Origin of the sequence: Proteus sp. TSJ240517 (assembly GCF_047921575.1) — a bacterium.
In the GTDB taxonomy this organism is placed as follows: domain Bacteria; phylum Pseudomonadota; class Gammaproteobacteria; order Enterobacterales; family Enterobacteriaceae; genus Proteus.
Genome location: NZ_JBLRMH010000005.1, coordinates 57,672 through 273,309 on the forward strand (window position 1 = coordinate 57,672; position 215,638 = coordinate 273,309).

Below are 215,638 nucleotides of genomic sequence, written 5' to 3' on the forward strand. Positions count from 1 at the left end.
TAGAACCCATCGTAATAGGTTGCACCGTGTTAACACCATTTACCGATGAGGTGACGTCCCAAAGTCGGATATTATCAACGAAAGAGAACGCGGTGTTTAATTCAGACCACAATAAGATCATCGAGACTAATGCAATCATCGTTAGAATAGAGCGAACTAAACCAATGGATTGCGCACTGATAGTATCAAGGTCTATTTCTTGAGCTTCAATTTCAAGCCCTACTGTGCTCTCACCACTGCTCCCAACAATCGTATTTTCATCTTCACCTTTTGCACGCTGAGCCAGAATTTCTGCACGCTTTTGTTTAGCTCGTTCAAAGGCTAATTTTCGGCGCTGAATAAGCATCCATCGCTGAATAATGTGGTAGATAATCAGTAGAGCAAACCAAATGGCGACAGACATTTCTAAACGACCGAGTAAGACAATCGATGTAGAAAGGTAACCTAAGACGGCGGCTAAACCTGCAATAACCGGAGCAAGCAGTAAGAACCACCATAAAATGGTATTGATAAGGTTATCGCCAGATCCATGTTTATCTAGATAAAGTGGGACGTGAGCTTTTTTAAGGCTAGAGGTAATAAAGCTTAGGGCGATACAGAGCAGTAAGAAACAGAAACGACCAACCGTTGGCGCAAATTCTCTATCGCTATAATATTCAAAGGTAACTAATGACATCATCAGCGGAACGATGACAAAAATAGAAAGCTGGTAAAAGCGCATCGCTTTTTTAACACGGCTCTCTTTCCATTTAAATTGAGCAATAAATAGACCGTTATGACGTGCAAAGGTTGCACTTATCATAAATAACCACAGCACAGGTGCTGCTGCTGTGACTCCATATCCAATCGCTCCCGCCATTGGATAACGCCATTCAACACTTTGTAAGCCATAACCTACAGCAGACCATAACAGAGGTAATGGCAACGCAATTAAAATAGACCAAAAAACCGTGCGTATCGTCAGTGAAAAGTGATCTTGTGTGACTTTACCAATACGGTTGCTGACTCTTTCAAGAAATGCGTTGTAGTGTTTTCGAGTGCGCAGACTAAAGCCCACAATAGATAAAGTGACAAATAGGAACAAAAAGGTATCTTGATTTTTAAGCATGCTGACAGCCGCATGACCTAATTGTGAGAAGGTATCTAGCGAAAGCAATCGAGTGATATCTTTGACTAATAAAACCGGATAATTAAATTTGATAGGGCTGATATCAGCAACCCAGAACATATAACGGTTTGTGGCGTCTTTTGTCTCTTTTAATGCATCCGCTAATTGTGTTGTCGCCACTTTTAGTTTTGTTAACTCAAGAATTTGAGAGTCATAACCGGATAACAACGAATTCAATAATTCATGACGTGCTTGGATAAGAGAATCAAAAATATATTGCTGAGCTTCAGGCAATTTAGAGCCATCTGCGGTTTCTGGCGGCTGGATCTTACTTAAGTTTTCCAGCATATCCTCATAGCCTAAACGTTCGACACGTAACTGAATAATATCTCTATCAAGTTCTTGTGAACGAGGCATTTCAGGTAAGCGGGAAAGCTGTGTTCTTAATGCTTCGCCTAATGCTGTTGAGCCACTTAACCACTGTGCTTGCTCTCGAATAGTGGTAAGCGTTTGGCGAACTTGTTGTGTCTGCTGGGTGGTAATGCGTTGTTTTTCTGATAACTCACTCATTTCCTGTGTTTGTTTATTCAGGATTTGAGAGAGTTCACGGTTAGTTTGGATCTGTTTTGTCAGAAACTCAGGGAGCTCACCACCTTTCTCCGCTAACATCTCTGTTTTTTCTAATGCCAGATCAGCCACTTCTTGGCGCTTTATATTTAATAAGCTACGCAATTGTTGTAGTTGCACATCAAGACGCTGATAGCGTTTTTTAAATAATTCTAAGCGAAGGCGAGCAATTTCTTGGCGGTTATTAGCCGAAAGTTGTGCCATTTCAAGCTCATTAACCATTGCTTTACGTGCGGTGACTTCAGCTTGTGTTAGCTTATTTTGTGCCTCTGTTAACGGTGTTGTTGACGCACTGGCAGCCGCGAGTCTTGCTGTTGCATCGCTGAGTAAACGGCGCGCTTCAGAAAGCTGTTGGGGTAATAAGTTTAAAGATTCGCTAATTTCTCGGCTTTTATCTTGCTCTTGTTGCTGAAGCCTTGCTTGTTCCATTAATTGGCTACTGATTTGAATAATTTTCTGTTCTAAATCAGGGATGCTAATTTTTTCTGGAATAGTAGGAACAGCATGGCTTTCTTCTAGAAGTTTAGTTCTTAGCTCTTGCGTGATTTGAGGGTAATCATCAATGGTTTTTTGATAATTATCTGCATTCGTTTGCGCTTTTTCACCATCATTAATCCAATTGATAGTGCCTTGTAGCGCCTGAACTGCCTCAATATCTTGAGGATTGGTACTTCCTTCAAGTTGTTTAATATCTTGACGTAATTTCTCTACATCCGCTGATATTGCAGATGTGCTTAACGAAAGCGTCAAAAAGAGCGAGAAGAAAAGACTGATTATCAGGCGCACAAAGGTTACTCCGAATTACGTGTTATTCACTGATGGCATTATTGTCATTACCAGCGACATTGATGATGGAACCCAATTGTTCCCCCATTAATGTAACGGAGCCATTCATAAGATCTTTATTCAGTTGAACGGTATTTTCTGGGAAAAGGTTGATGACCGTTGAGCCTAACTTAAATCGACCCATTTCTTCACCTTTTTTCAAGAATATCGCTCCTGCTTTATCCGCTTGAGGATATGTCCAACGTTTAATAATACCTTCACGAGGTGGCGTTACCATGCCACACCAAACCGTTTCAATACTACCAACAATTGTTGCACCAACTAGAATTTGTATCATTGGACCAAATTGAGTTTCAAAGAGGCAAATAATACGTTCATTACGTGCAAATAAGTTAGGGACATTAGCCGCTGTTAATGGATTAACAGAGAAGAGATCGCCTGGAACATAAATCATCTCTTTTAATAAACCATCACAAGGCATGTGAACGCGGTGGTAATCACGAGGTGAAAGATAAGTCGTAATAAACTGACCATTACGGAATTTATCTGCCAGCATAAAATTACCTGCAAGTAACGCTTCAAGGGTGTAATGATGTCCTTTGGCTTGCAGAATTTGATCGTCTTGAATAAGACCGAGTTGGCTTACTGCGCCATCAGCAGGCAATGCAAGTTGGTCATCACCTTCGATAATAGGACGAGCGCCGTCTTTTAATGCACGAATAAAGAAATCGTTGAATGAAGAATAAGCTTGGAACTGGCTATCTTTTGCTTCATTCATATCGACTTTATAGGCTTTAGCAAAGGCTTTGATCGCAAATTGGGTAATTACACCCGCTTTTTTGTTTGCAAACCAACCTGCTAGCTGTGTGAGCCATAATTTAGGCAATAAATACTGTAGTTTAATTTTTAGCTTGTCCAAAATGGCAACCTCTGGGATTGAACGATAAAAAATAGACAAAAGGGGTCTATTGTACCTACCCTTAATAGGGTTGTCAGTGAATCAATTATTAAGAGTCTAAATTAATGTTCTTACGAACTTTCACCTGACTCATACTTTCTAAAATACGATGGTAATTTTCAAAGCGCGTTTCTGAGATCTCACCGTTATTTACGGCTTCACTAATTAGGCAACCTGGATCGTCTAAGTGCTTACAATCGCGGAATTTACAACCACCAAGGTACGGTCTGAATTCAATAAATCCTTTTGTTACTTGCTCTGGCGTTAAGTGCCATAAACCAAATTCACGTACACCCGGAGAGTCAATGACATCTCCTCCTTGTGGGAAATGGTAAAGGCGTGATGCTGTTGTGGTATGCTGGCCTAAACCCGAGTTATCAGACACCTGATTAACTAGAATACTTTCTTCCATTGGTGGTAATAAGGTATTGAGTAAGCTTGATTTTCCGACCCCAGATTGCCCCGCAAAAATGGAGATACGGTCAATCAACTCTTGTGTCAATGCATCAAGACCTTCTTTGGTGTAGCTAGAGACTTCAAGAACACGATAACCAATATCTTTATAAGTTTGCATCCATTCACTGACAGTCTTACGGCTTTCCTCGTCTAACATATCGATTTTATTGAGTACAATCAGAGGCTCAACGTTTAAAGTCTCACATGCGACAAGGTAACGGTCGATAATATTTAAAGAAAGTTCAGGCAAAATAGCCGAAACGATAATAATTTGATCAATATTAGCAGCAATAGGCTTAATGCCATCATAATAGTCAGGACGAGTAAGTACTGAAGTTCGTTCGTGTACAGCTTCTACAATACCATTTACGCGGACATTTTCTTGTGTTTGTAGCGCAGGACGCCAAACAACTTTATCACCCGTTACCAGTGATGAAATTGTGCGTCGAATATTGCATCGTGTAATAGTGCCGTCAGCCGCTTCGATATCTGCATGTTGACCAAAACGGCTGATCACTAAGCCTTCGGTCGCTTCGCCTAATTGCGTATCGTCTAATTCAACGTGGTTTTTTTTCTCTTTGCTCTGCAAACGCTTTTTATGATTTTCTTGTACTCGGCGTTGCTGGCCTTTAGATAATTTACGTTTTGTCACCGATCCTCACTTGTATTATTCGGTTAGATGTTCTTCTGTCGTGCTTATTGAGTAAACGCGCTATGATAAACGCTAAAATATCATGTCTCACACTTAGAAACAGCTAGGATATATTATGTCAAAAAGCGAGAACAATCTGATCTGGATAGATCTGGAAATGACAGGTCTTGATCCTGAATGTGACCGTATCATCGAAATTGCCACTATCGTGACAGATCCTCAACTTAATATTTTAGCCGAAGGCCCTGTAATTGCAGTACATCAATCTGATGAACAATTAAGTTTAATGGATGAATGGAATACACGTACCCATACTGGTAGTGGCTTAGTTGAGCGCGTAAAAAACAGTTCATATGATGACAATTCAGCACAAAAAGCGACAATTGAATTCCTAGAAAAATGGGTACCAAAAGGCGTATCACCTATCTGTGGTAATAGTGTGGGGCAAGATAGGCGTTTTCTATACCGTTACATGCCAGAGCTAGAGCAATATTTTCACTACCGTTATCTTGATGTGAGTACATTAAAAGAATTAGCACGTCGTTGGAAACCTGAAATTTTAGAAGGTTTTGAGAAAAAGAATACTCATCAGGCATTGGATGATATTCGTGAGTCCATTGCAGAGCTAGCTTATTATCGTAAAACCTTTATTAAAGAGTAAAAAGCGTGCATTCATGATTGATATTGCATCATTGTGATGATTTTATCGGCATGTAATCAAAAAAACGTATTTTTTTGTTGATAAGGGCTTGCGGTTAAGCATTTTTCTCGTATAATGCGCTTCCCGTACCGATGAAGAATTTCGTTTGTACGGGTGTAAGAAAGACGCGGGAATAGCTCAGTTGGTAGAGCACAACCTTGCCAAGGTTGGGGTCGCGAGTTCGAGTCTCGTTTCCCGCTCCAATCTTTCTTAGGCAGTTATGAGTAGTGTTATGCGACGCGGGAATAGCTCAGTTGGTAGAGCACAACCTTGCCAAGGTTGGGGTCGCGAGTTCGAGTCTCGTTTCCCGCTCCAAATCTTTCACTTATAATTGTCAAAACTTACCAAATGCGGGAATAGCTCAGTTGGTAGAGCACAACCTTGCCAAGGTTGGGGTCGCGAGTTCGAGTCTCGTTTCCCGCTCCAAGTTTTTCTCTTCTAGTTTTATTCTTCTAATCAAAAATCAATACGTTATCCTAATAGTCTACGGCTAAGTAGCGCTTTCATATCTCGTCTACCATCAGTAATAACGTAAATAATAATTTGCCGAAATTTATGAATACCTAAAGTTTGTAACTCATAAGGTACAGTTGCTTTATTCGCTAGTCTAAAATATAACCAAAAAATCTTTATTTTTTCTCTCGCTTTTTTAAATATCGACTACACTGTTTTAGGGTGCAGATTAGGGAATTTTACTTAATACTCGTAAAGAGAGTGTGTTGGATTATTGTTCAAAAAAGAAAATGTCATTAATACATGTAAGATCAAGCTATTTTTTTGTGATCTATCTTTGATCTTTGCTTGCATTTCTATTTTGACAGCACTAGAATGTGCGCCTTTCCTCATTTAGAGGGGAAATTAGAGGCAAGATCATTTTTTAGGTTTTAGGCCTTTATTCTGTTAAACATGCATTGAATAGTATTTTAGAAAAAGAAAAGGGTTTCTCAGGCTTTTCTTTAAAAAAATGTGATATATATTCTACTATTCTTAAAATCTTCCCAAATCGATTTATCCACAGTGAGATGCTAATAACCACCGCATCTAAGCACTATTTATTTTTTTACTGCACAGAGTTATCCACAAGCACGTATCCTTAAGTGATAAGGATATTATTCTCTTCAACAAATTGATTGGATTTTATATCTAATTGATAACTAAGTTTATTTTAATTTTTTTAAATTTTGAGTCTTAGTTCGCTTGAATTTTTTTTTCATGTTGATAGGCAAGGGATTTTTATTTTATTCACAGAGGAAATTAATGGTTATTCGTAATGCGTTTATCCTGTTAAAAATTAAGCGTCACGAGGTAAGCCTTTAGTTATCGCCCTTACTAAGCGTTTTTGTTGTGAAGTCTGTATTTTTACTTCTTTTTCATTTCTCTTCGCTGTCTGCTGTGCAATCGCCCAGTTTAAATGTTCATCTAAAACATCACTCAATCCAAAGCGTTCTTGCAAGGCAAGTATAATTTTATCTTGATAAGGTGCATTTCCTAACGCCACGCTAATATTTCTAAGCCAACGTAAATAACCAATACGACGGATCGGCGAACCTTCAGTGATACGCAAAAATTTATCTTCATTCCATTGAAAGAGATCGAGTAATTCTGGAGTATGAAGTGCTCTTCTTGGTGAAAAATCTTCTTCGTCAGTCAGTGATGAAAAACGATTCCAAGGACAGATAAGCTGGCAATCATCACAACCATAAATGCGATTACCCATTAGAGGGCGAAATTCTTCAGGAATAGCACCATCGAGTTCGATAGTGAGATAAGAAATACAGCGACGAGCATCAATAGTATAAGGTTCAACAATGGCACCTGTCGGACAGGTTGTCATACAGGCGACACATTTACCGCATTGCTCTTCAACTGGGCTATCAATAGGTAACGGCAAATCAATCAGTAGTTCACCAAGGAAAAACCAAGAGCCTGCTTGATTATTAATAACAAGTGAGTGTTTACCAACCCAGCCAAGTCCTGCCTTAACAGCTAATGGGCGTTCCATAATAGGGGCTGAATCAACGAAAGGACGAAAGTTGACTACCCCTTGATATTCAAATTGCTGACAATATTGTGAAATTTTTTCGCCGAGTTTTTTAAGACGCTGCCTTAATACTTTGTGATAATCCCGACCAAGCGCATAACGGCTGATATAGCCTTGTTCTGGGTTATTTAAGGTTCGTGCAAAAGCCGCATCCGTGGGGAGATAATTCATTCTGACACTGATAACGCGTAATGTACCCGGAACCAGTTCATGAGGTCTGGCTCGTGTCATTCCATACTTTTCCATCCATGCCATTTCACCATGATATTGCTTATCTAACCAAGCTTGCAGGCGAGGTTCTTCAAGTGATAAGTCAGTATCACATATCCCTGTTTGTTGAAAACCTAGCTCAGAACCCCATAATTTAATGTTTTGAGCGAGAAGATTAAGATCGAGTGATGACATGAATAAACCGAATCAGTAGGTAAGAGGTGAGTCCTAAGAGCGCGCAGTGTATCATAGTGAGGCGGTAGGAAAAATCCTCGCAATAAATAGATTTATGGTATGGTTATTTGATAGTAATTTCGATAACTATTTGCCTTAAGAAAACATATAAAGCTTAGTATTTGATGTTCTCCAACGATCTCTCTTTATTAAGCCGTTATAACTTAACAATAGATTATATAAATATGAAAGAATGGGTTGTTACATTAGAAGATGAAGCGGCAACAGTTGAACTAGGGCGTACTGTTGCAATAGCGACGGATCATAGCGGATTGATCATTTATTTATATGGCGATCTTGGTGCTGGAAAAACAACCTTTAGCCGAGGCTTTTTACAAGCGCTTGGTCATCAAGGGCATGTTAAAAGCCCAACATATACATTAGTTGAGCCTTATATGCTTTCGCCAAATCCTGTTTATCATTTTGATCTCTATCGTTTAGCTTCCGCTGAAGAGCTGGAATTTATGGGAATACGCGACTATTTTGAACAAGATGCGTTATGTCTTGTTGAATGGCCATCTCAAGGTGAAGGCTTTTTACCTAACGCAGATTTAGAACTTCATTTAAGCTACGAAGATGAAGCTCGAAAAGCGCGTTTTGTTGCCCTTTCACCAAGAGGGAACACTGTTTTATCCCGTATTCAGTCTGCATAAAGGAATATTGATTATGTCGAGTCTCATCACTACTGTGAGTCAAAGTCAGCGCTATGTTGTTGCCTTTCTGTTGGTTGTTTTGTCTTTATTTTTTGTGCAAATAGCACAAGCCGCTACTGTGACAGAAGTAAAAGCAGAAAACGGTATTTCAGCAACAACCCTTACATTTACTTTTAGTGATGGGAAGCCTAGTTATCGATATTACTCATTAAAAAGTCCTGACCGTTTGGTGATGGACTTTAAACAGGGTACAAAAATCACGGGATTACCAGTAACATTAGGCAATGGGCAGTTAGTCCATAAAATTCGCTCAACGCAATCAAAAGATAGCCAATACCAAAGTATGGTCGTGGAGCTTGCTCAGCCTGTTGTGGTGACTGAAAGTTTGATGAATGTAAGTGGTGGCTATAAGTTAGTGCTTACTATCAAAGCTATGAATGCTCGACAAAATAGCAATGCCCAATCGACAGTAAGTGTTGTTGCGTTATCACCAACTGCAACTGCAACAGCAACGACATCACATTCAAGTGCAAATACAAATCGGGAAATGGCGCCTTTAATGACTAAGCCAGTAACCGAGGTTACGCCTGTTGTTCCCATTGCAAAACCACGCACCACACCTTCAAAACCGCAAGCAGGCTCTCGCCAAATTATTATTGCGATAGATGCGGGTCATGGTGGGCAAGATCCCGGTGCGATTGGTCAGAAAGGTAATCGTGAAAAAGACGTAACGCTAAGTGTGGCAAGAAAGTTAGAAGCTCGCTTACGTAATGATCCTATGTTTAAGCCTGTTCTAACACGCAGCGGCGATTATTTTATCTCAGTTGCGGGGCGTTCTGAAGTCGCCCGTAAGCAAAGTGCAAATATGTTAGTGTCTATTCATGCAGACTCAGCACCCAATCGTAGTGCAAGAGGCGCTTCTGTATGGGTGCTTTCTAATCGTCGTGCAAACAGTGAATTAGGTAAGTGGCTTGAGCAAAGCGAGAAACAATCTGAATTACTCGGTGGTGCGGGTGATGCATTAGACGGGGCTGATCCTTATTTAAGCCAAACAGTACTCGATTTACAGTTTGGTAATTCACAGCGAGTGGGTTATGACGTTGCCGTTGCTGTATTGTCTGAACTAAGAAAAGTGGGTTCACTACATAAGAAAACACCAGAGCATGCAAGCTTAGGTGTTTTACGTTCACCCGATATCCCTTCAATTTTAGTTGAAACAGGCTTTATCAGTCATGCGTCAGAAGAGCAATTACTGATTTCTGATGCTTATCAAGAGAAACTTGCGGCATCTATTCACGCTGGTTTAAGAAATTATTTTCTGGCTCACCCTTTACAAAACGCGCCTAATTGATTGAGTAGAATGGAATAAAGGTAATGGCGATAAATTTATTACCTCCTCAGCTTGCAAACCAAATTGCCGCAGGGGAAGTTGTTGAAAGACCCGCCTCTGTTGTTAAAGAGTTGCTGGAAAATAGTTTAGACGCAGGCGCGACCTCAATTGATATTGATATCGATAAAGGTGGCGCCAAGCTAATTCGCATTCGTGATAATGGATGCGGTATCAATCGTGATGATTTGAAGTTAGCACTTGCTCGCCATGCAACTAGCAAAATATCAAGTCTTGATGATCTCGAAGCCATAATGAGTATGGGTTTTCGTGGAGAAGCATTAGCGAGCATTAGCTCAGTTTCTCGTTTAACGCTGACATCGCGTACTCAAGATCAAGAAGAGGCATGGCAAGCTTACGCCGAAGGCCGAGATATGGCTGTGACGGTTAAGCCTGCGGCTCATCCCGTAGGAAGTACGGTTGAAGTCCTTGATCTGTTTTATAACACGCCAGCAAGGCGTAAGTTTTTACGTACTGAAAAAACAGAGTTTGCACATATTGATGAAGTGGTGCGCCGCATTGCGTTATCGCGCTTTGATGTCTCCATCAATCTTACTCATAACGGTAAACGTGTTCGGCAATACCGTGCAGTGAAAGATGAAAGTCAGCAAAATCGCCGTTTGAGTGCGATTTGTGGTAATAATTTTGTCAACCAATCAATGCAGTTATCGTGGGAACATGGTGATTTAGCAATAAAAGGTTGGGTAGAACATCCTTTATCACCTGTGCAAAGTAGTGAAATTCAGTATTGTTATGTGAATGGACGAATGATGCGTGATAGATTGATTAATCATGCTATTCGTCAAGCCTATGATGGGTATTTACAAGGAGAGCAGCAACCCTCTTACATCTTGTATTTAAGCGTTGATCCTCACCAAGTTGATGTTAACGTCCATCCTGCTAAACATGAAGTTCGCTTCCATGAGTCTCGTTTGGTTCATGATTTTATCTATCAAGGTGTGCTGAGTGTTTTACGACAAGCAACGCAAGAGTCTTTATCACTCACTTCAGATGATGAAGAAGAACACGAAACAGCGTTAAACTTTCCTGAAAATCGTCAAGTTGCGGGTGAAAACGTATTTTCTCAGCCTTATCAAGCACCCGTAGCTCAAACTCCGAAAAATACATCATCATCACACCAATTCAGTGAACGAGAGCACAACAATAACTCACCTCAAAAGCAAGCCTCTCAATTTGGAGATCGTCGTCAGTTTGGTGAGAGCTATCAACGGACACAAGGCGCGCTTTATCAAAAAATGATGCAAGAAAGTATCTCTACATCAAAAGATAAAGAGAAAATACCACTATTTCCTGACCGTGCCCCATTGAATTTAGGTGAAATCGTTCATACAACTAATAATATCGAAGAAGATACTATTTCGGTGATGCCTCGTTCTGTCAATGCGAAAGATGGACGAACTGATTATACTTTTGGGCGAGTATTGGCAATTTATCAGCACAAATATGCGTTAATAGAATCTTCACAAGGTCTTGGGTTGTTATCATTGGAAGAAGCAGATTTTCTGTTAAAATGTGCGCAATTACTGCCTAAAGATGAAACATTGAAGCCACAACCTTTGCTAGTGCCTTTAAAGTTGGCATTGAGTAAAGAGGAGATTAGCGTATTCAATCAGTTTCAATCGCTAATCAGTCATTTCGGGATCGTTATCGAAATTTCTCACGGTAAAGCAACAATACATGCTGTGTCGTTACCTTTGCGCCAGCAAAATTTACCTATGTTACTGACAGCATTATTAGCCTATTTGTCAGCAGAGCAATCTTGTACCGAGCAACAACTTGGACAGTGGTTTGCAAAACAATTAGGTGCAGAGCAAGCACAGTGGTCGCAAGCTCAAGCAGTAGGACTATTGGCTGATATTGAAAGACTTTGTCCGCAATATGTCAGACGGCCAGCAAAAAACTTATTACAATTAATAGAATTACAATCGGTGGTAGCGGCATTAAATAATGAGCGAAGTAAACACGCAAATAAAACCTAAAGCAATTTTCCTAATGGGGCCTACAGCGTCAGGTAAAACGGCATTAGCAATTGCACTAAGACAAAAGTTGCCTGTAGATATTATTAGTGTGGACTCTGCGCTTATCTATCGTGGTATGGATATTGGTACTGCAAAGCCAGATGCGACAGAGCAATCGCTTGCGCCACATCGATTAATTGATATTCTAGACCCCGCATTACCCTATTCCGCAGCTGATTTTCGACGTGATGCATTAAATGCCATGGAAGAAATTACCGCAGCTGGGCGAATTCCACTATTAGTGGGCGGGACTATGCTATATTTTAAAGCGTTACTTGAAGGTCTATCGCCTTTACCCAGTGCAAATCCTGATGTTCGTGCTGAAATAGAGAAAAAAGCAGCAGAACAAGGGTGGGAGGCAATACATAAAGAGTTAGCATTAGTTGATCCTGTTGCAGCACAACGGATCCATCCTAATGATCCTCAACGACTTTCTCGTGCACTAGAAGTTTACCTGATTTCAGGTAAGACAATGACAGAATTGACAAAAATATCAGGCGAGTCTTTGCCCTATGATGTTTATCAATTTGCGATTGCTCCGAAAGATAGAAATGTTCTTCACCAACGCATTGAAGCTCGTTTTAAACAGATGTTAACGTGTGGATTTGAAGATGAAGTAAAATCATTATATGAACGGGGCGATCTGCATGAAGATTTACCTTCTGTACGTTGTGTCGGTTATCGCCAGATGTGGTCATATTTATCTGGCGAAATAGATTATGATGAGATGGTTTATCGAGGGATCTGCGCTACCCGGCAATTAGCGAAGCGACAAATCACCTGGTTAAGAGGTTGGAATGACATTCACTGGCTTGATAGTGAAGATCCAAAACAATCTCTTGACACTGTTTTGCAGGTAGTTAGTGCATAGATGGTAGGTTTGTGTAAAATTGATAGTTGCCAAAGCGCAATTTTTGAGTAGTTCATTTTTCGAACCAATTGGGTTCTAATATAAAACAACAAAATAAGGAAAACATAGAATGGCTAAGGGGCAATCTTTGCAAGATCCTTTCCTGAACGCATTACGTCGTGAAAGGGTTCCCGTTTCTATCTATTTGGTAAACGGCATTAAATTGCAGGGTCAGATCGAATCTTTTGACCAATTTGTTATTTTGCTGAAAAACACAGTAAGTCAGATGGTATACAAACATGCTATCTCTACCGTGGTACCTTCGCGTCCTGTTTCTCATCATAGCAATACAGGCACGAACCAAACTGGTACAGGCTACAATGGTGGTGCTGCTCAGCAGGATGATGTTGCAGAGTAATAATTCAATATTATTCTTGATATAAGAAAAACATAGGTAGGGAGACTTTACCTATGTTTTTTCCTGTTTTTATAAAGTCCAAGAGGTTTCGCCTTTGTTTGATCGTTATGAAGGTGGCGAATTAGCCGTTTTAGTGCACGTATTCTTTTCTCAAGAAAAGAACGTTGATGATTTGCAAGAATTTGAATCTTTGGTGACATCTGCGGGTGTTAAACCGGTTCAGATTATTACAGGAAATCGTAAAGCACCTCATCCTAAATATTATGTGGGTGAAGGTAAGGCAGAAGAAATTGCCGAGGCTGTAAAAGCAAGTGGTGCAGATGTTGTTTTATTTAATCATGCACTGACACCTGCACAAGAGCGAAATCTGGAAAGACTTTGTGAATGCCGTGTGGTTGATCGCACGGGAGTTATCCTTGATATCTTTGCTCAAAGAGCAAGAACTCATGAAGGAAAGCTACAGGTAGAACTCGCCCAGTTACGTCACTTATCAACCCGTTTAGTCAGAGGGTGGACTCACCTTGAAAGACAAAAAGGGGGGATCGGGTTACGAGGACCAGGCGAAACTCAGCTAGAAACAGACCGCCGCTTACTCCGAGGTAAAATTAGTCAAATTCTAATGCGATTGGGTAGGGTTGAGCGTCAGCGTGAACAAGGACGGCAAGCGCGGAGTAAAGCTGATATTCCAACATTATCCCTTGTTGGTTACACGAATGCAGGGAAATCGAGTTTATTTAATCTCATTACCTGTTCTGATGTGTATGCAGCAGATCAGCTCTTTGCAACATTAGATCCGACACTAAGACGTATTCAAGTTGATGATGTGGGAACCGTTGTATTAGCCGATACTGTTGGATTTATTCGACATTTACCTCACGATCTTGTTGCTGCTTTTAAAGCGACTTTGCAAGAAACACGAGAAGCGACCTTACTTCTTCATGTTATTGATGCAGCAGATAGCCGTTTTGAGGAAAATATTCATGCCGTTGAAAGTGTATTAGAAGAGATTGATGCTCAAGAAATACCAACACTGCATGTTATGAACAAAATTGATCTTCTTGAAGACTTCACTCCAAGAATTGATCGAAATGAAGAAAACTTACCCGTTAGGGTTTGGGTTTCTGCACAAACAGGCGAAGGTATTCCTCTGTTGTATCAGGCGTTGACAGAACGTCTTTCAGGTGAGATCGCACACTTTGAATTACGTTTACCGCCAGAAAATACAGGGCGCTTACGTAGTCGTTTTTATCAATTACAGTCGATAGAACGTGAATGGATTGAAAAAGACGGTAAAGTTGGGCTAATCATACGTATGCCTATGGTAGACTGGCGCCGCCTTTGCAAGCAGGAACCAAATTTATTGGATTACGTGGTCTGAAACTCGGCCATAATAATGAACATTAACTGAGAGCTGGCGACGAAATCGGCTCTTAAGCCTGATAAATCTAATCATAATAATGGAGCTAGAACATGGCGTGGAATCAGCCCGGTAACAACGGACAAGACCGCGACCCGTGGGGTAACCGAAACAGCGGCAATAATAATGGCGATGGCAACGGTAACTCTAACGGCAATCAAGGAGGTCGGAATCGCGGAGCATCAGATCTCGATGATATGTTCCGTAAACTGAGTGAAAAGCTTGGTGGTTTCGGCGGTAAAAAAGGTGGAAACTCCTCTTCTGGGCAAAATGGCGGTCCTCGTAGTAATGCTGGAAATCTTTTGATTTCTCTTGCATTAGGTGCGGTAGTCGTGGTTTGGGCTGCAAGTGGTTTTTATACCATCAAAGAGGCAGAACAAGGTGTAGTGACTCGTTTTGGTAAATTTTACCAAATCGTTGAACCTGGTCTGAACTGGAAACCGACTTTCATTGATGAAGTTCAGCCTGTTAACGTAAAAACTATCCGTGATTTAACTACGGGTGGCATGATGTTAACGTCAGATGAAAACATGGTTCAAGTTGAGATAAACGTGCAGTATGTTGTCTCCGATCCAGAAACATTCCTGTTTAACCTGACAACACCAATTAACAGCTTAGGTCAGGCAACTGACAGCGCAGTACGTGGCGTTATTGGTCGTTCAGAAATGGAAAAAATTCTGACTTCTAACCGTTCAGAAATTCGTGACCAAACACGTCAAGAATTAGAAGAGACTATCCGTCCTTATAACATGGGTATCTCGATTGTGGACGTCAACTTCCAAGTTGCTCGCCCACCAGAAGCGGTAAAAGCGGCATTCGATGACGTAATCGCTGCCCGTGAAGAAGAACAAAAAACAATTCGTCAAGCTGAAGCGTATAAAAACGAAGTGTTACCGTTAGCAAAAGGTAACGCGCAACGTATGATTGAAGAAGCGACGGCTTATAAAACCAGTGTGGTGATGAAAGCAGAAGGTGAGGTAGCAAGCTTTGCTAAAATCTTACCTGAATATCGTGCTGCTCCTGAAATTACTCGCGAGCGTCTTTACATTGAAACGATGGAAAAAGTGCTATCAAAAACACGTAAAGTTATCGCTAATGATAAAGGTAACAGCATGTTAGTGCTGCCTTTAGAGCAAATGTTACGTCAGCAACCTCAATCTACACCATCGAATACGTTTGAGGCGCCAGCTCGTGTAACGGCACCTGCTCCAGCTGCAAATCCAGCACCGACACAAAAACCAGCGACAACGACTTATGGTAATGGTGGATATGGTAGTAATAATGGCGGTTATGGTCAGCCTTACGGCAATAATCAAGGAGGACAATAATCATGCGTAAAGTTATCGCTGTTGTTGCAGTTATTATTTTAGCGTTGTTGTACTCTTCTGTATTTGTCGTTCAACAGTATGAGCGTGGTATTATTTTACGCTTTGCGAAAGTTGTACGTGATGCTGAAAATAAACCTGTTGTTTATGAACCTGGTCTTCACTTTAAAATTCCATTTATTGAGAATGTGAAAAAACTGGATGCGCGTATTCAAACTATGAATATCCAGCAAGACCGTTTCTTATCAGGCGAGAATAAAGACTTATTAGTCGACTCTTATCTGAAATGGCGTATCAGTGATTTCAGCACCTACTATCTGGCAACAGGTGGTGGTAATACAACGCAAGCGGAAACATTACTGCGTCGTAAATTCAGTGACCGCTTACGTTCTGAGATTGGTCGTATGAGCGTAAACCAAATTATTACGGATTCTCGTGGTCGTTTAACCATTGATGTTCGTAATGCACTGAATGAAGGTACTCCATCTCGTGATTCAAGTGCTGCTGATGATGCGATTGCCATTGCTGCGAAGAAAGTAGCTGAAGAAACCAAAGGTCAAGCGCCTGCTATCAATATGAACAGTATGGCGGCTTTAGGTATTGAAGTGATTGACGTTCGAATCAAGCAAATAAACTTACCTATGGAAGTTTCTGAGGCGATTTATCAGCGCATGCGTGCAGAGCGTGAAGCCGTTGCTCGTCGTCACCGCTCTCAAGGTCAAGAGCAAGCTGTGAAAATTCGCGCAGCTGCGGATAAGACCGTAACAGAGACACTTGCTGAATCTGAGCGTGAATCATTACGTCTTCGCGGTGAAGGTGATGCTCAAGCGACTAAACTGTTTGCTGATGCGTTCAACCAAGATCCAGACTTCTATGCCTTCATTCGTAGCTTACGTGCTTATGAAAAGAGCTTTAACCAAGATGGCAATGACGTCATGGTGTTAAGCCCAGATAGCGATTTCTTACGCTATATGAAAGCACCAACAAAAGCGCGAGCGATTGAAGAGTAATTTCCAAACGTATTAAACCGTTTGAGTAAATAATAAAATCCTCCACCTTAAAAAGTGGGGGATTTTTTTTTGATATCAATAAGATAAAGCGAGTAATCTAGCTAAGAAATAAATAATTGTGCATAAAAAGATGAAAATTTACGCTTAATGGTTTCCAAAATGGTTTTAGCTGGGATAGTATAAAGTGAAAATTGCATTTCAAGATAAACCTTCGGCAATTCCGAAGCGTCTTCTTCGCCATTTTCACTTTTATGTCACTCTGCTTCCTGTTTTTGCGATCAAAACTGTTGATAAAATTCACAATACGTTTGTGATGCGGATTTTTCGGGCAAAAATATTGACAATGGCAAGATAATCTATTGCTTAAAAGCGGGGATGACATAATTAGATAAAATCTACTGTAACTCTTGAATTGAGATGGTAGAATCCTTTTTTAAGCAACCGAGTGTATTTTGAAATGAGTAATAACGTTGTCGTATTGGGCACCCAGTGGGGTGACGAAGGCAAAGGCAAGATAGTCGATTTGCTGACAGAACGCGCTAAATATGTTGTTCGCTACCAAGGTGGCCATAACGCAGGCCACACTCTAGTCATCGACGGTGAAAAAACCGTTCTTCATTTAATCCCATCAGGCATTCTCCGTGAAAATGTTGTTAGCATCATAGCAAACGGTGTCGTTTTATCGCCAGAAGCCCTGATGAAGGAAATGACTCAACTTGAAGATCGTGGCATTCCTGTTCGTTCTCGTTTACTTCTATCTGAAGCTTGCCCGTTAATCCTTCCTTATCACATCGCATTAGACAATGCGCGTGAAAAAGCGCGTGGCGAAAAAGCTATCGGTACAACAGGTCGTGGTATCGGTCCTGCTTACGAAGATAAAGTTGCTCGTCGCGGTTTACGTGTTGGCGATCTGTTTGATAAAAAAGCGTTTGCACAAAAACTCAAAGAAATCATCGAATACCATAACTTCCAACTGGTGAACTACTACAAAGTTGAACCTGTTGATTACCAAAAAACCTTAGATGATATCATGGCAATCGCTGATATTCTGACAGGTATGGTTGTTGATGTTTCAGACTTACTGTACAAAGCAACACAAAACGGTGAGTTAGTGATGTTTGAAGGTGCACAAGGTACTTTATTAGACATCGACCACGGTACTTATCCGTATGTAACCTCTTCAAACACAACCGCTGGTGGTGTGGCAACAGGTTCAGGCTTAGGCCCTCGCTATGTTGGTTACGTATTAGGGATCATCAAAGCTTACTCTACTCGTGTAGGTGCAGGTCCATTCCCAACTGAATTGTTTGATGAAGTGGGTGACTTCTTACGTGAGAAAGGCCAAGAATTTGGTGCAACTACAGGCCGTAGCCGTCGTACTGGCTGGTTAGATATCATCGCTATTCGTCGCGCTGTTCAAATCAACTCACTGTCTGGTTTCTGTATGACTAAACTGGATGTGTTAGATGGTCTGAAAGAAGTGAAACTGTGTGTTGGTTATCGTTTACCAAATGGTGAAGTGATTGATACAACACCTTTAGCAGCTGATGATTGGGAAGGTATCGAGCCTATCTACGAATCAATGCCAGGTTGGAACGAAAGTACTTTTGGTGTGAAAGATCATGCTCAACTGCCACAAGCAGCGCTGAACTACATCAAACGTGTAGAAGAACTGACAGGTGTTCCTGTTGATATCGTTTCTACTGGTCCAGACCGTTCAGAAACCATCATTCTCCGTCATCCATTTGATGCATAATTTGCATTAAATTGGTTTGATGTGAACATCGTCCCTGAAAATGACAGGGGCGATTTTTTCGTATCTGTTTGTTGGTTAAATTGAGATAAAAATACGTGTTACACATAAGATAAGACAGCTTTACACTCGGTTTTGCTTCTGTTCTATCAGTAACGCGTAAAAAACAGTAAGACAATGTTATTGTTGTAATATCAGAAATAAGAAAGCGATCTGTTGAAAATCGACAGTATCGCTTTTTCTTTGTCTGTGATATCGCTATTATTTTGTTAATAGTCAAGTGAGAGACGGAAATAACTCACTTTTGAGCATATCTTTGCTAAATGTCCAAAAATTAAACATAATATTGCTTAATAAAATGATATTCTCATTAATAATTACTGATCCCTTAACGACTTTAATAGGGAAAACCACTTTTCAGAGGTCATTGTGCAATTAACCAGTTTTACAGATTATGGATTGCGGGCATTGATATATATGGCTTCATTGCCAGAAGGCAAAATGACGAGTATCACTGAAGTGACACAAGTCTATGGTGTCTCGCGTAACCATATGGTGAAAATTATTAATCAACTTAGCCATTTAGGTTTTGTTGAGGCTATTCGCGGTAAAAATGGAGGGATCCGTTTAGGCAAGCCTGCAACAAACATCATCGTGGGTGAGGTTGTTCGTGCTTTAGAGCCACTTTCATTAGTAAACTGTAGTGCTGAGTTTTGCCACATTACCCCAGCTTGTCGACTAAAACTGGTGTTAAATCAGGCAATTGAGCAGTTTTTGAAAGAGTTAGACCGTCACACACTCGCCGAGCTAGTTGAAAATAATAGCTCCTTATATAAATTGTTATTAGAAGATGTTTGAGTCTACTATTTCATCAAATCTGATAGCTTGGAGGTCATAATGTCAAAAGATCCTTTTCAGGATAGAGAAGCAGAGAAATACGCCTCTCCAATTGCTAGTCGCGAATATATTTTAGAAGAAATGAAAAAACGCACGGCACCAATGAGTCGTGAAGATTTAGCACAGGCGTTAAAAATTTCTGGTGAAGAAGACTTAGAAGCGTTGCGTCGCCGTTTAAGAGCAATGGAACGTGATGGCCAATTAGTTTTTACCCGTCGCCAATGCTACGCATTACCTGAACGCCTTGATTTGTGGAAAGGCAAGGTAATCGGTCACCGAGATGGTTATGGTTTTTTACGTGCAGAAGGTCAAAAAGATGACCTCTATCTTTCACAAGATGAAATGAAAAAAACTATGCATGGCGATGTGATCCTTGCTCAACCTTTAGGTATGGATAGAAAAGGTCGCCGTGAAGGTCGTGTTGTTCGTGTTATTGAACCACGAAATAACCAAATTGTAGGTCGCTATTTTATTGAGTCAGGTATGGGATTTGTTGTACCTGATGATAGCCGTTTAAGCTTTGATATTCTTATTCCTAAAGAAGATATCATGGGCGCACGAATGGGAAATGTGGTTGTTGTTGAAATCACAACAAGACCTACTCGTCGCACTCAAGCAGTAGGACGTATCGTTGAGATCCTAGGCGAAACGATGGGAACAGGTATTGCAGTAGAAATCGCCCTGCGTACTCATGAGATCCCTTATACATGGCCTGAAAAAGTTACAAAAGAAGTTGCTGATTTAAAAGAAGAAGTTCCAGAATCAGCTAAGCAAGGACGTGTTGATTTACGCAAATTACCATTAATTACCATTGATGGTGAAGATGCACGAGATTTTGACGATGCGGTTTATTGTGAACGTAAGAAAGGCGGTGGCTGGCGTTTATGGGTCGCAATTGCGGATGTGAGCTATTATGTGCGTCCACAAACGGCATTAGATACAGAAGCGCGTAGCCGAGGAAACTCTGTTTATTTTCCTTCTCAAGTAGTGCCGATGTTGCCAGAAGTTCTGTCTAATGGATTGTGTTCATTAAATCCACAAGTTGACCGCTTATGTATGGTTTGCGAGATGACGGTTTCTGAACAAGGGCGTCTTTCTTCTTATAAATTCTATGAAGCAGTGATGAGTTCTCATGCACGAATGACTTACACCAAAGTGTGGAAAATCATTCAAGGTGATGAGGAACTGCGTGAACACTATAAACCTATCGTTCAAGATATTGAGCATCTATATGAATTGTATCAAGTGCTAGATAAAGCGCGTGAGCAACGTGGTGCGATTGGTTTTGAATCAGAAGAAGCGAAGTTTATCTTTAATGCAGAGCGTCGTATTGAGCGTATTGAGCCAGTGGTTCGTAATGATGCACACAAATTGATTGAAGAGTGCATGATCCTTGCTAATATCGCAGCCGCTCGCTTTGTTGAGAAAAATGAAGAACCTGCACTTTATCGTATTCATGATAAGCCCAAAGAAGAGAGCGTCCTGAATTTGCGTTCAGTCTTTAATGAATTAGGGTTAACGTTGCCAGGAGGCTTAACGCCAGAGCCAGCAGACTACGCGCGTGTTATGAAAGAGGTTGAAGAGCGCCCTGATCGTGAAATGCTGCAAACCATGATCTTACGTTCTATGAAGCAAGCGATTTACGATCCTGAAAATCGTGGACACTTTGGTTTAGCATTGAAATCTTATGCTCACTTTACCTCGCCAATTCGTCGTTATCCTGACTTAGCCTTGCATCGTGCAATTAAATATCAAATTGCGAAACAAGCAGGTCACGGTTCACAGCGTTGGACACCAACAGGTGGCTACCATAGTGATATGGACACCATGTTGCAATTAGGCGAGCACTGCTCTTTAACTGAGCGCCGTGCTGATGAAGCAACACGAGATGTCGCTGATTGGCTGAAATGTGACTTTATGCTGGATCAAATCGGTCAACAATTTACAGGTATTATCACCAGTGTAACGGGCTTTGGTTTCTTTGTCCGCTTAAACGATTTGTTTATCGATGGTTTGGTGCATGTTTCCACATTAAATAATGATTACTATCAATATGACAATGTTGGTCAGCGCTTGATTGGTGAGTCTTCAGGGCAAGTTTATCGCCTTGGTGATGAAGTGGAAGTGAAAGTGGAAGCAGTAAGTATGGATGAACGTACTATCGACTTCTCTTTAATTTCAACAACACGTACCGCGCGTAATCCGGGTAAAACAGCCCGTGTTCGTGGCCTAAAAGGTGAAAAAGACAAGAAAAACGCAAGTTCTAGTAAGTCTCGTCGTCGTGATGCAAGCAAAGACAAAAACTTTGAGCCAGATAGTGCTTTCAAAAAAGGCAAATCATCAGGTCGAGGTAATGCGAGCAAAGACAAAGCTGTAAAAGACCAAGTTGCGAAAGATAAAGCAAGTAGCAAACGTAAGAAAGCATCATCACAAACCAAAAAGATAGAGGCAAAACTTAAAGCTAAACGCGCAGCCAAACGCGATAACGCATAAAGTTTCGTTCTTCTGGTTCTTTTTTAAAAGGCGGAGACTCCGCCTTTTATCTGTTTTGTGCCTTTTATTTTTTAATGAGTAAGCACCGCTATGAGCGAAGAAATTATTTATGGTATTCACGCAGTAACCGCATTACTTGAGCGTGATCCTGCACGTTTTAAAGAAGTTTATGTATTAAAAGGGCGCGAAGACCGCCGTTTAACACCTGTTATTCATGAATTAGAAGCTCAAGGTATTCTGGTTCAAGTGGCTAATCGTCAATGGTTAGATAGCCAAACAGAAGGTGCTGTTCACCAAGGTATTATTGCTAAAGTAAAACCCGGTCGTCAGTATCAAGAACAAGATTTACCAGACTTATTAGCTAAAGTCGGCACACCTTTCTTATTAGTGCTAGATGGTGTTACTGATCCCCATAATTTAGGGGCTTGTTTACGTAGCGCAGATGCAGCTGGTGTGCATGCTGTTATCGTTCCCAAAGATCGTTCTGCACAATTAAACGCAACAGCCAAAAAAGTGGCTTGTGGTGCAGCAGAAAGTGTTCCTTTAATTAAAGTGACTAACCTTGCTCGTACATTACGTTTCCTGCAAGAAGAGAACGTTTGGATTGTCGGCACAGCAGGCGAAGCAGACCATACTTTATATCAAAGCAAACTCACTGGCCCAATGGCATTAGTGATGGGCGCTGAAGGTGAAGGTATGCGTCGTTTAACTCGAGAGCATTGTGATGAGCTGATTAGTATCCCAATGGCGGGTACGGTGTCTTCACTCAACGTTTCTGTGGCAACCGGCGTTTGCTTATTTGAAGCGATGCGCCAGCGTATTATTGTTAAATAATCGCTGAGTTTATTTTATTCTCTATACTCCCTTGAGTTTTATTGGCCGCGGGGGTATAGTTACGCGTCAATTTTTTCAGTCACAACTTAAACAAGTTCCTTGCCTCCATGGGTGGTGACTGACCCTGACAGGAGGCTGATAAATCCGTAAGGAGCAATATCAAATGCGTCATTACGAAATCGTTTTTATGGTTCATCCTGACCAGAGCGAACAAGTTCCGGGCATGATCGAGCGTTATAAAACCGCTATCACTAATGCAAATGGTCAGATCCACCGTCTAGAAGACTGGGGTCGTCGTCAATTAGCTTATCCAATCAACAAACTGCACAAAGCACATTACGTTCTGATGAACGTTGAAGCTCCGCAGGAAGTGATTGATGAACTGGAAACTACTTTCCGTTTCAACGATGCCGTTCTCCGCAACATGATTATGCGTACTAAACACGCAGTAACTGAAGCTTCTCCAATGGTTAAAGCAAAAGACGAACGCCGTCGTGATATCGCTGATGACCTCGATGATGAAGATGAAGTTGATGATGTAGCAGAGGATTCTGAAGAGTAATTAGTGCTGTGACGGCTAATAATCATTTGGTGCTAACTGGCACAGTGTGCAAAGCATTAATTCGAAAAGTTAGCCCCGCTGGGATCCCGCACTGTCAATTTGTTATTGAACATCGTTCAATACAAGAAGAGGCGGGATTAAAAAGACAATCATGGTGTCGAATGCCCATTATTGCTAGCGGGAAAGCGTTACAAGCAGTTACTCACAGTATAACGGTCGGCAGCCAAATCACCGTTTCTGGATTCATTAGTAGCCATCAGGCGCGAAATGGATTGTTTAAATTGGTGCTTCATGCCGAGCAGATTGAATTGATAGATTCTGGAGACTAGCCATATGGCACGTTATTTCCGTCGTCGTAAGTTCTGCCGTTTCACAGCAGAAGGCGTACAAGAGATCGATTATAAAGATATCGCTACGCTGAAAAACTATATCACTGAAAGTGGTAAAATTGTACCAAGTCGTATCACCGGTACTCGTGCAAAATACCAGCGTCAGCTGGCTCGTGCTATCAAGCGCGCACGCTACCTGTCTTTATTACCTTATACTGATCGTCATCAGTAATAGGTATATAGTCCATTAATGACTTGTAGAGGATAAGGTAATGCAAATTATTCTGCTTGATAAAGTAGCGAATCTGGGTAGCCTGGGTGATCAGGTTAACGTAAAATCGGGCTATGCTCGTAACTATTTAATCCCACAGGGTAAAGCTGTTTCTGCGACTAAGAAAAACATCGAGTTTTTCGAAGCGCGTCGTGCTGAGTTAGAAGCTAAATTAGCTGAAACTTTAGCAGCAGCTGAAGCTCGTGCAGCGAAGATCAATGCACTGGGTTCTGTCACTATCAGCTCTAAAGCGGGTGACGAAGGTAAACTGTTTGGTTCAATCGGTACTCGTGACATCGCTGATGCAGTAACTGCAGCTGGCGTTGAAATGTGTAAGAGCGAAGTTCGCCTGCCAAATGGCGTTCTGCGTACTACTGGTGACCACGAAGTTCACTTCCAAGTTCACAGTGACGTATTCGCTGAACTGAATGTTATCATCGTTGCTGAATAATCTCTGATTAAACAGTTAATGTTGATAAAGAAAAACGCCAGCTAAGCTGGCGTTTTTTTTTGGATAAATAAAGGCTTTTTTTACTATGGTGTACGGTAATAACTTCCATCACTCAAACGAGTGTAAGTGATAACAGTACCAGCGCTATTTGTCACTTCTAGCATACTGACATCACCTTGTGGATTACGCTGTAAGCGAATAGCTTGCCCTGAGCGCAATTGGCTTAATGATTTCTGTTGGTCTTCTGATTTCGCCATAGAAAATGCATCATTGACAGGAAGTTGATTGTCTCTAAAAAGCTGCGCTAAGGTTTGCCCCTCTTTAATGGTGTAAGTCTGCCATGTTTGCGCTGGTGTTGATTGAGTGTCTTGTTGCGGTGTTGTTTGAGCAATATTTCCCTCAGGATCATTTGTCGTTGGAGCCTCAATTGATGGAGAAATCCCAGGTTCGGCATTTGAGTTTATTTGTGCTTGAGGGATCGGTGTTTGATACGCTGGATCATTGGTAGATGCTATTGGCACAGGAAGATCATGCGTTGATGATGACGGTTGAGGTGGCTCACTAGTGTTTTCACTTGTCGGCCAAAAAAACACGACCAATAAAGCAATAGCAATAACCAGTATTGCTCGACGATGTAAGCCAGGGAATTTGCCCATATTCACCTCATTATTGATCTGTGAATCAGTATTATGAATTGCTGTAACATCTTTTTTATTCCTTGTAGCCATACTAGCACGAACCATGATCCTAACCTGCTCCCTGAGTTCTTTTCAGAATTATCTATTCGCTCTAACCGTTAATGTTCTTTATTCCCTTGATGGTTAACTAAAAACAGTTTCATACGTTGATACACATTTTTATCAGTTTCTATGGTTAAAGCCTGTGTTAATTCACCATAAAGATCATGAGGCAATAATGTGTCAGACCATGTTGAAAGAACATTCAGCGCCATATTTCTATCACGCAATGTTGGACTGCGTAATTGCCTTTTGATAAGTGACCAGCCGATACCAGGAAAACCACCAAGATCTTGCATAATATATTCAACGGCATGATGAGACTGATATTCAGAGTCGGTAGTTATTAATGGATCATCTATGCTATCTAATGCTGTTAATTCAATTTGTTGTTCTGCAAGTTTAACTACTCTTTCTATTTTGTGAGAAGCATCTGTTTGCATTAATTGGTGCCACCAATCCGCATTGGGGTTGTCTTTTTGTAGTGAAAAGAGTAATTCCCAAATATCAAGGCGAAGAGATTTAGCGACAAGGCTTGCTTGGTAATTTTTTGAGCGAGAAGGATTTTGTAATGCTTCGATAATGAGTGTCGACCATTCTGGTTTTTGAATAATATTTTGTGAAGCAGAGATAATTTGTTGTTGGCATTGATCGTTCCAGCCGAGAGACTCAAGTAATAACCAATCTTCACCACTATTTTGCACAAAATCAGCGATTTCACAGACACAATAAAGGAGCTTTAACTCTTTTGGTGGCAAAGTATCGACTTGTGAAATAAAAGCATTACACGCTTGGGTGCCCTCTACATAATCATAGATATCTTTTGCAGGACCTCCATTAAGCAGTGCGCGTAAAAGATCACTACAACCAAGTAGTAACTCATTATCTAAAGGATGCGTGTTCAACATCGCTAATAATGCCCCTTTTGTGACACAGTCATAGGCCACATATTCTGTCATCACATTATTTTTATACCCTTCAGTCAGCAGCCAATAGCGATTATTAACAGACAGTGTTGAAGGCAGATGTTCGATAAATTGAATACGTCCCCAGCCTTTAGTTCGTTGACCTAGGGAATATAAAAAAGGCTCAAATTCTTCACAGGAGAGACGCTGTTTCAGCGATCGAATAGCATAAAGTGTAAATTCAGGGTGAAGAGCAAACAATAAAAGTAAACGTTGAGAAGTACTATCGTTAAACGATCCTAATAGCCCTAAGGCGATTTTGATCGGATTCTTATCAGGACTTAACTTCAAGATCCATAAAATGAGTTGAAAATAGATCTCATGATTAATCAGTGTTTCATCTTGTTCTATTTTCTCTATCAGATGTGAAAGATAGGTAATAGGCGCGAGTTTATCTTGGCAGGCCATTAAATAAAAAGAATCGACATGCTCTTTATCAGGCAAAAGAACGACATGCTTTATTGCATGATAGAGCGACAAGGCAAATTCTTCACATACTTTTTGAGAAGGCTGTTGTTCAATCGCTCGACCTATTCGTTGGTGCAAAATAATACCTTCGCGAGCACCTGCTGACCAACTAAAAGGGATTGAATCATAATCAAATTTTATTTTTAGGTGAGAGTCTGACAATAGATTTAATTCATCAGGTAAAGGTGTATCACCTATTTCATAAGGAGCTAATTGTGAAAGAATTGAAGGAACAGAAGAAGGACAAACCTTAGGAAAGTCTATTGTGAGGTCGATAGACAGAGGTGACTTACTGAAAAGCTTATCGCGCCAATTAGTCATAATAGATCCTATTTGTTTTGCCGTCTTAGTATAACTTTAGCGGAAAATAGGAAAGCTGGACAAAAAAAGCCAGAAAATCCACTTATATCACTTAAAAAATCCCTACCCGAAACATACCTCCCTTCTTGAGATAAAAAACAAATCAAAAAAAACTGGTCAATAAAATTAAAAAGCGGTACATTAGCGCAATTCTAGATTTGTTATATTATAACATTACAAATAAATGGGGTTTATTATGAAACTAGGTATCCACCCTCAATATCGAACAGTGATTTTCCATGACACTAGTGCAGATGCTTATTTTAAAGTGGGTTCAACCATCCAAACGGAAAAGACAATAGAGTATGAGGGGCAAACATACCCTTATGTGACATTAGATGTCTCCTCTCAATCACACCCATTTTATACCGGTAAGCAGAAGACTCATTCTCAAGAAGGTAATGTGGCACGCTTTAATAAACGTTTTGGTCAATTTATTAAGTAAGGAAGAAAAAATGCAGGTATTAAGTTCATTGAAAAGCGCTAAACAACGCCATCCAGATTGTAAAGTGGTGCGTCGTCGTGGGCGCCTTTATGTAATTTGTAAGTCAAATCCACGTTTTAAAGCTGTTCAGGGGTAAGAGCATGCAAAAACCAATTCTTTCTTGTGTTTTGATTATGGGATTATTGGGTAGTGCAATGTCGGTTTTAGCACATGGTCACCATCATGAAAAAGTACAAACACAAGCACAGCGAGATGCAGCGAATGGGATTTTCGAGGACAAGGATGTTCTCGATCGTAAACTCAGCGATTGGGAAGGGGTATGGCAATCTGTAGAGCCTTATCTTCTTAGTGGCGAACTCGATGTTGTTTTACAGAAAAAGGCAGAGACGAAAAAAGATAAAACTGTTGAAGAGTATCGTGCCTACTACGCACAAGGCTACAAAACAGATGTGGATATGATTGGTATTGAAAATAATATCATTGAATTTCATCAAGGTGAGAAAGTAGAGAGTTGCGAATATCACTATGATGGTTATCGTATTTTACATTATGAGTCTGGTAAAAAAGGGGTTCGTTATTTATTTAGATGTGACGATGCTACAAGCCAAGCACCTAAATTTATTCAATTTAGCGACCATATTATTGCACCAGAGAAAGCAGGGCATTTCCATTTATATATGGGCAATACATCGCAAGATGAATTACTTAAAGAGTTGAGTAATTGGCCAACTTACTATCCTTATTCTATGAAGGCAGATGATATTGTTCATGAAATGCTTTATCACTGATAACTAATTGATAAAAATATTGGGCTAACACCTTATACCCTTGGTTATTACCGAGGGTATTTTTTCTTAACAATAATGATAAAAAAGGAAAAAGCAGTAGCATCCATGCTGACTTACTTTTATAAGTTGGGTTAACGATTATTTATAACCCTTGGCAGAGGTATTTCATTTCCATATAGTCTTCAATGCCGTGTTCAGAGCCTTCACGACCTAAACCTGATTGTTTAATGCCACCAAATGGTGCAACCTCATTGGAAATTAAACCTGTATTAATGCCCACCATGCCGTATTCTAAATTTTCAGCGACACGCCAAATACGTTGTGGATTTTCACTATAAAAATAAGCGGCTAAACCATAAATCGTGTTATTCGCTAAATGCACTACTTCATCTTCATTTTCAAAGATAACTAAAGGTGCCACAGGGCCAAAGATCTCTTCTTCAAGAATATGACTATCTGCGGGAACATTACCCACAACAGTAGGTTGGAAGAAATTTTCACCCACTTTATCGCTTTCACCACCACAAAGTAGTGTAGCGCCACGTTTTAGTGTGTCAGCCAGTAAAGATTGTGATTTTTCAACTGCTTTGCGATTAATAAGAGGCCCAATAGTGACACCTTCTTCAAAACCGTTACCCACTTTGAGTTTTTTAACAGCAGCAACAAAGCGTTCACTAAATTGTTGATAAACATCTTTATGAATATAAAAACGGTTAGCACAAACACAGGTTTGTCCTGCATTGCGGAATTTAGCGCCCATAGCCCCTTCAACGGCTTTATCTATATCAGCGTCGTCAAACACGATAAATGGTGCATTGCCGCCCAATTCTAAAGAGACTTTTTTTACGCTATCCGAGCACTGACGCATTAATAAACGTCCAACGCCTGTCGAACCCGTAAAACTTAATTTACGAACGCGATTATCAGAGGTGAAGACTTCGCCAATTTTAATGGCATCACCTGTAACAATATTAATAACACCCGCAGGAATACCTGCTTGAGCTGCTAATTCCGCTAAAGCCAATGCGGTATAAGGTGTTTCATTGGCTGGTTTAATCACCATGGTGCAACCCGCGGCTAATGCTGGTGCGGCTTTTCGGGTGATCATAGCAGCAGGGAAGTTCCAAGGCGTAATGGCAGCACAAACACCAATACCTTGTTTAATCACCATCAAGCGTTTATCAGCAGAAGGTGAGGGAATAATTTCACCGTTGGTTCTCTTACCTTGCTCTGCAAACCACTCGATAAAAGAAGCAGCATAAGTAATTTCACCTTCAGCTTCAGCAACAGGTTTACCCTGCTCAAAGGTCATTAATTCAGCAAGTTTTCTTTTATTTTCAGTGATTAATCTAAACCAGTTTTGCAATAATGCTCCGCGCTGATGTGCTGTAAGTGCACGCCATTTTGGTAAGGCTTTTTGTGCAGCATCAACAGCCATTATTGCTTCTTGTGTTGCCATATTGGGTACAGTACCAAGTAGAGCACCTGTGGCAGGATCGATAACATCAACGGTTTCGTTATTTTTAGCATTACACCAAAGACCATCAATATAGCCTTGTTCACGGAAATAGGGATTTGTCGTTATCTTCACTTAATACCTCTCTGAACATATTATATATTGATATTTATAAGGCTAGGCAGTTCGGTGCCTGCTTATAATTATATGCCTGTGTTGCGATGTTGTGAAAATAAGTATGACAAATGCCAAGAAAAAAATGTCAAATTGAGGTGAATAGGGTCAATTGCTTATGTTTTTAATGAATAATCCCCATTACTCAAGACTGAAGGTTTACGCTGTACCTTACCACTGTTATTCTTGGGTTTAACTTTCATAAAAAACAGGTATTTTTCATGTCAAAACCATCATTTGATTCTATTGAATCACAGGCAAGTTACGGTATTGGTCTGCAAGTCGGTCAACAACTGACTGAATCAGGTCTTCAAGGATTAGAGCCCGCAGCACTGTTAGCTGGCTTGACCGATGCATTAGAAGGTAATGCGCCTTCTGTACCTGTTGAAACATTACACAATGCCTTACGTACTATGCACGAGCGTGCTGAAGCTGTTCGTCAAGAACGCCAAGCAGAGCTGGCTGATGCTGGTAAAGTTTTCTTAGAAGAAAATGTGAAAAATGAAGGCGTTCAGGTTACAGAATCAGGTTTACAGTACAAAGTCCTGACAGCGGGTGAAGGTGCAATCCCTGCGCGTACTGATCATGTTCGTGTTCACTACACGGGTCGTTTAATTGATGGTACTGTGTTTGATAGCTCAGTTCAACGTGGCCAACCTGCTGAATTCCCAGTAAATGGCGTTATCGCAGGCTGGATTGAAGCATTAACATTAATGCCAGTAGGCTCAAAATGGGAATTATATATTCCTTACCAATTAGCTTATGGCGAACGTGGAGCTGGTGCGGCTATTCCTCCATTCGCGACATTAGTATTTGAAGTAGAATTATTAGAAATTTTATAATTTCTTATTCTGCGGTAAATCAGAGTAAAAAATAGCTGGTTTTTGCCAGCTATTTTTGTCTCTATACTAAAATAAAGAGATAGTCGGGTAATTAATTTTTATAAGGGGCGTTATCTGCTTATAAAAATAAGAGAGGTGCATGATGTTAGAACAAGTCAGCAAATTAGCCCGCCAAGCAGGTATGGCGATAATGCAAATCTACCAGCAATCAGAGCCTATCCAAGTACAGGAAAAAAGTGATAATTCACCTGTCACAGAGGCTGATTTGGCCGCTCACCAAATTATTAAACAAGGACTTGCTTCTATTGCCCCAGATATACCTCAATTATCTGAAGAAGATCCCCCTGAATGGGAAGTTCGCCGTCATTGGGATCGCTATTGGTTGATTGATCCTTTAGATGGAACTAAAGAATTTATTAGCAAAAATGGTGAGTTTACGGTGAATATCGCCTTAATTGAAAAAGGTATTCCCGTTTTAGGCGTTGTTTATGCACCGGTTCAAAATGTGTTATATGCGGCTGCCAATAAACAAGCATGGAAAGAAATGTGTGGTCGGAAATTACCTATTCATGCGAGCCGTGCTGAACCACCAGTGATTGTGATTAGTCGTTCTCATCAAGATGATGAATTAAAAGAGTATTTATCTCAACTTGACGAACATCAAACGGTTGCCGTTGGCTCTTCTTTAAAATTTTGTCTTGTGGCGGAAGGTAAAGCGCAACTTTATCCTCGTTTTGGACCAACACACACATGGGATACTGCCGCAGGTCATGCTATTGCGATTGCCGCTGGTGCGCATGTCACTGATTGGAAAGGGATCACGTTAGATTATTCCCCTAAAGAATCGCTGATAAACCCAGGATTTAGAGTTTCTATTTTTTAAATAGACCAGATGAAGTTGGAGCCCTTGATGTGAAAGGGCTCTGACATGGTAAGCTATTCTTTAATTAAATCGTTGATAAGGTTGATTGCCGTCGTAATCTCCGCACCGCTTAATACACCTTCTTTGACGAAACGAACCTTACCTTGCTTATCTAAAACAACAATAGTTGAACTCTCTTTTTCTAATCCCCAGCCTTTTAATGCTACGCCATCGGCATCAACAATAAACTGTGACCAAGGAAATTCTTTTTTACTGTCTTCAACACTGCTACGAACAAATGGACCTGTGCCAAAGACTGCATCATCAGTATTAATAATCGTTGTAGTTTGATAACTGGTATGTGGGAATTTAGCCAGTTTTACGGCTTCAATAAACGGTGCATTCATCCCCTTAGCCTTGCTACGTCCTGCTATATGCTGAACAGTACGTACTTTTCCACTGAGCAGACCACTATTCCAATTTTGGTAGCTAAACTTATCTTTGGTTGTGTCATAAAGTAGCTCACCTTTGTCATTGATTGTGACAGCAGGAAGTACTGTATTTTCAGTGATGTTATGTGCAAACGCCCATGTGGATGTGCTGAGTAAAAGAGCAGCTAAGGTTATTTTGTGCATAGCCATTGTCCTATTATTGAAATCGACGTTAGATTCTATCTAAGCATAGAAGCTAGTGAAGAATAATACCTCATCACTGATACATTTATTTAACATTGAGTGGGTAAAATAACACACACATTATCTTTATTTATATTCTTTACTGTCAATAAATGTAAAAACAGATAAGAAAATCAAATAAGTTGAACCTAGTACTTATAATTAGGTCTTTAAATTTGATATATAAAGATAAGTCTTTATGACTTATTAAACTCAACAACGAGCATGGGAGACTAACTGAAAGATGAAAATCTTCAATCGCTATAACCCTGAAAAAATTGCTCTCTACGTTAAGACGTTATTTCGTGGACGGTTTTACATCAAAGGAATGGGTGCATTTGAATTCGATTATGGCAAAATACTACTGCCTAAAATAAAAGATAAGCTACATTTTAATGTGATGAGTGAAGTGAACCAGCAGGTGGTTTTGCTGAAAGCAGAACTGGGCTAACTTTTATCTGATAGATAACTGAGTCTTTCTCGTGAAAACTTTCGATAAGACTCAGTTATTAATTTCAATTTGTTACTAGTTAACTTGTCGTTTTATTTTCATCTACTTTGATATCGACTTCGGTTGTTGTCTGTACAACAGGAACGTGTTCTTGCAAAACAGGTTTAACCGGTGGAATATCATCAACTTTAGTTACGAGTAATTGATCTATTTTGTAATTATCAATATCGACAACTTCAAATTTATACCCTGAGAACTTCACATAATCAGTACGTTTTGGAATTTTACGTAAACGGTACATCATAAAGCCCGCAATGGTTTCGTAGTTACTTGAATCAGGGAAATCATCAATATCAAGAACGCGCATTACATCATCAATTGGCGTACCGCCTTCAACTAGCCATGAGTGCTCATCACGGCTCACAATTTGTTCTTCTTGCCCTGGTCCAATTAAATCCCCCATCAAGGTTGTCATTACATCGTTTAACGTAATCACACCCATCACCATCGCGTATTCATTAAGGATGATGGCAAAGTCTTCACCAGATGTTTTAAAGCTTTCCAACATATCTGAAAGCGTTAATGTATCAGGAATAATCAGCGCTTTACGGATATGAACACCTTCATTGAGGTTTAAGCTTTGTCCGTTAATAACGCGATTAAGAAGCTCTTTAGAATCAACATAACCAATAATATGGTCGATATCGCCTTCACAAACCAAGAATTTAGAGTGAGGCTGTGTGGCAATTTTTTCTTTGATATCACTTTCTGTTTCTTCACGATCAAAATAGACCACATCTTCTCGTGGTGTCATGGCCGAAGGGACAGTGCGTGACTCTAACTCAAAGACGTTTTCAATCAGTTCATGTTCTTGTTTACGTAAAACACCAGCAACAGCCCCCGCTTCTACAATGGCAAAAATATCATCAGAAGTAATATCTTCATTTCTCACCATCGGGATTTTAAATAATTTGAAGATAAGATCAGCCATGCCATTGAATAACCAAACCAGCGGGCGAAAGAAGGCAAGGCAGAAACGCATTGGGTTCACAATTCTTAATGCGATAGCTTCTGGTTTTATCATACCAATGCGTTTTGGCGTTAAGTCAGCCAGTAAAATAAACATTGATGTGACAATAATAAAAGAGCAAATCGATCCTAATTGTTGTGAGAGTGCTTCATCAAAAAATTGTAGGAAAAAGCTTTTTAATGAAGGCGAAAATGCAGATTCACCCACAATACCCGCTAAGATAGCGACAGCATTTAATCCAATTTGCACAACGGTAAAAAACATGCCCGGCATTTCTTGCATTTTTAATACACGAGCAGCGTTAATATTGCCCTCATCAACAAGTTGTTTGAGCTTAATTCGACGAGAAGCAGCAAGAGAGATTTCAGACAGCGAAAAAAAGGCGCTGATAGCACAGAGCAAAAGCACAATGAGTAAACTATTAAGCATATAAGACTCACACCACCCCAAGTATTTAGTCCAAAGGGTAATACTAGAGTGTTAAAATAGAAGATAAATCAATATATTGTGATGAAATTATTCACAAAGAAAGATAAGAGGGCGCAATTATATCATCGCCCTGCTATTTTCTGCTAGTTTTACTTTTCAGGAGGATAACAGATACCTATCCCACCTAATCCACAATAACCTTGTGGGTTTTTATAGAGATATTGTTGGTGATAATCTTCAGCAAAATAAAAAGGGCCCGCTGGCTGAATTTCTGTGGTGATTACTTCAGCAGCACCTTGAGTATTCATAGCTTGTTGATAGCGTTTTTTGGACTCAATAGCTTGCGCATATTGATCTGCATTAACCGTGTAAATTGCCGAGCGATATTGGCTGCCAATATCGTTACCTTGACGCATACCTTGTGATGGATTGTGATTTTCCCAAAAAAGAGCCAAAAGTTGTGAATAGCTAATCACTGAGGGATCAAAAACCACTCTCACGACTTCACTATGACCTGTTAATCCTTGGCAAACTTGTTGATAGGTTGGGTTTTCTGTTACACCACCGCTATAACCCGCACTTGTTGAGTAAACGCCCTGTTGTTGCCAAAACAGACGTTCAACTCCCCAAAAACAGCCCATCGCAAAATAAGCGATACTCATCTTTTCAGGAATATCATTAATAGAATGCCCATTTACTGCATGATTAGCAGATATTTCTAATGGCATCGAAGTACCCCTTAAGGCATTCTCTGGTTGGTAAGCTTTATGTTGCAAGGTAGACTCCAGTTTTTATATTTGTAAACGCTTTACTATGGTAAAGGCTTAATATTGTTATAAACTAAATCTACAATAAAGCTTAAAATAGTTTGTCGTCAATTCATCACATGGATTAAATCATATTGAGGAGAAAACGTGCCGAGATACTCCGTTATCTACGTTCTCTGTCTGTCTTTTATCGCACCTGTTGCCTATGGGGCAAATTTGCGTTTAAAAGTAGAAGGTTTAGAAGGGCAACTCGAAAAAAATGCGCGAGTCCAGCTATCAAACATTACAACAGAAGAAGTTGCACCTGACGGGCGTTTTCGTGCGCGTGTTGAAAAGGCAATTCAAGAAGGACTTCGCCCATTAGGCTATTATCAGCCTACTGTGACATTCTCTTATCAAGAAAATACACCGCCAGCACGTTCGATATTAACGGCAAAAGTAGAGCCGGGTATTCCTATTTTACTCAAAGGTGTGGATATTGTTCTTGAAGGTGGCGCTAAAACCGATGAGCAATATGCTAAGGTCATTAAAGAGAACACCCCGCCACTTGATAGCGTGTTAAATCATGGTGATTATGAAAAACTCAAAGGTTCGTTAACAGGGCTTGCCGTTCGCCGTGGCTACTTTGATGCTGAAATGGAAAAAAGTCAGCTTGGTGTTTCTTTAGATAATCACGCCTCTTATTGGGATTTTGTCTTTAATAGCGGTGAACGTTACCGTTTTGGTAAGGTGAATTATACTGGCTCTCAAATCCGTGAAGACTATCTACAAAATATTGTTCCTTTTAAAGAAGGGCAATATTACTCCTCAGAAGAGCTTGCCGAATTTAATCGACGTTTAGCGGCAACAGGTTGGTTTAACTCAGCACTTGTGACGCCTGATATCGCAAAAGCACGCAGTGAACATTCTTATTTGCTACCTATGGATGCGGTTGTCACTCCTCGCTCTCGTAACTACGTTGAATTAGGGGGAGGTTATGCAACTGATGTAGGGCCTAGGTTGAATATGCAGTGGAATAAACCTTGGATGAATTCTCGTGGTCATAGCCTGACGTCAGATCTTAGTATTTCTCAACCCGAACAATCTATTGGTGCAAAATACAAAATCCCATTAAAAATTAATCCATTAGAGCAATATTATGCGGTAGACGGTGGTTTTAAGAGAACAGACTATAATGACACGCGTTCTGATACTACAACGCTGAACCTTTCTCGAAATTGGGATATGTCTACAGGTTGGCAATATAGCGTAAATACCCGCTGGAGCCTTAGCCACTTTACTCAAGGGCAAGACACTTATACTACCATGCTGTTATACCCAGGGGTTAATGCGAGTCGGGTTCGTCAACGTGGTGGCATGATGCCTTATTGGGGAGATAGCCAACGTTACTCTATAAATTACTCAAATAAAATTTGGGGTTCTGATGTTGAGTTCTTAGCTTTCAATGCTCAACAAGTGTGGATACGCACGCCTTGGGAAGGACATCGTTTTGTTGTCAGAGGCAATTTTGGTTGGATTGAAACCAATGCTTTTGGGCAAGTGCCACCTGAACTTCGTTTCTTTGCGGGTGGTGATAGAAGTGTTCGTGGTTTTAAATACCAAAGCATTTCACCTGAAGATAGCAAAGGTAACTTAACGGGTGCCTCAAGAATGTTAGTTGGTTCAGCCGAATACCAATATAACGTGACAGGAAACTGGTGGGGTGCAGTCTTTATTGATAGCGGTGAAGCAGTCAATGATTTTACTCGAAGTGATTTTAAAACAGGTGCGGGTGCGGGTGTTCGTTGGGCATCACCTGTTGGTCCCATTAAATTTGATTTAGCATTACCTGTTAGTGATGTAGATAAACGTAGACTCCAGTTTTATATCGGGTTAGGAGCAGAGTTATGAAGAAGTGGTTGAAATGGATTGCACTTACCCTCCTTATCCTTATTTTGCTTACTTTCGGTGCTGTAGCTTGGGTTTTAGGCACACAGTCAGGCTTACACTTTGCAATTAACAGCGCAGCGCGTTGGGTTCCCGGTTTAGCCATTAAAGAGGTTAACGGAGGCTGGCAAGATCTACGTTTAACCGGTGTTGAATATCAAATGCCTGGCGTTGACGTTAATGTGGGTGAATTATCATTAGGATTACGTTTAGCGTGCCTGACTGATAAACAAGTTTGTGTCGATACATTAGGCACGCGAGATGTTGTTGTTAATATTGATACTAGTGCTTTCCCTCCTTCTGAAGAAACGCCACCTTCAGAGCCTTTAACTGAGCTTAATGCACCATTACCTATCTATTTAAATTCACTTTCATTAGAAAATACGTATGTGAAGATTGACGATATGGCGATCTCACTTGGTGAATTTAAAACAGGCGCACAGTGGGAAGGTCGTCAAGTTACATTAAATCCAACACTCATTAATGATTTGCTGGTGGCATTACCAAAGACACCAGAAGAAGGAAGTGTTGAAGCAACGGCTCAAGATGTAAAAGAAGTTGCTACGGCAAAACCTCAAGCTGAACCCACAACACCAGAAGAAAAAGAACAGGCATTAGCCGACACGATTAAAGCGATTTTTGCTAAACCTCTGTTAGCTGATTTACCCGAAATTATTATTCCTGTTGATGTGAATGTTGAAGGTATTGAAGGTAAGCAGTTACAAATAACAGGGGATACACCTGTTACGATTAACCAATTATCTTTTGAAGCCAATACGAAAGGTAAGCAAGTTAATCTCACTAAATTAACTGTTGATGCACCAGAAGGTGAAGTTAGTTTAAATGGGGGAATTACCTTAGATAAACAATGGCCTGTTAATTTAGATGTGAATGCGACTATTCGTGATGTTGCAGGGCTTGAAGATTTTAAAGATCAAAAAGCGACGCTTTCTTTGCAAGGCGCATTACTTGAAGAGCTTAAATTAGCACTCTCTTTAACAGGAACGGTTACAGCAACTTTAGACGCTCAAGCTGAACTGGCAAAACCACGCCTTCCATTAAAATTAACCTTAGAGAGTCAAAAAGTCCGCTGGCCGTTAACGGGGGATGTGCAGTATCAACTCAATGATACTCGGTTGCGTTTAAATGGTCAGACAGATAACTACGATCTTTCATTACGCTCAGATATTGAAGGTCAAGAGATCCCACCTGCGAAATTAATGCTGGATGCAAAAGGTAATGAAGAAAAAATTGAATTAACACGTCTGCGTTTAGCTGCATTACAAGGCCATGCGGATATCACGGGGATTGCCGATTGGAGTAAAGCAATTAGCTGGAATGCGTTATTAACCATTTCAGGTATTAATACCGTTAAACAATACCCAGATATGCCCGCGAAATTAGATGGGCGCATTGCTACAACGGGCAGTTTATATGGTGGCAGTTGGCAATTACGTGTTCCTGAAATCACCTTAGATGGTAATTTCAAAAATAATTTGATTAAGGCGAGAGGGAACGCGTATGGCAACGATTCTGGTCAATGGAATATCCCGCAACTAAAGCTCATTCTCGGTAAAAATAATCTCGATATTGAAGGACATTTAGGCGACAAGTGGGCATTAGATGCCAATATCAATGCACCTGGTTTAAATGGTTTAGTACCAGGATTAGCAGGTGTGATTAAGGGCAAAGTGAATATTCGAGGTGATATTAATACACCTAAGATTATCGCTGATATCAATGCTCATGGTATTAAATGGCAAGATCAAGTTAGTGTTGAATCCATCACTATTAAAGGTGATGTTCAATCGGACAAAGAAATTGGCGGCAAGCTAGCGATTACTGCTCGTCAGTTAAAACAAGCCGATTTAATTATTCGCAATTTAACGCTGGATGCTGCTGGTACAGAAAAACAGCATAAACTGACGTTAAAAATGGAGGGTGAGCCTGTTTCTGGTGGACTGACATTAGCGGGTTCATTTGATAAAGAAAAACAGCAATGGAAAGGAACGCTAAATAATACAGCATTTGATACTCCTGTAGGGGAGTGGCGTTTAAATAAAGCTATTGCATTGAATTTATTGGCTGAGAAGCAAGAAGTTACCATTGGCTCTCATTGTTGGATAAACCCAAATGCACAAGTTTGTGTGCCAAAAGCGATAACGGTTGGTGAAAGTGGCAGTGCAGCTATCACGCTAACGCGTTTTGATTTAGCGATGATCAAACCTTTCTTACCGCCTGAAACGTCTGTTAGTGGTGTATTTACGGGTGATGCAACTGCAACGTGGAATTCAAAAGGCGGATTACCGAAAGCATCTGTAAACCTTAAAGGGCAAGGTGTTGGCGTAAAACAGAATATTGATGGAACTGTTTTACCAATTGATTTTGATACAATTACTTTAAATGCTGGCGTAAATAATGGCAAAGCCACATTGCAATGGCTGATTAGTATTGCGGGCAATGGTGACTTCAAAGGTAATGTGCATGTTGCTGATCTTGAGAAAAAACGCCAACTGTCTGGTACGGTTGATATTGATAATCTGACATTAGATTTAATCAAACCGTTCTTAGGGAAAGGTGAAATAGCTCAAGGAAGCGTGGGTGCTCAATTACGTTTAGGAGGAAGTGCGCAATCACCACTGCTATTTGGTCAATTCGGTATTAATCAATTAAAAGTGGTTGGACATTGGATCCCATTTGATATCACCAAAGGAAATGTTGATATTAGCTTTAATGGTGCAACCTCTGACTTAAGTGGCAGAATCGAAACACCAGAAGGTTATTTAAATCTTACGGGTAATGCAGATTGGCGTAAATTAGATGAATGGCGCGCTGTTGTGGCTGCAAATGGTAATAAGTTACGAGTGGCACTACCGCCAATGGTGCGTATCGATGTCAATCCTGATTTGGTGTTTGAAGCAAGCCCGCATTTACTGAAATTAGACGGTCGCATTGATATTCCTTGGGCACGTATTGTGGTGCAAGATTTACCAGAATCTGCGGTATCAGTGTCTTCTGATGAAGTGATGCTGGATAAAAACTTGCAACCTATTGCGCCAAAAGAGACATCCATTCCAATTCAAAGTAATTTAGCGATTAATATTGGCAATGATGTGACACTGGACGCATTTGGGCTTAAAGCAAGATTGACGGGCATGCTGAAAGTCAATCAGAATAAACAAGGGCTTGGTTTAAATGGTCAAATTGATATTCCTAAAGGGGAATTCAAAGCCTATGGACAAGACTTACAAGTGCGTAAAGGACAAATCTTGTTCTCTGGGCCTGTTGATCAGCCTTACTTAAATATTGAAGCGATCCGTAATCCTGAAAACACAGCAAATAATGTTATTGCGGGTGTACGAGTGACAGGGCTTGCAGATAAACCTAAAGTTGAAATTTTCTCTGAACCTGCATTTACCCAGCAAGAGGCGTTATCTTACTTGCTAAGAGGGGAAGGGTTAGATAAAAGTGGTGATGCAGACTCATCACAAATGACGGCAATGCTGATAGGATTAGGTGTTGGTCAAAGTGGTCAGCTTGTAGGGCGCATTGGTGAAACCTTCGGTGTTTCAGATTTAGCATTGGATACGCAAGGTGTGGGTGATAGCTCACAAGTTGTGGTCAGTGGCAAGATAACCAACGATCTACAAGTAAAATATGGAGTGGGTATATTTGATTCGCTAGCGACGTTAACTTTACGTTATCGCTTGATGCCCAGGTTGTATTTACAAGCAGTGTCTGGTATGAATCAGGCAATAGATCTGCTTTATCAATTTGAGTTTTAAATTATATGCGAATTATTGTTTATGGTAGTTTACGTCAGAACCAAGGTAACCATCACTGGATGACCTATGCGCAGCTATTAGGCGAGCATAAATTAGTGGGGTATAAACTTTATGATTTAGGGTTTTATCCTGCTGTGGTTGAAGGTGATGGCGAAATAGAGTGCGAAGTTTATCGGATAACGCCTTCTATTTTGACAGAGCTTGATGAATTGAAAAAGAACGATCAAGATTACAAGCGCCAACTGATTTCAACGCCTTATGGCAGTGCTTGGATCTACCTTTATCAAAAGCCTGTTGATGGTTTACGTGAAATAAAAAGCGGTGACTGGTTAAAACGTCACGAAGAAGAGTAATTGGTCAGATTCACCTTTTACTGAAAAGATGTCTGAAAACGGCTCGATAGTGATATCGAGCCGTTTTTATTGATGGAATAGTCAGTATTTTTTTAATTCAATAATATTTTTAATTATATTAAGTTTATAAAAAATATTAGTAATAATTATTTTCAAAAATTGAAATTAAAATAAATACTTTTTTATTTATCTATATAGATATGAATTTTATTAATGGTGTTGCTAATTGACAATAAAATTAACTTAATGTTAAAACAGTAATTGAGTTTTTGGGTAAAAGAATGAAAAATATTTTATTGTATGCGAATAATTAAATAAATTTTAATAAGGTACTTTTATGGATGAATTAAATGAGATTTCTCGCCTTTATAAAACCCCTCCCAAAGAAGTAAAGCAAAATCAAAATATAGAAAATCATCACTTTACTGATATGATTTTACAAACAAAAGTAACTGCAAAAGATGCATTTTATAAATTAGCTTATCTTGCTGGCATTAAAAATGCACCCGCTGATGATAAATATTCAAAATTGAATACATCTAATCTAGATTCACTTCTAGAAAGCGCAAATTTATTAGGTTATGACATCGAAATAGTCAGTGTTTAATTAAAATAAAGCAGCCTTCTGGCTGCTTTATTAACTCAAGGAGAAAATAATGAATAAGGATATTATTGAGTTAAATAAAAATATTAATATAGTAGGATTACATTGGATCTCTCGGTGGCGAGTTAATAATGGAAAAAAAGATTCTTATGTTATTCCTTTCGCGACGACCTATCCGATTAATATTATTTATCATGGTGAAAATGAATTTAAATATGGGCAATATGGTATTCATCTAGGGCAACAAGATACATTAACTTTTTTAGGTGATAAAAATAAAAAAATACTCGCTAAGTTTATCGATTGTCGTAAAAATTCACCAACTTTCAAATCAAGATTAAGCTTTTATATTACGCCCTCATCGGCAAGAACGTTGATTATTCCTCCTGGTGTTGCTCATACTTTTCATCACTTAGAAAATATATTTACTTTAAATAGTTACACTTTACTTTTACCTCCGATAGATAAATTAGCGAGTAAAGCACTGATGTGGTCACCAAATAATGACGTTATTAATCTTCCTGAAGATATTGATATTAATGATATTGATGGTTATGAACCTATGACAGAGGAAGCCTCTGATCTGGTCTACCATCGAATAGCAGATATACAACATGAGATCTTAAGCCAACATGCTTTTTTACATTCAGAAACACGAAAAATTCGTTTAGATGATGGCGATGAAGTTAATTTAAGATTCAGAGAAAAAATAACAGAAAACCAGAAACGGCAATTACCTATATCAAAAATTTTAGGTGTGGCGTTTCGTAACATACCTACCATGCAAACAGGCAAAGAGAGTGGTATCGTTCCGTTAACACGAAAATCGCCTATGTATCTTGTCGAACATGGTAATGAAGATTACAACTTTGACTCTTATGGCTTACACCTAGGGCAAGAAGACCATTTAACTTTTTTAGGGGATGCTTCTAGTGAGATAACATTAAAACTTGTCGACATGCGAGAAGGCTCCGCCACTCTATTTTGTGAAGATGAAATAACGTTCAAGCCTTTACCTAATATGGAATTAGTGATCCCCTGTGGGGTAGCTCATGCATTGTTTAATATGGCTAATATTATTACAGTTAATCGGCCTGTTATCTATTTAGATGAAGAAAAAGAGTATATTCCGGGGCATGATGTTATCGACTGGGAAATTGCTAATAAAAATTATCAAGCATATTGCACTAATAAAATAGAGGCTGACTTAGGTTATTATCAATTTATTGTCTCTAAGCAAAAAGAGATAATTAAACAGAAACCTACTCATCATACACCAAAGTCAATTATTATATATGACAAGAATAATAAACCGATTAAAGTCTTAATTAAAGAAAAGGTTTAGTTATTATTATGCGTATTATCTTTTTTTATATGCTTTTTTTTGTTTTAACAGCTGATGGATTAATGGTATTTCTTACCCCCGTTATTGTTTATCAGTTAACAACAAGTATTGAATATTCAGGATTAACATACGCATTATGGTGGTTACCTCGACTTTTTTTAATACCACTTATTGGTAAGTATATTGATGGTCTAGGTATTCGTCCTATCGCTGTTATTTCTGATAGTTGTAAAATAGTAGGGTGTTTATTTTTATTAATTACTCATTTTACATCTGATTTGATGATAGCGATAAGTTTTGGTTTGATTGGTAGTTTAATTTCTATTGGAAATTCACAAACATTGATTTCTTATGAAAAAATTATTGCGTTGATAAGTCATCATAAAGAGCATCATATTAATCTAATGTCTAGAATGGATTTCTTAGGTATGGTCATTGGACCATTATTGGGGATTGTTCTTATTGATTTTGGCTACAAGTATTTACTTGTTATACCGTGTCTATTCTATTTTATTAATGCTATCTTCTTTTTATTCTTTTATGCAAGAAAAGAGATTAACACTGAAAATATAAATAACTCGGAAGAGAAAATCTTTTTTACTAAAAAATTTATTTATATTTTTTCCTCACCCATACTGATATTTTCTGTTTTTATTGCTATTGGTAATAATATGTTTGATGGTTTAATTGAATCAAGTGGAACGGCGTTAATTGATCAGGTTATGAATTTACCGATTAAATACTATGGTTTTATTGATATTGCTGCGGGGATCTTCGGTGTATTTGGAACATATTTATATGGCTGTTTAAATCAGTACATAAGTAGAGTGTTGTTAACGATTATATCAATTGCCATTATTACTATAAGCTCCTCTTTGCTTGTGTTTTTTCAAAGCTCAATAATTATATTTATTATTTGCTATGCGGTTTCAATTATTGGAAAAGTCTTTTCAGGTAATATACTGAGAATATTAAGAATAGAAATTATTCCCATAAATCAGCTCGCTAGCGTTTCATCATTGATTATTTTATTAAATCAGATGATATTACCCATTGTTGGTGGGCTTTTGTTTTTCTCTATGGGGGAGGTCACCGTTATTTACACACTGATGATTATTTCTATAGGAATAACATTGATAAGTGGTGGATTGCTTGTAATACGCTTAAAAAAGAGACGTCGTTATCATAAAAAAAGCCCTTCAATAAAATGAAGAGCTTATTTATTAGTAAATTATTAAGTCATAATTCACTTAGTTATTCTGAGTGGGTCAGAATTATTTTTTAGCGCGTTCGAAAGAAGACAGAATTTCAGCTTTAGCTGCTTCTACGCCTTCCCAACCGTCAACTTTAACCCATTTGCCTGCTTCTAAATCTTTGTAGTGTTCAAAGAAATGTTTGATCTGTGCTTTTAAAAGCTCTGGCAGATCAGTCACATCTTTAATGTGATCGTATTCTTTGCTCAGTTTAGTGTGTGGAACTGCAACCAGTTTCGCATCTTCACCTGATTCGTCAGTCATTTTCAGTACGCCAACAGGGCGGCAACGAATAACTGAACCTGGTTGTAATGGATATGGAGTTGGAACCAGAACGTCTACTGGGTCACCATCTAAAGATAACGTGTTGTTGATGTAACCGTAGTTGCATGGGTAGAACATTGCAGTTGACATAAAACGGTCAACGAACAGTGCGCCACTTTCTTTATCAACTTCGTATTTGATAGGATCAGCATTTGCTGGGATTTCAATAACAACATAGATATCTTCTGGTAGTTCTTTACCAGCAGGAACATGATTCAGGCTCATAAAAAATTTCCTATAAAAAAATTAATTTTACGTGGGCTTTAGTATAGCGAAAAGTTTTTAACAATACCCGTTTTTTGCCGAACATGTTGCGTTCTGACGTAAAAATAAGCAGCAAATAAAAGAAAGAGTTATTTTCAAAGATGAAAAAACCGGACGAATAAGAAGTCCGGTTTATCTATGTTAGTGCTAAACGAATGGATTATTCTTCGTCTGGATATTGCGCCATAAAGCTTTCAGCTTGTTCAACCATCGATTTAGTCCCTACAAAGAAAGGCATACGTTGGTGAAGTTCTTTTGGTTCGATATCAAGAATACGCTCTTTACCGTTACTTGCTTTACCGCCAGCTTGTTCGGCTAAGAACGCCATTGGATTGCATTCATAGAGTAAACGTAATTTACCAGTAGGGTGGCTTGCAGTACTTGGGTAAATATAAATACCGCCCTTCAGTAAGTTGCGGTGGAAATCAGCAACTAAAGAGCCAATATAACGTGTGGTATAAGGGCGATTTGTTGCTGCGTCTTGTTCTTGGCAATACTTAATGTATTTTTTTACACCTAATGGGAATTTGATGTAGTTACCTTCGTTGATTGAGTACATGTTTCCTGTTGGTGGGAAATGTACGCTTTCATGAGATAAACAGAATACACCTAAAGATGGATCGTAAGTAAAGGCATGAACACCACAACCTGTTGTATAAACTAACATGGTTGATGAGCCATAAACGACATAGCCCGCGGCTACTTGGCGATGACCTGGTTGTAAGAAGTCATCTAAAGTGACAGATTGGCCAATAGGCGTAATACGGTGGTAAATAGAGAAAATTGTTCCGACGGAAACGTTTACATCAATATTCGACGAACCGTCTAAAGGATCCATTAGTACAACATACTTAGCATTTTCAGCACGATCACCTTCAAAGATAACAATATCATCTTCTTCTTCTGATCCGATACCCGCAACTTCACCACGCGCTTTTAATGCAGCTTTTAGTTTCTCATTCGCGTAAAGATCCAGTTTCATCTGGGCTTCACCTTGAACATTAGAAACACCGTTAGTACCAAGGATATCGACTAACCCTGCTTTGTTAATATCACGGTGGATAATTTTAGCCCCAAGCTTAATCGCCGAAAGTAATGCAGTAAGTTCGCCAGTTGCATGGGGAAAATCTTGTTGTTTCTCGACGATAAATTCGCCTAATGTTTTCATGACGCAGGTCCTGAATGTGAGTGGGTAAAGTAAAAAAGGAGAAAAATCTCCTTGGTGGTGGCAAGTTTAGCCAAAGAATCGCACGATTCAAAGGTTAATCCGTTTCTTATCTGCTTTTTGATCGTTAGAATAGTGACCAACTTCATGCTATTGGACAGAAATTCATGCACATTCATATTCTTGGTATTTGTGGCACCTTTATGGGAAGTCTTGCCATTTTAGCTAGAGCGAAGGGACATAAAGTCACAGGCTCAGATGCTAATGTCTATCCACCCATGAGTACTTTATTAGAAAATCAGGGAATCGAACTGATTGAGGGATATGACCCAAAACAATTAGAACCTGCCCCTGACATGGTGATTATTGGTAATGCGATGACACGAGGAAATCCTTGTGTTGAAGCTGTACTTGAAAAAGGTTTACCTTATACCTCAGGCCCTCAGTGGTTACATGATTATATTTTACCTGAACGTTGGGTGTTAGCCGTTGCTGGAACCCACGGTAAAACCACAACAGCAGGTATGCTGGCTTGGGTTTTAGAAGACTGTGGTTATAAACCTGGTTTTTTAATTGGTGGTGTACCGGGTAATTTCCAAGTATCTGCACAGTTAGGCGAAAGCCCTTTCTTTGTGATTGAAGCTGATGAATATGATAGTGCTTTCTTTGATAAACGCTCTAAATTTGTTCATTATTCTCCACGCACACTGATTTTAAATAATCTTGAGTTCGATCACGCCGATATTTTTGATGATTTAGCGGCAATTCAAAAACAATTCCATCATTTAGTTCGTATCGTCCCAGGCACAGGAAAAATCATCATGCCTGATAGCGATATGAATTTAAAACAGACCATTGGTATGGGATGCTGGAGTGAACAAGAATTCACAGGTGAAACAGGAGATTGGCAAGCTAAAAAACTCAGTAATGACAGTAGTCATTTTGAGGTATTTCACAAAGGTGAGCGAGTTGGTGAAGTGTGTTGGGGACTTTCTGGTGAACACAACATGCAAAATGGCTTAATGGCGATTGTTGCAGCGCATCATGTTGGTGTTTTACCTGCTGATGCTTGTGAAGCGTTAGATAAGTTTATTAATGCGCGTCGTCGCTTAGAGCTACGTGGTGAGGTTAACCAAATAAGTGTTTATGATGACTTTGCACATCATCCCACAGCGATTTTGGCAACGCTTGAAGCGTTACGCAGTAAAGTCGGTGGAACTGCTCGTATTATTGCGGTGTTAGAGCCTCGTTCAAATACCATGAAAATGGGAATTAGCAAGGATGATATCGCACCTGCATTAGGTCGTGCTGATGAAGTCTTTTTATTTCAGCCACCTAATATTCAGTGGTTAGTGAGTGACATTGCAGAGCATTGTGTACAACCTGCTCGTTGGAGTACGGATCTTGATACATTAGTCGATATGATTGCGAAAGAAGCTCAAGCGGGCGATCATATTTTGATTATGAGTAATGGCGGTTTTGGTGGTATTCACGAAAAACTGCTCGCAAAATTAGCACAGCCTAAAGATCTTGATAGCCAGTATTAAAAATAAATAAGCCACTGAAAATTCAGTGGCTTATTTTTTGAAGCTGTAGAAAGGCTAATTATAATTCCTGATCAAAAAGATTCAGAATAGCGTCTCGTAATTCTTCTGTGGAAAATCCTGGTGCCGGTGTTGAAAAAATGGTGTCATCACCCGCAATACTGCCAAGGATCCCTTCTGCTTTGCCTAATGAATCTAATAAACGTGCAATAAGTTGTGCCGCACCCGGACTTGTTCTTATCACCACAACAGAATGGTTATGATCGATATCGAGTACCAGATTTTTTAGTGGGCTGCTTGCTGTTGGTACGCCAAGCTCAGTAGGAAGACAATAAACCATTTCCATTTTGGCGTTACGGGTTCTTACTGCACCAAATTTTGTTAGCATACGAGAGATTTTGGACTGATTAATATTATCAAATCCAGCCTCTTGTAATGCAGTCACAATCTCGCCTTGTGAACTGAATTTTTCTTCTTTCAGCAGGGCTTTAAACGCTTTAACCAAGTCTTCTTGCTTAGAAGGAACGCGCATAGTTCACCTTTAGTGAGTTATCAATAACCTGTGTATTATGCAGAGAAGTGAATTTTTATGCAACAAAAGACGAAGAAAGGCGCGTGATAGCCTCCTCAAAATTGTAAAGTAGAATGTACTGCAAAAAAAATTTATTTACGGCGCGTGAATGTGATAATTTAAGGAAGGTAAAATATTTGTTAAATAAATGATAAGGTTAAATGATTATCATAAGGATGATGGTGTACTTAACACTTTGTCATGTTTATTGAAATTATTTATCAAAAGAGTGTCCACTATCTCATTAACAGATAAGCAATTTGTTTAGAATAACCAAAGTATTATTTTTCACTGTAAATGCCTTATTATGCAATATTGCTGTTAAATAATTGTTTTTTACAAGGTGAATTGCGTAATAGTGAATATCTCTAAGGCGTTCCACTATCTTGTAAACTAAGGAGTATCAGAATGAAAGTAGCAGTTCTCGGTGCAGCAGGTGGTATTGGTCAAGCACTGGCACTTCTTCTTAAAAACCAGCTTCCTGCTGGTAGTGAACTCTCTTTATATGATATCGCTCCCGTCACGCCGGGTGTCGCAGCTGACTTAAGCCATATCCCGACTCAAGTTACTGTAAAAGGTTTTGCGGGTGAAGATCCTTCTCCTGCACTAAAAGGCGCTGATGTTGTTCTGATTTCTGCGGGTGTTGCCCGTAAGCCAGGCATGGATCGTTCAGATCTTTTCAATGTTAACGCGGGTATTGTGCGTAACTTAATTGAAAAGGTTGCACAAAACTGCCCTAAAGCACTTATCGGTATCATTACTAATCCAGTGAATACAACGGTTGCTATTGCCGCTGAAGTACTCAAAAAAGCAGGCGTTTATGATAAAAAACGTCTCTTCGGAATTACTACACTCGACATTATTCGCGCCAATACCTTTGTCGCTGAACTAAAAGGTAAAGATCCACAAAAAACCAATGTTCCTGTAATCGGTGGACACTCTGGTGTGACTATCCTTCCTCTATTATCTCAAGTTGATGGCGTTTCATTTACTGATGATGAAATTGCTGCACTGACTAAACGCATTCAAAATGCAGGTACTGAGGTAGTAGAAGCAAAAGCTGGTGGCGGATCAGCTACATTATCAATGGGCCAAGCAGCGGCTCGTTTTGGTCTTTCATTAATTCGCGCTCTAAATGGCGAGAAAAATGTTATTGAATGTACCTATACAGAAGGTGACGGAGAATATGCCCGTTTCTTTGCACAACCTATTCTTTTAGGTAAAAACGGTGTAGAGGAATATTTATCTATTGGTAAATTAAGTGATTTTGAAAAGCAATCTCTTAATGGCATGTTAGATGTATTGAAAAAAGATATAATTCTTGGTGAAGAATTTATTAATAAATAAAGAAATACTTTTTTTGCTATAAAAATAATGCAAATTTAAATAAAAACCGCTGATACTATATCAGCGGTTTTTTTTATTAATTATAATGTCTGTAATTATTAGTTAATTATTAGTTTTGGTACGAATCTTTCGCTCAAGTAATTCTCCTGTTTCAGGGTGAAAATAACGGCTAGGCCAAATTTCAGAGGGGGAGATACCAAGATAATCAGCAATGATTTTTTCTCCTTTAGGCCAAGGGCGTGATAGCGCATTAGCGAGTGTTGAAGAGCTTAACCCTGCTTGGCGAGAGATGGCAGCAAGTGTTGTTCCTCGTTTTCTAAGTGCGGCAATAATATCGGCAGGATGCCAATCAGATTTCCTTGAAATCATTTTTAATCCTTTTTCTATAAAATTAATTGCTGTGTTAGTGGTATAAATAACAGTTTATTAGAAATCTCCTAAAGCATTTAAACTGATTATTTAGAAAATAAAATAACATTATTTTTCTAAAAAGATTTCTGATTTTTTTCTTAATAATTTCTTTTTTGAAGTTGATAACAATTTTAGAGAAACATAATGAAAAAAGAGTGGTATACGGCAAAGGAATTGACGGGTATAGGTGGATTACCTAAATCACCACAAGGTATAAATTCAAAAGCAAGACGCGAATCTTGGCAAAAACAGAATGTAAAAAATAAGCAAGGTAATGGTGTTGAATATCATTATTCTTGTTTACCAGAAGAAACTTTAATTGCTCTAGAACTTTATGAGCCATTAGCACATTACAAATTAAATAAAAAAGAGGAGCCACTCGTTATCTGGGTGAAAGCATTCCAACAACTAAATGATGGTGAACAAAAAACCTTAACAGAGCTGATATTGCGGGATGGTATTAGAAGTTTTTTAGAAAAAGTCGTCAATGATTAAGCGATTTTAAAGAATCTATTATTGCGTTATCCGCAACAGATATCTATCTGACTAACCTCTTAGTTGAATGTGAGATGAGATCATGAAAAAAGAATGGTATACAGCGAAAGAATTAGTGGGGCTTGCGGGGTTACCTAACTCACCGCAGGGAGTTAACTTGATGGCGCGTCGTGAAGGATGGGAAAACCGTCGTAAACGTGGCGTGCAGGGAAAAGCTGTTGAGTATTCTGTAAAAAGTCTGCCTGATGAGGTGATCAGTGTGCTCGCTGCACATGAACCTCCGGCTGAGTATTTATCGAAACGTCAGGATGCCTTTTTGATTTGGGTTGAAGCCTATTATCAACTGACTAAATCAGAACGAGAGAAAATTGTAAAATTTGTGCTCCGTGAAGGATTAGCAAAGCTCATTAGTTATATTGATGCAGATAATCAAGATGCTATTGAACGAGAAAACGAAGAAGTTCTCAATAAATTAAAAAGCCCACCAGAGTCGACGTAGTTGCTCTAGCGGGCTTCTTTACATAACTAATAGGGATTATATATCAAAGTTATGATTGACGTTGTACAGCGACGTGAGCAAGCCCAATAAGCGCATCTTTATACGGTGAGTCAGGTATAATTGATAAAGCTTCAATCGCTTTGTCTGCTTCTTCTTCTGCTTTTTGGCGGGTATATTCCAAAGAGCCACACTGTTTCATAGTATTTAAAACAGTATCCAATAAATGGCGGCCATTACCTTGTTCAATGGCTTGGCGAATTAATTGGGATTCTTCTTCATTGCCGTTATGCATAGCATGAAGTAATGGCAACGTTGGTTTACCTTCATCAAGATCATCACCAGTGTTTTTACCCAACTGGTTGTTATCTGCATCATAATCAAGTAAATCGTCAATGAGCTGGAAAGCAGTCCCAAGATAACGACCATAATCTTGGAATGCTTTTTCTTGCTCAGGTGTCGCACCTGAAAGGATCGCTGATGCATGAGAAGCAGCTTCAAAGAGACGAGCTGTTTTGCTGTAGATAACTTGCATATAGTCATCTTCAGAAATGTCGGGATCGTTACAATTCATTAATTGTAAAACTTCACCTTCAGCGATCACATTGGTGGCGTTAGACATTAATTTTAATACACGCATCGAATCAAGATCCGTCATCATCTGAAAGGATCGTGTATAAATAAAGTCGCCAACAAGTACACTGGCAGCATTTCCAAAGACGGCATTTGCCGTTTGTTTTCCTCTGCGCATATCAGATTCATCAACAACATCATCATGTAACAACGTTGCAGTATGAATAAATTCGATAAGCGCTGCGACCGAGATATGTTTGTCACCTTGATAGTCCAATGCTCGTCCTGTGAGCACTGCGATCATTGGTCGGATCCTTTTACCACCACCACTAATGATGTAGTAACCAAGTTGGTTTATCAAAGAAACATCTGAATTAAGCTGGTAAAGGATTGCCTCATTTACCGCAGTCATATCAGCGGATGTTAGTTTTATAATAGATTCTAAATTCATGTTTTTTCGACTTTGGCTCGCCAATGAGCGCGTTATTATTAATAAAAAATGATCATGCCATAGATTTTACTCTCTTATAATTTAGATTGTACTTTAAAAATGGCTGAAATAAATATCGTGTAAAAAACTCTTTTTTTTAACGCTAGTTTGCGATCTGTACTTGTCATCGGCACTAAATTTGCGTAGAATTCGCGCCCTATGTGAATATTTTAATTGTGCACTCAAATTATACATATTGGGAGTGTGCGGAAAGCGGAGTTTATATGTACGCGGTTTTCCAAAGTGGTGGTAAACAACACCGAGTCAGCGAAGGTCAAACTATTCGTTTAGAGAAGCTGGAAGTAGCTACTGGCGAAACAATCGAGTTTGATACTGTAATGATGGTCGCTAATGGCGATGACATTCAAATTGGCGCTCCAATCCTTGCGGGCGTTAAAGTTAAAGCGGAAGTGGTTGCTCACGGTCGCGGCGATAAAGTTAAGATTGTTAAGTTCCGTCGTCGTAAACACAGCCGTAAACAACAGGGCCACCGTCAGTGGTTTACTGATGTTAAAATCACTGGTATCGCTTAAGGTTTAGGAGAGTAGTTCAATGGCACATAAAAAGGCTGGCGGCTCGACTCGTAACGGTCGTGATTCCGAAGCAAAACGTCTGGGTGTTAAACGTTTCGGTGGTGAAGCTGTATTAGCAGGTAGCATCATCGTTCGTCAACGTGGTACTAAGTTCCATGCAGGTACTAACGTTGGTTGTGGTCGTGACCACACCCTGTTTGCATTAGCTGACGGAAAAATTAAGTTCGAAGTTAAAGGTCCAAACAACCGTAAATTTATCAGCATCGAAGCTGAATAATTACTGGTCCTTTAAGCACCGAGTCAAAAGCCCTGCAAATCTGTTGCGGGGCTTTTTATATTTAAAAAAGGCCATCTCTGGGTAATTTCGGCCATCCAGCACGTTAATGGCTACTATACGGAGTAAAATCATGAAATTTGTTGATGAGGCCAAGATCCTAATCGTCGCGGGCGATGGTGGTAACGGCTGTGTAAGCTTTCGTCGCGAAAAATATATCCCTAACGGGGGACCAGACGGTGGTGATGGTGGTGATGGTGGTGATGTCTACATGATTGCAGACGAAAACCTTAACACCTTAATTGATTACCGTTTTACTAAATCTTATCGTGCAGAGCGTGGTGAAAATGGCCACAGCCGTGATTGCACCGGTAAGCGTGGTCAAGATATTACTATCAGTGTTCCTGTCGGAACGCGTGTCCGTGATTTAGCAACAAATGAAGTCATTGCTGACTTGACTGTTCACGGTCAAAAGCAAATGGTTGCTAAAGGTGGCTTCCACGGTTTAGGTAATACGCGTTTTAAATCGTCGGTGAACCGTGCTCCACGTCAACGTACAATGGGAACGCCAGGTGAATCTCGCGAAGTCCTATTAGAGCTAATGTTATTAGCTGATGTGGGTATGCTTGGTATGCCAAATGCGGGCAAATCTACATTTATTCGTGCAGTATCAGCAGCAAAACCTAAAGTTGCTGATTATCCATTTACAACATTAGTACCAAGCCTAGGTGTGGTGCGTATGGATAATCACCAAAGCTTTGTGGTTGCAGATATTCCCGGATTAATCGAAGGCGCTGCTGATGGTGCAGGTCTTGGGATCCAATTCTTAAAACACTTAGAACGCTGTCGTGTGTTATTACACTTGATCGACATTGATCCTATTGATGGATCGGATCCTGTGGAAAATGCAAAAATTATTATCTCTGAATTAGAGAAATACAGCGAAAAATTAGCACAAAAACCACGTTGGTTAGTGTTCAATAAAGTTGATCTTCTTGATGCTGAAGAAGCAAAAGAGAAGGCAAAAGCAATTGTTGAAGCACTAGGTTGGGATGAAAACTATTACATGATAGCGGCAATCAACCAAGAAGGTGTGAAAAAACTTTGCTGGAATATCATGGAATTCCTGAATGTTACTCCGCGTGAGCAAGATATTGTTGCAACAAAAGCAGAGCCAGGAAAAGTTGACTTTATGTGGGATGATTACCATAAAGAACAACTAGAAAATCCTGATTTCGAAGAAGATGACGATGATGATTGGGATGAAGAGGATGACGACGGTATCGAGTTTATCTACCAACGTTAATCATTATTTTCATCATGATAAAATAAAAACGCCTGATTAATCAGGCGTTTTTCATATACATTGACTACATTTACTGAGTGTAAATCTAGCGGTTGTTGTACATATCTTTATACAGATTAGTTTCAAAACGCACTAAATAAGCACGTCCAGCATTGCGATTCTGTGTAGGAGGTGAATACGCCGAAACGTATTGTACAAACGCAACTTTTTGCCCATTTGCCGTGGTCATAAAGCCCGCTAGATTGTAAACCCCTTTTAATGATCCCGTTTTGGCAGAAACCTTGCCATCCACACCCGCTTCATGAAAACCGCCTCGATATTGTAATGTACCGTCATGTCCTGCAAGGGGAAGCATAGTGATAAAGTTTAATTCACTTTCATGTACTCCAATATATTGAAGGATTTGCATCATGGTTGCAGGTGAAATGAGGTTATGGCGAGAAAGACCAGAGCCATCAACTATAACGGTATTTGCTAAATCAATTCCGGCTTTTTGTTTTAAAATAGCGCGGGTTGCTTCTGCGCCAGAGCGCCAAGTACCTGCAACGCCATAATACTCACGACCAATAGTTCTAAATACGGTATCTGCAATCATATTGTCAGACTCTTTTAGCATGGTCGTCAGTAAGCTATGTAACGGTTTTGATTGTGTCTGTGCCAGTACAGTAACAGGCGCTTTTAGTTGAGATCGACGTTTGATATATCCATCAAGTTCAATATTGGCGCGTTGTAACTCTTCTTTTAAAATTGTACCCGCCCAATGAGCACCATCTTGAATAGAAAACATTAAAGGTACTGCATCATCACGTTTAGGAATACAACCTGTGATTACATAGGTATTTAAGTCACGAACCGTGACATCTAATTCACAAAAACGGGTACGAGTTGATCCTTTCTCATAAGTTTCAACTTCACTTAAAACAGTGACAGGATAGAAAGAAGCTTTACGTATTGTGGCAATATCACCTTCTTTTTTGCCACTTTGCAGTAAGACGGAAAAGCAGTTCTTATCAACAATTGCAGCACTAGGAGGGGCACTAAAGCATTGCGTCAGATCATTCCAAACCCAACCTGGGGCTTTGTCGTGGCTTGAAAAAGCAGAAGTATCAATAAGCAAATCACCATGCACTTTTGTAACACCTGATTGCTTTAATATGGCAACCATTGCTCTTAATTGCTGACGGGTTAATGTAGGATCGCCAGTAAAACGAAAGATCAAATCACCATTAAGCTGATTGTCTTTTATCTTGCCTTCTGTTTCCATTGTTGTGGTGAATTGATAATTTCCACCTAATTGAAGTAATGCAGTAAGTGCAGTCACCACTTTCTGAGTACTTGCTGGAAGTGCTAATTGCTCGGCATGATAGTTAAGATTAGGAGAAGCCGCGCCAACGGGTTGAGTTATTAAACCTACTTGTGTTCCTTCAGGAAGAAGGGATGTGTAGTTTTCAACAGGTATTGCTTGGGTTGAAAAACTAATGATACTTAATGTGTAAAGTATCCGTCGAAATGTTGATAGTAAGTGCATAATTTCTCTATCCGTGACTATAGCGTGTAACGTTACAGTATTGATTGCCAGAGGCTAATACTAAAGGGCAATGAGGGCAAAAGTAAACGGTAACAAGCAGGATTAGCTCATTATCGGAAAAAGTCTGTTTATCTCTTTATAAAGAGAGATAAGGCGTGAAGCAATGCGTCTGTTGTGTTAGATTTAGTTTTAAGTATGGGAGGTTTAGTTTACGTCCCAATAGCATGAGTTGGGAATATAATAGCGTCCCCTCATTTACCGAATATATGTAGAGACAGGCCCAATTTAAGGTTGCCTGTGTCTTTTTTTGTCTTGAGAAGAGTAAATAGATCCTTTTCTCTGTGTTGTTAGTATAAAAAATCAGGATGATACCTATTTTTTATTAGGAATAGTATTGAGGTATTAACACATGAATCAGATCCCTATGACAGTTCTAGGTGCAGAAAAATTACGCGAAGAGCTGGAATATTTAAAAGGTGTTCGTCGTCCCGAGATTATTGCTGCTATCGCTGAAGCTCGTGAACATGGAGACTTAAAAGAAAACGCGGAATATCATGCTGCAAGAGAGCAACAAGGTTTCTGTGAAGGCCGCATACAAGAAATTGAAGCAAAATTATCAAATGCTCAAGTCATTGATATTACAAAGATGAATAACAATGGTCGTATTATTTTTGGTTCAACAGTGACACTATTGAATGTTGAGACTGAAGAAGAGCAAACTTACCGCATTGTGGGTGATGATGAAGCGAACATTAAAGAAAACTTAATCTCTGTTAACTCACCGATTGCGCGTGGGTTAATTGGTAAAGAGTTAGATGATGTCGTGGTTATCACAACACCTGGTGGACAAGTCGAGTATGAAGTTTTAAACGTAGAATATATTTAATTTGTAATTTACGTTTCTATAGAAAACTAGACTGTTATCCTGTGGTAATATAAAAAAGGCCTTAAAAGGCCTTTTTTGCCATAGAGTTACTTATGGCATTTTTATATAAAGATACAAGTTTTATTTCGGTAAAATGATCTTACGTGCTTCTGAAGGACGATAAAGAACAAGAATTTTTCCGATAACTTGTACATTCTGTGCACCGCTTTCGCGTACAATCGCTGCTACGATCAAGTTTTTAACATCTCGGTCTTCGCCTGCGATTTTGACTTTGATAAGCTCATGGTGTGCCAGAGCGAGTTCAATTTCTGCAAGAACGCCTTCAGTCAGCCCGTTGTTACCAATCATAACGACTGGATTCAGGTGATGAGCGAGCCCTTTCAGGTGTTGAATTTGTTTTTTGTTAAGAGTCATCATTAATTTTTGCTTTGTTGGGATTGAAAACGATCTATTCTAACGCCATCTCTCACTTATCACCATAAAATGTCGTTAAGACGAGGTTAAATGAGTGAAAGAGTAAAAATTTTGATAGCTAAGTGTATGATAGTTGGAAAACGCAATGGCCAATAAGAAACGTTCGGCAAGCTCTAGCCGCTGGTTACAAGAACATTTTAGTGATAAATATGTTCAGCAAGCAAAGAAAAAAGGGTTTCGCTCTCGTGCTTGGTTTAAACTGGAAGAAATTCAGCAAAGCGACAATATCTTTAAACCAGGTATGACCGTTGTCGATTTAGGAGCAGCCCCAGGTGGGTGGTCTCAATATGTTGTACAGCAGTTAGGAAGCAAAGGTCGAATTATCGCATGTGACCTTTTACCTATGGATCCTATTGTTGGAGTCGATTTCCTTCAAGGCGATTTTCGTGATGAACTTGTGTTGAAGGCGTTGCTTGATAGAGTAGGTGAAAACAAAGTCCAGGTTGTCATGTCTGACATGGCTCCAAACATGAGCGGTACACCCGCGGTCGATATCCCTCGATCCATGTATTTAGTAGAGTTAGCGCTTGATATGTGTCGTGATGTACTGGCTCCCGGGGGAAGTTTTATTGTCAAAGTGTTTCAGGGAGAAGGCTTTGATGAATACCTGGGGCAAATACGCTCCCTGTTTACGAAAGTGAAAGTTCGTAAACCAGACGCTTCGCGGTCTCGTTCTCGTGAGGTATATATTGTAGCCACAGGGCGTAAACTTTAGTACCCTAAAGCTATTTGTTAACACAGTTGTAATATGAGGTTAATCCCTTGAGTGACATGGCGAAAAACCTGATCCTCTGGCTAGTTATTGCAGTCGTTTTGATGTCATTATTCCAGAGCTTCGGACCCAGCGATTCGAATAGTCGTAAGGTGGATTACTCTACCTTTATCAATGAGTTAACTAATAACCAATTACGCGAGGTCAGCATAAGTGGTTATGATATTAATGTAACTAAAACAGATAACTCAAAGTACAGCACGTATATGCCTATGCGTGATGATAACCTGCTGACCACTTTAATGAACCGTAATGTAAAAGTAACGGGTGAACCACTTGAAGGCCAAAGCCTTCTGACTCAAATTTTTGTGTCTTGGTTCCCAATGCTATTACTGATTGGTCTTTGGATTTTCTTTATGCGCCAAATGCAAGGTGGTGGCGGTAAAGGTGCGATGTCTTTCGGTAAAAGCAAGGCGCGCATGTTGACAGAAGACCAAATCAAAACAACCTTTGCTGATGTAGCGGGTTGTGATGAAGCGAAAGAAGAAGTAAGCGAATTAGTTGAGTATTTACGTGATCCAGGTCGTTTCCAGAAGTTAGGGGGTAAAATCCCTAAAGGTATTCTGATGGTAGGGCCTCCAGGTACAGGTAAAACATTATTAGCAAAAGCCATCGCGGGTGAAGCTAAAGTCCCATTCTTTACCATTTCAGGTTCTGATTTCGTTGAAATGTTCGTGGGTGTGGGTGCTTCTCGTGTTCGTGATATGTTTGAACAAGCTAAAAAAGCAGCACCTTGTATTATCTTTATCGATGAAATCGATGCGGTTGGTCGTCAACGTGGTGCTGGTTTAGGCGGTGGTCATGATGAACGTGAACAAACACTGAACCAAATGCTAGTTGAAATGGATGGTTTTGAAGGTAATGAAGGAATTATCGTTATCGCGGCAACGAACCGTCCAGATGTGTTAGACCCAGCATTACTTCGTCCAGGTCGTTTTGACCGTCAAGTGGTTGTTGGTTTACCTGATGTGCGTGGACGTGAGCAAATACTTAAAGTCCATATGCGTCGCGTACCTTTATCACCAGATGTTGATCCAGCAATTTTAGCGCGTGGTACTCCAGGTTTCTCTGGTGCTGACTTAGCTAACTTAGTTAACGAAGCGGCTTTATTTGCTGCTCGTGGTAATAAACGTGTTGTCTCAATGGTCGAGTTTGAGAAAGCGAAAGATAAGATAATGATGGGCGCAGAGCGCCGTTCAATGGTGATGACTGAAGAACAAAAAGCATCAACCGCTTATCATGAAGCTGGTCACGCAATTATTGGTCGTTTAGTACCTGAACATGATCCTGTGCATAAAGTGACGATTATTCCTCGTGGACGTGCATTAGGTGTGACTTTCTTCTTACCAGAAGGCGACCAAATTAGTGCGAGCCGTCAGAAGTTAGAGAGCCAAATTTCAACACTTTACGGTGGCCGTTTAGCTGAAGAAATTATCTATGGTGTAGAGCATGTTTCTACGGGTGCTTCTAATGACATCAAAGTTGCAACCAATATTGCACGTAACATGGTGACACAGTGGGGTTTCTCTGAAAAATTAGGGCCATTGTTGTACGCAGAAGAAGAAGGTGAAGTGTTCTTAGGTCGTTCTGTTGCTAAAGCGCAACATATGTCTGATGAAACAGCTCGTACAATTGACGAAGAAATTAAAGCTATCGTTGATCGTAACTATGTTCGTGCTCGTCAGATCTTAATGGACAACCTTGATATTCTACACTCAATGAAAGATGCACTGATGACTTATGAAACTATCGATGCGCCTCAAATTGATGATTTAATGAATCGTCGTGATGTTCGTCCACCTGCGGGTTGGGAAGGCAATAATGGCAATAGTGGTGCAACGACTACTGCCCAGCCAGCACAAACGCATGTAGCGAGTGAGCCAAAAGACAAGCCTGAGTCAGAAAGTGATACGCCTTCTGATAACAATACTCACTAATCCTTATTGGGTTACGCATATTGAGTAAGCTATAAATACAAACCCCAGGCTTCTGGGGTTTTTTTATGAAGGTATCAATGAAATGAAATTAATGGCTAGAGGAACCGAACTTAACTTATCAACACCTCAAGTTATGGGGATTTTGAATGTCACTCCAGACTCTTTCTCTGATGGTGGCACTCATAATTCACTTAATGATGCAGTTGACCATGCAGCAAAATTGATCGCTGAAGGGGCTTCTATCATCGATATTGGTGGTGAGTCTACCAGACCTGGTGCAAGTGACGTCTCTATTGATGAAGAGTTACAGCGTGTTGTTCCTGTTGTTGAGGCTATTCGTCAGCGTTTTGATGTTTGGATCTCTGTTGATACATCTAAAGCTCAAGTCATTACTGAATCCGCAAATGTAGGTGCTTCAATTATCAATGATATTCGCTCATTACAAGAGCCGGGAGCACTTGAAGCAGCCGCTAAAACAGGTTTGCCAGTGTGTATTATGCATATGCAGGGTGACCCTAAAACCATGCAACAGTCACCACATTATGAGAATGTGATGATGGATGTTGATCGTTTTTTACAAGAAAATATTCAACGTTGTGTTGATGCAGGTATCGAAAAAAATCAAATTATTCTTGATCCAGGATTCGGCTTTGGTAAAAATTTAGCGCATAATTACCAACTATTAGCACACCTAAGTGAACTTCATCACTTTGGTTTACCCATACTTGCCGGAATGTCACGCAAATCAATGGTTGGACAACTATTGAATGTACCACCACAAGAGCGTGTTGCTGGTAGCGTGGCATGCGCAGTCATTGCAGCGATGCAAGGCGCACAAATTATTCGTGTACACGATGTTAAAGAGACGGTTGATGCGATGAAAATCGTACAAGCGACTCTTTCTGCAAAGGAAAATAATGAATGAGCGAACGTAAATACTTTGGAACAGATGGTATCCGTGGAAAAGTAGGTGATAGTCCAATTACACCTGATTTTGTATTAAAACTGGGTTGGGCTGCGGGCAAAGTATTAGCACGTCATGGCTCTCGTAAAATCATTATTGGTAAAGATACACGTATCTCAGGCTATATGCTGGAATCTGCATTAGAAGCGGGTTTAGCAGCGGCAGGTTTATCCGCCTCATTTACAGGGCCAATGCCAACACCTGCTGTTGCTTATTTAACGCGTACATTCCGTGCTGAAGCAGGGATTGTTATTTCAGCTTCTCATAACCCTTATTACGATAACGGGATCAAATTCTTCTCTATTGATGGTACAAAATTACCAGATGAAGTAGAAGAAGCCATTGAAGCTGAAATGGAAAAGCCAATTACCTGTGTTGAATCAGCAGAGCTTGGTCGTGCAAATCGTATCGTGGATGCGGCAGGTCGTTATATTGAATTCTGTAAAGGGACTTTCCCAAATGAAAACAATCTTAATGGTCTAAAAGTGGTTGTCGATTGTGCTCATGGTGCAACATACCATATTGCACCAAACGTATTTCGTGAATTAGGTGCTGAAGTGATCACTATTGGCTGTGATCCAACGGGTATCAATATCAACGAAGAGTGTGGCGCAACAGATGTTCGTATGTTGCAAAAACGCGTCTTAGAAGAAGGCGCTGATGTTGGTTTAGCTTTTGATGGTGACGGCGACCGTATCATCATGGTTGACCATCAAGGCCTAAAAGTTGATGGTGACCAAATTCTCTACATTATTGCGAGAGAAGCGTTACGCCAAGGTCAATTACGCGGTGGCGCAGTTGGTACTCTAATGAGCAATATGGGATTAGAGATTGCACTTAAACAACTGGGTATTCCTTTTGTAAGAGCAAAAGTGGGCGACCGCTATGTGCTTGAAAAATTACAAGAGAAAGGCTGGCGTTTAGGTGCTGAAAACTCAGGCCACATTATTTTATTAGATAAAACGACTACAGGTGATGGTATTGTTGCAGGTTTACAAGTTTTAAGTGCAATGGTGCGTAACCATATGAGTCTGCATGATCTATGTAGTGGTATGAAACTATTACCACAAATTTTAGTGAATGTTCGCTTTACCGGTAGCCACGATCCGCTACAAACACCTGAAGTTCAGAAAGTCGCTAAAGCGGTTGAAGAAGAACTGGCTGGTAAAGGTCGTGTATTACTGCGTAAATCAGGAACAGAACCTTTAATTCGTGTCATGGTTGAAGGTGAAAATGAAGAGCAAGTCACTGCGATGGCAAATCGTATTGCTGACGCTGTGAAGCACGTTGGTTAATTGATGCTTTTTTCTTCAATCAATCACTTTGTAGAAAAATAACCTTGCTTGTCAGTTCAGCTTTGGTTAGTATTCACACCCGCTTAGTAAGGTCTTGAACTAAAGCGGGTGAAGCAATCGAAGGTTATCGTTAAGACGATAAGTTCCATAGAAAAGGTAACGCAAATGTATACGGCACTCATTGTTATTCTTATCATTGTAGCAACAGGGCTAGTTGGTCTGATCCTGTTACAGCAGGGTAAAGGTGCTGATATGGGCGCTTCTTTTGGTGCAGGTGCTTCTGGTACAGTATTTGGTTCAAGCGGTTCAGCTAACTTTATGACCCGTATGACCGCTGTTTTAGCGACAGCTTTTATTGTACTTGCCCTTATTTTAGGTAATCTAAGTGCCAATAAAACTGTGCGTGAAGACAGCAAATGGATGTCTATCGAGCAGACTACAGAAGAAGCTAAAAAAGCTGAGCAATTAGCAGCGCCTGTAGCGCCAGCAAATACAGATATTCCGCAGTAAACTAAGTAAAGATTTAAATGAGATTGTTAATTTTTACGCAGTAACAGTCTCATTAAGTGCCGAGGTGGTGAAATTGGTATACACGCTACCTTGAGGTGGTAGTGCCTATAAAACGGGCGTACGGGTTCAAGTCCCGTTCTCGGCACCATTATTCCAGATAGCTTGCGTTTTGCTTGTTATCAGCGTAAAATTTGCCACGTTTTTCGAACGCGGGGTGGAGCAGCTTGGTAGCTCGTCGGGCTCATAACCCGAAGGTCGTCGGTTCAAATCCGGCCCCCGCAACCACTTCTAACAATACAGCACTTTTCTCATTAATCATCTTGTTGAACCGATTATGATCCTGAGTGGAATGTGCCGTAAGAAGAGGTTATTCTCGAATGGCAAGTTACAGGGTCCAGTTGCATAAAGCCCCGAATTTCGGGGTTTTTTGTTATCAGAGAATAGAATACTGGGCTATAGGCCCTTTTTTTATGCCTTGGGGGTGGGTTTGTCCACATTAGAGCAAAAATTAACAGCGATGGTTTCAGCACCAGTAGAAGCATTAGGCTTTGAATTTGTCGGTCTTGAGTTTATTCGTGGCCGAGAATCAACATTGCGCATCTATATTGATAGTGAAGACGGTATCACTGTTGATGATTGTGCTGATGTTAGCCACCAGGTCAGTGCTGTGCTGGATGTTGAAGATCCAATTCAAACAGTTTATAACCTTGAGATTTCTTCTCCTGGTTTAGAACGACCTTTATTCACTGCAACGCATTATGAGCAATTTATCGGCGAAGAAGCCGCTATCGTATTACGAATTGCAATGCAAAACCGCCGTAAATGGCAGGGCATTATTAAGTCTGTCGCTGGCGAAATGATCACGGTTACTGTGGATGGTAAAGACGAAGTGTTCGCACTGAGCAACATCCAGAAAGCTAACCTGGTACCCCACTTTTAAGTTTTGAAGAGGCAACTAGGATGAACAAAGAGATTCTGGCTGTTGTGGAAGCGGTCTCTAACGAAAAATCTCTTCCTCGTGAAAAGATTTTTGAAGCACTGGAAACCGCACTAGCGACAGCAACTAAGAAAAAATACGAGCAAGAAATTGACGTTCGTGTATGTATCGACCGTAAAACGGGTGACTTTGATACATTCCGTCGTTGGGTTGCCGTTGATGAAGTCACTCAACCTACTCGTGAAATCACACTTGAAGCTGCTCAATATGAAGATCCTAGTATTGAACTAGGTGGTTATATTGAAGATCAGATTGAATCTGTCACTTTCGACCGTATTACAACACAAACCGCTAAACAAGTTATCGTACAAAAAGTACGTGAAGCTGAAAGAGCAATGGTTGTTGATCAATTCCGCGAACAACTCGGCGAAATTATCACGGGTGTTGTGAAGAAAGTGAACCGTGAAAATATCACTTTAGACTTAGGCAACAACGCTGAAGCGGTTATTTTACGTGAAGATATGTTACCGCGTGAAAACTTCCGTCCAGGTGACCGTTTACGTGGTGTTTTATACGACGTACGTACAGAAACCCGTGGTGCACAACTTTTCGTGACACGCTCTCGCCCTGAAATGCTGGTTGAACTTTTCCGTATTGAAGTACCAGAAATTGGCGAAGAAATCATTGAAATTAAAGCTGCAGCGCGTGATCCAGGTTCTCGTGCCAAAATCGCAGTAAAAACTAACGACAAGCGTATTGACCCTGTGGGTGCTTGTGTTGGTATGCGTGGTGCGCGTGTACAAGCCGTTTCCAGTGAATTGGGCGGCGAGCGAATTGATATTGTTCTGTGGGATGATAATCCTGCACAATTCGTCATTAATGCAATGGCTCCGGCAGATGTTGCTTCTATTGTTGTCGATGAAGACAAATGTACAATGGATGTTGCAGTTGAAAGCAGTAACCTTGCACAGGCAATCGGCCGTAATGGTCAAAACGTTCGTCTGGCAGCACAGTTACTGAAAAAACATCGTGGTGATGACAAGTGGGAATTAAACGTCATGACTGCTGATGAACTGAATGCAAAACATCAGGCAGAAGCAAACGCAGCCATTGAAATATTTACTAAGCATCTCGACATTGATGAAGACTTCGCAACTGTTTTAGTTGAAGAAGGTTTCTCTACCCTTGAAGAGTTAGTTTATGTGCCAATCAGTGAACTGCTGGCTATTGACGGATTAGATGAAGATACCGTTGAAGCTCTACGTGAAAGAGCAAAAGCTGCACTAACAACGATTGAGTTGGCTCAAAAAGAAAGCCTAGGCGATAACCAGCCAGCCGAGGACTTATTAGCTCTCGAAGGATTGGAGCGCTCTTTAGCATTTGATCTAGCTGCCCGTGGTATCTGCACACTGGAAGATCTTGCCGAACAGGGTATCGACGACCTAACTGATATTGAAGGTTTAAATAGTGAGCGCGCAGGCGAACTCATTATGGCCGCACGTAATATCTGCTGGTTTGGGAATGATGCGTAACAACTGAGCAGGAAGGAACAGAATGACAGATGAAACAGTAAAATCACTGGCAGAAGAGATTCAGACACCGGTTGAACGTTTGGTACAGCAGTTTGCTGATGCCGGTATTAAGAAGACCGTCTCTGATTCTGTCTCCCAAAAAGAGAAAGAAACCTTACTGGCTTGGTTGAATCGTGATAAAGACGTATCAACCAACCAACCAGAAAAATTAACGTTACAACGCAAAGTGCGTAGTACGTTAAGTGTTCCTGGTACAGGTGGCAAAAGTAAATCAGTAGCCATCGAAGTCCGCAAAAAACGCACTTATGTGAACCGTGACGCCGTTGAAAAAGCGCAAGCGGATGAGCAAGCTCAGCGTGAAGCGGAAGAAAAGGCGCATCGCGAAGCCGAAGAAAAAGCCCAGCGCGAAGCACAAGAGAAAGCACAGCGCGAAGCTGAAGAAAAAGCAAAACGTGAAGCTGAAAAGGCGAAGAAAGACGCCGAAGAAAAAGCGAAACGTGAAGCTGAAGAAGCAAAACGTGAAGCAGCGGAATTAGCTAAGCGCGAAGCAGCGGAAAAAGATAAAGTGAAACAAAACGATAAACCAAAAGCTGATAAAGCAGCAGATCAGGAAAAAGCACGTCGCAATGCTGAACAGGCTGAACTGAAGCGTAAAACGGAAGAAACACAGCGCCGTAAAGCGGAAGAAGAAGCACGAGTTGCAGCAGAAAAAGCACGTCGTTTAGCTGAAGAAAATGCTGAAAAATGGACTGCTGAACCTAAAGCGCCAGAAACTGAAGGCTCAGACTATCATGTAACAACATCACGTTATGCTCGTGATGCAGAAGATGAAAGTGATGCTGAGGTTGAAGGTGGCCGCGGTCGTGGTCGCAACGCTAAGGCTCCTCGTCCTAAGAAAAACAACCGCCATTCTGAAAAAGCAGATCGTGAAGAAGCACGTGCTGCTGGCCGTACTAACAAGAAAGGTAAACGTAAAGGTAGCTCATTACAGCAAGGCTTCAATAAGCCAGCTGCTGTTGTAAACCGTGATGTTATCATCGGTGAGACTATTTCTGTTGCCGAACTTGCTAACAAAATGGCAGTAAAAGGGTCTGAAGTTATCAAAACTATGATGAAAATGGGTGCTATGGCGACCATTAATCAGGTTTTAGACCAAGAAACTGCACAGCTTGTTGCTGAAGAAATGGGCCATAAAGTTATCTTACGTCGTGAAAACGAGTTAGAAGAACAAGTCATGAGCGATCGTGATACTGGCGAAGAAAGCGCAGTATCTCGTGCACCAGTTGTAACTATCATGGGTCACGTTGACCACGGTAAAACATCATTACTGGACTACATTCGTTCAACGAAAGTAGCATCAGGCGAAGCGGGTGGTATCACCCAGCATATCGGTGCTTACCACGTTAAGACTGACAAAGGTGAAATCACCTTCCTAGATACTCCAGGTCACGCCGCGTTTACTTCAATGCGTGCTCGTGGTGCTCAGGTAACGGATATCGTTGTTCTGGTTGTTGCGGCAGATGATGGTGTAATGCCACAAACTATCGAAGCAATCCAACACGCAAAAGCGGCAAACGTACCCGTTGTTGTTGCAGTGAACAAAATTGATAAACACGAAGCTGATCCAGATCGCGTTAAAACGGAATTGTCTCAATATGGCATCTTGCCAGAAGAGTGGGGCGGCGAAACTCAGTTTATGCACGTATCTGCAAAACAAGGTTTAGGTATTGACGAACTGCTGGATGCTATTCTTTTACAAGCTGAAGTTCTTGAACTGAAAGCAGTTAAAGAAGGTATGGCAAGCGGTGTTGTTATCGAATCTTACCTTGATAAAGGCCGTGGCCCAGTTGCTACTATTCTTGTCCGTGAAGGTACACTGAATAAAGGTGACATCGTTCTGTGTGGTTTCGAATACGGTCGTATTCGTGCGATGCGTAACGAATTAGGTCAAGACGTTCAATCTGCTGGTCCATCAATGCCAGTTGAGATCTTAGGTCTGTCTAACGTTCCTTCTGCGGGTGATGAAGCAACGGTTGTTCGTGACGAGAAGAAAGCGCGTGAAGTTGCATTATACCGTCAAGGTAAATTCCGCGATGTTAAACTGGCTCGTCAGCAGAAATCTAAACTGGAAAACATGTTCGCTAACATGGAGGAAGGTAAAACTTCTGAACTGAACATCGTTCTGAAAACAGACGTTCAAGGTACTTGTGAAGCGATTACTGATGCCTTAGTTAAACTGTCTACTAATGAAGTTAAACTGAAAATCATCGGTTCAGGCGTAGGTGGTATCACCGAAACTGACGCAACATTAGCAGCGGCTTCTAACGCAATCATTCTTGGCTTTAACGTTCGTGCTGATGCATCTGCTCGCCGTATCATTGAACAAGAAAGCGTTGATTTACGTTACTACTCTGTTATCTATAGCCTGATTGACGAAATCAAACTGGCAATGAGTGGTATGTTGGCACCTGAATATAAACAAGAAATCATGGGTCTTGCAGAAGTCCGTGATGTGTTTAAATCACCTAAATTCGGCGCGATTGCGGGCTGTATGGTGGTTGAAGGTAACATCAAACGTAATAACCCAATTCGTGTTCTACGTGATAACGTGGTTATCTATGAAGGCGAACTTGAGTCACTGCGTCGCTTTAAAGATGATGTCAACGAAGTACGTAACGGCATGGAATGTGGTATCGGTGTGAAAAACTACAACGATGTTCGTGTTGGCGACATGATTGAAGTCTTCCAAGTTATCGAAATCAAACGTTCTATTGATTAATTTAGTCCGTTTTGTTTTAAAAGGGAGCTCAAGGGCTCCCTTCTTATTCCTTTCTTTGCTGTATTCTCCTTTTATTTCCTCTCCATTTTTCAACATAACCGAAATAGATTGCCTTTCAGTAATTTATGAAAGTGAAATAACAGGGTAAAATAGCACCAAAGAAACATTTTATTTCTAAAGAAAGAAATCAGAGAAAGCGGTTGTTAAATATCACTTCATGTATACTCTTTAGATATCATTGATTTTAGATTTGAATTAACAATGACAATCAGGGCGATACCCTATTGTCAGGGAGAGATAAAATGGCAAGAGATTTTAGCCGTAGTCAGCGTGTTTCTCAGGAAATGCAAAAAGAAATCGCCATCATTTTACAACGTGAAGTCAAAGATCCACGTATTGGAATGGCAACGGTTTCTGGCGTTGAAATTTCTCGTGATTTGGCTTATGCCAAAGTATTTGTCACCTTTTTAAACTTATCAGGTGGTGAACAAAGCGAAGAAGAGATGGTTGCAGAGGGGTTAACTGCACTTAATGAAGCCGCTGGTTTTATTCGTTCTTTATTAGGTAAAGCGATGCGTTTACGTATTGTGCCTGAACTGACATTTGCTTATGACAACTCATTAGTTGAAGGTATGCGTATGTCTAACTTAGTTTCTAACGTCGTTAAAAGCGATGAAGAGCGTCGTCATAAAGAGGATAAATAATGGGGCGTCGTCGTAAGGGGCGTGAGATTAACGGCGTATTGCTACTCGATAAACCCCAAGATATTTCCTCTAACGATGCACTCCAAAAAGTCCGCCGTATGTTTAATGCCAGTAAGGCTGGGCATACAGGGGCATTGGATCCTTTAGCAACAGGTATGCTCCCTATTTGTTTAGGTGAAGCAACAAAATTTTCACAGTTTCTATTGGATTCTGATAAGCGTTATCGTGTTATTGCACGTTTAGGGCAACGAACAGATACCTCCGATGCACATGGTGAGGTTATTCAAGAACGCCCAGTACAATTTACACAGCAGGCTTTAGATGATGCCTTAGAGAGTTTTCGCGGTGAAACATTGCAAATCCCTTCAATGTACTCCGCTTTAAAACATCAAGGTAAACCGCTTTACGAATACGCTCGACAAGGTATTGAGGTTGAGCGTGAAGCAAGACCCATCACGGTTTATGAACTTCAGTTTATTCGCTGGGAAGGTGATGAGCTAGAGCTAGAAATTCATTGTTCTAAAGGTACTTACATTCGAACAATTATTGATGATCTTGGTGAGAAATTACAATGTGGTGCTCACGTTATTTTCTTACGTCGATTAGAAGTCGCAGATTATCCTAAAGAGCGAATGGTCACATTAGAGCAATTAAGAGCGATGATAGAGAATGCACAAGCTGCTCAAGAAGATCCTTTCTTAGCACTTGATGCACTGTTATTACCTATGGATACCGCTGTTGCACATTTTCCTGTTGTGAATTTGACCACGATTATTGCGGGTTATCTCAAGCTGGGGCAACCTGTTCGTGTTAATCATGACATCAATGAAGGCGAATGGGTAAGAGTAACTGAAGGCGATGAAAAAAAATTCATTGGTCTTGCTATCATTAAAGATGGCCTAGTTGCTCCGAAAAGAGTGGTTGTAGACTATAGCGCACAAGATAACACTTAATAGCAATCTTGCGCTAAAAGTGTTTGAAGCGTAGAATAATGCGGCTATCTGTTTAGGTGGCTGAGTTGGATAGCTGAATTAGAGATTGGCTATCTGAAAATTTTACTTAATTTGGAGTTTATTATGTCTCTAAGTACTGAAGCGAAAGCACAAATCGTTGCTGAATTTGGTCGTGATGCTAACGATACTGGCTCAAGCGAAGTTCAGATTGCACTGCTGACTGCAGAAATCAACCACCTGCAAGGTCACTTTTCAGAGCACAAAAAAGATCACCACAGCCGTCGTGGTCTGCTGCGTAAAGTTTCCAGCCGTCGTAATCTGCTGGACTACCTGAAACGTAAAGATGTTGCTCGTTACTCTGCACTGATTGAACGTTTAGGTCTGCGTCGCTAATCAAGCGAGTTTCAGTGGAAAGGGGCCTGTTGGCCCCTTTTCTACTAAAAAGTGCTATTTTTAATATTAGTCGTTATGTTTTAATGTGGTGATTGTTATTTAATCTCTCTAGTTACGACAATTCGCGCGGCTAATGAAAGTATTTATCATTAAATGGTTAATATTTTCATTAGTCGCGAGGGGACGTAGCGGAGAAAAGATCATTCATCGTCGCTAAACATCTGGCGACAATAAGATAAAGGATATTATTTTGCTGAATCCTACAGTTCGTAAATTTCAATACGGTCAACATACTGTTTCGTTAGAAACAGGCATGATGGCTCGTCAAGCAACAGCCGCTGTTATGGTTGACATGGACGGCACTGCTGTTTTTGTTACCGTTGTTGCAAAGAAAAAAGTTAAAGCTGGACAAGATTTCTTCCCATTAACTGTTAACTACCAAGAGCGTTCATACGCTGCTGGTCGTATCCCAGGTAGCTTCTTCCGTCGTGAAGGTCGTCCTGGTGAAGGCGAAACGTTGATTGCACGTTTAATTGACCGCCCTTTACGCCCATTATTCCCAGAAGGTTTCTTAAACGAAATTCAAATCGTTGCTACCGTTGTTTCAGTTAACCCACAAGTTAACCCAGATATCGTTGCAATGATTGGTGCTTCTGCGGCATTAGCGCTGTCAGGTGTTCCATTTAATGGTCCTATCGGTGGTGCGCGTGTTGGTTTTATCGATGGACAATATGTTCTAAACCCAACTGTTGATGAGCTGAAAGTTAGCAAATTAGACTTAGTGGTTGCAGGTACTGCGGGTGCGGTACTGATGGTAGAATCAGAAGCTGATTTATTATCAGAAGAAGAAATGTTAGGTGCAGTAGTATTTGGTCATGATCAACAACAAGTCGTGATCGAAAACATCAATGCATTAGTTGCAGAAGTTGGTAAAGAGAAATGGGATTGGGCGCCAGAAGCCATCAACCAAACTTTACATGACCGTATTGCACAATTAGCACAAGCTCGCATTGGTGATGCTTACCGTATCACTGAGAAACAAGAGCGTTATGAACAAATCGAAGCTATCCGTGATGAAGTTATTGCGACGTTAGTAGCTGAAGATGAAACTTTAGATGAAGCTGAAATCAGCGAAATCTTCTCAGGTCTTGAGAAAAACATCGTTCGTGCTCGCGTATTAGCTGGCGAACCACGTATTGATGGCCGTGAAAAAGACATGGTACGTGCATTAGACATTCGCACTGGCTTATTACCACGTACTCACGGTTCAGCACTGTTTACTCGTGGTGAAACTCAGGCTCTGGTAACTGCAACATTAGGTACTGCGCGTGATGCTCAAACTATTGATGACATCATGGGTGAGCACACTGATACATTCTTGCTGCACTATAACTTCCCTCCATACTCTGTTGGTGAAACAGGCATGATGGGTTCACCAAAACGTCGCGAAATCGGTCATGGCCGTTTAGCAAAACGTGGTGTGTTAGCAGTAATGCCAACAATTGAAGAATTCCCATATACCGTTCGTGTGGTTTCTGAAATCACTGAATCAAATGGTTCATCTTCAATGGCATCTGTTTGCGGTGCTTCTTTAGCACTGATGGATGCAGGTGTACCAATTAAAGAATCTGTTGCAGGTATTGCAATGGGTCTAGTAAAAGAAGGCGACAACTTTGTTGTTCTTTCCGATATTCTGGGTGATGAAGACCATTTAGGCGATATGGACTTTAAAGTTGCGGGTAGCCGTAACGGTGTCAGCGCATTACAGATGGATATCAAAATCGAAGGTATCACTCGTGAAATCATGCAAGTTGCATTAAACCAAGCGAAAAGCGCACGTCTACATATTTTAGGCGTAATGGAAGATGCAATTAGCCAACCTCGTGCTGATATTTCTGAATTCGCACCGCGCATTCACACTATCAAAATTAATCCAGACAAGATCAAAGACGTTATCGGTAAAGGCGGCTCTGTTATCCGTGCATTAACGGAAGAAACTGGCACAACTATCGAAATCGAAGATGATGGTACAGTGAAGATTGCTGCAACAAGTGGCGATCAAGCAAAACAAGCTATCGCTCGTATCGAAGAAATTACTGCTGAAGTTGAAGTGGGTCGTATCTACAACGGTAAAGTAACTCGTATTGTAGATTTCGGTGCATTCGTTGCTATCGGTGGCGGCAAAGAAGGTCTGGTTCATATTTCTCAAATCGCAGACAAACGCGTTGAGAAAGTGAGTGACTACTTGGAAATGGGTCAAGAAGTTCCAGTTAAAGTACTGGAAATTGACCGTCAAGGCCGTATTCGCTTAAGCATGAAAGAAGCTCAAGCTAATCAGCAGGAAGCAACAGAAACTTCTTCTGAAGATTCTGCGAATTAATGATATTCTACTACCGATATCTAGACATAGGTATCGGTAGAGACTTATTATGATTGACAAGTAGGACGTCTAGAACGCTTTTTGTTGAAAGGTCTGACTTTGGGAGTGAGAAATGAAAACATTTCTGCGCAGTTGTTCTATTGCTGTTTTCATCTTTATTTCCGGATGCAGCACTAGTCCAGAGTGGCGTCAGAATGCGATTTTTGCCACACCATTGCAGCCTTCTTTACAACAAGAAGTGATATTGGCTCGTATAGAACAAATCTTAGCGAGCCGCTCATTAACTGAAGATGAATACGCACAGCTTTTATATGAGCGTGGTGTGCTGTATGATAGTCTCGGTTTACGAGCTTTAGCGCGCAATGATTTTTCAATGGCGCTATCAATACGACCAGATATGCTAGAAATTTTTAATTTTCTAGGTATCTATTTTACGCAGGCAGCGAATTACGATGCTGCTTATGAAGCGTTTGATTCTGTTTTAGAGCTTGATCCAACTTACAATAATGCGCGTTTTAATCGTGGTATCGCTTCGTACTACGGTGGCCGATTGAAATTGGCGCAGGATGATCTGCAGGCGTTTTATCAGGTCGATCCAAATGATCCCATTCGTTCGCTTTGGTTATATCTTGTAGAAAAAGAGATAAACACTGATTTGGCTAAACAACAGCTAAAACAGCGATACCAGCAGGCGGATAAAACGGGGCAATGGGGATGGAATATAGTTGAGTTTTATTTAGGCGATATTAATGAGAAAACATTAATGTTGAAACTAAATGAGGCTTCAACCGATAACACTTCGCTCGCTGAGCATCTTAGTGAAACTAACTTCTATTTAGGTAAGTATTACCTAAGTCTGGGGGACATGGATAGCGCAGAAGCGTTATTCAAGCTGACGGTTGCCAACAACGCACATAACTTTGTTGAGCACCGCTACGCATTGTTGGAATTAGCACTGTTAGGCCAACAAGAAGACCTAGCGGAATCGGACCAGCAATAGCTGACGAACATTTCTCTGATCAGTTTGAAAGCCATCATCTACATAGGATGAGGGCTTGTTTGTTCGTTTAATAATATAATTTGAGCCAGTTCACATTTTAGATGATAAAGACCGACAAACCATGCGGTATGTTATGTCAACTGGCTGCCATAATGAATGAGGCACAGTGACATGACTACTGAAACCGATATGACTTTTGCTGATCTAGGTTTATCAGCACCTATTTTGACTGCACTGAATGACTTAGGCTACGAGAAGCCTTCTCCAATTCAGCAACAATGTATTCCTTTCCTTTTAAACGGCAATGATGTTTTAGGTATGGCACAGACAGGTAGTGGTAAAACTGCCGCATTTAGCCTGCCTTTATTACACAATCTTGATGAATCATTAAAAGCACCACAAATTTTAGTTTTAGCACCTACTCGTGAACTTGCGGTTCAGGTTGCTGAAGCAATTGAAGATTTTTCTAAACATTTACCAAAAGTGAATGTTGTTGCACTGTATGGTGGTCAACGTTATGACGTACAATTACGTGCATTACGTCAAGGACCACAAGTTGTTGTGGGTACACCAGGTCGTTTATTAGACCACTTAAATCGTGGTACTTTAGATTTATCTAAACTGAAAGGTTTAGTACTGGATGAAGCTGATGAAATGTTACGTATGGGCTTTATTGAAGATGTTGAAAACATTTTAAGTAAGATCCCAGCAGAACACCAAACTGCACTGTTCTCTGCAACAATGCCAGAAGCAATTCGTCGTATTACACGTCGCTTTATGAATGATCCTAAAGAAGTGCGCATTCAAAGTAGCGTAACGACACGTCCAGACATTAGTCAAAGCTATTGGATGACATTCGGCGCACGTAAAAATGAAGCGTTAATTCGTTTCTTAGAAGCTGAAGATTTTGATGCGGCAATTATTTTCGTTCGTACTAAAAACGCAACATTAGAAGTTGCTGAAGCTTTAGAGCGTAACGGCTATAACAGCGCAGCGTTAAATGGTGATATGAACCAATCACTGCGTGAGCAAACATTAGAGCGTCTGAAAAATGGTCGTTTAGATATTTTAATTGCAACTGACGTTGCTGCTCGTGGTCTTGACGTTGACCGTATCAGCCTTGTTGTGAACTATGATATCCCAATGGATTCAGAATCTTATGTTCACCGTATTGGTCGTACTGGTCGTGCGGGTCGTGCTGGCCGTGCAATTTTATTCGTTGATAATCGTGAGCGTCGTTTACTGCGCAATATCGAACGTACAATGAAGATGACTATTCCTGAAGTAGAACTGCCAAATGCAGAGCTTATCAGCCAACGTCGTCAGGAAAAATTTGCACAGCAAATCGCACAACAATTAGAAACTAGCAACCTTGACCAATACCGTGCTCTGTTACCTAAATTAGCTCCACAAGGTGAAGAAGCGCTGGATATGGAAACACTGGCTGCGGTATTACTGAAAATGGCTCAAGGTGAGCGTGCACTTATTCTGCCACCAGATCCAGTTCGTCGTCCTCGTCGTGAATTTAACGATCGTGACGATCGTCGTGGTGATGATCGCCGTCGCGGTGATAACGATCGCGAGCGTTCTCCTCGTCGTGAACGTCGTGATGCTGGCGAGATGGATTTATACCGTATCGAAGTGGGTCGTGATGATGGTGTTGAAGTGCGTCATATCGTTGGTGCGATTGCTAACGAAGGCGATATCAGTAGCCGTTACATTGGTAATATCAAACTGTATGGTTCTCACTCAACCATCGAATTACCAAAAGGTATGCCAACAGATTTATTAAGCCATTTCACACGTACGCGTATTATGAACAAACCACTGAATATGCAATTAGTGGGTGATGCTCAATCTCAGCCTTTCCGTGAGCGTCGTAATAACAGCCGTCGTGATGGTCAGCCACAAGGTGGTCGTCGTTTTAACAATGGTGATCAACCACAACGTCGTGGTAATAACGACCGTGGTGGTGAGCGTAGCAACGATCGTGGTGGCGAGCGCGGTAACTTCCGCAGTCGTAACAACGAAGGTACACCACGCCGCCGTAGCAGCTCTCATAACCAATAAGAGTTGGTAATTAACTTAATTTTTAATTAAGTTGATGACAAAAAAATAAAACCAGTCAATGAAAGTTGACTGGTTTTTTTATCATTTGATTAGTAATATAAAATTTATTACGACACATTTCTGTCAATATAAACAATAGGAAAGCTTATTCAAGTAAATCGGTTAGATTTACGTGCAGATTTTAATTTATAACAAATTAGCTTAAGCCAATCGCTTCTTTTAATGGCTTTAAATATCGACGGCTGACAGGAATTTGGCTGTTATTGTGTAATATCAACTCCGCTTGCCCATTATCGCCAAAAACAATCTCATTAACATAATCCATATTCACTAAATATTGGCGATGGCAACGGACCAGCTGTGTCCGTGTTTCTAACGTGCGTAATGTTAATTCTGTAAAGCCTTCTTGACCTTGATTATTGGTTACATAAACCCCACTGAGCCTTGATGTGGCAAATACCGCTTCATCAATGGGCATTAACCAAATACGGCTATGACCTGTACAAGGAATACACTTTAAACGTTCTTCAGGAGGCGTTAAGAGATCAATATTCTGCTTATTACCTTGGCGTAAACGGTTTAATGTTTTTGTTAGGCGCTCTTGCTCTAAAGGTTTGAGTAGATAATCAAAGGCGTGCTCTTCAAAGGCTTGGATTGCATACTCTTCAAATGCGGTTAAAAAGACGATATACGGGCGATGTTCAGGATCAAGCATTGTGACCATTTCAAGCCCTGTAATGCGTGGCATTTGAATATCAAGAAAGACGACATCGGGTTTCTTACGGTGTATCTCTCCTATGGCTTCAATTGCATTACTGCATTCACCAACAATATGAATATCCTTTTCGACTTCAAGTAAACAACGTAAATTTTCACGAGCTAACGGCTCATCGTCAACGATTAATATATTCATTGTTATGCAACGTTATCCATGCTTTTTTCTAGAGGTAAGCAAATTTTCACCTTTGTATATTCATCAGCTTGGCATTCCACTAAAACACCATAAAGTTCGCCATAGCGTAATTTTAATCGCTTATCCACCAGCCTCATTCCTAACCCTAATTCATGAGAAGGGCATTGGGGTTGGTAAAGCCCCGCATTATCACAGATTTCAATAATGATTAAATGGTGCTCTTGGTGTGCTCTAATTGTAATCTTTCCTGTATCTAATAACTGTGATGTTCCATGTTTAATTGCATTTTCGACCATTGGTTGAAGCGAAAAAGCAGGCAAACGGGCATTAGCTAGGCTTTCAGGAATTTGAATATCAATCTGTAATCGTTCCTGAAAACGGGCTTTTTCGATTTGCAAATATGCATTCACATGTTCAATTTCATCACTTAATGTCACAACTGCTTCAGGTCTTTTTAAATTTTTACGAAAGAAAGCAGAGAGAAATTGCACTAATTGCTTTGCTTGTTCGCTATCACGTCGAATAACTGCTTGTAGTGTATTTAATGCGTTAAAAAGAAAGTGGGGATTCACTTGCGCATGGAGAAGTTTAATCTCTGACTCTAAAAGAGATTGCTTATTTCGCTCATATTGTCCAGCCAGAATTTGTGCAGATAATAGACTTGCAATCCCTTCACCTAGGGTTCGGTTAATAGAACTAAATAGGCGATTTTTAGCTTCATAAAGTTTTATTGTGCCAATGACTTGGTTATTTTCGCCTCTTAATGGAATAACTAAGGTTGAGCCAAGTTTGCAATGGGGTGAAAGCGTACAACGGTAAGGTGTTTCATTACCATCTGCATAAACAACTTCATTATTATTGATGGCTTGTTTGGATTGTTCTGATGAAATAGGTGTACCCAGTAAATGATGATCAGCGCCAATACCAATAAAGGCGAGGAGTTTTTCTCTATCTGTAATCGCAACGGCACTGACTCTTAGTTCTTGATAAATGACTTTTGCCACTCGAGTGCTATTATCTTGATTAAACCCTTTACGCAAAATACCTTCGGTGCAAACGGCAATTTTTAATGCTTGAGCTGAAAATGCACTGGTATATTTTTCAAATATTGCACGTCTATCTTGTAATATTCGAATAAACATCGCCGCACCAACGGTATTTGCGACAATCATTGGGGCAGCAATATCTTTCACTAAGGCAAGCGCTTCATTAAATGGGCGAGCTAATAATAAGATAATGCTCATCTGTATTATTTCGGCAAAGAAAGTCACGGCTGCTGCGGTCCATGGATTAAATATGCGGTGCATTTGCCCGCGTTTGACGTAATAACGGTGAACTAATCCGCCAATTAATCCCTCTACAATAGTAGACACCATACAGCTAAATGCGGTCATACCGCCCAGAGAATAACGGTGTAAGCCTCCCGTAAAACCGACAAGGAAGCCGACATAAGGGCCACCTAGTAATCCGCCTAATACCGAACCAATGGCACGCGTATTGGCAATAGAATCATTAATATGTAGCCCAAAATAGGTGCCCATAATACAAAAAATAGAGAAAATGACGTAGCACATCAACTTATGCGGAAGCTTTATCGTGACCTGTAGAAGTGGCGTAAATAAAGGTGTTTTGCTTAAAAACCAAGCAATGATTAAATAAACGCACATTTGCTGTAATAACAGCAAAATAAGATCAAATTCGTACATAAGTATCGAGTACCGTTCTCTTCTTTATCTGATAAATATAAAAATACCAGATAAAACAGGGCTATTAATGAGGCGATAAAGTTTGATATAAGAATAACTTAATCGCACTTTCAAAGAAAATATTCCTTTGCGTCAGTGATCTGGCGCACAAAATTCTTAAAGAAATTCTGAGTTATTGTGTAATATAACTCCGTCAGTGAGTGTTCTACTTCACTATTAAGGTCTAATCGTTATATGAAAAAAAGAGCCATCTATCTTATTTTATTAATGCTAATACTAATTGCATTAGCCATACTTTTCCGCGCGCATAATCAATATTTATTACTGCAAGGCGAAGTGGATGCACCGGAAGTGATTGTCGCCTCTAAAGCCAAAGGCCGTGTGATTGAGCGTCATATAGAGCGAGGTGATGATGTAAAAGCGGGGCAATTGATGATCACATTAGAAAGCCCCGAACTCAATGCGCAAGTTGCTGCACTTGAAGCCGCTAAAGCACAAGCACAAGCTCAATTAGATTTGTCATTACATGGCACAAGAGAAGAGAGTATTCGTAACCTAGAAGCCGTGTTATCTCAAGCAAAAGTGGAAGCTGCAAATTCAGCAAGAGATTATCAGCGTATCAGTGCTGTGGCGAATAAAGGCTATGTATCAGCGACAGAACTTGATAATGCACGCCGTAGCCGTGATGTTGCTTCACAACGTGTAAGAGCCGCGCAAGCTGAGCTTGATGAAGCCCAAAATGGTGATCGTATTGAATTACGCCACAAATATACGGCGGCGGTGCAACAAGCAGAACAACAACTTATTGAGTTGAAGATCCAACAAAACGATCTACAAGTTAAAGCGCCAGTGGATGGAGAAGTTGGTCCTATTCCTGCGGAAATTGGTGAGCTTTTTAACGCGAATAGCCCACTTGCTACACTGATCCGAATTCCTGATGCTTATTTTGTTTATAACCTCCGCGAAGATATCTTAGCGGATATACGTAAAGGTGATCGCATTACTATCACGGTTCCCGCATTAGGCAATAAAGAAGTAGAAGCTGAAATTCGCTATATCGCCCCAATGGGCGACTACGCAACAAAAAGAGCAACAAGAGCAACAGGTGATTTCGATTTAAAAACATTTGAAATCCGACTGTATCCTGTTACGCCAATTGAAGGGCTACGTCCTGGTATGAGCGCATTATGGCGCTGGGATAAATAAGGACGAATAATGAGAGTAAAGGCAGCTTGGCGTGGCTTTAGTAGCGCATTTTCACGAGAAACTCATATGGCAGTTCGTAGCCCCGTTTTTCACTGGCTAAGCTGGCTGTTTCCATTGATGTTGTTTACGTTAATTAGTGCTAACTTTTCTGAAGGCACATTGCTGAACTTGCCTGTTTCCGTGATTAATAATGACAATAGTCCATTATCAAGGACCCTGATAAGAGACCTAAATGCAGGCTCTCATGCGCAATTAAATACGCTAGATGGTAATCCTCGCACAGCAATGGAGCGATTAGGTAGCGCAAAAGATTACGCGATACTGACCATCCCTCGACACTTTGAAAGTAAGGTATTAGCAGGAAAGCAACCGACCACACGGATGTATTACAACGGATTGTATTATGCGGCGGGGAGTTATGCGATTCAGGACTTTAGCGGACTCATTGCAGAGCTTAATGCGCAATATCGCACTGTTTTAGCGCAAGAGATGAATAAGCCCGTTCCACCATTGGCAAAAGTTACGCTCTCTTATGACAGTTTGTTTAATGCCAGCGGGAGTTATATTTATTACCAGCAATTTGCGGCTACGATCCATATGCTCCAACTGTTCGTCGTGACTTGTACTATTTATTCTTTGTCACGAGGAAATATGCTCCTGAATATTAAGCCTTTTACTTTTGCGCTTATTGGGAAGCTTACACCTTATACGCTGTTTTTCTTAACCTTATTAATTGTCGAACTCGCGGCATTAGTGCATTTTTCAGGGGCAAAGGTGAACGGTAATCCGCTATACATGGTGTTAGTGGGATTCTTCTATATTATTGCAGCTCAAAGTGTGGGGTTGCTGCTCTTTGCGTTTACCAATAGTGCGATAACGGCATACAGTATGATAGGTATGTTGGTGAGTATCGCATTGGCATTTTCAGGCATGGCTGTGCCCGAGCTTTCGATGATATTGCCTGCAAGGATCATCTCTAACTTAGAACCATTAACGCACGCCTTAAATGCGATGTTTGATATCTTCTTAAGAGAAGTATCACTACAAGGCATTTTATATGTGTGTTCACTTTTGCTGATTTATCCTTTTGCTATCGCCTTTTTAGTTCGTAAACGTATTTTTAAACGATTGGAATTACAGGTAGGTGTTGCATGATGCAAATGTATTTCCAAACCTTTAAGCGTGTTCTATTGGGTATGTTAGAAAAACCCATGTGGATGTTACTTATTGTTTCTCTGTGCATTATGAGTTTGGTTTATGCCAAGCCTGTACTGTGGGATCTTCCTGTGGCTGTTATCAATCAAGATCACAGTCCCGCAAGTTATTCACTGATCCGCGCATTAAACTCCACACCAAAACTAAGTATCAAGAATTACGATAATTTAGATGAAGCTCGCCACGATATGATTATGCGAGAGTTATTTGCCATTATTATTGTTCCAACCGATTTTGAGAAAAAACTACTCAATGGTAAAGATGTTACTGTGCCTGTATTTGGTGATGCGACAAACCGTCTGGCTAGCGGGCAAATTCAACAAGAATTGATGTTGGCTTATCAGCAGTTATTAGATGCTTACAATGGACGTATTTTGAGAAATGCAGGCTTTAGTGTTGAACAATCAAAAATCCTATTAAAGCCTATTCAGGGTGAAACCATTGCGATGTATAACCCTGGGGTAAGTTTTGCTGCGATTATTTTCCCTGGCTTATTAGTGATGCTATTACAGCACTCACTTCTAATAGCTTGTGTCCGCGTCAGTATCGCGGTGAGAAGTACCCCGAAAGGAAAGCCACCTTTAGCGGTTTATCTAGGGGCATTATCTGCACTTATTCCGATTTGGTTATTTTTATCTGCGGTATTCTTTGCTTTGTGGCCGTGGGTATTGGGTTACCGCCAGGAAGCGCCGCTTTACCAGATTTGGATGCTGACTTTCCCATTCTTATTGGCGGTCTTAGGGTTAGGTAAGTTAATTACAGAATGCTTACGCAGTGTTGAGATGATTTATCTGACACTAGCCTTTGTGACAACACCAGTGTTCTATATTTCTGGCACAATCTGGCCATTACAAGCAATGCCAGATTGGGTATTTGCCATTTCATCTGCATTACCTTCTACATGGGCTGTAAACGCCATGGCGGGAATTAACCAAATGGGGCTGTCATTCCAAAGTATATTGGGTGATATCGTGATGATGCTCGTTTTAGGCGTGATTTATACGGTATTAGGTGTGCTGGTGGGTATGCTACGTAATGGTGAGTTAAGACATATTACGCATCAGTTTAAGCATTGGTTACATCATCGTGGTGAGTCAAAATAAAAAGCCCTTAAGGGCTTTTATTTATCAATATTGTAGATCTTATCTTTACTAATAATATTTACTATGTGGTGGCAACAATCCATTGATAATTTTCTTGGTTCCCATTTTGAAATATCTATTAATGAAAGACCGTGGTAACTCCAAGGAATAATACCGCTTACACCACATCCATAATGATTTAATTGATCTATAAATGTTTTGTTAAGTGTATCATATATCTTTACTTCACCAATTCTAATCCTGCCAACTTACGCCAATAACCATTACAGTCATGATGATGAATCGTTGTAAGAGGTTGTTGACCTTGCTCATTTTGGCGAAATTGTTGCAAGGTATCAAAAATAGCGTCAGATTCAGGTGAAAGGCGAATAATATCCACTAAACCTGCCATTGAAGCTTGATCGTTACCCAAGTTATAGCAATAACCACTTTGTGTTTGAATGCCATTAAGCACAAACACTCGCTGATTTTCTTGTGATAATACTTCACGGCCTTGAGGGTATTTTTGACAACAGGTTTCACAATCATCTTTAGAGCGATTTTCAGAACGCGCAGTAAAACAACGTGCTGAATAAGCGAGAGGAAGATGCCCATAAGCCAATACTTCAACTTCAAACTTATTGCGAATGCCTAATTTTTCACATTGATTTAAAAGATTATTTAACCACTCGCGAGAAAGCTCAACAGGCATACACCAACGCATCATGCCTTGTTTATGCAACAAACGTAGTGCATAAGCGTTGTAGCAGTTAAGCCCGTGGCCTGCAACAAAAGGAAGATTGCGCTCGTAAAGCATATTAATCACGCCAAAATCATGTGCTTCAACTAAAAACTCACCGTTATCAACCAGCTTAGCAATTTCTTTCAATTCAGAAGGTGCTTGTAATAACGCTAAGGTAGAAAGAACCACTTGTTTGCCACTTTTAGCGACTTCTTTGGCGAGGTTTATCCAATCTTGAGGTTTGGTTTCTCGGCGTTTACTGCAAACAGTTTCGCCTAAATAAATAATATCAGCGTCGCATTGTTTTGCTTTTTCGTAGAACGCTTCAAGTGTCTCTTTTTGCCAATAATAAAGTACAGATCCTAATGCATATTTCATTTTCGTATCCTTATTATTGCCATTTACGGTGATAAGCACCCAGTGTTGTTTGTGTTCCTTCTGAAATCTTTCCTAGCGCGTTCATCCAACGTGGATTAGTACTAAAACCTTGAGGATCTTTCTTACATTGATCAATGGCTGCACGCCAAACTCTCGCCACTTCTGTTACATAGGCAGGGCTACGCTGACGACCTTCAATTTTAACTGACGCAATATTCATCGCCATTAATTCAGGTAAGAGTGAAAGAGTATTGAGGCTCGTAGGCTCTTCTAATGCGTGATAACAGTGATCATCAACAAAATAGCGACCTTTACACAGTGTTGGGTAGCCTGCATTTTCATCAGGTGAATAGCGGTCTATCAAGACATCATTAAGGCGAGATTCCATCCCTTGTGGTGTTTGTTGCCAACGTACAAAACGTGCAGGAGAGCAAGCACCTACCGTATTTGGCGATTCACCTGTTAAATAAGAAGAGAGATAGCATCTACCTTCAGCCATAATACATAAACTGCCAAAGGCAAAAACTTCTAAAGGTACAGGGCTAGTTTGTGCTAATTGTTTGACTTGATGAATAGATAGAACACGAGGAAGAACAATACGAGCCACATCGAAGTTACGTTGATAAAACTCAATAGCTTGTGTATTGGTTGCTGAGGCTTGTACTGAAACATGACGTTCAATATGAGGATAACGCTCTGCAGCGTACTCTAACATGGCGATATCCGCCAAGATAAGAGCATCAGCCCCTAAAGATGCCGCCATATCAACGGCTTTTTGCCAGCGTTCAAATCCATCAGGGTGAGCAAAGGTGTTTATTGCAATATGCAATTTTCGCTGGTGGCGATGAACATAATTAACCGCTTCTTGTAACTTCTTTTCTGTGAAATTTAAACCAGCAAAATGTCTTGCATTAGTATCATCTTTTAAGCCGATATAAACGGCATCCGCACCATTATCTATGGCCGCTTTTAAGGCAGGTAAATTACCCGCTGGGCACAGCAATTCCATCTTCACTTCCCTTTAGAAATTAAGAATGATCAGAAATTGTAATGAGCAGGATAAAAAAAGGTTTTGATTTAGGGCAGAGAACTTCGTTTTTTGCTTAAGTAAAATCAAAGAACACAAAATGTGAGCAACGGATTAACCGAATATTGATATAGGATCGCAGAATATCTGTCTATATCTGGCACAATAGCCCGTAATTTTATTTATAGGAGTCCGAACGTGTTTAACAAAATTCGTACCCATTTGGTTAAAGAGGGACCTCGTTTTTTACGTTACCCTTTACAAGTTACCCCATTTGCTCTGCAACGCGATATTTTAGAACAGTTTTTAAGCTGGCAATTTCGTGAATCTTTAGCGGAAGGCGATTTGCACTTTCTAGAAAATAAATGGCTAAAAGTTGAGATAAGAGACTTACATTTACAGTGGTTTATCAGTGTTTGTGATGATAAATTAGTGGTCAGTCGCTTAGAAAAAGAAGATGTCAGCTTTAGTGGAAATGCAAATGATCTTATTTTAATTGCTGCGCGCAAAGAAGATCCTGACACCTTATTTTTCCAACGCCGTCTACAAATTGAGGGTGATACAGAACTCGGGTTATATGTTAAGAACCTGATGGACGCAATTGAATTAGACTCAATGCCATCTGTGTTGCGTTTTGGTTTATTACAACTGGCTGAGTTTGTAAAAAGTGGGCTTCAAGAAGAAACCGAAGACACTCTACACAGCCATGAACTGAGCTCAACTTCATGCTAATACGTGTTGAAATTCCCGTTGATATTCCAGCTATTGATAACCTTTTACGTCAAGCGTTTCCTACAGGTGCAGAAGCTGATTTAGTGGGACATTTACGAGAAGAGGGACTGCTGACATTAGGTATGGTCGCAGTCGATGATGAAGGCCACGTTATGGGTTACATTGGCTTTACACCCGTTGATGTTGATGGTGTCGATTGCCAATGGGTAGGGCTTGCGCCTCTTGCTGTTGCACCTGATTTCCAGAACCAAGGTATTGGACGCCAACTGATTAATGAAGGGTTAGATAGCCTAAATGAATTTGGTTATGGCGCTGTGGTGGTATTAGGTGAGCCAGAGTACTATCAAAAATCAGGCTTTATTCCTGCAAAATCACAAGGGTTACATTGCAAATGGCCTGACACCGAAGAGGCATTTCAGTTCTATGCTCTCGATAATGGTAATGTTGAAAATATTCATGGTTTAGTGAATTTCTCGCCATTATTTGATGAGGTTTAATCGAACAGATTGTCTATCGTGTTAAATACAACGCAATGTCTGAAGGCTGGTCTTTGATCAGCTTTTCTTTTTGCGTTTTCTTCAATTGTTTTAATTGGTATTCAAGTTGAGAAGCACGTTGCCGAGAGCCTATTTGGCAATGAAACTCTAATAATAAAGGTCCTTTTCCTTTCAGTGCTTTAGCGCCGGTTCCATTCTGGTGTTGAGTAAAGCGTCGCTCAACGTTTGTCGTTATCCCTGTATAAAGATAGCCAAGACGATTTCTGACAATATAGAGTGACCACACTGTATCAGCCATCATTTTTTCCTTTTCGTGCTACTTTTTTTTTGATAAATAATATTTCTCAATTTTTGAATTGAGTAATTTATCGTTTTATCAAAATGAAATCTATTAGATATATCAATATGTTGTGAAATATTTGTGACAGAATAATTTGTTATTTATAAAATGACATTCAATTTTTTTGAAAATGAACAGCAATTATTGCTAATTTTAAAGTTAAATTAAAGCGCATAGTATGATCCATATCACAGAGAGACACTCCGCGATACCTAACAAAATTAGAATTTAATTGGAGTTTATTATGAAAAAATCTACATTAATCGCTGCAACATTAGCTTTAAGTGCTATTTCATTCGGTTCAATCGCATCTGATAGCGTATCAAAAAGCCCTTCTGTTAATGGTGAGTATATCACAATCACAGGTAGCGATACTTTAGATGGTTTAACCACTAAAATTGCTCAAATTGCAAAAGATGAAGGTGCAAAAGGCTTTAAAGTTGTTGGCGCAACAGGTGACGATTACCTCACTGTAAATGCTGAAATTTATCGTTAATTTTAATTATTTTCGATAAATAACCTGTAATAAGAGACACGCGGTAAGACGCTCGTTTTGATGATATAATTATCAGCTAAACAGCGTCTCTTTTTGTATCTATACAGGTGTATTATGTCTTCTTTAGACTCGATCAAAATAATTAAACAATACATTCGAGATAACCATGTGTTTACCTTATGTACAACTCGTTCATTAGGTGATGTTTGGTGTGCAAATTGTTTTTATTGGTTCGATGAAAGCCAGATGAGGCTTGTTTTTCTTTCTGAAAAGAAAACGCGTCATGCTCAAATGATGCAGGAAAATTTATTAGTTGCAGGAAGTATTAGTACGCAAGAAATTGCAGTATCCGATCTACAAGGTATTCAATTCACGGGTTCTGTTGCTTTACTGGCAGGTAAGGACGACATCAACGCAAGAAAACATTACTGTTTACGCTTTCCTGTCGCATTAGCCGCCATCCATGTGCCTTTATGGGAATTACAATTACAAGAAATTAAGATGGTCAATAATCAGTTAGGTTTTGGGACTAAGCTGTATTGGCAGCGTGATTAAGCTGATTATTTTTTCTCAAATTTCTTTTATTCCCAAAAATAATGATTTTTCTGTTCCCACCCTTTTAAAGACATACATGAAGTATAGAAGGTTCTTCTGTCTTCTTGATTAATGTCCTCAACATAACTTTCTGTCATTGGTACGCGTTCAGTGTAGGTTTTTTTATCACCACAATGGTCTTTATCATCTTTACGACACGTTCTTTGTACATCACGATAAACAGTACGTTGTAGCACTTCTTTTCGGATAGGGTAACGAGTATTGGCATCGAGATCACAAATTAGCTTTGCTTCTTGTAATGTGTAATCTGATGCGCCTTTGGGTTCCCAAGTACTACTGCAACCCGAAAGTAAAATTATTGAAAATAAAGGGAAGAGTACTAATTTCATATCAAATATCATCATAAAAAGAATAGTCAAGAGAGTTAATAATAAAACAAAACTAATCACTTTGACCATCTTTTTTGAAAATGATTCGCATTTGATAACAGGAGTGATTAAGTAAGAATGGTAAGAAAAAAGCCCATTATATAAATGGGCTTTTAGGGATTACTCAAATGATGAAAGATTTTTTTCTATCTCAGCATCTATTTCAGTATGCTGGAGATGTTTAGCACCGAGTTTCTTTTTCAATTCGGTGCCTAGCTTCACGAGTTGTTCTCGATTCGCTTTAGACTGCTTTTTACCCCATTTTTTTAAATGGTAGTTCAGTTCATGATCTTCAGAAAAGCTTACATATTTATTATCACTTAAAGGCATACATCCTCCAGTTAATTTAATTCAATGTGTATTACTTCAATTTATGGATCACCTGATTACTACTACCACGCCACAGTAATGCGGGATCATAAAGTTCTTGTACGAACTTCCCATCAATCAGTACGTTAATAAAGTTAACGACTTCTTGCTGCTCTGGGGTTAAGTCAGCCAGTAAGTAGCCAGTCCAAACCCAAATATCTTTCTCAGGGCATTCCGTTTTAACGCGTTTTACCAATTTTAATATAGCAGAAAGATTTTGAGGGTGTAGTGGATCTCCACCTGAAAGTGATAATCCTTGTCGTTTAATCCGACTGTCTTGGAGATCAGCAATGATCTGATCTTCCACTTCTTGTGTAAATGGCTTGCCCGACGTTAATGACCACGTTGATTTGTTATAACAGCCTCGGCATTGGTGTATGCACCCTGCAACAAACAGGGTGCAACGAGTACCAGGACCATTTACCACATCAACAGGATAATATTGATGATAATTCACTCTGTTAGCCTAACTGACCATTTGCCAGATGTTTAACTCGACGTTTAACTTCTTCCTGTTTACCCGCATTAAATGGACGTGAATCGGGGCTGCCTAAATATCCACACACACGGCGAATAACAGAGACTCTAGCAGGGTTGTGATTACCACAACGCGGGCAAGTAAAGCCTTTACTGGTGCAAGAGAATTCACCGGTATAACCACAGTCGTAACATTCGTCTATTGGAGTGTTTGTTCCATAGTAAGGAACTCGGGTATAGCTATAGTCCCACACATCCTCTAACGCTTTAAGGTTATGCTGTAAGTTTGGATATTCGCCATAGCAGATAAAACCGCCACTTGCTAATGGAGGATAAGGCGCTTCAAAATCCAGTTTGTCGTATGGGTTTACTTTTTTCTCAACATCTAAGTGGAAGCTGTTGGTGTAATAACCTTTGTCGGTAACACCAGGAAGAATACCGAACTCTGCGGCATCTAAACGACAGAAACGGTCACATAAGTTTTCGCTTGGTGTGCTATAAAGGCTAAAGCCATAACCTGTTTCAGCTTTCCATTGATCTGTGGCTTCACGTAGACGATTAATAATCGCTACCGCTTTTTCTCTTAAGGTTTCGTCGTCAAAAACGTGTTTTTGAGTACCAAACAGTGCATTAATGGTTTCATGAACACCAATATAACCAAGAGAAATTGAGGCTCTACCATTTTTAAAGATTTCAGCCACATTATCATCTGCTTTCAAGCGAACACCGCAAGCACCTTCCATATAAAGGATAGGGGCAACACGCGCTTTGACGTTTTCTAAACGAGCAATACGTGTCATCAGTGCTTTTTTCGCTAATTCAAGGCGGTCATCAAGTAGTGACCAGAATGTCGCTTCATCACCTTGAGCTTCAATAGCAATACGCGGTAGATTCAGGCTGATAACGCCTAAGTTATTACGCCCCTCGTGGATCATTTCGCCATTTTCTTCGTAAACACCTAAGAAACTACGGCAACCCATTGGAGTTTTAAATGATCCCGTCACTTTCACAACTTGATCGTAATTTAAGATATCGGGATACATGCGTTTACTTGCGCATTCAAGAGCAAGTTGTTTGATATCGTAATTAGGATCACCAAACTTATGGTTTAAGCCATCTTTAATGGCAAAAACGAGTTTAGGGAAAACAGCCGTTTTACGGTTTTTACCTAAACCTGCCATACGGTTTTCAAGAATAGAGCGTTGAATTAAACGCGCTTCTTTTGATGTACCAAGACCAAAGCCAAAAGTGACAAATGGGGTTTGTCCATTAGCCGTATGCAGCGTATTGACTTCATACTCTAAAGATTGGAATGCGTCGTAACACTCTTTTTCAGTGCGTGCAGTGGCATAGGCTTCTTTGTCAGCAATTTGCCATTCTTCTGCCACTTTATAGTGTTTGTCATAACTTGCTTTTACAAATGGTGCTAATACTTCATCGATACGATTTATCGTTGTACCGCCATAAATATGGCTTGCCACTTGTGCGATAATTTGTGCAGTTACTGCTGTTGCTGTTGAAATAGATTTAGGGGGTTCTATTTCCGCATTTCCCATTTTAAAGCCATTGTTTAACATGCCTTTAAGGTCAATTAGCATACAGTTAAACATAGGGAAAAACGGTGAATAATCGAGATCATGATAATGAATTTCACCACGCTCATGAGCGAGTACCACATCTCTTGGCAGGATATGCAATTTTGCGTAATGTTTAGCCACAATACCCGCAAGTAAATCACGCTGGGTAGGGATAACCTTACTGTCTTTATTCGCATTTTCATGAAGAATAGAGACATCACTTTGTTCGATAAGACCTCGGATTTCCTGAGTTAGTCTTCCACGTTGCTCACGAGCAACATCTCGGTCATGACGGTATTCAATGTAGGCTCTGGCGACATCTTTATGTTCGCCAGCCATCAGCTGATTTTCTACGGCGTCTTGGATCTCACGGATATCGACATTCGAACGTCCTGCGAGAGATTGTGAAACGGATTGCGCGACAGAATCGCAATAATCATCATCAGTGATCTCACAAGCTACGGCGGCTCTTTTGATAGCATCGCTGATGCGGGTTTGGTCAAAAGAGACTTTACATCCGTCTCGTTTTATCACTATGGTTTTCACAATCTTGCTCCTTAACTATTTATCCACAGGCTCAAATCCCATAAAAACAGGTGATGGCACAGCATTCAGGCTTATTGTGGATAAGATGTGTATAATTACTATATGTTGTAGGTCGGTATGTATTAAAGCACAATATATAGTTATTGGAAGGGAAATAATCTTCATTAAAACTGATCTATATCAAGGTATTTTTGCTACGTCAGGTATCAAGAGGGATTAGCCGAATTGTAAATATGTGCCAAAAATAGAAGTGATAAATTATTCATCAAAAAGTGAGAACATAAAAAAAGCAAAGTGCTCATTAAGAGACCTTTGCTTTTTTATGACTCATTATTGAGACGAAATTAACGGATAGCGATAACTTCGATTTCTACTTTTGCATCTTTTGGTAAACGTGCAACTTCAACACATGAGCGAGCTGGGAATGCGGCATTATGCTCTTTAAAGAACGCTTCATAAGCCGCATTGATTGTACCAAAATCATTTAAATCTTTTACGAAAACAGTAGTCTTGATGATGTTAGCAACGGTTAAACCCGCTTTTTCAATGATTGCTTTTACGTTTTCTAAAGATTGACGAGCTTGCTCTGCGGCATTATCAGAAACAAATTCACCGGTTGCAGGATCAACAGGTAATTGACCTGAAGTGATCACTAAGTTACCTAAATCAACACCTTGTACATAAGGGCCGATTGCTGCAGGGGCTTTATCGGTATTAATTTCGTAAGACATGTAGAACTCCTGTTTTTATAAGATTAACGCTAACATTCGATTAGTGTGGCGCTATTATAGCCAGTGCTTTAGGTTAGCAATATGACAGATGTCAGGCTTTATCATAAAGTTTGTCAGTGTAAAAAGAAAATGAATGTAGAGTTATACTGCATCTTGACGCTACTTTTAGTCCATAAAAATAGTGAAATTGTAGTAATATTTTTTATAAAAAAGAGGAAATAAACTATTTCTATTTTTAGTAAAAATAGTCTTGGGGCTTTTAAGAGATAATTATTCTTTTTTATAAAAAAACTATCTGCCCTTTCGAGCAGATAGTTAAAAGAATTAACGAATTACCGCATGGCGTTCGAACTCTTTTTCACAGTATTTGCAGGTTAATACAACATCTGAGGCCAGTTTTTTCACACGGAAACTACTTTGTACTGGCTCGTTATGGCTAATACAGTTGCTGTTCGGGCAAGGCACCACATCTTCAAGTAATTCAGGTAAGCTTAATGCCATCTTATTAATCACTTGATAATCATCGATAATATTTACCGTTGCTTGCGGTGCATACATTGCTAAACGGTTTGCTTGTTCTGGGGTTAAAAAGACATTCTCAATTTTAATTAAGTCTTTTTTACCTAAATTTTCTGAAGGTAAATTAAAACCCACTGTTATTCTTTCATCAGTTTCAGTTAAACGAAACAGTGAAAGAATTTTAAAGCCCACCTGCGCTGGAATATGATCAATAACAGTCCCACGTTTGATAGCTTCAACTTTTAGTTTGTGATCATGTGTCATGGTGTGCTCCTTATTAAAGAACTAAGTTTTTATTCAGAACTAAGGCAAGTAATGCCTGGCGTGCGTAGATACCATTGCCCGCTTGTTGGAAATAGTAAGCGTAAGGTGTTTTATCTACATCAGTAGTGATTTCATCAATACGTGGCAGTGGGTGTAGGATCTTGAGGTTATCTTTCACATTCACAAGATCTGCACTGGTTAAGATAAATTGTGCTTTCACATTCGCATACTCAGATGGATCTAAACGCTCTTTCTGTACACGAGTCATATAGAGAATATCCAGCTCAGGCATGACTTCATCTACTGTTTCATGCTGGCTATATTCAACACCATTCTCTTCCAGTAAGTGAAGAATATGCTCTGGCATAGCGAGTACTTTAGGGGCGATAAAATAGAGATGATTACCTTTAAATTTCGCTAATGCTTGTGCTAGTGAGTGAACTGTTCTGCCATATTTTAAGTCACCGACCATCGCGATATTAAGATTATCTAAACGACCCTGTGTCTCTTGAATGGTAAACAAATCCAGTAAAGTTTGTGTTGGATGTTGGTTTGCGCCATCACCCGCATTAAGTACTGGAATATCGCCAGCAAACTCAGAAGCTAAACGCGCTGCACCTTCTTGAGGATGGCGAATAACAATGGCATCAGCATAAGTGCGAAGAACCGAAATGGTATCCGCTAAAGTTTCACCTTTTTTACCCAGTGAAGTGTTGCTTCCATCAGAAAAACCGACAACAGATGCGCCTAGGCGATGAATCGCAGTTTCAAATGATAGGCGAGTACGTGTTGATGCTTCAAAAAAGCAACTCGCAATCACTTTATCTTTTAACAATTCGTTATTAGGTTGCTGTTTTAATTTATTAGCAACGTGAAGAACAGCTTCCAAATCTTCCCTGTCCAGATCATTGATGGAGATAATATGCTTTTGGTAGAGCGGATTAGTCATTTGAGTTCTCCTTTAGCGATGAATTGTGCGATAAGTGGTTTTTTACAGGCCAAAAAAAACCCCTCAATAAGAGGGGTTTTAAAAAATTGGGCTATTGGAAAAAAGAGAATGCGCTTGCGACCAGTTAAGGTGCTTGTTTTAGTAACAAATTGGAATAGGCGCTGTTTCATCTTTCCTCCTGACAAATTGTGGCGCATTATACGCATCTTAGATTTGCACGCAAGCGTTTGCTTTTGTTTTTTTCTAAAAATTTTTTTTTGATTTAAAAATCAATAAGCTTGGGATAAAACAAAGAAAACACCTATTTTTTGATAAATAAAAAATAGGTGTTTTGCATGATTATGTATTTTAGAAAGGATTTGCAAGGGTAGCGACCATCACTGCTTTTATGGTGTGAAGACGATTTTCTGCTTCATCAAACACAATGCTGTGTTTTGATTCAAAAACCTCATCAGTGACTTCAAAACCACCATATAGGTTAAATTCTTCAGCTAATGCTTTACCCATCGTTGTTTCTTCATCATGAAAAGCGGGTAAACAGTGAAGGAATTTAACATCTGTATTTCCAGTTAATTTTATAACATCCATATTGACCTGATAAGGCTTGAGTAAAGCAATACGCTCTTTCCAAACCTCTTTCGGTTCACCCATAGAAACCCACACGTCAGTGTAAAGAAAATCTGCATTTTTAACGCCTTCAGCGACATTTTCAGTGAGTGTGATTTTTCCACCATTTTTTGTTGCAATTTCTTGGCATTGAGCAACTAAACCTGCTTCAGGCCAACATGCTTTAGGGGCAACTAAACGTAAATCCATACCTGTTAATGCTGCCGCTTCCAGCATGGTATTTCCCATGTTATTACGAGCGTCACCAAGGTAAGCAAACACAGTTTCTGATAACGGTTTAGTTTGATGTTCAGTGATAGTGAGTAAATCTGCTAGTAGCTGTGTTGGGTGAAATTCATTGGTTAAACCATTCCAAACAGGTACACCTGAATATTGTGCAAGTGCATCTACCGTTTTTTGCCCGTAACCCCGATACTGAATACCATCATACATACGACCTAATACTCGAGCGGTATCTTTTATCGATTCTTTATGCCCAATTTGGCTTCCTCCTCCTAAATAAGTCACTCTTGCGCCTTGATCAAATGCAGCAACTTCAAATGCACAACGGGTACGTGTTGAGTCTTTTTCAAAAATCAGTGCGATATTTTTTCCAGTAAGATATTGAGTTTCTTGACCTGATTTTTTGGCTTTTTTCAATTGCGTTGACAGTGTAAGCAGTTGCTGAATTTCCACAGGTGAAAAATCAAGCAAACGTAAGAATGATTTTTGATAAAAAGGGTTCATAGAGTGATATCCTGTTATTGAATTTATATTCAATTTATATTAATAAATATTCATCATCAACCCCTAAGGCAAAACTTTTAATTTAAACAGTCTGCGATAAGGGAATCATATTAAGTATGGAGTGTTGATCCTGCCTGTGGGAGAATGAACGAGATACCTTTTCAGACTATTGCGGAGCATGATTATGGCGGACAGCAAAGAGTTAGCAGAACAATGTGAAGAAACACGTCTTATTATTGAAGAGTTACTGGAAGATGGCAGTGATCCTGACGCACTGTATGCCATTGAGCACCATATTTCTTGTGAAAACTTTGAAACACTAGAAAAAGCAGCAGTTGAAGTCTTTAAGTTAGGTTATGAAGTGACTGAGCCTGAGGAAATTGAAGTCGAATCAGGTGAGATCCTAGTTTGTTTTGATGCTGTGAGTGAAAGTGGTTTGAATGCTGAACTTATTGATGCTCAAGTTGAGCAATTAATGAATTTAGCTGAAAAAATGGGTGTCTATTACGATGGTTGGGGGACTTATTTTGAAGATCCTGACGCAGAGTATGATGATGAAGAAGGTGAAGACGAAGACGACGAAGAAGAAGAGTCTGATAAGTCATCTCGCTTACATTAATTTTTGCTAAATGTTGTCCTTTTGTACCTGATTTATCAGTGCAAAATAATAGCACCAGCCACAAAATAATTACTTTGTGACTGGTGTTATTGGTTTTAAGATCGAGCGATTAGTTCATCACCCCAAATCTACCATTGTCATAATCATCAAAAGCTTGTTGTAACTCTTCTTGCGTATTCATCACAAAAGGTCCTTGTCCAGCAATCGGCTCATTAATCGGCTCACCTGCTAGAATTAAAACAAGGGTGTCACCCATTGATTCTAATGTCAGCGTATCGCCATGATTATCTAACACGACCATGTCATGTTGGCGTGCTATTTCACTGTCATTGATATGTACCGCACCTTTTACTACAAACAGCATTGCATTATGGCCTTCGGGAATACTGTAATGTGAAACACCTGCGTGATTTAAATGCAGATCCCACACATTCAGTGGTGAATAGGTCATTGCGGCACCTTGGGTATTGGCATAATTACCCGCAATGACTCTGACATAACCCTGACCATCAGGTAATTCAACATGAGGGATATCCTCTGCTTTTAGCGCCTGATAACGAGGCTGTGTCATTTTGTACGCTGTCGGCAGATTCACCCAAAGTTGCACCATTTCCAATACACCGCCTTCTTTGGTCATTTTTTCAGAGTGATACTCTTTATGCAAAATGCCAGAAGCAGCAGTCATCCATTGCACATCACCTGCGCCGATGGTTCCAGCATGACCTTTAGAGTCATGATGAGAAACTTCGCCTTGATAAGCGATTGTCACGGTTTCAAATCCACGATGAGGATGCGCTCCTACACCACGGGCATTAGTAACAGGCTTAAATAGTGTTGGCTCGGCATAATCCATCAGCAGAAACGGGCTATGTTTTTCACCATTTTCCTGATAGGAAAATAAGGTGCTGACTGGAAAGCCATTACCTACCCAGTGTGAATTTGGCGCCGAATAAATATGATTAATCTGTCTGATAGTCATGATTGTTCTCCGAGTTAAGGAAAGAAACCGCAATAACCAAGACACAGAAGGAGGTAATACAGATTATCGCGATTTCTTAATGAAGCTGATCATAAAGTGTTCGCGAGATGAACAAAATAGGGGGAATTTGTTGATGGTGTTCAAAAAAAATGAATGATTTTAATAGATAGAAATAAAAGAGATGTAATAAAGAAAATAGAAATAATAAATAGGCTATATTTAAATAATTGAATAAATAGTTTTTAGTGTAATAGATTTAATTTTTTTTCATTTCTTTTCAAGAAATGAAAAATAAAAAACTACATTCTTTCTTAGCAACAATAAGTCAGAATGCAGTTTATTAATATGTTTATTTCTTAGTTCTTATTTGCTTGTGTCGCCACAGCCGCCAATAATTTTAGAAATAGAAACTGCTGGGTGCAGTAAGTAGTCGTAGTTACAGTCTTTTTCTTTATTGTATACGCTACCAGTACAACCAGTCATTACGGTAATTACAGAAGCAATAAGTGCAATTTTAACAAAGTTTTTCATGAAAAAATTCCTTTTAAATTTTAGAGTTATAAAAGCCATCACATGACTTTATCTGCATAAAGATATTAAATTAGCGATAAATAGCAATATAAAAAAGAAGGAGAATTAAAATAAAATAGAAGCTAAGAGATATTTAATTTAAGAAGTTAAATAGAGTTATCTAGAGTGAAATGAATAATAAATTAAACTTGTAGATTTTAATAAAATATAAGATAAGAATTTCATTAATAATACTTTGATAATAATTAATTAAGAAATTAATTGTGAGAATAAGTATAAAATATACTGTATTTATATCATTTTGATAAACAGAATTTGTGTTAATAGGTGCTATTTTTGACAATAAAAACCCGTATCAGAAATACGGGTAAAGTAAAACTTATTTTATTTATTGTATTACTTAGGGAACAGCAAGAACGCTTAAAGTGGCTTCACCATACGGATCTCACAATCACTATGTCCAGTGTTGCCTAATGCTTCATCAATAAATTCGAATCCTAGCTTTTCGTATAAACCGACAGCCGCTTTTAAGATATCTGTGGTTTCTAAATAGCAACGGTTAAAGCCTTGCTCTTTACCAAATTCAAGAGATTGTAGAACGATTTTTTTCGCAATACCTTTGCCTCGTAGTTTGGATGAAAGGTATATTTTTTGTAATTCACAAGTATTGCCATCACCTCCAGCAAGTGGTGCGACACCGCCGCCACCAACAACTTCTCCATCCATCTCAACAATCCAGTAAGCACTGCGTGGCTGATGATAAACTTCATAAAGGGTATCTAAAATTGGGTCGGCAACAGCAAAGCCTTTATCGGCAGTTAAACCGTGCTCTGCGGAGACTTCACGAATAACGCGTGCAATACCTGCGTTGTCTTTTTCTTCAATTGCTCGGATAACAATATTTGAGGTTATAGCTTGGGTTGCAGTCATAGTTGCACTCATCGTTTTCACTTATTAGTAGAATACTTTTTGATTATTTATTGAGAGAGCACCGGAAAGGAACTTCTTCATTGAAAGTAGCGCGGGTGGCTACAAAAACTATCTTAATTGATTAAGCGTGTTTGTAAACCGTTAACCCTTTTTCTTTGCTTACTTATCCCCTTTATTTCTAGCGTTATATTTTAGCGAGTGATTAAATTTAAGCGAAAATAAGGGGGAGAAAGGCGGATTGACGAGAATAGAACCGAGAATAACAAGAAATGAAGTGAAAAATGGTTTTATTTTTTAGCTGAATGATATTAAGTCAAAACCCGCGATAAACGCGGGTTTTTATTATTAATCTCAGTGTCTTTAAAGCGACTATGCTTATAAAGAGGCGATAGAGATTTTTTGTGCGATTAGTTTTTCTTTTGCACTTAAGCATGTTGCTAAGCGTTCACGCTCTTTAGCAACAACCGCTTCTGGCGCACGGCTAACAAAGCCATCGTTAGATAATTTGCTGTCTAAAGTTGTGATATCTTTTTCTACTTTTTCAAGCTCTTTATCTAAACGTGCAAGCTCCGCATCTTTATCGATAAAGCCCGCCATTGGGATCAGCAATTCTGCACCGTTAACCAGTTTATTAACTGATAATGGCGCTTCTTCGCCTTCTGCTAATGGACGAATATCCGCTAAACGACCCATTGCTTTTAAGAAACCAATATTGTCACTAACGCGACGTTTAGCATTGTCGTCGGCACCACGTAAGATAACTTCAAGTGGTTTACCTGGGGCAATATTCATTTCAGCACGGATATTACGTACAGCAACGATAACTTCTTTGATCCACTCAAGATCGTTAAGTGCAGCTTCATCAACAAGTGATGCATCGAATTCAGGGAAAGCTTGTAGCATGATGGTTTCACCTTCGATGCCTTTCACTTCCTTCACACGTTGCCAGATTGTCTCTGTGATAAATGGAATAATTGGATGAGCAAGGCGCAGTAAGCCTTCTAACACTTCAATCAGTGTATGACGCGCTGCGCGTTTTTGTGCATCATTACCTTTGTGTACCGCAGGTTTTGATAGCTCAAGATACCAGTCACAGAATTGGTTCCAAGTGAACTCATATAAAATACCAGCAGCGATATCGAAACGATAGTTGTCTAACGCTTCACGATAGGCTTTAACGGTATTGTTAAATTCAGCTAAGATCCAACGGTCAGCCAGTGAGAATGTCATCTCACCACCTTGGTAGCCACAATCTTGATCTTCTGTATTCATCAGCACAAAGCGGCTTGCATTCCACAGCTTGTTACAGAAGTTACGGTAACCAGATAGACGTTTCATATCCCAGTTAATATCGCGACCCGTTGAGGCTAACGCGGCTAAGGTAAAGCGCAGGGCATCTGTACCGTGTGCTTCAATACCTTCTGGGAACTCTTTGCTAGTACGTTTAGCAATTTTTTCAGCCATTTGTGGCTGCATCATATTACCAGTACGTTTTTCTAACAGGTTCTCTAATGAAATACCGTCGATCATATCCAGAGGATCAAGTACGTTACCTTTAGATTTTGACATCTTCTGGCCTTCTTCATCACGAATAAGACCTGTCATGTAAACCGTATTAAATGGCACTTGCGGTTTACCGTCTTCGTCTTTGATAAAGTGCATGGTCATCATGATCATGCGAGCGATCCAGAAGAATATAATATCGAATCCACTGACTAAAACATTTGTTGGATGGAATGTCTTCAGTGCTTCAGTATTTTCAGGCCAGCCTAATGTTGAGAATGTCCATAGTGCCGATGAGAACCACGTATCCAGTACGTCATCATCTTGGCGTAATGCAACATCAGCTGCGATATTGTTTTCACGACGAACTTCTTCTTCGTCACGACCAACATAAACGTTGCCTTCATTATCATACCAAGCTGGGATACGGTGACCCCACCACAGTTGACGAGAAATACACCAATCTTGGATATCATTCATCCATGAGAAGTACATATTTTCGTACTGCTTTGGTACAAATTGGATATCGCCATTTTTAACAGCTTCAACTGCTGGTTTCGCTAAAGGTGCTGCGCGAACATACCATTGGTCTGTTAATAAAGGCTCGATAACGACACCACCACGGTCGCCGTAAGGTACGGTTAAATCGTGAGGCTTGATCTCTTCTAATAAACCTAGACGTTCAAATTCAGCGACCATTGCTTTACGTGCAGCAAAGCGTTCCATACCTTGGTAGGCTGCTGGAATTTCAGTGCTATAAACATCAGATTCAACACCATTGGTGTCTAAGACTTCTGCGCTTACACGGATATTGCCGTCAAAATCCATGATATTAATCATTGGTAATTGATGACGACGTCCAACTTCATAGTCATTAAAGTCGTGAGCAGGGGTGATTTTTACGCAACCTGTACCTTTTTCCATATCAGCGTGTTCATCCGCTAAAATAGGGATACGGCGGTTAACGATTGGTAGAATAATTTCTTTACCAATTAAATCTTTATAGCGAGGATCTTCTGGGTTAACAGCAACACCTGTATCACCTAACATGGTTTCAGGACGTGTTGTTGCAACAATGAGGTAGTCTTTACCTTCGGCTGTTTTCGCCCCATCCGCTAAAGGATAACGCAGATGCCACATAGATCCTTTAACTTCACGGTTTTCGACTTCAAGATCAGAAATCGCTGTGTGTAATTTAGGATCCCAGTTTACGAGGCGTTTACCACGGTAGATTAGATCTTCTTTATGTAAGCGAACAAAAGCTTCTTTAACCGCTTTAGATAACCCTTCATCCATTGTGAAACGTTCACGTTCCCAATCAACAGAGTTACCTAAACGACGCATTTGGTTAGAAATGTTACCACCTGATTCTGCTTTCCATTCCCAAATTTTGTCGATAAATGCATCACGACCATAGTCATGACGATTTTTACCTTCTTCAGCGGCAATTTTTCGCTCAACAACCATTTGCGTTGCGATACCCGCATGGTCAGTACCTGACTGCCATAAGGTATTTTTACCTTGCATACGCTGATAACGGATCATGGTATCCATAATAGTCTGCTGGAAAGCATGACCCATATGTAGGCTACCTGTGACGTTTGGCGGTGGGATCACGATACAGAAGCTTTCTTTCGTTGTATCGCCATTGGCTTTGAAATAGCCATTTTTTTCCCAATGCTGATACAGAGGTTGTTCAATCTCTGCTGGATTATATGTTGTGTCGAGCGATGGCTCTTTCGGTGCGGATTTATTTTCCATATTTTTTACGTATTCAATAGGTTGGCGGCGTAGCCATTGTCAAAGTAAAGCCGACGCTACGATAAATTTTATATCGTTCACGCGCCAACTGTTTCAATTGTTCATCAATAGGTACAAAGTCTATCACTTCATGGAAAGCTGTGGCAAAGTCTACGAATTGCGATTGCAAATTAATCAAGAGATCACGAGGTGCATTACCACGTTTTCCAGGCCAACATAACTCAACAGGAGAGCCATAACGAGGACCTTCACCTGCAAGATTATGAGGAACAAACTGATGAGGTTCTCTTGCCCATAATGCCTCATCAAGCAATTCAGCTTGAGCTTGAGACTCACAAACCAACAAAATACGTTTGCCTAATCGCCAATGTTCAGCAGTAAGTTGACAGGCAAGCCACTCATGAGCCTGTAAATCATCGTGTATTGATGGGTGTTCCATTAAATAAAACGTGGCGTTTTTCATGATATCCCGATAACAGAAGGGTATTGCGTTGCAATACCCTTCTTGGAGTCTGCTCTATTTACCATAATAATAGGGTAATACCTTAACCCTGATAATTATGCGGTATTACTCGTCGCTATTCAAACCCGCGCGATTAAGTAAGAACTGAGACAATAAAGAAACAGGGCGGCCTGTCGCGCCTTTTGCTTTACCAGAACGCCATGCTGTGCCTGCAATATCCAAGTGAGCCCAGTTATATTTAGTCGCAAAGCGCGCTAAGAAACAACCCGCAGTAATTGCGCCACCTAAACGGCCACCAGTATTAGCTAAATCAGCAAAATTAGATTCGATTTGTTCATAGAACTCATCGCCTAATGGTAAACGCCAAGCGCGGTCACCTGCTTGTTCTGATGCATTCATTAATTCATGTGCTAATGGATTATGATTAGACATTAATCCGCTGTAGTGATGTCCTAAAGCCACCATACAAGCACCTGTTAATGTAGCGATATCGACAACTAATTCAGGCTCAAAGCGCTCAACATAAGTTAACGTATCACACAGCACTAAACGACCTTCAGCATCGGTGTTTAATACTTCTACGGTTTGTCCTGACATGGTTGTTAAAATATCACCTGGGCGATACGCTTTTCCACCCGGCATATTTTCGCAACCCGCAAGTACGCCAATGACATTGATTGGTAACTGGAGTTCAGCAACAACACGCATCACACCGTAAACCGTTGCCGCACCACACATGTCGTATTTCATTTCATCCATGCCATCAGCAGGCTTGATGGAAATACCACCCGAGTCAAATGTCAGCCCTTTACCTACTAACACAATTGGGCGAGCTTCAGGATCTTTATTGCCTTTATATTCGATAATCGACATTAAAGATTCATTTTGAGAGCCTTGTCCTACTGCGAGGTAAGCATTCATATTTAGCTCTTTCATTTGTTCTTCGCCAATAACACGCGTAGAAACATTTGAAGATGAGTCTGCTAGTTGACGAGCTTGAGACGCCAAATAAGCGGCATTACAGATATTTGGTGGCATGTTAGCTAAATCTTTACATGCTTTAATACCTGAAGCGATGGCTAAACCGTGTGCAATTGCACGTTCACCACTTGGTAGTTCACGACGAGTAGGTACATTAAAGACCATCTTACGTAATGGGCGACGTAATTCTGTCTTATTGCTTTTCAGTTGATCAAAGGTATAGAGGCAGTCTTTTGCAGTCTCAACCGCTTGACGCACTTTCCAGTAATTATTACGACCTTTAACATGTAACTCAGTCAGAAAGCATACGGCTTCCATAGATCCAGTTTCATTGAGTGTGTTAATGGTTTTTTGAATGATCTGTTTATACTGGCGTTCATCCAATTCACGCTCTTTACCGCAACCAATTAGTAAAACGCGCTCAGAGAGAACATTTGGTACATGATGTAACAGCAATGATTGTCCGACTTTGCCTTCCAGTTCACCTCTGCGTAACAAGGCGCTGATATAGCCATCACTGATTTTATCAAGTTGCTCCGCGATCGGAGATAAACGACGAGGCTCAAACACCCCCACGATAATACAAGCGCTGCGTTGTTTCTCTGGGCTGCCGCTTTTTACATTAAACTCCATGCGTTCTCCTGAATATTAAAGACAAAAACGGAAAGTATCGTTTAGAATAGTGATCCGCATTAATCTACCCCATAGAAAGTTTACTTTTTATGTTAAGCTAAATGCATTAATTGAACACAACTAATTTAGCTAACTTATAAGCTTGTTCTTATTGGGAACCTGTTTATAGCATGTTTTGATATCATTTGGGCTGCAAGAATGTCTAACTGAGATGCACAAATGATAGATATACAACGAAGTTAGCGATTTTCCTGCAAAAAGACAAGTTTTCACAGGCATAACTAGCGTGATTATAATTCGATATTTAGCTCGGGAAACCCTTAAAAGTCAGATAGCCATCTTATTTATTTTGATGCTTATCTTTTTTAGCCAGAAACTGGTTGAAATTTTAGGGGCTGCTGTTGAAGGTAACATTCCTACAAACCTCGTGATTTCTCTGCTGTGGCTGGGAATTCCTGAGATGGCACAGCTTATTCTTCCATTAAGCCTTTTTCTTGGGCTTCTGATGACTTACAGCAAACTTTATGTTGAAAGTGAGATAACCGTCATGAATGCGTGCGGAATAGGTAAAAAAGCATTAGTGCAAGCTGCACTGTTGCTTTCATTACTCACCAGCGCATTAGCCGCAGGAAATGTCATTTGGCTTATTCCTTGGTCTTCGGTGCATCAAGAGCAAGTCCTTGAGGATGCTAAAGCAAACCCAAGTTTAGCTGCATTGATGGAAGGGCAATTTAAAATGTCCAGTGACCGCAATATGGTGCTCTATCTTGGCAGTGTAAAAGGGAATCAATTCCAAGATGTATTCCTTGCACAGTTGCGTCCAACACAAGATCAACGTCCTTCTGTCGTGGTGGCAGATAAAGGCTATACCAAAGAATTACCTAACGGGAATCAGATAGTTGTATTAAGTGAGGGTACTCGCTATGAAGGTACGGCTGTGCTACGTGATTTTCGTATTACCGATTTTAATGATTACCAAGCTGTTATCGGGCACCGTGAATCTACCATTAGTAGTAATCGTGTAGAACAAAAAACGATGACTGAACTTTGGCATTCAAATGAAACAGAGTCTATCGCTGAATTCCATTGGCGTTTAACTTTGATTTTCTCTGTTATCATTATGGCGGTGATGGTCGTGCCTTTAAGTGAGGTAAACCCACGTCAAGGTCGCGTATTAAGTATGCTACCTGCCATGTTGCTTTATCTGGTGTTCTTCTTACTACAAAGTTCATTGCACTCTAACGGTGAAAAAGGAAAACTGGACCCTCTAATTGCAATGTGGAGTGTTAATGGCGCTTATCTTGCCTTGGCTATCTTATTGAATATTTGGGATACCTTGCCTATGCGTAAATTCCGCGCTCGCTTTAAGAAAGGAGTTGCCTGATGTTTGGTGTACTAGATAGATATATCGGGCGTACTATTTTACAGTCGATTTTGATGACACTGTTTTTGCTAGTTTCACTATCTGGCATTATCAAATTTGTCGATCAACTCCGTAAAGTAGGGCAAGGGGATTTCACCACACTGGATGCGGGTATTTACGCCATTTTAAATATCCTTAAAGATGTGCAGATTTTCTTTCCTATGGCGGCATTACTTGGTGCGTTATTAGGATTAGGCGCATTAGCAACGCGTAGTGAGTTGGTGGTGATGCAAGCATCGGGATTTACCCGTTTGCAAATTGCAGGCTCGGTAATGAAAACCGCTATTCCCTTGGTACTATTAACTGTACTGATTGGCGAATGGGGCGCACCACAAGGTGAACAGTACGCACGTAACTACCGTGCCGAAAAAATCATGGGTAACTCTTTAGTTTCGACTAACCGCGGTATGTGGGCTAAAGATGGCAATCAATTTATTCATATCAACCGAATAAAGAGCCAAAATGAGATGCAAGGCATCACACTCTATGATTTTAATAATGATAGAAAACTAGAAACGGTACGTTATGCATCAAGTGCAACCTACGATGTGAATAAAAAAACGTGGATGTTGAAACAAGTTGAACAGTCAGATTTAACTGATCCACAAAAAATCACAGGTAAAAAACAGGTATCACTTGAATGGCCAACACGATTAACTCCAGAAAAATTAAGCGTTGTGGCGTTAGATCCAGATGCATTATCGATCAGCGGGCTTTATCAGTACGTTAAATATCTAAAACAGAGTGGGCAAGAGTCAGCAAACTATGAGCTGAACTTCTGGAAAAAAATCTTTGCTCCAATCTCTGTTGCTGTAATGATGTTAATGGCATTGTCATTTATTTTTGGCCCATTACGTACTGTACCAATGGGATTAAGAGTTTTAACGGGTATCTCTTTTGGTTTCTTATTCTATATTGTCAATGAAGTTTCAGGACGATTAAGTTTGGTTTATGGCATACCCGCAGTGATTGCCGCATTAGTACCGGGAATACTCTTCTTAACGTTGAGTTTATGGTTATTGATGAAGCGTAATCGCTAGATAACATCAGACTGAAAAATAAAAAAGCGCCTTATTAGGCGCTTTTTTATTGCTATTGAGTATGCGATCACTGATAAAAATCTTTTGCTAGCGCACGAACAAGAGCATTAGTACCCTGAGTTACTTCACTAAATTTAGTACCGTTAGGTTTACGAGTGATCACCACAAATACACCAATATTTAATTCGGGAATGGTTGCCATATAAGTATTAAATCCACCGCCACCCCCTGTTTTTTGGTAAATCGCTGGAATACCATTAGCAGGAGCCATATAAACCCAGCCTAGACCCACGCCATCAGCACGACCCGCAACATCCATTCCTTCTATTGAAGAGAGTCGATTACGAGGAAAGTAAACAGACTGCTCTTTACTTGCTGTTGCCTTTCGCATGGCATTATGAGAAGTCAAAAAGCCTTGCATCCAACGTTGCATATCGGCAGGCGTAGAGTACACACCACCACTTCCAGCTGCTGCAATGGTGTCAGAGCATGGGCTTGGTTTATATCCTACTAATAGTCGTTGGCATTGTGCTGGAGTCGGCGTCAATGTGGTATTCGTCATGCCTGCGGGCTGAGTGACATATTGTTGTAAAAGTTGAGGATAACTTTTACCTGATGCTTTCACCAAGGCATCCGCTAATAGATCGTAAGCGAGGTTTGAATAAGCTGCTTGTTCCCCAGCGGTAGATGTCAATGTCGCCTTTTTCAACCAGTTCCAGCGGTCGCCATGCGTTGGCCATATAAAAACAGGTCTTCCCCATTTCCCACCCGGTTGTTCTCGTGGAAAACCACTGGTGTGACTCGCTAAATGATAAAGACGGATAGGGGATTGAGCGCTGACTAATGGAATGTCTACACCATAGTAACTGTATTTTTGTAGTGGATCGGTGACTAATAATTTTCCATCATCTTGTAACTTTAATAGCACTTCACTCGTCATCAACTTAGTAATTGAAGCGATACGAATAAGCGAGTTCATTGATGGTGCATTGCGGCTTTCAGGTGTTGTCGTCCCAAAAGAACGATTCAAGGTTTGAGAGTTATTGATCATGACAATAACCATGCCTTGAGGATTACTCTTTTGATAAATCTGTGAGGCATATTTATCAAACAGCGCGCTTGCATTGCTTACATTAGGGCTTAATGCCGTAGGCCATTGCGTTAACTCAGGCACACTGTTCTGTTGATTTAACATAGAAGGTTGTGTCGCTGGTGGTAATGACGAACGTTGGCTACACGCATTCAATGTCAGTAAAGCGATTGGGATCATAAGATATTTTAGAAAATGTTTTTTCATTTTTACTTTCAACAGAAGTCAGTGAGGTGAAAGGAATGCGATCAACATAAAATGGTTTATGTTTTAATTTGGTGCCTTTCTTATCGCGTTATTTTTTCTTTATCATTTTTAATACGGCACCTAAGATAATACCAACAAATATGCCCGTTATAATCCAGCCAACAATGCCCATAACACCGCCTTCTAATCAGATTTAAACCAAATTTTGATTATATTATCAGAAATAAGAATGTCTATCAGTGCAAGAGTCAGTTATCAAAAAGTTGGCATTAAATGTGTCAAATTGTCTCTAAGAAAAAGATAGTGAAGAAAAACCGCATCATAAAAAGACATTTTTCTCATGTTTCTCCTCTAAAAGTGAGGTAAGTATTACCGTTAAGTTACAATCTTCCTCAGTTACCCTAGTTTTTAACCCTATTATTAGCTTTTCTTTATTATTAAGTTAGGATATGTATATCAAGAAAATGTTAATGAATGGTTTTTTTATTCAATAAATCGCTTTTAGATAACGTATTCATCTTTAATTTATCTTATTTTGATGAAATTACGGTATTATGTAAAGATAATATAAGAGTGTGACATATTTTGTAATAATTTATTGATTGTGAGATTGTGAAATTAAACTTATTATAGCTTCATCAAGTCGAGAGACTGAGAATATAAGAGTTATAGAGCAAAGATAACACAGCAATAATAGAGTGAAGTAATAAGAAGGCATATTATAAAATAGCCTCTTCAATAATAAATAAGTTATATATTAGTCGTAATATTTCAACACCATTATATTAAATAGTAGTACATTCGTTTTAGATTTAATAAATGCCTTTATATTAGATAGTAGTACCTTTGTTATAGTAGTAAATAAGTACCTTTGTGTTAAATAGTAATTTCCTATGTAGTAGTAAGAAGTATCTTATTAAAGTAGTAAATCCTTTATATCAATAATATGCAGTATAGATAAAGAAGTACATTATATTAATAAAACATAACTACCTTCTTCCTCACACCAGGGAAGAAAAGGGCAGTGACGCTACAAAAATAATTTATAGTCATTAAAATAAAATTAAGCCCTCGTTTAGCAGTACTGTCGGATCAAAACACTAACCCAAGTTTTGATCCTTTTTTTATTTATCGGTATATAAATTAAAATATATCGTTTAAATAAGTTAGTTTTAATGAATTTATATAATGACGATATAATCTTTAAAAGAGAAAAAGATAAGATAAGAAAAAAGTAGAAATAAGATGACGAATAAACTTAGATACAAGAATAACAAGATAATTGATTTATCGATACAACATGATTAAATCATTAACGATAGATACCTAGATGCAACTTATAAGTCGTGTTTTATGATAGCAACAAACCCCAAATGCACTTTTTTTCGCCAATCAAACTGAAAACTAACAATAATTGTTGCGAGGGTTCTTCACGCAAGTATAATGGGCAGGTTTTCCAGACACACTTCAGTGCCGGAGTGGCGAAATTGGTAGACGCAGTTGATTCAAAATCAACCGCCTTCGGGTGTGCCGGTTCGAGTCCGGCCTTCGGCACCAACAGTATGTAAATAGACCTCAACTGAGGTCTTTTTTTATGCCTAAAATCCACGTAATACAAGGTCTTACACGGCTTTTCAGTCAATATGGGTCAATTGAGCTCAACCCACATCAAGTAACATGTGAGTATATAAATGAGTATATATCTCGGTTCGATAATCGTTATATACTCAAAAGATACATAGAAGGAGAACTTTTATGGCTCTGACTGATATCAAAGTACGTTCTGCTAAACCACAAGAAAAAGAGTACACGCTGGTGGATGGTGATGGCATGTTTTTGCTTATTCATCCTAATGGCTCTAAATATTGGCGCTTTCGTTTTCGATTTGCTGGTAAACAACATCTAATGGCATTTGGAATCTATCCTGAAATATCGTTAGCTGATGCGAGACAGAAGAGAGAGGGCGCAAGGAAACTTATTGCTGCTGGGATTGATCCTCGTGAAAATAAACGAGCAATAAAGGAAGAGCAGCTAAAAGAAAGTATTACATTTGAGTCAGTGGCAAGAGATTGGCATGCGAGTAATAAAAAATGGTCTGAATCTCACAGTGCTCGTGTACTCAAAAGTTTAGAGGATAATCTCTTTGCTGCAATCGGGCATTACAATATCGCTGAGTTAAAAACGCGAGATCTTCTTGTTCCTATTAAAGCCGTAGAGATGTCTGGACGTCTTGAGGTGGCCTCTCGTTTACAACAGAGAACCACAGCGATTATGCGCTTTGCTGTACAGAGTGGCTTAATTGACTACAATCCTGCACAGGAAATGGCTGGTGCTGTTGCGACCAGCAATAGACAACATCGACCAGCATTAGAGCTGAGTCGCACACCGGAACTCCTTCATCGTATCGATCAATACTCTGGTAGACCGTTAACAAGACTAGCAGTACAACTCACCTTATTAGTCTTTATTCGTTCTAGTGAACTGCGTTTTGCTCGTTGGTCAGAAGTTAATTTTAAAACAGCAATGTGGACCATACCAGCAGAGCGTGAATCAATTGAAGGTGTAAAGCACTCTCATCGTGGTTCTAAAATGAAAACACCTCATTTAGTTCCACTATCGCGACAAGCGATAAAGATCTTAAAGCAAGTCAAACTGATTAGTGGTGATCATGATCTTATTTTTATTGGTGATCATAATCCTCGCAAACCGATGAGTGAAAATACGGTGAATAAATCCTTACGAGTGATGGGATACGATACTCAAGTGGATATCTGTGGGCATGGTTTTCGTACCATGGCCTGTAGTTCGCTGATTGAATCAGGTCTATGGTCTAGGGATGCAGTAGAACGCCAAATGAGCCATCAGGAGCGTAACTCAGTAAGAGCTGCTTATATCCATAAAGCTGAACACCTTGATGAGCGTAGACTTATGCTGCAATGGTGGGCTGATTTTCTTGATGCCAATAGAGAACAAGCTATCTCACCATTTGACTATGCCAAAGTGAATAACCCATTTAAGATATAATTTATCCAATCGTAATACGTCTCATTCAATAATTAAACATTATCTCATAAGCCTCTGTCCTTACGGACAGAGGCTTTTTTTCGTTTTAATCAACCTAAAAGGAAATCATGATGGAAAATCAACGGTATTGCCCTGTATGCGACTCAACTCGTATTCGTGAACGTCATATAGGGAAAAAGACAGGAGCTGTTGCTGGTGGCATGTCAGGCGCATTAGCTGGAGCATCTATCGGCTCTGCTGTTCCTATTGTAGGAACTATTGCTGGTGCGACGATTGGTGCGCTGTTTGGACGTTTAGTTGCTGGTGCTGCTGCAGGAGCTGTAACAGGTGCAACCTTAGATGGCGTCGTATTTGACCGTTATGAATGTATCGAGTGTGAATATACATTTGATTAATGGATTAAAACGGGTACCTTTGGGTACCCGATTGATGAGTCTTTTATTTTTTATTAGATTTTACATGAGACATTATCATTACCAGAGCAGAATGAATGGCAGTTATTCTGATGGCGACTGATGTTTGAGTTCAGCAAATTTTGTTGCCATTGTTGGATTGCCTCGAGTTAATTTTTTCACTGTGAGATCTTCTGCTTTATCGTTAGCCAGTCGTAAATTATTAGCTGATTTATGTAGTGCATCTTTTGTTTTTTCTAGATCTTTGATGGCTTCATCAATACGTTTTACTGCTTCTTCAAATCCATCCGAAGCCAAGCGCCAATTACGACCAAAAGCACTTTTAAAATCATCAAGTTGAGTTTCAAAATTAGTGATATCGATATTTTGTGCTCTTACCAGCGCTAACTCTGATTTGTACTGAAGGGAACTCATCGATGCGTTACGCAACAGAGTAATTATAGGGATGAAAAACTGCGGCCGTACGACATACATTTTTGGGTCATGTATTCAATATGTAGATCATCATAATAGGTAGTGTTCGCGTTCAATAAATGTGCCGATGATCTTGTCGTGCATTTCTGCTGACTTTGAGTAGCCTAATGTTTTACGATTAAGTCGCTTTAAACGGTTTCTTAAGTTTAAGTTCTCTCGTTCAATTCGTTGTGTATAAAACTTATTGGCTACGTGTTTTTCCTTCGGCAATATCTCATAAGCGTTAAACTTATCGGTGCACCAAAAGGCCACATTAAATCTAGAGAGTAATGCTAGTAACTTGTGAAGCGTTTTCTTATTTCGACGACCAAATGTATGGCAATAATTCGTTTTAGGCGAGGCTCCCAAGCATACCAGAGCCAGCGTTGTTGCTTCTTGCTAGCAACAAAAGACCACTGTTCATCCACTTCACAAAGCAGTTCAATGTGCAGATTATCAAGAGGTAAAGAGGTTACCTGCCTCGGCGAGAGTTTTTTAAAGTACGAACAACAGCATTAATGCTGATATGAAGGGCTCTAGCGGTATCACGAATACCGGCATTATTCATCGTGAGATCGATAATTTTATCTTTAGTCCCAGGTAGGCAGGCGCGATATTCATAATCGAGTTGAAAGCTTCGACAGCAATCTTGGCAACGATAGCGTTGATGGCCAGTGCTTCCTAATCCATGTTTTTTTACTGAGGGAGTTTGTTGACAAAATGGGCACCTTACATCGACTTTAGCCATGAGTATTCTCCGGTAAATTACCCTATATTATAGGTTACTCACCGGATTGGATACATGACCGGCGCGACCATCGTGAGTGATGATGAATATATTAATAGTGAAAGTATTGTTCGTTTTTTCAGCAAATTAAGAGAGAGTTATCCATTATCCCATAAGCTTCATCTTATTTTAGATGGCGCGGGATATCACCGAAGTGATCTCGTCAAAAATGCAGCGCTGACCCTTAATATAAAGCTTCATTATCTCCCACCTTATAGTCCAAATCTCAATCCAATAGAGAGGCTATGGAAGGTAATGAATGAGCAGTCGAGAAACAACGTTTATTTCAACAATAAACGAGACTTTAAGGCTGCGATCGACCGATTTTTTACTGTGACGCTTCCAGAGATCGCAGGTAGTTTGGCGTCTCGAATTAATGATAATTTTCAGGTACTCAAACCTGCATCTTCAAGTTGATTCAGTATATATACACGTTGTCGCTTTGCTTTACGCTACGGTCAGTTGAGAGACGACACGGATCAAGCAGTCGCACATGCTGAATCGGTAAAAGATGCGTTTAACTCTCCCTTCCACCCCTTTGTATTGGCTTCCACCTCAATCGGGCAAGAGGGGCTCGATTTTCACACCTGGTGTCATGCGGTGATGCACTGGAATCTACCGTCAAACCCGGTCGATCTAGAACAGCGTGAAGGACGAGTACACCGTTATAAGGGCCATGCGGTAAGGAAGAATATTGCCGAGTATTATGGTTTGAGTGCACTTCATTCACTGGCAGAAAGTTCAGATCCCTGGGCACAGCTCTTCGCACTTGCAGCAAGTCAACGCAAAGCTGGACAGTCAGATCTGATTCCCTACTGGATTTTTGAGGAAGGAACCTCTCGCGTCGAGCGCCGGGTTCCCATACTGCCATACAGCAAAGAGAGCATTAAGTTTAAGTGGCTCAAACGAGAACTTGCACTCTACCGTATAGTCTTCGGTCAGCCGCGCCAGGAAGATTTGCTGTTCGGCCTGAAACACAGTGGCGATGAGTCTTTAACGGATATGGCACAGTGCCTTATCTCTCTTGAGCCACCAAAGTGTGATGCACCTTAGTGTGAGAAGTTATCCCTTACCTTATTCGAATTGCTTATACCATGGAAGTTAACCTGTCAGGCACAGTAAGCTTACTATTGAAGCATATGACAGCTTCTGCGCATCGACAGCCTACCCACACAGGGATGATTCTTGCCTGAGCGCCGTATGAATCTCAGAAGTTTTAAGACCGCGATATGAACGTATGTGGGCGATGACCGCAACGCTGGGTCAGAGTTGGCGCCAGCGATGTGATTCGCCCACTGAACGGACAGAAAATACATAAACCCTAAGATCCATATTTCTAGCTTCAATATCGTACTAAGAGCCAGAAAAATTCGCCCTCCAGGCCCATACAGAAAAATATTACTTAACGGTTAATAATGTACTTGGTACACCGAATGAAGAAACAAACAATCCTTTTACCGCACGAGTTGCTGCAACATGGAGCAGCGCACGTTCATTAAATAGTGCATCACGTTGTTCAACAGGATCGTCAGATGCTATGGCTTTTACTTCCGGTACAACGCCATCGTTGATACCGGCAAGGAACACATACTGGAACTCTAGCCCTTTAATGCGGTGCATTGTTGCAATGCGAACACCGGCCCGTTGATCACTGTCGCCACTATCGTTCCCTAAATTAAAAGTTTCAATTCCCGCTTCATTCAGAGCTGACACATAGCGCTCATTCGTATGCCGCGTGCGGGAAGTAATGCAGATATCCTGGGAACGGACATCATTGGCTAACAACACCTGAATTTGCTTGATAATCGTCTCAGCCTCTTCCTTAAAATCTGAAGCATGAGTAATCATGGGTTTTTCACCATGAAGCAATGATAAATAATCGTTGCAGGAATCAGTTTCACCATCCAGGTTGTCAACCTTAACGCCGGTTAACAACCCGACAGCAAACTGTCGCGTCTCTTCTGTAGTCCGGTAGTTAATTTTCAGTTTTTTACTACGGCGCCCACGAACGTTAATCCCACACTGACCTAGAACGACTTTATTGCGGTAAATACGCTGATGGCCATCACCCACGATAAAGAGATCGTTAGGAGACTCTGGAACTAGGCTACGAATAAGGGTAAAGGCCGGTGCGCCTATATCCTGAGCTTCATCGACTACGATACTGCTATAAGGCAATTGCACCTGCTTTTCTTTAAACAGAATGATAGCCTCATGCATGGCATCACCCATCTCTCGCAGTTTGGCTCGCGCCATTTGTGCCCGGAACTCTTCGAACACAGGCCAGATTTTCGCACGCTGAATACGGGATAACGCCGTGCCACGACCAATACGACTCACCTTCAGATATTCTTCACGGCTGTAAACCGCATTCGGCTGAACAACACGTTGCCACTCTTCAGAATAAAAGTTATCAGGTAATCCCAATTCAGCAGGGACTTGCTGCAAGGCATAGTTCCAGCATTTACGTCGCCCTTCATCGCTGTCATACACCACACGGAAATCATATCCATGGCGTTTAAGCTGCTCGCTCATCCAGGCATCAATGTTAACAACTTCAATACGTGCCATCTCTTCACGGCTACACAAACGCTGGAGGTTGGCGCGAATATCCGCCGCCAGGTTACGGGTGAAGGTCGTGAACAGAACTTTTTTTCCGGGTTTATCGACCAGGCGTTGGGACAACCAACGTGCACGATGCATCGCAACAACTGTTTTGCCCGTGCCTGCACCACCTAATACACGTACCGGACCATTTGCCGGAGACTCTACCAGTTTTCGCTGGCTCGGATGGAGGAAGACTCTCCATTTTTCCAGTGGCGCGTTGAGCATTTGCAGTAGCTCTTGTTCATTCTCAACGACATGGAAGCGACGTTTACTTCGTTCCATCGCCTCAATAAAGTCGTTGGTATCAACAGGCTCATCACGGTGCTCGTTAAACTCCTCCAGCACTTCCCGGTAATCCAGACCTTCTGCCAGCCAGTGTAGGGGTTCCCAGGCTTCCGCAGGCATCACACTTTCCAGCTGATTCAGCCCTGCGGCATCTACAAGTGCCATCACCTGCTCAATAAACACAGGAGGAACACCCAGCGCGAGGATCTGCTCTGCCGTATAAGCAGCAAAGAGTTTAGGTTTATCAACAACAGTCGGCTCGGGTGTAGGTTTGATATAGCTGGTGTCAATCACCTGAATCGCACCGGTTACCGGGTGAATCGCACATTCGTGTCGCCGCGCCCAGTCGTAGGCTTCGTCGTGCTTATCCACCCACATCAGCATATACAGAGTACCCTGCTCAGGTTTCAGGACGATCCCCCGGTAGGTTTGGTCAATACGCACGGAATGCACATTATTGCTGCGTGCATCGTGGATCTTTTCGTAGTTCAGCCCATTACTCGTCGGATCCTGGCGGAACTTGGAGATGAATTCCTGGACCTTTTTTTGCTGCGCTTTAGGAATCCGCGCAAAAGCCCCCAGAAAACCATCAGAAAGTGCCACCTTTGGCGTTGGAATCGTCATTTGTTACCTCCGGACAGATGCTGCAATGTATTTTCGTCAATTGGCCCGAATGCAACGTGCCAACCCTTACTTTCGAATAAAGCAGTAAAGTCCTGATTATCTATAATCAAGGCTTGCTTTTGTAACGGCCAGGCGAGATCGGCTTCTGCAATAATTTCGCCATCGTCATCCTGCAATTCATATCCTACTGTCGGTGCAGGTAGCGATAATGACTGAAGCAAAGCGATTTCTTCTGTACTCAACAAACCGAACTCAATTATCTCCGCCCAGCTCTCATCAGATTGAATCTCTGCTACCACCGACGTCTCAATTTTGGCTGCTCCAGACTCTTGCGGTGAGTTAACCGCTTTACGACTGGTAAACGTCATATCTGGCAAGAACTGCAGTAAATTCACCATCCGCCAGAAACCGTTAAATCCGGCTTCATAGCCATCATCCTGAGAATAACGATCGTCAAAGCAAATATGCAGCCTCAACCAATTTCGCATTTGTTCAATGCTTGTCGTTGATTTAATGGCTTGTTGCGGTACAACAGCTGCCAGCTCAATGAACAGTTGTGATGAGCTACAGCTATCCAGTAAACCGCCAAATACAAATGGTTCATCAGGCAAAAGTGCATTCAACCGATAAGCGGGAGCGTTCTCCTGCATTTCATAGGCGTACTTTTGTTTGACTCCGGTATCCTGCGACTTTTTAGGATCCAGCCACACCCAGGCATAAGCTGCAGCCATTTTCTGCCATAGCAGAGTTTTATTAACGGGATCAGTGAGATAATCGAGTAACAGTGCGAAACTGTTTCTCTCCCTGAATGAACCTTCAAGCCTCGCAAAGTTTGTATCATGGAACGGGTTATAAAACTTAGGCTGTTTCATATCCGGGTTATGCCCAAGCCCCATGACATCCTGAACATGTTTCAGTCCTTGTTCTTGAAGGTCTGCCCAGGTCACTGTCCATACCCAAAATTTCCCGCTGTCTTTAATCGCCTGCCGTTTTTGGACATCATCCGATACGCTATCTTTATGAAAAGCAAAACCATCCAGGAAAATTGCTACCGGTTTTATCTTTTCTGACTGCATCAGAGGATAGAGCACATAATCTGGTCGGCTAAGGATGCCAACCCCTTCTTTAACCCCTAAATCAACCTGTGCTTTGAGATGCCAGCTCATCGCCGGTTCTGTACGGGTATTAATAATCCAGCCTGCGTTCTGATGGGCATAACTCCGGCTCACGAGAAGATTTTTGTTATCCTGCAGGCAGTGAATGAACCTTTTTTCCAGTTCACTCCCCATCATGGCATCAAGCGAAATGTTTTTGATGGAATCAATAACGCGTATAGAAGCACTGGCCTTCAGGATTTTTGCCAGTAAGAGACGCGCCTGATCTCTTGATACATACTTCATACGCCCGCGGTCACGGTATGCGTAAACACAGCGATAGCAGCCGTCTTTATGCGTATCATGGTTGCAGCTGCATTCCACTAGCGCCTTGTAGGCTAGCTCAAGTAATTTCAGCAGGTTGTCAGGTGTACGCATCAATTCTTTGAGTGAGCCGGTCCCCCCTGGTACGGTGTCGTAAATCACCAGATACTGACGCCAGGATTCGCCCTCATTTTCCGGCTCGCGATATACCACGCCTTTCAGGTGATCCACGTTACCTTTGAAGTAATGTTTGAGCCCAAGCTGAATGGCTGCCCCCAGGGAGGCTTCTACCACGCGATCGTTACTGTAGCTGGTTACCGGCAGCAGGATACGCAACGCCTCAGATTCCAGTTGGCGATAAAGGTAGAGATAATCTTCAAACTTCGCTTTTTCGGGTTCAGCGCGATATTTACAGCTCAGGTCATGACGTGGTTCATGATCTCGAGGGCGCTGCACCATGCCGCAGCCGAGGCAAACTTTAAACCCGGTGCGTTTCTTTGCCTCTCCTGCGATCATCAGCTCATTGGCATCATCCGCCATTTTGCCAAAGTTGATATCTCGCAGAGTCACTTTGCTCAAAAACTCAAAGCCAAACGGGATATCTCCTTCATCAATAGCATAAGCGGCCGATACATCCTCTTTTTCGAAGCTGACCAGTAGCTGTCGCTGGAAGAATGCCGGTTCGCGACTATCGCTCTCATCACTGATCTGGCTGTCACGGGCGCTTGAGCGGGCATAAACCTGGCGAAGCTTCAGTAACGTCGTTTTTTGCCCGGCATCAGCCCAACCCGGTGTGCCGCATTTTGGGCAGTATTTATGCTGATCGCCGGTCTGATCGATATTCTCGCTGTAATTACAGTGGCTACAAATACGCCAGTTTTCAGGCTCAGACACTTTAAGGTCAATCTGTTCGATTTCAACTTTATGCCCGCCCGCATAGAAGTTATTCAACGGGGCAAGCTCAGCCAGGGCCGTTGAAGCCGGACGTTCGTATTCGTAGGTCGTGTTCTGATACTCACGCGTTTCCCCACCGTCCTTGCGCCGCCACAGCACAGAACGCAGCGTAATACCGGCCTCCGGGAAGGCATAGTTGGGAAGTAATCCTTCATCGGTGAGGAAATTAAGCGTCTGCTTGTTATTGATCTGGTTCACCAGCGTCATCAGCGCCTGACGTTCCGAAGTCAACTCGCGCATATCGCTGTCAAAGTTTTGATCGTGCGGGTCGCTATCCAGCTTGTCGATACTACGCTTGAGCTTATCAATCCGGGAACGCAACGATTTGCGATCTTCCACCAGCAGTTTTAATGCCTCTTCAATACGTTGCACCAGGGAACGTTGTCCTGGTGCCCCTTGCAAATATGACAGGAGCTGTAGACGTGTGTCTTCCGTAAGGTCAGGGAAGATGGACGAGAACTGCGCAGCAATATCCACATGATTCTGTTCGACGTAACGCAGGAAGTTATAAGGGAACCCAGATTTGTGTCCAAACTCCAGCCCGTCCAGCATCTGTTTCACGTTTTTGCTGATAGCAGATGCCGGGACGCCGGTTTTCACCCAGTTGTCCATGCAGAATGCAGCCAGCTGACGCTCCAAAATAGCCGTTGCGTTCAGGAACACACCTGGAGCCTGTACCTGCCCTTGCATCATTTCCAGAGGTTCTTCAAAGAAGAACTGATCGTGCGGGTTCCCCTCAGCCACCGTAATGTTAAGCGCATTGCCGTCTTTACGCCCGGCACGACCAATACGCTGTAAGTAATTAGCCTGCGCGGGTGGAACAGAACAGAGTAATACCGTAGAAAGGTCACCCACATCGATACCCATCTCCAGCGTCGGTGTTGCCGAGAGCAGGTTGATATTCCATGGCTGATTACCGCGGTAGAACGATTTTTCCGTAGCCTCACGATCTTCACGGCTTAGTAATCCGGTATGCTCTGCCCCCTGAACACGCGCGATGTCCATATTATCCCAGTGCCAGGTCACTGTATTTTCAGCTTCCTGATAGTGCCCCTCACAGCGCAGAGAAAGGCATGGCGCGTTTCGCCAGTGCCAGCCCTGATCGGCCGGAGCCCGAACAACCTCACGACAGCAAGTGCAGTTTAGCTGAACAACATCACGACTCACCACCAGCGCCGAAGGTACTAGCCCCCAAGCTTCTTTGCCTTTTGTGTCAAAGTCTTTTACCAACCCGGTCATTTTCAGTGTCGCAAACAGACGTCGTAAAACCGTCTCGGCCAGGCTGCTGATAAACAGATTATTGCCGTTGCTGAGCGTGCGGTTGATCCAATGCTGATACCAGCTGGGGTTGGATTTCGCACCAATCAGTCGATGGAAGCCATTTATTTTTTCAAACGAGGCATAGGCCGGTTTACGCGTTTTCGGACCAATAGACGGCATATAGCGCGAAGTTCGCTCCTTCTGCGTCATCATAAAGGTCTTACCCTCGCGCCGATAACTTTCGAACGCCGGATGCAGAACAGCTCCCGCCTGCCGCTGATGCCAAAGAACGCCAATCACCAGGTGTGCCACCTGCTCAACGCTGACCCCAACCATTTCATCACCCAGCTCCTCGACAAGCTGTTGGTGAAGCGCCGTTATCGCTGAATTGAAACGTGCAATATCAATTCCTGCGGCTGCGTAACCAGTGGCCTCCAGCGTACGTCCAATTCGTGCGCGTAGGGTAAATTCGCTGTATACCTCCCAGTCGAGACGAAGAGAAACCAGCTCCGGTAAATTGGAACTCTCTGCCAGCTGGCCTTCGTTCTTCAGCGTCTGGTAATCGTTCATCCACTGCATGTTAGGCGCGATGAAGCTCGCGGCAAAATGAGCATCATCCGGTGAACGTTCACGCGCTTGCTGGCAGACGCGTGCCGCAAAGGCATCCAACGGTAACGTTTCTTTTTCACCCAACACGCTGGCGATTTGTCCGCGTACCATCAACGGCCAAGTTCGGGCGGTAAAGAAACTGGCGCGGTGTGCGGCATCCTGTACCGAGTCAGAAAACGTAATCAGCTTTTTATGTTCGTTGAACTGGCTGCCATAAAGCTGGTGGATCATCACCGCTGACAGGCTAGCTGCCTGTGACCCAAGAATCGAAATACCCTGTTTGCTGTTGCAGTACGGACATTCGTTAGCAAATTCCAGCTCATCCTTACGCTCTTTGAGCATATCCGGGATGAGTACTTGTAGCAGATCAGTATGGCCACAATGCCCACACTGCACGTTAGTTTGCTTATTGAGTTTTAAACAGGAAGGGCACAGTTTCTGGTGAACACCGCTGACCGGTTTATCGTTGTTGTCCGGGAAGGCTAATACAATCGAACGGCCTTTTTCGAAGAACTGACGATAAATACCGTCCAGGTCGGTTTCGAGTTGAACACTCTGACCATGGCGCAGGCTCGCCCAACCGGTAGCATGGCAGTCACGACAGTGAATAACGGGAAGGTAATGTTCGCGATTTTCCACCGCGACATCATCAGCAAAAACAAGCTCAGGTGTTTTTGACACGCTGGCAACCAGGCGGCGCATCTCGCGCAACCACAGCTGAGAACGTAGTTGCACAAAAGGCAGAACGGGACGTGCTTTATTCGCCTGTAGGCGCTTTTCCCGATCTTCCTGTTTTTCTGGAACCTCTAGGCGTGCCTGGGCAATCAGTGCCAGAATGCTTTGCAGCACGCGGGTCGCATGCCCGGCGCTTTCCGCCAGCATCACCTGGAGATTTTCCAGGCACTGCTGTTCCGACAAAATACCCCCCTGCAAATCCTCAAGCAGTACGTGCAGGATGCTGTGGCGGCGTAACAATGAGCCCAACTCAATACGCTTTTCACGTCCGAGCTCGCTGTCCAGATCGGCAGGTAATTGCAGTGAACTATCCGGGAACCACAGCGGAATTTGTCCGTTCAGATAATCTACCGGGCTGGCGTACGTTTGCGGATCCAGCGCTGCGCTGACATCCTGTCCCGGATACTGACTGTACTCGATGGTATAACCTTGCAGATACTCTGCCGCCGTGTAGCGATCTTCGCGAATAACCGCGTCATCGCTAAACGGCTGATCAAAGATCGTTTTCGCGTAATCGAGTAGTTGCCCCAGTTCGTCACCTACGGTAGCCGACGTCCCCACGCAGGTAAAACGCTTGTCATCGACACCAATATGATGCTTTAAGCGGCGCACCAGACAAGCCAAATCCGATCCCTGCGCACCATCAAACGTATGCAGTTCATCCACCACCAGATAACGCAGTGACCCTGGCTGGTTATAGCGCCAGAGTTTCTGATCGCCGGGGCGCATCAGCAGGTAATCCAGCATCTTATAGTTGGTTAGCAGGATATCCGGCGGATTCTCACGCAGGGTATGTTTGCAGGTGATGACTTTATCCGCAGACATCTTTTTGCTGGGTTCGATTTCACTGTCGCCGACAAACAGGCCGACGGTCACTTTGCCATGCAGCTGCGGATCGCTGGCGATGGTTTTAGCGAAACGGCTGGCCTGATCGGTTGCCAGGGCGTTCATCGGGTAAATGATGATCGCTTTCACACCGGCCTCTGATGCCCCAGCACAATGGTTAAGCAGCGGGAACATAAAACATTCCGTTTTACCAGAACCTGTCCCGGTCGCCACCAGCGTCGGCTGAGGCGTCTCGATACCCAGGCGTTGAAACGCCTGCGCCTGATGCGCGTGCGGTGGGAACGGCAGCGTCAGGTTGGGGAAGAAATTCAGCGGTAAGTCACTTTTACGAAACGGAAGCTGAGCAGAAAGATACGGCCCTTTCAGCAGCGTTTCCGGCTGGGCTAGAAATTGCTCCAGCATCGAGACGTTATTATTTTCTTCACCATTAAACAGCGGGCTGTTAAGCGGGAAGGCTGCCCGTAAAAAGGAGGCAACGCTGTCGGCAACCTGCCGACTGACAACAGAAGGCAGCATCAGGCGCTCTCCTTATCTTGTGCAAAGAATGCCCAGGCCACTTTGTAGTCGTCTTCGCGATCCGGCTTGATAAACGGAGCCTGCCAGGTGACGGTTCGGCGCTCACCTTCGTCGCTGCGAGTATAGTCATCAAAAGTGACGCTGACGGTACCAGTTTGCAGATGCTTGACATCATCCCAGCCAATAGCTTGATCAGTACAGTCGCCACCGGACCAGTCCGGGCTGTCGACGTTAAAGACAAAACCGTTTTTTAGGTCGACTTTACGCGCGGTGCGCGGGAGGCCAACGCCCACCAGGCCTTTACTTGGGGTAAAGATAATGCGGCCGTTTTGATCGTACCAGGTGTCGGCTTCGTACTGGCGCATGACCGGGAACTGAACGCGATAGATGGTAAGCAGTTCTTCAAGGGTTAACCCCAGCGCCTGCGCCACCAGTACGTCGATTTCCACCAGCGCCTGACGGCGACTGTAGTCAGAGCGTAATGCACAATTGCGCTGCCACTCAGGGGTCAGATTGGCGAAGAAATCTTGTGGAAGTTGCGGGAGATTGCGGCTCCAGCGCAGGGTGTTGAAGTTCGGGTTGTAGCAGGATTGCCAGAGATCGGTATAACTGCTCACAAGCGATACGAGACACAGTGCTCGACTATGCAGTGCCGTACGATAAGCATCATTTGTAAGTACTGGCAGTTGGTTAATAAGAGAGGTATTGGCATGCCCCATACCAGTACTTTTAACCCGATAATCCAACGGTACAGAAAGCGTCATTGAAAAATAATCGAGCAATGTTTGAGTATTGTTAAATGCTGAGCCCAGGCAAGTATTAATGTGACTTACACCCGGTGGAACAATTGTTGAAATCAACGTTCTCTCCGAAGATGGCCCTATCATTTCACGATTCACAAAACGATAATAATCCGTCACCTTTCTCGGTTCATCTTCACCAAGTTCAGTCCATGTAACGCGTGGAGTACGTTTGGCATACTCCTGCGCATCACATGCCGGAATATAGTTAGTGCGCGGCAGGTAATCGTCGGGCAAAGTTAGCAGGTCCAGGCAGTCATAATCGCTGTTTAACGTACAGTTTTGGCGTGGAGTTTTGTAGAACGGCGTCCCAACAAAGAAGTGCGGGCCAGACAATACCCATTGTGATGCATCCTCAGGGAACTGCGTCTTACGTTCAATAGTGCCGTCTTTCTGCTGGTTTGTTTCATGCCACATTTCCAGGGATAAATATTGCCCCTGTAAATCACCCAATCTCTTCGGCTGATTAGCAAACTTCTCCAGTACTGCAACAAGTTGTCTAGCATGCAAGGCTGGCAAACGCGCTTGCCATGCAGGAGTTCCTTCACTGTCATACAGACGAGCAAATAATGAGAGCTCCTTTAGACCAATATGAATTAGTCTTGAACGGTGGCCCGATGTATTCCAGGAAACTTTGATTTTGCCTTCAATTTCCTGCTCATCTTTGATACCAGGAACAGGGCCTACATTGTTGTGTTCAAAAGAGGCATCAATAGCGCTTACTGCGTAAACATTTGACATATTAATAAAGGACGGCGTTGTATTCTGCGGTCCATATACGTTAATGCTGAACATCGTTGCATGATGCACTTCAGCAAAAAGACTCAATTCGTTATGAAATTGAAAATGTGTCCTCAACCTCGGATACACCGTCGCACGTAATTGCCCGCCTTTCGGGTCGTCATAAATCCCTTCCGGGTGCAGGAAACCTGCCACGCCATTCTGCGATCCTAAACGCCATGCCTGCGGCAGGAAGCATTTATACAGGTTAGTCTGCACACCACGCAGTACCGGGTAGTTCTGCTGCGCATTCAGGAAGTTTTGCATCCCTTCACAACCTTCATACTCGCTGCGCCAGGCCGCTTCCAGCGCCGGAATCTGATTAAAGGTATCAACACGCAACATCGCCAGCTTCGAGGCGCTCAGCTTACGCAGCACAAACTCCGGCTCGTAATCGCCCAGCACGCCAGCCTCCTGCCATTCTACTTTCAACCACGGCGGGTTTCCGAGCATCAGGTCAAAGCCGCCGCGTTCGGCAAACAGATCGCAGAATTCCAGATCCCAATGGAAGAATCGGTGCTGCTTCTTCAGCGCATCAACAATCGCCAGACGCGGCAAATGACGGAACAGTACTTCAGTTTTTAGGCGGCCTGCACCAGAAAACAGCGAAGATTCTTCACGCACAATATCCTCGTCGGCAAACAGATTGCCGGTGGCCTGCTCTGCAACTTCAGTGACTCTTTTCGTGACGACAATACCGTCGATCAGTGTCTCCATCTCCATTAGCCACATGCCGCGATCTGGCAGTTCATTCGCTTTGTCGATTGGCCAGAACCATAGCGCACACCAGTAGTCCATCACCCAGCGCAGTTTCTGATAGGTACTGTTATCTTCGAGGCGACCGCTGAAGGTTTCATCTTTACTGCGTATAGAAGAGCGGACTTGAGCCGTATTATCCGCAGGCCATACTGGGTAATTGTCGGCGGTTTTCTGGCGCTCGGCTTTCAACTGCTGTCGGAATGTGTTCCAGAGCGCTTCCACTTTGCCACTAATGCGCTGCACATCAGCAACCTCATGCGCTTCAAAGCTTTTGGTAAACTCTTTGCGCCAGCTGTCCAGCGCTTTGAAATCATCCGGATAGCGCTGCTTAACGGTTTTGTCGCTGTAGTTGGCCATACCGCTATCTGGCAGCAGGAAGTGGAAAATCTGCTTATCTTCGCGTGGAATATTCATCGCCAGCACGGCCGGTTCGCTGTTAAGCCAGCTCGGCTCTTTCGCTTTTTTGTAAGTCAGCTCGCTCTTGTTGAACACCTGACGGCGTGCGCCAACCAGCGAGTTGCCGCAGTGCAGCTGGTAGCCAAACCACGGTACAAATGCATCGCCGCTGATGGCATTCAGCCACAGCGACACTTCCGCCAGTTCCACCGCCACCGGGTTCAAGTCCACGCCGAATACGTTGTTGTCGGCAATGTACATCTTCACCCTTTGCAGCTCCTGGGTGTAGCGATCCTGAGGAATACGGCGACCTTCCGCCTGCTGTTTGTGGAACAGGTAAGCTTCCGCCAGCTGGTTGATGGCTTCGTTAAGGAATGCTGCGCTGCCCATCGCCGGTTCGCACACGGTGAGGTTTAATATGGCGTCGGCTTTGGCGTGCGGATCGGTAATCGGATCAATTTGCTCTTTAAACAGCTCTTTCAGGGCATATTTGACTAACGAGCGGGTCAGCACTTCCGGGGTGTAGTAAGAGGCGGATTTTTCGCGGTCACGCCCGGCCATCCGATAGATAAAGCTGCCTTTACGGTGAATACGCAGGCTGCCGTCTTTTTCGTAAACCTTCTCGTCGTCGTGGTATTTACCGATCTCGTCTTTGCTGACGAAGTAGCCTGTCTCCAGCTCGTTAAACTCTTCTCCGGCTTTTTTGACCTCGTAGAGGTCATCACTGGCAAAGAACCCTCGGTAAGAGAGCAGCGCTTCATACACTGCACCTAACTGGTTGATACCCAATTGGCGATAGGAGATACGCCCCCGGCGATTAAAACGTCCTTTACCCGGGCGGCTTAACGACATCGCCTGAATAATTTGTTGCAGGGTTTCGTTGCGAAACACCACACGGTTAAGAATGCGGGTGTTATTCGCTTCAAACAGATGGCTTTCCAGACGTGGTACGCTGAATTGATGGCTGTGAATAGTGATCCTGTCGCCGCTTTCCAGATCGCTCTGCATCTTCACGCCGCCGCTGTAGCCGTCACGCACCAGTTTGAACAGCATATTCAGGCTATCGTGGAAGTAGCGCCCGTTGCGATCTTCTTCACTGGTCAACGGGATCATCTCCAGATCGCGCAGCGTTTCCAGGCTGTAGCCCTGCAGATAAGTTTTGGCGGTCATCGGCGCATAGCCCAGTTCCGGGCGCGCTTCTATGTAGAAAAGGAACAACAGACGATACATATACCGCAGGCATTCACGGCTCAACTCATCCGGGTTAATAGCACGTTTCCCGGTATAATAAGCCAGCTCGTTGTCGATGAGATAACGCATCGCTTCATTACCCAACAGCTCAATGCTCTCACGCAGGGCATATTTCAGATCTTCCGACACGCCAAACGCATGTTTGTGCGAATTGTCATCCAGCGAATCGAGATATGGCGCACCGCTGCCGGGTAACAGCGAGTCTTTGTGTAACAACACCGACGTCGCTTTCAACGTATCCGTTTCACGACGGCTTAAAATTTCTTCAAAATCAAAACGCAGCAGACGGTTTTGCGCCCACTTAGTACGATCCAGCAATAACAGCTGGCGATTGCCAAGCAGCAGTACAAAACGCGGCGGTTCATTTTGCGTGAAGACCACCGTGGAGAGCAGATCCTGCCAGCTACGGTATTCGCCGTTCGCTTTTTTACGCAGACTGTCGCGCTTATGTTTATCGGTATCTGCCGGGAACTGCGCGGTCAGCAGCGACAGCGCCAGCGGATCCAGCGTTCCTTCATCCTGATCATGTGCTTCAACAATCCACAGCCATGGGCTGCCGTCGGTACTGTTGTAACGAGCCAGTACCGGCAAAGGCGTATCGTCATCCAGCATCTGAATGTGCGGATTGAGTTCATAACCCAATGCCTTTAACAGCGGTTGCCAGCGACTGCGCTGATCAGCTAGACGCTGTGGGATCTGGCGCTGTTTTTCATGTTCAGTGAGTTTACGGAAAAACTCTGTCGCCAGGCTGTTAAGCTGGTTCCATGGCGCACGGTAGCCCGCCTCAACCTCTTTGCCCTGTTCACGGGCTGCGCGTTCAGCTTCGCGAGCGGCATTTTCCTGCTCAATCCAGGGTTCCAGTACATCGCGAATATCGCTGGTAAAGACTTCGCCCAGATAGTGGTTAGAGTAAAACTCGTTTTCGTTATTAATACCGACCAGCGCCATGATTAGCCCTCCGCTCCGGTGATTACAGCAATAACCTGGATGTAGGGCTCTTTTTCGGTGGTCATGGTGTCCTCAATCCATTGGATGTAGCTGTCAAAATTGTGTTCGATTTCGCGCTGACGTTGTTCTTTGCGGCTCTGTTTCACTGAAAGCTGCTGTTTATTATCGGCAAAATCCAGCTCCAGTTGATTCAGCTGACGCCCACGCAGAACGTCCAGCTTCTGTAGATGCTCATTGAGCTGCTGATTGATACGCTCCTCAAAAGCATTTCGATCGTGAACAAACACATCCCGCGCATGGGCGATTGCCGCTTCCAGCAGATCCTGCTGGCGTTGATGGTTACGATCTTTGCCGCCACTGTTAGTCAGCTTGCTCCTCAGTTGCGGATGTCGTTTCAGGAACTCAGCAAAAGGCAGGCTACCGCTTAACGTTTCGCGGTTAAAGCTCACCACCAGCCACGGGTTCACCATCGGGTGCGACTTACGGTTCGGGAACAACCCGGAAAGGATGAAATGATCCTCATCAGGTTCAAACAGGTGCGGCAGGCGCATCACCGGAGCCTGGTGGCGACCAAAGGCAGACTGAATTTTGTCGTCTAACCACTGCACGACCGGGTTAATTTGCCAGAGATACTGCACATCGGGCCAGGCATGTTGCTCACCGCGCGCACGCGAAATGGCTTCCGTAATAACAGTTTTGTCCTGGCTTAGATAAAGCAGCCAGTTTTCCGGCGCAATTTCCGGCGGTAACTGGTTAAAGCGACGGCGTAAGTCCTCCGGTGCCACCAGCGATAAGGTGTTATCAGGCATGGTATCGTATTGCACGGTCTGGCCGCAGGTCTTCAGATAGCCTAGCGCTTTTTCGCAGTATGCCTGCTCATTATCAAACAGACTAATGTCACTTTCGGTCACGATCGAAGCATCGCTGGACACTGCGCTGCAGATTTCGCCAAACAGGTCGTGTTCAGAATTTTCAGTGACATTGCTATTCAACAGGTCGTCGAACAGGCTGGCGCCATCGTCCTGCATCATGAATTCAGCAACCTGCTCTTCTTCCTCTTCCTGGGTAAATTTGCCAGTAAATTCGGAACTGTCGCCGATATTCTTCTGCGCCTGTTCGTCTTTATTGATCAGCACTTCCAGCACGCGCATATCACCGTTGATCTGCGGTTCACTGGCTTCAGTCAGCAAGTAACGGATCTGTGGCTGGTGTTTTTGCCCGTAGCGGTCAATACGTCCGTTACGCTGCTGGAATACCATCAGCGACCAAGGAATATCGAAGTGAATCATTTTATGGCTGAGGTGGTGCAGGTTGATACCTTCAGACGCGACATCCGAGCAGATGAGCAGGCGTAGCGGAGACTGGGATTTGCCAAACGCTTCGACGGTTTCCATCAGAACTGTATCGCCCTGATCGCCTCGCAACGTGGCAATTTGATCGTCTTTCAGCTTGAGATTGGAGCACAGTTGCTTCTCAAGGAACTCGAGCGTTTTGATACTCTCGGTAAAGATCACCAGACGATCTTCCGTGTTATTCGCTTTCCAGCGGAGATCGTTACGGATGGTCTCCAGCAACAACTGATACTTGCTGAACTGGCTGGCATCAATATTATTGAGCGCCAGCAGCAGTGACTCTAATTCGTTAATCTGGCTCTGACTGTTTATTTCTTTGCGGTTCTCAAGCCGCTTCAGGCGGTTAGCCACCACGCTGACACATGCCATTGGACTGGAGAACAACGCTTTTTCGAGCGTAATTTTGAACAGGCGGCCTTTATTTGACCGCGAGTCTTCATCATCATCGTCACGGAACTGACTCTCAACCAATCGGCGGTAGGCTTCCTCTTCAGGTCCGGTTGCCGGGCGCATCAATTTGACGATATTACGTTCCGGAAACTCGCCAGCCATCTGATCTTTTACGTCTTTTTTGAAGCGACGCACAACCAGATTTTTATCGGCAAAATCGGCGTATTCATACTCTTTCGGATTGGCAATGGCCGTCGGGTCGAGCATATTCATCAGGCTGGCAAAACTTTCAGCCTTACCGTCATGCGGCGTAGCTGAAAGCATAATCAACGTATCGCTGCGCCCGGCGAGCAATTTTGCCAGTTTGCTGCGCAAAGAGCTGGTCCCACGTTCAGCGACATTATGCGCTTCATCGATGACAATAATATCCCACCAGGCGTTTTCCAGATGGTGACGATATTCGATGTCTTGTTTCAGGGTATCGATGGAAATAATGCTCTTATCAAAATAGTGGAACGGGTTGTGGTTGGTTGGAATGCGGTTGCGCACCTTTTGTAAGCCAGCAGAGTCAAGCCGCGTCAACGGAATAGCAAAACGGCTCCAGAACTCTTTCTGGAATTGCGTGAGCATTGATTTAACCGCCAGCACAAGAATGCGTTTGCCACGTCCACGGCGAATCAGCTCTGAAACCAGAATACCAGCTTCTAGCGTTTTACCCAGCCCTACCACATCAGCAATTAATATCCGCTGGCGCGGCTGCGCCAGCGCCATACGCGTGGGATCGAGCTGAAATGGCATAGAGTCCATCGCAGCCTGATGTCCAAAATGGACTTTGCCGTCCGTCGGTACGCGTTGGCGTAGCTGGCTCTCTATGTACAACTGAGCCGCCTGGTAATTGGCTGACTCATCTTCCACCAGATTTGTTTTTGCTGGATCGAGAATCTCGACTTTTTGCTCCAGCTTTGTCAGAAACAGCCCTTCTTTACCGCGTACCAGCTCCGAAATGCCATCACAGGTCAGCAGATTGCCACCATCTCCGCTTTCATCCGCCCGGCGAATGCGCCACTCTGCATCACGAATAACCACCCGCATTCCAGGTGCATAATTTTGCTTATTCATCGGTTTTTCTGTCTGTATGAGGCAGTGGCGGTAACACTATCCCGATCGATGTGGCGCGGCACACTGCGATAAAAAAGATGGCCTTAAAGATAACATGAATGGCAGCATCAGGGGAATAAAATGGAATGTAATGCGCAGAAAACACGCAGAAATTTCAAACATCAACAATTAAAAAATGAGCCAGGTCAACTCCCCCACCATGAGTCGGTGGGGGAGTGTCCGTTTAGCCTGCGATGATATAACTCTTCAATCCATTATCCGGGGCTATAACCAATGCCCGGCATGTTGCCAGGCGCTCGACCTGATTCGGTATTCGTCCTGAAAAATCGAAGAATGTGTCACCTGTACAACGCCAGTAACTCAGTCCCATATCAAGTAACACATAATGTTCACTGCCATCGCTGAAGGTCACGGTCAGTTCACGTCCGTGATCGGTGTTCTGATTATCTCCTGCTAACCATGAGATTTTCCCTGACCAGGCAGGCCCAAGGTAGCCCTCTACCAGCAACGTGGTCATAACATGCTGGCGATCCTGCTCATCAAGCCATGCGTTATAGAGTGAATCGTGTTGGCGAGAACTGTACTCTAACTTTTTAACTGAAACAGTGAGTTCGGCGCGTTCTGCCAGCCCCTGTTCAACCAATTCCGTCAAAATTTCACCTAACAAACGTACAGTAAACGGGCTATTGAGATAACGATCACTATAATGGACGTGCGTAATTTCGCGTCGATTGGCAACAGCCTTCTTCCAGCCAGCATGCTGCTGAGCTATCAGTGCCCAGAAACGCGAACCAAAACCTTCCACCTGACCGTCAAGTTGTTGGCAGAGATTGATGCGTACCGCCCCGGCGGGTAACGCTGGCAGTAAGTCTTCTGCACTCAAGGTCTGACCCGAGAATATTTTTCTGGATGCCCCTTTAATCGTCACTACCGGCGATGCCGAGCTTTGTCCCCATAATTCACCGGGCGAAACGGTGGCATTGTCGTCAGCGGCCCACTGTTGGGTTTGCCCCTCACGAGTGACCTGTGCCAGCAAGAGCCCTTTCCCTTGCACAAGTTGCGCAGTGGCTATAGATTTCACTCGCAAGCGTTCACCCGGTATCGCCGCCAGCGCGGAAAGCTGATGTCTGGTGCTATCAGCTAAGTTTTCCAGCTGCGTGGCAATCAGCAACTCAACATTGCCCCCAGAGGAAGCAAACTGGAGTAACTCTTTAAATAATGGCCATTGCGCAAAATTCCACTGTTCCTGCGACCCAGCAAGGACCAACGAGCAGGAATCATAAACCTCGCTGTTTAGGCATTGCGCAATACGCAAACTGAGTGGGTTGGTTTCAACCCGGCTACTTTCTCCGAAGTACTGATATTCTGGCGCGAGATTAAGCCGCTGTAGCCGAAGATTAGTGAGCAGGGTCAATGCCTGGTGACGATCTAATTTGCCGACATAATGCTGGCTATCGTAGCTGAGCAAGCAGTGGTGACAGAATTTATCGCAGCTACAATCGAGCAATTTTCTGGCGTAATTAAAGACATCCGACCAATGATCGATCAATTGCACTGCATAACCCGCACCACCAGCATTATTATCGTAAATAAAGATAGAATATCCGGTGGGGCCATCAATATCGCGCGCTTGCTGCGTCGTCACGCCCAGCTCAGTATTTTCGATACCCAATTTATGCGCTAATCCTTCACGCAAAGCAACCGCAAGGGATCGAGCGGCAACATCATCAAGGATCAATTGACCATTATCACCATTGAGTTGCAGCTCAACCATATCCGTACGACTGCTATATCCCAACCACAGATCTTTATGAACATGACCGTGGCACAATTTATTGTTCCCCTGCCGATCATTACTACCGCCTCTCAACAGGTAGTGCGTATTTTCTTTCTCCGGGTTCTTTAGATTCTCCGGAGTACGCTGGGGCTGAGTTTGAGATTCTGCCCGGCCACAGGAAAGACAAATTGCGTAGCCATGACCAAATTCACCCTCACTGAAGTGGAACAATTCCCCGCTATGACTAAAACGGTAACGTCCGAGTCCAGCATCGGGTAAGGAGACCCATACCGAAGAAGGTACAAGAACACGAGGATCTTTCCAGGGAAGTTGCGCAGGCATGGATACATCATTATGTGCCTGATAACGAATGTCTGTCGCGAAACCGACAGGCTGTAAATACCGCTTCACATCAAGCTGCTGTATATCTGCCTTGCAGTGGCAACATTCGACAGGCCGGGTGGCGCTGGTCGCTCCCGTGCCGCATTTACGGCAATGCCAGAACCACGGAATATGATGATCGCCAGACAGCTCCTGCCCGCTGGCAAGTACTTTACCAAGCATAATACCCGAGGAACGATACACTTTTCCGCTCAATACCACATCAGCACCAGGAGCATATTCACGTAATGCTGTGGGCAGGTCACGGCTGGGCAGTTTTTCAATGCGGCGAGAAAAGTTTTCTCCCCCTTCATTAGGGTCAGCCTGAGTGGCTTTTATTGCGCGACGTCTTTCCAGTTCATCCGCGGTCAGATAATTGAAATTGACCACGCCAACCGGGAAACCATGACCCGGCAGGAACGCTTCACTGATGAGTTTAGAAAACAGATAAGCACCGCGATAATCACGAAGCTGATAAGTGATGGCTTTACCTGCTGGCGTTTCTTCCCACGCGCTGTTATCTGCTTTCAACGCTTCGACGTTTTCCAACAGTATGGCAAGTTGGCTTCTCCAACGAGTATCAACCAGCTGCATCATCGTTTGCGTACGAGTCAAGAGCTGTGGCGGCGTCAATGGCATCAGTACAGTTCCCTGGGTAAGGCGTTTAAGTTTATCCGCCAGCTGATCGGCCTGATGATTTAACCAATGGAGAAAACGAAGACACTGGCTATCATCACCTTCAAAGAACCATTTACAACTCAGTTTTGTCGCATCAGGAACTTCAGCTCGTAAAAACGCACCTAAAACCAATGCGTTAACATGCCGCTGAACAATACTACTGCTACCAAAACGAACCCGTGGGGCACTCGCAACGGTGTTGAACGCCCAGAGAGGGTCTTTGAATACCTCCATTCCATGCGCGGTGTTTTTACATAACGTAATGGCGGCAGATGCGCTTTCACCGCGACGGCCAGCACGGCCAGCACGCTGCAAATAATTCGCCGGAGCCGGAGGAACGTTATTCATCGCGACCAAACTCATACCACCAATATCCACGCCCATTTCCATGGTCGTGGAACAGTTCAACACATTGACTTTCCCTGCTTTAAATTGTTTTTCATTAAACTGGTTCTTCTCTGGTGTTCGCTGCGCTGAGTGTTCCTCCAGACGATACCAGCTATCTTTCAGGGCCAATCGATCACTGCGAGTAGACCATACCCCCTCCTCCCGAGCATGTTGAATGCGTTCATTACATTCCAGCCAGTGCAGGCGCTCTTCTCGCGCCATTTCTCCACCACCAGATAAACGCCAGTGACGCGCAGGAAGCTCAGGCATTTCAATCAATACAGCTTTTTCAGGTGCTATCTCTTTGCTACCTGGTAAATACGGAGAATAACCCAATAAAGTGACATCTAACGCACGGCGAGTATAGGGGCAACGCCAGACTTGCTTTGGACTGTAAAATTCAGCTTGTTGTTTAATGTCCAATTGATAACCCGATTCAAACTGACGCAGGCATGGTCGAATAGCTTCCCAGACCTCATTCATTAAGTAATTAACCAGCGCTTTCCAGTGAGCCTGCTCAGGCTGTATTGCCGGAAAGACAGCAATTAATAGCTTAATGACCCGGTTATAATGACGATCGCGTATTTGTGGCCAAAGTTGATCACGTTTCTGCCCTTTGTATTTTTTATCTGGCCCCTGCAGCATTTTTACCGGGAAACGTGCTCCCATCCAGCGAGGGTACTCCTCGTTTTCGTAAAAAACGGCACTGTTTTCACGTATAAAGAAATCAAGGGTAATCTTCAATAAATTACGCCATTCCGGTAATTGCTTATCGGGGTCGGGTAATAATGTCTTCCAGTCCTGCGGGCAGGTTGTGACTTTATCAATAAATGGATAGTGAATGGCCACCAGCCCCAGACTTTCGAGGGTCCAGGCATTTTTAGGGCGGCGACCAAACTCACTGTATAAACAAAAATCAGCAAACTGTTGTTTAGTAAGCTCAAGTCCAGACAAGTCTTTAAAACTGCCTCTCATTCTGTCCGCAAGGTCCACACTGCCAACAAGTTGTTCAGACAGAGTTTGCCACGACATGGTTTTCTTCTGCTGATTGCCTGAATTGACGAGGAGTATTTGCATTGCTTCAGCATGTTCCTGACTTAAGGAACTAACCATCGGCTCGATAATTCTAAGCGCCTGAACGTCTGCTGGGCTAAGCTTCTCATTCGAAACCATCGCTTTTCTCAGTGCGTCGATGGAATTTTTTAACGGAGGGATAGAAAACTGGGTAATAAAACTCTCTAACAATGCACAATGTGCCGGACTGAGCTTTACTGATGGCTCATTAATATTTGCCAGTTCCTGATAACAAAGGGTTCGTAACGTAGCTTTATCTACGTCCTGCTGTAATCGGGCAGAGATACGGGCGGTTCCCTGACGTGAATCCGTAAAGGTGAGCAAACGTCGACCATTAAACGGTCCTAACTGCTCTTCTCTTGTTTGCGGTAAAGGCGAAAATTCAAGCAGAGTAGGAATAATTTCATTTAAAAAAAAGGGTGCACCGAGTCGAAGCGGACGGAACAAAGGATTATTTTTCCGTTGGGTGTCACCACAACAAACACAAGCAAAGGAATTATTGCGTCCCTCACCTCGAGATTCAGGTCTTAGCAGATTTATCTCATAGTGCTTTTGCGCCTCGCGGTCGATTTTACCCGCCGTCGCTTCCTCCAGTGAAATGATATATTTTTCACCATCGCTCGCTATAAGACGATCAAATTGGGAGTTATTTTCTAATTCGTTGTTATCTTCATCTTCAGAATAAACATCGAGATCAAGAGCGAACTCATCCTCTTCGGCAGCAGCAGGTTGCGCCAACAACCAGCTCGTTCCATCACCGCGCACTTCCTCCTTGGCAGACAAATAAGCTGAACCACACCCGGAGCAACGTAAGATTTCAAATACAGGCGCACCACAGTCACAATATTGGCGTTGTTCAAACCATACCTGACCAAATGGCCAGTCACTCTCACCTAATTCACTCGCTTTATGTGCGCATTGTTTATTTGAACATGCCCATAGGCCCGCGAGTGTTCGGATAAACCCATGCATACGTAATGGCGTAAAAGCTAGTGAAAATTTAGATTCACCCTCTCGCGATTTCGCCATCAGATCGAGAAGCTGCAGCAGCTCACGGTGATTAATGTCTGGCCAGGTTCTTTTGGCAACATTGAGCAATTCACTCAAACGTACCGCCAGGCGTCCGGGGCGAGTTAACGCCTGACGCAATTGCTGGGCCACACGGTAATTGCACAGCTGTTGGTAAAGTTCCTGAGAACTTAGTGAGTTAAGAGATGCTAAAGATGTGGGATATTCATGACGAATAAGAGACTCCGATATCGGCGGTATTTGTCGATAGCCGCGAACTACTTTTACATCACGTTCTGTGACCCCCGCGAGATCGGCAACAAATTTAGCAAGTTCTTTATTACCTTCAGGAGAATCTTCACCAATAGTGGCCGAGGTAGCAATGATTTGCACAGGTTTATCTGTACCAGGTCCAACATTGAAGGCCTGCATGACGCGACGTAAAAGCAGCGCTAATTCAGCTGCCTGAGAGCCAATATAACTGTGAGCCTCATCAAGGACGATATACTTCAGCATTCCCTGGGACTTTTCAATGACAGGGGCATCTTTGCGACGAATCAGCATATATTCCAGCATCGTGGTATTCGTCACCATGATGGACGGTGGGGCTTCATAAATGGCTTCCCGACTCAATGCCTGTTCAGGTACTTTGAGCTGGTCTTCCTGAACTTCATATTTGGTATGCCGGGTTTCGCCATTATATAGCGCAAAGCGTATCTTCCCTTTAAACCCGCGAGTCCACTCGCGAAGCCGCTCTTGCTGACTATTTATTAGCGCATTCAACGGATACAAGAAAATAGCCTGCGTCCCTGTTAGTGACTGCCGGGTCAAATTTTGCTGACGAATAAGATCTTCCAGCACCGGCACCATAAAACATTCTGTTTTTCCTGACCCTGTACCACTGCTCACTAATAGGGACTGCTTGTCTTCAAGAATCGTTCGCCACGCAGTTAGCTGATGACGAAACGGCACTGGCGCATTGCTCAAAGCATCAACCAGCGGGCTGGAGATCAGTTTGTCACGCAAATCCTCCATTGTTTCATCCGCAGGCATCCAGCCAAACGTACTTTCGAATACCGGATCTGCAAGCAGTGACCCCCCCAGACCTGGAGGCTGGAAATATTGAGATTCCAGATATTGACTCAACGACTTGCTCCGCAATGCCAGCTGATTTACTACCGACCTCACCGCACGCTGATGAAGCTGATTTAGAAGTGGCGCATAATGCAGTTGCTGAACGTTCATCAATGACATACTCCAGCTTGTTCAAAATAATACTGATAGATAACCCCCAATTGCTGCGGGGCTTGCTGATAGTGAAATTCAAAAAGTGCAGTTAGCTGATGCATAAGTTTATTGTTTCTTTGGGAGAGCAGCGCCGCGACTAACATCAAATTAAAACGTTTTTCAAAACGAGTGTGATATGTGTTTTCGATCCAAAATTTATTAAAAACAGATTTAAGGTCTGGAGTAATAGCACTATCCCAAAGCTCTTTAGAAAAAATGCTGACACGTCCAAAACTATCTGGGTTTCTTAATAACATCTGTTTGGCATCATTAAACTGCTCGCGGCTTACAGATGGCAATACAGTGCAACCTGCAGGTAATATCTCACTATGTGTAAGCAACATATTAGCGATGGGAACTAATCGACGATCGATATGCGCTTGATGATTTATAAATGCAATAAATGGCTGTAGTATATTTAATGCAAATGCCTTATCATTAATCTGTTTTTCCAGAGAATACCAACACTGTTCAAAGACATCTTTCCATATTGAAACAGGAATCCATCCCCATGAGAAGGGTAATTCCTCCTGTATATCATAAATAGCATCACTATCCCCAGAAAGACATGATGATATTAACAACTGAACAACCACGCAATAATTACTCGAAATTTCTCTAAATAAATCCAGTTCCAGCAAAGGCAAGCTATTATTCAACTTATATTTTTTAATGTACTCAACCAACAAATAACAAGAGTTTTGCAAAGGATTATTTTTCATTTCCAAAAACAGCGCATTACAATATTCCTTGCGTTGTTCTGGCGATGCGTTGCATATAGCATTTAGAAATAAATCATCTGTCTGTAATGTAGGTAGCATCCATTTAATCACTGGTGCAATACGAATTGCACCATCAATTTTACCCACAATTAGCCATGGGCCACCTTGATTATTCAACGTCGAGAAATCATAACCAGACTCATCTTTTTTCAGCAGGACTGTACATAAGTCAGGAGTATTAAGAGAAATGGCTTCAACAACCATGTCGTCTATTTTATGGTAAGGAAAAACAATAGAATCTTTTATATCAACCAGCAATCTTTCATCACCCTCAATAAAACGGCCATCGTAGCGTTTAATATTGAGTGTTGTTTTGTCCTTACCAAATCTGTCAGAGTAAAAATCAACACGTAATGTACTATCATTTTTCCATGCACATGCAAGCATGGCGTTCAGCAGATTATAATTCTCATAAAGTGAAATCTGTTGCAATTTTTCATTACGGCCAGATAACAATGGAATATCCGCATGTAAATAATGAAATTTTTCAGACATCGGGTTTTCATCCAACAACTCGATATTAAGATATCCTTTCCCGGCACAAGATATTGTTAACAGCTCAGCGTCCACGCCATGCAAATGTGCTATAGATGCAACACCGTCAAAATGAACAGAACCATCATTACTTACAAACCGTCCACCGCTAACGGGCTTAGGTAATAACAATTTAAGATTAGAACCATCTTTCCAGGATACTCGTAAATTGATGGTGCTCTCTAGCATCTGTGATGAATTACAATCAATAACACACTCGTTTTGCAAATAATCTGATTTAAGTGTTACTTTTTCATTGTTTGAATATTTATCAACCCTTGCATCCGTTATACCAGAGAGTACAATAACTCCTTGCTGAGCAGTCTCGGGAATAATTTGAATATCGAAATCTGCTGGCAAAATCACAACTTTACCGCTAAATAAAACCTCACCATTGACTATTCGCCTGACTTCTATCTGCCCTTTCGGCATTACTGATGCGACAGAAAACCAAGAGTTGTTACCTGAACGAATAGATCGCCAAAAAAGTTCGTTCTCTGGTACAATGCCATGCTGCATATCCTTTTTCCAGCCGATCTTTGGCCAGGCACGATGGACAGGATAATCAGATTTTACCAGATCGATCTCTGTCGGTTTTATATAATACTCAATCGCAGAATCATAAAGTTGCTGCGTGCGAATCGTACAAACTGCGCCATCATGTAAAACAACGCTGAATACTCCGCTTATTTTAGTTAAGCTACGTTCACTATTTTTCAGCAACCTCGGGATATCAAACTCACCTTCTCCACTAATATCCAAATGACTATTTGTCGGTAGCGAAATAAACAGAGAGTTTTGCCTGGAACTAACAGAGCCCATGCCGACAAGTTTTAACTGCGATTCGCTCTCATTCATCGCTTCAAAAACCCATGGTAAATCTTCGGTAAGCTCATAACCCCCTTTGGGAATTACGTGACCTAGCAGAATCGGCCCTTCATGGAGCGACAACGATATTTCGGTCATCGCATCTGCCCCAGAGAGTTTTTGCATAGCGAAGGGTAATAACTCTACTCGCCAATCTTGCTGTTCATAACGGCTTAGCATTGCCAACCGGGCCCCACCATTTCTCCATTTTGCAGAAATGATGAGTCGTGTCTGTTCCGGCTGAATATTGCTTTCAAACAGGGATATTAACTGTTCAGTACGTATTGTGGCCGGAAATCGAAACCGGGCATCGCAATACCAACTGTCATCAACATCAACCCATATCCTTTCAACCAGCACATTGCTTGATATACGGGGCTCTGAAGATTGAGAAAGTAATCGTCTTACAATCTCTGAGGCATTCTCTTCCGGGAGTACCAACGGAAGTTGAAGATGCCAGTCAGGATATTGTTTGCGTAGTGAGGAAACGGGGTCCTGACCATGAGTGGGATGCTCATTGAGTAACGTATGAAGTGTCTCGCAAAATTCACCAGCTATTTCATAGACGAGTTCATTTTGCATTGTCACAGGAATAGTGTCGCCCAGTTCTTGTGCGATTATTTCCGCAGGACGCCTTGACGATTGCCCACGTAGTGCCTGATAAATTCGTCTGAAATAGGTTATTAAATAGCCACTTTCATTTTCAATCATCCGGATGGGCAAACCGCCTTCGCAAGCCAGAGTATGCAGATAACCCGATGCTTGACCCAGACTTCTCACCTTTCTTTTCCAGTAACGAATCCCATCATTTACCAGCTTTTGCCGATGTGCGTAAGGTACCTTCCAGCCAATCGATTCTAAAATAACGTCCCATCTTGGATGTCCTGCAGTATGGTTACGGCGGATAAACTCAGCGGCGTATATGCTGAACAAAACATCACTGTAAGAAATGAATATGGTTTTGGGGTAGTTACGTGGAACATGGGCACGAAGAAGAGCAGCCAAACTTTCATACTCTGCATCATGACAACGGTAAGCATACAGCGCCCTCCCATCAGCTCCGGGTAATGAACGACTGCTAAAAAACGCATTGAGCCATCGCAAAAGTGGGTTAACTGGAGTTTTCACAAGCAACCTTCCTTCGATTGATACAATTAGTAACAGATTACTATGATTGCAGAAAAGCTCAATGCCTGAGACCAACCAAATATGATAGAAATCATGTATATCTTGGCGAAAGTTGATACAATCAACGAAGATTCACTGGCTTAAAGGCCATATATTTTACAAGGTGTACATGCAATTTTTACACCAGCATTACTAACTGTGATTATTACAGGAATAACAATGTTAGCTCAGCTTTTTGAACATTTGTTTCAATCAATTGATTCCACACTCGTCACAAACATTTTTATTTGGGCTGTTATCTTTGTATTTTGTGCTGCTTGGTGGTGTGATCATAAAAATATTCATAACAAATTCCGAGAGTATGCTCCAACATTAATGGGAGCATTAGGCATACTGGGTACTTTTATCGGTATCATTATTGGATTGCTTAATTTTAATACTGAAAGCATTGATACCAGCATCCCTGTATTATTAGGAGGTCTTAAAACAGCATTCATTACCAGTATTGTTGGAATGTTTTTCGCAATTTTGTTTAATGGATTAGATGCTTTCTTTTTTGCCAATAAACGTCGCCTATTGGAGGCGAATACTCCAGCGTCGGTTACTCCTGAGCATATCCATCAAGAATTAAAAGAACAAAATAAACATTTAGTGAAGTTAATCTCTGGCATGAGTGGTAGCGAAGAGGGTTCCATTGTTGCCCAAATAAAACTACTGCGTAATGAAATCAATGATGCCTCCCGGGCACAAATATCTAACCATTCTAATTTCAGTAATAAGCTCTGGGAACAATTACAGCAATTTGCAGACCTGATGGCAAAAGGAGCAACCGAACAAATTATCGATGCCCTTAGGCAAGTTATTATTGATTTCAACAATAATTTAACTGAACAATTCGGTGAGAATTTCAAAGCACTTGATACTTCTGTAAAAAAACTTGTCGACTGGCAGGAAAACTATAAAAACCAAGTTGAGCAGATGGGTGAGCAATACCAACAAAGTGTTGAATCTTTAGTCGAAACCAGAAAAGCTGTCGCAGGGATCTGGGAAGAATGCAAAGAGATTCCTCTTGCGATGGCTGAGCTTCGTGACGTGCTGCAAGTGAATCAGCACCAAATTGGTGAACTCTCCCGTCATCTGGAAACCTTTGTCGCCATACGCGATAAGGCAACTGATGTTTTACCTGAAATTCAAACAAAAATGTCTGAAGTGGGTGAACTCTTAAAATTAGGTGCCGCGAATGTCAGCGCGTCTCTTGAACAAACCAGTCAGCAGATACTTATCAATGCTGATTCGATGCGAGTTGCCCTTGATGAAGGCACTGAAGGTTTCAGACAATCAGTGACTCAGACACAGCAAGCTTTTGCATCAATGGCGCATGATGTCAGCAATTCCTCTGAAACTCTTACCAGCACGCTAGGAGACACTATTACGGAGATGAAACAAAGTGGTGATGAGTTCCTGAAATCTCTGGAAACACACTCAAGAGAATTGCATCGAAATATGGAACAAAACACTACTAATGTTATTGATATGTTCAGTAAGACAGGTGAGAAATTTAATCAACAATTATCCAGTAATGCCGATAACATGTTTGGTTCAATGCAATCTTCGTTTGATAAAGCAAGCGCGGGACTGACATCTCAGGTGAAAGAGTCAATTGAGAAATTTGGTAGTTCAATTAACGAGCAGTTACATGCTTTTGAGCAAGCAACAGAGCGCGAAATGAATCGTGAGATGCAATCACTAGGGAATGCTCTGCTCTCAATCAGCAAAGGTTTTGTCGGTAACTACGAGCGACTACTCAAAGAGTATCAAGCTGTCATGGGACAACTGCAAACATTAATTTCTGCTAATCAAAAACGAGGATAATTGCTAATGGATAAAATCCTTGGCAAGCAGGCCCCTAAAAAAGATCAAGATAATGAACATTGGGTTTCAATGTCAGATTTAATGGCAGGTCTGATGATGGTATTTATGTTTATTTCTATCGCCTATATGCACTATGTGCGTATTGAAAAAGAAAAAATTAAAGAAGTGGCTGTCGCCTATGAAAATGCTCAACTTCAACTCTATAATGCACTAGAAACTGAGTTTACAAAGGATTTGCCAGCTTGGGATGCTGAAATTGACAAACAAACTCTTGAGGTTCGTTTTAAATCACCCGATGTCTTATTTGGTTTAGGTAGCACAGAGCTTAAGCCAAAATTTAAACAGATCCTTGATAATTTCTTCCCTCGCTACCTTAAAGTTCTTGATAACTACCAGGAACATATTACTGAAGTACGTATTGAGGGACATACAAGTACTGACTGGAGTGGAGCGTCCAATTCTGACATGGCCTATTTTAATAACATGGAACTCTCGCAAGGGCGAACACGAGCAGTACTGCAGTATGTCTATGGTTTAAAAGAAAGCGCAGCACACCAGAAGTGGGTAAAAAGTAAATTTGCTGCCGTTGGATATTCTTCCGCACACCCTATTCTTGATAAATCTGGTAAAGAAGATCCCAATCGCTCTCGCCGAGTAACATTTAAAGTTGTAACAAATGCCGAGTTGCAGATTAGAAAAATAATTCAGGAGTAAGAGATGAAATTATCTATCGACATTTCTGAACTTATTCAGTTAGGAAGAAAAATGTTGCCGGAAGGCGTTGATTTTTTCCTTGACGAAACGCCTGTAGTTTTTGATCCAATTGATATCGAACTTTCTACAGGTAAAGAAGTTAGAATTGAAGATCTTGATCCCGGCAGTGGTCTTATTTCCTACCAAGGGAGACAGGTTCTTTTGTATATTAGAGACCATACCGGACGTTATGATGCGGCTATTGAAGATGGAGAGAAAGGGAAGCGATTTCATATTTCCTGGTGTAGAACATTAGATGACATGCGCCAAAAAAATCGATTTGAACGGTATCATGCAACAAATCGTGTTGATGGCTTATTTGAAATTGATGATGGACTCGGTCGGAGCCAAGATGTCGCTCTTAAAGTTTGTATGAACTGCCTAGAACGCCTTAATTACAAAGGAAGTATAGATAAACAACAGAAAAGATTAATATTTAAATCATTTTCTTTGAATGAATTTTTTTCAGATTATAGTACCTGCTTTCGCCATATGCCTAAAGGAATCTATGATAAATCAAATAGCGGCTATGTAGAAAATTGGAAGGATATATCCAGAACTACTCGAGAACAAGCTAACTACAAATGTAGTGATTGTGGTGTGAATTTAATGTCCATGAAAAGTCTATGCGATGTTCACCACAAAAATGGTATTAAATATGATAACTCAGCTGAAAATCTACTCGTCTTGTGTAAAGATTGCCATCGAAAGCAACCTTTGCACGAAGGAATATTTGTCACTCAGGCTGACATGGCAATCATTCAACGCTTACGTTCCCAACAAGGGCTTTTGAAGGCTGAATCCTGGAAGGATATTTACGATCTGACAGATCCATCGATTCATGGTGATATAAACATTATGCAACATAAAGGATACCCGCCACCAGTTCCGGGATTAGACTTACAAAACGCGGAGCATGAAATTATTGCCACCGTAGAAGCTGCCTGGCCGGTTTCAAAAATTGCAGTAAATTTAACACCGTTAAAAGTCGATGGTTGGAAAGTATTCTCCGTGGGAGAACTCGTTAAAGAAATACAATCTGGGGTTATTTTCTAATTATACAACCCAAGTCTGAACAAACAGCAGTTGATTATTTATACTAATCTCTGTAAATTTTGACTTGGGTTCTCTTAATAATTCATATTTATCTATCGTCAAAAGACTGTTTGTAAATCTTAGAATAATCAAATGGTGAAGTCTGCTTCTCTCGATTTGCATCCAGATAATCAGCCCACCACTGCAACATCAACCTACGCTCCCCAAGATGTTCCGCCTTATGGATGTAAGCTGCTCGCACAGAGCTACGCTCCTGGTGACTCATCTGCCGCTCTACCGCATCCCTCGACCATAATCCCGACTCAATCAACGAACTACAAGCCATTGTCCTGAAACCATGCCCACAGACTTCAGTTTTTGTGTCATAGCCCATCACTCGCAGAGCCTTGTTCACCGTGTTTTCACTCATAGGTTTACGCGGATCGTGATCGCCTACGAAAATCAGCTCTCGATTTCCGCTCATACTTTTAATCTTTTCCAAAATAGCTAAGGCCTGACGCGACAGGGGAACAAGATGAGGCGTCCGCATCTTTGAACCACGCTGAGAATGTTTAACGCCTTCCAGCGGTTCACGATCATCAGGAATCGTCCACATAGCCGTTTCAAAATCCACTTCTGTCCAGCGAGCAAAACGCTGTTCACTCGAACGAATGAAGACCAACAAAGTGAGTTAAACAGCTAATCAAGTTAAGGGTCTGCCAGAGTAGTGATCAATGCGGGGTACAAACATTATCGAACCAAGATATACCCGCGGTTGTACCCGCATCAGTAAGTTGATGTAGATTAAATCAGGTTGGCTTAGGTGGAATGAAAAGCGAGGAAAGCCTTGCGGATATTAGATTTCAGGCACAAAAGCTATCTAATTAGATTATTCATATGTTGAACTGGCACAGGTCTGTATTCCATTCAACACTTTGCTAACATTTTTTTTGCTAGGTTTCCATGTACCAACAGGTTTATTATTTAGATATACATCGAAGGTTGTCGCTTTACCGATGGCTTCTATAAAATTGTACCATGCGTTATCAGCATTACGCCATCCTAGTGATGAGGGGATACCGTACTGTTCATCATCGATTACAACAACAATGCTTGGATCGTTTTTATCGTATGAATTAACTGTTTCTCCTTTGGGTAGGGATAATGTAACACTATGCTGTAATGTATTGTTCTCGTCTGGATTTCCAGTGCAATTGATAGTGAAAGAGGCACCGTTTTGATTTTCTATATCGTAAGTTGTGTTGCCTTGCCCGAACTCGTAGGACCATAAATTAGGTATCGCCAGTGCAGAACATGACATCAACATAGATGTTATTAAAAAGGCATATTTTAATTTCATAGTTCACCTGTTAATTAAACTGTATAGTAGTAGAACGGTTTTCTTTTTGGCTTATAGCAACTGTTTTACATTAAAAATGTGTATCACATCATTTTCTTTGCTTCATTGACGATAATGTCGATCATCTCTTCTTGATGTATTTCTATTTCCTTTTCCCCCCAGTCATTATGTTTTTTCATAAGCTCTATCATGGTGAATAATTTGAGACTGTCGATTTGGTTATTAATCAAGCCTCTTTCAAAATGCTCTTGTTTTTGCTTTGGTTGATAATTACTGAGTCGAGAGTTTTTACTATGACTGATGAGGCAGAGATTACCAAAAGCGTGTAAATAAAGATCATCGACACGTTTATAACCATCCATTGGATGCTGAGGTGTAAAGTGTTCGACTGAACTGCGGAAGGTGAAATCAAATCGGCGATAGATGTCGTTCTTGTTTCTATTTTTAACCCAAAGTAAATAGTCTAAATAATTAAAAATGAAATTGTTTTCTATCGATCCAAATCTTAATTTTGATATTATTTCTTTTTGCCAGCATGAGTTTACGGTTAAAGATGGTAGCTCATCGATATTACCGTAAATCATTTGATAATAAGAAGCGCTGTCAGTTGGTGACAAGAACCGTAAGAATATAAATCGACGAGCTTGTGCCTCAAGATAATGAAGATATTGGCTGTGTTCTATCTGACTACCATTCTCACTACTATCAAAAAGGTAACGTAAGGCACCATTAAGCCAGTGCTTATAAACTTGTGTTGGAGCTGAGACGTGGAATGCAGAGAGTAGCATTAAGATCTGCCTATTAATGCCTTCAAAACCACCTTCATTATTATCAAATGTATTAATATAGCTAGCACTTTCGCTGTTCAAGTTGAAGTGTAGTTTTTTCAAACTCCAGCTCGTATATTCTCGTTTGATAATATACTGGTCAAAAAGAAATCTGCACTTGAGCAAGCTAAAAGTGAAGCATTGCACGGCAGTAATCGGGTCCGCTTGTCTTAGAATATGCTCTTCAAATTGGCTTATAAGCCTTTTGTCATCGAGTGGGACACCTTCTTTTTCATTTTTGTCTGTTATCTCTCGTCTTATAATTCTCAGTACATGAAGTAAAAAATTAGAAAAATTTATCACACTACTAAAACGTTCTGAACTTCCTTTATCCTCTTTATTACTTTCAATATCTTTACCCAACGAATAGTCTTTCAAAATTGTCGATAAGTTTTGTCCTTTATGTAAGATTTGTTCCTTAGAATCATTCGTTTTATTTGAATAAAAAATATTCAGTAAATCTTGAAAATTAGTCGCAGTGAAGCGCCCCCAGTCATTTTCACCAAATAAACGATCTCTAATGTCGGATGTAAAGCCATATTGCACATAACGTTCCATATTAGCGCAAGCATCCCAAACTTGATTGAGTATATCAATACTTTGCTGTTTTATATGGTCATCATTAATATCTTTCAACTTATCCATCAATCTAACTTTGACCACCTCATGTTTTTCAAGTTGTTCACCACGATTATTCATCGCTTCGAAGAAATGATTAAGGTCAGTATCTTTTGGAACTTCAATTCGTGAAATTTGTACATGATTAAAGAGATAATCACAGAAAGAGATTAATTTACTATCTTTAATTCCAAGTTTATGGATAGCCGTACCAATAAGTTCAAATCCTTTTACTAACCCAGGATTAAAATCTTTTGTGCGCATATTTTTAATCTGACTATCTTGTTGCCATAATGCATTAAACGTATGAGTAGATACTGGGCGACTTTCAAACGAGATATTAATATTTTTATACCAGTCCATATCCACAGTATTTTTAGCATTGCGTTTTAGCCAGTTTGCAAGCAGTGAAAGCGTCGTGAAACGTTGCTGTCCATCAATAACTTCAAAACAGTGATCTCCACGTGAAAAAACCACTAGGGTACCGATATAATAAGTCTGAGGTTCCCCATATATATTTTTCTTATCTTGATAGTCCAGAATATCTTGTAAAAGCTGAGTAATCTCACCTTCGCCCCAAGCGTAGTTACGTTGGTACATAGGGATAGTATAACTATGCTTGTCCTCTAACAGCATGCGGATAGATAAAGGGCATATACTAGGGTTATTCATAGTATTTCATCTCCTTGAATAGCTTGATAAGCTCATCTTCTTTGCCAGTATTTTTATTATCTTCCTCTGTTAGCACCTTTAAAGGAAAATGATGCAAGTCGTATGGTGTTCGAGCATCTTGTATTACTCGAATGAAATTCCGACCTAAAACGTAATTGTCCATCGTTGCAAGTTGTACAGCTTTGTATTGGATACGGCATTGATAAGCCCAAATAAAACAACGCTCAATAGCCATCGAAAGCTCATGGCTACCAAACTTATCGATATAGAAAATAAGCGCGCAGTCAAACATGCTTCGTATATATTTATCACCGGTACGATGTTTACGCGTATAGCTATTTAATGTAATAAGTATGCGGCTTGCTATCTGTGTTAATAACTCACCTAAAAGCCTTATTTCTATTTTTTTATCTGATGCTATTTCCGATTCTTTTGGTTTAGACTCTTCAGCAACGATAGCCGCTACTTGTTTTTGGTAGTGCTCTGCCATTTCGAAGAAACGCCGCCCATTAATAATCATTTGATTTAAACTAAATGGAAAATCAATTCTATTACTATCTATTTTACGTTGGTATTGAGCGTTGTAATCATCAACAAAATGATGAGCGAGACGGAGTGATTCTACATAAGGAAATCGATCAATTTGTTCAATATTGATACCTTTAAAAAGGTGAATATCGTCTTTTCCGAAGAATCGGGCAGATTTTCCATTCGCCCACTGACGAACACGATAGAGATAATAAGCAAATAGCTCACTCAGTTTGTTATCTGGTAGTTTCTCCCAATGAGCGACGACATTAGCTTTTAAATGTGACTCTTGTAATGGAAACTCTCTAAGATGAAATGCTTTGAGTAGATCATGAGGAGCTAGATCTCTTCCTCGTGCATTTTGTGAGTCAAAGAACTGAAAAGCTTCGGATATATCGTGAAGAACAAAACAAACGACCTGGCAACGATTAAGCAGAAAGTCTATCTGATTTTCAGTAAAATCAGGTCTGGCGACACGGCGACGAATGTCTAAGTAATTTCGTCTAAGATTATGTTCAGAATCTTTGCTAGAGAAATATTGACGATTCATGAACGACTCGATTGGTTCGGCCAATTTTTGGAGTTGTTGTTTTAACGTGTACTTTTCTAACTTATCTAATTTTTCTTCAATTAATGCTTGAATAATTAGCATAAGCGTTAATGTACGCTGTTGTCCATCCACAATATCAAGTGATGCTTTTTCTTTTTCATCAGAGTTTTTTTCATAGTGAAAGACAATTGAACCAAGGCGATAGGCAGTTTTTTCTTGGTGAGTAGCAATATCATTAAAAAGATCTGCTAGGTTCTTTATTCCCCAGCGGTAGGGGCGTTGATAATTTGGTATTGCAAGATGTGGTAAACTTAAAAGCTCACTAACTGATTTGATCTGATTATTGAGATTATCCATCACATTCCTTGGATAGCGAATCCGTAGTATACCGCTAATTAATCTCGTATATGCTACGGATCTAACTAACCGTTATTGAAATAATTTATTTTATGATGCTATTTATACTGTAATGCGAGAATAGATGACGTGATTAATCTCTATATATTAGATATTAATTCACTATTGGGGCTATGAAATATAGTCCTATACAAGACTGGTAACAAAGATAACTATTGCTCATCTACTCGAGATTGGTCAATTCGTTGCTGCACCCAAGCTTCTACTTCGCTTTTAAACCAACGAGAACTACGTCCTAGTTTGATTGGTTTTGGAAATTCACCATCTTTAATCAATTTATAAAACCACTTATCAGTCATCCCTGTATAAGTAGTGATGAATGCCATATCGATGAGTGGGTCTTCTGCACGCAGTAAGGTATTAGTATTCATGGAGTCTCTCCCTCTTGAAAGTAAATGATGGGAGGAGTCCGGTATGATGATTGGTCGATACCGGTACTTCCTCAGAGGATAAGGGACTGGTGTAAAAAAATACTTTTTAGCTCACAGCAATAAGGTAAAAACTAAAGCTAGTTTCTACTACGGCCGAAATTTCGCTCACCATTGCCTGTTATTTTGGTATGGTTTTTTGCAAGGTAATTAGCACGCTTTAGCGCCTCGTCTAATTCGTGATGATTTCCTTTATTTATCCATAAAACAGGGCTTTCAGGGAAATGAGCTAATGTTGCATATTCCGTTATATTTACTCTTAATGCGCTACACCAAGCTTGTTTAATCATCCCCGCGAGAGAATCTGAATAATTATAATTACCGAGAGAGCACCAAGTATCACGATTTAATAATAAAACAACGTGATAATGTTTCTTACCATTTGATTCACCAAACTCTCTAGCCCAAACATAATGTAATGATGTCGGCCATATACGCTGACCCACATTTACTTTGCGTTGCTGATAAGCATCTATTTTTGCCTTCAATGACTCTATGAATCGAGAGATAACGGCAGCATCTGTATCTGCGGATATATTAGGGAGTCGAAGGTCTACACGAATAGATATTATTCTAGGGTGTTTATTCAATGCATTAGTGAAGGTTTCAGAAATACATCTTTCCCAATAAGGGTTATAGTTATAAGTCATTTTAAATATCTCCAGTTTATGATTGTTCATAATCATTACTGGCACTGTTAAAAATAACTTTTTTAAAGGAAAATGATTTTTATTGAAATTGAAACAGTGATGTAAATAACCTTGATATAATTTGGTTTCCAAAGTTTATTTTTTAAATATACCTATTGAATATAGTAATGTTTATTGTGTTGGGTTTTTAATTAAGGTTTTTTATAGATAATCACTTCTATTATTTAGTGTCGTGATAATTGTTTTTATTACATTATATTCCTTGCGTGCATATATATGTCCTTTACATATATATTACCAATCCAACGCATTTCAATTGTCCTATTTCTTATATATAGGTTGTCATGTATAGGTCTGCTAGTTGAACTCTATTCCAAATCAACTCTGGAATTATCACACTCCATTTAATATTAACCTCTCTTTCAATAAATATTTATGAATTACGTTTTATTATCTGATCTAAATAATAATCATTGTTATATCTTCACTTATTTTGGTTTTATATTCATAAGTACTCTTTGGTTTTATCTAATCAGAATATGTGTGATTGTGTTTTTTGGAAAAAGAAGTGATTTTAATGGTCAATTGAACTAGTCTTATTGAGACTTTTATAGCCTTTTCATCTATGTTATTTAATGAAATCAGTAATTATTATATATTATAAAACCATAATAAATCTTTAATACTACTAAATAATGACCTTTGATCAACTTCAAAAATACACCAAAAAGGCTTTGTCAGCATACTAATTAACTACTACAATCACTACTATGTAGTTTTGTCTTTAGGTGTGTAATTAATGATGAATGATAGATTTGGAAAAGATTGTTTGATAAAAAGTAGTGCTCTAAGAGAGTGTCTTTTTTATGCTACATGGCTAGCTGTAAATAAAGGTATAGATATAAGTAATATTCCTAGGAATGATGCAAGCAGTTGTCGCTTAGTATTAAATGAAATAATAAACCAGTATATTCCAAATAAAGTAGAGCAAAAATCATTATTATCCCAAATGGATATTAATAAAGATGCCAATATTCTTCCTATTGAGTGCTTTGATTGGATAGAAAAAAGTGAGCGGGTTGCATTTTGGCTGTGGGCATACTTATGTTATGCAAATGATTCTGACTTTGATTTTGGTTATAATAATGATCAGTTTAATTGGTATCATCGAGTTGGGCTATTTCCATCATCATCAAGTCATCAAGAAAGAGTAAATAAAATAATATATTTTTTTGATACTATATATACACCAACATATCCAATTTATAGATTAAAAGCAAATGAGATGGAAAAAATAAAAGGTAAGTGGGCGTTGGTTTTAAATCAACAAGAACCATTGAAATGGTTACCTAGTGATAATGAAAGTGCAATTGCTTGGGCTTGGGATAGTCTTTGTAAATTTCAATCTAAAAACAACCCCTCCCTATTAGATAGTAACAGTTTTCAGACTGGACTTAGATTAACAAACTGGTTCGTGCCATTAAACCATTCAGAGCGAAATCTTGCTTTACGCGCAGCATTAGATTTATGGGGTGATGCACTTGATTCAAAAAAATTATTTCTACTTAATTTAAATAAATCCTGGAATCAACAAAAATTACGGCAATCAAGAATAGATAAGAAAGCCTTAAATACTTATTTAAAAAATGAAACTAAAAAAAGATTAGATTTTATAGCCGATAATAGTAGTTGCCGTATTAGTGATGTGTTAGAGAAAATTATTAATGAGTATTATGAAAATAAATACAGACGATAGTAATAACAACATGTATTGAAAAATATTTCAGACCTATATTATCAAAATGAAGTTATATTAATAACAAACATTTAAGTATTAAATTTGATGACAAACACCCCCCACACCTCATGGTGTGGGGGGTGTTTGCTTGTATTACATTAACTAAAAGGAGTTCTATTATGTTTACCTTACAAGAGCAAGGATCCACCGTTATCAAAACCAATCTCGTTCACTCAAGTGGTCGTCATACCTTCTGGCGTTTCTACTTTGGGACGGTACCAGATTGGCAACGTATCGAGGGCGATATCTTTAACATGATGGCTAAGCTATGTCATCTCTATCAAGGGGCTTTCTGGGAGTTCAGCATGTTATCGAATGGAGGGGCTTTTATCTGGCCTGAGATGATTGAAATTACCTTGCCGATGTTTAACCCTCATAATGGCAACGAGGCTGAGTTAAGTCCTGAAGCAGCCGGTATCGCAGTCTGTCTAATGGTGTATAGCATCTGGTCGTTTAAAACCAAGAGTCCGGTGCTGGTGGAGTATTTTTACCAGCTTCGTGACTATGCGATGCAACATCCTGAGCAAGCACAAATCTTTCACCTAATTGACTAAAGCATTGATAACCTTTTAATACAGCGACCACCAGCTTACCACCTCACTTATTCCCTTTATCTTACTTTAATTAATCAGTGTTATCACTGAGGAGAAACCCTATGTCTCGTTTAGCTTCTCGCTTTGGCGCAGCCAATATCATTCGTCGTGAACGTCCATTAACGATTGATGAGTTATATCAGACCGTACCGAGTGTATTCGGTGAAAATAAGCATGAATCTCGTAGTGACCGTTATACCTATATTCCGACCATTACGTTATTAGAAAGTTTACAGAAGGAAGGCTTTCAACCGTTCTTTGCTTGTCAGACGCGTGTGCGTGATATTAGCCGGCGTGAGCATACCAAACACATGTTACGTCTACGTCGTGAAGGACAAATCACCGGTCAACAAGTGCCTGAGATTATCTTACTCAATAGTCATGATGGCTCATCGAGTTATCAGATGTTGCCGGGAATGTTCCGCTTTGTTTGTCAGAATGGCTTAATTTGCGGACAAACCTTTGGTGAGGTGCGTGTACCTCATAAAGGTGATGTGGTCGAAAAAGTGATTGAAGGGGCTTATGAAGTGTTAGGTCTGTTTGAACGTATGGATGAGCAACGTGATGCCATGCAATCTCTGTTATTACCGCCACCAGCCCAACAAGCTCTAGCACAAGCTGCTTTAACTTATCGTTTTGGAGAAGAGCATCAACCGATCACCACTGAACAAATTCTTACACCTAGACGGTATGAAGATGATAAACCCGATTTATGGACAACCTATCAACGCATACAAGAGAATCTGGTGAAAGGCGGTCTCTACGGACGCAATGCGAAAGGTAAACGTAGCCATACTCGTGCTGTAAAAGGGATTGATGGTGATGTGAAGCTTAATCGTGCCTTGTGGGTGATGGCTGAGAATATGCTTCAGTTAGCCTCGTAATGATGGAGATATTAACAATGGAGAATATCAGTACCTATACGGACACTTTAACACTGCTTCCAAACGAGCAACGCACTATCAAACGTGCGTTGACCATACTGGATAAATATCTGCGTGAACCGGGTATCGCTTTTACATCAACGCAAAATGTGAGGGATTGGTTACGGATAAAAATGTCAGCATTAGAGCGTGAAGCGTTTATCGTACTCTACCTGAATCAACAAAATCAGTTGATAAGTAGTGAAACACTTTTTGCTGGTTCGATTAGCAGCACACAGATTTATCCTCGTGAAGTCGTCAAACGAGCACTTCATTTTAATGCTGCAGCCGTTATCTTTGCACACAACCATCCATCAGCCGATATCACACCAAGCCAAGCGGATAAATCTATAACACAACAATTAATAAAAGCATTGCAACTAGTTGAAGTACGTGTGCTTGACCATCTGATTATCGGTGGTCAGCAAATCTTCTCTTTCGCTGAGCATGGCTTAGTATGAGGTGAACCATGAATATCATCAGTAAATCCGCAGCAATGAAAACCCATCAGCAACATCCTGATTCTCGCCTTGCTCGTTATTGTGCCGGAAAGTATCAATGGATTGGTAAAAACGATCACTATATTGGCAAAGAGGTGCCAGATTGTCGTGGTGTGTTAGCCGTTTATATTGAACGTCGCCAAGACAGAGATGGTGCTTATACTTGTGTCATGTGTGTGACGTTGCATTGAGAAATCTATGATTTTTGAAAAAAATTAGGTATGAGTAATTGTTTACGATACTTGGTAAGAAAGATATGTTAACTTTTAATAAGTTAATAGAATAACTTCATGAGATACAATATTCTTTGTTTGAGAAAGATTTTCTATTGAGTATATAAGTGAGTATACATTGTGATGTACCTTAATTTAAATTCTTTAACTATCAGTGGATTAACTGATATATTCGAGTCCGGCCTTCGCACCAAAAATCAGACGCTAAAAGCGTCTTTTTTTATGCCTAAAGTTTATGATTTATAGGGCGTTACCTACCTTTTGGTTTTTCAAAGCATCCTTCTGCTGAATGTGAGGAGATAAATACTTACATCACGATTCAAAAATGCATACTCCTCACTGAGTGCCTTTAAGCAGACAAGCCATTGAGATCTTAAAACAGATCTATCAATTCAGTGGTAATCATAAATTGATCTTTATCGGTGACCATAATCCTAGAAAGCCTATGAGTGAAAACACGGTAAACAATGCGTTACGTGTGATGGGCTATGAAACTAAAACGAAGTTTGCGGACATGGATTTAGAACAATGGCGCGTGTAGCTCGTTGATTGAGTCTGGATTACCCAATCAAGTCCTGAAATAACTGAGTCAAAAGTATTATAGAAATAGCCATTAGGATTACGACAGCCTTTGTTAAGTGCTATTTCTAGCTCGCCAATTTTTTTCCATATTGCCACAGTACTTTTGCTGTTTATTCATATACATAAGGTCTATTTTTGAGTAGATAATAAAAAAATACAGCAGAGCCACATAAACTCGTTCCACCTTGATTGGGATAATCGAAATGGTCTAAACGCATTTTTAATTCCATCTAAAATAGGCTTTTTTAAAAGGGAACTTTAATGCTTCCCACTAGATACTCTTTTGCAATAAATTGCCTCTCAGGTACAGTGAATTGTAATTTTATGGTGTTATCATCTTCATTAACTGGTTTTGTTTGTCCACTTGATTCGAAATAACAGGAAAATTCCCTTTTTTGATTAATAGCATACAATGCGCAGTAATAACTAATTAAACTCCAATACAAAATTTGCAGTGGCATTAAGTTTGCCGGGTTTAATATCATCACCATAACGATAATATTCTGCTTTTAGTGATACGCTATTGCTGCCACTGGTTAAATCAGCCAGTGGAACAAACTGGTTATTAATTAACACAGTATCACCACTTGAAGGGGATGAAACAACAAACCCTACACCTTTGGCATTATTACTGTCGCCTTCATTATCAGGTTTGATAATGGTTTTTTGCCCGTCGTAACTTGTGGTGTTATGCGCCATTAGTTTAATTTTAGCGGAAGCATTACCTGTGCAATTTATTCTCAGATTATCTTCAGCATATTGATTATCACGAGGAAACCCAATGCTAGAAAATGCAGTAATAGGCATTTTAGGCAAATTCATTTCAAGGTTCGTATTTTCTGCACTACAAGATGTTGGCGCGCTAATAATATTCACGGATAGGCGATAACTAAAACCAACAGCCGTTGTACCGCCACCTGAATTAAAGCGATTAATTAATATAGAGCCAATATATTGAGTCGTAAAACGCTGGGATTTAGGGTTATCTTTGGTGGAGTAAACAATAACGGTAGCATCCCTTGTATTAAGTTTAGGGCTGTTAACAGGAACTTCTTGTCCTGGCTGACTTCTAAATGACAAACCTGACTCATTTTCAATTAAAACATAAGCATAATCATCTAAGCCTGTAATATGACCGTTACGTACAACATAATAAGCAGGTCTGCCATCGATATCCATATAATAGGTTGGCATTACGCCACTGGCTTCGCTATATGTTGCATAAGCATAGAACTCAGCGCCATCTGGGCAATCAGCAACGGCGACATCAGAGCCATCACGCTTAAATGTAAAACGTGCGATCTCTTGATTCTTTTTAATCATTCCTTTTAGTTCAATGGTGCCACCTCTCGCATCCATCGTGCCATGTTTAATACCGCCATTATTGACACAATCAGGCGCGGCATGACTGTAAAAAGAGAGGGTAGATAAACTAAGAATAAAAATTAGAAATAATAATTTATTCATTTTATTTTTTAAGTTAGTCATTTTATTTCCTTATTTACACTCAGTATCTAAAATATATAAACCATTAACTGGCGCTTTATTATTAATGTCATAAATTGCATGGCAGGTTTTTTGCTCACCATTAATTATCCACGAAACTTGAATATTGCCTTGTGGTTTATTGGCAACAAAATAGAGTTGATGGAAGCTTGCGACTAATTGCGTATCATCGTTATCAATTTCAGCTTTAGCACCCATAGGGATGGTACTTTTATCTGGTGTTTGTAATGTCAGTAGGAATTTAAAGCCTTTTTTAGCATCGAAATCAGCCAGTACTAAAGCACCTTTTGTTGGAACAATATTACTAATAATATTATTCGAAATTTCAGTATCACTCGGAATAGAATTGGTATTAACACTAATGCTATTTTTTTGGTAAGGTGACATTCCAGAAACAACTGCTAATCCACTATTATTCGTTTTAATAGACTGACCATTAATGACTTCTACACCAGAGGTATTTTTAGTCAGTATTAATGCATTCGTCTGTTGCAATGAAGGGGCAAATACTGCGCCATATTGTGTTGCAACTAATGCACCACTAATACCGTAGTTAATATTTTGCTTATCTTGAGTATACGAATAACCCGCATTAAAAACAGCGCTTTGTGTTTTGTAAGAGCCATTTAAACCACCGCTATAATTAACACCTTTATTACCATAGCCTTGATAAACATCCCAGTTTGCTTGGTTTTTATCACCATAGGTTCCACTTAAACGTGCGGTCTGTAATACTTGGTTATCATTGTTCGTTGATATACCGTAATTAGCCCAAATGTAGTTTTCATTCCATGAAAAAGGAATACTGACATTCATACTCAAATCATGGCTATTTTTTTTATTACTCTCGTTATAACGACTACCATCGTAATAAGTGTAATAAACGCTATAGTTAACTTTATTAATAGCGCTATTAAAACCCATATTATAAGAATGAACGGTTTTACCACTAACGTACTTATAAATAACTGAATTTAAATTAATCGAAGCGTTATTAGAAAATAAAGGTTGATTAATCGAGAGCGTATATTCATTTTTTAACCCATTGCTTGGATGGTATTTGCTGTCTTTGTATTCCATCGCTTGAGTAAAATTGAGAAAATTGGCATCGAAGTGACGATAACCGACTAACGAAAGAGTCGTATCTGTGACTGATATATTTTTAGAATAATTAACTCTAAAAGCATTGCCATGTAATGAATCATTGCCATTGTTAGTGGAAGATTTCGCATACAATAAATCAGTGGTGATCGCGCCGTAGCTACCTAAATTTACCCCAGTACCCACACCAACAGATTGATATTTTTCACCAATAAGTACGCCGCCATAAAGGGTGACATAGTCAGTTAAACCATAGAAAGCTTCGGTCTGAACAACATAAGCGCCATCCCCGCTATTATTACCGTCGTATTTACCCGTTGAGAAGCTATATTTTAATTCACCTTTTCTTTCTAGATTGGCAATAGAGGAGAAAGGCACAATAAAATTCTTTTCAGAGCCATCCGCTTCAGTAACGCTGACATGTAAATCTCCGCCGCTGTTCATCGGATAATAATCAGTAATATTAAAAGGCCCAGCGGGTACACTGCGTTTATAAATAACTTGGTCATTTTGGGTGATAGTGACGATAGATTCTGTATTAGCAATACCCGAAACGCTAGGTGCATAGGTTCTATTTTGTGTCGGTGTCATTAGTCTATCGGTGACTAATTTAATTCCTCTAAATTTTACTGAATCAAAGAGTTGTGAAGAGGTGTAGAGATCACCCATCATTAATTCACTATTAATACTGATGATCGCTCTGGAAAGAACATTACTCAATGTATTCCATTTTTTCTCGCCATTTTCATTCTTTGTCCAGGTTGAATAGTTATTAAAACGCCAAGGACCTAAATTAACTTGGGTTTGAATGTTGCCATAATAGCTATCCGTCGTATTACCCTGACTACGACTATTAAATGAAGATAATGCGTAATTAACTAATAATGCAGGAATACCTGAATCCCAGTTTTTTATTTCATTTTCTTTTAATCTATCTTCATTAACATATAATTGTGGTAATGTTAGAACATATTGTTTTTTATTTAAATCTAAATAGCCGTTCGCATTATTGATCTCGTTGAGATTAATAAAATCATTATTTTTGTTTTTATTAATCACATCATAAGGAAGATCAACACCAGCTTTATACCACTCTTCTGCTGAAAGACGTGGCGCTAATATTGGGTTACCCTCTTTATCTTCCATCAAAATAAAATCAAAGTCGCGTGTTAATACGCGATTATCATTGATAAAAAGAGTAACTTTATAGTGACCTGGGGCGATATTATTCTCTCTAAAGACATTTAGATCTTCATTTGTCACTTGTTGAGTGCTTCCTTCAATATTTAATAGATTAGCAGGATAATAGTCATTTGCTGATGTATTAAAAGAAGTGAATAAAGCGCCAGCAATAAATAAATAGAGTGGCGATTTATTAAAATAATTATCCTTTATCTTTTTCATATTGAATAATATCTCTTATTATAATGCGAATTCCATTGGAAGGCTTTTTCCAAAATCGTCGATATAAAATAATTTTATTTTTTCTTTACCCGATAATGTTTTGTTAACGCTAATAGTGGTTTCTGATTTTGGCGGAAGAAAACTGGGAGATTTTTCAATCTCTCTTCCATCAATAAAGAGTTTGCTAATATTAATAAAATAAGGTGAGCTATTTGATACTACAAGATCGTTATTCTTTAGTGACCATTTTAACTCTTTGATTTCTTTTTCAATATTGTCATTTTTTAGAGATTGTGGTCTGTAAATCAACTTAATTCTATTTGTCATTGAATAACGCAGAACATTTTCTAAATTTTCATTGCTTGGTGCGACAAACTTAACATTGATCCAATACATGGATTCAATATCATTAGGCAGTGTTGTATTTTTAGTGACTTGTAGTGTATTTTTTTGTTGCGACATTAATTTAATTAATGGTGGAGTGATCACAAAATCTTGAGTGAGTTTGCCATTAAGATCTTCAACCCAGGATTGTAATAAATAATTAGTATTTTTATCACTGTTAAATGCAACGAAACCTTCATTTTTATTTGTTTCATTATAAACAACGCGAGTTGTTTCTAAACCAAATCCAGCAAAGCTTGATGTTATTGAGCTGAATATTAACCCCAGTCCTAAAAGTGTTTTTTTAAATTTCATCGGTAAATACCTTTTTAATAAAAGCAGGTTAACAGGATTATTAACCTGCGATTTTTTATTATTGATAAGTCAATGTATAATTCAATGTTGCATCAGCACGGCCAGCTTCTACGTTATTGCTTGTACTAACGTATTTAGCAACAAAATAAAGTGTTTTAGATTTAAGATCACCCGTATCTTTAATTTTATATTCTCTCGTTATATTGAGATCGAAAGGTGTGCTCAAATCATCTCTATCATAAATATGGATACCAACATTTTTTGCTGTATTCGAACCATTAGGATCATCTAAGGCTAAGATTTGATCTGAGCTACTATCTGTTTTACCTTCTAGCTTTAATTTTACAGTACCTTGTGGTGGGCAATTAATTAAAGAGATATCTAATTTACCATTACCATTAGCTCCGCCAACTTCACTACCGGTACGATCAAATTCACTTGTTGCATAACGTCCCATATTAACGTTACCGTCAGAACCAGAGCCATTAATATCAATGGTGCAAGTAGATGAATAAATTAAACCTGAAAAAGAAATTTGTCCTGTTTGCTCATCAGCGAAAACTGTTGCACTTGCCGTTATTGCTGAAATAAGAAAAGCCATTGGAAGCAGTTTTTTTGTTAAAATAGGCATTTTTAACCCCTAGTGATTGATATAAAAAGTATTTAATAAATCATATTAATCGCTATTTTTTTACAATTAGTCTGTTATTACTATTTCTTAATCAATTAAAGGTATACTGCAATATAAGCACGTTGAACAGATTAACTTAATAGTAAATATAATCTTAATAAAATAGGTTTTTAGTATTAATCATAAAATTTGCAAAGCATTTTCATTATTTTGCTTTTTATCATTAATATTAAAATTTAATATGAAAATTCACTTCAGTTTTTGTGTAAACGGATTATATGTAGTTTATTTTTTGGTGTCTCATGCACAGTGTTACAAAATTTGCTTATGTAATATGAAAAAATCATTAATAAGATAATAGATTTAATTTTTTTTATTATTTATTTTCAATTGGTTATGCTTTTGTGGGGAGTTATGGATAAAACGTGATAGTTTAAATTTACTTTATGGAAAATATATTTAGTTACAAATTCTATTAAGTTTAAAATATTATGATGACAATACTTTATAAAAGCTAGTCATTAAAAGAATGGTTTCTAATAATATATATAGAGTAATTAATGAAAATAATTCTTATTAAGTACCTTATATTAAATTAAATCTATTGATTAAATTATTAATATTCAAAAAATCATCTTAAATATCTTTTATCGTATTTTTATTTTCCTATATAGAGTAGCAATGCTTATCCCTAAAATTTCTGCCGCTTTCTTCTTTCCTTCTAATGTTGTCCCTGTTTTTTCTAATATGTTCATAATGGTTTGATACTCTGATGTCTGGTTTTGAGTTTTGAGAAATTCTTGTGCATTTAACGGTTGATTTTTATTATCTGTTTTAGCTGCTGTATAGATACCACTGGTTTTTTCTTTTTCTAAAGGATCAGAATGAGGTGTTTCTAACAAATAAGGTGGAAGGTGGCTGAGGTTTAAATCCACTGTATCGCCTTGCATAACATACATATATTCAATCACATTACGTAGCTCTCTGATATTGCCCGGCCAATCATAGGAATATAAGTAGTTAATAACAACGTTGGGGATCTTTGCAGCAGGCCGTTGATAGGTTGAAGCCAGATCATCAGCAAAGAATTGTGCAAGTTCTGCAATATCTTCTCGGTGATCACGTAATGCAGGTGTATGGATCGGAACAACATTGAGGCGATAAAATAGATCTTCACGAAATTGTCCTTTATTTACCATTTCACGTAGATCTTTGTTGGTGGCAGCAATGATCCTTACATCAATATTGATCATATTATTAGAGCCAACACGAGTGATGCTTTTTTCTTGAAGAACACGTAAAAGCTTGGCTTGTAGATGTAAAGGCATATCTCCAATTTCATCTAGGAAGAGGCTTCCACCATGTGCCAATTCAAATTTACCAATACGTCCTTTAGGATCAGCACCACTAAATGCACCGCGTACATAACCAAAAAGCTCACTTTCTAGTAGTTGTTCTGGGATTGCTGCACAGTTAATAGTAATAAAAGGTTGCTTCGTGCGTAGGCTTTGTTGGTGAATAGTGTAAGCAACCACTTCTTTACCTGAACCGCTTTCTCCGGTGATAAGTACACTGGCGTGGCTAACAGCAACTTTACTTAACATGCTTTTTAATTGGAGCATATTTTGTGAGTTGCCAATTAAAGGGGAGTGAGGATTTTCATCAACCGATAAGGTATTCACCTGTGTCATATAATCGCGGGCATCATGGAAGATAACCATTGTGAGTTGGTCATTATCAACAGATGAAAAGGTGATTTTTTTACACAGAACATGATAGCGTTGTTGATTTAATATTAGCCATGCTTCTTCATCACCATAAAGAATATCGCCAGTCATATCGATATCAAGAGATTGCCCAATTAATTCACAATCAAAAAAACGTAGAGCAGAAAGATTGGCATGCCAAATTTTATTTTGGCTATCGATTGCAATCACACCTCTATCCATCACATCAATCAAGTTTCTAAAAGTCCCAAATCGCTCTTGCTCTCTAAGCCTTTCAAGACATTCAAAAATACGACTTGAAATCATCTCCGAAAACTGTTCGATAAAGGTGATAAAGGCTTGTTTTTGTTTCATCAAAAACATTTTTTGTTCTCGATTAGAACAAATAATCCCTATTACGCCAATAACTTGATTATTCAGGAAAATAGGAGCATTGAGATCAAGTTCTTCAGTGCAAGTTAATCGGTTTTGACACAGTTGGCATAGGCTATTTTCTTTGGGATCTTCAATCAAAATGGTTTTTTGTACTTGCAGTACATGGCGATAAATATGCCCATTACTAGAGACATCTTGATTGAGCATATAGCGATAACGCCCTGTACCTGCAATGCGAATCAAGTTGTTATCAATAATTTCAACATCGGTACCAGTGATACCTGCAATGGCATCGGTGTACTTGCTGATTTCATCTTGTAGAGTACTTAGTAATGAGTGCATCACATTCTCACCTTAAAATTATCAATATTGATAATAAATTATCACTTCGCATTTAGAGTATTAAATTTAATTATTATTTATTAGTTAGTTATGTATTTTTTGTATAAAGCTCACACAGTTTCTTATTATTGATAATTTATCACCTAAATAAAACCGCCTAGATCACAGCTTCTCTGTATCATTAATTTCACTTCTTAATTGTTAAAACAATAAATGTATTTTAAATCAAATGGTTACGTCTTTATTAAATGCTTTTTGAATGAGTTGGCATACATATTGCGATATAGGAGATAACCCTATGTATTCCGATTAATCGCGATATTGGGTTATCGCGAATTTTAAAGTGTGATTAAGAGGTAATTCCATGCAGGAGCAATTGCAGTACCTGATTAACCAAAGTTCATTTACGCGAAAACCAACCGCTGAGCTTGCCCCTTTTCGTTATGAAGAGTTAGTCAAAGCGTTAGATTTTCATAGAACTATTCCAGGATACGCACCTACACCGTTATTTCATTTACCCCAGTTAGCCAAAACCTTAGGGATTGGTGAGTTATATCTTAAAGATGAGTCTTTTCGTTTTGGTTTAAAAGCATTTAAAGCGTTGGGTGGTGCTTATGCGATGGCTCGCCATATTGCTGATTTCCTTGAAATGGACATAAGTGAATTACCTTATGAGGTAATGATCAGTGATGAGATCAGGAAAAAGTTAAATGGCGTGACTTTTGCGACAACCACTGACGGGAATCATGGACGTGGTGTTGCTTGGATGGCAAGACAGTTAAAGCAAAAAGCGGTGGTCTATATGCCAAAAGGATCATCACAAGAACGTTTAGATGCCATTTTGCGTGAAGGTGCAGTCGCTGAAATCGTTGATATGAACTATGACGATGCAGTGAGAATGACGGCTGAAATGGCTGAAAAATATGGCTGGATAGTGGTTCAAGACACTGCATGGGATGGCTATGAAGAGATCCCACTTTGGATCATGCAAGGCTATGGCACTTTAATGCTGGAATCTCTTGCTCAATTACATGAAGTCCCCCCAACGCATATTTTTGTGCAAGCTGGTGTGGGCTCTTTTGCGGGTATGGTGCAAGGCATGGTAACAGCTGCTTATGGCAAACAAGCACCGAAAGTGATTGTGGCTGAAGCACGTATTGCCGACTGTTTATATCAATCTGCGGTATCAGGGAAAGCAGATGCTATTCCTGTTGGTGGGGATTTACAAACAGTCATGGCAGGGCTTGCTTGTGGTGAAGCGAATAGTATTGGTTGGAATTTATTACGCGATTATTCAGCGGCATTTTTCTCTTGCCCTGATGCTGTTGCGACGAGGGGAATGCGGATTTTAGGAAACCCTTTACCCGGTGATCCGCACATCATTTCTGGTGAATCTGGTGCCGTGACAACAGGCTTGCTCTCTATTTTGATGCAATCACCTGTTTATCAGAGTGCAAAAGAAGCGCTGGGATTAGATGAAAATGCAAGAGTGCTTGTGATAAGCACTGAAGGTGACACCGATCCTGAGCGTTATCGCGATATCGTGTGGGATGGCGAGTTGCCTAGCTTCAAACAATTTTAAAAAAACAAATAAGTCTTTTGGAGTGAACAGTATGTTATCAGCAAACCGATTTGATGAAGTTATTAAGAATTGCCAATTATTAATCCAACAAAAAAGCTATTCAGGTGAAGAAGGTAACGTTGTTAAAGTCATAGAAGAGATGATGAAAAACTATGATTTTGACGACATTCATATTGATAAATACGGCAATATCATTGGCGGAATTATAGGTCAACACCCAGGGAAAACCCTTGTTTTTGATGGTCATATCGACACTGTACCGGTTAGTGAGCGTGATTGGAAAGAAAAGCCTTATGGTGCAGAAATCAAAGACGGCAAGATTTATGGTCGTGGCACCAGTGATATGAAAGGTGCCGTCGCTGCCATGATTTCAGCGATAGGTTTTTATGGCCAAGATAATCAGCGCAATTTTGCTGGTCGTATTTATGTTTCTTGCATTGTGCATGAAGAGTGTTTTGAAGGCGTTGCCGCAAGACTCGTTTCTGAACGTTATAAACCAGACTATGTGGTAATTGGTGAAGCCTCCGAATTAAACCTCAAAATTGGGCAACGTGGTCGTGCTGAAATTGTTGTTGAAACCTTTGGCAAACCTGCTCACTCCGCCAATCCAGATGCAGGGATCAACTCTGTTTATAAAATGGCAAAACTGAGCGAGAAGATCAGAACGTTAACGCCTTCCGTTCATCCTGTATTAGGAAAAGGGATCTTAGAACTTACGGATATTAAATCATCACCTTATCCGGGCGCTTCAGTTGTACCTGAATATTGTCGTGCCACTTACGATCGCCGTTTATTAGTGGGTGAAACTAAAGAAGAAGTGCTTGCACCATTACAACAAGCCATTGATGAACTTGCTTCTCAAGATGCTGATTTTAAAGCTAAAGTCTCTTATGCCTATGGTACGGAAAAATGTTATACCGGCGCCATCATTGAAGGTGAGCGTTTCTTCCCTGGTTGGGTATTAGAAGAGAGCGATCCTTATGTACAAAGCGTTTTAAAAGGGCTGCATGAGTCCGGCTTTAAACCTACCGTCACACAATACTCTTTCTGTACTAATGGTAGCCATTATGCGGGTGAAGCAGGTATTAAAACCATTGGTTTTGGCCCATCTCGCGAAAACTTAGCGCACACCATTGATGAATATATTGAAATTGAACAGTTAAAAGGTGCTGCGAGCGGTTATTACAGCATTATGAACAGCCTTTATCACCTTTAATTCTTACGAAATAAATCCTTACTAGAAGAGTATCTGGCGAAACAGTCAGATGCTCTTTGGAGAAATAACAGAATGAAAACAATATTTAAAAACGCCACTGTTATTGATGGAACAGGGGCAAGTGCATTTCAAGCTGATGTTGTGGTTAATGAAGGGAAAATAATAAAAATCGGTCAGTTTGATGCAAAAACAAATGATCAGATCATTGATGCAACAGGGAAGATAGTCTGTCCTGGTTTTATTGATACTCATACTCACTCTGATCTTTCTGCTCTGCTTAATCCCGCTTTATCCGCCAAAATCCGCCAAGGGATCACTACTGAATTGTTAGGGCAAGATGGTGTCGCGTTAGCGCCATTACCAGAACAATATATTTCAGCATGGCGCAAGAATATTGCGGGTTTAGATGGTGATTCTGACAGCATTGATTGGCATTTTAAAAATACCGAAGGTTACTTAGGTATGTTAGAAGCGAGAGGCTCTGCAACGAATCTTGCTTACCTTGTTCCTCATGGCAACATTCGAATGGAAGCCATGGGATTAGAAGGTAATCCTTCTACTCGTGAAGATGTCGCCAAGATGTGTGAAATCTTAGAGCGTGAATTAAAAGCAGGGGCGTTTGGTTTATCAACAGGGCTGATTTATATGCCTTGCGCCTTTGGTGATACCGCTGAAATGATCGAACTTTGTAAGGTTACAGCAAAGCATAATGGTATTTTTGTTGTTCACCAGCGTAGTGAAGCTGACGATATTATTCAGTCGACTCAAGAGCTTATTGATATCGCCAAAGCATCAGGTGTTTGGTTGCATATTTCCCATATGAAGGTTTGCGGTAAGAAAAACTGGGGATTAATCGACGAAATGCTTGGCATGTTAGAGCAAGCACAAAAAGAGGGTATTCGTATCTCTTTTGACCAATATCCGTATGTGGCAGGCAGTACCATGCTTGGGGTGATTTTACCACCTTGGGTTCACGCAGGAGGCACAGAGAAATTATTAGAACGTTTAGCTTCTCCAGAACTGCGTAAAAAGATGATTGAAGATATCGAAAAAGGCATTCCAGGTTGGGATAACTTTATTGATTTCGCAGGGTTAGAAAATATTTATGTGACTAGCTCTAAAACAGAAAAAAACCAAGATGCCGTTGGACTTAGCCTTGTAGAACTAGGCAAATTGAGAGGTAAAGATCCATATAACGCAACCTTCGATCTGCTATATGAAGAAGAAAATGCGGTAGGAATGGTGGATTTTTACGGTACAGAAGAACACGTTATTAAATTCTTATGTCGTCCTGAACAAAACGTCTGTACTGATGGGTTAATGGGAGCAGGTAAGCCTCATCCTCGTGTATTTGGTGCATTCCCTCGTGTTTTAGGGAAATACGTCAGAGAAGAAAAATGCCTCACTTGGGAACAAGCTATCCGCAAAATGACAGGTAAACCAGCTGAAGTCCTTCGATTAACCGACAGAGGCTTAATTAAAGAAGGGTATGCTGCAGATATTGTGATGTTCGACCCTGAAACCATTATTGATAAAGGCACGTTTGTTGAACCAAACCAATACCCAGAAGGGATCGATTTAGTGATGGTCAATGGTCGTATCGCATTAATTAATGGGGTCGAAAGTTACGCCTGTAGTGGCCATGTTTTAAGAGCATAACCGCACAATAGCGCTCTTAAACGTTAAACCTTATCTCTGTTTATCACGGTTGTTCTTCAACCGTGATGGTTTCCCCTTACCTGAGGAACAGGAAAATGAGTTCAAATATTATTCCAAACCTTCAACAGAAGAAAACATGGAAAGCTCGTTACACCGTTTTATCCTTAATTTGGTTAGCATGGTTACTTTCGTTCTTAGATAGAATGGTAATGAGTGTTTCATTACCCTTTATTGGACGTGATCTGAATCTTGATACCACACAACAAGGCTTAATAATCAGTGCGTTCTTTGTCGGTTATGCGGCATTCCAAATACCGGGTGGTTTCTTAGCTGACCGCTTTGGCGCACGTAAAATTATGGCAATCGGCATTGCATGGTGGTCAGTTTTCACCAGTTTAACGGGGATGGTGTTTACATTGCCGTTAATGTTAGCGGTGCGATTCTTATTTGGTATTGGTGAAGGCTGTTTTCCATCGGCTTCTTGGAAAATGATCTCAACTTATTTCCCATCTAAAGAGCGTGGTCGTGCAACGGCAATTCAATCAACAGTAAATACCTTGGGGCCAGCATTAGCTGTAATTGTTGCGGCGAGTATTATCGGTGCTTTTGGCTGGCATATGGTGTTTATTGTTTTAGGTATTCCTGGCCTATTAATTGCAGCTGGTATTTATTTTTTCACTCGTGATAATCCAAAAGATCACCCAAGTATTACCCAGCAAGATCTCGATGAGCTAGCAGCAGATGGCACATTAACGGATAAACCTGTTGAAGCTGTACCCTTTAAAGATGTTTTAAAGATGCCAGTGTTGTGGCAAATGGCAGCAATTTGGTTTCTGTTTGATATTACCTTTTGGGGATTCTCAACATGGTTACCAAGTTATTTAATTACTGTTCGTGAATTCTCTTTGGCTAAAACAGGGGTAATGGCGGCTATTCCATTCTTATTTGGTGCTGGTGGTACATTATTAGGTGGTTATGTTTCTGATAAATGTAAATCACAGCGTAAATGGTTATATATGGTTACTGCAGTGATTGCAGCTGGCTTCTTATATATGACATATACTGTTGAAAGTGCTGATATGGCGGTTGTATATCAGTGTATTTCAGCATTATTTATGTTCTTCGCCATGGCAATGTTCTGGGGTATTTTAATGGATACTATCCCAAATAAAATCATGGGTCGTGCTTCAGGGATTGTTAACTTCGGTGGTCAAATGGCGGGTGTTGTTTCCGCACCTGTTATGGGCTTCTTAATTAAAGCGAGTGGTGGTAGTTACGACAGCGCATTTATGTTTATGATAATTGCATTAGTTGCCTCTGCTGTTGTAACGTTCACGGTTAAAATGCGAAATACACCTGCAGCCATTTAATTAATATTAATAATAGTTATATTTTAATAAGTGTGATGTTATTAAAAGAAATAAGATTAATTAAATAAAATAAATGTATTAACTGTAAGATTTATTTATTAAAATTCACTATACGCTTTATTGATTTTTTTAATTTAAAAAATCTTATTGCAGGGTATTTTTGTCTTAAAAAAGCCACGATTAAAAATCGTGGCTTTGCTTTTGTTAGATTAATAACATTATTTGCTTATAAGTATAAAGTCGTTGCCACTAAAACAGAGTGTGGCATCGCCACGAATAACGCGGTGATGGGCAATATGGCGTTGACTATTTAATGAAGCGTGCTGTTTCATCATATAAGCCTCTAAATGCCATGCAATAAGTTGTTTAGCGAGCTTTTTATTCGCGTGCTGGCTACGTTCTGATTGCACTTTGACACTAATACCTGTGGCAATATGTGTTGCTCTGACCGCAGATTCTGTTTTATTAACATGCTGACCGCCGGGGCCATTTGAACGCATGGTTTCAAAGACAATTTCTTTGTCATTAATTTCATCAGGTTGTTCAAAACAAGCAACACCAATAAACCAGTTTTTACGTTTATGCCGCGGTCGTAATGTGCTTGCACATTGCCATTGTATAGAGCCTGCCCACTGTTGCGCGATAGCTTGTGCATCAGCACCTTCAAGAGACACTAATGCCGATTTTAAGCCATGACGTGAAGGCTCTTTTTCAAGAACCGTGACGTTCACTTGCTGTTTTGTTGTTGATTTCAAAAAGTAATTTAAGGCTTTTTCAACCGCTAAACAGCACTCTTCAGGACCTTGTGCAGAGGTGAATTGTAATAACATTACGCCATCTCTCCACTTGTTTTATAGGTGATCACGGGTTTTAAACGTGCGATGACTTCGATTAGCCCGATACTCACCATACTTTCAATTACAGTCTCAATCGATTTATAAGATTGCGGTGCTTCTTCATAAATCAGTTGTTTATTGGCACAAATAATACGGCTACCTAATGCCGTTCGTGAAAGTTGTAAAGGTGTAAAACGGTGTGATAATCGGCCTTTGCACTCTGTACGCATCCATTTTCTACCTGCACCATGGGGTAAGGAATGAAGGCTTAATTCAGACACAATTGGCTTAACAATATAGCTGTAATCACCGCGTGAACCCGGAATAACCACCATATCGTGATGTGCTGGTGTTGCACCTTTACGATGTAACCAACCTTGTTGACCATGTAATTCACAAGGCTCTACAAGGTTATGATTTACATCAGAAATAACTGCACCTTGAGTGCGAATTTGGCGCATCATTCTTTCACCAATAAGGCGACGATTAATCTTTGCGTAATCAAGTGCATTATTGTGGGCTTGCAAATATTCATTTGCCTCTTCGGTGTTAGCAACAAGCCCTTTATGACCAAACTGTTCTGTATGAGCACGTAAGATAGATTGTCCTAAACCTCTCGATCCGCTGTGAACTAATAGCAATAACTGTTTTTTATTGATACCACTTGCAGCGAAAAGCGTTTCATTAATCACTTGGTCAATTTGTTGGAATTCAGCAAAGTGATTACCACCACCAATAGAGCCTAAAGAGCCAGCAAAAGGATGATTTTGCATTTCAGTCGGTAGATGCGTTTCTAGCCATTCTGAAGGTGCGATATCACTCATTTCACTCAACTGTTTCTCTGCTTTATCTAAGTTGAGTTTGCTGTTTTTAAATTCCGTTTGAAAGAGCGTCATGCCACAGCCAATATCATTTCCGACCAAAGCAGGGTAAAAACGATTAACAGAAAAAAAGGCAGCGCCAATGGGATAACCACGCCCCGGATGTAAATCAGGCATACCTGCGACATAAGCCATATCAGGAAGTTGAGCGGTTGTTTCTAATTGTTGGATTGCTTTGCTTTCAATCCAAGTATTATCCGATGCGATATAACAAACGCTATCAGATAAATAATGAACACACTTGTCCATATACCAATCCATATAATGTAAAGGATAAAAAAATAAATTGATTGGCGGACAGCAAAAAGAAGGAAAAAAGGATTACTTCTGAGATTGTCCGCAAAGAGTATTCATATTTGTAGTTGTCATGGGATACCTCCTTGCAGTTAATTGAAATGGATGAAAAATAATAAATCGCGGGCATATTAACCACTTTTTTTTGCATTGGCAATCAAAAAGTGGTGTGGTTTTTCTTTATTTTTTAAAAAAAGAATTAATAGATTTTATTTAATTTAAGGCTAACTTCCTTTTATTTGCTATTTCAGTTAGTTCTCTATTTTTAATTAATAAATTACTTTTACTGAGCTTTTTCGGCAATAATCTTCGTAATCATCCGTTAATTTTCTATCTGTGATAACAACATCAAACTGAGCTAAATCGCCCATATTGGCTGTCGCTGTTTCATCAAAATAGTGATATTTGGTGAGTAAGATCTTACGAATAGATTTATCCATCGCTTTTTTCTTCATATAAAGATCGTCGATGTTATAACAGGTAACGCCAAAATCGAGATGAACGCCTTCGGCTGAAATAAAGGCTTTTTTGGGATTAATGCTATCAAGATAAGAAGGTTGGGTAGGATTGTAGAAAGAGTCACTTTTAGGACGATATTCACCTCCGCAGAGTAATACGGTGGCATTTTTTTTCTGGCTTAATGCCAAAAATACTCGATGAGAATAACAGATCCCCGTGAAATGCAGATTATCAGGAATAAGCTCAATCAGTGTGGGAATAAACTGCCCGTTATCGAAAAAAAGAACATCGCCGTCAGACACCATGCCAGCGGCAAGATTAGGAATATGAAGTTCTTCAGTTTGATCTGGCGTAATGATATTAGAGGATGTTGAGATTAACCCTGAATGGGGCTGGGCTAATGCAACAATGTAGCCACCTAATAATGACATCGGAAAAGGGTTTTCGGCGTCAGAACTAAGGTCGCGCCTAATTGTCATTTCAGAAACTTCAAGGATCCTTGCGGCGTCTTTAAGATGTATGCGACCTGAGCGTTTTATACATTCACTGAGGCGGCGCAAACGTTCGTGCTGTTTGGTCTCTATCACCGAAGGATCCTTGTGTTATCGAATAGCGTACTCCAAGAAAATATACGCTAAATAATTAGTAGTTTGATTCAGGTGCATCTGAATCTGTTGCGATAGCGACACTTGCGCTAGCGCCGATACGTGTTGCACCTGCTTTGATCATGTTTAATGCTGTTTGGCGATCGCGAACACCACCTGATGCTTTCACACCAACTTCATCACCCACTGTTTTGCGCATTAAAGCAACATGATGTTCTGTTGCGCCCATTGTACTGTATCCTGTTGATGTTTTCACAAAATCAACGCGGATCTCACGACACATTTCACAAACTAAACGTACTTCGTCGTCAGTTAATAAGCAAGTTTCTAAAATAACTTTCAGAGTTGTATTACCACAAGCGGCTTTTACTGCTTCGATATCTTGTTTTACGAAGTCTAAACGGCCGCTTTTTAACATACCAATATTGATAACCATATCGACTTCTTGTGCGCCTTGGCGAATAGCTTCAGCCGCTTCAAAGGCTTTTGTTGCTGTTAAACCCGCACCAAATGGGAAGTCGATAACACAACATACTTTTACATCACTTCCTTCAAGGCAAGTTCTTGCTAAAGGGATGTAAGAAGTGTTAATACAAACAGAGAAGAAACCATGTTCAACTGCTTCAGCACACAATTTTTTGATTTGCGCTTCAGTTGTATCTGCAGCAAGAAGGGTATGATCGATATAATTAGCTAATGGACGCATAGTATATTCCTTAATAAGAAGATTGTTATTCATCACCCATGTGATTTTGGCAACATATTAGTGCCGTTTTAACGGGATAACAATCACAAATGATATTTAAATAACATGATACTGTTATACATCTATCAAAATGTCACTATTTTCACATTTAAAAATTTCACATAAGAGTAAGAGGCGCTATGGATATCGCAGTGATTGGTTCAAATATGGTGGATTTGATCACCTATATAGACAGGATGCCAAAAGAGGGAGAAACCCTTGAGGCGCCAGCATTTAAGATTGGCTGTGGTGGTAAAGGGGCAAATCAAGCTGTTGCTGCTGCTAAATTAAATTCAAAAGTGATGATGTTAACAAAGGTTGGCGATGATATTTTCGCGGATAACACCATCATGAATTTAGAGTCTTATGGTATTAACACGCGCTATGTTGAAAAAGTGCCTGGTACAACAAGTGGTGTTGCGCCCATTTTTGTGACTTCTCAATCATCAAATAGCATTTTAATTGTTAAAGGTGCTAATCAGCATTTATCGCCAGAGGATATTGATAGAGCCACAGATAGCCTGAAAAAATGCAAAATAATCGTATTGCAATTAGAAATCCCGCTTGAAACGGTGTATCACGCCATTGAGTTTGGTAACAAACATCATATTCCTGTGTTATTTAACCCAGCGCCTGCTTCAAAAGCATTAGATCTTGATATTGCAGCTCGTTGTGACTTTTTTGTTCCGAATGAAACAGAACTTGAAATTTTGACTGGTATGCCAATCACTACAATGGATGAAATCCGTGAAGCCGCTTGTTCTTTACTACAAAAAGGCTTTAAGAATGTCATCGTTACATTAGGTGAAAAAGGCGCATTATGGATGAATGGTGAAATTGAAAAATATATTCCCGCCATTAAAGTTGATGCAATTGATACTAGTGGGGCGGGGGATGCCTTTATTGGTTGTTTCTCCCATTATTATGTTCACACCAATAATATTGAAGAAGCGTTAAATAAAGCCGTGATGTTTTCTGGTTTAAGTGTTGCAGGGAAAGGCACACAATCTTCTTATCCTAGCATTGAAGAGTTTGGGCAGTTTTTAGCGCAAGCCAAGTAGTACACTTCTGCACTATCACATCTTTGTATTCCACTTGCTATCTTATTTAGAAAGTAAGTGGAATTTCTTTAAAATTAATAGTTTGCTGTGTTTTTATAGTCACTGTTGGATTTCTTACAAAGAAAAACGGTTTAACTTAATGTGACTGATTTCACAGAGTGGTGACAATTATTATTGAAATATTATTTCATAAGATGTAATTTTAATTGAAATTTAGTTTCATTAAGGTTGTTATGATGAAAGAAGATGCATTAAGCGAATGTCTTAAAAATGAAAGCAATCAAGAAACAACACAGTTTTCTGAATTAAGCGCTTTAGAGTTGGTTACGCTTATCAATAGTGCAGATATGACTGTTGCAAATGCAGTTAAAAAAGAATTACCCGCTATTGCTAAAGCAGTAGAAAGAATTACTGAACGTCTGCAAAAAGGTGGACGTATTTTTTATGTTGGTGCAGGAACAAGTGGACGATTAGCGGTACTAGACAGTGCGGAATGTCCACCTACTTTTGGTGTATCTCCTACATTAGTACAGGCGATTATTGCTGGCGGTCATGATGCAATGCTAAAAGCGGTTGAAAATATTGAAGATAGTCAAGAGGCGGCAATTGAAGAGCTTCAACGTCGTCATGTTAGCGATAAAGATGTCGTTATTGGCATTGCGGCAAGCGGTCGTACGCCTTTCACTGTCGCAGCTTTGCAATATGGCAAGAAGCTAAAAGCATTGACAGTATCTATTACTACGCGTGGCAAAAGTATGATGAGTGAAATTGCCGACTTATCTATTGCACCAGATGTGGGCGCAGAAGTGTTAACAGGTTCCACAAGAATGAAAAGTGGCACAGCTCAAAAAATGATTTTGGGTATGTTAAGTACTAGCGTGATGACTAAACTTGGAAAAGTGCATAAAAACCTTATGGTGGATGTGATTGCGAGTAATGAGAAATTGCAACGTCGTGCTGAGGGTATTGTCAGTGAGGTGTGTGGAATTTCACATGAAACAGCCAGAACCCTGTTACAAATGGTTAATTATCATCCTAGAAAAGCCATTTTAATGTATGAACTTCACCTGAGTGTGGAGAAAGTTGAGCAAATTACACAGCAATATCCTTATCGTTCGTTACAACAGCAACTCGCCCTATTTAACTAATAACAATATGAGTAAACACTCTGAACTTTAGCAGGCACGCATATGGCTAATAAAATAGAACATCTCGACACGTTAGCAATAGAAATAGAAAAACATGCTGGTGGGTTTCAAAATGTGGCAACCCTAACACATTGTATGACTCGTATTCGACTGATTTTAAAAGATAGCTCGCTATTTGATGCCGACGCTTTAAAACAAGTCGAAGGCGTTAAAGGTGTTGTATTTAATGGCGAACAGCACCAAGTGATTGTAGGAATGGGAACCGCGGCAAAAGTTTATTCCATCATGAATAAGCGTATGCAAAACAGTTCAGCAAGTAGTGAAGATGAGCCTGCGTCAACACCAGTGAAAAAAGGCTTCTCCATTCGTCGTATGCTAAATACATTAGCGGCTATTTTTGTCCCGACAATTCCTGCTTTAATTGGCTGCGGTTTGATTATGGGGTTAATTAATATTATCCGTTTAGTCGCACCAGGCTTAGTTGAGCAATTCCCTGAGCTATTTAAATTATTCAAATTAATTGGTAGTACAGTATTTGCATATCTCTCTATTATGATTGGGATAAATACAGCTAAAGAATTGGGCGCGTCAACGTCGATTGGTGCCGTAATGGCTGGGTTATTAGCCATGCCTGGGCTTGCTGATATCACCTTATTTGGTGAGAAATTACAGCCAAACAGTGGCGGGATCTTTGCAGTATTAATGGTGGTCGTGTTCTCTTCAAAATTAGAATTATGGTTTCGTAGTATCGTTAAAGAGAGCCTAGATCTTATATTAACGCCGTTTGTGACTATTTTAGTCTCTTCTCTTGTGGCGATTATGATATTCCAACCAATCGGCCATTATCTTAATCAGTTATTAGCACAAGGCGTATCATTATCACTTTTAAATCAAGGTGGTGGTGCGGTTGTAACGGGTGCTGCGCTAGGGGGAAGCTTCTTATTTTTACTCTTAACGGGATTGCATCAAGGACTAATTCCTATTCATACCGAAATCTTAAATACTTTTGGTTTAAATTACCTGTTCCCTATTTTAGCCATGGGTGGAATGGGGCAAGTAGGCTCTTGTTTTTGGGTTTATTTACGCACTAAAAACCAACGTTTAAAGAAAACATTAATGGGTGCATTACCTGTTGGTATTTTCGGTGTCGGTGAGCCTTTATTATTTGGTGTTTCCCTTCCATTAGGAAAACCTTTTGTAGCGGGATGTATTGGTGGTGCGGCTGGTGGTGCATTAATGGCATATTTCCAAGTTGGGATCATTATTCCATTTGGTACAGCTGGGTTATCATTAATTCCATTAGTGGGAGATGGGCAAATTATTAAGTTCCTGATCGCAGTATTAGGTGCATGGATTGTCGGTTTTATTGCCAGTATGCTAATGGGATTTACCGATCCAGAGAAATAAGTCAGAAATAAAAAGGATAACAGAATGTCGACACTGACCAAAAAGCTTGAAAGTTTGCTAATACAAGGCAAAGGCACAGAACAACGTATTGCTCATTATTTATTAGAGAATAGTGAGAATATTGCCAGTATGAATGCGGCTGATCTGGCACTTAAAGCAGGTGTAAGTAGTGCTTCTGTTATTCGTTTCTCTCGTCAAATGGGGTATCGCGGTTATCCTGAATTTAAAATTGATTACCTTTCAGAAGAAAAGCAACAAAAAAGCAGTGGCGATATTCTCTATGGCAATCTCGCGAAAACAGACCCGACAGAATTAATTATTTCCAAAACAGGGCATCTGTTTACCAGTGCTATTCAAGATTCATTAGCGTTGTTAGATCCTAATACCATAGATCTATTAGCTGAAAAAATGGTATTAGCAAAACGCATTGTATTGTTTGGTATTGGCGCATCCGCCGTTGTGGCGAGCGATATTTTTCATAAATTAATTCGTGTAAATAAAAACACCTTATTTAGTCCTGATCTTCATGCTCAATTGGCTTATTCCGCTAATTTATCTACTGATGATATTGCCATTGCTGTTACCGCTAGAGGAAATACGACAGATATTAATCGGATGCTGAAATCAGCAAAAAATGAAGGTTGTTTAACTGTGGCATTAACGCGTTTCGGACAAGATGAAGCAACTCGATTATCTGATTATACATTGCCTTATTTTTATGATGAACAACACTCTCAATTAGGCGTGATTACGCCACAAGTTTTACAAATGGTGGCTTTTGATGTGCTGTTTTTTAAATATATGACATTAGCGAGTGAGTCAGCAGAAAAAGCATTATTAAAAGGGCGAGAAGCTGTTATGCAAGGAAATCAATAATGTTACTTATCACCACATTAGCGGTGGGTGCGGCTATTGGTTTAATTATAAGTACGACGGGTGTGGGCGGCGGTGTTATTGTTTTACCTGTATTGACCTATTTCTTTGGTATGAATGCGTTAATGGCAGTTGCAACAGCGAATTTATTATCCATGTTGATGAAAGTTACTTCGTCTTATATGCATTTTCGCCTTGGAAATATTCCTTTTAAAAGAGCGATGATTGTCTTAGGAATAATGCTACCAAGTACCTTTTTAGCCAGTGTTTTGGTTAATTATTTAGGTTCGTTAGCGCAGTATCAGCAACAAGTTGAATGGGGAATTAATGCGCTTGTTGTTAGTGCTATTGTTTTTTCTCTATTTCTCTTTGTACAGAGAATGTTTTTCTCATTACCTCCCGTTGTGGTTGAAAATACAGCGTTAGCTCCTTTAAATATAAAAGCGCTATTACTTCCTGCGATCGCAGCAGGTGTTGTTTTAGGGGCTACGGGGGTGGGTGGTGGTGTGGTTGTGTTACCGTTATTGCTACGCTACGCGAACCTTTCTATTAAGCAAGCTATTGGCACTTCTATATTTACCACAACATTGTTATCGGGATCTTCAGCACTAGCCTATATGCAAGATGGGCATACGGATATTCATTTGGCACTTTTGTTATTTTTAGGCTCGCTAATCTCTATTCCGCTGTCTAAGTGGCTGTTGATCAGAATGCCTGACAGAATATTTCAGTATGCAACGCTGATTTTAATTATTTGTAGTGCGGTGATGATGCTAGCTAAATTATTTTAGTATTTAAATGTATCATTAATGTTAATTATAAAAGTGATATAAAAAAAATAGCTAAATAATAGCTAAATAAAAATAAATTTTTATTGGTTATTTCTTGATTATCTTATTAATTTAATTGAGGTCATTCTTAATATAGAAGCGATTATCCATTTTTTATTTGTGTGTTAATGGAATGTATTCTTGATGATTTATTTTTACTGATATATGGTTTTTATCATAAATAGATAATTGAGATGATAATCACATTAAAGTTAATTCCTATATGTTTCACTGTAACCCTCATTTAATACCTATAAGTGAAGGTACTAGTATTATGGAAAATAATAATAGGAAAACGCCTCATATTAGACGTATTGCCCACATTATGATGTATAAACAACGTCAGTGTTTCCATTTCTCCGTTTTTAACGGGTAAGCCCTCTTTTTACATGCTGAAAATATAAAGCATATTTCCTAATAACGAGTGTTATTGGGGAGACATCTATTTTTCATAAATAATGAATCATTTTTTAACTCTATTATTATCAAAATAATTAGGAGATAGGATTATTATGTCTATTAATATTAAAGGTAGAAGTTTTTTAAAATTACTCGACTTTTCATCAGCTGAAATTCAATATTTATTAAATCTTTCTAAACATTTTAAATCATTAAAAATGGCAGGTATTCCTCACCGCTCTTTGGAAGGTAAAAATATCGTTTTATTATTTGAAAAAACCTCGACACGTACACGTTGTGCTTTTGAAGTGGCAGGTTACGATTTAGGAATGGGAGTGACTTATCTTGATCCAGGCTCATCACAAATGGGTAAAAAAGAGTCTATTGAAGATACTGCACGTGTATTAGGGCGTTTCTATGATGGTATTGAATATCGTGGTTTTGATCAGTTATTAGTTGAAGAACTTGCGGCAAAATCAGGTGTGCCAGTATGGAATGGTCTTACCGATAAATTCCATCCAACTCAGATGTTGGCGGATATGCTAACAGTTGAAGAAAATTTTGGTCATTTAAAAGGGCTTAAGCTGACTTTCTTTGGTGATGCGCGTAATAACGTTGCTAACTCTTTAATGGTGGTCTGTGCCAAATTAGGCTTACATTTTACAGCATGTGGCCCAGCATCTTTAATGCCAGAAGAGCAACTTGTGAAGGAGTGTCGTGCAATCGCGGCTGAAAACGAAGGCTCTATCACATTAACAGAAGATATCGAGAAAGGGGCAAAAGAGGCTGATGTTCTCTATACCGATATTTGGGTTTCAATGGGAGAGCCAGATAGTGTTTGGGATGAGCGCATTCGCTTACTGAAAGCTTATCAAGTCAATGAATCTATGATGAAAATGGCAAATCCTCATGCGATTTTCTTACACTGTTTACCTTCATTCCATGATCGTCTAACGCTCATTGGTGAAGATATTTATCAGAAGTTTGGTTTGAGTGAAATGGAAGTGGCAGACGAAGTTTTTGAGTCACGCCAATCAAAAGTTTTCGATCAGGCTGAAAACCGTATGCATACCATTAAAGCCGTTATGTTCGCGACTTTAAGCTAAAGCAAGGAGTTAACAATGCCTAAGAAGGTATTTATTGCTTTAGGGGGAAATGCATTGGGCAGTACGCCACTAGAGCAAAAGCAGATAGTCCGAAAAACCGCAAAGCCCATTGTGGATTTGGTTGAGAAGGGTTACCAAGTCATTATTGGTCATGGTAATGGCCCACAAGTTGGGATGATTAACTTAGCTATGGATTATGCATCGCAACAGAACATCGGCACGCCTTATATGCCATTTGCTGAATGTGGTGCCATGAGCCAAGGTTATATTGGTTATCATCTACAACAGGCTATTAATGACGAATTATGTGCGAGAAATCTGAATAAAAATCATGGTTGTGCCACCATTGTGACCCAAGTGGTTGTTGATAAAAACGACCCTGCTTTTTTATCACCGACAAAACCGATTGGTGCTTTTTATACTCAACAGCAAGCTGAGGTTATTCAAAAAGAGCACGGTTTTCACTTTATGGAAGATGCTGGACGTGGATATCGTCGAGTGATCCCATCACCTAAGCCGTTAGAAATTGTAGAATCGCCGATTATTAAACAGTTGGTTGAACGTAATATTGTGGTGATTACTGTTGGTGGCGGTGGTATTCCTGTTATTCGGAAAGGGGATTTATTAGAAGGTATTGATGCTGTTATTGATAAAGATAATTCTAGCTCAAAATTAGCCGTAGAATTAAAAGCAGACATTTTATTAATATTAACGGCTGTTGATAAAGTTGCTATTAATTTTAATAAACCAGATCAAATGAATTTAGATAAATTAACGCTTTCTCAAGCGCAGAAATATATTTCCCAAGGGCAATTTGCTAAAGGAAGTATGCTACCTAAAGTTGAGGCTTGCCTTAACTTTCTAAAAGAGAGTGATAAAGGTGTACAAGCTATTATTACTTCTTTAGAGAATGCATTATCTGCTTTAGAAGGAAAAACAGGTACAACAATTATTTCTGATTAATATCATACTTATCATTATTCTACATTTAATTCTAATAATAGACTCTGCCAGATAGATATTATTTCTACTGGCAGAGTAGCCTCTTATTTAAGTCGAGGACGCTTATGAAACTTAAAAAGTTTGCGTTTCCGACCGCATTTACTATTTTATTTGCCATTACAGTAATTGTGGTTGGATTAACGTGGATAATTCCAGCTGGCGAATATCAGCGATTAAGTTATAACTCAGCGGGGCCATCATTAGTGGTTGCGAAAATAGATGGTTCTCATGAAGTGTTACCTGCAACTCAGGCAACATTAAATGATTTAAATGTCTCTATTGAGATTAATAAATTTACAGATGGGACAATTAAAAAACCGATAGCGATACCTGGAACCTATGAACGCGTAGCACAGCAACCCAAAGGGATTATGGATATTACCGAAAGTATGGTGAAAGGAACGATAGAGGGAGCTGATGTTATTGTTTTCATTCTTGTCTTGGGGGGGCTTATTGGAGTTGTTAATAAAACCGGTGCATTCAATGCAGGTTTAACAGCACTAGCGAATCGAACCAAAGGCAAAGAGTTTTTAGTCGTGTTTGGGGTCACGATTATATTATCCATAGGCGGGACAAGCTGTGGGATTGAAGAAGAAGCCGTTGCCTTCTATCCCATATTAGTACCCATATTCTTAATCTTGGGTTATGACGCTATTGTGTGTGTTGGTGCTATTTTCCTTGCCTCTTCAATGGGGGCTGGGTTCTCAACTGTAAATCCTTTCTCAGTTGTTATCGCATCAAATGCTTCGGGGATCAGTTTTATTGAAGGGATCGGCTTTCGTACTATTGGGTTGGTGATTGGTACGATGGGGGTTTTGGTTTATTTATATTGGTATTGCAAGAAGATCAAAAAAGATCCGACTTTCTCTTACAACTATGAAAATGCCGAAAGTTTTAAACAGCGCTTTTTAAGTAATTACGATCCTAATGAGATATTAGAATTTTCGTGGCGTCGTAAAGTGATCCTCTGCTTATTTGTTGCTGCTTTTCCTATTATGGTTTGGGGTGTTATGGACATGGGCTGGTGGTTTCCACAAATGGCAGCTCTTTTCCTTGCTATCGCAATCATCATAATTTTTCTCTCTGGATTAAAAGAGAAAACAGCCATTGATGGATTTATTCACGGGGCATCGGAATTAGTCGGTGTTTCATTAATTATTGGTTTAGCGCGTGGTGTTAACCTTGTGATGGAACAAGGTAAAATTGCGGATACCATTCTTGAATTTATGTCTCATATGGTTGCAGGAATGCCACCAAGTTTATTCTTATTGGCACAGCTCGTTGTCTTTATCTGTTTAGGTTTTATTGTTCCGTCTTCTTCAGGGCTTGCGGTTTTAGCGATGCCAATCATGGCGCCATTAGCGGATGCAGTTGGTGTTCCTCGTTATATGGTGGTATCGGCATATAACTGGGGACAATATATTATGTTGTTCTTGGCGCCTACTGGGCTGGTGTTAGCGACATTGCAAATGTTAGATATCTCCTATAATAAATGGCTTAAATTTATTATGCCGATGGTGATATTTATGTTTGTACTCTCGGCAACACTATTATTGGTTCAAGTTGCTTTTTTATAAAATTGAGTCGATGTGTTTACGTTGAGAAACGAATTTTTGGTTATTCTGTAATGTGAAATTAATCTAGATTTTTATGCTGCAATCAGGGTTATTTTTTGATTTTCACTAGAAGTGATCTAGCTCTCGTTTTTGGCGGTGATAAAAAATAAACCGAAAAAAAAGGTTGTTAATTTGTAGAAGTTATGTTTTTTTTAAATACAGATAACACGTAAACACATCATTAAATTAATTGATAGGTAACCCATGATCATCACTACTCTACTACAAAGCCTACGACTAACAGCGCACATTGCGGCTGTGGTTGTCGTGCGTGTGGTGGTGGTCGTCGGCAAAGCGCCGTAACGGGTCCGAATCAACACAGTTTCGCAACCCCGCCGGCGCACTAACCGGGCGGGGTTTTTCTTTTCTACCGCCCATAAAGTCCGGCTTAGAACAAAGGACAGAGAAAAATGGGTGCTCAACAAGATAACGCCACAAGTAGAACCTTTACTGGCGCACAATTAATCGTTTATTTACTGGAACGGCAAGGCATTACGACAATTGCAGGGATCCCCGGTGGTGCGGCGTTGCCTTTGTATGACGCATTAAGCCAAAGCAAATCTATTCGCCATATCTTAACTCGCCATGAACAGGGCGCAGGTTTTATCGCTCAAGGTATTGCAAGAGCAAATGGTAAACCTGCTGTTTGTATTGCCTCAAGTGGGCCGGGGGCGACGAATTTAGTCACTGCAATCGCAGATGCTAAATTGGATTCTATTCCTTTGGTGTGTATTACTGGTCAGGTATCTTCTGCAATGATTGGGACAGATGCCTTCCAAGAAGTTGATACTTATGGCATGTCTATTCCCATTACTAAACATAATTATTTAGTGCGCGATATTGCTGATTTACCCGAAATTATTTGTGATGCGTTTCGTTTAGCTATGTCAGGGAGACCGGGCCCAGTTTGGGTTGATGTACCAAAAGATATTCAGCAAGCCACAATTACATTAGAAGCGTTACCACCTATTCCACAAAAAGATCCCGTTCCCGCATTTAATACTGATTTAGTGATACAAGCGGCGCAAATGATCAACCAAGCTAAAAATCCAGTTTTATATTTAGGCGGTGGAATAATTAGCTCAGAAGCATGCAAAGAAGCGATTGAATTAGCAGAGAAAAATAATCTGCCAACAACGATGACCTTAATGGGATTAGGATTAATGCCACCTTCACACCCTCTGTATTTGGGGATGTTGGGTATGCATGCGACGCGTAGTACCAATTTTATTTTAGAAGAAGCGGATTTGTTGATTGTATTAGGTGCGCGCTTTGACGATCGTGCTATTGGTAAAGCAGAGAAGTTTTGCCCTAATGCCAAAATTATTCATGTTGATATCGATCGTGCTGAAATTAGTAAAATCAAGCGCCCAGATATTGCGATCCACGCTGATGCGAAATCAGTGTTATCACTGTTATTACCATTGATTAATACCAATAAGCGTAATGAATGGATAGAGCGTGTTACGACACTGAAACAAGAATATCCATTGGAGATGAAAAACTCTGAAAATATTCTGAGTGGTTATGGCATTGTATTAGCGGCCGCAAATTGTGTTGATGATGATGCCATTATTACAACAGACGTTGGGCAACATCAGATGTGGGTTGCACAAGCGTATCCGTTAAATCGACCTCGACAATGGTTAACATCTGGCGGTTTAGGCACGATGGGATTTGGTTTACCAGCAGCGATTGGTGCCGCATTAGCGGAGCCAAGTAAGAAAATCCTCTGCTTCTCTGGGGATGGTAGCATTATGATGAATATTCAAGAGTTTGCTACGGCGGCTGAACACCAATTAGATATCAAAATTATTTTGATAAATAATCAGGCATTGGGATTGGTTCACCAACAACAAACGCTGTTTTTTGAAGAGCGTATTTATGCGGCGGCTTACCCTTATCAAACAGATTTTATTCGTATTGCACAAGGCTTTGGTTTAGACACCTGTGACTTAAATCAGGAAGCGGATCCTGCGAGTGCATTAAAAGCAGCAATTGAAAAACCAGGTCCGTGTTTAATTCATGTCATGATTGATATTCATGAAAAAGTATTTCCAATGGTACCGCCAGGGGCGGCAAATATTGAGATGATAGGAGCTTAATTTATGTCACAACAATCACAACCTATCGCGCTGGAATTGATTGTTCGCAACCATCCCGGTGTTATGACCCATATTTGTGGGCTATTTGCTCGCCGTGCCTTTAACGTTGATGGTATTTTGTGTTTACCGATGAAAAATAGCGATAAAAGCCGTATTTGGCTATTAGTGCAAAAAGATGATCGCCTAATGCAGATGGTGAGTCAGGTAGAAAAGCTTGAAGACGTAAAAGAAGTGAGATTCAGCGACGATTTACGTGTTTTTGAACAAATGGAAAGTTATCTAAGTTAATTTGTCATTTTTATTTTATCAGTGGCTTTATTCTTAATTACGGTATTTTTAATTAATAGGAATAAAGCCATATTTTTATCGCAAATAAAAAAGCTAAGGACGATGATGATAATGCTGTTGATTGGGGCTAGACATAATGACGGATGCACGCAAATGCCCTTCAACACAAATATAAGAGTGAGGGGTATTACCATGAAAGGCGTAAAAATCACCTGTTTCGAGTAAGACCGTTTCATCATTGTCAAAACGCATCATTAATTTACCCGAATAGACCATGATGTGTTCTTGAGTTCCATCTGCGTGAGCTGGGCTATTGATGATCGCGCCATGCTTCATTTCGATATGCCAAATTTCAGTAATATTGCCGATACCAATACGAAATTTAAACTCTTGGGCATAATCACCCACGATAGGCTTATGTCGTTCTAAACGAGGATATTCTTCTCGTGTGAAACTAAATAAATCCCCTAACGGAAAGCCAAGCGCTATTGCGATAGCCTCTAAGGTATCGATTCTAGGATTAGAATCACCCGATTCTAATTTTGACAATGCAGCCTTGGATATTCCCGATTTTCTTGATAACTCATTAAGTGACAAGTTTCGAGACTGTCTTAATTGTTTGACTTTATTACCAAGGTATTCATTCGTTTTTTTAGGAGGTTGTGGGTTCATTGCCAATTCAAAATATCGTTAGTTTAAAAGAGTTATTCCGATTAGATAATAACACTAATTAACCGTATTCGGAAAAATGAGATCCTGTTTCTGCTGTATTTTGTGAATAGTCTTACGATCACTGTTCGATTTTTAATAATTACGCTAATATTCTTCATTAAATGATAATTATTCAAGGTTTATTATGATGGACTTACTCAGTTGGTCTGATCTTTTTATTTGCCTACTTACCTTATTCTTTGCTTATGTTATTTTCGGTATGGCTGGGTTTGGCTCTGCGTTAATTGCAGGCCCTGTATTAGCACTTTATTTACCTCTTTCAATGATAGTGCCTTTATTGGCATTAATCGATTTAAGTGCTGCCATAGTGAATGTTTTAAGAGATGGCAAACAGGCTGATTTTAAAGAGATACGCTATCTTATTCCGCTGATTATTATTGGTAGTCTGGTCGGTGCGACGATTTTATTAACCACACGACCTGATTTGCTTTCTCTTCTTTTAGGTATCTTTGCCGCTTGTTATGCCATTTATGCCTTGTTTTGGAAAAAACAAGAAAGCCAATTTTCTCAACGCTTGGTTTATCCTTTTGGGTTAATTGGTGGTGTATTTAGCGCATTGTTTGGTAGTGGTGGCTTTTTATATGCAATCTATTTATCAGGCAGAATTGCAGATAAAAACAAGTTTCGCATTACACAAACGACATTGATTGGCTTTAGCACACTAACGCGAGTGGTGATTTTCTTATTTGCGGGTATTTATTGGCAATTGGATATTCTTAAGTTAGCTGTCATTTTCTTGCCTGCTATGTTTGCGGGAGTTTGGTTAGGGCGAAATTTAACATTACGTATGTCGAAAGCTCGATTTATGAGTGTGATTTATACCATTGTATTGGCATCAGGTACTGTGCTTATTTATCGTTATTTTTCTTAAGCGTTGCAGGATAAATGACGGTGAAGTGAGAATATTGTGAAAGGCAAAGATCTTGGTGAGTCAAACGAAGATCTTTCTCTGATTAATGTTACTTTTTAAGCATGTTTATCTATTTCTTATCCCCTATAATAAAACAATATTTTATTTAACCACCTTCCTTTTATTACAGAGGTTTCTGTTATTCGCAGAAACAAAATAACATGTCACATCAAAATTATCGCCAATCTGAAGTTTTTGCGATAACAACTATCACGGTAAGTATTGGCGTTATCGGGATTGTTATCGGATTAACTATTCCTATGGTTGCACTGCGCCTTAATTTAGCGGGAATTAGTGAATCTATCATTGGACTTATTTCCGCTGCACCCGCTATTGGGATGTTAATTATTTCGCCTTTTGCTCGGCGTATTGTGCAATGGATAGGCAAACGCTTTGCCATGCTATTAGCAACCATTGTTTCTGCAATAAGCTTATTACCTTTAATGGGGAGCTTGCCTTTAGAGGTTTTATTTCCTCTACGATTAATCACTGGGATTGCCAGTGGTGTGATGATTTGTTTAGGTGAAACGTGGATTAATGAGCTTTCACCAGATAATAAACGTGGGCGGATTTTAGCGGTATATACTACGGTATTTACTATTAGCCAGTTATTAGGGCCTTCAATTATTGCGCTTTATGGCGTCGCAGATAAGACACCTATTTTAATTAGTGTCTTTATTCATATTATCTCTATTGTCCTGTTTTTAATGATGGATCAGAAAACAGGTGATAAATTACCGAAAGATACGCAAGAGCCTAATTTTTCTATTATCCGCTTTGTTAAAGTGGCACCCGCAATCTGTGGTGGTATTGTTTTCTTTGCTTTTTTTGATGGCACCGTACTTTCTATGTTTCCTATTTATGGCCTAAGTATGGGACACACTGAAGCTATTGCCGCAATGATGATAAGCGCTATTTTAGCGGGTGATGCCATTATGCAAATGCCATTTGGCTGGCTTGCTGATCATATGAACAGAACACGGTTATATCGAGTTTGTGGTGTAGTGACTTTACTTGCAAGCTTATTATTACCTATCACTATGTCCCATACATTTTTGATTTGGCCTTTATTGCTGGTGTTGGGTGCAACAGCTGGTGCGATATACACCATTGCGTTGGTACAAATAGGGCAATATTTCTCAGGCAATGATCTGATGGTTGCTAATGCGTCAGCTGCGATGTTATGGGGAATTGGTAATTTAGCTGGGCCTTTGCTGGCTGGCGCGATGTCAGAAATTTCTTCATCTTCACTACCATTTTTATTGGTTGCTATGACAGGTTTATTCTTAGTTTCAACGATGGAACGTTGGAACCTAGGTGTTGAAGCACTCAATAGTAGCTCATCTTAATATTATTTCTTCTCTATCGTATTCCATTTAGGGTCAAAGTAATGCGATAGAGGAAGCCTTTCTTTTCTCGATTTCTAAATATTAAAAATTTATCTTATTGTTTTTTATAAATGATTATGATTATCTTTTGTAATTGTAACTATTTTAAAATTTATTAAGAATAATCTAGAAATGCTTATGCAAAACGGAAAACTATTTGCTAAAACTGCGCTTACTCATCTAACGTTAGAAGTAGAAGATGACACTATCTTCAGATAAAAATAGTGAATACTGCAAATCATTAATCGCCACACATTGGGAACGGGAGGTATTATTTATCTAAGCAACTTATTAAAGTTACTAATAATAGATAGATATACCTAGTTATCATATCGTGTAATATAAATTCAATAAAAACAATTGATTAATCTGTTTTTCTACTGTGAGATAAGCATGATATTAGATGATTGTACAAAAGTAGAATGATGAGGAAAGTCGGTAGCTGCTTTCCTCTTTTTCTTTTTTCTAACTTAAATTATCTTTTTATGACATTTTTATTAAAAATGTATTTTTTCGCTTGATTCTTACCCTAAAAGCACCAGATAATCGTTTGCGTCAAATTCTCTCACTCAATCCACACGAAAAACCAAACGTTTGCTTTTGACTCCCTCTTAAGATTTTTCATCGACAAGAGGTTATTCTAATTGATACGTAATCGTTTTCTTTTTTTTGGAGAGTGAACCGTTTTTATGTCAGAGGAAAGTAATGTCTGCTAATCAATCAGCAAGCACAGGTAAACTGGATAGCTATTTTAAACTTACAGCACGCGGCACAACTGTTCGCAAAGAAATGATCGCTGGTTTGACGACATTTCTGGCTATGGTGTATTCCGTTATTGTTGTTCCTAGTATGTTAGGACAAGCCGGTTTTCCACATACAGCGGTTTTTATTGCAACCTGTTTAGTCGCGGGATTAGGCTCCCTTCTAATGGGATTGTGGGCAAATCTTCCTATGGCAATTGGTTGTGCTATTTCATTAACAGCATTTACCGCTTTTAGCTTGGTCTTGGGACAAAACATCTCTGTGCCCGTTGCATTAGGTGCCGTGTTTTTAATGGGGTGTTTATTCACCGTTTTCTCATTAACTGGCATTCGCACTTGGATCTTAAAAAATATTCCAATTGGTATCGCACATGGTGCAGGAATAGGGATTGGGCTTTTTCTGCTTTTAATCGCAGCAAACAGTGTTGGATTAGTGGTTAAAAACCCATTTGATGGTTTGCCTGTCGCAATGGGTAAATTTACATCATTTTCTGTTCTGATGTCACTTGCTGGATTGGCCGCTATTTTCGGATTAGAAAAACGTAAAGTGCCGGGTGGCGTTCTATTAGTGATTGTGGCTATTTCGATTATCGGCCTTATTTTTGATCCTAATGTAAAATATCAAGGCATCTTTAAAATGCCTCAATTAGGTGAAGATGGACTTTCTTTATTGTTTGCAATGGATATTAAAGGTGCCTTACAGCCTTTAGTATTACCGAGTGTTCTTGCGTTAGTGATGACTGCCATTTTTGATGCCACTGGGACTATTCGCGCTGTTGCAGGTCAAGCAAACTTATTAGATAAACGCGGGCAAATTATTAATGGCGGAAAAGCGCTGACTTCTGACTCTGTCAGTAGTATTTTTGCGGGTGTTATTGGTGCTGCACCGGCTGCGGTTTATGTTGAATCAGCCGCAGGAACAGCGGCTGGTGGTAAAACAGGATTAACCGCAACAGTTGTCGGTATTTTATTTTTACTGATCCTTTTCTTATCGCCTCTTTCTTATTTAGTTCCTGCTTATGCAACGGCACCTGCGTTAATGTATGTGGGTTTATTGATGCTAGGTAACGTCACTAAGTTAGATTTCAGTGATTTTGTTGATGCAATGTCAGGTATGGTGTGTGCTGTATTTATTGTTTTAACCTGTAATATCGTCACAGGTATTATGTTAGGTTTCGGCTGTTTGGTGATTGGCCGTATATTTGCAGGTGAATGGCGTAAACTCAATATTGGCACAGTATTAATTACTATTGCTCTAGTGGCATTTTATGCGGGTGAGTGGGCAATTTAATTTAAATAATCGGTTTTAAAGACAAAAGGCGGAATATATTTTTATTCCGCCTTTTTGCTATTTATTTCTCTACTTTTATTCGCTATTGTCGAAATTAAATCTAGTAATTAAATAGTTGGTAGAAGATATGCAAGAAATAAAAATACGCCATGGTGAACCTGACGACGCATCAGCAATTCAACAACTATATACACATCCTGATTTATATATTTGCACTTGCCAATTTCCTTATCCTTCAGTCACGATGTGGAAAAAAAGATTACTTGAATTTTCAGAACAAAATATCCCTAATTTTGTTGCAACTATTGATGGCCAAGTCGCGGGACATTTAGCACTGATAATCGATAATCATCCTCGTCGTCGCCACATTGTGAGTTTTGGTCTTGGTGTTGGTGCTGAATATTCCGGAAAAGGCGTTGGTAAATTACTTATCAATACAGCAATTGATTATGCTTTCAATTGGTTAGCAGCCACTCGATTAGAATTAGAAGTGTATTCAGACAACGAAAGAGGCTTACATTTGTATAAGAAATTGGGTTTTGAAGTTGAAGGTATACGCCGTAAAGCTGCTTTTAGAGAAGGTAAATATTGTGATGTTGTCATGATGTCGATGTTAAGAACAATTGAATAATCATTAGCATTACGAGTTAGCTCTCAAATTTAATCGCTATTGTCATTTATCTATTATTTTTTATTTAATTACTTAACGTTTTACGTTTTTATACGGTCTATTACATTGTTTAGACTGAAAAAGAGGAATAAAAACGTATGCTTTCTATAATTAATGCCGTTAATAAATAGAGAGCAATAAATAGCGTACAATGTGCGGTGTTAGATACGATTAGTCTTAATTTTTAAATATTCTCACAGAGTCTGAGTGGGATCTGTTTAAAATAAGCAGTGATGCATAGATAAAGAAATGTATGATGCGCGAATTTTACATAATATGTTTCTTTATTGTTCGGTAGGTTTTCCTTTTATAAGGGAAAGATGTCAGGTTTTCAGGATAAAAATAGGCATGTAAGGGTAACATGGAAATTTTCTTTACTATTTTGATTTTAATACTGGTGGTTTCAGTTTCGGGAGTTATCACAAAATTAATTCCCTTTCGTGTTCCGTTACCATTAATACAGATTGTGATAGGGGCTTTATTGGCATGGCCTCAGTTTGGTTTACATGTCACTTTTGATCCTGAATTATTCCTCGTTCTATTGATCCCGCCTTTACTTTTTGTTGATGGTTGGAAAACACCGACACGAGAATTTATCCAGAATGGGCGTGAGATTTTTATTCTTGTGCTTGTTTTAGTCATGGTGACCGTTGTTGGTATCGGTTATCTGATTTATTGGATGATGCCAAGTATTCCCCTGATTTCGGCATTTGCATTGGCGGCAGTACTTTCGCCAACGGATGCGGTCGCACTCTCTTCTATTGTTGGTAAAGGGCGAATACCAAAACGAATTATGGGCATCTTAGAGGGTGAAGCATTAATGAACGATGCTTCAGGTCTGGTTGCCTTGAAATTTGCGGTTGCTGTGGCAATGGGAACGATGGTGTTTACTGTTGGTGGTGCAACCCTTGAATTCTTTAAAGTCGCCGTTGGCGGATTACTGGCAGGTATCGGTGTCACCTTAGTTTACAGTAAATCTCTGCGATTAATGAGTCGTTGGAGCGGCGACGATCCTGCTACACAAATCGTCTTTATGTTGCTGCTACCTTTTGCCTCTTATCTTATTGCGGAACATATTGGTTTTTCAGGCATTTTAGCGGCTGTTGCTGCCGGTATGACTATCAGTAAATCAGGCGTTATCAGAAATGCACCTCTTGCGATGCGTTTACGTGCTGATAGCGTGTGGTCAATGCTTGAATTTGTCTTTAACGGTCTTGTCTTTATCATGCTTGGCTTACAGCTTCCTATTATCTGGACAAGCTCTGTTATTCAAGCCGATCTTGACCCAGAAGTTGAAGTCTGGATGCTGTTTGCAGCAGTTTTTGTTATCTACTTTGCACTGCTGATCCTGCGATTTACGTGGTTATGGCTAATGAAGAAAATGAGTCGGATCTTTATGAAAAAGCATCCACTTGATTTCGCTAATTACACAACGCGTGAGTTGTGGTTATCGTCATTTGCAGGTGTTCGTGGTGCAATTACATTGGCGGGTGCGCTTTCTATTCCACTCTTTTTAACCGATGGCAGCACTTTCCCTGGGCGTTATCAAATAATCTTTATTGCTGCTGGTGTTATTTTACTGTCGATTTTAGTGGGCATTATTTCACTTCCTTTCCTATTAAAAGGCGTGAAGGCAACTGACAAAGAAGCAGATAAAAACGAAGTTCGCTACGCACGTAAAGTGATGGCAGAAGTGGCAATTGTTAGTCTGAATAAAATGGAAGAGCGCTTAGCTGCAAGTACTGAAGAGCAGTTGGATGCAGAAGAAATTAATGAAGTTGCTTCTCGTGTAACGGGTTATTTAAGACGCCGTACTGCGGAACAAGATGAAATGGTTCATAACGCGTTAGAAGAAGATCTCGAAAGGCGTTTTCGTTTAACGGCATTACGTGCTGAACGTGGTGAGCTTTATCATCTAAGAGCAACGCGAAAAATCAGTAATGAAACACTCCAATTATTGCTACATGAATTGGATTTAATGGAAGCACTGTTAGTAGAGAAAGACAGTTAATTATGTGGTTATTGGTTATTACAACACTATTATGGGCTGCTTCTTTTAGTCTGATCGGTGAGTATCTCGCCGGTCAGGTTGATAGCTGGCTCTCTGTTCTGATCCGCGTTTCTTTAGCCGCTTTGGTCTTCTTACCTTTCTTACGTTGGAAGGGGATCCGCTTTAAGGTGATTTTGCTTTATATGCTTGTGGGGGCTTGCCAACTAGGGATTATGTATCTGTTTGTCTTCCACGCTTATAACTATTTAACCGTCGCAGAATTTTTACTTTTTACCGTATTAACACCGCTTTATGTCACGTTAATTTATGATTTATTAGAACGTCAAAGATTACGTTGGGGTTATGCCTTTAGCTCATTATTAGCGGTATTAGGTGCGGCGATTATTCGCTATGACCATTTAAGTGATGATTTTTGGTATGGCCTGTTATTAGTACAACTGGCGAATATTTTCTTTGCGATTGGTCAGGTTGGTTATAAACGCTTAATGGAAGTTCATCCACTTCCACAACATCATGCTTTTTCTTGGTTTTATCTTGGTGCTGTTGCGGTGGCACTTGTTGGCGCATTGTGTTTTGCCGATTGGCAGAAAATGCCAACAACATCACTACAGTGGGGTGTTTTACTCTGGTTAGGAATTGGCGCTTCTGGAATAGGGTATTTCATGTGGAATTATGGTGCCACACAAGTTGATGCTGGAACCTTAGCGATTATGAATAACATGATGGTTCCAGCAGGGTTATTAGTGAATTTCTCTATTTGGCAACAACATCCGAATTGGCCAAGTTTCATCATAGGCGCGAGCCTGATTGTTGCATCACTTTGGATCCATCAACGCTGGATACGCCGACCTGTTTTACAAAAGGAAGATTGTTAACAGCGTGCTGGCCTGATAAGCGAATAAACTCACGGATCGCTGGTTGATGTTGCTCTCCACTACGGTTGGCAGCATATAACCGGCTCCATAATCCCTCACCTAATGTTTTTGTCACCACTAATCCCTGTTTTTCGAAATTCTCAACCGCCCAGTGTGGTAATGCCGCAATTCCCATGCCAGCTGCAACCATTTGAATTAGCAGTAATGTATTATCGACATGTTTGAAATGTGGCGTAATACCCGCGGGTTGTAGAAAATGACGCCATACATCAAAACGCTCTCGTTGAACGGGATAAATAAATAAGGTTTCTGCAATCAAGTCTTGTGGCTGAATATGCAAGCGATTAGCAAGAGGGTGATCTGGTGATAAAACTAATTTGACTTCATAGTCAAACAACGGCGTGTAGTGTAAACGAGAGTCATCTAAGATATCTGATGTCAGTACTACATCTAATTCACGTTGTAATAACGCAGGTTGTGGATCAAAAGTCACACCCGAATGAAAATCAACAGTCACTTCAGGCCATGTTTGGCGATATTGTTGTAATGCAGGGGTTAACCATTGAATACAACTATGGCATTCAATCGCTATATTTAAATTCACACTACCTGGCTCATTACACGCTTCAATAGCTCTACGAACGATAGGCAATACTTCTTCTGCTAATTTAACGAGCACTTCTCCTTGTGAAGTAAAGCGCAGTGGCTGGCTTTTACGCACAAAAATTCGATAACCAAGGCGATGTTCTAATTCACTAAATTGATGTGAAAGAGCAGATTGCGTTTGATGCAATTGATTTGCTGCGTTAGCAAGAGAGCCTGTGTGCTTTAAGGCTAATATCGTTTTTAAATGTTTTATTTCTATCATGAGAAACCTTCAAGTTATTGATGAAAAATTTGCGCTTGTGATTTATACACTACCTGTAGATTATGGATGTGTAAACATCTAGACGGCTAAAAATAGGATTTTAATTATGACAATTCGCAATCACACACTCGGCTTCCCTCGTATTGGCTTAGATAGAGAGCTAAAAAAGGCACAAGAAAATTATTGGGCAGGTAAGATTTCACAGGAAGAATTAGTTGCAGTGGGTAAAGAGCTTCGTGCTCGCCATTGGCAACAACAAGCAGATGCGGGTGTTGAATTATTACCTGTTGGTGATTTTGCTTGGTATGACCAAGTGTTAGGGACAAGCCTACTGTTAGGTAATGTACCGCCTCGTCACCGTAATGAAGACGGCTCACTCGATCTTGATACTCTATTCAGGGTCGCTCGTGGTAGAGCGCCAACAGGTAAACCTGCGGCTGCATCTGAAATGACGAAATGGTTTAATACCAACTACCACTATATCGTACCTGAATTTCAGCAAGGTCAATCATTTACTTTTGCATGGAAAGAGCTATTAGACGAAGTCGATGAAGCATTAGCATTAGGTCATAAAATAAAACCTGTTTTACTTGGTCCGGTGACTTACTTGTGGCTAGGTAAAGTAAAAGGCCCTGAATTTGATAGATTAACGCTTCTAAAAGATATTTTACCTATCTATCAACAAGTGATTTCTGCATTAAAAGAGAAAGGTATTGAGTGGGTGCAAATTGATGAGCCTGCATTGGTACTGGATTTACCTGTTGAATGGCAAAATGCCTATCAAACAGCTTATCAAGCATTAACGGGACAAGTTAAATTACTGCTGACAACCTATTTTGATGGTATTTCTCATCATCTTGATATTATTAAAAACTTACCTGTTAATGGGCTTCATGTTGATATTTCAGCAGGGCAAGATGATTTGCAGCACTTACACCAAGCATTACCCAAAGATTGGGTTCTGTCATTAGGTGTGATTAATGGTCGAAATGTGTGGAAAGCAGATTTAAGTGCACGTTATCAGCAAGTGATTGCGCTAAAAGGGAAACGCCCTTTGTGGATTGGAACTTCATGTTCATTACTGCATAGCCCAATTGATTTAAATGCAGAGACGAAACTTGATGATGAAGTAAAAAGCTGGTTTGCTTTTGCTGTTCAGAAATGTGAAGAAGTCGCTTTGTTAGCTAAAGCATTGAATGCACCAGAAGGTGAATATGATGAACAACTGACACAGTACAGTGCGCCAATTCGTCAACGTCAACACTCGACTCGTGTACATAATGCAACAGTTGAAGCTCGTTTACAGGCAATTGAAGCGCAAGATAGTGAAAGAAATTCACCTTATACCCAACGCGCAGAAGTACAACGTACTCGGTTTAATTTGCCATTATGGCCAACCACCACAATTGGCTCATTCCCACAAACAACAGAAATTCGTACTGTTCGTTTAGATTTTAAGAAAGGGCGTATCGATACGGCAGCTTATCGCACAAATATCAGCGAACATATAAAGCAAGCAATATCCGAACAAGAAAACCTTGGTCTTGATGTATTAGTTCATGGCGAAGCAGAACGTAACGACATGGTGGAGTATTTTGGTGAGCATTTTGATGGTTATGTGTTTACGCAAAATGGTTGGGTACAAAGCTATGGTTCACGTTGTGTAAAACCACCTGTGATTATCGGTGATATTAGTCGCCCAGCCCCTATTACCGTGGATTGGGCAACTTACGCACAGTCGTTAACTGAAAAGCCAGTCAAAGGCATGTTAACAGGCCCTGTGACAATTTTATGTTGGTCTTTCCCTCGTGAAGATGTGACGCGTGAAACGATTGCAAAACAGATCGCGTTAGCACTGCGTGATGAAGTGGATGATTTACAAAAAGCAGGTATTGGTATTATTCAAATCGATGAGCCTGCATTACGTGAAGGATTACCATTGCGCCGTAATGAGTGGCAGGCTTACCTTGATTGGGCAGTCGATGCCTTTAAATTAAGTGCCGCCATTGCTGATGATGAGACACAAATCCATACCCATATGTGTTATTGCGAATTTAATGACATCATGGATTCAATCGCAGCGCTGGATGCGGATGTGATTACAATCGAAACATCACGTTCAGATATGGAATTACTAGAAGCCTTTGAGCACTTTGATTATCCAAATGAAATTGGACCAGGTGTTTATGACATTCACTCACCTAATGTGCCAAATGTGGAATGGATCGTTGGATTATTAAGAAAAGCGCAATCGCGAATTCCAGCAGAACGTTTATGGGTAAATCCAGATTGTGGATTAAAAACACGAGGCTGGCCTGAAACACGCGCTGCATTAGCGAATATGGTTGAGGCGGCTAAATATTTGCGTCAGAACGCGTAATAAAAGAATTAATTGTTTATTAGCCTGTTATTTTTGAACTGTCACTTTAGATAAGTCGCATAGTCAAAATAGCAGGCTAACTTTATATAAAATTAAAAAAAGGCATTCATTAAAACCCAGAGCAAATCTTATTATTGATATTCTTGATCGTTGCTATACTGCGAAAACTCTTTAATTTTATGGATATAATTATTGTGCAAACTAGCATTAAACTTTCGGATAAGGTATTAGATGCTTTTCCAACTCGACCTTTGAAATTAGTTCCACTAAGAGGAGATGGTGGATTATTTCGCACCTTATTCTTAGTTATTTTCATGTTAGCAATGACTGTATTTAGTGCTTATCAAATTCCCAATATTCTTTATGATTATAAAATCAGTGAGAATGCAGTACCTGTTGATGCTACGGTGAATGGCTCTTGTCGCTCTCAACTCTTTGTTCTGACTAACTGTAGTGTTGATTTACGTTATAAAGGCAATGAAGTTTCGCGTAATTTTACTTTTTTAGGTTTAGGCCCTAAAGATGTGTTAGTTGAACCCGTCGCTGATGCAAATGATCTCAGTAAAATGACCGTTGATGTGGCGATAGATAATATTTGGCTTCGCTTAATGAGTACGATTATTTTTATCGGCTTGTTTGGTTTTAGTGTGATCTTTTTTATTTATCGTCAAATACTGATCAGTAAAGTAAAAAAAGCATTATTATCAGTAGGCACTCAACCTTTAAAGTTAATAGCCATTCCCGCAAAAATGGTTGTGAGTAATAAGCAATTTATTGCAACTTATCATCTTAATTTAGAGGGTAAAGATATTCGTATTGCTTATTCAGGGAATAAGAAAACACCGCCTATTGTTATTGAGCAAAATGGAAATACCTACGTATTAGCCGTTTATTCACCACAACAAAATATCCCTTATGCTTTGGATGTACCTTTAGAACGTATTCAGGCAACACCTGAAGAAAAACAACGTTTTCATGAAGCGTTGATTGAAGAAGGTTTGCTGTAATCAAATTTGATTATTAAGAACGTGATGCGTTTTCTCTTATGGGATGGGATGTAAGGGAAAACGCATTAAAACAGTTTGTTTATTTATCCACCGAAAATCTTCGCTTTTAAAATATCCATTCCCGCACTGACTAAATCTAAGTCTTTAGGTACAACGCCATCAGGTGTGACTTTATCAATTAATTTAGGTAAATATTGCGCGGCCATTTCAGAAGCTTCTGTCGCATTTAAATTAATTTTCGCCGCAAGATCATTAATCACTGGAGATGAAAAAACAGCGACGATTTGCTCTGCACTGATCGGTAAATTGGCGTTGGTACTTATCCATGATTGAATAAGCTCACTTAAACCCGCGGTATCAAATTGCTTTACTAAGCCTTCAATGCCACCTTGAGATCCAACCCACTCAAGGACGGTTTTGTATTGATTGATTTTTTCGCCGCCTAGTAGGCTCGCAATTTGGTTAAATAAGCTCATGTTCACTCCAGTGACGATGTGTTTGTCACATTAGATGTTTGTTTTAAGGGCGGGTAGTGTACGCGCTATGCTCGTTATACTTCAAGTTACTCGTCATACTTCAAGCTACAGCGTTGTTGACTTCGTTTATTCGCACTAGTCACATACTGATGTATGCTTCTAGCGACTCCTTCACTTGTCGCCTAGCCACTCGTCATACTTCAAGGTGTAGCGTTGTTGACTGCGTTCATTCGCACTAGTCACATACTGATGTATGCTTCTAGCGACTCCTACACTTGTCGCCTAGCCACTCGTCATACTTCAAGGTGTAGCGTTGTTGACTGCGTTCATTCGCACTAGTCACATACTGATGTATGCTTCTAGCGACTCCTTCACTTGTCGCCTAGCCACTCGTCATACTTCAAGGTGTAGCGTTGTTGACTGCGTTCATTCGCACTAGTCACATACTGATGTATGCTCCTAGCGACTCATTCACTTGTCGCCTAGCTACACCTCGAATTATTTAGAGTGTATATATTGAGGTATTTATATTCGATAATGTATTTATCGCATCTATACTGATGAGATAAATGTTTACTTTAGTTAATGATTGATGCTGGCGAATATTGATAATGTATTTCAAATGTCACTTTTTGTGATGATAATCACAATTTTATGAAATTGTTACTTTGTTTGATGTCCTGTAGGTGATGTTTATCACTAAAAAGGACTGAAAAACTGATACAGTAACTTTTAATTTAATGATCATTGGTTTTGTCCCATTGAGGAGTCCGATATGTCTGATGTATTTCACTTAGGTTTAACCAAAAATGACCTACAGGGTGCCACTTTAGCAATTGTTCCAGGTGATCCTAAGCGTGTTGAAAAAATTGCAAAATTAATGGATAACCCAGTTCATCTGGCTTCTTTACGTGAATACACGTCATGGCGTGGCGAAATTGATGGCAAAGCTGTCATTGTTTGTTCAACAGGTATCGGTGGCCCATCTACTTCTATCGCTGTTGAAGAATTAGCACAGCTAGGTATCCGTACTTTCTTGCGTATTGGTACAACTGGTGCAATTCAAGAACATATCAATGTAGGTGATATTCTTGTAACTACGGCTGCGGTTCGTTTAGATGGCGCAAGCTTACATTTCGCACCAATGGAATTCCCAGCTGTTTCTGATTTTGAATGTATGAACGCACTGTACAAAGCCGCTAAAGACAATGGCTCCACTGTACACGTCGGTATTACTGCATCTTCAGATACATTCTATCCAGGACAAGAACGTTACGACACCTATACAGGTCGTGTTGTTCGCCGTTTCAAAGGCTCTATGAAAGAGTGGCAAGAAATGGGCGTAATGAACTATGAAATGGAATCTGCAACATTATTGACAATGTGTGCAAGCCAAGGTTTACGTGCAGGTATGGTTGCGGGTGTTATCGTAAACCGTACTCAACAAGAAATTCCAGATGCGGAATTACTGAAGAAAACTGAGAATAATGCACTCGGTATCGTGATTGAAGCGGCTCGTAATTTAATGAAATAATATTTCGAATCGCTGATAGAAGCCCTTAATACGTAAGTGTTAAGGGCTTTTTTTATGCAATAATTCATTAGCTTAATATACTATGTCAATAGAACTGCATTTTTGATAATGTAATTGAGAATTATTTACAATACAACAATGAGAAAATAAATATGACTGATATTTTGCAGACACACCCTTCAGTGTTGCCTTTAACCGGTGGAATTAACTTCCGTGATTTAGGAGGTAAAAAATTAAGCAACGGTGGTATTATCAAGCCAGGTATGTTATTTCGAGCTGGATCACTGGATAGGCTGACGGATACGGATCAATCCCTTCTTATTGATAAAAATCTTTTTCAAATCATTGATTATCGCGATAGTGGTGAAATTGTTGATAAACCAGACCGTATCTGGGAAGGTGCGCAATATTACCATGCTCCTGCAAACCCGCTATCCAAAGAAGTTTCTGCAAACCTTGAAAAGCTGACTCCTGAAATACTTGAGCAATTTGATGCCAAAGCTTTTATGTTTCAGTTATATAAATTACTTCCTATTAATAACCCTGCATATAAACAATTGGCAACATTATTAAAGCAACCTGAGAAAGGGGGGGTTGTGCAACATTGTGCTGTGGGTAAAGACAGAACAGGTGTTGGCTCTGCTTTAGTGTTATTTGCGCTGGGTGCATCTTTAGATGTAGTGATGGAAGATTACCTACTTACCAATGAAACATTAGCGCCTTATCGCGCTTATCTTTTAGAAGAACATGCTAAAACAATGAGTGATAACATTGTTGATAAATTTGCCTATGTTTATTCAGTACAAGAAGAGTTTCTGCAAACAGCATTGGCGAGTATTAATCAGCATTACGGTAATGTGGATACTTGGCTAGAGAAAGATATCGGTCTAGATGCGTCTAGCCGAGATTCCTTACAAAATTATTTTCTCGAATAATAAAGTGATTTATATTCGGTTAATCAATTTATTATTTCACTTAGGTTAACCGAATTTAAGGTCTCTATTTTGACAGTACAAGACATTATTCATACCATCACTCTCTTTGTAAAAGAGCACGAAGTCTGGGCTATTCCGATCGTGTTTTTTCTTGCTTTTGGTGAGTCACTTGCATTTATCTCTTTGCTTATTCCTGCCACAGTTATTTTATTGGGATTAGGTGCTTTAATTGGTGAGAGTGGTCTGTTTTTCTGGCCGATTTGGCTTGCTGCTGCATTAGGCGCTTTCTTTGGTGATTGGGTATCCTACTGGGTAGGATTTCACTATAAAGATGGGGTGAGAAACTTGTGGCCCATTTCACGTTCACCACAAACATTAGTTAGAGGTCATCAATTCTTTAATCGTTGGGGAATTTGGGGGGTGTTTATTGGACGATTTTTTGGACCTTTTCGTGCAATTGTCCCATTAGTTGCGGGTATTTGCGCAATGCCACAACGTTATTTTCAAATTGCTAATTTAATATCAGCGATGATTTGGGCATTTGGTATTTTGGCGCCCGGTGCTTTTGGTTTGCAATGGCTTGCGAAATGGATGGGATAACTGCGTCCTTTATCGCAAATCAAGTCATGATGTAAATTGTTGCTAGACAATATTACCTATGCGTTTTAACGTAGCCCGCTGGAAAGTAAAAAGGTCACTTTAGTGGATATTCAGTTGTTATACGGGATCATTGGTTTATTAGGTGGAGTGCTTGTTGGCGGCGCGCTGGTTTGGTGGTCTATCCAACAACGTTTATCCGATAAAGAAGCCATGCTACGTGAAAATCATACACAGCTTGCTATCGCCCAAGAAAAAGCGGTGATTATCCCCTCTTTACAACAAAATATAGAACAGCTAGAGCAAGAATTACGTGCTCAGAGAGAAATTATTACTTCTCAAGAAGCTGAATTAAGAGAAGTGACAACTCGTTGGGAAGAAAGCCGAATATCCGCAGAAGAAAAACAGCGATTATTAATTAATAGTGAGCAACGGCTTGCAACACAGTTTGAGAACTTAGCTAATCGTATTTTTGAACAGAGTGGGCGTAAAGCCGAAGAGTTAAATCGCCAAGGATTAACCCATTTACTGTCACCATTTCGTGAGCAACTCGAAAGCTTTCGACGACAAGTTCAAGATGGTTTTGGGCAAGAAGCCAGAGAGCGACATACTTTGGTTCATGAAATTCGCCAGCTTCAACAATTAAATGTAAAAATGGCACAAGAAGCCGTTAACCTAACCAATGCCCTCAAAGGGGATAATAAAGTTCAAGGTAACTGGGGTGAAACGGTATTAGCACGTATATTAGAATCGTCAGGGTTACGCGAAGGTCATGAGTTTGAAACACAGGTGAGTATTCGTCATGAAAATGGTGGGCGTTATCAACCTGATGTCATTGTACATTTACCTCATGGCCGAGATGTTATTATCGACGCTAAAATGTCGCTGGTGGCGTATGAAAAGTATTTTAATAGTGAAGATGATAATCAACGTAAGCAGGCGCTTTGTGCGCATGTAAACTCAATTAGAGCGCATATTAAAGGATTGAGTGTAAAAGATTATCATAAACTACCGGGTATAACGTCTTTAGACTATGTTTTAATGTTTATACCTATTGAGCCCGCTTATCTTGTTGCAATTGGTCATTCTCCAGACTTGCTAGAAGAAGCATTGAAAAACAATATTATGTTAGTTGGGCCATCTACTTTACTTGTTGCTTTGCGTACAATAGCCGCATTGTGGCGTTATGAATATCAAAGCCAAAATGCGCAAGAAATTGCAGACAGAGCGGCTAAAATGTATGACAAATTAAGACTTTTCGTTGATGATATGCAAGGGCTAGGAAATAGTATTCAAAAAGCGCAATCTGGCTATCTATTAGCGATGAAAAAACTCTCTGAAGGTCGTGGAAATCTTATCAGTCAAGCGGAAGGCTTTAAATCCTTAGGGGTTGAGATAAAAAAAACGATTGATAATGATCTCATTGAAAAATCAGCATCTGATTGATTTAATAAAATAAAGAGATAAAGACTTCTGAAAACGGCCAGTACTGAATTTACTAAATTTTGATTAATTAGCGGGCAAATAATATGACTCAACAAACTAAGGAAACAACAGATTTTGGTTTCCAAACCGTTGACAAAGATGATAAACAAACCATGGTTGCAAGGGTTTTTCACTCTGTCGCGTCTAAGTATGATTTAATGAATGACTTGATGTCTTTTGGTGTTCACCGTATCTGGAAACGCTATACCATTGAAGCGAGTGGTGTAAGACGTAACCAACGTGTTCTTGATCTTGCGGGTGGTACTGGTGATTTAACAGCTAAATTTTCTCGTCTCGTGGGCGAAAATGGGGAAGTTGTTTTAGCTGATATCAATGACTCAATGTTGAAAATGGGTCGTGAAAAGCTACGCGACCACGGTATTGTCGGCAATGTTAACTATGTGCAAGCAAATGCTGAAGAGTTACCTTTCCCTGATAACCATTTTGATTGCATTACAATCTCCTTTGGTTTACGTAATGTGACCGATAAAGCAAAAGCTTTACGCTCAATGTTCCGTGTATTAAAGCCAGGTGGACGTCTGCTGGTGTTGGAATTCTCTAAACCTGTTCTTGATCCTTTAAGTAAGATTTATGACGCTTACTCTTTCCATATCCTACCTAAAATTGGTCAAGTGATTGTGAATGATGCTGAAAGTTACCGTTATTTAACGGAGTCCATTCGCATGCATCCAGACCAAGAAACACTAAAAGGTATGATGGAAGAAGCAGGATTTGATCAAGTTACCTATACCAATATGACCGGAGGTATAGTTGCATTACACAAAGGATTTAAATTCTGAGATGGAAAAAGCCACTTTTTCTCATGATATTGCTTCTCAAGTACTGTATCCGCTGCTAACCGCATCCATGGAGACAGCGCTTAATCACGTTTTATATCAGGAAAATGTGCTTAAACCTGCCCGCAATCGTCTTGCGGGCAAAGTGTTGGCGCTTTCTATCAATGAGTTTCCTCGTTCCATCTACTTAGTCTTTAGCGAACAACAAGTTGATGTATTAAGTCAGTGGAATGATGAAACAGATTGTTTGATAAAAACAAAACTATTAACACTGATTAAGCTTCGTGATCGTCAAAAAATGTCAGAACTGATCAATCGTGGTGATATTACTATTGATGGTGATATGCAGGTTGTTCAAAATTGGTCTGCATTATTAGATATGGCGCAGTGGGATCCCGCGCAATATTTAGCTCCTTATATTGGTGATATTGCGGCGCAAAGTCTGACTGTTGTTGCAGGAAAGGGCGTTCAGTTATTTTCTTCACTCTTAAGTCACCAAAAAGATTATTTACGTGACGCGTTAATTGAAGAGTGGAAAACCGCACCTAGTGCATTAGAAACAGTCCATTTTTATGATGAAATAGAAGAACTTGCACAGCAAACCGCCGAACTGGAAAAACGGTTAGGCACATTGGAGAAAAAATAATGCTCCTTAGTGAGTTAAAGCGCCTCTATCATATTATTCAGGTATTTTTATCTTATGGGCTTGATGAGTTAATTCCTAAACACCGAATTACTTTACCTGTAAGATTAGGATGCCGAGCACTATTTTGGATCAAAAATAAACATCCAGAAAAACCATTAGGTGAACGCTTACGACTCGCATTGCAAACATTAGGCCCTGTTTGGATTAAATTAGGCCAAATGTTATCAACTCGACGTGATCTTTTCCCTCCTCAAATCGCTGACCAGCTTGCTTTATTGCAAGACAAAGTTGCTCCTTTTGATGGTAAGAAAGCACGACAATATATTGAAAACTCATTTGGTTGCCCTATCGACCAATGGTTTGATGATTTTGATGAAACTCCACTCGCTTCCGCTTCTATTGCGCAGGTTCACACTGCAAAATTAAAAGAAAACGGCAAAGAAGTGGTACTAAAAGTTATTCGTCCCGATATTCAACCCGTGATCAAAGCGGATATCCGTTTGATGTATCGCTTGGCAAATCTATTACCGTTTTTACCTGATGGTCGTCGTTTACGGCCAAAAGAGGTGATCCGCGAATACGAGAAAACATTACTTGATGAGCTAAATTTACTGCGTGAAGCTGCGAATGCTATTCAGCTACGTCGTAATTTTGAAAATAGCTCAATGTTGTATATTCCTGAAGTGTATTCAGATTATTGCCATGAAAACGTGATGGTAATGGAGCGTATTTATGGTATTCCCGTTTCTGATATTGAAGCGTTGAATGCACAAAAGACAAATATGAAGCTTCTTGCAGAGCGTGGTGTAAAAGTCTTTTTCACTCAGGTGTTTAGAGACAGTTTTTTCCATGCTGATATGCATCCTGGTAATGTGTTCATTAGCTATGATCACCCTGAGAACCCATATTATATCGGTATTGATTGCGGTATTGTTGGCTCATTAAATAAAGAAGATAAACGCTATTTAGCTGAAAACTTCTTAGCTTTCTTTAACCGTGATTATCGAAAAGTTGCAGAATTACATGTTGATTCGGGCTGGGTGCCAGCAGATACCAATGTGGAGGATTTTGAATTTGCGATCCGCACTGTGTGTGAACCGATTTTTGAAAAACCACTTTCTGAAATCTCATTTGGACATGTGTTACTTAATCTTTTCAATACAGCACGTCGTTTCAATATGGAAGTACAACCGCAATTAGTTTTACTTCAAAAAACATTGCTTTATGTTGAAGGGCTTGGACGCCAATTATATCCACAATTGGATTTATGGAAAACGGCAAAACCTTTCTTAGAAGATTGGTTGCATAGTCAAATTGGTATCACGGCATTAATGAACGGTATCAAGAGTAAGGCACCTTATTGGATTGAAAAAATGCCAGAGATACCAGAGCTGGTTTATGATAGTCTGAAACAACATAAAAATATGAAGTTAACGCTAGACAAATTGACGGAACAAATAGGTTCTCAAAGAGTCAAACAGAGACAGTCTTTATTTTTATTGGGTATAGGTACAACACTGTTTTTATGCGGTAGCCTGTTTTTTGTTTCTGGTTTTAAAACATTATTCAGTGTTTTTATCAGTTTAGGTCTTCTTGCATGGATTTTGGGTTGGTTTAGATCTGGTAATGCACAATAAAAACACATCAAAGTTTGTCTTTGAGCAAGTTAAAAGATGAATTCGAGATTCCCGAAAATTGAATTCGTTGTATATAATGGGCACTGTTATTAAGTATAACCCCGAAAATAGTTGAGGAACATAAAATGGGCGGTATTAGCATTTGGCAATTACTCATCATCGCTGTCATCGTTGTCTTATTATTTGGTACAAATAAACTGCGCACATTAGGCTCAGATTTAGGCGCATCAGTAAAAGGCTTTAAAAAAGCGATTGGTGACGAAACTGCAGATAAAGACACCAGCAACGCTGAAAAAACAAATAATGACGCAGATTTTGATACTAAAAATTTAGCGCAGAAGACTTCAACAGAAGAGAAGTCTACAACTGAGAGCAAAAACAAAGAGCAGGTGTAAACCGTGTTTGACATTGGTTTTAGTCAGCTGCTATTGGTCATGGTGATTGGTCTTGTTTTTCTGGGGCCAGAACGTTTGCCCGTAGCAGTAAAAACAATTGCTGGCTGGGTAAGGGCGCTACGCTCTTTGGCTGCGAATGTGCAAAATGAACTGACTCAAGAACTAAAACTTCAAGAACTCCAAGAGAGCTTGAAAAAAGTTGAAGAGAAAGCGAATTTGCAAACGTTATCGCCAGAGCTGAAAGCGTCTATGGATGAGTTAAAAGAGGCTGCACAGTCTTTAAAACAAACTTATCATGCACCTACAACGCCAGACTCCACGAAAGAGCAGTCTGTAAAAACCGACTCTACGGAACCTTCACCTTCTGATTTAGCTGCACTTGCTGAAGCTGATGAAGTTAATGATGATGCTAATCGCCATAAACCTGTGGCAGAAAGTGTTACAAAGACAGAAGTTCCTGTTACTCAACCAGTAACAATAGAGAAAAAAACAACTGATCAGGTCAATGGTGAGCATTAAAACATGGCAGTAAATGATACCCAACCGCTGATCAGCCATTTAATAGAACTTCGTAAGCGTTTGATGTATAGCTTAGTCTCAGTTCTAGTGGTTTTTTTAGCGCTGGTTTATTTTTCTAACGATATCTATCAATTAGTCTCGGCTCCATTACTCGATAAGTTGCCAAAAGGGTCAAATATGAGTGCGACGGATGTTGCCTCTACCTTTTTGACTCCGATTAAATTGACAATCATGGTATCCATTTTTGCTTCTGTACCTATTATTCTTTATCAGGTATGGGCTTTTATCGCACCAGCATTGTATAAACACGAACGCCGCTTAATGCTGCCATTACTTGTTTCAAGTACGGTATTATTCTATCTCGGTATGGCGTTTGCTTATTTTGTTGTGTTCCCTCTCGCGTTTGGCTTCTTTGTTAATACAACCCCTGAAGGGGTTAACTTTATTCCAGATATCAGTAAATATCTAAGTTTCGTAATGACGTTATTTATGGCGTTTGGTGCAGCTTTTGAAGTACCGATTGCGATTATTTTACTGTGCTGGAGTGGTGTAACGACACCTGAAGCATTAAAGAAAAAACGCCCTTATATTCTTGTAGGTGCCTTTGTCGTTGGTATGATCTTGACACCACCAGATGTTTTCTCTCAAACCTTACTCGCAATACCTATGTACTTACTGTTTGAAATCGGTGTCATGGTATCGCGCTTTTATGTAGGTAAGGGAAGAAGAACAGATGAAGAAGGAGCTGAGGAAGCAGAGGCCGAAACTGAAGCAGAACAGCAAAAATAATTTTAGAACCGATTTTCTAAAATCATATGATATTAGCCCAGCAATTGCTGGGTTAAATTTTTCTAGAGCAACTCTTTTTTAAACTCTTTATTTCCCACAGATTTTTTCACTTCACTATTTAATATATTTAAAAGCAAAATCGAACGGGCTTCACCATCAGGCTCTTGATATATGGCTTTGATCCCTTGAAAAATCCCCTCTGTTATTAATACGCTATCGCCACTGTGAGGTACATTTTCTTCGCTATAAGTGAGAGAAGAAAGCTGAGGGATTTGCAGTGTATCAATCACATCTTGAGGAACAGTGACAGGATATTGCCCAAAGCGAACAAATGAGTTTACTCCACGCGTTGAGTTAATGGTCGTGGTATGGATCACTTCAGGATCGAACTCTATAAAAAGATAATTAGGGAAAAGCGGTTCTGTTACGGTAGTGCGCTTTCCTCTTAGTACTTTTTCTATGGTTACCATAGGTGTAAAACAACCCACTTGCTGACGTTCTAAGTGTTCGATAGCACGAGGAATTTGTCCTCGTTTGCAATACAGCAAATGCCAGTTTTTCATAATAGAGACAATAGGTTAGTTAAATTTAATTTAAGTGATAATAGCAAATTTATCATTAAGGTAACAGTCATCTATCGGGGGATTAAATAAAAAATAGGTTAACGTGGTTTTATACTGAAAAAAGAACAGAAAAGCTGTGTTTATTCGCAATAAAAAGGCTTGTTTTTGTTACTTTCACTTGGATCTCGGATAGAGGTAACAAGTTAATAAAAAAGTGATGGTAAAAATAAGAAAAAGCTCTCAAGATAATTATCTTAGAATTTTGTTCATAATTATAAAGAGGTTCTGTAATGGAAGTTTTTTTATTAAGTAACGGAAAAATTGCCGGGGATCCACGTTGGTTAAGTTATGCAAAAGATAATATCGATAGCATGATTAAAAAACGCGGTATTCGTTCTGCTGTATTAATTGCTTATGCCGTTATTCGTTCCGATCATGATCAACGTGCTCGTGATTTATCAGAAGTGTTAGGTATTGAAGTTACTTGTATTGAACATTTTGATTCAGAAGTTGATGCAATCAACAATGCAGAATGTATTTTAGTCAGTGGTGGCAATACTTGGTTATTAAACCAAATGCTGCATGAGAAAGGATTAGTTGTTCCAATCCAACGCGCCGTACGTGAGCGTAATATTCCGTATATTGGTTGGAGCGCAGGTTGTAACGTCGCGACACCAACAATTCGTACCACTAATGATATGCCTGTACGTTCCTCTGTTATTATGCCTTCATTAGGCCTATTCCCTGTTCAAATTAACCCACATTACATTGATGCTTCTATCAGTGGTCATATGGGTGAAACTCGTGATGAGCGTATTGCAGAGTTTTGTGCAATTAACCCTGAAGAGATTGTTGTGGCTATCCGTGAAGGAAGTTACTTATATATTCAAGGTGAAGAATTACGTTATTACAGCGCTAAAAATGAAGGTTTTAAAATCTTCCAACATGGAAAAACATTCCCTGAACAGTTTGATACTAAGTTACTTTCAGAGTGGGTTCCATTCCGCTGTTTATAAGTATAGTGAACGCTATTAAATAAAAAGCATTGCATTTTAGTGAGTTATGCGTTTAGCTTATAGCGTCTCAAAGAGGGCATTGGCCCTCTTTTCTTTCACTCACTGGCTCGTAAGATTATGATGAAATACCGCGATTTAAGAGATTTCCTTTCATTATTAGAAGAAAAAGGTGAATTAAAACGTATCGCCTATGAAATAGATCCCTACCTTGAAATGACCGAAATAGCGGACAGAACTTTACGTGCCGGTGGGCCAGCGCTGTTGTTTGAAAATCCTAAAGGGTATGATATGCCCGTGCTTTGTAACTTATTTGGTACACCAGAGCGTGTGGCAATGGGGATGGGGCAAGATGATGTTAAAGCCTTACACGAAGTTGGAAAGCTATTGGCTTTTCTAAAAGAGCCTGATCCTCCGAAAGGTTTTCGTGATCTCTTTGATAAGTTACCTAAGTTTAAACAAGTTTTAAATATGCCAACAAAACGCTTGAGTAAAGCGCCTTGTCAGGAAGTGGTTTTAACAGGTGATGATGTCGATCTCACAAAAATTCCTGTTATGCATTGTTGGCCTGAAGATGCGGCACCTTTGATTACTTGGGGATTAACGGTGACTCGTGGCCCATTGAAAGAGCGCCAAAATCTCGGTATTTATCGCCAGCAGGTGCTGGGTAAAAATAAAGTGATTATGCGCTGGTTATCGCATCGTGGTGGTGCGTTAGATTTTCAAGAGTGGTGTCAAAAACATCCCGGTGAGCGATTCCCTGTTTCCGTAGCATTAGGGGCAGATCCTGCGACTATTTTAGGTGCAGTAACACCTGTACCAGATACCTTATCTGAATATGCATTCGCGGGTTTATTACGGGGCAATAAATCAGAAGTTGTAAAATGTCTTTCAAATGATCTTGAAGTCCCTGCAAGTGCTGAAATTATCCTTGAAGGTTACATTGAACCAGGCGAATTAGCCCCAGAAGGGCCATATGGTGATCACACAGGATATTATAATGAGATTGACTCTTTCCCTGTGTTTACCATTACGCATTTAACGCGCCGTAAAGATGCAATTTATCATTCAACCTATACAGGTCGTCCACCTGATGAACCCGCAGTATTAGGTGTTGCGTTGAATGAAGTGCTTGTTCCGATATTACAAAAACAGTTTCCTGAAATTGTCGATTTTTATCTACCTCCTGAAGGATGTTCTTACCGTTTAGCCGTTGTGACAATGAAGAAACAGTATGCGGGTCATGCTAAACGCGTAATGATGGGAGTTTGGTCTTACTTACGGCAATTTATGTACACCAAATTTGTGATTGTTTGCGATGATGATGTCAATGCAAGAGATTGGAAAGATGTGATTTGGGCAATTACGACCAGAATGGATCCTGCAAGAGATACCATTATGATGGAAAATACGCCTATTGATTATCTCGACTTCGCTTCACCTGTTTCAGGATTGGGATCAAAAATGGGTCTTGATGCGACAAACAAATGGCCGGGTGAGACAGATAGAGAATGGGGTAGACCTATTGTGATGTCTGATGAAGTTAAGCAACGAGTCGATACTATTTGGGAACAGCTCGATATTCTTAAATAAGAACAGAGGAACAACATGGCAATATTGAATTGTAAAGTCTCACTTGTTGAGCCGATGACAGATACGGTTTATCGGGTAAGGCTATTACCTGATGGCGAATTTGATTTTCAGGCTGGACAATATCTTTTAGCTGTTATGGATGAGCGTGATAAACGTCCTTTTTCTATTGCATCTATACCTGAAAATAAAGACTTTATTGAACTTCATATTGGTGCGTCTGAACTCAATCTTTATGCGATGGCAGTGCTTGATGTGATATTAGAAAAACAGCAGCTTACCATTGATATTCCTCATGGGAATGCGTGGTTTCAAAAAGAGAGTCAACGTCCATTACTATTGATTGCTGGCGGTACAGGATTCTCTTATACCCATTCAATTCTATTGGCCGCGTTAGCTGAAAATCCTCAACGACCTATTACAATTTATTGGGGGGGAAGAGAAAGCGTTCATCTCTATGATCTCAATGAATTACAAGAATTATCAGAATTGCATCCATCGTTATCCGTTATTCCAGTTGTTGAACAGCCTGATGAGACTTGGCGTGGCCGCAAAGGTACGGTATTAACGGCAATAAGCGAAGATTTTGGTGATTTATCAGAATATGATATTTACATCGCAGGGCGTTTTGAAATGGCGAAAATAGCCAGAGATCGCTTTTGTAATGAGCGTAATGCAGATAAAACTCGCTTATTTAGCGATGCCTTTGAATTTATCTGATAAAACGATAGTACCCCGTTATTTGTTATTATTTTCGTTTTTAAAACCATAAAAAAACCCGCCCCTGACGGCGGGAAAATGGTTTCTAACCATGCAATCGAAAAGAATACGTTCCCCTAACGATCAGAGCGTGGATATACAGAATATCGTATTAAACACGTTCTATAATCGTTGCAATACCTTGTCCTAATCCAATACACATTGTGGCTAAGCCAAATTGTGCATCTTTACGCTCCATAATATTTAATAATGAAGTGGTTATTCGAGAGCCTGAACATCCTAAAGGATGCCCTAAGGCAATTGCTCCGCCATTTAAATTAATCTTGTCATCTATGCTATCGAGCAGATTCATTTTCTTCATACATGCTAATGACTGTGCGGCAAATGCTTCATTTAGCTCAAAAATATCAATATCACCTAATGTTAATCCTGCTTTTTTCAACGCGATTTCTGTTGCAGGAACAGGGCCATAACCCATAATTGCAGGATCACATCCTGTCACTGCCATAGAACGAATAATGGCACGAGGCTTTAAATTATGCTCTTTAGCATAACGTTCACTGGTTATAAACATGGCGGATGCACCATCAGAAACTGCGGATGAATTGCCTGCTGTAACAGAGCCCGTAGCAGGATCAAACACAGGTTTAAGCAGGGCTAATTCATCAAGGCTTGGGTTATAACGAATAACTTCATCATTTTTGACATTAATAAAATTACCTGTTGCATCATGACCATTAATCGCAATTATCTCATTATCAAAATAGCCTTGTTGCGTTGCAAGAGCCGCTAAATGATGAGAACGGTAAGCGAACTTATCTTGTTCTTCGCGTGAAATTTGGAATGATTTAGCCAGCATCTCTGCCGTTAATCCCATTGAAAATGAGGCTTTAGCGACAGAAAGATTAAGTGATGGATTAAAATCTGCATTATAAGTCATCGGTACGTGACCCATATGTTCAACACCGCCAATTAATGCTACTTGACTATCACCCAGCATAATTTGGCGTGCACCATCATGTAATGCTTGCATTGATGAACCACATAACCGATTAACTGTAACTGCCGGAACCTTGTGTGGAAGTTCAGCCAATAACGCCGCATTACGAGCAATATTAAAACCTTGCTCTAAAGTTTGTTGTACACAGCCCCAAATCACATCACCAATATCATTAGGATTAATATTCGGATTGCGTGTTAGTAGTGCTTGCATCAATTGTGCAGAGAGATTTTCCGCTCTGATATGGCGAAATGCACCACCTTTTGAGCGTCCCATTGGAGTACGAATACCATCAATTATGACAACCTTTTCCATTTCATATCTCCTTAAGCGAGTTCTCTGATGTTAACATCTACTTTTGCGGGCTTTGGATAATAGGTTTCGTTGCGTTGCGCTTTCTGTTTTAAGCTTTCAGGAATTTGATAAAGAGATCCTAATGATGCGTATTGCTGTGCATCTGCAACAAATTGCGCTAATCCGATGGTATCAAGATAACGGAAGACACCTCCTCGGAAAGGAGGGAAGCCTAAGCCATAAACTAATGCAATATCAGCTTCTGCTGGTGAAGCAATAATACCTTCATCTAAACAACGGATAACTTCATTGATCATTGGGATCATCATGCGAGCGATAATTACATCTTGGCTAAACTCTTGTGTTTTGCCAGCATTTTGCTGAATAAGCGTTTGAATTTGACCATCAACAGATTTCTGCTTTTTACCCCGTTTATCAACTGCGTAATTATAGAAACCATGATTATTTTTCTGACCATATCGCTGTTGCTCATATAAAAGAGCAATAGCATCTCGTTCAATGGTACCCATTCTGTCAGGGAAACCCTGAGCCATTACGGCTTGAGCATGATTTGCCGTATCAATGCCTACAACATCAAGTAGGTACGCCGGTCCCATAGGCCAGCCAAATACTTTTTCCATCACTTTATCTACAGCAAGAAAATCAGCACCATCTCTTAGTAATAGAGAGAACCCAGCAAAATAAGGAAAGAGGACACGGTTTACAAAGAAACCAGGGCAATCATTAACGATAATTGGTGTTTTACCCATTTTACTGGCGTAACTGACAATACGGTTAATCGTCTCTTCACTGGTTTTTTCACCTTTTATGATTTCAACCAGTGGCATTCGATGAACTGGGTTAAAGAAGTGCATCCCACAGAAATTTTCAGGGCGCTTTAAGGATTTTGCGAGCAGGGAAATAGGGATCGTAGAGGTATTTGACGCAAGTACCGCGTGATCGGCTAATAGTGCTTCTGTTTCTGCGAGTACAGTTGCTTTTACTTTGGGATTTTCAACAACGGCTTCAACCACAACATCCGCATCACTGACAGAAACATAATTCAATGTAGGTTGAATAGAGGCGAGCGTTTTTGCCATATCTACGGCACTCATTCGACCTTTTTCTTGGCGTTTTTGTAATAGGCTTAACGCTTCATTCATACCAAGCTCAAGGGATTTTTGGTTAATATCTTTCATTACAACGGGAATACCTTTTAAGGCAGATTGGTAGGATATTCCACCGCCCATTATCCCAGCGCCTAAGACCGCCGCTTGTTTAGGTAATTCAGCATGACGTTTTTTCGTGATATTTTTGACATACTGATCATTAAGGAAAATACCGACTAAGGCTTTTGCAACATCAGTACGTGTGAGTTTGACAAAATTTTCAGTTTCGATAGCCAGTGCTTCATCTCTATTTAGAAATGCCGCTTTTTCAATAGTTCTTACTGCCGTGATCGGTGCTGGATAGTGAGGGCCTGCTACTTTCATCACCATACCTTTAGCCACACTGAAAGACATTTTATGTTCAAGCTCTGTCAGTCTTAATGGTGCTATTTTTGGATGACGTGCAGCTTTCCAATCAATTTTGCCTTCAATTGCTTGCTCGATTAGCGAAATAGCACTTTCTTTTAAATTTTCTAGAGGGACAATTGCTTGGATTAATCCATTTTTAAGTGCAGTTTGGGCATCAACATCTTTACCAGCAGTAATAATTTCTAATGCGTTATCGACACCAATCAAACGAGGAAGGCGTACTGAACCGCCAAAGCCCGGCATGATCCCAAGTTTTGTTTCTGGTAAACCGATACGTAAATCAGGAGAAGCAATACGAAAATCAGTAGCAAGTACGCACTCGCAACCACCGCCAAGGGCATAGCCATTGATAGCAGAAACGGTAGGAACAGGTAGGTCTTCAAGTCGACTAAAAATCTGATTAGAGAAGTGTAGCCACTGAGTTAATTCTTCTTCAGGGGCATCAAAAAGGGATAAAAACTCGGTAATATCAGCACCGACAATAAAAGCCGGTTTTTCGGAACGCAAGATAACACCTTTCAGGCCTGGTGTTGCTTCTAATACGGTTAAAGCTTCACTTAGCATTGCAACCGTTTTGGTATCTAATTTGTTAATAGAACCTTTGGCGTTAAAAATGAGTTCAACAATACCTTGTTTCACCCAACCGGCTTGAATATTTTCGCTTTGATAGAGCATTTGTATTCTCCCTAAATGTATAGACTGGTATGACCAGATAATAAGAGTGTGAATACTATGTTAAATAAATGCAAATATTTGATTAAAAAACTGCAAGGGTGATCACAGTGAAATTATTCAACTTATTGAATTCTATGTTGTTGCTCAGTTTGATAAAACGAGGGGAGATAAATCGGTAATAATCTATTTTTGTTATGGGGTTAGCCACTCAAAGAGTTGGCGTGTTAAGCTGAATCATTAACAATGAATAAGATAAGGTAATTAATAATGGAAAAATTGCTCTCTCTGTACCAAGAACATATCAAAACTCTACAAAATCGTACTCGTGATGCTTTATCCAGACACCATCTTGATTCGGTATTAATTCATTCTGGTGAACCTATCCGTGTTTTCCTTGATGACAGTGATTACCCTTTTAAAGTGAATGCTCATTTTAAAGCATGGGTGCCTGTAACAGATGTACCACATTGTTGGTTATTAGCGGATGGTGTTAATAAACCTAAATTATGGTTCTATTCCCCAGTTGACTATTGGCACAGTGTTGAAGCTTTACCAAGTAGCTATTGGACTCATGAAGTTGAGTTAATTCATCTTAAAAATGTTGATGATATTCAGAAAGAGCTAGCACCTTATATTAATAAAAATACCGCTTATATTGGTCCAAATATACAGCGAGCAGAATCATTAGGTGTGAGTATTGATAATATCAACAATCAATCTCTTCTTAATTATTATCATTATTACCGCGCCTATAAAACAGGTTATGAATTAGCTTGTATGCGTGAAGCACAAAAAATGGCCGTCAACGGACATATTGCCGCTCATGAAGCTTTTCAAGCTGGATTAAGTGAGTTTGATATTAATATGGCGTATTTAATGGCTACGGGTCATCGTGATACCGATGTTCCTTACGGCAATATTGTCGCATTAAATGAACACGCCGCTGTTTTGCACTACACCAAATTAGATCATGAATCACCAGATGAATATCGTAGTTTCCTTATTGATGCAGGTGCAGAGTATAATGGCTACGCAGCAGATATCACTCGTACTTATAGCACAAAAGAAAATCATGAATTTACTTCATTAGTTAAAGATATGAATGATGCGCAACAAGCGCTGATTGCAACGATGAAAGCGGGTGTGCGTTATACTGAATACCATGTTCAAATGCATCGACGTATTGCTGGGCTACTTAATAAATACGGTATTGTTAAAGGTGTGAGTGAAGAAGAGATGGTGAGTGCTGGATTAACTACACCATTTTTACCTCATGGCTTAGGGCATGCTTTAGGTCTGCAAGTTCATGATGCAGCTGGATTTATGCAAGATGATAAAGGAACCCACTTAGCGGCTCCTGCAATGTATCCATTCTTACGTTGCACACGTATTGTTGAACCAGGCATGGTATTAACAATTGAACCTGGATTTTACTTTATCGACTCTCTGCTAGAGCCTTGGAAAGAAGGAAAATACAGTACTCATTTCAATTGGAAGCTTATTGAGCATTTCAAACCATTTGGTGGTATTCGTATTGAAGATAATATTATTATCCACGATAACAAAATTGAAAATATGACCAGAGATTTACACTTAGCCTGATGAAAGCGTATTTGATCCCCGCTGAAACCGTAGAATTCAGTGAAGAAATAAAGAAGAGTCGTTTTATTACATTTATTGCTCACACTGAAGGTATTGATGCAGCAAAAGCGTATATCCAGTCTATCAAAGAACAATTTCCTGATGCCCGGCACCACTGTTGGGCTTTTGTTGCAGGAAGACCCGATGACTCACAACAATTAGGTTTTTCTGATGATGGTGAGCCAACAGGTACTGCGGGAAAACCTATTCTTGCACCTCTTTTAGGGAGTGGAATGGGAGAAGTTACCGCAGTGGTTGTTCGGTATTTCGGTGGGATCAAATTAGGAACTGGTGGGTTAGTTAGAGCTTATGGCAGTGGTGTTCAACAAGCATTAAAGCTTTTGCCAACAAAAACGAAAGTGCCACAGTTGCGTTTTAGTGTAGCGTGTGAATATTCACTGGTTTCATTACTTGAACAAGTTGTTGAACAATATCAGGGGCAAGTACTTTCAAGTGAATATACTGATAAAGTCACTTTTATACTTTCATTGCCTGCCGTGCATAGCGGTGAAGTTGAAGTTAAACTACGTGATATAAGTCGTGGCAGTATGCAATTAATCCCGTTAGATAAAAATGAATAATCTTTGCTACCAAGGAAATCGCTAAATGCATTTTCGTTCAATAACCCGTATTGTCGGACTGCTTGTTATCTTATTTTCTGTCACGATGATCATTCCTGGTATTGTTGCATTAATATATCGAGATGGTGCAGGGCGTGCATTTAGCCAAACATTTATTGTAGCCTTGATCATTGGGTTAATGCTGTGGATCCCCAATCGACATAAAAAAAGTGAGCTTAAGCCTAAAGAAGGCTTTCTTATTGTTGTCTTATTTTGGACGGTACTGGGTAGTGTAGGGGCATTGCCGTTTATCTTTTCTGAGCAACCTCATCTTTCTATTACTGATGCCTTTTTTGAATCTTTCTCTGGACTGACTACAACAGGAGCCACAACGCTTGTAGGGCTAGATTCATTACCTAAAGCTATTCTGTTTTATCGCCAAATGCTCCAATGGTTAGGAGGAATGGGGATCATCGTATTAGCTGTCGCTATTCTCCCTCTTTTAGGTGTTGGGGGAATGCAGTTATATCGCGCAGAAATGCCAGGTCCATTGAAAGATAACAAAATGCGACCTCGAATTGCAGAAACAGCGAAAGCACTTTGGCTTATCTATGTCTTATTAACGATCATTTGTGCCTTAGCATTATGGATTGCGGGCATGGATGTGTTTGATGCTATTTCTCATAGCTTTTCAACTATTGCAATTGGTGGGTTTTCTACTCACGATGCCAGTATTGGTTATTTTAATAGCCCAACCATTAACATCATTATTGGTGTATTTCTTCTGATTTCTGGTTGTAACTTTGGTTTGCACTTTGCCGTACTAACGGGAAGAAGCTTAAATATTTATTGGCGTGATCCTGAATTTCGTATGTTTATCTCAATTCAATTGGGATTAGTCATTATCTGTAGCGGTATTCTATGGCTTTATTCTGTATACGACACAGGATGGATAACCATAAACCAGGCTTTTTTCCAAGTTGTCTCTATGGCGACAACTGCGGGATTTGCCACGGATAGCTTTGCACAATGGCCTGCATTTTTGCCTCTTCTATTATTATGCTCGGCGTTTATTGGTGGCTGTGCAGGATCAACGGGTGGGGGATTGAAAGTCATTCGTATCTTGCTTTTATTCCTACAAGGGAATCGTGAATTAAAACGTCTTGTTCACCCAAATGCGGTTTATACCATCAAACTTGGTCACCGAGCATTACCCGAACGTATTATTGAAGCTGTGTGGGGATTTTTCTCCGCTTATGCGCTGGTCTTTATTATTAGCTTAATGTTGTTGATAGCAACAGGCGTTGATGAATTTTCTGCATTTTCTGCTATTGCCACTACATTAAATAATCTTGGTCCTGGATTAGGGATTGTCGCCGATAACTTCACGACAATGAATCCAGCTGCAAAATGGATATTGGTCGTGACAATGTTATTTGGGCGACTAGAAGTTTTCACTCTATTGGTTTTATTTACCCCAACGTTTTGGCGTGATTAACCTAATACAAGGAGTAATGTATGAGCGCGCTATTGTTGTATTGTAGTACTGATGGTCAAACTAAAAAAATAATGACACAAATCGCGAATGAATTAAGACAACACGGTCATGAATGTGATGTGAGAGATTTAACCTCTGTTCAGCAGAGTTTAAATTTATCTGCTTATAATAAAGTCTTAGTGGGCGCTTCGATTCGTTATGGTTACTTTAATAAAGCGCTCGATAAATTTATCACTCGTCATCTTGCACAATTGAATAGTATGCCGTCCGCATTCTTTGGCGTTAATCTTACGGCAAGAAAAGCAGAAAAGAATACACCCGAGACGAATGCTTATATGCGTAAGTTTTTAGATAAGACTCCATGGAAACCAACGTTAACGGGTGTCTTTGCTGGCGCACTTTTTTATCCTCGTTATAAATGGATTGATAGAGTTATGATCCAATTAATTATGAAGATGACTAAAGGTGAAACGGATCCTACAAAAGAAATTGAATATACTGATTGGAATAAAGTAAGCGAATTTGCGGCGCATTTTGCTAAAATTGAGTGATATTTAATCTTTACTGTGGGGTTTTTATACGTCTTGTTGGAGTTTTGAACGAACAGTAAATTATTTTAAAAAAACACTTGCGCTAATCCGAGATCTCCCTATAATGCGCATCC

Annotated in this window: 178 protein-coding genes, 6 tRNA genes and 4 pseudogenes (1 of these 188 running past the window's edge); 121 read left to right on the forward strand and 67 right to left on the reverse strand. The window is 40.3% G+C overall.

All coding sequences use genetic code 11. The annotated features are described in order from the left end of the window. From mscM to rsgA, 3 genes are all read right to left on the reverse strand, one after another. A protein-coding gene (mscM, locus tag ACNARN_RS10175) for a miniconductance mechanosensitive channel MscM (RefSeq protein WP_198620237.1) crosses the window boundary here: on the reverse strand, nt 1–2,521 show its 5' portion. The gene continues 815 nt to the left of window position 1, outside the view; the window shows 2,521 of its 3,336 coding nt (coding positions 1–2,521); its start codon is at nt 2,519–2,521; the stop codon falls past the left edge of the window. A 22-nt stretch (nt 2,522–2,543) separates the two neighbouring features. Continuing rightward, nucleotides 2,544–3,440, reverse strand: a complete 897-nt coding sequence (gene asd / locus ACNARN_RS10180) for an archaetidylserine decarboxylase (protein WP_151436684.1) — start codon at nt 3,438–3,440, stop codon at nt 2,544–2,546. An 88-nt stretch (nt 3,441–3,528) separates the two neighbouring features. Beyond that, a complete protein-coding gene (rsgA, locus tag ACNARN_RS10185; RefSeq protein WP_416304438.1) occupies nt 3,529–4,587 on the reverse strand; it encodes a small ribosomal subunit biogenesis GTPase RsgA in 1,059 nt (352 codons plus the stop codon). Nucleotides 4,588–4,702: 115 nt separating this feature from the next. Between rsgA and orn the strand changes: the two genes are divergently transcribed. The 4 genes from orn to ACNARN_RS10205 all read left to right on the forward strand — a co-directional run bounded on the left by orn (nt 4,703) and on the right by ACNARN_RS10205 (nt 5,713). Further along, a complete protein-coding gene (orn, locus tag ACNARN_RS10190; protein WP_109372712.1) occupies nt 4,703–5,248 on the forward strand; it encodes an oligoribonuclease in 546 nt (181 codons plus the stop codon). A gap of 166 nt (nt 5,249–5,414) precedes the next feature. After that, nucleotides 5,415–5,490: transfer RNA gene (locus tag ACNARN_RS10195), tRNA-Gly, on the forward strand. A gap of 36 nt (nt 5,491–5,526) precedes the next feature. Beyond that, nucleotides 5,527–5,602: transfer RNA gene (locus tag ACNARN_RS10200), tRNA-Gly, on the forward strand. 35 nt (nt 5,603–5,637) lie between these two features. After that, nucleotides 5,638–5,713, forward strand: a tRNA-Gly gene (locus ACNARN_RS10205). A gap of 865 nt (nt 5,714–6,578) precedes the next feature. Here ACNARN_RS10205 and queG read toward each other — a convergent pair. Next, nucleotides 6,579–7,733: a tRNA epoxyqueuosine(34) reductase QueG gene (gene queG, locus ACNARN_RS10210; protein ID WP_109372709.1), complete on the reverse strand. Its 1,155-nt coding sequence runs from the start codon at nt 7,731–7,733 to the stop codon at nt 6,579–6,581. Between the two features lie 224 nt (nt 7,734–7,957). Here queG and tsaE point away from each other — a divergent pair, with 224 nt between their 5' ends. The 16 genes from tsaE (at nt 7,958) to rplI (ending at nt 24,461) form a co-directional block, all read left to right on the forward strand. After that, complete coding sequence (tsaE, locus tag ACNARN_RS10215) at nt 7,958–8,425, forward strand: tRNA (adenosine(37)-N6)-threonylcarbamoyltransferase complex ATPase subunit type 1 TsaE (protein WP_416304439.1); 468 nt, start codon at nt 7,958–7,960, stop codon at nt 8,423–8,425. Between the two features lie 13 nt (nt 8,426–8,438). Beyond that, a complete protein-coding gene (locus ACNARN_RS10220; protein ID WP_198620233.1) occupies nt 8,439–9,776 on the forward strand; it encodes an N-acetylmuramoyl-L-alanine amidase in 1,338 nt (445 codons plus the stop codon). A gap of 23 nt (nt 9,777–9,799) precedes the next feature. Then, nucleotides 9,800–11,812 (forward strand): DNA mismatch repair endonuclease MutL, encoded by a 2,013-nt coding sequence (gene mutL, locus ACNARN_RS10225; RefSeq protein ID WP_416304440.1) that lies wholly within the window; start codon nt 9,800–9,802, stop codon nt 11,810–11,812. Further along, nucleotides 11,781–12,722 carry a tRNA (adenosine(37)-N6)-dimethylallyltransferase MiaA gene (miaA, locus tag ACNARN_RS10230; RefSeq protein ID WP_196533568.1) on the forward strand — a complete coding sequence of 314 codons (942 nt, stop codon included), beginning with the start codon at nt 11,781–11,783 and terminating at the stop codon, nt 12,720–12,722. The genes mutL and miaA overlap by 32 nt, the downstream gene beginning before the upstream one ends. A 109-nt stretch (nt 12,723–12,831) precedes the next feature. Then, the gene (hfq, locus tag ACNARN_RS10235) at nt 12,832–13,119 is read left to right on the forward strand and encodes an RNA chaperone Hfq (protein WP_075672788.1); all 288 of its coding nucleotides are present in this window, start codon (nt 12,832–12,834) and stop codon (nt 13,117–13,119) included. Between the two features lie 94 nt (nt 13,120–13,213). Further along, a complete protein-coding gene (hflX, locus tag ACNARN_RS10240; RefSeq protein WP_198630252.1) occupies nt 13,214–14,497 on the forward strand; it encodes a ribosome rescue GTPase HflX in 1,284 nt (427 codons plus the stop codon). A gap of 92 nt (nt 14,498–14,589) precedes the next feature. After that, complete coding sequence (hflK, locus tag ACNARN_RS10245; RefSeq protein WP_198620231.1) at nt 14,590–15,864, forward strand: FtsH protease activity modulator HflK; 1,275 nt, start codon at nt 14,590–14,592, stop codon at nt 15,862–15,864. Nucleotides 15,865–15,866: 2 nt separating this feature from the next. Further along, entirely contained in the window at nt 15,867–16,871 is a 1,005-nt protein-coding gene (hflC, locus tag ACNARN_RS10250; RefSeq protein ID WP_075672791.1) for a protease modulator HflC, read from the forward strand. A gap of 457 nt (nt 16,872–17,328) precedes the next feature. After that, nucleotides 17,329–18,627, forward strand: a complete 1,299-nt coding sequence (locus ACNARN_RS10255) for an adenylosuccinate synthase (protein WP_099076371.1) — start codon at nt 17,329–17,331, stop codon at nt 18,625–18,627. Nucleotides 18,628–19,053: 426 nt separating this feature from the next. Then, nucleotides 19,054–19,482 carry a nitric oxide-sensing transcriptional repressor NsrR gene (gene nsrR / locus ACNARN_RS10260; protein WP_109372704.1) on the forward strand — a complete coding sequence of 143 codons (429 nt, stop codon included), beginning with the start codon at nt 19,054–19,056 and terminating at the stop codon, nt 19,480–19,482. 39 nt (nt 19,483–19,521) lie between these two features. Next, nucleotides 19,522–22,014, forward strand: coding sequence for a ribonuclease R (rnr, locus tag ACNARN_RS10265; RefSeq protein ID WP_109372703.1), 2,493 nt, complete (start codon nt 19,522–19,524; stop codon nt 22,012–22,014). 102 nt (nt 22,015–22,116) lie between these two features. Continuing rightward, on the forward strand, nt 22,117–22,848 hold the full coding sequence (gene rlmB / locus ACNARN_RS10270) for a 23S rRNA (guanosine(2251)-2'-O)-methyltransferase RlmB (RefSeq protein WP_164996193.1): 732 nt from the start codon (nt 22,117–22,119) through the stop codon (nt 22,846–22,848). A 163-nt stretch (nt 22,849–23,011) separates the two neighbouring features. Continuing rightward, nucleotides 23,012–23,410: a 30S ribosomal protein S6 gene (gene rpsF, locus ACNARN_RS10275; RefSeq protein ID WP_023583607.1), complete on the forward strand. Its 399-nt coding sequence runs from the start codon at nt 23,012–23,014 to the stop codon at nt 23,408–23,410. A gap of 8 nt (nt 23,411–23,418) precedes the next feature. Continuing rightward, the gene (priB, locus tag ACNARN_RS10280) at nt 23,419–23,739 is read left to right on the forward strand and encodes a primosomal replication protein N (RefSeq protein ID WP_006535746.1); all 321 of its coding nucleotides are present in this window, start codon (nt 23,419–23,421) and stop codon (nt 23,737–23,739) included. A gap of 4 nt (nt 23,740–23,743) precedes the next feature. Next, complete coding sequence (gene rpsR / locus ACNARN_RS10285; protein WP_000135199.1) at nt 23,744–23,971, forward strand: 30S ribosomal protein S18; 228 nt, start codon at nt 23,744–23,746, stop codon at nt 23,969–23,971. A 40-nt stretch (nt 23,972–24,011) separates the two neighbouring features. Then, nucleotides 24,012–24,461 carry a 50S ribosomal protein L9 gene (gene rplI / locus ACNARN_RS10290; protein ID WP_023583606.1) on the forward strand — a complete coding sequence of 150 codons (450 nt, stop codon included), beginning with the start codon at nt 24,012–24,014 and terminating at the stop codon, nt 24,459–24,461. Nucleotides 24,462–24,544: 83 nt separating this feature from the next. On the opposite strand, the gene ACNARN_RS10295 is transcribed toward rplI, so the two are convergent. Both ACNARN_RS10295 and ACNARN_RS10300 read right to left on the reverse strand, forming a co-directional pair. Further along, on the reverse strand, nt 24,545–25,204 hold the full coding sequence (locus tag ACNARN_RS10295) for a LysM-like peptidoglycan-binding domain-containing protein (protein WP_198620229.1): 660 nt from the start codon (nt 25,202–25,204) through the stop codon (nt 24,545–24,547). A 53-nt stretch (nt 25,205–25,257) separates the two neighbouring features. After that, nucleotides 25,258–26,952 (reverse strand): hypothetical protein, encoded by a 1,695-nt coding sequence (locus tag ACNARN_RS10300; RefSeq protein WP_349443274.1) that lies wholly within the window; start codon nt 26,950–26,952, stop codon nt 25,258–25,260. 235 nt (nt 26,953–27,187) lie between these two features. Between ACNARN_RS10300 and ACNARN_RS10305 the strand changes: the two genes are divergently transcribed. Genes ACNARN_RS10305 through zinT form a run of 3 tightly spaced genes read left to right on the forward strand, consistent with a single transcriptional unit; the run spans nt 27,188 to nt 28,224 of the window. Beyond that, nucleotides 27,188–27,436 carry a type B 50S ribosomal protein L31 gene (locus ACNARN_RS10305; protein WP_023583603.1) on the forward strand — a complete coding sequence of 83 codons (249 nt, stop codon included), beginning with the start codon at nt 27,188–27,190 and terminating at the stop codon, nt 27,434–27,436. Between the two features lie 10 nt (nt 27,437–27,446). Continuing rightward, on the forward strand, nt 27,447–27,572 hold the full coding sequence (gene ykgO, locus ACNARN_RS10310) for a type B 50S ribosomal protein L36 (RefSeq protein ID WP_006535739.1): 126 nt from the start codon (nt 27,447–27,449) through the stop codon (nt 27,570–27,572). A 4-nt stretch (nt 27,573–27,576) separates the two neighbouring features. Then, a complete protein-coding gene (gene zinT, locus ACNARN_RS10315) occupies nt 27,577–28,224 on the forward strand; it encodes a metal-binding protein ZinT (protein WP_198620227.1) in 648 nt (215 codons plus the stop codon). 142 nt (nt 28,225–28,366) lie between these two features. Here the strand turns inward: zinT and ACNARN_RS10320 are convergent, their stop codons facing one another. Then, nucleotides 28,367–29,815, reverse strand: coding sequence for an NAD-dependent succinate-semialdehyde dehydrogenase (locus ACNARN_RS10320; RefSeq protein ID WP_416304441.1), 1,449 nt, complete (start codon nt 29,813–29,815; stop codon nt 28,367–28,369). A 260-nt stretch (nt 29,816–30,075) separates the two neighbouring features. Here ACNARN_RS10320 and ACNARN_RS10325 point away from each other — a divergent pair, with 260 nt between their 5' ends. Together ACNARN_RS10325 and cysQ are read left to right on the forward strand one after the other, a co-directional pair. Next, nucleotides 30,076–30,696 (forward strand): peptidylprolyl isomerase, encoded by a 621-nt coding sequence (locus ACNARN_RS10325; RefSeq protein WP_006535733.1) that lies wholly within the window; start codon nt 30,076–30,078, stop codon nt 30,694–30,696. A 142-nt stretch (nt 30,697–30,838) separates the two neighbouring features. Then, a complete protein-coding gene (gene cysQ, locus ACNARN_RS10330; RefSeq protein ID WP_416304460.1) occupies nt 30,839–31,579 on the forward strand; it encodes a 3'(2'),5'-bisphosphate nucleotidase CysQ in 741 nt (246 codons plus the stop codon). Between the two features lie 53 nt (nt 31,580–31,632). On the opposite strand, the gene ACNARN_RS10335 is transcribed toward cysQ, so the two are convergent. Beyond that, complete coding sequence (locus ACNARN_RS10335; protein ID WP_198626356.1) at nt 31,633–32,193, reverse strand: YtfJ family protein; 561 nt, start codon at nt 32,191–32,193, stop codon at nt 31,633–31,635. 283 nt (nt 32,194–32,476) lie between these two features. Between ACNARN_RS10335 and ACNARN_RS10340 the strand changes: the two genes are divergently transcribed. Next, nucleotides 32,477–32,683, forward strand: coding sequence for a DUF1107 domain-containing protein (locus ACNARN_RS10340; RefSeq protein WP_100159789.1), 207 nt, complete (start codon nt 32,477–32,479; stop codon nt 32,681–32,683). A gap of 79 nt (nt 32,684–32,762) precedes the next feature. Here ACNARN_RS10340 and ACNARN_RS10345 read toward each other — a convergent pair whose 3' ends face one another. Continuing rightward, a complete protein-coding gene (locus ACNARN_RS10345; protein WP_109372696.1) occupies nt 32,763–34,142 on the reverse strand; it encodes a hemolysin family protein in 1,380 nt (459 codons plus the stop codon). A 149-nt stretch (nt 34,143–34,291) separates the two neighbouring features. Next, entirely contained in the window at nt 34,292–34,870 is a 579-nt protein-coding gene (gene msrA, locus ACNARN_RS10350; RefSeq protein WP_416304442.1) for a peptide-methionine (S)-S-oxide reductase MsrA, read from the reverse strand. Between the two features lie 186 nt (nt 34,871–35,056). On the opposite strand from msrA, the gene tamA reads away from it, so the two are divergent. From tamA to ACNARN_RS10380, 6 genes are all read left to right on the forward strand, one after another. Next, complete coding sequence (gene tamA / locus ACNARN_RS10355; protein ID WP_198620223.1) at nt 35,057–36,799, forward strand: autotransporter assembly complex protein TamA; 1,743 nt, start codon at nt 35,057–35,059, stop codon at nt 36,797–36,799. Continuing rightward, a complete protein-coding gene (gene tamB, locus ACNARN_RS10360; protein ID WP_416304443.1) occupies nt 36,796–40,620 on the forward strand; it encodes an autotransporter assembly complex protein TamB in 3,825 nt (1,274 codons plus the stop codon). The genes tamA and tamB overlap by 4 nt, the downstream gene beginning before the upstream one ends. Nucleotides 40,621–40,625: 5 nt before the next feature. Next, nucleotides 40,626–40,973 carry a gamma-glutamylcyclotransferase family protein gene (locus ACNARN_RS10365; protein ID WP_109372692.1) on the forward strand — a complete coding sequence of 116 codons (348 nt, stop codon included), beginning with the start codon at nt 40,626–40,628 and terminating at the stop codon, nt 40,971–40,973. Nucleotides 40,974–41,310: 337 nt separating this feature from the next. Then, nucleotides 41,311–41,580: an XRE family transcriptional regulator gene (locus ACNARN_RS10370; RefSeq protein WP_416304444.1), complete on the forward strand. Its 270-nt coding sequence runs from the start codon at nt 41,311–41,313 to the stop codon at nt 41,578–41,580. A 49-nt stretch (nt 41,581–41,629) separates the two neighbouring features. Further along, nucleotides 41,630–42,922, forward strand: coding sequence for a dTDP-4-dehydrorhamnose 3,5-epimerase family protein (locus ACNARN_RS10375; protein WP_416304445.1), 1,293 nt, complete (start codon nt 41,630–41,632; stop codon nt 42,920–42,922). 8 nt (nt 42,923–42,930) lie between these two features. After that, nucleotides 42,931–44,133, forward strand: coding sequence for an MFS transporter (locus ACNARN_RS10380; protein ID WP_349443277.1), 1,203 nt, complete (start codon nt 42,931–42,933; stop codon nt 44,131–44,133). Nucleotides 44,134–44,196: 63 nt separating this feature from the next. Here ACNARN_RS10380 and ppa read toward each other — a convergent pair whose 3' ends face one another. Further along, nucleotides 44,197–44,724, reverse strand: a complete 528-nt coding sequence (gene ppa / locus ACNARN_RS10385) for an inorganic diphosphatase (protein ID WP_072069581.1) — start codon at nt 44,722–44,724, stop codon at nt 44,197–44,199. Between the two features lie 199 nt (nt 44,725–44,923). Further along, the gene (gene fbp, locus ACNARN_RS10390; RefSeq protein ID WP_023583589.1) at nt 44,924–45,931 is read right to left on the reverse strand and encodes a class 1 fructose-bisphosphatase; all 1,008 of its coding nucleotides are present in this window, start codon (nt 45,929–45,931) and stop codon (nt 44,924–44,926) included. 164 nt (nt 45,932–46,095) lie between these two features. Between fbp and mpl the strand changes: the two genes are divergently transcribed. Beyond that, nucleotides 46,096–47,475 carry a UDP-N-acetylmuramate:L-alanyl-gamma-D-glutamyl-meso-diaminopimelate ligase gene (gene mpl / locus ACNARN_RS10395; RefSeq protein ID WP_109372688.1) on the forward strand — a complete coding sequence of 460 codons (1,380 nt, stop codon included), beginning with the start codon at nt 46,096–46,098 and terminating at the stop codon, nt 47,473–47,475. Between the two features lie 58 nt (nt 47,476–47,533). Here mpl and argR read toward each other — a convergent pair whose 3' ends face one another. Further along, nucleotides 47,534–48,004 (reverse strand): transcriptional regulator ArgR, encoded by a 471-nt coding sequence (argR, locus tag ACNARN_RS10400; protein WP_006535714.1) that lies wholly within the window; start codon nt 48,002–48,004, stop codon nt 47,534–47,536. Nucleotides 48,005–48,451: 447 nt separating this feature from the next. Here argR and mdh point away from each other — a divergent pair, with 447 nt between their 5' ends. Beyond that, nucleotides 48,452–49,390, forward strand: a complete 939-nt coding sequence (mdh, locus tag ACNARN_RS10405) for a malate dehydrogenase (RefSeq protein WP_196533556.1) — start codon at nt 48,452–48,454, stop codon at nt 49,388–49,390. 102 nt (nt 49,391–49,492) lie between these two features. On the opposite strand, the gene ACNARN_RS10410 is transcribed toward mdh, so the two are convergent. Then, nucleotides 49,493–49,759, reverse strand: coding sequence for a helix-turn-helix domain-containing protein (locus tag ACNARN_RS10410; protein WP_198620218.1), 267 nt, complete (start codon nt 49,757–49,759; stop codon nt 49,493–49,495). A gap of 186 nt (nt 49,760–49,945) precedes the next feature. On the opposite strand from ACNARN_RS10410, the gene ACNARN_RS10415 reads away from it, so the two are divergent. Continuing rightward, the gene (locus ACNARN_RS10415) at nt 49,946–50,296 is read left to right on the forward strand and encodes a DNA-binding protein (RefSeq protein ID WP_109372684.1); all 351 of its coding nucleotides are present in this window, start codon (nt 49,946–49,948) and stop codon (nt 50,294–50,296) included. An 82-nt stretch (nt 50,297–50,378) separates the two neighbouring features. Next, nucleotides 50,379–50,795: a DNA-binding protein gene (locus ACNARN_RS10420; RefSeq protein WP_023583583.1), complete on the forward strand. Its 417-nt coding sequence runs from the start codon at nt 50,379–50,381 to the stop codon at nt 50,793–50,795. 49 nt (nt 50,796–50,844) lie between these two features. Here the strand turns inward: ACNARN_RS10420 and ispB are convergent, their stop codons facing one another. Next, nucleotides 50,845–51,816: an octaprenyl diphosphate synthase gene (gene ispB / locus ACNARN_RS10425; RefSeq protein WP_196571106.1), complete on the reverse strand. Its 972-nt coding sequence runs from the start codon at nt 51,814–51,816 to the stop codon at nt 50,845–50,847. A 263-nt stretch (nt 51,817–52,079) separates the two neighbouring features. On the opposite strand from ispB, the gene rplU reads away from it, so the two are divergent. The 3 genes from rplU to cgtA all read left to right on the forward strand — a co-directional run bounded on the left by rplU (nt 52,080) and on the right by cgtA (nt 53,968). Beyond that, nucleotides 52,080–52,388: a 50S ribosomal protein L21 gene (gene rplU, locus ACNARN_RS10430; RefSeq protein WP_006535707.1), complete on the forward strand. Its 309-nt coding sequence runs from the start codon at nt 52,080–52,082 to the stop codon at nt 52,386–52,388. A gap of 19 nt (nt 52,389–52,407) precedes the next feature. Further along, nucleotides 52,408–52,665 carry a 50S ribosomal protein L27 gene (rpmA, locus tag ACNARN_RS10435; protein WP_006535706.1) on the forward strand — a complete coding sequence of 86 codons (258 nt, stop codon included), beginning with the start codon at nt 52,408–52,410 and terminating at the stop codon, nt 52,663–52,665. A 130-nt stretch (nt 52,666–52,795) separates the two neighbouring features. After that, entirely contained in the window at nt 52,796–53,968 is a 1,173-nt protein-coding gene (gene cgtA / locus ACNARN_RS10440) for an Obg family GTPase CgtA (RefSeq protein ID WP_349443278.1), read from the forward strand. Nucleotides 53,969–54,053: 85 nt separating this feature from the next. Here cgtA and dacB read toward each other — a convergent pair whose 3' ends face one another. Continuing rightward, a complete protein-coding gene (dacB, locus tag ACNARN_RS10445; protein ID WP_198626352.1) occupies nt 54,054–55,496 on the reverse strand; it encodes a serine-type D-Ala-D-Ala carboxypeptidase in 1,443 nt (480 codons plus the stop codon). A gap of 409 nt (nt 55,497–55,905) precedes the next feature. Between dacB and greA the strand changes: the two genes are divergently transcribed. Then, the gene (greA, locus tag ACNARN_RS10450; RefSeq protein ID WP_088493984.1) at nt 55,906–56,382 is read left to right on the forward strand and encodes a transcription elongation factor GreA; all 477 of its coding nucleotides are present in this window, start codon (nt 55,906–55,908) and stop codon (nt 56,380–56,382) included. Nucleotides 56,383–56,502: 120 nt separating this feature from the next. Here the strand turns inward: greA and yhbY are convergent, their stop codons facing one another. Continuing rightward, a complete protein-coding gene (yhbY, locus tag ACNARN_RS10455; protein WP_036914752.1) occupies nt 56,503–56,796 on the reverse strand; it encodes a ribosome assembly RNA-binding protein YhbY in 294 nt (97 codons plus the stop codon). Nucleotides 56,797–56,941: 145 nt separating this feature from the next. Here yhbY and rlmE point away from each other — a divergent pair, with 145 nt between their 5' ends. The 16 genes from rlmE to ACNARN_RS10535 all read left to right on the forward strand — a co-directional run bounded on the left by rlmE (nt 56,942) and on the right by ACNARN_RS10535 (nt 75,082). Then, on the forward strand, nt 56,942–57,571 hold the full coding sequence (gene rlmE / locus ACNARN_RS10460) for a 23S rRNA (uridine(2552)-2'-O)-methyltransferase RlmE (protein ID WP_036939360.1): 630 nt from the start codon (nt 56,942–56,944) through the stop codon (nt 57,569–57,571). Between the two features lie 47 nt (nt 57,572–57,618). Continuing rightward, nucleotides 57,619–59,565, forward strand: a complete 1,947-nt coding sequence (ftsH, locus tag ACNARN_RS10465) for an ATP-dependent zinc metalloprotease FtsH (protein ID WP_198620216.1) — start codon at nt 57,619–57,621, stop codon at nt 59,563–59,565. A gap of 82 nt (nt 59,566–59,647) precedes the next feature. Then, nucleotides 59,648–60,490: a dihydropteroate synthase gene (folP, locus tag ACNARN_RS10470; protein WP_198632459.1), complete on the forward strand. Its 843-nt coding sequence runs from the start codon at nt 59,648–59,650 to the stop codon at nt 60,488–60,490. Continuing rightward, nucleotides 60,487–61,824, forward strand: coding sequence for a phosphoglucosamine mutase (glmM, locus tag ACNARN_RS10475; RefSeq protein ID WP_088493982.1), 1,338 nt, complete (start codon nt 60,487–60,489; stop codon nt 61,822–61,824). Before folP ends, glmM begins: the two co-directional genes overlap by 4 nt. 165 nt (nt 61,825–61,989) lie before the next feature. Then, nucleotides 61,990–62,334, forward strand: a complete 345-nt coding sequence (gene secG, locus ACNARN_RS10480; RefSeq protein ID WP_036914692.1) for a preprotein translocase subunit SecG — start codon at nt 61,990–61,992, stop codon at nt 62,332–62,334. A gap of 58 nt (nt 62,335–62,392) precedes the next feature. Continuing rightward, nucleotides 62,393–62,482 (forward strand) — tRNA-Leu (locus ACNARN_RS10485). A gap of 60 nt (nt 62,483–62,542) precedes the next feature. Beyond that, nucleotides 62,543–62,619 (forward strand) — tRNA-Met (locus ACNARN_RS10490). Nucleotides 62,620–62,821: 202 nt separating this feature from the next. After that, a complete protein-coding gene (gene rimP, locus ACNARN_RS10495; protein ID WP_036914691.1) occupies nt 62,822–63,274 on the forward strand; it encodes a ribosome maturation factor RimP in 453 nt (150 codons plus the stop codon). 20 nt (nt 63,275–63,294) lie between these two features. Further along, entirely contained in the window at nt 63,295–64,803 is a 1,509-nt protein-coding gene (nusA, locus tag ACNARN_RS10500; protein ID WP_006535691.1) for a transcription termination factor NusA, read from the forward strand. Nucleotides 64,804–64,825: 22 nt separating this feature from the next. Continuing rightward, nucleotides 64,826–67,582, forward strand: coding sequence for a translation initiation factor IF-2 (gene infB, locus ACNARN_RS10505; RefSeq protein WP_196533553.1), 2,757 nt, complete (start codon nt 64,826–64,828; stop codon nt 67,580–67,582). A gap of 302 nt (nt 67,583–67,884) precedes the next feature. Next, nucleotides 67,885–68,286: a 30S ribosome-binding factor RbfA gene (gene rbfA, locus ACNARN_RS10510; protein WP_198620214.1), complete on the forward strand. Its 402-nt coding sequence runs from the start codon at nt 67,885–67,887 to the stop codon at nt 68,284–68,286. Continuing rightward, on the forward strand, nt 68,286–69,239 hold the full coding sequence (gene truB, locus ACNARN_RS10515) for a tRNA pseudouridine(55) synthase TruB (protein WP_198620213.1): 954 nt from the start codon (nt 68,286–68,288) through the stop codon (nt 69,237–69,239). The genes rbfA and truB overlap by 1 nt, the downstream gene beginning before the upstream one ends. Before the next feature lie 123 nt (nt 69,240–69,362). Next, nucleotides 69,363–69,632: a 30S ribosomal protein S15 gene (gene rpsO / locus ACNARN_RS10520; protein WP_023583571.1), complete on the forward strand. Its 270-nt coding sequence runs from the start codon at nt 69,363–69,365 to the stop codon at nt 69,630–69,632. A 250-nt stretch (nt 69,633–69,882) separates the two neighbouring features. Beyond that, nucleotides 69,883–72,012 (forward strand): polyribonucleotide nucleotidyltransferase, encoded by a 2,130-nt coding sequence (pnp, locus tag ACNARN_RS10525; protein WP_109419174.1) that lies wholly within the window; start codon nt 69,883–69,885, stop codon nt 72,010–72,012. Nucleotides 72,013–72,124: 112 nt separating this feature from the next. Continuing rightward, on the forward strand, nt 72,125–73,012 hold the full coding sequence (gene nlpI / locus ACNARN_RS10530) for a lipoprotein NlpI (protein WP_098941350.1): 888 nt from the start codon (nt 72,125–72,127) through the stop codon (nt 73,010–73,012). A 171-nt stretch (nt 73,013–73,183) separates the two neighbouring features. Further along, nucleotides 73,184–75,082 (forward strand): DEAD/DEAH family ATP-dependent RNA helicase, encoded by a 1,899-nt coding sequence (locus tag ACNARN_RS10535; RefSeq protein WP_160229903.1) that lies wholly within the window; start codon nt 73,184–73,186, stop codon nt 75,080–75,082. Nucleotides 75,083–75,278: 196 nt separating this feature from the next. On the opposite strand, the gene btsR is transcribed toward ACNARN_RS10535, so the two are convergent. Continuing rightward, nucleotides 75,279–75,995 (reverse strand): two-component system response regulator BtsR, encoded by a 717-nt coding sequence (gene btsR, locus ACNARN_RS10540; protein WP_109372676.1) that lies wholly within the window; start codon nt 75,993–75,995, stop codon nt 75,279–75,281. A 2-nt stretch (nt 75,996–75,997) separates the two neighbouring features. After that, on the reverse strand, nt 75,998–77,701 hold the full coding sequence (locus ACNARN_RS10545; protein WP_416304446.1) for a LytS/YhcK type 5TM receptor domain-containing protein: 1,704 nt from the start codon (nt 77,699–77,701) through the stop codon (nt 75,998–76,000). Between the two features lie 234 nt (nt 77,702–77,935). Between ACNARN_RS10545 and ACNARN_RS10550 the strand changes: the two genes are divergently transcribed. The 3 genes from ACNARN_RS10550 to ACNARN_RS10560 are packed head-to-tail and all read left to right on the forward strand — an operon-like array spanning nt 77,936 to nt 81,225. Continuing rightward, nucleotides 77,936–78,907, forward strand: coding sequence for an HlyD family secretion protein (locus tag ACNARN_RS10550; protein WP_198620212.1), 972 nt, complete (start codon nt 77,936–77,938; stop codon nt 78,905–78,907). Nucleotides 78,908–78,916: 9 nt separating this feature from the next. After that, a complete protein-coding gene (locus ACNARN_RS10555) occupies nt 78,917–80,062 on the forward strand; it encodes an ABC transporter permease (protein WP_100157966.1) in 1,146 nt (381 codons plus the stop codon). Then, complete coding sequence (locus ACNARN_RS10560) at nt 80,062–81,225, forward strand: ABC transporter permease (RefSeq protein ID WP_196533589.1); 1,164 nt, start codon at nt 80,062–80,064, stop codon at nt 81,223–81,225. The genes ACNARN_RS10555 and ACNARN_RS10560 overlap by 1 nt, the downstream gene beginning before the upstream one ends. Nucleotides 81,226–81,445: 220 nt before the next feature. On the opposite strand, the gene ACNARN_RS10565 is transcribed toward ACNARN_RS10560, so the two are convergent. Next, nucleotides 81,446–82,324 carry a U32 family peptidase gene (locus ACNARN_RS10565; RefSeq protein ID WP_198620211.1) on the reverse strand — a complete coding sequence of 293 codons (879 nt, stop codon included), beginning with the start codon at nt 82,322–82,324 and terminating at the stop codon, nt 81,446–81,448. A gap of 13 nt (nt 82,325–82,337) precedes the next feature. Next, nucleotides 82,338–83,333, reverse strand: coding sequence for a ubiquinone anaerobic biosynthesis protein UbiU (gene ubiU / locus ACNARN_RS10570; protein ID WP_088493968.1), 996 nt, complete (start codon nt 83,331–83,333; stop codon nt 82,338–82,340). A gap of 216 nt (nt 83,334–83,549) precedes the next feature. Between ubiU and ubiT the strand changes: the two genes are divergently transcribed. Continuing rightward, nucleotides 83,550–84,083, forward strand: coding sequence for a ubiquinone anaerobic biosynthesis accessory factor UbiT (ubiT, locus tag ACNARN_RS10575; RefSeq protein ID WP_109372670.1), 534 nt, complete (start codon nt 83,550–83,552; stop codon nt 84,081–84,083). Then, complete coding sequence (locus tag ACNARN_RS10580; protein WP_196533542.1) at nt 84,077–84,580, forward strand: GNAT family N-acetyltransferase; 504 nt, start codon at nt 84,077–84,079, stop codon at nt 84,578–84,580. The genes ubiT and ACNARN_RS10580 overlap by 7 nt, the downstream gene beginning before the upstream one ends. A gap of 13 nt (nt 84,581–84,593) precedes the next feature. Here ACNARN_RS10580 and ACNARN_RS10585 read toward each other — a convergent pair whose 3' ends face one another. Further along, complete coding sequence (locus tag ACNARN_RS10585; protein WP_109372668.1) at nt 84,594–84,878, reverse strand: GIY-YIG nuclease family protein; 285 nt, start codon at nt 84,876–84,878, stop codon at nt 84,594–84,596. A gap of 286 nt (nt 84,879–85,164) precedes the next feature. On the opposite strand from ACNARN_RS10585, the gene ACNARN_RS10590 reads away from it, so the two are divergent. Further along, nucleotides 85,165–85,416, forward strand: coding sequence for a YdgH/BhsA/McbA-like domain containing protein (locus ACNARN_RS10590; RefSeq protein ID WP_075673608.1), 252 nt, complete (start codon nt 85,165–85,167; stop codon nt 85,414–85,416). Nucleotides 85,417–85,530: 114 nt separating this feature from the next. After that, nucleotides 85,531–85,971, forward strand: coding sequence for a YhbP family protein (locus ACNARN_RS10595; RefSeq protein WP_198620210.1), 441 nt, complete (start codon nt 85,531–85,533; stop codon nt 85,969–85,971). A 26-nt stretch (nt 85,972–85,997) separates the two neighbouring features. On the opposite strand, the gene ACNARN_RS10600 is transcribed toward ACNARN_RS10595, so the two are convergent. From ACNARN_RS10600 to argF (ACNARN_RS10640), 9 genes are all read right to left on the reverse strand, one after another. Beyond that, a complete protein-coding gene (locus ACNARN_RS10600) occupies nt 85,998–86,360 on the reverse strand; it encodes a hypothetical protein (RefSeq protein WP_232797614.1) in 363 nt (120 codons plus the stop codon). A 159-nt stretch (nt 86,361–86,519) separates the two neighbouring features. After that, entirely contained in the window at nt 86,520–86,729 is a 210-nt protein-coding gene (locus ACNARN_RS10605) for a hypothetical protein (RefSeq protein WP_023583554.1), read from the reverse strand. 31 nt (nt 86,730–86,760) lie between these two features. After that, complete coding sequence (gene nrdG, locus ACNARN_RS10610) at nt 86,761–87,225, reverse strand: anaerobic ribonucleoside-triphosphate reductase-activating protein (protein WP_196533539.1); 465 nt, start codon at nt 87,223–87,225, stop codon at nt 86,761–86,763. Between the two features lie 4 nt (nt 87,226–87,229). Next, entirely contained in the window at nt 87,230–89,368 is a 2,139-nt protein-coding gene (nrdD, locus tag ACNARN_RS10615; RefSeq protein ID WP_198620209.1) for an anaerobic ribonucleoside-triphosphate reductase, read from the reverse strand. Between the two features lie 344 nt (nt 89,369–89,712). Then, on the reverse strand, nt 89,713–90,099 hold the full coding sequence (locus ACNARN_RS10620; RefSeq protein WP_006535650.1) for a RidA family protein: 387 nt from the start codon (nt 90,097–90,099) through the stop codon (nt 89,713–89,715). A 324-nt stretch (nt 90,100–90,423) separates the two neighbouring features. Next, complete coding sequence (gene pyrI / locus ACNARN_RS10625) at nt 90,424–90,882, reverse strand: aspartate carbamoyltransferase regulatory subunit (RefSeq protein WP_109372664.1); 459 nt, start codon at nt 90,880–90,882, stop codon at nt 90,424–90,426. Between the two features lie 13 nt (nt 90,883–90,895). Continuing rightward, entirely contained in the window at nt 90,896–91,831 is a 936-nt protein-coding gene (gene pyrB, locus ACNARN_RS10630; protein ID WP_109372663.1) for an aspartate carbamoyltransferase, read from the reverse strand. Beyond that, a complete protein-coding gene (locus tag ACNARN_RS10635) occupies nt 91,828–92,001 on the reverse strand; it encodes a hypothetical protein (RefSeq protein WP_162558370.1) in 174 nt (57 codons plus the stop codon). The genes pyrB and ACNARN_RS10635 overlap by 4 nt, the downstream gene beginning before the upstream one ends. A gap of 178 nt (nt 92,002–92,179) precedes the next feature. Next, nucleotides 92,180–93,184 carry an ornithine carbamoyltransferase gene (argF, locus tag ACNARN_RS10640; RefSeq protein WP_198620208.1) on the reverse strand — a complete coding sequence of 335 codons (1,005 nt, stop codon included), beginning with the start codon at nt 93,182–93,184 and terminating at the stop codon, nt 92,180–92,182. Nucleotides 93,185–93,368: 184 nt separating this feature from the next. On the opposite strand from argF (ACNARN_RS10640), the gene rraB reads away from it, so the two are divergent. After that, nucleotides 93,369–93,803, forward strand: coding sequence for a ribonuclease E inhibitor RraB (gene rraB, locus ACNARN_RS10645; RefSeq protein WP_416304447.1), 435 nt, complete (start codon nt 93,369–93,371; stop codon nt 93,801–93,803). Nucleotides 93,804–93,912: 109 nt separating this feature from the next. On the opposite strand, the gene ACNARN_RS10650 is transcribed toward rraB, so the two are convergent. The 6 genes from ACNARN_RS10650 to pepA form a co-directional block, all read right to left on the reverse strand. Continuing rightward, nucleotides 93,913–94,782: a pirin family protein gene (locus tag ACNARN_RS10650; protein ID WP_416304448.1), complete on the reverse strand. Its 870-nt coding sequence runs from the start codon at nt 94,780–94,782 to the stop codon at nt 93,913–93,915. A 363-nt stretch (nt 94,783–95,145) separates the two neighbouring features. Further along, nucleotides 95,146–95,313, reverse strand: a complete 168-nt coding sequence (locus tag ACNARN_RS10655; RefSeq protein WP_036914671.1) for a YhfL family protein — start codon at nt 95,311–95,313, stop codon at nt 95,146–95,148. A gap of 420 nt (nt 95,314–95,733) precedes the next feature. Further along, the gene (locus tag ACNARN_RS10660; RefSeq protein ID WP_198620261.1) at nt 95,734–96,243 is read right to left on the reverse strand and encodes a GNAT family N-acetyltransferase; all 510 of its coding nucleotides are present in this window, start codon (nt 96,241–96,243) and stop codon (nt 95,734–95,736) included. Between the two features lie 375 nt (nt 96,244–96,618). After that, complete coding sequence (locus ACNARN_RS10665; RefSeq protein ID WP_198626346.1) at nt 96,619–99,507, reverse strand: valine--tRNA ligase; 2,889 nt, start codon at nt 99,505–99,507, stop codon at nt 96,619–96,621. Nucleotides 99,508–99,520: 13 nt separating this feature from the next. After that, the gene (locus ACNARN_RS10670) at nt 99,521–99,970 is read right to left on the reverse strand and encodes a DNA polymerase III subunit chi (protein WP_023583544.1); all 450 of its coding nucleotides are present in this window, start codon (nt 99,968–99,970) and stop codon (nt 99,521–99,523) included. A 105-nt stretch (nt 99,971–100,075) separates the two neighbouring features. Beyond that, nucleotides 100,076–101,584, reverse strand: a complete 1,509-nt coding sequence (gene pepA, locus ACNARN_RS10675; RefSeq protein ID WP_006535637.1) for a leucyl aminopeptidase — start codon at nt 101,582–101,584, stop codon at nt 100,076–100,078. A gap of 286 nt (nt 101,585–101,870) precedes the next feature. On the opposite strand from pepA, the gene lptF reads away from it, so the two are divergent. Further along, the gene (gene lptF / locus ACNARN_RS10680; RefSeq protein ID WP_198620205.1) at nt 101,871–102,968 is read left to right on the forward strand and encodes an LPS export ABC transporter permease LptF; all 1,098 of its coding nucleotides are present in this window, start codon (nt 101,871–101,873) and stop codon (nt 102,966–102,968) included. Next, nucleotides 102,968–104,047, forward strand: a complete 1,080-nt coding sequence (gene lptG / locus ACNARN_RS10685) for an LPS export ABC transporter permease LptG (protein ID WP_196533526.1) — start codon at nt 102,968–102,970, stop codon at nt 104,045–104,047. The genes lptF and lptG overlap by 1 nt, the downstream gene beginning before the upstream one ends. 67 nt (nt 104,048–104,114) lie before the next feature. On the opposite strand, the gene ampH is transcribed toward lptG, so the two are convergent. Next, on the reverse strand, nt 104,115–105,344 hold the full coding sequence (gene ampH / locus ACNARN_RS10690) for a D-alanyl-D-alanine-carboxypeptidase/endopeptidase AmpH (RefSeq protein ID WP_198626345.1): 1,230 nt from the start codon (nt 105,342–105,344) through the stop codon (nt 104,115–104,117). A 1,472-nt stretch (nt 105,345–106,816) separates the two neighbouring features. On the opposite strand from ampH, the gene ACNARN_RS10695 reads away from it, so the two are divergent. The 3 genes from ACNARN_RS10695 (at nt 106,817) to ACNARN_RS10705 (ending at nt 108,763) form a co-directional block, all read left to right on the forward strand. Then, nucleotides 106,817–106,901 (forward strand) — tRNA-Leu (locus tag ACNARN_RS10695). Between the two features lie 198 nt (nt 106,902–107,099). Then, nucleotides 107,100–108,368 (forward strand): tyrosine-type recombinase/integrase, encoded by a 1,269-nt coding sequence (locus ACNARN_RS10700; RefSeq protein WP_108478849.1) that lies wholly within the window; start codon nt 107,100–107,102, stop codon nt 108,366–108,368. Between the two features lie 110 nt (nt 108,369–108,478). Next, entirely contained in the window at nt 108,479–108,763 is a 285-nt protein-coding gene (locus tag ACNARN_RS10705) for a hypothetical protein (RefSeq protein WP_108478850.1), read from the forward strand. 102 nt (nt 108,764–108,865) lie between these two features. Here the strand turns inward: ACNARN_RS10705 and ACNARN_RS10710 are convergent, their stop codons facing one another. Both ACNARN_RS10710 and ACNARN_RS10715 read right to left on the reverse strand, forming a co-directional pair. Beyond that, the gene (locus tag ACNARN_RS10710) at nt 108,866–109,255 is read right to left on the reverse strand and encodes a DUF2130 domain-containing protein (protein WP_230084878.1); all 390 of its coding nucleotides are present in this window, start codon (nt 109,253–109,255) and stop codon (nt 108,866–108,868) included. Nucleotides 109,256–109,285: 30 nt separating this feature from the next. Continuing rightward, nucleotides 109,286–109,982, reverse strand: a pseudogene (locus ACNARN_RS10715) (IS1 family transposase). A 66-nt stretch (nt 109,983–110,048) separates the two neighbouring features. On the opposite strand from ACNARN_RS10715, the pseudogene ACNARN_RS10720 reads away from it, so the two are divergent. Further along, nucleotides 110,049–110,438: pseudogene (locus ACNARN_RS10720) on the forward strand (IS630 family transposase); the annotation flags it as partial. A 45-nt stretch (nt 110,439–110,483) separates the two neighbouring features. Next, the gene (locus ACNARN_RS10725; RefSeq protein WP_232373735.1) at nt 110,484–111,074 is read left to right on the forward strand and encodes a helicase-related protein; all 591 of its coding nucleotides are present in this window, start codon (nt 110,484–110,486) and stop codon (nt 111,072–111,074) included. Between the two features lie 345 nt (nt 111,075–111,419). Here ACNARN_RS10725 and ACNARN_RS10730 read toward each other — a convergent pair whose 3' ends face one another. The 6 genes from ACNARN_RS10730 to ACNARN_RS10755 form a co-directional block, all read right to left on the reverse strand. Beyond that, entirely contained in the window at nt 111,420–113,537 is a 2,118-nt protein-coding gene (locus tag ACNARN_RS10730; protein ID WP_108478851.1) for an ATP-dependent helicase, read from the reverse strand. After that, nucleotides 113,534–119,875 (reverse strand): DEAD/DEAH box helicase, encoded by a 6,342-nt coding sequence (locus ACNARN_RS10735; RefSeq protein WP_108478852.1) that lies wholly within the window; start codon nt 119,873–119,875, stop codon nt 113,534–113,536. The genes ACNARN_RS10730 and ACNARN_RS10735 overlap by 4 nt, the downstream gene beginning before the upstream one ends. Next, entirely contained in the window at nt 119,875–124,809 is a 4,935-nt protein-coding gene (locus ACNARN_RS10740) for a class I SAM-dependent DNA methyltransferase (RefSeq protein ID WP_108478853.1), read from the reverse strand. The genes ACNARN_RS10735 and ACNARN_RS10740 overlap by 1 nt, the downstream gene beginning before the upstream one ends. Before the next feature lie 2 nt (nt 124,810–124,811). Further along, on the reverse strand, nt 124,812–127,670 hold the full coding sequence (locus tag ACNARN_RS10745; protein WP_126462265.1) for a DEAD/DEAH box helicase: 2,859 nt from the start codon (nt 127,668–127,670) through the stop codon (nt 124,812–124,814). A gap of 223 nt (nt 127,671–127,893) precedes the next feature. After that, a complete protein-coding gene (locus ACNARN_RS10750) occupies nt 127,894–134,220 on the reverse strand; it encodes a DEAD/DEAH box helicase (RefSeq protein WP_108478855.1) in 6,327 nt (2,108 codons plus the stop codon). Then, nucleotides 134,220–137,579: an STY4851/ECs_5259 family protein gene (locus tag ACNARN_RS10755; protein ID WP_126462261.1), complete on the reverse strand. Its 3,360-nt coding sequence runs from the start codon at nt 137,577–137,579 to the stop codon at nt 134,220–134,222. The genes ACNARN_RS10750 and ACNARN_RS10755 overlap by 1 nt, the downstream gene beginning before the upstream one ends. Nucleotides 137,580–137,792: 213 nt before the next feature. Here ACNARN_RS10755 and zorA2 point away from each other — a divergent pair, with 213 nt between their 5' ends. Genes zorA2 through zorE form a run of 3 tightly spaced genes read left to right on the forward strand, consistent with a single transcriptional unit; the run spans nt 137,793 to nt 141,254 of the window. After that, nucleotides 137,793–139,445 (forward strand): type II Zorya anti-phage system protein ZorA2, encoded by a 1,653-nt coding sequence (gene zorA2, locus ACNARN_RS10760; protein ID WP_108478857.1) that lies wholly within the window; start codon nt 137,793–137,795, stop codon nt 139,443–139,445. A gap of 6 nt (nt 139,446–139,451) precedes the next feature. Next, nucleotides 139,452–140,159 (forward strand): type II Zorya anti-phage system protein ZorB2, encoded by a 708-nt coding sequence (zorB2, locus tag ACNARN_RS10765; protein ID WP_108478858.1) that lies wholly within the window; start codon nt 139,452–139,454, stop codon nt 140,157–140,159. Nucleotides 140,160–140,162: 3 nt separating this feature from the next. Next, a complete protein-coding gene (gene zorE / locus ACNARN_RS10770) occupies nt 140,163–141,254 on the forward strand; it encodes a type II Zorya anti-phage system protein ZorE (RefSeq protein WP_108478859.1) in 1,092 nt (363 codons plus the stop codon). A gap of 88 nt (nt 141,255–141,342) precedes the next feature. Here zorE and ACNARN_RS10775 read toward each other — a convergent pair. The 6 genes and pseudogenes from ACNARN_RS10775 to ACNARN_RS10800 all read right to left on the reverse strand — a co-directional run. Further along, nucleotides 141,343–141,972, reverse strand: a pseudogene (locus tag ACNARN_RS10775) (tyrosine-type recombinase/integrase); the annotation flags it as partial. 150 nt (nt 141,973–142,122) lie between these two features. After that, nucleotides 142,123–142,560, reverse strand: coding sequence for a hypothetical protein (locus ACNARN_RS10780; RefSeq protein ID WP_416304449.1), 438 nt, complete (start codon nt 142,558–142,560; stop codon nt 142,123–142,125). Between the two features lie 116 nt (nt 142,561–142,676). Continuing rightward, on the reverse strand, nt 142,677–144,710 hold the full coding sequence (locus ACNARN_RS10785; protein ID WP_108478861.1) for a DUF262 domain-containing protein: 2,034 nt from the start codon (nt 144,708–144,710) through the stop codon (nt 142,677–142,679). Continuing rightward, complete coding sequence (locus ACNARN_RS10790; RefSeq protein ID WP_108478862.1) at nt 144,703–146,145, reverse strand: DUF262 domain-containing protein; 1,443 nt, start codon at nt 146,143–146,145, stop codon at nt 144,703–144,705. The genes ACNARN_RS10785 and ACNARN_RS10790 overlap by 8 nt, the downstream gene beginning before the upstream one ends. A 212-nt stretch (nt 146,146–146,357) precedes the next feature. Then, nucleotides 146,358–146,576 (reverse strand): helix-turn-helix transcriptional regulator, encoded by a 219-nt coding sequence (locus ACNARN_RS10795; protein ID WP_108478863.1) that lies wholly within the window; start codon nt 146,574–146,576, stop codon nt 146,358–146,360. 137 nt (nt 146,577–146,713) lie between these two features. Next, entirely contained in the window at nt 146,714–147,283 is a 570-nt protein-coding gene (locus ACNARN_RS10800) for an inovirus Gp2 family protein (protein ID WP_108478877.1), read from the reverse strand. 799 nt (nt 147,284–148,082) lie between these two features. On the opposite strand from ACNARN_RS10800, the gene ACNARN_RS10805 reads away from it, so the two are divergent. From ACNARN_RS10805 to ACNARN_RS10830, 6 genes and pseudogenes are all read left to right on the forward strand, one after another. Continuing rightward, nucleotides 148,083–149,039, forward strand: coding sequence for a hypothetical protein (locus ACNARN_RS10805; RefSeq protein ID WP_108478864.1), 957 nt, complete (start codon nt 148,083–148,085; stop codon nt 149,037–149,039). 161 nt (nt 149,040–149,200) lie between these two features. After that, complete coding sequence (locus tag ACNARN_RS10810) at nt 149,201–149,635, forward strand: antirestriction protein (RefSeq protein WP_108478865.1); 435 nt, start codon at nt 149,201–149,203, stop codon at nt 149,633–149,635. Between the two features lie 101 nt (nt 149,636–149,736). Continuing rightward, the gene (locus ACNARN_RS10815; RefSeq protein WP_108478866.1) at nt 149,737–150,558 is read left to right on the forward strand and encodes a DUF932 domain-containing protein; all 822 of its coding nucleotides are present in this window, start codon (nt 149,737–149,739) and stop codon (nt 150,556–150,558) included. Between the two features lie 17 nt (nt 150,559–150,575). Beyond that, a complete protein-coding gene (locus ACNARN_RS10820) occupies nt 150,576–151,058 on the forward strand; it encodes a JAB domain-containing protein (RefSeq protein ID WP_108478867.1) in 483 nt (160 codons plus the stop codon). 8 nt (nt 151,059–151,066) lie between these two features. After that, nucleotides 151,067–151,288 (forward strand): DUF987 family protein, encoded by a 222-nt coding sequence (locus ACNARN_RS10825; protein WP_108478868.1) that lies wholly within the window; start codon nt 151,067–151,069, stop codon nt 151,286–151,288. A 352-nt stretch (nt 151,289–151,640) separates the two neighbouring features. Next, nucleotides 151,641–151,893: pseudogene (locus ACNARN_RS10830) on the forward strand (tyrosine-type recombinase/integrase); the annotation flags it as partial. 445 nt (nt 151,894–152,338) lie between these two features. Here ACNARN_RS10830 and ACNARN_RS10835 read toward each other — a convergent pair. From ACNARN_RS10835 to ACNARN_RS10855, 5 genes are all read right to left on the reverse strand, one after another. Continuing rightward, nucleotides 152,339–153,400, reverse strand: a complete 1,062-nt coding sequence (locus ACNARN_RS10835; protein ID WP_198620198.1) for a fimbrial protein — start codon at nt 153,398–153,400, stop codon at nt 152,339–152,341. Nucleotides 153,401–153,409: 9 nt separating this feature from the next. Further along, on the reverse strand, nt 153,410–155,923 hold the full coding sequence (locus ACNARN_RS10840) for a fimbria/pilus outer membrane usher protein (RefSeq protein ID WP_416304450.1): 2,514 nt from the start codon (nt 155,921–155,923) through the stop codon (nt 153,410–153,412). Between the two features lie 18 nt (nt 155,924–155,941). After that, complete coding sequence (locus ACNARN_RS10845) at nt 155,942–156,622, reverse strand: molecular chaperone (protein ID WP_416304451.1); 681 nt, start codon at nt 156,620–156,622, stop codon at nt 155,942–155,944. 58 nt (nt 156,623–156,680) lie between these two features. Next, on the reverse strand, nt 156,681–157,253 hold the full coding sequence (locus tag ACNARN_RS10850) for a fimbrial protein (protein WP_198620195.1): 573 nt from the start codon (nt 157,251–157,253) through the stop codon (nt 156,681–156,683). A gap of 647 nt (nt 157,254–157,900) precedes the next feature. Next, complete coding sequence (locus ACNARN_RS10855; RefSeq protein ID WP_198626340.1) at nt 157,901–159,697, reverse strand: sigma-54 interaction domain-containing protein; 1,797 nt, start codon at nt 159,695–159,697, stop codon at nt 157,901–157,903. A 364-nt stretch (nt 159,698–160,061) separates the two neighbouring features. On the opposite strand from ACNARN_RS10855, the gene dpaL reads away from it, so the two are divergent. From dpaL to ACNARN_RS10875, 4 genes are all read left to right on the forward strand, one after another. Continuing rightward, the gene (dpaL, locus tag ACNARN_RS10860; RefSeq protein WP_198620193.1) at nt 160,062–161,279 is read left to right on the forward strand and encodes a diaminopropionate ammonia-lyase; all 1,218 of its coding nucleotides are present in this window, start codon (nt 160,062–160,064) and stop codon (nt 161,277–161,279) included. A 31-nt stretch (nt 161,280–161,310) separates the two neighbouring features. Beyond that, nucleotides 161,311–162,495 (forward strand): YgeY family selenium metabolism-linked hydrolase, encoded by a 1,185-nt coding sequence (locus ACNARN_RS10865; RefSeq protein WP_416304452.1) that lies wholly within the window; start codon nt 161,311–161,313, stop codon nt 162,493–162,495. Nucleotides 162,496–162,567: 72 nt separating this feature from the next. Further along, a complete protein-coding gene (locus tag ACNARN_RS10870; protein ID WP_100157995.1) occupies nt 162,568–164,154 on the forward strand; it encodes an N-acyl-D-amino-acid deacylase family protein in 1,587 nt (528 codons plus the stop codon). A 95-nt stretch (nt 164,155–164,249) separates the two neighbouring features. Then, nucleotides 164,250–165,524 carry an MFS transporter gene (locus ACNARN_RS10875; protein WP_109372631.1) on the forward strand — a complete coding sequence of 425 codons (1,275 nt, stop codon included), beginning with the start codon at nt 164,250–164,252 and terminating at the stop codon, nt 165,522–165,524. A gap of 218 nt (nt 165,525–165,742) precedes the next feature. Here ACNARN_RS10875 and prfH read toward each other — a convergent pair whose 3' ends face one another. The 4 genes from prfH to deoC all read right to left on the reverse strand — a co-directional run bounded on the left by prfH (nt 165,743) and on the right by deoC (nt 169,305). After that, entirely contained in the window at nt 165,743–166,354 is a 612-nt protein-coding gene (gene prfH, locus ACNARN_RS10880) for a peptide chain release factor H (RefSeq protein ID WP_198626337.1), read from the reverse strand. Next, nucleotides 166,354–167,490: an RNA ligase RtcB family protein gene (locus tag ACNARN_RS10885; RefSeq protein WP_416304453.1), complete on the reverse strand. Its 1,137-nt coding sequence runs from the start codon at nt 167,488–167,490 to the stop codon at nt 166,354–166,356. The genes prfH and ACNARN_RS10885 overlap by 1 nt, the downstream gene beginning before the upstream one ends. Before the next feature lie 314 nt (nt 167,491–167,804). Then, the gene (locus ACNARN_RS10890; RefSeq protein ID WP_196533494.1) at nt 167,805–168,581 is read right to left on the reverse strand and encodes a DeoR family transcriptional regulator; all 777 of its coding nucleotides are present in this window, start codon (nt 168,579–168,581) and stop codon (nt 167,805–167,807) included. A gap of 55 nt (nt 168,582–168,636) precedes the next feature. Then, entirely contained in the window at nt 168,637–169,305 is a 669-nt protein-coding gene (gene deoC / locus ACNARN_RS10895) for a deoxyribose-phosphate aldolase (protein WP_151434071.1), read from the reverse strand. Between the two features lie 179 nt (nt 169,306–169,484). On the opposite strand from deoC, the gene rbsK reads away from it, so the two are divergent. The 12 genes from rbsK to ilvN all read left to right on the forward strand — a co-directional run bounded on the left by rbsK (nt 169,485) and on the right by ilvN (nt 181,179). Then, nucleotides 169,485–170,405, forward strand: a complete 921-nt coding sequence (gene rbsK, locus ACNARN_RS10900) for a ribokinase (protein WP_072064518.1) — start codon at nt 169,485–169,487, stop codon at nt 170,403–170,405. A 236-nt stretch (nt 170,406–170,641) separates the two neighbouring features. Next, a complete protein-coding gene (gene murQ, locus ACNARN_RS10905) occupies nt 170,642–171,553 on the forward strand; it encodes an N-acetylmuramic acid 6-phosphate etherase (protein ID WP_198626334.1) in 912 nt (303 codons plus the stop codon). A 42-nt stretch (nt 171,554–171,595) separates the two neighbouring features. After that, the gene (locus ACNARN_RS10910) at nt 171,596–172,960 is read left to right on the forward strand and encodes a PTS transporter subunit EIIC (protein ID WP_109372624.1); all 1,365 of its coding nucleotides are present in this window, start codon (nt 171,596–171,598) and stop codon (nt 172,958–172,960) included. A gap of 24 nt (nt 172,961–172,984) precedes the next feature. Beyond that, a complete protein-coding gene (locus ACNARN_RS10915; RefSeq protein ID WP_198626333.1) occupies nt 172,985–173,836 on the forward strand; it encodes a MurR/RpiR family transcriptional regulator in 852 nt (283 codons plus the stop codon). Beyond that, nucleotides 173,836–174,624 carry a sulfite exporter TauE/SafE family protein gene (locus ACNARN_RS10920; protein WP_109372622.1) on the forward strand — a complete coding sequence of 263 codons (789 nt, stop codon included), beginning with the start codon at nt 173,836–173,838 and terminating at the stop codon, nt 174,622–174,624. Before ACNARN_RS10915 ends, ACNARN_RS10920 begins: the two co-directional genes overlap by 1 nt. Before the next feature lie 313 nt (nt 174,625–174,937). Further along, the gene (gene speFL, locus ACNARN_RS10925; RefSeq protein ID WP_109372621.1) at nt 174,938–175,039 is read left to right on the forward strand and encodes a leader peptide SpeFL; all 102 of its coding nucleotides are present in this window, start codon (nt 174,938–174,940) and stop codon (nt 175,037–175,039) included. A gap of 136 nt (nt 175,040–175,175) precedes the next feature. Then, complete coding sequence (argF, locus tag ACNARN_RS10930) at nt 175,176–176,168, forward strand: ornithine carbamoyltransferase (RefSeq protein ID WP_416304454.1); 993 nt, start codon at nt 175,176–175,178, stop codon at nt 176,166–176,168. 15 nt (nt 176,169–176,183) lie between these two features. Continuing rightward, on the forward strand, nt 176,184–177,131 hold the full coding sequence (gene arcC, locus ACNARN_RS10935) for a carbamate kinase (protein ID WP_196533486.1): 948 nt from the start codon (nt 176,184–176,186) through the stop codon (nt 177,129–177,131). Nucleotides 177,132–177,235: 104 nt separating this feature from the next. Next, entirely contained in the window at nt 177,236–178,747 is a 1,512-nt protein-coding gene (locus tag ACNARN_RS10940; protein WP_198620188.1) for a YfcC family protein, read from the forward strand. 243 nt (nt 178,748–178,990) lie between these two features. Next, nucleotides 178,991–179,089: an ilvB operon leader peptide IvbL gene (ivbL, locus tag ACNARN_RS10945; protein WP_071788573.1), complete on the forward strand. Its 99-nt coding sequence runs from the start codon at nt 178,991–178,993 to the stop codon at nt 179,087–179,089. 107 nt (nt 179,090–179,196) lie between these two features. Then, entirely contained in the window at nt 179,197–180,891 is a 1,695-nt protein-coding gene (ilvB, locus tag ACNARN_RS10950; RefSeq protein ID WP_198620187.1) for an acetolactate synthase large subunit, read from the forward strand. A gap of 3 nt (nt 180,892–180,894) precedes the next feature. After that, entirely contained in the window at nt 180,895–181,179 is a 285-nt protein-coding gene (gene ilvN, locus ACNARN_RS10955) for an acetolactate synthase small subunit (protein WP_109372615.1), read from the forward strand. Between the two features lie 93 nt (nt 181,180–181,272). On the opposite strand, the gene ACNARN_RS10960 is transcribed toward ilvN, so the two are convergent. Beyond that, nucleotides 181,273–181,851 (reverse strand): helix-turn-helix domain-containing protein, encoded by a 579-nt coding sequence (locus tag ACNARN_RS10960; protein ID WP_151434082.1) that lies wholly within the window; start codon nt 181,849–181,851, stop codon nt 181,273–181,275. A 184-nt stretch (nt 181,852–182,035) separates the two neighbouring features. Here ACNARN_RS10960 and ACNARN_RS10965 point away from each other — a divergent pair, with 184 nt between their 5' ends. From ACNARN_RS10965 to ACNARN_RS10990, 6 genes are all read left to right on the forward strand, one after another. Continuing rightward, nucleotides 182,036–182,782: a sulfite exporter TauE/SafE family protein gene (locus tag ACNARN_RS10965; RefSeq protein WP_160229926.1), complete on the forward strand. Its 747-nt coding sequence runs from the start codon at nt 182,036–182,038 to the stop codon at nt 182,780–182,782. 200 nt (nt 182,783–182,982) lie between these two features. Continuing rightward, on the forward strand, nt 182,983–184,170 hold the full coding sequence (locus ACNARN_RS10970) for an MFS transporter (RefSeq protein ID WP_349443290.1): 1,188 nt from the start codon (nt 182,983–182,985) through the stop codon (nt 184,168–184,170). Nucleotides 184,171–184,914: 744 nt separating this feature from the next. After that, the gene (locus tag ACNARN_RS10975; RefSeq protein ID WP_099075192.1) at nt 184,915–186,261 is read left to right on the forward strand and encodes an NCS2 family permease; all 1,347 of its coding nucleotides are present in this window, start codon (nt 184,915–184,917) and stop codon (nt 186,259–186,261) included. 127 nt (nt 186,262–186,388) lie between these two features. Beyond that, nucleotides 186,389–186,892, forward strand: a complete 504-nt coding sequence (locus ACNARN_RS10980) for a GNAT family N-acetyltransferase (protein WP_198620184.1) — start codon at nt 186,389–186,391, stop codon at nt 186,890–186,892. A gap of 400 nt (nt 186,893–187,292) precedes the next feature. Further along, nucleotides 187,293–188,942: a Na+/H+ antiporter gene (locus tag ACNARN_RS10985; protein ID WP_198620183.1), complete on the forward strand. Its 1,650-nt coding sequence runs from the start codon at nt 187,293–187,295 to the stop codon at nt 188,940–188,942. A gap of 2 nt (nt 188,943–188,944) precedes the next feature. After that, nucleotides 188,945–189,817 carry a carboxylate/amino acid/amine transporter gene (locus ACNARN_RS10990; RefSeq protein WP_198630051.1) on the forward strand — a complete coding sequence of 291 codons (873 nt, stop codon included), beginning with the start codon at nt 188,945–188,947 and terminating at the stop codon, nt 189,815–189,817. Here ACNARN_RS10990 and metR read toward each other — a convergent pair. Then, complete coding sequence (gene metR, locus ACNARN_RS10995; RefSeq protein WP_196533479.1) at nt 189,732–190,685, reverse strand: HTH-type transcriptional regulator MetR; 954 nt, start codon at nt 190,683–190,685, stop codon at nt 189,732–189,734. The genes ACNARN_RS10990 and metR overlap by 86 nt on opposite strands. A 106-nt stretch (nt 190,686–190,791) precedes the next feature. On the opposite strand from metR, the gene metE reads away from it, so the two are divergent. Next, the gene (metE, locus tag ACNARN_RS11000; protein WP_198620181.1) at nt 190,792–193,065 is read left to right on the forward strand and encodes a 5-methyltetrahydropteroyltriglutamate--homocysteine S-methyltransferase; all 2,274 of its coding nucleotides are present in this window, start codon (nt 190,792–190,794) and stop codon (nt 193,063–193,065) included. Nucleotides 193,066–193,244: 179 nt separating this feature from the next. Beyond that, nucleotides 193,245–194,072: a hypothetical protein gene (locus tag ACNARN_RS11005; protein WP_368927592.1), complete on the forward strand. Its 828-nt coding sequence runs from the start codon at nt 193,245–193,247 to the stop codon at nt 194,070–194,072. Nucleotides 194,073–194,155: 83 nt separating this feature from the next. On the opposite strand, the gene ACNARN_RS11010 is transcribed toward ACNARN_RS11005, so the two are convergent. After that, nucleotides 194,156–194,548: a YidB family protein gene (locus ACNARN_RS11010; protein ID WP_198626327.1), complete on the reverse strand. Its 393-nt coding sequence runs from the start codon at nt 194,546–194,548 to the stop codon at nt 194,156–194,158. Nucleotides 194,549–195,323: 775 nt separating this feature from the next. On the opposite strand from ACNARN_RS11010, the gene udp reads away from it, so the two are divergent. The 10 genes from udp (at nt 195,324) to tatC (ending at nt 203,882) form a co-directional block, all read left to right on the forward strand. After that, nucleotides 195,324–196,082: a uridine phosphorylase gene (udp, locus tag ACNARN_RS11015; RefSeq protein ID WP_196571057.1), complete on the forward strand. Its 759-nt coding sequence runs from the start codon at nt 195,324–195,326 to the stop codon at nt 196,080–196,082. Nucleotides 196,083–196,234: 152 nt separating this feature from the next. After that, on the forward strand, nt 196,235–197,017 hold the full coding sequence (locus tag ACNARN_RS11020; RefSeq protein WP_198620178.1) for a tyrosine-protein phosphatase: 783 nt from the start codon (nt 196,235–196,237) through the stop codon (nt 197,015–197,017). Between the two features lie 69 nt (nt 197,018–197,086). Then, complete coding sequence (locus ACNARN_RS11025; RefSeq protein WP_198620177.1) at nt 197,087–197,617, forward strand: DedA family protein; 531 nt, start codon at nt 197,087–197,089, stop codon at nt 197,615–197,617. A 102-nt stretch (nt 197,618–197,719) separates the two neighbouring features. After that, nucleotides 197,720–199,060, forward strand: coding sequence for a DNA recombination protein RmuC (rmuC, locus tag ACNARN_RS11030; RefSeq protein ID WP_109372603.1), 1,341 nt, complete (start codon nt 197,720–197,722; stop codon nt 199,058–199,060). A gap of 83 nt (nt 199,061–199,143) precedes the next feature. Continuing rightward, complete coding sequence (gene ubiE / locus ACNARN_RS11035; protein WP_075672293.1) at nt 199,144–199,899, forward strand: bifunctional demethylmenaquinone methyltransferase/2-methoxy-6-polyprenyl-1,4-benzoquinol methylase UbiE; 756 nt, start codon at nt 199,144–199,146, stop codon at nt 199,897–199,899. Nucleotide 199,900: 1 nt separating this feature from the next. Continuing rightward, nucleotides 199,901–200,542 (forward strand): ubiquinone biosynthesis accessory factor UbiJ, encoded by a 642-nt coding sequence (locus tag ACNARN_RS11040; protein WP_416304455.1) that lies wholly within the window; start codon nt 199,901–199,903, stop codon nt 200,540–200,542. Continuing rightward, nucleotides 200,542–202,179, forward strand: coding sequence for a ubiquinone biosynthesis regulatory protein kinase UbiB (ubiB, locus tag ACNARN_RS11045; protein WP_196533472.1), 1,638 nt, complete (start codon nt 200,542–200,544; stop codon nt 202,177–202,179). Before ACNARN_RS11040 ends, ubiB begins: the two co-directional genes overlap by 1 nt. A gap of 125 nt (nt 202,180–202,304) precedes the next feature. Further along, entirely contained in the window at nt 202,305–202,574 is a 270-nt protein-coding gene (tatA, locus tag ACNARN_RS11050; protein ID WP_151434098.1) for a Sec-independent protein translocase subunit TatA, read from the forward strand. 3 nt (nt 202,575–202,577) lie between these two features. After that, nucleotides 202,578–203,093, forward strand: coding sequence for a Sec-independent protein translocase protein TatB (gene tatB, locus ACNARN_RS11055; RefSeq protein ID WP_109372599.1), 516 nt, complete (start codon nt 202,578–202,580; stop codon nt 203,091–203,093). A gap of 3 nt (nt 203,094–203,096) precedes the next feature. Then, nucleotides 203,097–203,882: a Sec-independent protein translocase subunit TatC gene (gene tatC / locus ACNARN_RS11060; protein WP_198620176.1), complete on the forward strand. Its 786-nt coding sequence runs from the start codon at nt 203,097–203,099 to the stop codon at nt 203,880–203,882. A 62-nt stretch (nt 203,883–203,944) separates the two neighbouring features. Here tatC and rfaH read toward each other — a convergent pair whose 3' ends face one another. Next, entirely contained in the window at nt 203,945–204,445 is a 501-nt protein-coding gene (gene rfaH / locus ACNARN_RS11065; RefSeq protein WP_198620175.1) for a transcription/translation regulatory transformer protein RfaH, read from the reverse strand. A 290-nt stretch (nt 204,446–204,735) separates the two neighbouring features. Here rfaH and pepE point away from each other — a divergent pair, with 290 nt between their 5' ends. The 3 genes from pepE (at nt 204,736) to fre (ending at nt 207,768) form a co-directional block, all read left to right on the forward strand. Further along, a complete protein-coding gene (gene pepE, locus ACNARN_RS11070) occupies nt 204,736–205,461 on the forward strand; it encodes a dipeptidase PepE (protein ID WP_100158028.1) in 726 nt (241 codons plus the stop codon). 120 nt (nt 205,462–205,581) lie between these two features. Continuing rightward, nucleotides 205,582–207,051 carry a 4-hydroxy-3-polyprenylbenzoate decarboxylase gene (gene ubiD, locus ACNARN_RS11075; protein ID WP_198620260.1) on the forward strand — a complete coding sequence of 490 codons (1,470 nt, stop codon included), beginning with the start codon at nt 205,582–205,584 and terminating at the stop codon, nt 207,049–207,051. A 15-nt stretch (nt 207,052–207,066) separates the two neighbouring features. Then, complete coding sequence (fre, locus tag ACNARN_RS11080) at nt 207,067–207,768, forward strand: NAD(P)H-flavin reductase (RefSeq protein ID WP_196533469.1); 702 nt, start codon at nt 207,067–207,069, stop codon at nt 207,766–207,768. Between the two features lie 151 nt (nt 207,769–207,919). Here fre and fadA read toward each other — a convergent pair whose 3' ends face one another. Then, nucleotides 207,920–209,083, reverse strand: a complete 1,164-nt coding sequence (gene fadA, locus ACNARN_RS11085; RefSeq protein WP_416304456.1) for an acetyl-CoA C-acyltransferase FadA — start codon at nt 209,081–209,083, stop codon at nt 207,920–207,922. An 11-nt stretch (nt 209,084–209,094) separates the two neighbouring features. Next, nucleotides 209,095–211,275, reverse strand: coding sequence for a fatty acid oxidation complex subunit alpha FadB (fadB, locus tag ACNARN_RS11090; protein WP_416304457.1), 2,181 nt, complete (start codon nt 211,273–211,275; stop codon nt 209,095–209,097). Nucleotides 211,276–211,542: 267 nt separating this feature from the next. On the opposite strand from fadB, the gene pepQ reads away from it, so the two are divergent. The 4 genes from pepQ to hemG are packed head-to-tail and all read left to right on the forward strand — an operon-like array spanning nt 211,543 to nt 215,525. After that, nucleotides 211,543–212,877: a Xaa-Pro dipeptidase gene (gene pepQ / locus ACNARN_RS11095; protein WP_416304458.1), complete on the forward strand. Its 1,335-nt coding sequence runs from the start codon at nt 211,543–211,545 to the stop codon at nt 212,875–212,877. Then, nucleotides 212,877–213,497 carry an IMPACT family protein gene (locus tag ACNARN_RS11100; RefSeq protein ID WP_100158033.1) on the forward strand — a complete coding sequence of 207 codons (621 nt, stop codon included), beginning with the start codon at nt 212,877–212,879 and terminating at the stop codon, nt 213,495–213,497. Before pepQ ends, ACNARN_RS11100 begins: the two co-directional genes overlap by 1 nt. A gap of 25 nt (nt 213,498–213,522) precedes the next feature. After that, on the forward strand, nt 213,523–214,974 hold the full coding sequence (gene trkH, locus ACNARN_RS11105) for a Trk system potassium transporter TrkH (RefSeq protein WP_036914641.1): 1,452 nt from the start codon (nt 213,523–213,525) through the stop codon (nt 214,972–214,974). 20 nt (nt 214,975–214,994) lie between these two features. Beyond that, nucleotides 214,995–215,525 carry a menaquinone-dependent protoporphyrinogen IX dehydrogenase gene (gene hemG, locus ACNARN_RS11110; RefSeq protein WP_198620171.1) on the forward strand — a complete coding sequence of 177 codons (531 nt, stop codon included), beginning with the start codon at nt 214,995–214,997 and terminating at the stop codon, nt 215,523–215,525. Nucleotides 215,526–215,638 lie beyond the last annotated feature (113 nt).

Coding starts and splice junctions, on each gene's coding strand:
- orn (WP_109372712.1), top strand. CDS start 4,703: ATGTCAAAAAGCGAGAACAATCTGATCTGGATAGATCTGGAAATGACA.
- queG (WP_109372709.1), bottom strand. CDS start 7,733: ATGTCATCACTCGATCTTAATCTTCTCGCTCAAAACATTAAATTATGG.
- tsaE (WP_416304439.1), top strand. CDS start 7,958: ATGAAAGAATGGGTTGTTACATTAGAAGATGAAGCGGCAACAGTTGAA.
- ACNARN_RS10220 (WP_198620233.1), top strand. CDS start 8,439: ATGTCGAGTCTCATCACTACTGTGAGTCAAAGTCAGCGCTATGTTGTT.
- mutL (WP_416304440.1), top strand. CDS start 9,800: ATGGCGATAAATTTATTACCTCCTCAGCTTGCAAACCAAATTGCCGCA.
- miaA (WP_196533568.1), top strand. CDS start 11,781: ATGAGCGAAGTAAACACGCAAATAAAACCTAAAGCAATTTTCCTAATG.
- hfq (WP_075672788.1), top strand. CDS start 12,832: ATGGCTAAGGGGCAATCTTTGCAAGATCCTTTCCTGAACGCATTACGT.
- hflK (WP_198620231.1), top strand. CDS start 14,590: ATGGCGTGGAATCAGCCCGGTAACAACGGACAAGACCGCGACCCGTGG.
- hflC (WP_075672791.1), top strand. CDS start 15,867: ATGCGTAAAGTTATCGCTGTTGTTGCAGTTATTATTTTAGCGTTGTTG.
- ACNARN_RS10255 (WP_099076371.1), top strand. CDS start 17,329: ATGAGTAATAACGTTGTCGTATTGGGCACCCAGTGGGGTGACGAAGGC.
- rnr (WP_109372703.1), top strand. CDS start 19,522: ATGTCAAAAGATCCTTTTCAGGATAGAGAAGCAGAGAAATACGCCTCT.
- rpsF (WP_023583607.1), top strand. CDS start 23,012: ATGCGTCATTACGAAATCGTTTTTATGGTTCATCCTGACCAGAGCGAA.
- rpsR (WP_000135199.1), top strand. CDS start 23,744: ATGGCACGTTATTTCCGTCGTCGTAAGTTCTGCCGTTTCACAGCAGAA.
- rplI (WP_023583606.1), top strand. CDS start 24,012: ATGCAAATTATTCTGCTTGATAAAGTAGCGAATCTGGGTAGCCTGGGT.
- ACNARN_RS10295 (WP_198620229.1), bottom strand. CDS start 25,204: ATGGTTCGTGCTAGTATGGCTACAAGGAATAAAAAAGATGTTACAGCA.
- ACNARN_RS10300 (WP_349443274.1), bottom strand. CDS start 26,952: ATGACTAATTGGCGCGATAAGCTTTTCAGTAAGTCACCTCTGTCTATC.
- ACNARN_RS10305 (WP_023583603.1), top strand. CDS start 27,188: ATGAAACTAGGTATCCACCCTCAATATCGAACAGTGATTTTCCATGAC.
- ykgO (WP_006535739.1), top strand. CDS start 27,447: ATGCAGGTATTAAGTTCATTGAAAAGCGCTAAACAACGCCATCCAGAT.
- zinT (WP_198620227.1), top strand. CDS start 27,577: ATGCAAAAACCAATTCTTTCTTGTGTTTTGATTATGGGATTATTGGGT.
- ACNARN_RS10325 (WP_006535733.1), top strand. CDS start 30,076: ATGTCAAAACCATCATTTGATTCTATTGAATCACAGGCAAGTTACGGT.
- cysQ (WP_416304460.1), top strand. CDS start 30,839: ATGTTAGAACAAGTCAGCAAATTAGCCCGCCAAGCAGGTATGGCGATA.
- ACNARN_RS10335 (WP_198626356.1), bottom strand. CDS start 32,193: ATGCACAAAATAACCTTAGCTGCTCTTTTACTCAGCACATCCACATGG.
- ACNARN_RS10340 (WP_100159789.1), top strand. CDS start 32,477: ATGAAAATCTTCAATCGCTATAACCCTGAAAAAATTGCTCTCTACGTT.
- ACNARN_RS10345 (WP_109372696.1), bottom strand. CDS start 34,142: ATGCTTAATAGTTTACTCATTGTGCTTTTGCTCTGTGCTATCAGCGCC.
- msrA (WP_416304442.1), bottom strand. CDS start 34,870: ATGCCATTAGAAATATCTGCTAATCATGCAGTAAATGGGCATTCTATT.
- tamB (WP_416304443.1), top strand. CDS start 36,796: ATGAAGAAGTGGTTGAAATGGATTGCACTTACCCTCCTTATCCTTATT.
- ACNARN_RS10365 (WP_109372692.1), top strand. CDS start 40,626: ATGCGAATTATTGTTTATGGTAGTTTACGTCAGAACCAAGGTAACCAT.
- ACNARN_RS10370 (WP_416304444.1), top strand. CDS start 41,311: ATGGATGAATTAAATGAGATTTCTCGCCTTTATAAAACCCCTCCCAAA.
- ACNARN_RS10375 (WP_416304445.1), top strand. CDS start 41,630: ATGAATAAGGATATTATTGAGTTAAATAAAAATATTAATATAGTAGGA.
- ACNARN_RS10380 (WP_349443277.1), top strand. CDS start 42,931: ATGCGTATTATCTTTTTTTATATGCTTTTTTTTGTTTTAACAGCTGAT.
- ppa (WP_072069581.1), bottom strand. CDS start 44,724: ATGAGCCTGAATCATGTTCCTGCTGGTAAAGAACTACCAGAAGATATC.
- fbp (WP_023583589.1), bottom strand. CDS start 45,931: ATGAAAACATTAGGCGAATTTATCGTCGAGAAACAACAAGATTTTCCC.
- mpl (WP_109372688.1), top strand. CDS start 46,096: ATGCACATTCATATTCTTGGTATTTGTGGCACCTTTATGGGAAGTCTT.
- argR (WP_006535714.1), bottom strand. CDS start 48,004: ATGCGCGTTCCTTCTAAGCAAGAAGACTTGGTTAAAGCGTTTAAAGCC.
- mdh (WP_196533556.1), top strand. CDS start 48,452: ATGAAAGTAGCAGTTCTCGGTGCAGCAGGTGGTATTGGTCAAGCACTG.
- ACNARN_RS10410 (WP_198620218.1), bottom strand. CDS start 49,759: ATGATTTCAAGGAAATCTGATTGGCATCCTGCCGATATTATTGCCGCA.
- ACNARN_RS10415 (WP_109372684.1), top strand. CDS start 49,946: ATGAAAAAAGAGTGGTATACGGCAAAGGAATTGACGGGTATAGGTGGA.
- ACNARN_RS10420 (WP_023583583.1), top strand. CDS start 50,379: ATGAAAAAAGAATGGTATACAGCGAAAGAATTAGTGGGGCTTGCGGGG.
- ispB (WP_196571106.1), bottom strand. CDS start 51,816: ATGAATTTAGAATCTATTATAAAACTAACATCCGCTGATATGACTGCG.
- rplU (WP_006535707.1), top strand. CDS start 52,080: ATGTACGCGGTTTTCCAAAGTGGTGGTAAACAACACCGAGTCAGCGAA.
- rpmA (WP_006535706.1), top strand. CDS start 52,408: ATGGCACATAAAAAGGCTGGCGGCTCGACTCGTAACGGTCGTGATTCC.
- cgtA (WP_349443278.1), top strand. CDS start 52,796: ATGAAATTTGTTGATGAGGCCAAGATCCTAATCGTCGCGGGCGATGGT.
- dacB (WP_198626352.1), bottom strand. CDS start 55,496: ATGCACTTACTATCAACATTTCGACGGATACTTTACACATTAAGTATC.
- greA (WP_088493984.1), top strand. CDS start 55,906: ATGAATCAGATCCCTATGACAGTTCTAGGTGCAGAAAAATTACGCGAA.
- yhbY (WP_036914752.1), bottom strand. CDS start 56,796: ATGACTCTTAACAAAAAACAAATTCAACACCTGAAAGGGCTCGCTCAT.
- rlmE (WP_036939360.1), top strand. CDS start 56,942: ATGGCCAATAAGAAACGTTCGGCAAGCTCTAGCCGCTGGTTACAAGAA.
- folP (WP_198632459.1), top strand. CDS start 59,648: ATGAAATTAATGGCTAGAGGAACCGAACTTAACTTATCAACACCTCAA.
- glmM (WP_088493982.1), top strand. CDS start 60,487: ATGAGCGAACGTAAATACTTTGGAACAGATGGTATCCGTGGAAAAGTA.
- secG (WP_036914692.1), top strand. CDS start 61,990: ATGTATACGGCACTCATTGTTATTCTTATCATTGTAGCAACAGGGCTA.
- nusA (WP_006535691.1), top strand. CDS start 63,295: ATGAACAAAGAGATTCTGGCTGTTGTGGAAGCGGTCTCTAACGAAAAA.
- infB (WP_196533553.1), top strand. CDS start 64,826: ATGACAGATGAAACAGTAAAATCACTGGCAGAAGAGATTCAGACACCG.
- rbfA (WP_198620214.1), top strand. CDS start 67,885: ATGGCAAGAGATTTTAGCCGTAGTCAGCGTGTTTCTCAGGAAATGCAA.
- truB (WP_198620213.1), top strand. CDS start 68,286: ATGGGGCGTCGTCGTAAGGGGCGTGAGATTAACGGCGTATTGCTACTC.
- rpsO (WP_023583571.1), top strand. CDS start 69,363: ATGTCTCTAAGTACTGAAGCGAAAGCACAAATCGTTGCTGAATTTGGT.
- nlpI (WP_098941350.1), top strand. CDS start 72,125: ATGAAAACATTTCTGCGCAGTTGTTCTATTGCTGTTTTCATCTTTATT.
- ACNARN_RS10535 (WP_160229903.1), top strand. CDS start 73,184: ATGACTACTGAAACCGATATGACTTTTGCTGATCTAGGTTTATCAGCA.
- btsR (WP_109372676.1), bottom strand. CDS start 75,995: ATGAATATATTAATCGTTGACGATGAGCCGTTAGCTCGTGAAAATTTA.
- ACNARN_RS10545 (WP_416304446.1), bottom strand. CDS start 77,701: ATGTACGAATTTGATCTTATTTTGCTGTTATTACAGCAAATGTGCGTT.
- ACNARN_RS10550 (WP_198620212.1), top strand. CDS start 77,936: ATGAAAAAAAGAGCCATCTATCTTATTTTATTAATGCTAATACTAATT.
- ACNARN_RS10555 (WP_100157966.1), top strand. CDS start 78,917: ATGAGAGTAAAGGCAGCTTGGCGTGGCTTTAGTAGCGCATTTTCACGA.
- ACNARN_RS10560 (WP_196533589.1), top strand. CDS start 80,062: ATGCAAATGTATTTCCAAACCTTTAAGCGTGTTCTATTGGGTATGTTA.
- ACNARN_RS10565 (WP_198620211.1), bottom strand. CDS start 82,324: ATGAAATATGCATTAGGATCTGTACTTTATTATTGGCAAAAAGAGACA.
- ubiU (WP_088493968.1), bottom strand. CDS start 83,333: ATGGAATTGCTGTGCCCAGCGGGTAATTTACCTGCCTTAAAAGCGGCC.
- ACNARN_RS10580 (WP_196533542.1), top strand. CDS start 84,077: ATGCTAATACGTGTTGAAATTCCCGTTGATATTCCAGCTATTGATAAC.
- ACNARN_RS10585 (WP_109372668.1), bottom strand. CDS start 84,878: ATGGCTGATACAGTGTGGTCACTCTATATTGTCAGAAATCGTCTTGGC.
- ACNARN_RS10590 (WP_075673608.1), top strand. CDS start 85,165: ATGAAAAAATCTACATTAATCGCTGCAACATTAGCTTTAAGTGCTATT.
- ACNARN_RS10595 (WP_198620210.1), top strand. CDS start 85,531: ATGTCTTCTTTAGACTCGATCAAAATAATTAAACAATACATTCGAGAT.
- ACNARN_RS10600 (WP_232797614.1), bottom strand. CDS start 86,360: ATGAAATTAGTACTCTTCCCTTTATTTTCAATAATTTTACTTTCGGGT.
- ACNARN_RS10605 (WP_023583554.1), bottom strand. CDS start 86,729: ATGCCTTTAAGTGATAATAAATATGTAAGCTTTTCTGAAGATCATGAA.
- ACNARN_RS10620 (WP_006535650.1), bottom strand. CDS start 90,099: ATGTCTTACGAAATTAATACCGATAAAGCCCCTGCAGCAATCGGCCCT.
- pyrI (WP_109372664.1), bottom strand. CDS start 90,882: ATGACACATGATCACAAACTAAAAGTTGAAGCTATCAAACGTGGGACT.
- pyrB (WP_109372663.1), bottom strand. CDS start 91,831: ATGACTAATCCGCTCTACCAAAAGCATATTATCTCCATCAATGATCTG.
- ACNARN_RS10635 (WP_162558370.1), bottom strand. CDS start 92,001: ATGAAACAGCGCCTATTCCAATTTGTTACTAAAACAAGCACCTTAACT.
- argF (WP_198620208.1), bottom strand. CDS start 93,184: ATGAACCCTTTTTATCAAAAATCATTCTTACGTTTGCTTGATTTTTCA.
- rraB (WP_416304447.1), top strand. CDS start 93,369: ATGGCGGACAGCAAAGAGTTAGCAGAACAATGTGAAGAAACACGTCTT.
- ACNARN_RS10650 (WP_416304448.1), bottom strand. CDS start 94,782: ATGACTATCAGACAGATTAATCATATTTATTCGGCGCCAAATTCACAC.
- ACNARN_RS10655 (WP_036914671.1), bottom strand. CDS start 95,313: ATGAAAAACTTTGTTAAAATTGCACTTATTGCTTCTGTAATTACCGTA.
- ACNARN_RS10660 (WP_198620261.1), bottom strand. CDS start 96,243: ATGACTGCAACCCAAGCTATAACCTCAAATATTGTTATCCGAGCAATT.
- ACNARN_RS10665 (WP_198626346.1), bottom strand. CDS start 99,507: ATGGAAAATAAATCCGCACCGAAAGAGCCATCGCTCGACACAACATAT.
- ACNARN_RS10670 (WP_023583544.1), bottom strand. CDS start 99,970: ATGAAAAACGCCACGTTTTATTTAATGGAACACCCATCAATACACGAT.
- pepA (WP_006535637.1), bottom strand. CDS start 101,584: ATGGAGTTTAATGTAAAAAGCGGCAGCCCAGAGAAACAACGCAGCGCT.
- lptG (WP_196533526.1), top strand. CDS start 102,968: ATGTTTGGTGTACTAGATAGATATATCGGGCGTACTATTTTACAGTCG.
- ampH (WP_198626345.1), bottom strand. CDS start 105,344: ATGAAAAAACATTTTCTAAAATATCTTATGATCCCAATCGCTTTACTG.
- ACNARN_RS10700 (WP_108478849.1), top strand. CDS start 107,100: ATGGCTCTGACTGATATCAAAGTACGTTCTGCTAAACCACAAGAAAAA.
- ACNARN_RS10705 (WP_108478850.1), top strand. CDS start 108,479: ATGGAAAATCAACGGTATTGCCCTGTATGCGACTCAACTCGTATTCGT.
- ACNARN_RS10710 (WP_230084878.1), bottom strand. CDS start 109,255: ATGTATGTCGTACGGCCGCAGTTTTTCATCCCTATAATTACTCTGTTG.
- ACNARN_RS10730 (WP_108478851.1), bottom strand. CDS start 113,537: ATGACGATTCCAACGCCAAAGGTGGCACTTTCTGATGGTTTTCTGGGG.
- ACNARN_RS10735 (WP_108478852.1), bottom strand. CDS start 119,875: ATGCTGCCTTCTGTTGTCAGTCGGCAGGTTGCCGACAGCGTTGCCTCC.
- ACNARN_RS10740 (WP_108478853.1), bottom strand. CDS start 124,809: ATGGCGCTGGTCGGTATTAATAACGAAAACGAGTTTTACTCTAACCAC.
- ACNARN_RS10745 (WP_126462265.1), bottom strand. CDS start 127,670: ATGAATAAGCAAAATTATGCACCTGGAATGCGGGTGGTTATTCGTGAT.
- ACNARN_RS10750 (WP_108478855.1), bottom strand. CDS start 134,220: ATGAACGTTCAGCAACTGCATTATGCGCCACTTCTAAATCAGCTTCAT.
- zorA2 (WP_108478857.1), top strand. CDS start 137,793: ATGTTAGCTCAGCTTTTTGAACATTTGTTTCAATCAATTGATTCCACA.
- zorB2 (WP_108478858.1), top strand. CDS start 139,452: ATGGATAAAATCCTTGGCAAGCAGGCCCCTAAAAAAGATCAAGATAAT.
- zorE (WP_108478859.1), top strand. CDS start 140,163: ATGAAATTATCTATCGACATTTCTGAACTTATTCAGTTAGGAAGAAAA.
- ACNARN_RS10780 (WP_416304449.1), bottom strand. CDS start 142,560: ATGTTGATGTCATGTTCTGCACTGGCGATACCTAATTTATGGTCCTAC.
- ACNARN_RS10785 (WP_108478861.1), bottom strand. CDS start 144,710: ATGAATAACCCTAGTATATGCCCTTTATCTATCCGCATGCTGTTAGAG.
- ACNARN_RS10790 (WP_108478862.1), bottom strand. CDS start 146,145: ATGGATAATCTCAATAATCAGATCAAATCAGTTAGTGAGCTTTTAAGT.
- ACNARN_RS10795 (WP_108478863.1), bottom strand. CDS start 146,576: ATGAATACTAATACCTTACTGCGTGCAGAAGACCCACTCATCGATATG.
- ACNARN_RS10800 (WP_108478877.1), bottom strand. CDS start 147,283: ATGACTTATAACTATAACCCTTATTGGGAAAGATGTATTTCTGAAACC.
- ACNARN_RS10805 (WP_108478864.1), top strand. CDS start 148,083: ATGATGAATGATAGATTTGGAAAAGATTGTTTGATAAAAAGTAGTGCT.
- ACNARN_RS10810 (WP_108478865.1), top strand. CDS start 149,201: ATGTTTACCTTACAAGAGCAAGGATCCACCGTTATCAAAACCAATCTC.
- ACNARN_RS10815 (WP_108478866.1), top strand. CDS start 149,737: ATGTCTCGTTTAGCTTCTCGCTTTGGCGCAGCCAATATCATTCGTCGT.
- ACNARN_RS10820 (WP_108478867.1), top strand. CDS start 150,576: ATGGAGAATATCAGTACCTATACGGACACTTTAACACTGCTTCCAAAC.
- ACNARN_RS10825 (WP_108478868.1), top strand. CDS start 151,067: ATGAATATCATCAGTAAATCCGCAGCAATGAAAACCCATCAGCAACAT.
- ACNARN_RS10835 (WP_198620198.1), bottom strand. CDS start 153,400: ATGACTAACTTAAAAAATAAAATGAATAAATTATTATTTCTAATTTTT.
- ACNARN_RS10840 (WP_416304450.1), bottom strand. CDS start 155,923: ATGAAAAAGATAAAGGATAATTATTTTAATAAATCGCCACTCTATTTA.
- ACNARN_RS10845 (WP_416304451.1), bottom strand. CDS start 156,622: ATGAAATTTAAAAAAACACTTTTAGGACTGGGGTTAATATTCAGCTCA.
- ACNARN_RS10850 (WP_198620195.1), bottom strand. CDS start 157,253: ATGCCTATTTTAACAAAAAAACTGCTTCCAATGGCTTTTCTTATTTCA.
- ACNARN_RS10855 (WP_198626340.1), bottom strand. CDS start 159,697: ATGCACTCATTACTAAGTACTCTACAAGATGAAATCAGCAAGTACACC.
- dpaL (WP_198620193.1), top strand. CDS start 160,062: ATGCAGGAGCAATTGCAGTACCTGATTAACCAAAGTTCATTTACGCGA.
- ACNARN_RS10865 (WP_416304452.1), top strand. CDS start 161,311: ATGTTATCAGCAAACCGATTTGATGAAGTTATTAAGAATTGCCAATTA.
- ACNARN_RS10870 (WP_100157995.1), top strand. CDS start 162,568: ATGAAAACAATATTTAAAAACGCCACTGTTATTGATGGAACAGGGGCA.
- ACNARN_RS10875 (WP_109372631.1), top strand. CDS start 164,250: ATGAGTTCAAATATTATTCCAAACCTTCAACAGAAGAAAACATGGAAA.
- prfH (WP_198626337.1), bottom strand. CDS start 166,354: ATGTTATTACAATTCACCTCTGCACAAGGTCCTGAAGAGTGCTGTTTA.
- ACNARN_RS10885 (WP_416304453.1), bottom strand. CDS start 167,490: ATGGACAAGTGTGTTCATTATTTATCTGATAGCGTTTGTTATATCGCA.
- deoC (WP_151434071.1), bottom strand. CDS start 169,305: ATGCGTCCATTAGCTAATTATATCGATCATACCCTTCTTGCTGCAGAT.
- rbsK (WP_072064518.1), top strand. CDS start 169,485: ATGGATATCGCAGTGATTGGTTCAAATATGGTGGATTTGATCACCTAT.
- murQ (WP_198626334.1), top strand. CDS start 170,642: ATGAAAGAAGATGCATTAAGCGAATGTCTTAAAAATGAAAGCAATCAA.
- ACNARN_RS10910 (WP_109372624.1), top strand. CDS start 171,596: ATGGCTAATAAAATAGAACATCTCGACACGTTAGCAATAGAAATAGAA.
- ACNARN_RS10915 (WP_198626333.1), top strand. CDS start 172,985: ATGTCGACACTGACCAAAAAGCTTGAAAGTTTGCTAATACAAGGCAAA.
- ACNARN_RS10920 (WP_109372622.1), top strand. CDS start 173,836: ATGTTACTTATCACCACATTAGCGGTGGGTGCGGCTATTGGTTTAATT.
- speFL (WP_109372621.1), top strand. CDS start 174,938: ATGGAAAATAATAATAGGAAAACGCCTCATATTAGACGTATTGCCCAC.
- argF (WP_416304454.1), top strand. CDS start 175,176: ATGTCTATTAATATTAAAGGTAGAAGTTTTTTAAAATTACTCGACTTT.
- arcC (WP_196533486.1), top strand. CDS start 176,184: ATGCCTAAGAAGGTATTTATTGCTTTAGGGGGAAATGCATTGGGCAGT.
- ACNARN_RS10940 (WP_198620188.1), top strand. CDS start 177,236: ATGAAACTTAAAAAGTTTGCGTTTCCGACCGCATTTACTATTTTATTT.
- ivbL (WP_071788573.1), top strand. CDS start 178,991: ATGATCATCACTACTCTACTACAAAGCCTACGACTAACAGCGCACATT.
- ilvB (WP_198620187.1), top strand. CDS start 179,197: ATGGGTGCTCAACAAGATAACGCCACAAGTAGAACCTTTACTGGCGCA.
- ilvN (WP_109372615.1), top strand. CDS start 180,895: ATGTCACAACAATCACAACCTATCGCGCTGGAATTGATTGTTCGCAAC.
- ACNARN_RS10960 (WP_151434082.1), bottom strand. CDS start 181,851: ATGAACCCACAACCTCCTAAAAAAACGAATGAATACCTTGGTAATAAA.
- ACNARN_RS10965 (WP_160229926.1), top strand. CDS start 182,036: ATGATGGACTTACTCAGTTGGTCTGATCTTTTTATTTGCCTACTTACC.
- ACNARN_RS10970 (WP_349443290.1), top strand. CDS start 182,983: ATGTCACATCAAAATTATCGCCAATCTGAAGTTTTTGCGATAACAACT.
- ACNARN_RS10975 (WP_099075192.1), top strand. CDS start 184,915: ATGTCTGCTAATCAATCAGCAAGCACAGGTAAACTGGATAGCTATTTT.
- ACNARN_RS10980 (WP_198620184.1), top strand. CDS start 186,389: ATGCAAGAAATAAAAATACGCCATGGTGAACCTGACGACGCATCAGCA.
- ACNARN_RS10985 (WP_198620183.1), top strand. CDS start 187,293: ATGGAAATTTTCTTTACTATTTTGATTTTAATACTGGTGGTTTCAGTT.
- ACNARN_RS10990 (WP_198630051.1), top strand. CDS start 188,945: ATGTGGTTATTGGTTATTACAACACTATTATGGGCTGCTTCTTTTAGT.
- metR (WP_196533479.1), bottom strand. CDS start 190,685: ATGATAGAAATAAAACATTTAAAAACGATATTAGCCTTAAAGCACACA.
- metE (WP_198620181.1), top strand. CDS start 190,792: ATGACAATTCGCAATCACACACTCGGCTTCCCTCGTATTGGCTTAGAT.
- ACNARN_RS11005 (WP_368927592.1), top strand. CDS start 193,245: ATGGATATAATTATTGTGCAAACTAGCATTAAACTTTCGGATAAGGTA.
- ACNARN_RS11010 (WP_198626327.1), bottom strand. CDS start 194,548: ATGAGCTTATTTAACCAAATTGCGAGCCTACTAGGCGGCGAAAAAATC.
- udp (WP_196571057.1), top strand. CDS start 195,324: ATGTCTGATGTATTTCACTTAGGTTTAACCAAAAATGACCTACAGGGT.
- ACNARN_RS11020 (WP_198620178.1), top strand. CDS start 196,235: ATGACTGATATTTTGCAGACACACCCTTCAGTGTTGCCTTTAACCGGT.
- ubiE (WP_075672293.1), top strand. CDS start 199,144: ATGACTCAACAAACTAAGGAAACAACAGATTTTGGTTTCCAAACCGTT.
- ACNARN_RS11040 (WP_416304455.1), top strand. CDS start 199,901: ATGGAAAAAGCCACTTTTTCTCATGATATTGCTTCTCAAGTACTGTAT.
- ubiB (WP_196533472.1), top strand. CDS start 200,542: ATGCTCCTTAGTGAGTTAAAGCGCCTCTATCATATTATTCAGGTATTT.
- tatA (WP_151434098.1), top strand. CDS start 202,305: ATGGGCGGTATTAGCATTTGGCAATTACTCATCATCGCTGTCATCGTT.
- tatC (WP_198620176.1), top strand. CDS start 203,097: ATGGCAGTAAATGATACCCAACCGCTGATCAGCCATTTAATAGAACTT.
- rfaH (WP_198620175.1), bottom strand. CDS start 204,445: ATGAAAAACTGGCATTTGCTGTATTGCAAACGAGGACAAATTCCTCGT.
- pepE (WP_100158028.1), top strand. CDS start 204,736: ATGGAAGTTTTTTTATTAAGTAACGGAAAAATTGCCGGGGATCCACGT.
- ubiD (WP_198620260.1), top strand. CDS start 205,582: ATGAAATACCGCGATTTAAGAGATTTCCTTTCATTATTAGAAGAAAAA.
- fre (WP_196533469.1), top strand. CDS start 207,067: ATGGCAATATTGAATTGTAAAGTCTCACTTGTTGAGCCGATGACAGAT.
- fadA (WP_416304456.1), bottom strand. CDS start 209,083: ATGGAAAAGGTTGTCATAATTGATGGTATTCGTACTCCAATGGGACGC.
- fadB (WP_416304457.1), bottom strand. CDS start 211,275: ATGCTCTATCAAAGCGAAAATATTCAAGCCGGTTGGGTGAAACAAGGT.
- pepQ (WP_416304458.1), top strand. CDS start 211,543: ATGGAAAAATTGCTCTCTCTGTACCAAGAACATATCAAAACTCTACAA.
- ACNARN_RS11100 (WP_100158033.1), top strand. CDS start 212,877: ATGAAAGCGTATTTGATCCCCGCTGAAACCGTAGAATTCAGTGAAGAA.
- trkH (WP_036914641.1), top strand. CDS start 213,523: ATGCATTTTCGTTCAATAACCCGTATTGTCGGACTGCTTGTTATCTTA.
- hemG (WP_198620171.1), top strand. CDS start 214,995: ATGAGCGCGCTATTGTTGTATTGTAGTACTGATGGTCAAACTAAAAAA.